This is a genomic window from Actinomycetospora sp. NBRC 106378, from assembly GCF_030269685.1.
Lineage (GTDB): Bacteria > Actinomycetota > Actinomycetes > Mycobacteriales > Pseudonocardiaceae > Actinomycetospora.
Map to the genome: position 1 here is coordinate 55,591 of NZ_BSTT01000010.1, position 169,336 is coordinate 224,926.

171 protein-coding genes, 1 pseudogene and 1 riboswitch (1 of these 173 cut by a window edge) are annotated in these 169,336 nt (G+C 74.7%); of the genes and pseudogenes, 92 read left to right on the plus strand and 80 right to left on the minus strand.

Annotated elements, in window-relative coordinates; genetic code table 11:
• On the plus strand, positions 1–528 hold the 3' portion of the coding sequence (cobF, locus tag QSK00_RS20795) for a precorrin-6A synthase (deacetylating) (protein WP_285593659.1). 234 nt of this gene lie to the left of the window's left edge; only the last 528 of its 762 coding nucleotides appear in the window; its start codon lies off the left edge, out of view; the stop codon is at positions 526–528.
• On the opposite strand, the gene nicT is transcribed toward cobF, so the two are convergent.
• Positions 511–1,599: a Nickel transporter NicT gene (gene nicT / locus QSK00_RS20800; RefSeq protein ID WP_285593965.1), complete on the minus strand. Its 1,089-nt coding sequence runs from the start codon at positions 1,597–1,599 to the stop codon at positions 511–513. The genes cobF and nicT overlap by 18 nt on opposite strands.
• 188 nt (positions 1,600–1,787) lie before the next feature.
• Positions 1,788–2,657 carry a DUF6925 family protein gene (locus QSK00_RS20805; protein ID WP_285593661.1) on the minus strand — a complete coding sequence of 290 codons (870 nt, stop codon included), beginning with the start codon at positions 2,655–2,657 and terminating at the stop codon, positions 1,788–1,790.
• Positions 2,658–2,719: 62 nt separating this feature from the next.
• Between QSK00_RS20805 and QSK00_RS20810 the strand changes: the two genes are divergently transcribed.
• From QSK00_RS20810 to QSK00_RS20820, 3 genes are read left to right on the plus strand one after another with little or no spacing between them, the layout of a single operon-like run.
• Positions 2,720–4,228: an ABC transporter substrate-binding protein gene (locus QSK00_RS20810; protein ID WP_285593663.1), complete on the plus strand. Its 1,509-nt coding sequence runs from the start codon at positions 2,720–2,722 to the stop codon at positions 4,226–4,228.
• Between the two features lie 16 nt (positions 4,229–4,244).
• Complete coding sequence (locus tag QSK00_RS20815) at positions 4,245–5,186, plus strand: ABC transporter permease (protein ID WP_285593665.1); 942 nt, start codon at positions 4,245–4,247, stop codon at positions 5,184–5,186.
• Positions 5,183–6,004, plus strand: a complete 822-nt coding sequence (locus tag QSK00_RS20820) for an ABC transporter permease (protein ID WP_285593667.1) — start codon at positions 5,183–5,185, stop codon at positions 6,002–6,004. Before QSK00_RS20815 ends, QSK00_RS20820 begins: the two co-directional genes overlap by 4 nt.
• On the opposite strand, the gene metE is transcribed toward QSK00_RS20820, so the two are convergent.
• Positions 5,898–8,177 (minus strand): 5-methyltetrahydropteroyltriglutamate--homocysteine S-methyltransferase, encoded by a 2,280-nt coding sequence (gene metE / locus QSK00_RS20825; RefSeq protein ID WP_285593668.1) that lies wholly within the window; start codon positions 8,175–8,177, stop codon positions 5,898–5,900. The genes QSK00_RS20820 and metE overlap by 107 nt on opposite strands.
• 116 nt (positions 8,178–8,293) lie before the next feature.
• Positions 8,294–8,501, minus strand: a riboswitch (cobalamin riboswitch).
• Positions 8,502–8,643: 142 nt separating this feature from the next.
• On the opposite strand from metE, the gene QSK00_RS20830 reads away from it, so the two are divergent.
• Entirely contained in the window at positions 8,644–10,032 is a 1,389-nt protein-coding gene (locus QSK00_RS20830; RefSeq protein ID WP_285593669.1) for a short-chain fatty acyl-CoA regulator family protein, read from the plus strand.
• 15 nt (positions 10,033–10,047) lie between these two features.
• On the opposite strand, the gene QSK00_RS20835 is transcribed toward QSK00_RS20830, so the two are convergent.
• From QSK00_RS20835 to QSK00_RS20850, 4 genes are all read right to left on the minus strand, one after another.
• Positions 10,048–10,215 (minus strand): hypothetical protein, encoded by a 168-nt coding sequence (locus QSK00_RS20835; protein WP_285593670.1) that lies wholly within the window; start codon positions 10,213–10,215, stop codon positions 10,048–10,050.
• Positions 10,216–10,251: 36 nt separating this feature from the next.
• Complete coding sequence (locus tag QSK00_RS20840) at positions 10,252–10,932, minus strand: zf-HC2 domain-containing protein (protein ID WP_285593671.1); 681 nt, start codon at positions 10,930–10,932, stop codon at positions 10,252–10,254.
• On the minus strand, positions 10,929–11,489 hold the full coding sequence (locus QSK00_RS20845) for a sigma-70 family RNA polymerase sigma factor (RefSeq protein ID WP_285593673.1): 561 nt from the start codon (positions 11,487–11,489) through the stop codon (positions 10,929–10,931). The genes QSK00_RS20840 and QSK00_RS20845 overlap by 4 nt, the downstream gene beginning before the upstream one ends.
• Before the next feature lie 89 nt (positions 11,490–11,578).
• Positions 11,579–12,202, minus strand: coding sequence for a DUF5134 domain-containing protein (locus tag QSK00_RS20850; RefSeq protein WP_285593675.1), 624 nt, complete (start codon positions 12,200–12,202; stop codon positions 11,579–11,581).
• Between the two features lie 72 nt (positions 12,203–12,274).
• On the opposite strand from QSK00_RS20850, the gene QSK00_RS20855 reads away from it, so the two are divergent.
• Both QSK00_RS20855 and QSK00_RS20860 read left to right on the plus strand, forming a co-directional pair.
• Positions 12,275–12,580: a zf-HC2 domain-containing protein gene (locus tag QSK00_RS20855; protein WP_285593677.1), complete on the plus strand. Its 306-nt coding sequence runs from the start codon at positions 12,275–12,277 to the stop codon at positions 12,578–12,580.
• A gap of 165 nt (positions 12,581–12,745) precedes the next feature.
• On the plus strand, positions 12,746–13,276 hold the full coding sequence (locus QSK00_RS20860; RefSeq protein ID WP_285593679.1) for a hypothetical protein: 531 nt from the start codon (positions 12,746–12,748) through the stop codon (positions 13,274–13,276).
• Positions 13,277–13,346: 70 nt separating this feature from the next.
• Here the strand turns inward: QSK00_RS20860 and QSK00_RS20865 are convergent, their stop codons facing one another.
• Entirely contained in the window at positions 13,347–13,688 is a 342-nt protein-coding gene (locus tag QSK00_RS20865) for an ArsR/SmtB family transcription factor (protein WP_285593681.1), read from the minus strand.
• An 80-nt stretch (positions 13,689–13,768) separates the two neighbouring features.
• Between QSK00_RS20865 and QSK00_RS20870 the strand changes: the two genes are divergently transcribed.
• The 12 genes from QSK00_RS20870 to QSK00_RS20925 all read left to right on the plus strand — a co-directional run bounded on the left by QSK00_RS20870 (position 13,769) and on the right by QSK00_RS20925 (position 26,683).
• Entirely contained in the window at positions 13,769–15,706 is a 1,938-nt protein-coding gene (locus QSK00_RS20870) for a heavy metal translocating P-type ATPase (RefSeq protein WP_285593683.1), read from the plus strand.
• 138 nt (positions 15,707–15,844) lie between these two features.
• Positions 15,845–17,113, plus strand: coding sequence for an MFS transporter (locus QSK00_RS20875; protein WP_285593685.1), 1,269 nt, complete (start codon positions 15,845–15,847; stop codon positions 17,111–17,113).
• A 74-nt stretch (positions 17,114–17,187) separates the two neighbouring features.
• A complete protein-coding gene (locus QSK00_RS20880) occupies positions 17,188–17,907 on the plus strand; it encodes a Crp/Fnr family transcriptional regulator (RefSeq protein ID WP_285593687.1) in 720 nt (239 codons plus the stop codon).
• A gap of 251 nt (positions 17,908–18,158) precedes the next feature.
• A complete protein-coding gene (locus QSK00_RS20885; protein WP_285593689.1) occupies positions 18,159–18,773 on the plus strand; it encodes a superoxide dismutase in 615 nt (204 codons plus the stop codon).
• A 161-nt stretch (positions 18,774–18,934) separates the two neighbouring features.
• A complete protein-coding gene (locus tag QSK00_RS20890) occupies positions 18,935–20,524 on the plus strand; it encodes an ABC transporter substrate-binding protein (RefSeq protein WP_285593691.1) in 1,590 nt (529 codons plus the stop codon).
• Positions 20,521–21,522: an ABC transporter permease gene (locus QSK00_RS20895; RefSeq protein WP_285593694.1), complete on the plus strand. Its 1,002-nt coding sequence runs from the start codon at positions 20,521–20,523 to the stop codon at positions 21,520–21,522. Before QSK00_RS20890 ends, QSK00_RS20895 begins: the two co-directional genes overlap by 4 nt.
• The gene (locus tag QSK00_RS20900; protein ID WP_285593696.1) at positions 21,515–22,438 is read left to right on the plus strand and encodes an ABC transporter permease; all 924 of its coding nucleotides are present in this window, start codon (positions 21,515–21,517) and stop codon (positions 22,436–22,438) included. Before QSK00_RS20895 ends, QSK00_RS20900 begins: the two co-directional genes overlap by 8 nt.
• A complete protein-coding gene (locus tag QSK00_RS20905; protein WP_285593702.1) occupies positions 22,435–23,379 on the plus strand; it encodes an oligopeptide/dipeptide ABC transporter ATP-binding protein in 945 nt (314 codons plus the stop codon). Before QSK00_RS20900 ends, QSK00_RS20905 begins: the two co-directional genes overlap by 4 nt.
• Entirely contained in the window at positions 23,376–24,026 is a 651-nt protein-coding gene (locus QSK00_RS20910; protein WP_285593704.1) for an ABC transporter ATP-binding protein, read from the plus strand. The genes QSK00_RS20905 and QSK00_RS20910 overlap by 4 nt, the downstream gene beginning before the upstream one ends.
• Before the next feature lie 56 nt (positions 24,027–24,082).
• On the plus strand, positions 24,083–24,520 hold the full coding sequence (locus QSK00_RS20915; RefSeq protein WP_285593706.1) for a DUF3099 domain-containing protein: 438 nt from the start codon (positions 24,083–24,085) through the stop codon (positions 24,518–24,520).
• 67 nt (positions 24,521–24,587) lie between these two features.
• A complete protein-coding gene (locus QSK00_RS20920) occupies positions 24,588–24,839 on the plus strand; it encodes a DUF3039 domain-containing protein (RefSeq protein ID WP_018334527.1) in 252 nt (83 codons plus the stop codon).
• A gap of 71 nt (positions 24,840–24,910) precedes the next feature.
• The gene (locus QSK00_RS20925) at positions 24,911–26,683 is read left to right on the plus strand and encodes a DEAD/DEAH box helicase (protein WP_285593709.1); all 1,773 of its coding nucleotides are present in this window, start codon (positions 24,911–24,913) and stop codon (positions 26,681–26,683) included.
• 380 nt (positions 26,684–27,063) lie between these two features.
• On the opposite strand, the gene QSK00_RS20930 is transcribed toward QSK00_RS20925, so the two are convergent.
• A complete protein-coding gene (locus QSK00_RS20930; RefSeq protein ID WP_179793940.1) occupies positions 27,064–27,258 on the minus strand; it encodes a DUF7455 domain-containing protein in 195 nt (64 codons plus the stop codon).
• A 254-nt stretch (positions 27,259–27,512) separates the two neighbouring features.
• Between QSK00_RS20930 and QSK00_RS20935 the strand changes: the two genes are divergently transcribed.
• The 3 genes from QSK00_RS20935 to QSK00_RS20945 all read left to right on the plus strand — a co-directional run bounded on the left by QSK00_RS20935 (position 27,513) and on the right by QSK00_RS20945 (position 30,993).
• Entirely contained in the window at positions 27,513–28,334 is an 822-nt protein-coding gene (locus QSK00_RS20935) for an EamA family transporter (protein WP_285593967.1), read from the plus strand.
• Positions 28,335–28,432: 98 nt separating this feature from the next.
• Positions 28,433–29,821 carry a type I glutamate--ammonia ligase gene (locus QSK00_RS20940; protein ID WP_285593714.1) on the plus strand — a complete coding sequence of 463 codons (1,389 nt, stop codon included), beginning with the start codon at positions 28,433–28,435 and terminating at the stop codon, positions 29,819–29,821.
• Positions 29,822–29,985: 164 nt separating this feature from the next.
• Positions 29,986–30,993, plus strand: a complete 1,008-nt coding sequence (locus QSK00_RS20945) for an endonuclease/exonuclease/phosphatase family protein (RefSeq protein ID WP_285593716.1) — start codon at positions 29,986–29,988, stop codon at positions 30,991–30,993.
• On the opposite strand, the gene QSK00_RS20950 is transcribed toward QSK00_RS20945, so the two are convergent.
• Positions 30,956–31,894, minus strand: coding sequence for an aldo/keto reductase (locus QSK00_RS20950; RefSeq protein ID WP_285593718.1), 939 nt, complete (start codon positions 31,892–31,894; stop codon positions 30,956–30,958). The two genes, QSK00_RS20945 and QSK00_RS20950, sit on opposite strands and share 38 nt — an antisense overlap.
• On the opposite strand from QSK00_RS20950, the gene QSK00_RS20955 reads away from it, so the two are divergent.
• The gene (locus tag QSK00_RS20955; RefSeq protein ID WP_285593720.1) at positions 31,893–32,561 is read left to right on the plus strand and encodes a hypothetical protein; all 669 of its coding nucleotides are present in this window, start codon (positions 31,893–31,895) and stop codon (positions 32,559–32,561) included. The two genes, QSK00_RS20950 and QSK00_RS20955, sit on opposite strands and share 2 nt — an antisense overlap.
• Here QSK00_RS20955 and QSK00_RS20960 read toward each other — a convergent pair.
• The 9 genes from QSK00_RS20960 to ppgK all read right to left on the minus strand — a co-directional run bounded on the left by QSK00_RS20960 (position 32,506) and on the right by ppgK (position 38,651).
• Complete coding sequence (locus QSK00_RS20960; RefSeq protein WP_285593722.1) at positions 32,506–33,279, minus strand: inositol monophosphatase family protein; 774 nt, start codon at positions 33,277–33,279, stop codon at positions 32,506–32,508. The genes QSK00_RS20955 and QSK00_RS20960 overlap by 56 nt on opposite strands.
• Positions 33,280–33,320: 41 nt before the next feature.
• The gene (locus QSK00_RS20965; protein WP_285593724.1) at positions 33,321–33,866 is read right to left on the minus strand and encodes a Uma2 family endonuclease; all 546 of its coding nucleotides are present in this window, start codon (positions 33,864–33,866) and stop codon (positions 33,321–33,323) included.
• Positions 33,867–33,918: 52 nt separating this feature from the next.
• Entirely contained in the window at positions 33,919–34,209 is a 291-nt protein-coding gene (locus QSK00_RS20970; RefSeq protein ID WP_285593726.1) for a hypothetical protein, read from the minus strand.
• A 34-nt stretch (positions 34,210–34,243) separates the two neighbouring features.
• The gene (locus tag QSK00_RS20975) at positions 34,244–34,744 is read right to left on the minus strand and encodes a PaaI family thioesterase (protein WP_285593728.1); all 501 of its coding nucleotides are present in this window, start codon (positions 34,742–34,744) and stop codon (positions 34,244–34,246) included.
• Complete coding sequence (locus QSK00_RS20980) at positions 34,654–34,860, minus strand: hypothetical protein (protein WP_285593730.1); 207 nt, start codon at positions 34,858–34,860, stop codon at positions 34,654–34,656. Before QSK00_RS20980 ends, QSK00_RS20975 begins: the two co-directional genes overlap by 91 nt.
• Before the next feature lie 17 nt (positions 34,861–34,877).
• Positions 34,878–35,180, minus strand: coding sequence for an MDR/zinc-dependent alcohol dehydrogenase-like family protein (locus QSK00_RS20985; protein ID WP_285593731.1), 303 nt, complete (start codon positions 35,178–35,180; stop codon positions 34,878–34,880).
• A 42-nt stretch (positions 35,181–35,222) separates the two neighbouring features.
• Positions 35,223–36,149, minus strand: a complete 927-nt coding sequence (locus tag QSK00_RS20990) for a DMT family transporter (RefSeq protein ID WP_285593733.1) — start codon at positions 36,147–36,149, stop codon at positions 35,223–35,225.
• An 86-nt stretch (positions 36,150–36,235) separates the two neighbouring features.
• Positions 36,236–37,630 (minus strand): RNA polymerase sigma factor, encoded by a 1,395-nt coding sequence (locus QSK00_RS20995; protein WP_285593735.1) that lies wholly within the window; start codon positions 37,628–37,630, stop codon positions 36,236–36,238.
• Positions 37,631–37,868: 238 nt separating this feature from the next.
• The gene (gene ppgK, locus QSK00_RS21000) at positions 37,869–38,651 is read right to left on the minus strand and encodes a polyphosphate--glucose phosphotransferase (RefSeq protein ID WP_285593737.1); all 783 of its coding nucleotides are present in this window, start codon (positions 38,649–38,651) and stop codon (positions 37,869–37,871) included.
• A 58-nt stretch (positions 38,652–38,709) separates the two neighbouring features.
• Between ppgK and QSK00_RS21005 the strand changes: the two genes are divergently transcribed.
• The gene (locus QSK00_RS21005) at positions 38,710–39,585 is read left to right on the plus strand and encodes an inositol monophosphatase family protein (protein ID WP_285593739.1); all 876 of its coding nucleotides are present in this window, start codon (positions 38,710–38,712) and stop codon (positions 39,583–39,585) included.
• Between the two features lie 9 nt (positions 39,586–39,594).
• Here QSK00_RS21005 and cei read toward each other — a convergent pair whose 3' ends face one another.
• Complete coding sequence (cei, locus tag QSK00_RS21010; protein WP_285593740.1) at positions 39,595–40,230, minus strand: envelope integrity protein Cei; 636 nt, start codon at positions 40,228–40,230, stop codon at positions 39,595–39,597.
• Positions 40,231–40,511: 281 nt separating this feature from the next.
• Between cei and QSK00_RS21015 the strand changes: the two genes are divergently transcribed.
• On the plus strand, positions 40,512–40,814 hold the full coding sequence (locus QSK00_RS21015) for a DUF4193 domain-containing protein (RefSeq protein WP_018334507.1): 303 nt from the start codon (positions 40,512–40,514) through the stop codon (positions 40,812–40,814).
• A 63-nt stretch (positions 40,815–40,877) separates the two neighbouring features.
• Here QSK00_RS21015 and QSK00_RS21020 read toward each other — a convergent pair whose 3' ends face one another.
• Positions 40,878–41,360, minus strand: a complete 483-nt coding sequence (locus tag QSK00_RS21020; protein WP_285593743.1) for a DUF3093 domain-containing protein — start codon at positions 41,358–41,360, stop codon at positions 40,878–40,880.
• 69 nt (positions 41,361–41,429) lie between these two features.
• On the opposite strand from QSK00_RS21020, the gene dut reads away from it, so the two are divergent.
• The 4 genes from dut (at position 41,430) to QSK00_RS21040 (ending at position 44,031) form a co-directional block, all read left to right on the plus strand.
• On the plus strand, positions 41,430–41,879 hold the full coding sequence (dut, locus tag QSK00_RS21025; protein WP_285593745.1) for a dUTP diphosphatase: 450 nt from the start codon (positions 41,430–41,432) through the stop codon (positions 41,877–41,879).
• A gap of 130 nt (positions 41,880–42,009) precedes the next feature.
• Complete coding sequence (locus tag QSK00_RS21030; RefSeq protein WP_285593747.1) at positions 42,010–42,741, plus strand: DUF3710 domain-containing protein; 732 nt, start codon at positions 42,010–42,012, stop codon at positions 42,739–42,741.
• A gap of 75 nt (positions 42,742–42,816) precedes the next feature.
• Entirely contained in the window at positions 42,817–43,194 is a 378-nt protein-coding gene (locus QSK00_RS21035; RefSeq protein WP_285593749.1) for an OB-fold nucleic acid binding domain-containing protein, read from the plus strand.
• A 99-nt stretch (positions 43,195–43,293) separates the two neighbouring features.
• Entirely contained in the window at positions 43,294–44,031 is a 738-nt protein-coding gene (locus QSK00_RS21040) for a DUF3159 domain-containing protein (protein ID WP_285593751.1), read from the plus strand.
• 1 nt (position 44,032) lies between these two features.
• Here the strand turns inward: QSK00_RS21040 and QSK00_RS30430 are convergent, their stop codons facing one another.
• The 9 genes from QSK00_RS30430 to QSK00_RS21090 form a co-directional block, all read right to left on the minus strand.
• Positions 44,033–45,379, minus strand: a complete 1,347-nt coding sequence (locus tag QSK00_RS30430) for an MSMEG_1061 family FMN-dependent PPOX-type flavoprotein (protein WP_352231158.1) — start codon at positions 45,377–45,379, stop codon at positions 44,033–44,035.
• Positions 45,376–46,452, minus strand: coding sequence for a FecCD family ABC transporter permease (locus tag QSK00_RS21055; protein ID WP_285593753.1), 1,077 nt, complete (start codon positions 46,450–46,452; stop codon positions 45,376–45,378). Before QSK00_RS21055 ends, QSK00_RS30430 begins: the two co-directional genes overlap by 4 nt.
• The gene (locus tag QSK00_RS21060) at positions 46,449–47,489 is read right to left on the minus strand and encodes a FecCD family ABC transporter permease (protein WP_285593755.1); all 1,041 of its coding nucleotides are present in this window, start codon (positions 47,487–47,489) and stop codon (positions 46,449–46,451) included. The genes QSK00_RS21055 and QSK00_RS21060 overlap by 4 nt, the downstream gene beginning before the upstream one ends.
• The gene (locus QSK00_RS21065) at positions 47,486–48,472 is read right to left on the minus strand and encodes an iron-siderophore ABC transporter substrate-binding protein (protein WP_285593756.1); all 987 of its coding nucleotides are present in this window, start codon (positions 48,470–48,472) and stop codon (positions 47,486–47,488) included. The genes QSK00_RS21060 and QSK00_RS21065 overlap by 4 nt, the downstream gene beginning before the upstream one ends.
• Before the next feature lie 94 nt (positions 48,473–48,566).
• A complete protein-coding gene (locus QSK00_RS21070; RefSeq protein WP_285593757.1) occupies positions 48,567–50,216 on the minus strand; it encodes an alpha/beta-hydrolase family protein in 1,650 nt (549 codons plus the stop codon).
• Between the two features lie 61 nt (positions 50,217–50,277).
• Positions 50,278–50,625, minus strand: a complete 348-nt coding sequence (locus QSK00_RS21075) for an ester cyclase (RefSeq protein WP_285593759.1) — start codon at positions 50,623–50,625, stop codon at positions 50,278–50,280.
• 18 nt (positions 50,626–50,643) lie between these two features.
• Positions 50,644–51,063 (minus strand): protein-tyrosine phosphatase family protein, encoded by a 420-nt coding sequence (locus QSK00_RS21080; protein ID WP_285593761.1) that lies wholly within the window; start codon positions 51,061–51,063, stop codon positions 50,644–50,646.
• A 64-nt stretch (positions 51,064–51,127) separates the two neighbouring features.
• Positions 51,128–51,811: a potassium channel family protein gene (locus tag QSK00_RS21085; RefSeq protein WP_285593763.1), complete on the minus strand. Its 684-nt coding sequence runs from the start codon at positions 51,809–51,811 to the stop codon at positions 51,128–51,130.
• A 4-nt stretch (positions 51,812–51,815) separates the two neighbouring features.
• Complete coding sequence (locus tag QSK00_RS21090; protein WP_285593970.1) at positions 51,816–52,481, minus strand: potassium channel family protein; 666 nt, start codon at positions 52,479–52,481, stop codon at positions 51,816–51,818.
• A 97-nt stretch (positions 52,482–52,578) separates the two neighbouring features.
• Between QSK00_RS21090 and QSK00_RS21095 the strand changes: the two genes are divergently transcribed.
• The 7 genes from QSK00_RS21095 (at position 52,579) to QSK00_RS21125 (ending at position 61,752) form a co-directional block, all read left to right on the plus strand.
• Positions 52,579–54,648, plus strand: a complete 2,070-nt coding sequence (locus tag QSK00_RS21095; RefSeq protein WP_285593765.1) for an APC family permease — start codon at positions 52,579–52,581, stop codon at positions 54,646–54,648.
• Positions 54,645–55,889, plus strand: coding sequence for a class I SAM-dependent RNA methyltransferase (locus QSK00_RS21100; protein WP_285593767.1), 1,245 nt, complete (start codon positions 54,645–54,647; stop codon positions 55,887–55,889). The genes QSK00_RS21095 and QSK00_RS21100 overlap by 4 nt, the downstream gene beginning before the upstream one ends.
• Entirely contained in the window at positions 55,886–57,085 is a 1,200-nt protein-coding gene (locus QSK00_RS21105) for an amidohydrolase family protein (RefSeq protein ID WP_352231159.1), read from the plus strand. The genes QSK00_RS21100 and QSK00_RS21105 overlap by 4 nt, the downstream gene beginning before the upstream one ends.
• On the plus strand, positions 57,082–58,386 hold the full coding sequence (locus QSK00_RS21110; RefSeq protein ID WP_285593769.1) for a M20 metallopeptidase family protein: 1,305 nt from the start codon (positions 57,082–57,084) through the stop codon (positions 58,384–58,386). The genes QSK00_RS21105 and QSK00_RS21110 overlap by 4 nt, the downstream gene beginning before the upstream one ends.
• Positions 58,383–58,967, plus strand: a complete 585-nt coding sequence (locus QSK00_RS21115) for a class I SAM-dependent methyltransferase (RefSeq protein ID WP_285593771.1) — start codon at positions 58,383–58,385, stop codon at positions 58,965–58,967. Before QSK00_RS21110 ends, QSK00_RS21115 begins: the two co-directional genes overlap by 4 nt.
• A 40-nt stretch (positions 58,968–59,007) precedes the next feature.
• The gene (gene dxs / locus QSK00_RS21120) at positions 59,008–61,014 is read left to right on the plus strand and encodes a 1-deoxy-D-xylulose-5-phosphate synthase (RefSeq protein ID WP_285593773.1); all 2,007 of its coding nucleotides are present in this window, start codon (positions 59,008–59,010) and stop codon (positions 61,012–61,014) included.
• Positions 61,015–61,080: 66 nt separating this feature from the next.
• Complete coding sequence (locus QSK00_RS21125; protein WP_285593774.1) at positions 61,081–61,752, plus strand: response regulator transcription factor; 672 nt, start codon at positions 61,081–61,083, stop codon at positions 61,750–61,752.
• A gap of 96 nt (positions 61,753–61,848) precedes the next feature.
• On the opposite strand, the gene QSK00_RS21130 is transcribed toward QSK00_RS21125, so the two are convergent.
• Positions 61,849–62,757, minus strand: a complete 909-nt coding sequence (locus tag QSK00_RS21130) for a beta-keto acid cleavage family enzyme (protein ID WP_285593777.1) — start codon at positions 62,755–62,757, stop codon at positions 61,849–61,851.
• Between the two features lie 196 nt (positions 62,758–62,953).
• Here QSK00_RS21130 and QSK00_RS21135 point away from each other — a divergent pair, with 196 nt between their 5' ends.
• The 3 genes from QSK00_RS21135 to QSK00_RS21145 all read left to right on the plus strand — a co-directional run bounded on the left by QSK00_RS21135 (position 62,954) and on the right by QSK00_RS21145 (position 64,792).
• Positions 62,954–63,253, plus strand: coding sequence for a hypothetical protein (locus tag QSK00_RS21135; RefSeq protein WP_285593779.1), 300 nt, complete (start codon positions 62,954–62,956; stop codon positions 63,251–63,253).
• A gap of 88 nt (positions 63,254–63,341) precedes the next feature.
• Positions 63,342–63,527: a hypothetical protein gene (locus tag QSK00_RS21140; RefSeq protein ID WP_285593780.1), complete on the plus strand. Its 186-nt coding sequence runs from the start codon at positions 63,342–63,344 to the stop codon at positions 63,525–63,527.
• A gap of 47 nt (positions 63,528–63,574) precedes the next feature.
• The gene (locus QSK00_RS21145; protein WP_285593782.1) at positions 63,575–64,792 is read left to right on the plus strand and encodes a sensor histidine kinase; all 1,218 of its coding nucleotides are present in this window, start codon (positions 63,575–63,577) and stop codon (positions 64,790–64,792) included.
• Here QSK00_RS21145 and QSK00_RS21150 read toward each other — a convergent pair.
• From QSK00_RS21150 to QSK00_RS21160, 3 genes are all read right to left on the minus strand, one after another.
• Complete coding sequence (locus tag QSK00_RS21150; RefSeq protein ID WP_352231161.1) at positions 64,747–66,168, minus strand: ribonuclease D; 1,422 nt, start codon at positions 66,166–66,168, stop codon at positions 64,747–64,749. The two genes, QSK00_RS21145 and QSK00_RS21150, sit on opposite strands and share 46 nt — an antisense overlap.
• Positions 66,165–66,860, minus strand: a complete 696-nt coding sequence (locus QSK00_RS21155; RefSeq protein ID WP_372460436.1) for a response regulator — start codon at positions 66,858–66,860, stop codon at positions 66,165–66,167. The genes QSK00_RS21150 and QSK00_RS21155 overlap by 4 nt, the downstream gene beginning before the upstream one ends.
• Positions 66,861–67,483: 623 nt before the next feature.
• Positions 67,484–68,110, minus strand: coding sequence for a DUF3000 domain-containing protein (locus QSK00_RS21160; RefSeq protein ID WP_285593784.1), 627 nt, complete (start codon positions 68,108–68,110; stop codon positions 67,484–67,486).
• A gap of 106 nt (positions 68,111–68,216) precedes the next feature.
• Here QSK00_RS21160 and hemE point away from each other — a divergent pair, with 106 nt between their 5' ends.
• The 5 genes from hemE to QSK00_RS21185 are packed head-to-tail and all read left to right on the plus strand — an operon-like array spanning position 68,217 to position 73,604.
• Complete coding sequence (gene hemE / locus QSK00_RS21165) at positions 68,217–69,320, plus strand: uroporphyrinogen decarboxylase (protein WP_285593786.1); 1,104 nt, start codon at positions 68,217–68,219, stop codon at positions 69,318–69,320.
• Positions 69,317–70,744 (plus strand): protoporphyrinogen oxidase, encoded by a 1,428-nt coding sequence (gene hemG / locus QSK00_RS21170; protein ID WP_285593788.1) that lies wholly within the window; start codon positions 69,317–69,319, stop codon positions 70,742–70,744. The genes hemE and hemG overlap by 4 nt, the downstream gene beginning before the upstream one ends.
• A 45-nt stretch (positions 70,745–70,789) precedes the next feature.
• The gene (hemQ, locus tag QSK00_RS21175; protein WP_285593790.1) at positions 70,790–71,479 is read left to right on the plus strand and encodes a hydrogen peroxide-dependent heme synthase; all 690 of its coding nucleotides are present in this window, start codon (positions 70,790–70,792) and stop codon (positions 71,477–71,479) included.
• Positions 71,476–72,216 carry an SDR family oxidoreductase gene (locus tag QSK00_RS21180; protein WP_285593793.1) on the plus strand — a complete coding sequence of 247 codons (741 nt, stop codon included), beginning with the start codon at positions 71,476–71,478 and terminating at the stop codon, positions 72,214–72,216. Before hemQ ends, QSK00_RS21180 begins: the two co-directional genes overlap by 4 nt.
• A 35-nt stretch (positions 72,217–72,251) precedes the next feature.
• The gene (locus QSK00_RS21185) at positions 72,252–73,604 is read left to right on the plus strand and encodes a DUF2252 domain-containing protein (RefSeq protein ID WP_502872060.1); all 1,353 of its coding nucleotides are present in this window, start codon (positions 72,252–72,254) and stop codon (positions 73,602–73,604) included.
• A 28-nt stretch (positions 73,605–73,632) separates the two neighbouring features.
• Here QSK00_RS21185 and msrB read toward each other — a convergent pair whose 3' ends face one another.
• Both msrB and QSK00_RS21195 read right to left on the minus strand, forming a co-directional pair.
• Positions 73,633–74,052, minus strand: a complete 420-nt coding sequence (gene msrB / locus QSK00_RS21190; protein ID WP_285593795.1) for a peptide-methionine (R)-S-oxide reductase MsrB — start codon at positions 74,050–74,052, stop codon at positions 73,633–73,635.
• Between the two features lie 19 nt (positions 74,053–74,071).
• The gene (locus QSK00_RS21195) at positions 74,072–74,374 is read right to left on the minus strand and encodes a hypothetical protein (RefSeq protein ID WP_285593797.1); all 303 of its coding nucleotides are present in this window, start codon (positions 74,372–74,374) and stop codon (positions 74,072–74,074) included.
• 24 nt (positions 74,375–74,398) lie between these two features.
• Here QSK00_RS21195 and ligD point away from each other — a divergent pair, with 24 nt between their 5' ends.
• Complete coding sequence (gene ligD / locus QSK00_RS21200) at positions 74,399–75,430, plus strand: non-homologous end-joining DNA ligase (RefSeq protein ID WP_285593799.1); 1,032 nt, start codon at positions 74,399–74,401, stop codon at positions 75,428–75,430.
• On the opposite strand, the gene QSK00_RS21205 is transcribed toward ligD, so the two are convergent.
• Positions 75,427–76,194 carry a PfkB family carbohydrate kinase gene (locus tag QSK00_RS21205; protein WP_285593801.1) on the minus strand — a complete coding sequence of 256 codons (768 nt, stop codon included), beginning with the start codon at positions 76,192–76,194 and terminating at the stop codon, positions 75,427–75,429. The genes ligD and QSK00_RS21205 overlap by 4 nt on opposite strands.
• Positions 76,195–76,384: 190 nt before the next feature.
• Here QSK00_RS21205 and serA point away from each other — a divergent pair, with 190 nt between their 5' ends.
• Entirely contained in the window at positions 76,385–77,590 is a 1,206-nt protein-coding gene (gene serA, locus QSK00_RS21210; protein ID WP_285593803.1) for a phosphoglycerate dehydrogenase, read from the plus strand.
• Here serA and nhaA read toward each other — a convergent pair.
• Positions 77,581–79,446 (minus strand): Na+/H+ antiporter NhaA, encoded by a 1,866-nt coding sequence (gene nhaA / locus QSK00_RS21215; protein WP_285593805.1) that lies wholly within the window; start codon positions 79,444–79,446, stop codon positions 77,581–77,583. The genes serA and nhaA overlap by 10 nt on opposite strands.
• A gap of 243 nt (positions 79,447–79,689) precedes the next feature.
• Between nhaA and QSK00_RS21220 the strand changes: the two genes are divergently transcribed.
• Entirely contained in the window at positions 79,690–82,038 is a 2,349-nt protein-coding gene (locus QSK00_RS21220) for a DUF222 domain-containing protein (protein ID WP_285593807.1), read from the plus strand.
• A gap of 7 nt (positions 82,039–82,045) precedes the next feature.
• Here QSK00_RS21220 and QSK00_RS21225 read toward each other — a convergent pair whose 3' ends face one another.
• Positions 82,046–82,558 carry a putative immunity protein gene (locus QSK00_RS21225; RefSeq protein WP_285593809.1) on the minus strand — a complete coding sequence of 171 codons (513 nt, stop codon included), beginning with the start codon at positions 82,556–82,558 and terminating at the stop codon, positions 82,046–82,048.
• Between the two features lie 76 nt (positions 82,559–82,634).
• Between QSK00_RS21225 and QSK00_RS21230 the strand changes: the two genes are divergently transcribed.
• Positions 82,635–83,198 (plus strand): dihydrofolate reductase family protein, encoded by a 564-nt coding sequence (locus tag QSK00_RS21230; RefSeq protein WP_285593811.1) that lies wholly within the window; start codon positions 82,635–82,637, stop codon positions 83,196–83,198.
• On the opposite strand, the gene QSK00_RS21235 is transcribed toward QSK00_RS21230, so the two are convergent.
• From QSK00_RS21235 to QSK00_RS21260, 6 genes are all read right to left on the minus strand, one after another.
• Positions 83,183–83,773, minus strand: coding sequence for a histidine phosphatase family protein (locus QSK00_RS21235; protein WP_285593813.1), 591 nt, complete (start codon positions 83,771–83,773; stop codon positions 83,183–83,185). The two genes, QSK00_RS21230 and QSK00_RS21235, sit on opposite strands and share 16 nt — an antisense overlap.
• A gap of 5 nt (positions 83,774–83,778) precedes the next feature.
• Entirely contained in the window at positions 83,779–84,723 is a 945-nt protein-coding gene (locus QSK00_RS21240) for a lysylphosphatidylglycerol synthase domain-containing protein (RefSeq protein WP_285593814.1), read from the minus strand.
• A gap of 5 nt (positions 84,724–84,728) precedes the next feature.
• Positions 84,729–85,388 (minus strand): methyltransferase domain-containing protein, encoded by a 660-nt coding sequence (locus QSK00_RS21245; RefSeq protein ID WP_285593815.1) that lies wholly within the window; start codon positions 85,386–85,388, stop codon positions 84,729–84,731.
• Positions 85,389–85,498: 110 nt separating this feature from the next.
• Positions 85,499–86,524, minus strand: coding sequence for a glycosyltransferase family 4 protein (locus QSK00_RS21250; protein WP_285593816.1), 1,026 nt, complete (start codon positions 86,522–86,524; stop codon positions 85,499–85,501).
• On the minus strand, positions 86,521–86,919 hold the full coding sequence (locus QSK00_RS21255; RefSeq protein WP_285593818.1) for a 6-pyruvoyl trahydropterin synthase family protein: 399 nt from the start codon (positions 86,917–86,919) through the stop codon (positions 86,521–86,523). Before QSK00_RS21255 ends, QSK00_RS21250 begins: the two co-directional genes overlap by 4 nt.
• Positions 86,919–87,923 (minus strand): zinc-dependent alcohol dehydrogenase, encoded by a 1,005-nt coding sequence (locus tag QSK00_RS21260; RefSeq protein ID WP_502872063.1) that lies wholly within the window; start codon positions 87,921–87,923, stop codon positions 86,919–86,921. The genes QSK00_RS21255 and QSK00_RS21260 overlap by 1 nt, the downstream gene beginning before the upstream one ends.
• Before the next feature lie 50 nt (positions 87,924–87,973).
• On the opposite strand from QSK00_RS21260, the gene QSK00_RS21265 reads away from it, so the two are divergent.
• A complete protein-coding gene (locus QSK00_RS21265; protein ID WP_285593822.1) occupies positions 87,974–90,337 on the plus strand; it encodes a CDP-alcohol phosphatidyltransferase family protein in 2,364 nt (787 codons plus the stop codon).
• A gap of 273 nt (positions 90,338–90,610) precedes the next feature.
• Here QSK00_RS21265 and QSK00_RS21270 read toward each other — a convergent pair whose 3' ends face one another.
• A complete protein-coding gene (locus QSK00_RS21270) occupies positions 90,611–91,024 on the minus strand; it encodes a GlcG/HbpS family heme-binding protein (protein ID WP_285593824.1) in 414 nt (137 codons plus the stop codon).
• Between the two features lie 284 nt (positions 91,025–91,308).
• Between QSK00_RS21270 and QSK00_RS21275 the strand changes: the two genes are divergently transcribed.
• Complete coding sequence (locus QSK00_RS21275) at positions 91,309–92,400, plus strand: glycerate kinase (protein ID WP_285593826.1); 1,092 nt, start codon at positions 91,309–91,311, stop codon at positions 92,398–92,400.
• Here QSK00_RS21275 and QSK00_RS21280 read toward each other — a convergent pair.
• Both QSK00_RS21280 and QSK00_RS21285 read right to left on the minus strand, forming a co-directional pair.
• Entirely contained in the window at positions 92,376–93,749 is a 1,374-nt protein-coding gene (locus tag QSK00_RS21280) for a PQQ-dependent sugar dehydrogenase (protein ID WP_285593829.1), read from the minus strand. The genes QSK00_RS21275 and QSK00_RS21280 overlap by 25 nt on opposite strands.
• A 61-nt stretch (positions 93,750–93,810) precedes the next feature.
• A complete protein-coding gene (locus tag QSK00_RS21285) occupies positions 93,811–94,056 on the minus strand; it encodes a hypothetical protein (protein ID WP_285593831.1) in 246 nt (81 codons plus the stop codon).
• 113 nt (positions 94,057–94,169) lie between these two features.
• Between QSK00_RS21285 and glyA the strand changes: the two genes are divergently transcribed.
• The 7 genes from glyA (at position 94,170) to QSK00_RS21320 (ending at position 103,504) form a co-directional block, all read left to right on the plus strand.
• Positions 94,170–95,465, plus strand: coding sequence for a serine hydroxymethyltransferase (gene glyA, locus QSK00_RS21290; protein WP_285593833.1), 1,296 nt, complete (start codon positions 94,170–94,172; stop codon positions 95,463–95,465).
• Positions 95,462–96,697, plus strand: a complete 1,236-nt coding sequence (locus QSK00_RS21295) for a sarcosine oxidase subunit beta family protein (protein ID WP_285593835.1) — start codon at positions 95,462–95,464, stop codon at positions 96,695–96,697. The genes glyA and QSK00_RS21295 overlap by 4 nt, the downstream gene beginning before the upstream one ends.
• 34 nt (positions 96,698–96,731) lie before the next feature.
• A complete protein-coding gene (locus tag QSK00_RS21300) occupies positions 96,732–97,028 on the plus strand; it encodes a sarcosine oxidase subunit delta (protein WP_285593837.1) in 297 nt (98 codons plus the stop codon).
• Complete coding sequence (locus QSK00_RS21305; protein ID WP_285593839.1) at positions 97,025–99,781, plus strand: 2Fe-2S iron-sulfur cluster-binding protein; 2,757 nt, start codon at positions 97,025–97,027, stop codon at positions 99,779–99,781. The genes QSK00_RS21300 and QSK00_RS21305 overlap by 4 nt, the downstream gene beginning before the upstream one ends.
• Positions 99,771–100,403 carry a sarcosine oxidase subunit gamma gene (locus QSK00_RS21310; protein ID WP_285593840.1) on the plus strand — a complete coding sequence of 211 codons (633 nt, stop codon included), beginning with the start codon at positions 99,771–99,773 and terminating at the stop codon, positions 100,401–100,403. The genes QSK00_RS21305 and QSK00_RS21310 overlap by 11 nt, the downstream gene beginning before the upstream one ends.
• A 29-nt stretch (positions 100,404–100,432) precedes the next feature.
• Entirely contained in the window at positions 100,433–102,904 is a 2,472-nt protein-coding gene (locus tag QSK00_RS21315; protein ID WP_285593841.1) for a GcvT family protein, read from the plus strand.
• Between the two features lie 87 nt (positions 102,905–102,991).
• Positions 102,992–103,504: a cyclodeaminase/cyclohydrolase family protein gene (locus tag QSK00_RS21320; protein ID WP_285593842.1), complete on the plus strand. Its 513-nt coding sequence runs from the start codon at positions 102,992–102,994 to the stop codon at positions 103,502–103,504.
• Here the strand turns inward: QSK00_RS21320 and QSK00_RS21325 are convergent.
• Positions 103,497–104,171 carry a GntR family transcriptional regulator gene (locus QSK00_RS21325; protein ID WP_502872061.1) on the minus strand — a complete coding sequence of 225 codons (675 nt, stop codon included), beginning with the start codon at positions 104,169–104,171 and terminating at the stop codon, positions 103,497–103,499. The two genes, QSK00_RS21320 and QSK00_RS21325, sit on opposite strands and share 8 nt — an antisense overlap.
• An 86-nt stretch (positions 104,172–104,257) precedes the next feature.
• On the opposite strand from QSK00_RS21325, the gene QSK00_RS21330 reads away from it, so the two are divergent.
• Both QSK00_RS21330 and purU read left to right on the plus strand, forming a co-directional pair.
• Positions 104,258–105,631: an L-serine ammonia-lyase gene (locus tag QSK00_RS21330; protein WP_285593846.1), complete on the plus strand. Its 1,374-nt coding sequence runs from the start codon at positions 104,258–104,260 to the stop codon at positions 105,629–105,631.
• Between the two features lie 10 nt (positions 105,632–105,641).
• On the plus strand, positions 105,642–106,490 hold the full coding sequence (gene purU, locus QSK00_RS21335; protein WP_285593849.1) for a formyltetrahydrofolate deformylase: 849 nt from the start codon (positions 105,642–105,644) through the stop codon (positions 106,488–106,490).
• A 7-nt stretch (positions 106,491–106,497) separates the two neighbouring features.
• On the opposite strand, the gene QSK00_RS21340 is transcribed toward purU, so the two are convergent.
• The 3 genes from QSK00_RS21340 to QSK00_RS21350 all read right to left on the minus strand — a co-directional run bounded on the left by QSK00_RS21340 (position 106,498) and on the right by QSK00_RS21350 (position 108,773).
• Positions 106,498–107,295, minus strand: coding sequence for an IclR family transcriptional regulator (locus QSK00_RS21340; RefSeq protein WP_285593851.1), 798 nt, complete (start codon positions 107,293–107,295; stop codon positions 106,498–106,500).
• A gap of 101 nt (positions 107,296–107,396) precedes the next feature.
• Positions 107,397–107,579 (minus strand): hypothetical protein, encoded by a 183-nt coding sequence (locus tag QSK00_RS21345; protein ID WP_285593855.1) that lies wholly within the window; start codon positions 107,577–107,579, stop codon positions 107,397–107,399.
• 48 nt (positions 107,580–107,627) lie between these two features.
• Positions 107,628–108,773, minus strand: coding sequence for an aromatic ring-hydroxylating oxygenase subunit alpha (locus tag QSK00_RS21350; protein ID WP_285593858.1), 1,146 nt, complete (start codon positions 108,771–108,773; stop codon positions 107,628–107,630).
• A 328-nt stretch (positions 108,774–109,101) separates the two neighbouring features.
• On the opposite strand from QSK00_RS21350, the gene QSK00_RS21355 reads away from it, so the two are divergent.
• Entirely contained in the window at positions 109,102–110,286 is a 1,185-nt protein-coding gene (locus QSK00_RS21355) for an NAD(P)/FAD-dependent oxidoreductase (RefSeq protein ID WP_285593861.1), read from the plus strand.
• Positions 110,287–110,298: 12 nt separating this feature from the next.
• Here the strand turns inward: QSK00_RS21355 and QSK00_RS21360 are convergent, their stop codons facing one another.
• Positions 110,299–111,735 (minus strand): MFS transporter, encoded by a 1,437-nt coding sequence (locus QSK00_RS21360; RefSeq protein WP_285593864.1) that lies wholly within the window; start codon positions 111,733–111,735, stop codon positions 110,299–110,301.
• Between the two features lie 234 nt (positions 111,736–111,969).
• Here QSK00_RS21360 and QSK00_RS21365 point away from each other — a divergent pair, with 234 nt between their 5' ends.
• Both QSK00_RS21365 and QSK00_RS21370 read left to right on the plus strand, forming a co-directional pair.
• Positions 111,970–112,308: a bifunctional 3-phenylpropionate/cinnamic acid dioxygenase ferredoxin subunit gene (locus QSK00_RS21365; protein ID WP_285593865.1), complete on the plus strand. Its 339-nt coding sequence runs from the start codon at positions 111,970–111,972 to the stop codon at positions 112,306–112,308.
• Positions 112,309–112,336: 28 nt separating this feature from the next.
• Positions 112,337–113,194 carry a DUF2127 domain-containing protein gene (locus tag QSK00_RS21370; RefSeq protein ID WP_285593866.1) on the plus strand — a complete coding sequence of 286 codons (858 nt, stop codon included), beginning with the start codon at positions 112,337–112,339 and terminating at the stop codon, positions 113,192–113,194.
• Positions 113,195–113,198: 4 nt separating this feature from the next.
• On the opposite strand, the gene QSK00_RS21375 is transcribed toward QSK00_RS21370, so the two are convergent.
• Together QSK00_RS21375 and QSK00_RS21380 are read right to left on the minus strand one after the other, a co-directional pair.
• Complete coding sequence (locus tag QSK00_RS21375) at positions 113,199–113,924, minus strand: TetR family transcriptional regulator (protein ID WP_285593867.1); 726 nt, start codon at positions 113,922–113,924, stop codon at positions 113,199–113,201.
• 25 nt (positions 113,925–113,949) lie between these two features.
• Positions 113,950–114,156: a hypothetical protein gene (locus tag QSK00_RS21380; protein WP_285593868.1), complete on the minus strand. Its 207-nt coding sequence runs from the start codon at positions 114,154–114,156 to the stop codon at positions 113,950–113,952.
• A gap of 99 nt (positions 114,157–114,255) precedes the next feature.
• Here QSK00_RS21380 and QSK00_RS21385 point away from each other — a divergent pair, with 99 nt between their 5' ends.
• Positions 114,256–115,197 carry a quinone oxidoreductase family protein gene (locus tag QSK00_RS21385; RefSeq protein WP_352231160.1) on the plus strand — a complete coding sequence of 314 codons (942 nt, stop codon included), beginning with the start codon at positions 114,256–114,258 and terminating at the stop codon, positions 115,195–115,197.
• A 9-nt stretch (positions 115,198–115,206) separates the two neighbouring features.
• On the opposite strand, the gene QSK00_RS21390 is transcribed toward QSK00_RS21385, so the two are convergent.
• From QSK00_RS21390 to QSK00_RS21455, 14 genes and pseudogenes are all read right to left on the minus strand, one after another.
• A complete protein-coding gene (locus QSK00_RS21390; RefSeq protein WP_285593869.1) occupies positions 115,207–115,722 on the minus strand; it encodes a hypothetical protein in 516 nt (171 codons plus the stop codon).
• Between the two features lie 126 nt (positions 115,723–115,848).
• Complete coding sequence (locus QSK00_RS21395; protein ID WP_285593870.1) at positions 115,849–116,841, minus strand: SDR family NAD(P)-dependent oxidoreductase; 993 nt, start codon at positions 116,839–116,841, stop codon at positions 115,849–115,851.
• A gap of 86 nt (positions 116,842–116,927) precedes the next feature.
• Positions 116,928–118,502 carry an alpha/beta hydrolase gene (locus QSK00_RS21400; protein WP_285593871.1) on the minus strand — a complete coding sequence of 525 codons (1,575 nt, stop codon included), beginning with the start codon at positions 118,500–118,502 and terminating at the stop codon, positions 116,928–116,930.
• Between the two features lie 97 nt (positions 118,503–118,599).
• A complete protein-coding gene (locus tag QSK00_RS21405; protein ID WP_285593872.1) occupies positions 118,600–119,664 on the minus strand; it encodes an ATP-dependent DNA ligase in 1,065 nt (354 codons plus the stop codon).
• Between the two features lie 27 nt (positions 119,665–119,691).
• A complete protein-coding gene (locus QSK00_RS21410) occupies positions 119,692–120,294 on the minus strand; it encodes an Asp23/Gls24 family envelope stress response protein (protein ID WP_285593873.1) in 603 nt (200 codons plus the stop codon).
• On the minus strand, positions 120,291–120,824 hold the full coding sequence (locus QSK00_RS21415; protein WP_285593874.1) for a DUF6286 domain-containing protein: 534 nt from the start codon (positions 120,822–120,824) through the stop codon (positions 120,291–120,293). The genes QSK00_RS21410 and QSK00_RS21415 overlap by 4 nt, the downstream gene beginning before the upstream one ends.
• On the minus strand, positions 120,824–121,252 hold the full coding sequence (locus tag QSK00_RS21420) for an Asp23/Gls24 family envelope stress response protein (protein WP_285593875.1): 429 nt from the start codon (positions 121,250–121,252) through the stop codon (positions 120,824–120,826). The genes QSK00_RS21415 and QSK00_RS21420 overlap by 1 nt, the downstream gene beginning before the upstream one ends.
• Positions 121,249–121,428, minus strand: coding sequence for a hypothetical protein (locus tag QSK00_RS21425; protein WP_018334428.1), 180 nt, complete (start codon positions 121,426–121,428; stop codon positions 121,249–121,251). Before QSK00_RS21425 ends, QSK00_RS21420 begins: the two co-directional genes overlap by 4 nt.
• Positions 121,429–121,460: 32 nt before the next feature.
• Entirely contained in the window at positions 121,461–121,796 is a 336-nt protein-coding gene (locus QSK00_RS21430; protein WP_285593876.1) for a hypothetical protein, read from the minus strand.
• A 7-nt stretch (positions 121,797–121,803) separates the two neighbouring features.
• On the minus strand, positions 121,804–122,256 hold the full coding sequence (locus tag QSK00_RS21435; RefSeq protein WP_285593877.1) for a hypothetical protein: 453 nt from the start codon (positions 122,254–122,256) through the stop codon (positions 121,804–121,806).
• Complete coding sequence (locus QSK00_RS21440) at positions 122,253–122,738, minus strand: Asp23/Gls24 family envelope stress response protein (protein ID WP_285593878.1); 486 nt, start codon at positions 122,736–122,738, stop codon at positions 122,253–122,255. The genes QSK00_RS21435 and QSK00_RS21440 overlap by 4 nt, the downstream gene beginning before the upstream one ends.
• Before the next feature lie 118 nt (positions 122,739–122,856).
• Positions 122,857–123,603, minus strand: a complete 747-nt coding sequence (locus QSK00_RS21445) for a pyrimidine reductase family protein (protein WP_285593879.1) — start codon at positions 123,601–123,603, stop codon at positions 122,857–122,859.
• Positions 123,600–123,728, minus strand: a complete 129-nt coding sequence (locus tag QSK00_RS21450; protein WP_179797665.1) for a DUF3072 domain-containing protein — start codon at positions 123,726–123,728, stop codon at positions 123,600–123,602. Before QSK00_RS21450 ends, QSK00_RS21445 begins: the two co-directional genes overlap by 4 nt.
• 63 nt (positions 123,729–123,791) lie before the next feature.
• Positions 123,792–123,971 (minus strand): annotated as a pseudogene (locus QSK00_RS21455) (DUF3072 domain-containing protein); the annotation flags it as partial.
• A gap of 665 nt (positions 123,972–124,636) precedes the next feature.
• Here QSK00_RS21455 and gltB point away from each other — a divergent pair.
• Both gltB and QSK00_RS21465 read left to right on the plus strand, forming a co-directional pair.
• Positions 124,637–129,373, plus strand: a complete 4,737-nt coding sequence (gene gltB / locus QSK00_RS21460) for a glutamate synthase large subunit (RefSeq protein ID WP_285593880.1) — start codon at positions 124,637–124,639, stop codon at positions 129,371–129,373.
• Positions 129,366–130,829, plus strand: a complete 1,464-nt coding sequence (locus QSK00_RS21465) for a glutamate synthase subunit beta (RefSeq protein ID WP_285593881.1) — start codon at positions 129,366–129,368, stop codon at positions 130,827–130,829. Before gltB ends, QSK00_RS21465 begins: the two co-directional genes overlap by 8 nt.
• Before the next feature lie 79 nt (positions 130,830–130,908).
• Here QSK00_RS21465 and QSK00_RS21470 read toward each other — a convergent pair whose 3' ends face one another.
• The 5 genes from QSK00_RS21470 to QSK00_RS21490 all read right to left on the minus strand — a co-directional run bounded on the left by QSK00_RS21470 (position 130,909) and on the right by QSK00_RS21490 (position 135,035).
• Positions 130,909–131,244: a hypothetical protein gene (locus QSK00_RS21470; protein WP_285593882.1), complete on the minus strand. Its 336-nt coding sequence runs from the start codon at positions 131,242–131,244 to the stop codon at positions 130,909–130,911.
• Positions 131,245–131,415: 171 nt separating this feature from the next.
• Positions 131,416–132,180: a class I SAM-dependent methyltransferase gene (locus QSK00_RS21475; protein WP_285593883.1), complete on the minus strand. Its 765-nt coding sequence runs from the start codon at positions 132,178–132,180 to the stop codon at positions 131,416–131,418.
• Between the two features lie 11 nt (positions 132,181–132,191).
• Entirely contained in the window at positions 132,192–133,217 is a 1,026-nt protein-coding gene (locus QSK00_RS21480) for a methylenetetrahydrofolate reductase C-terminal domain-containing protein (RefSeq protein ID WP_285593884.1), read from the minus strand.
• Between the two features lie 60 nt (positions 133,218–133,277).
• Positions 133,278–133,475, minus strand: coding sequence for a hypothetical protein (locus QSK00_RS21485; protein ID WP_285593885.1), 198 nt, complete (start codon positions 133,473–133,475; stop codon positions 133,278–133,280).
• Between the two features lie 102 nt (positions 133,476–133,577).
• Positions 133,578–135,035 carry an Hsp70 family protein gene (locus QSK00_RS21490; RefSeq protein WP_285593886.1) on the minus strand — a complete coding sequence of 486 codons (1,458 nt, stop codon included), beginning with the start codon at positions 135,033–135,035 and terminating at the stop codon, positions 133,578–133,580.
• Between the two features lie 195 nt (positions 135,036–135,230).
• Here QSK00_RS21490 and QSK00_RS21495 point away from each other — a divergent pair, with 195 nt between their 5' ends.
• Genes QSK00_RS21495 through QSK00_RS21510 form a run of 4 tightly spaced genes read left to right on the plus strand, consistent with a single transcriptional unit; the run spans position 135,231 to position 140,879 of the window.
• Positions 135,231–135,779, plus strand: coding sequence for a histidine kinase (locus QSK00_RS21495; protein ID WP_285593887.1), 549 nt, complete (start codon positions 135,231–135,233; stop codon positions 135,777–135,779).
• The gene (locus tag QSK00_RS21500) at positions 135,770–136,438 is read left to right on the plus strand and encodes a response regulator transcription factor (RefSeq protein ID WP_285593888.1); all 669 of its coding nucleotides are present in this window, start codon (positions 135,770–135,772) and stop codon (positions 136,436–136,438) included. Before QSK00_RS21495 ends, QSK00_RS21500 begins: the two co-directional genes overlap by 10 nt.
• Positions 136,435–137,694, plus strand: a complete 1,260-nt coding sequence (locus QSK00_RS21505; RefSeq protein ID WP_285593889.1) for an amino acid adenylation domain-containing protein — start codon at positions 136,435–136,437, stop codon at positions 137,692–137,694. The genes QSK00_RS21500 and QSK00_RS21505 overlap by 4 nt, the downstream gene beginning before the upstream one ends.
• Positions 137,694–140,879 (plus strand): sensor histidine kinase, encoded by a 3,186-nt coding sequence (locus tag QSK00_RS21510; protein ID WP_285593890.1) that lies wholly within the window; start codon positions 137,694–137,696, stop codon positions 140,877–140,879. Before QSK00_RS21505 ends, QSK00_RS21510 begins: the two co-directional genes overlap by 1 nt.
• On the opposite strand, the gene QSK00_RS21515 is transcribed toward QSK00_RS21510, so the two are convergent.
• A complete protein-coding gene (locus QSK00_RS21515) occupies positions 140,861–141,631 on the minus strand; it encodes a hypothetical protein (protein WP_285593891.1) in 771 nt (256 codons plus the stop codon). The two genes, QSK00_RS21510 and QSK00_RS21515, sit on opposite strands and share 19 nt — an antisense overlap.
• A gap of 420 nt (positions 141,632–142,051) precedes the next feature.
• Here QSK00_RS21515 and QSK00_RS21520 point away from each other — a divergent pair, with 420 nt between their 5' ends.
• The 9 genes from QSK00_RS21520 (at position 142,052) to pqqE (ending at position 148,351) form a co-directional block, all read left to right on the plus strand.
• Entirely contained in the window at positions 142,052–142,516 is a 465-nt protein-coding gene (locus QSK00_RS21520; RefSeq protein WP_285593892.1) for an MSMEG_3727 family PQQ-associated protein, read from the plus strand.
• 26 nt (positions 142,517–142,542) lie between these two features.
• Positions 142,543–144,231: a PQQ-dependent dehydrogenase, methanol/ethanol family gene (locus tag QSK00_RS21525; protein ID WP_285593893.1), complete on the plus strand. Its 1,689-nt coding sequence runs from the start codon at positions 142,543–142,545 to the stop codon at positions 144,229–144,231.
• Between the two features lie 55 nt (positions 144,232–144,286).
• Complete coding sequence (pqqA, locus tag QSK00_RS21530) at positions 144,287–144,367, plus strand: pyrroloquinoline quinone precursor peptide PqqA (RefSeq protein ID WP_179797660.1); 81 nt, start codon at positions 144,287–144,289, stop codon at positions 144,365–144,367.
• A 76-nt stretch (positions 144,368–144,443) separates the two neighbouring features.
• A complete protein-coding gene (gene rd, locus QSK00_RS21535) occupies positions 144,444–144,644 on the plus strand; it encodes a rubredoxin (RefSeq protein ID WP_255694091.1) in 201 nt (66 codons plus the stop codon).
• On the plus strand, positions 144,641–145,405 hold the full coding sequence (locus tag QSK00_RS21540) for a ribonucleotide-diphosphate reductase subunit beta (RefSeq protein WP_285593918.1): 765 nt from the start codon (positions 144,641–144,643) through the stop codon (positions 145,403–145,405). The genes rd and QSK00_RS21540 overlap by 4 nt, the downstream gene beginning before the upstream one ends.
• Before the next feature lie 7 nt (positions 145,406–145,412).
• Positions 145,413–146,300, plus strand: a complete 888-nt coding sequence (pqqB, locus tag QSK00_RS21545; RefSeq protein WP_285593920.1) for a pyrroloquinoline quinone biosynthesis protein PqqB — start codon at positions 145,413–145,415, stop codon at positions 146,298–146,300.
• The gene (gene pqqC, locus QSK00_RS21550; protein WP_285593922.1) at positions 146,297–146,995 is read left to right on the plus strand and encodes a pyrroloquinoline-quinone synthase PqqC; all 699 of its coding nucleotides are present in this window, start codon (positions 146,297–146,299) and stop codon (positions 146,993–146,995) included. Before pqqB ends, pqqC begins: the two co-directional genes overlap by 4 nt.
• Positions 146,992–147,276, plus strand: coding sequence for a pyrroloquinoline quinone biosynthesis peptide chaperone PqqD (gene pqqD, locus QSK00_RS21555; protein ID WP_285593924.1), 285 nt, complete (start codon positions 146,992–146,994; stop codon positions 147,274–147,276). The genes pqqC and pqqD overlap by 4 nt, the downstream gene beginning before the upstream one ends.
• Positions 147,266–148,351: a pyrroloquinoline quinone biosynthesis protein PqqE gene (pqqE, locus tag QSK00_RS21560; protein ID WP_285593926.1), complete on the plus strand. Its 1,086-nt coding sequence runs from the start codon at positions 147,266–147,268 to the stop codon at positions 148,349–148,351. Before pqqD ends, pqqE begins: the two co-directional genes overlap by 11 nt.
• Before the next feature lie 3 nt (positions 148,352–148,354).
• On the opposite strand, the gene QSK00_RS21565 is transcribed toward pqqE, so the two are convergent.
• Together QSK00_RS21565 and ppc are read right to left on the minus strand one after the other, a co-directional pair.
• Complete coding sequence (locus QSK00_RS21565) at positions 148,355–149,443, minus strand: sodium:calcium antiporter (protein ID WP_285593928.1); 1,089 nt, start codon at positions 149,441–149,443, stop codon at positions 148,355–148,357.
• Between the two features lie 135 nt (positions 149,444–149,578).
• On the minus strand, positions 149,579–152,353 hold the full coding sequence (ppc, locus tag QSK00_RS21570) for a phosphoenolpyruvate carboxylase (RefSeq protein WP_285593930.1): 2,775 nt from the start codon (positions 152,351–152,353) through the stop codon (positions 149,579–149,581).
• A gap of 168 nt (positions 152,354–152,521) precedes the next feature.
• On the opposite strand from ppc, the gene QSK00_RS21575 reads away from it, so the two are divergent.
• The 8 genes from QSK00_RS21575 (at position 152,522) to QSK00_RS21610 (ending at position 160,235) form a co-directional block, all read left to right on the plus strand.
• The gene (locus QSK00_RS21575) at positions 152,522–153,574 is read left to right on the plus strand and encodes a glutathione S-transferase family protein (RefSeq protein WP_285593932.1); all 1,053 of its coding nucleotides are present in this window, start codon (positions 152,522–152,524) and stop codon (positions 153,572–153,574) included.
• A gap of 27 nt (positions 153,575–153,601) precedes the next feature.
• Entirely contained in the window at positions 153,602–155,413 is a 1,812-nt protein-coding gene (locus QSK00_RS21580) for a thiamine pyrophosphate-requiring protein (protein WP_285593934.1), read from the plus strand.
• 23 nt (positions 155,414–155,436) lie between these two features.
• The gene (locus tag QSK00_RS21585) at positions 155,437–155,835 is read left to right on the plus strand and encodes an FKBP-type peptidyl-prolyl cis-trans isomerase (RefSeq protein ID WP_285593937.1); all 399 of its coding nucleotides are present in this window, start codon (positions 155,437–155,439) and stop codon (positions 155,833–155,835) included.
• 60 nt (positions 155,836–155,895) lie between these two features.
• Positions 155,896–156,357: an SRPBCC family protein gene (locus tag QSK00_RS21590; protein WP_285593939.1), complete on the plus strand. Its 462-nt coding sequence runs from the start codon at positions 155,896–155,898 to the stop codon at positions 156,355–156,357.
• Positions 156,358–156,413: 56 nt separating this feature from the next.
• Positions 156,414–158,210 (plus strand): helix-turn-helix transcriptional regulator, encoded by a 1,797-nt coding sequence (locus tag QSK00_RS21595; RefSeq protein WP_285593941.1) that lies wholly within the window; start codon positions 156,414–156,416, stop codon positions 158,208–158,210.
• Positions 158,211–158,299: 89 nt separating this feature from the next.
• Positions 158,300–158,842: a DUF6790 family protein gene (locus QSK00_RS21600; protein WP_285593943.1), complete on the plus strand. Its 543-nt coding sequence runs from the start codon at positions 158,300–158,302 to the stop codon at positions 158,840–158,842.
• Positions 158,843–158,873: 31 nt separating this feature from the next.
• Positions 158,874–159,365: a hypothetical protein gene (locus tag QSK00_RS21605; RefSeq protein WP_285593944.1), complete on the plus strand. Its 492-nt coding sequence runs from the start codon at positions 158,874–158,876 to the stop codon at positions 159,363–159,365.
• A 9-nt stretch (positions 159,366–159,374) separates the two neighbouring features.
• A complete protein-coding gene (locus QSK00_RS21610; protein ID WP_502872062.1) occupies positions 159,375–160,235 on the plus strand; it encodes an exodeoxyribonuclease III in 861 nt (286 codons plus the stop codon).
• A 56-nt stretch (positions 160,236–160,291) separates the two neighbouring features.
• On the opposite strand, the gene QSK00_RS21615 is transcribed toward QSK00_RS21610, so the two are convergent.
• A complete protein-coding gene (locus QSK00_RS21615; protein ID WP_285593945.1) occupies positions 160,292–162,823 on the minus strand; it encodes a DEAD/DEAH box helicase in 2,532 nt (843 codons plus the stop codon).
• 49 nt (positions 162,824–162,872) lie between these two features.
• Here QSK00_RS21615 and QSK00_RS21620 point away from each other — a divergent pair, with 49 nt between their 5' ends.
• The 3 genes from QSK00_RS21620 to QSK00_RS21630 are packed head-to-tail and all read left to right on the plus strand — an operon-like array spanning position 162,873 to position 164,942.
• A complete protein-coding gene (locus QSK00_RS21620) occupies positions 162,873–163,355 on the plus strand; it encodes a cation:proton antiporter regulatory subunit (RefSeq protein ID WP_285593946.1) in 483 nt (160 codons plus the stop codon).
• Entirely contained in the window at positions 163,356–164,528 is a 1,173-nt protein-coding gene (locus QSK00_RS21625; protein ID WP_285593947.1) for a cation:proton antiporter, read from the plus strand.
• A 21-nt stretch (positions 164,529–164,549) separates the two neighbouring features.
• Positions 164,550–164,942, plus strand: coding sequence for a hypothetical protein (locus tag QSK00_RS21630; protein WP_285593949.1), 393 nt, complete (start codon positions 164,550–164,552; stop codon positions 164,940–164,942).
• 10 nt (positions 164,943–164,952) lie between these two features.
• Here QSK00_RS21630 and QSK00_RS21635 read toward each other — a convergent pair whose 3' ends face one another.
• The gene (locus QSK00_RS21635; protein ID WP_285593951.1) at positions 164,953–165,192 is read right to left on the minus strand and encodes a DUF8847 domain-containing protein; all 240 of its coding nucleotides are present in this window, start codon (positions 165,190–165,192) and stop codon (positions 164,953–164,955) included.
• Positions 165,193–165,295: 103 nt separating this feature from the next.
• On the opposite strand from QSK00_RS21635, the gene QSK00_RS21640 reads away from it, so the two are divergent.
• Together QSK00_RS21640 and QSK00_RS21645 are read left to right on the plus strand one after the other, a co-directional pair.
• Positions 165,296–165,931 carry a class I SAM-dependent methyltransferase gene (locus tag QSK00_RS21640; protein ID WP_285593953.1) on the plus strand — a complete coding sequence of 212 codons (636 nt, stop codon included), beginning with the start codon at positions 165,296–165,298 and terminating at the stop codon, positions 165,929–165,931.
• A gap of 17 nt (positions 165,932–165,948) precedes the next feature.
• Positions 165,949–167,106 (plus strand): oxidoreductase, encoded by a 1,158-nt coding sequence (locus QSK00_RS21645; RefSeq protein ID WP_285593955.1) that lies wholly within the window; start codon positions 165,949–165,951, stop codon positions 167,104–167,106.
• 1 nt (position 167,107) lies between these two features.
• Here the strand turns inward: QSK00_RS21645 and QSK00_RS21650 are convergent, their stop codons facing one another.
• Complete coding sequence (locus QSK00_RS21650) at positions 167,108–168,526, minus strand: glycoside hydrolase family 28 protein (protein WP_285593956.1); 1,419 nt, start codon at positions 168,524–168,526, stop codon at positions 167,108–167,110.
• Between the two features lie 72 nt (positions 168,527–168,598).
• Here QSK00_RS21650 and QSK00_RS21655 point away from each other — a divergent pair, with 72 nt between their 5' ends.
• Positions 168,599–169,240, plus strand: coding sequence for a DUF222 domain-containing protein (locus QSK00_RS21655; protein WP_285593959.1), 642 nt, complete (start codon positions 168,599–168,601; stop codon positions 169,238–169,240).
• Positions 169,241–169,336 lie beyond the last annotated feature (96 nt).

Below are 169,336 nucleotides of genomic sequence, written 5' to 3' on the forward strand. Positions count from 1 at the left end.
CTGCAGACCACGCAGGAGTGGCGCGACGAGCGCCTCGCGCTCTACGAGGAGCTCATCTCCACCGAGGTTCCCGACGGCGGGTCGGTCGCCCTGCTGGCCTGGGGGGACCCCGGCATCTACGACGGCACGGTCGACACCGTGGAGCGCATCGTCGAGCGCGGGAACGTGGAGATCGCGTGGACGGTGGTCGCCGGGATCTCCGCGCCCGCGGCCCTCACCGCCGCGCACCGCGTGACGATGACCCGGACGGGACGACCCGCCGTCGTGACCCCCGCACGGCAGGTGATCGCGGGCACGCCCGCCGAGCGGGCCGACCTCGTCGTCATGCTCGACGGCGCCGACCAGCACGGGGTCGACGCCCTCGACGACGACGCGACCGTCTACTGGGGCGCCTACCTCGGCACTCCGGACGAGACGCTGATCAGCGGACGCCTGGGCGACGTCCGGACCGAGATCCTGTCCACGCGCGCGGAGCTCCGGGCGCGCAAGGGCTGGATCATGGACACCTACCTAGTCCGCCGGGACTGACTTCAGGCCCTTCTCCCAGCGCTCCTCCACCCGGCCGAACCGCCAGACGACGAGGGCGACCACCCAGGCGAGGACGAAGAGCCCGACGATCCAGAAGCCGACGTCGTCGAGCGGGAGGTTCGCGACCCAGGCGAGCGGCCCGTCCTGGATGTCCAGCTGGTCGGTGAGGATCGAGATGAGCTCGATCAGGCCGATGACCAGCGCGACGACGACGGACAGCGACGTGATCGTGATGTTGTAGAAGACCTTGCGCACCGGGCGCATGAAGGCCCAGCCGTAGGCGAAGCACATGAACGCGCCGTCGAGGGCGTCGAACAGGCTCATCCCGGCGGCGAACAGGATCGGCAGCACGAGCACCGCCCACCAGGGCAGGGTCGCGGCCGCGGCGCCGCCGGCGAGGACGAGCAGCGAGACCTCGGTGGCGGTGTCGAAGCCGAGGCCGAACAGCACGCCCACCGGGTACATGTGGCCGGGTCGGCGCACCGCCTTCGTCACCCGGCCGAGGAAGCGGTTCATGAAGCCGCGCTCGTCGAGGTGGCGCTCGAGCTCGGCCTCGTCGTAGTCGCCGTGGCGCATCCGTCGGAAGATCCGCACGATGCCGATCAGCACGACGAGGTTGATCACGCCGATCAGGATCAGGAACACCCCGCTGACCGCGGTGCCGATCAGCCCGCCGATCACCTTGAGCGGCGAGTCGTCGTCACCGATCTCGCTCGTCACGGCGCGCACGCCGAGGCCGAGCAGCAGCACCAGGACGAACACGATCGTGGAGTGGCCGAGGGAGAACCAGAACCCGACCGTCAGCGGTCGGGGGCGGCGCTCGTCGTCGGTCCGGTCGGCCAGCAGCTTGCGGGTGGTGTTGTCGATCGCCGCGATGTGGTCGGCGTCGAACGCGTGGCGCATGCCGAGCAGGTAGGCGGTCAGCCCGAGGCCCAGGCCGAACACCCCGGCGTCGCCGAGGTCGTAGTTGTTCGGCGCGATGAAGACGGCGAGGACGCCCCAGCCGACGACGTGCAGCAGGAGCACGGCGGCGGTCATCCCGGCGACGGACAGCTTCTCCGGCCGCGACATCGCGAGGCGTCGCGTGCGGGTGGGGGCGGTGGCGGTCACGAGCCGGGAGAGTCCCCCGTCCGGGTCACAGATGCAATTAGCCTGCAGCTGGTCATGTCCGGCAATGACACCTGGTGTGCGTGGTGTCCGGAAAATCGGGCCCTGATCACCCGGTCGACCCCTGCCCGAAGTGGCAGTCGGCCGGCGGCTCAGCGGGGGAGGCGCTCGCCCACCCGCCGGCCCCGGCGCGTGGCGGTGTCCATCACGGCGGGTGCAGGCGCGCCACGCCGCGCGGCCCGGGTCGCGGCGAGCTCCGCGGGATCGCCGAACGCCTCCATCGCCGCCTCGAAGGCGGCGTCCGCGGCTGCGTCCCACGGGTGCGCCCGGCCGAGGGCGTCCCGGCGCGGGTGGGGCGGGAAGACCGAGGCGACCGGGACCTCACCGTCCGGGATCGGGTCGGTGGCGGCGTGCGTACGGCGGTGGGCGAGCAGGTCGGGCAGCAGGTGGGTGTTCGGCCCGAGCGGGCTCTCGCCGTCCGGCGGCGGGATCGGGGTGCACACCTCGACCCGCGCGACGGCCGTGCGGAACACCCGCGTGGCCCCGCTCGCGACGATCGCCCCCACCAGTGGCCCATCCAGGGCCGACGCTCGGGCGCACCGGTCGACCAGGGCCCGGTCGTCGGTGCGGATGCACGCCTCGAGGTGGGCGACGCCGAGGCCGAGATCGACGAGCGTGCCGGGGGCGACGAGGGGATCGGGGTCGTCGCCGAGCACCGTGACGGCGGTCCGGGCCGGTCCGGCCGCCCGGTCGGCGGGTAGGCACAGGGCGACGGCGTGGGTCCAGTCGTCGGTGCCGACCGGCCGTCGCCACGCGCGGGGCGACAGCGTCCCGTGGTGCAGGTCGAGCCGCAGCGCGCCCTCGTCGCAGATCGCGGTGTGGCGGCCGGGGGCGTGCTCGACGGTCACCGTGACCCCGGGCGGGCGCAGGAACTCGGCGGTCGCCCCGAAGGTCCCGACGGCGAACCCGGCCAGCGGGTCGTCGACCCAGCCGGTGACGAACTCGTCCAGGAGGCTCTGCACGCGACCAGTGTGACCGAGGCGGTGGGTAAAAGGTTCATCAACTAGTGAGATGATCTCCGATTGTGAGAGCCCTGGCCCCGGTCGTCCTCGTCCTCGCCCTCCTGCTGTCCGCCTGCGGGGGAGGCGCGCCCTCAGCCGACGGGGACGGGACCGTCGCGGTCGCGCTGCAGTTCCCGCCCCGCGCCGGCTACGCCTTCGACGCCGACGACGGCGGGCTCCTGACGAAGCTCGGCGTCGCCGAGCCGCTGGTCGCCCTCGACCCGCAGGGCAACGCGGTCCCGGGCCTGGCCACGTCGTGGACCCAGGACGGCACCTCGTGGCGGTTCACCCTGCGCGACGGCGTGACCTTCCACGACGGCGCCCGCCTCGACGCGAACGCCGTGGTCACGGCACTGACCCACGTCCTCGGCCGGCCGGCGCCGCCCCGCGCGATCACCGACATCGGGCTGCAGGTGGCCGCCGAGGGACCGATGACGGTCCGTGCGACGACCACCGTGCCCGACCCGGTGCTGCCGCTGCGCCTGAGCTCGGGCGCCACGTCCATCCTGTCGCCGGCCGCGTACGGGACGGGACAGCAGCCCTCGCCGGTGAACACCGCGACGGGCCCGCTGCGGATGACGGAGATCCGCGGTAGCGAGGGCGCGACGCTGATGCGGTTCGACGGCTACCGGGGCGAGCGCGCGCGGGCCGCCCGGGTCGACGTCCGCTACGTCATCGACCCGCAGACCCGGGAGCTGGCCCTGCGCGCCGGCGACGTCGGGTTCGCCGAGGGCCTGCCGGAGACCTCGCGGGCCGGGCTGGCGGCCGACCCGTCGGTGACCTTCAGCGAGTTCCCCTCGGCGCGCACGATCCTGCTGCAGCTCAACCAGTCCGCGCCGCCCTTCGCCGACGTGCGGGTCCGCAAGGCCGTCACCGCGGCGCTCGACCGGAACGTCCTCGCGAACCAGGTGCTCGGTGGCTCCGCGCTGCCGGCGTCGGACCTGTTCGGCCCGGCCGTGCCCTACGGCTCCACCCAGGCGCCGCCCCCCGCCGACGTCCCCGGGGCGCAGGCCCTGCTCGCCCAGGCCGGACACGGCCCGCAGAACCCGCTGCGCGTGCGGCTGTGGACCTTCCCCAACCGTCCGGAGCTGCCGGTCCTCGCGCAGGCGATCGCCTCGCAGCTGCAGGCCGCGGGTGTCGCCACCGACATCACCATCGGCGAGTACGACGCGCAGGAGCCCGAGGTGCTCGCCGGCCGCTACGACATGTTCCTGAACTCCCGCAGCTACCTCTCGGACTATCCCGACGCCGCGAGCACGCTGACCTCGGACTACACCTCCGGCGGCTCCTACGCGATCGACGGGTACCGCTCTCCGGCCTTCGATGCCCTGGTGGGGCAGCTGGGCACGGTGACCGACACCGCGGCACGGGCGCGGATCTACCGGCAGGCGGCCGGGATGCTGGTCACCGACGCGGTGGGGGTGCCGATCGTGCACCCGCGCAACACCGCCGCCGAGAAGGGCGTCACCGGCTTCGTCCCCGACCCGCTCGACCTCCGGCCGGTGCTCCCGGTCCTCGCCCCCGCCGGGTGACCGGTCTCCTCCTCCGGTGACTCTCCCCGTCGCTGCGCTCGCCCTCAGACGCCTCCTGCTCGTCCCGCTGGTGCTGCTCGCCGCCTCGGCCGTCGTGTTCGGTCTGCCGCGGCTGCTGGGCGGGAACGTCACGCGGTCGGTCATCCGGTCGCGCAGCCTCGCCTCGGCACCCGATCCGGCGGCGGAGGCGCGGCTCGCGGCCGAGCTGGGGCTCGACCGGCCGCTGCGCGACCAGTACCTCGCGTGGCTCGCCGGTGCCCTGCGCGGCGACCTCGGGCGGTCCTTCACGACGCGGGCCCCGGTCGCCCCGCAGGTCCTCGGCGCGGCCGGGGTCTCGGCCACCCTCGCCGTACTCGCCCTCGCGGTGGCCCTGGCGGTCGGGCTCCCCGCCGGAGTGAGCGCGGCGGACCGGCCGGGGCGGGTGGCGGACCGCGCCGTCGACCGGGTCGGGTCCGTGGCGCTGGCGGTACCGGAGTTCGTGATCGGGCCGGCGCTCGTGCTGGTGCTCGCCGTGTGGGCCGGGTGGTTGCCCGCCCTCGGCTGGGGCACCGCGGACCGGGCGGTCCTGCCCGTGCTCACGCTCGCACTCTTCCCGGCGGCTCTCGCGGCCCGGCTGGTCCGGGCCGAGACCCGGGTCGCGCTCGCGCACCCGTCGACCGTCACCGCCGTCGCCAAGGGGCTGTCCCGACGGCGGGTCCTCGCGGTCCACGTGCTCCCGCGCTCGCTGACCGCGGTGCTCGCGGAGGCCGGGCCGTTCCTGGCCGGCACGCTCGGCGGGGCGGTGGTGGTGGAGGTCGTCTTCGACGTGCCCGGGCTCGGGCGGACGCTCGCGGAGGCCATCGGCTCCCGCGACCTGCCCACGATCCAGGCGGGGGTCGTCGTCGTGCTCGGGGTGGCGATGCTGCTGACCCTCGCCGCCGAGCTCGCGAGCCGAGCGCTGGACCCGAGGCTGCGGTGAGGGTCGTCGGGCTGTTCGCCCTCGTGGTGCTCGGCGTGCCCGCCTGGCCCGCCGAGGCGACGGACTTCGCGAACCGGCTGGACCCGCCGTCGGGAAGGCACCTCCTCGGGACCGACCAGCTCGGGCGGGACGTGCTCGCCCGGGTGCTGGGCGGCATCCGGTGGACGGTCGGGCTCGGCCTGGTCGCGGTCGTGGCGAGCCTGGTGGTCGGCCTCGTGGTGGGCCTCGGGACGGGGTGGCTCGACGGGACGAGGGCCCGGGTGGTGGCGACGCTGGTGCAGTCGGTGGTCGACCTCGTCGTCGCGCTGCCGGCGTTGCTGGTCGGGCTGCTCGTCGCGGCGGTGCTGGGGCCGGGGGTCGTGCCCGCGGTGATCGCGCTCGCGGTGATGGGGTGGGCTCCGTTCGCCCGGCTCGCACACCGGCTGACCGTCGCCGCCCGGGCCGAGGACTGGGTGCTCGCGGCCCGATCCCTCGGGGCCGGGCCGGTGTGGATCCTCCGGGTGCACGTGCTGCCCGCGATCGCCGGACCGGTGCGGGAGGCGTTCACCGCCCGGTTCGTCGGGGCGGTGCTGACCCTGGCGGGCCTGTCGTTCCTGGGGCTCGGGGTGCAGCCGCCGACGCCCGAGTGGGGCGCGATGCTCGCGGAGGGACGGACCTACGCGTTCGTCGCGCCGTGGCTCGTCGTGGCGCCGGCGGCCGCGGTGGTGCTGGTCAGCGGCCTGATGAGCTCCGCGCGTCGACCGCGGCGTCGACCATGGCCCGCAGCGTGGGCTCGACCTCGGCGTAGCCGCGGGTCTTCAACCCGCAGTCGGGGTTGATCCACAGCCGGTCGTCGGGGACCGCGCGGCGGGCCTCGGCGATCAGCTCCGCGATCTCGTCACGGGTCGGCACCCGCGGCGAGTGGATGTCGTAGACCCCCGGGCCCACCCCGCGGGAGTACCCGACCTCCGCCAGGTCGGCGAGGATCTCCATCCGGGAGCGGGCCGCCTCGATCGTGGTGACGTCGGCGTCGAGCCCGTCGATCGCGTCGATGACGTCGCCGAACTCCGAGTAGCACAGGTGGGTGTGGATCTGCGTCTCGTCCGCGGCGCCGCCGGTGGCGAGCCGGAACGACCCGACGGCCCAGTCGAGGTAGGCACCCCACTCCGACCGGCGCGGCGGGAGCAGCTCACGCAGCGCCGCCTCGTCGACCTGGACGATGCCGATCCCGGCGGCCTCCAGGTCGGCGATCTCGTCGCGCAGCGCGAGGGCCACCTGGTCGGCCGTCTCGCCCAGGGGCTGGTCGTCGCGGACGAAGGACCACGCGAGGATCGTCACCGGGCCGGTCAGCATGCCCTTCATCGGCCTCGCGGTGAGCGACTGCGCGTATCGCGCCCACTCGACGGTCATCGGCTGCGGGCGCGAGACGTCACCGTGCAGGATCGGCGGGCGCACGCACCGCGAGCCGTAGGACTGGACCCAGCCCAGCCTCGTCGTCGCGAACCCGGGCAGGGTGTCGGCGAAGTACTGGACCATGTCGTTGCGCTCGGGCTCGCCGTGCACGAGGACGTCGAGTCCGAGGTCCTCCTGCAACCGGACCACGCGCTCGATCTCGGCCTGCATGCGCACGGTGTAGTCGGCCTCGTCGAGTCGGCCCGCCGCGAAGTCGGCCCGCGCCCTGCGCACGTCGGGGGTCTGCGGGAACGAGCCGATGGTCGTCGTCGCGAGATCGGGCAGCCCGAGGCGGTCGGCCTGGGCCTTGCGACGCACGTCGTAGGCGCTGCGGGTGCGGTCGGCGGCCTCCACCTCCCGCACCCGGTCGCGGACCGCCCGGTCGACCTCCGCGCGTGGCAGCGCGGTCTCCGCCGAGACCGCGTGGCGCAGATCGTCCGAACCGTCGGCGGTCAGGGCACGACCGAGCAGCGCCACCTCGGCCACCTTCTCCCGGGCGAAGGCGAGCCGGGCGGCGACGGAGTCGTCGAGGGCGTCCTCGACGGAGACGTCGTAGGGCACGTGGAGCAGGGAGCAGGAGCTCGAGACGGCGAGGTCACCGACGCCGCCGAGCACCGTCGCCAACCGGGACAACACCCGCGGCAGGTCGGCACGCCACACGTTGCGGCCGTCGACGACGCCCGCGACCAGGGTCGTGTCGCGCAGACCGGTCGTCGAGGGGACGCGGTCGACGAGGCCGGGTGCGGTGACCAGGTCGAGGGCGACGCCCTCGACCCCGGTCCGGGTGATCACGTCGAGCGCCCCGGCCGGGTCCCCGTAGGAGAAGACCGTGAGGATCCTCGGGCGCCGCTCGAGGGCGGCGAGGCGCTCGTAGGCCCGTCGCAGCCCCTCGAGTTCGACCTCCGTGCGGTCCTGGACGAACGCGGACTCGTCCAGCTGCACCCACTCGGCACCGGCGTCGGCCAGCTCACCCAGGAGCTCGGCGTAGACCGCCACGACGTCGTCGAGGCGGCTCAGGGGCGCGAATCCCTCCCGGGCGCCGTCGGCGGGCTTGGCCAGGAGCAGGTAGCTCACCGGACCGACGAGGGCGGGACGGCCCCGCACCCCGGCATCGACCGCCTCCCGGAAGAGGTCGACGGGCGTCCGCCCGGCCAGCCGGAACGTCGTGTCCGGGCCGATCTCGGGCACGAGGTAGTGGTAGTTGGTGTCGAACCACTTCGTCATCTCCATGGGCGGCGCGGAGGCCGTCCCGCGGGCCATGGCGAAGTACTCGTCGAGCGCGGTGCCGGCCCGCGAACCGTCCGGCCGGAAGCGCGGGGGGACGGCGTCGAGCAGGGCCGTCACGTCGGCGACCTGGTCGTAGAACGAGAACGTGCCGGTGGGCTGGGAGTCCAGCGCCGCGAGGTCCGCGCGGGTCCCGGCGCGGATCTCCGCCGCGACCGCCTGCAGGTCCTCGGCGGACGACGTCCCGGCCCAGTACGACTCCAGGGCCTTCTTCAACTCGCGGCGTGGTCCGATGCGCGGATATCCCAGGACCGTGGACCCGATGGGGGCTGACACTCGCTCTCCTCCTCGTGAGACGGCGTCGGCCCGGGGGCGGGGCAGGAGGAGGCGACGAGGCGCAGGTGCGCACCCGCGACCGTCCCACGAGGTCCCCGAGCCGCGCGGGCCGGATCTCGGCGCGCGCACCGGTGGCAGGTCTTCGGACTCGTGGGCGTCGTCCTCGCTCCTACCGGCCGTCGCTTCCCGGACCGGGGTCCAGTGCTCGGTGACGGCTCTCGTTCCCACTCACCGCTGCGGGGCAGTCCCGGAGTCGCACCGGGTTCCCTGTTGCCACGACCTCGGCCGGTGAGCCGAGGTCGAACCACCAGCGGGACGGACGCTAGCGACCCGTCGTGGCGGAGGCATGTGTCCCGCCTCATGCGTTCCCGACGGCAGGTGCGCTGACCTGCGATGCCACATCCGGCCACATCGGGCGCGCCGGTTGCCAATGGTGCAAAGCCTCATCGTCTGCTGAGATGACGCGATGGCGAAGACCTTCGTCGGCGCCCGGCTGCGTCGGCTCCGGGAGGAGCGACGACTCTCCCAGGTCGAGCTCGCCCGGCTCCTGGAACTCTCGCCCAGCTACCTCAACCAGATCGAACACGACGCACGCCCGCTCACCGTGCCCGTCCTGCTGCGCCTCACCGAGGCGTTCGGAGTGGACGCCTCCTTCTTCGCGGTGCGGGACACGGCGCGGCTGACCGCCGAGCTCCGGGAGGCGGTGGCCGACGAGCTCGAGGCCGGCGCGGTGAACGCCGCGGAGGTCGCCGACCTGGCCGAGCGGATGCCCGGCATGGCCCGGACCCTCGTCGAGCTCCGGGCGCGGCTGGAGCGGCTCTCGACCGCGGTCGGACGGAGGGAGGACGATGGCCGGGCCCCGACCGCCCACGAGCAGGTCCGGGACTTCTTCTCCCGCCATCGCAACCACGTCCCCGCGCTCGACGAGGCGGCCGAGCGGCTCGCCGGTGAGATCGGCGTCCGGGCGGGGGAGACCCGGGCCGCCCTGGTTCGGCGGCTCACCGGGCGGCACGGCGTGCGGGTGCAGGTGGGGGCCCTCGACCAGGAGCTGCACCGGTTCGACGCCGAGGGTGCGGTCCTGCGGCTGGCACCCCACCTCCGACCCGGTCAGCGCGCGTTCCGGGTCGCGACGGTCATCGCCCAGCTGGAGTTCGCGGACCTGATCGAGGCCGAGGTGGCGGACGCGGCGGAGCTGACCGACCCGGACAGCCGTGCGCTCGGCCGGATCGGGCTCGCCCACCACGCGGCGGCCGCCCTCGTGCTGCCCTACCGGGCGTTCCACGGGACGGCCGAGCGGGTGGGGTACGACCTGGAGCGGCTGGCCGACCACTTCGGGGTGGGTTTCGAGACGGTCGCGCACCGCTGCTCGACGCTGCAGCGCCCGTCGCTGCCCGGCGTGCCCTTCGCGTTCGTGCGGGTCGACCGGGCGGGCAACATGTCCCAGCGGCAGTCCGCGACCGCGTTCCACTTCTCCCGCGCCGGGGGGACCTGCCCGCTGTGGAACGTCTACGAGGCGTTCGCCTCCCCGGGCCGGGTCCTGACCCAGATCGCGGAGATGCCCGACGGCCGGCGCTACTTCTGGATCGCCCGGACGGTGTCGAGACGGCGGGGCGGCTGGCACACGCCGACGAAGACCTTCGCCGTCGGGCTCGGCTGCGAACTGCGCCACGCCGAGCGGCTCGTCTACTCCGCCGGGCTCGACCTGACCGACCGCTCGCGGGTCCAGCTCATCGGGAGCGGCTGCCGGACCTGCGAGCGCCTGGACTGTCCGCAGCGGGCCTTCCCGCCGCTCGGGCGGGCGTTGGACCTCGACGCCGACCGGTCGACGTTCGTGCCGTATCCGGTGCGTCCCTGAGGTGGTGCCTGCGGCTCACGCGCGCGGCGGACGCACGGGCGTCGGAGGCGTCGCCCGCAGCTCCAGTGCCGGCAGCTCGCCCGACCAGTGGAAGGCCGCCTCCCGCGACTCCCACCCGCAGCGGCAGTGCCCCCGCGGATCGATCCGGTGGCCCGGGGCCTCCTCGCGCACGTTCACCGTCATGAATGCCAGTAGAGCGCTGTTGCCAGCATCAGGCAACTAGGCGGCGTCCCGACGACGGGTCCGGTCGGGTCGGCGCTCCCGGTCGCCCGGGGCGGTCGACGGCGGGCGGTCGGCCTCCGGTCGCGGGGCCGGGGCGGGCTGCCGTCCCAGGTAGAGCGCGAGCGCGAAGCCGACGACGACGAGCCCGTGCGCGAGGATCCGTGCGGGTTCGACCCGGCCCGCCACCAGGTCGACCGCGCTGAGCGCCCCGAGCACGAGGATGAAGGCCCCGAGCACGGGCAGGAGCCCCGCCACGTGCCGGACCCAGCGGGCGCCCGCGAGGAAGGCGACTCCCAGGGCGAGGTTCCAGGACGCGGACTCGTGGCCCATGTGCGCGAGGTCCGCGCCGAGCATCGCGCCGTCCCCGTGGTCCGTGGTGCCGGTGAGGGCCAGCACCCCGAGGACCAGTTGCGCGACACCGACGACGGCCAGACCGACCCGGGCGACCCACGGACCCCGGCGGTGCCGTGGGGCGGCCGGCAGCACGAGGGCGACGAGGTCGGGCCCGGGGTCGGCCGGCGCGGTACGGGCGGAGCGGGTGACGACGACGGCGCTCTCCCGCCACCGTCGGCACGCGGCGCAGCTCGCCAGGTGGGCCTCCAGGGCCGCGCGGCCGACGGCGTCGCTCTCCCCGTCGAGGTCGGCCGAGATCTCCTCGCGGCACTCCTCGCAGGTCATCCGCGGGTCTCCCGCACCGACGCGCGGGTGTCGGCCGTGAGGGCCTCGACCAGGTCGGCCCGGGCCCGGGCGACGCGGGAGCGGATCGTGCCGATCGGGCAGTCACAGACGGCGGCGGCCTCGGCGTAGCCCAGCCCGACGACCTGGGTGAGGACGAAGGCCTCCCGGCGGTCGGGGTCGAGGGCGTCCACGGCCGCGCGCAGTGCCACCCCCTCCGCGACGTCGCCGTCGCGTGGTCGGCCGAGTGGTTCGTCGGCGTCGTGCAGCTCGACCGGGGTGGAGGGGCGCCGGGCGGAGCGGCGCAGGTGGTCGGCCGCGACCCGGCGGGCGATGGAGAGCAGCCAGGTGCGGGCCGGCGCCTCCCCGCGGAAGGCGGGCAGCGCGCGGAAGGCGCGCTCGTAGGTCTCCTGGGCGAGGTCCTGCGCGACCCCCCGGTCGGAGAGGTGGGTCAGCAGCCGCCAGACCTGCTGCTGGGTCAGCTCGACGAAGCGTGCGGCCGCGGCCCGGTCGCCGTCCCGGGCGAGCTCGGCGGCCCGGGTCACGGCGGCGTCGTCCACGTCCCGCACGGTAGCCCGGTGCTCCCGGGACCCGCCGTGAGCACCCTCGCAGCAGCCCGGGGGAACTCCCGGTGTGCCCGCGGCGACGCCTACATCGCGAGCAGCATCCCGGCCATGCCCAGGCTCATCAGCAGGTGGCAGCCCGCGTCGAGGCGGGACCCGACCGTCGCGACCACGGGGCGCGCGGCCACCGCCACCGACCCGGCGTCGGCGAGGACCGCGGGGGCGCACCCCTCGCCCGGCACCGGACGCACGATCCGGACCAGCCAGAAGGCCGCGGCGGCGAGCGAGACCACGACGAGGACGAAGGTCACGGCACCGGTCGGGAACGGCATCGCGCTGCCGCCGTGGTGGTGGCTCCCCGCGTCGTCGCCCGAGGCCATGAGCGCCGGCATGGCCGCGAGCATCCACACCATCGTCGCGGACATCGCCGCGTGGTAGGCCTCGACGTGGCGCTCGTGGCCGGCCGGCAGCAGGAGACGGCGGACGAACCAGACCGTGAGGACGCCGAACGCGACGACCTCGAGCACCCCGCCCGTCACGCCCCACGTCATCGCGAGCATCCCGAGGCTCATCAGCAGGTGAGCGAGTTCGCCGACGCGACTGCCGTCCCGGTCGCGGGTCACGAGCAGCTGGGCGATCCGGACCAGGGCGTAGCCACCGGTCACCAGGAAGATCGCCGTGAACACGAGGGTCGCGCCGGGGGAGAACACGGGGGGACAGTCGCCGCGGGCACCTCCCGGGTTCCCGGGAACTCCCGGGGCGTCGGCGGCGACCTGACGGTCGTGGACTGCGAGCGATGCCGGGAGGCGGTCTCCGCCGGGCTCGACGGCGAGGCGGGCGCCCGCGAGACGGCGCAGGCGGACGAACACCTCGGCGGCTGCGCGGCCTGCCGATCGTGGGCGGACCTCGCCGCCCGGGTCACCCGCCGGGTGCGGACCGGTCCGGCCGACCCCGCACCCGACCTCGTCACCGGCCTGCTCGGACCGGATTCGACGGGTCTGGCCCGGCCCGCCTGCGGGTGCGCCGCGAGTTGCGGGTGCGGCTGTCGGCAGGGCCTCGCGTGCCGATGCACGCCGCAGGTGGCCTGAGGACCAGCGCTCGTGTCGGTCACCGAGCGGACCGGGTGGCGCTCCGGCGCGAGCCGGGACGTCGCCGTGGCGGTGACTACTTTTTCGGTTCACCGAAACCAGGGTCTTCCACTGGCGAAAACCTCGCTTACGATGGGCCGACCACCACGACGGACGGAGCCCACGGTGACGGAGCGCCTCACGAGGGGAGCCCACTCCGGCGCGGAGGCGGGCACCTGCCTGATGGAGCAGGTCGCCCTCCTGGCGGGCGAGCCCTTCTCCGACCGGCCCCGCTGCACCGCGCCGGCCCTGGCCGCCCTCGCGCAGCAGGTCAACGACCGGGTCTCCGACGGCGCGCGCGACCGCCTGCTCCCGCTCGTCCCCGCGCTGGCCGCGGCCGGGAGCTGCGACCCGCGCGACGCCTGGGAGCTCGTCGCCGCGTGCGCCCGCGCCGCCCTCGCCGTCCGCCCCGACGACGCCCTTGCCACCCGGCTGCTCGCCCGCGCCCGGCGCGCGCAGCGACGGTGGACCCGCGTGCGCCTCGACGGCGCCGCCGGGTACGTCGTCGGACTCCGCGCCCTCCCGCACCTCGCCGCCGCCTTCCACCGGGCCGTGGTCCTCGCCGGCCCGGCCGGCTCGGCGGAGCGGGACGACCGGCTGGTCGCCCTGCTGCACGACGCCGTCGGGGTCCACCGGGCGGACCTGGTCGCGGCCTGACGGCCACGACCGGCCGTCGGTCTGACCCGGGTGGGGCCCGGCGGGTGCACACCGGCGCCGCGCCGCGGAGCTAGACCGGGTCGACCCGGCCGGTGGTCAGGTGCTCGACGTGGAAGACGGCCTCGTCGAGCAGCTGGGCCACGTGGTCGTCGTGCAGCCGGTAGCGGATCTGGCGCCCGTCCCGCTCGCCGACGACGAGCCCGAGGTGGCGCAGCACCCGCAGCTGGTGCGACACCGCGGACTGCTCCATGCCCACGTCGGCGACCAGCTCACCGACGGTGCGGGGCTCGTCGCGCAGTCGCAGCAGCAGGTGGACCCGGCTCGGGGTCGAGAGTGCGTGCATCGTGCGGGCGACGGCGTCGACGGCCTCCTTCGACCGCGTCGGGGTGTCCCCGTCGATGCCGTGGCCCATGGCGGGAGCGTACTCACCTCAGCGGTTGGTCAGGCATGAAAGTATGAACCACCGTTCATCCGTGTGTACCGTGTCCGGACGTGACCGTTCTCGACGACCGCACCGCCGCGGTCCCGACCCGCTCCCCGCGACGCTCGCTCCTGGTGCGCCTGCCCGAGGCGCGCTGGGCCGCGCTCGCCCTCGCCGCCTTCGCCGTCGGCGGGCTGCTGGTGCTGGTCGGGGCCCCCGCCTGGACGTGGGGCCCGGTCCTCGCCGTCTGCTACGTGGCGGGTGGGTGGGAGCCCGCCCTCGAGGGGCTGCGGGCACTGCGCGGCCGCCGGCTCGACGTCGACCTGCTCATGGTCGTCGCCGCGCTCGGGGCGGCCGCGATCGGCCAGGTCGTCGACGGCGCGCTGCTCATCGTCATCTTCGCGACGTCGGGTGCGCTCGAGGCCTGGGCCACGGCGCGGACCGAGGAGTCGGTGGGCGGGCTGCTCGACCTCGCGCCCGCCCGCGCGACCCGGCTCGCGGACGGGGTCGAGGAGGACGTCCGGGCCGGGGACCTCGCGGTCGGCGAGGTGGTCCTGGTGCGCCCGGGCGACGCCGTGCCCGCGGACGGGATCGTGCTCGACGGGGCCGCCGAGGTGGACCAGGCGAGCATCACCGGCGAGCCGCTGCCGGTGCCGAAGGCCGTGGGCGGCGAGGTCTACGCGGGCACCGTGGCCGCGGGCGGGGCGCTGACGGTGCGGGTCGTCCGCCCGGCGGGGGAGTCCGTCGTCGCCCGGATCGCCGAGCTCGTCGAGGAGGCGGCCCGGACGAAGGCCCGCACGCAGCTGTTCATCGAGACGGTCGAGCAGCGCTATTCGATCGGCGTCGTCGTCGCGACCCTCGCGATCTTCGCGGTCCCGCTGGGCCTGGGCGCCACCCTGGACGACGCCCTCCTGCGCGCCATGACGTTCATGATCGTCGCGTCGCCCTGCGCGCTCGTGCTCGCGACCATGCCGCCCCTGCTCGCGGCGGTGGCGAACGCCGGGCGGCGCGGCCTGCTCGTGCGTTCCGCGCAGGTGATGGAGCAGCTCGGGGCGGTCGACGCCGTGGTGCTGGACAAGACGGGCACGCTCACCGTGGGCGCACCGCGCGTGGTGGGTGACCCGGACGTCGACGTGCTCGCGCTCGCCGCCGCCGTCGAGGCCCGCAGCGAGCACCCGCTGGGCCGTGCGGTGCTGGCGGCCGCCCGGGACCGGGGGCTCGTCGTCCGGGAGGTCGCCGACTTCGTGGCCGAGCCGGGGGTGGGCGTGCGCGGCACCGTGGACGGCCGCCGGATCGGGGTGGGTCGCAGCGACCGGCGTGAGGGGACCCCTCGTGCCACCAGAGCGCTCGGATCCTCCCCTCACGACGACGACGCCACCACGCTCGTCGACGTCACCGACCTCGACACCGGCCGGGTCCTCGGCACCCTCGCGATCGCCGACGCCCTGCGGCCCGACGCGGCCGCGGCGGTGGCCGACCTGGCCGCCCGCACGGCCGTCCCGCCGGTGCTCGCGACGGGCGACCGGGCCGAGGCCGCACGGGCGATGGCCGACCGGCTCGGCGTGGCCGACGTCCGGGCCGACCTGCTGCCCGAGGACAAGCTCGCCGTCGTCGAGGGACTCCGGGCCGACGGACGCACGGTGGCGGTCGTCGGGGACGGGGTGAACGACGCCCCGGCCCTGGCCGGTGCCGACGTCGGGATGGCCATGGGTGGCGCCGAGCTCACCGTCCGGGCGGCGGACGTCGTCGTCCTCGGCGACGACCTGCGGCGCCTGCCCTGGCTGCTCGACCTGGGCCGCCGGGCCCGGCGCACGGTGATCGCGAACCTCGCCCTCGCCGGCACGATCGTCGTGGGCCTGGTGGCGTGGGACCTCGTCGGGCACCTGCCGCTGGCCCTCGGCGTGGCCGGGCACGAGGGGTCGACGATCCTCGTCGCGCTCAACGGGCTGCGGCTGCTGCGCAGCTCCCGACGTTCCTCACCGGACGGACGTTCCGTGGCTCGTCTGTAGTCTGTGATACAGATCGCTGTCGGATTCATCCCGATACTCCCGGTGACAGCACGATTGACCGGGAGGGACCCGTTGACCACTTCGGACCAGACGTCATCACCGAGTGCACCGCCGATGCGCCGCATCGCGCTCGCGAGCATGACCGGCACCGTCATCGAGTTCTACGACTTCTTCATCTACGGCACGGCCGCCGCGCTCGTGTTCAACAAGGTGTTCTTCCCCGAGCTCGGCGCCGCCGCGGGCACGGCGCTGGCGCTCGCCACCTTCGGCGTCGCCTTCGTGGCCCGGCCCTTCGGCTCGGTGCTGTTCGGGCACTTCGGCGACCGGCTCGGGCGCAAGCGCACGCTGGTCACGACCCTGCTGCTCATGGGCCTCTCGACCCTCGCGATCGGCCTGCTGCCCTCCACCGGCGTCATCGGGTGGGTCGCCCCGGCGCTGCTCGTGCTGCTCCGCGTCCTGCAGGGCCTGGCGGTCGGCGGCGAGTGGGCCGGCGCCACGCTGCTCACCGCCGAGAACGCGCCCGCGAAGGTCCGCGGCAAGTACGCGCTCTACCCGCAGCTCGGCCCCTCGGTCGCCTTCGCCCTGGCCAGCGCCACCTTCCTCACCACCGCGCTCACGATGTCGAACGAGGCCTTCCTCGCCTGGGGCTGGCGCATCCCGTTCATCGGCAGCGTCGTCCTCGTCGCCCTCGGCCTCTACGTGCGGCTCGCGATCACCGAGACGGCGGCGTTCGCCAGGCGCAACGAGGCCGGCAACGCCTCCGGCTCGACGAGGCTCCCGGTCACCGAGGTGCTGACCCGCCAGCCCCGCACGGTGCTGCTCGGCGCGGGCTCGACGATGGCGGTGTTCGCCTTCTTCTACATCGGTGTCACCTACCTGACCAGCTACGGCACCCAGCAGCTCGGCCTGCCCCGCCCGACCGTCCTCGCCATGGGCATCATCGGCGGCCTCGTGTTCGCGGCCACCACGATCGCGGGCGCGATCCTCTCCGACCGGGTCGGCCGCCGGAGGATGGTGATCATCGGCAACGCGCTCTCCGTCGTCGGCGGCGTCATCGCCTTCCCGATCATCGACCTCGGGACCGCGGCCTCGTTCGGGCTCGGGCTCTCGATCGTCCTCGGCGTCGTCGGGATCGCGTACGGCCCGATCGGCGCCCAGCTGCCGGAGCTGTTCCCGACCCGCTACCGCTACACCGGCGCCGGGATGTCCTACAACCTCGCCGGCGTCCTCGGGGGCGGGGTGGTCCCCCTCATCGCCACCGCGCTGGTCGCCACCTACGCGACGAGCCTGGCGATCGGGCTCCTCCTGGCCGGCCTCGCGGTGGTCAGCCTGGCCTGCACCCTGCTGCTGCCCGACTCCGTCGACGAGTCCATCAGCGCCGACGCCGCGGCCCCGGTCGCGGCCTGAACCTGGAGGGACGCGGTCGGCCGCGGCTAATCTCCGTCCCGACCCGGGTCGTCCGGGTCGGGACGGAGGCCGTCGTGGCGCAGTCGCTCGCCCGCGCCGTGCCGCCGGCCACTCCCGAGCTCGCCGTCTCCCCGTTCCTGCTCGCCGAGACCGGCCCGGTCGCCGACCGGCTCGCCGCCCTCGGTGTGCCCCGACGCCTGCGCGCCGGGGAACTCGTCATGCGCCAGGGCGAGATCTCCGGCTCGCTCTACGTCCTGACGTCGGGTCGCCTCCGGCTCTCGCTGCTGCGTCCCGACGGCGGGGAGCGCGTCCTGGGCTACGCCGAGCCCGGCGCCAGCGTGGGGGAGACCGCCTGCGTCGACCGCGCGGCCCGCGCCGCGACCGCCGTCGCCGTGATCGACTCCGAGGTCCTCGTCGTGTCCCGCGAGGTCCTGCTCGCCGCGGCCCGCACGGACCCCGAGCTGCTCCTCGAGGTCGCCCGCCGCGTCGCGCACAAGCAGCACGTGCTGCACCTGCACCTCGCGCTCGACGCCCTGCCCGCCCGTGAGCGCATGGTCCTGCTGCTCACCCACCTCGCCGACGCCCACGGCGAGCCGGGCCCCGACGGCCTCGTCCGCCTGCGGCTGCAACTGGGCGTCGACGACCTCGCCGCGATCGTCGGTCTCACCCGCGTCACCGCGTCCCGCGAGCTCTCCCGCCTCGTCGCCGAGGGCGTGCTGCTCAAGCAGCGCCGGTCCTTCGTCGTGCGGGACCGCCCCGCGCTGCGCCGGCTGACGGCCGCCGTCGCCGTCTAGGGCTGCCGCGCGAGGGTCTGCGCGGGCTCGGCGTTCGCGAGGTCCACGTGAGGCAGCCTCGAGGGCCCGCTCGACTGCCTCATGTGCATCTCGGGGAGTGGGACGGGCCGTCCCGACGACGGGTGGAGGTCGGGGCCCGGATGCCTGTCGTGGTGGCGAGGTTTCGACGCCAGGGGTTCGGGGTTGCCTGCATCTGTCAGCTGCAGCAAGATCGCAACAAGAGACTCGATCACCGAGGAGACGTGCGAGCGATGGCGGAGTACTCCCTGCCCGACCTGCCCTACGACTACGGCGCTCTCGAGCCCCACATCTCGGGCAAGATCATGGAGCTGCACCACGACAAGCACCACAACACCTACGTCACCGGTCTGAACACCGCGGTCGACGCCCTCGCCGAGGCCCGCGAGAAGGACACGATCGGGACGACGGCGCTGCTGTGGGAGAAGAACCTCGCCTTCAACTACGGCGGCCACATCAACCACACCGTGTTCTGGCAGAACCTCTCCCCGGACGGCGGCGACAAGCCCACCGGTGAGCTCGCGTCGGCGATCGACCGGGACTTCGGTTCGTTCGACCTGTTCCAGAAGCACTTCACGTCGGTGGCCACGACCATCCAGGGTTCCGGCTGGTCGATCCTCGGTTTCGACACGCTCGCCCAGAAGCTGCGCATCTTCCAGCTCTACGACCAGCAGGCCAACGTACCGCTCGGGATCGTGCCCGTGGTCATGCTCGACATGTGGGAGCACGCCTTCTACCTGGACTACCTCAACGTGAAGCCGGACTACGTGAAGGCCTGGTGGAACGTCGTCAACTGGGCGGACGCCGCGCAGCGCTTCGAGGCCTCGCAGGGCGCCAAGCTGGTCTGACCCCCCCGACCCGCGGTGATCGTTCCGACCAGCTCGATCCACCGCGTCCGCGACGGCCCCCGTGGGTTCACCTCCCGCGGGGGCCGTCGTGCGTCTACCGCACGAATCGTGCAGAAGCTAGTTCTTGTTCTTGCCATAACCTGGTGATTACTGTCCGCCGCGTGATCACCGTCCGATTCGTCCCGGTCGCGGTCGTGGCCGCCCTGGCCCTGCTGGTCGGGGCCTGCGCCGCCCCCACGGCCGGCCCCGCCACCGACCCGGCGAGCATGGTCCTGGCCGACGGGTACGAGCCCGACGACCTCAACCCGCTCCTCGGCTACGGCGAGGAGGGCGCCTCGAAGCTCTACGACGGGCTCACCGCCCTCGACGCCGACCGGCAGCCGCAACCGAACCTCGCCGCGAGCGCTCCCGTGGCGGCCCCCGACGGGCTGTCCTGGACGGTGTCGCTCCGCCCCGGCGTGACCTTCCACGACGGCACGACCTTCGACGCCGCGGACGTGGTGGCCACCTACCGGGCGGTCCTCGATCCCGCGAAGGCGGCCACGGTCGCGTCCGGGTTCCCGATGCTGCGCGACGTCGTGGCGGTCGACCCGGCCACCGTCCGCTTCGACCTCTCCAGCCCGTTCCTGCTCTTCCCGGGCCGCCTCACCCTGCCGATCGTCCCCGCCGAGCAGGTCGCGGCGCCGGGGCCGGCCTCGGACCTGGCGCTCGGCACGAAGCCGGTGGGCACCGGCCCGTACCGGCTCGTCGAGTGGCGGCAGGGCTCGTCGATGGTGCTCGAGGCGAACCCGGCCTATCACGGCGGCACCCCCGCCGTCCGGAGGATCACCATCGTCTTCGCGACCGACGACAACACCCGCGCCCAGCGGGTGGTCGCGGGGGAGTTCGACGGGACCGTGCTCCCGCCCGCGCTGGCGCGGGGGATCGCGGGGCAGGCGCAGGGCATGGTGCTGCGGGAGCACACCAGTGCGGACTACCGCACGATCACGATGCCCTTCGCGAACCCGGTCACGGCCGACCCGGCGATCCGCCAGGCCCTCAACCGCGCGGTGAACCGGCAGGGGATGATCGACGCCCTGCTCGCCGGGCAGGGGACCCCCGCGAGCACGCCGGTCCCGCCGGTGCTGCCGGAGGAGGTCGAGCCCGCCGCCCAGTTCCCGTTCGACCCCGTGGCGGCGAACGCGCTGCTGGACACGGCCGGCTGGGTGCGCGGCGCCGACGGCGTCCGGTCCCGTGGTGCGCTGCCCGCCCGGTTCACGCTGATGTACAACCCGGCCGACACCGTGCGCCGGGACCTCGCGCAGGCCTTCGCCTCCGACGCCCGGACGATCGGCGTCGACGTCCGGCTCGAGGGCCTCGGCTGGGACGCGATCGAGCCGCGCATGGGCGCCGACGCCGTCGTCCTCGGCGGCGGCAACCCCTTCGACACCGCCTTCAAGTCCTGGCAACTGCTCGCCTCGGCGAACGCCGCCGACGGCTTCAACAACCCGGGCTCGTACCGGAACGCCGCCGTCGACCAGGCTCTCGGCGCTGCTCTCGCCGCACCGGACCGCGCGACGCGCGCCGCGGAGCTGCGCCGCTTCCAGCTCGCCTACGCGGCCGACCCGGGCATGGTGTTCCTGACCTTCCTCGGCCACAGCTACCTCACCCGCGACCGCTTCGACGGGTACCGGCCCGTCGTCGAGCCGCACACCCACGGCACCACGTGGGGGCCGTGGTGGAACGTCGAGCGCTGGACCCCGCGGACGTGAGCACCGCAACGGTCGGTCGCCGCCGCGGGCGGGAGATCGGGACGCTGGTCGCGTGGCGCCTCGGCGTCGCCGTCCCGGTGGTCGCCGTGGTCGCGACCGCGGTGTTCCTGCTCGCCGCGTGGTCCCCGTTCGACCCGATCTACCAGTACTTCGGGGCCGGCGTGTTCTCGGCGGGCGACGCCGCGATCGCCAACGCCCGGGTCCAGCTCGGGCTGGACGACTCCGTGTGGTCCCAGCTCGGTCGCTGGGCGGGCGGGCTGCTCTCCGGCGACCTCGGGCAGAGCCTGTCGTTCCGGCAACCGGTCTCGACGGTGGTCGGGCAGCGGCTGCCGTGGACGCTGCTGCTGGTCACGGTCGGCCTCGTCGTGGCGGTGGTGATCTCCCTGGTGGCCGGGGTGACGGCGGCCTGGCGCCAGGGCGGGTGGGTCGACCGTGGGGTGACCGCGGTCGGCCACACCCTCGAGGGGCTGCCGCCGTTCGTGCTCGCGCTCGGGGCGATCGCGGTGTTCGCAGTGGCGTGGCCGGTGCTCCCGGTCGCCGGACTGACCGACGCCGGCGCCGCTCCCACGGTCGACCAGGTGACCCGTCACCTCGTCCTGCCGGCCGTGGTCCTCGGGGTCTCGCAGACGCCGTGGCTGGTGCTGCACGTCCGTTCGTCCCTGCTCGGGGCGCTCGACGAGGACCACGTGACCGGCGCCCGCGCGCGCGGGCTGCCCGAGCGGGTGGTCATGCTCCGCCACGCGCTGCCGACGGCGCTGCTGCCGTTCGTGACGGTGCTCGGCAACCGGCTCCCGGAGCTGGTCACCGGCGCGGTGCTGGTCGAGACGGTGTTCTCGTGGCCCGGCATCGCGGCCGCGGTGGTGACGGCCGCGCTCTCCGTCGACTTCCCGCTGCTCGCGGCCCTGACCCTGCTGACGACGGCTGCGGTGCTGCTCGGCGCCCTGCTCGCCGACGTCGCCGTGCTCGTCCTGGACCCCCGGGTGAGTGCCGATGGCTGAGCTCGACCTGCGCCGCCCCGTCGTCCGGGCCGAGGAGCCCTGGCGCCCCGCGGGCCGTCGGCGGCCCGGGACGCTGCGGGCGCGCGCGACCTGGACCGGCCGCGGCCGTCTCGTGGCCGGCCTCGTCGCGCTCGGCCTCCTGGTCGCGGGCGCGGTGCTCATCCCGTGGCTGGGCGGGCTCGACCAGGGGGCGGTCGACTACGCGGCGGTCCGGCAGCCACCGTCCCTCGCGCACCCGTTCGGCACCGACGCCGTCGGGCGCGACCTGTTCCTGCGCGCGTTCGCCGGGCTCGGCGTCTCGCTGACCGTCGCGGCGTCCTGCGCGGTGATCTCGACGGTGATCGGGACCCTCTACGGCGCCGTGTCGGGGCTGCTCGGCGGCTGGCCGGACCGGCTCCTCATGCGCGCGGTCGACGGCGTGAACGCCGTGCCGCACCTGCTGCTCGGCATCGTCATCGTGGCGCTCTACCGCGGCAGCGTGCTCGCGGTGATCGCCTCGATCGGGTTGACGCACTGGACGACGGTGGCGCGCGTGGTGCGCTCCGAGGTCCTCTCGCTGCGCAGCCGGCCCTTCGTCGACGCCGCGATCAGCGGTGGCGCGTCCCGGCGACGGGTCCTCGGGCGCCACCTGCTCCCGGCGGTCGTCCCGCCCGCGGTGCTCTCGAGCGTGCTGATCCTGCCGCACGCGGTGTGGCACGAGACGGCCCTCTCGTTCCTCGGACTCGGGTTGCCGCCGCACCTGGCGAGCCTCGGGAACATCCTCGCGGAGGGACGGCAGGCGGTGCTGCTGGGCAGCTGGTGGATCGTCGTGTTCCCGTCGGTCCTGCTCGCCGCGACCACCCTCGCGGTGGCGGGCGTCGCCGCGTGGTGGCGCGATCGGTCCCGCCCCCGTCGACGGTCGGAGCTGGCGCTGTGAACACGGCGGGCGCGGCCCTCGAGATCGCCGGGCTCGACGTCCGGTTCCGGCTGCGGCGCGGACGGGTCGTGCGGGCGGCGACCGACGTCGACCTGACCCTGCACCGCGGGCGGCTGCTCGCGCTCGTGGGCGAGTCGGGCTGCGGGAAGTCGGTCCTCACCGAGGCGCTGACGGGGCTGCTGCCGGGCAACGCCGAGACCCGCGGCCGGGCCGTGCTGCATCCGGAGGGGACCGACCTGCTCACGGCGCCCGAGACCGTGCTGCGCGACGAGGTCCGCGGCCGCCGGATCGGCCTGGTCGGCCAGTCGGCGGGCACCTTCCTCACCCCGACCCGCACCGTCGGCGCCCAGCTGCGGGAGGCCGTGCACCACCTCGGCGGTCGGGTGTCGGCGGCGGAGCTGGCCGAGCGGGCGGCGCTCCCGGTCGCCGCGCTCGACGACTACCCGCACGAGCTCTCCGGCGGCACCGCGCAGCGGGCGGGCCTCGCCGCGGCGCTCGCGGGCGACCCCGACGTGCTGCTCGCCGACGAGCCCACCGCGGGCCTCGACCGGCCGCTGGTCGACCGGACCACCGACCTGCTCGCCGACCTCGCCCGCGACGGCCGGGCGGTCCTGCTCATCACCCACGACCTGCGGGCGGTGCAGCGGATCGCGGCCACGGGCCCGGTCGACCTCGCCGTCATGTACGCCAGCCGGATCGTCGAGACGGGGCCCGCTGCCGCGGTGTTCGACCGGCCGTGGCACCCCTACACGGCGGGGCTGGTCGGGGCCCTGCCCGGCGAGCGCTTCGTGCCCGTCCCGGGGCACCCGCCGGAGCTGTCCGACCTGCCGTCGGGGTGCCCCTTCCGGCCGCGGTGCGGGCGCGCCGGCTGCACCGACGACCCGACCCTCGTCGCCCACGGCGACCGGGCGGTCGCGTGCGCGCCGGTGGGGGCGTCGTGAGCCTCGTGGGGGAGGGCCTGGTGGGTGGGTGGCGCCGGGGCCACGCCGTGGTGGACGGGCTCGACGTCCGGGTGGAGCCCGGGCGGGTCCTCGGGCTGGCCGGGCCGAGCGGGTGCGGGAAGTCGACCCTGGTCCGGATGCTCGCGCTGCTCCACGACCCGTGGCACGGCGTGGTCTCCGTCGATGGCACCGCCGTGCCGCGGACCCGTCACCGGGCGCCGGCGGCGCTGCGGCGCCGGATCGGGGTGGTCTTCCAGCAGCCCCGCGCCGCGGCCGACCCCCGGCTCACCCTGGAGGAGATCCTGACCGAGCCGCTGCGGGCGGGCGGCGAACGGGACCGGCCGGTGCTCGCGGCGCGGGCCGAGGAGCTCTGCGACCGGGTCGGCCTCACGCGGGATCTGCGCCCCCGCCGTCCGCACGAGGTCTCCGACGGCCAGCTGCAGCGGGCGTGCCTGGCCCGCGCGCTCGCCACCGGGCCGGACTACCTGCTCTGCGACGAGATGACCGCGATGCTCGACGCCTCGACCACGGCGGCGCTGGTCGCGGTCATCGGCGAGGAGGTCGGGCGCGGCCTCGGCGTGCTGACCGTCTCGCACGACGAACCACTGCTCGCTGCCTGGGCGGGGGAGGTGGTACGGCCCTGGTGAGGGTTGCCCGCCATGCCATCGGGGACCCGGAGTGGGACAGTGACGGTGGAGAGTAGGTGGACGTGAAGCGATCAACCCGTAAGAACGACGACGATCCGGTGCTCATCACCGAGGCCGCCGTCTCCTTCGAGGACGAGTTCGCGGCCCGCAAGAAGCGGTACTCGCTGATCATGGCGTTCCGCATCCCGTGCCTCCTGCTGGCCGGGGTCTTCGGGATCGGCTTCAACTGGCCGTGGGTCGCGGTCGCCTTCATCGTGCTGTCGGTGCCCCTGCCGTGGATCGCGGTGCTGATCGCGAACGACCGGCCGCCGAAGAAGTCGCAGAAGGTGAGCCGGTACCGGGCCGACCGCACGGCGCTCCCCACGATCACCGAGGCGCAGATCATCGAGGCCGCCGAGGTGCTCGACGCGCGCTCGCAGCGCACCGACGGACCCCGCCAGCCGCAGCAGGACGAGCCGCACCACGCGCCGCCGCGGACCGGGACCGACGGCTGACCTGCGCCTTCGGTCGAGTTCCGCTCCTCTGCACCGAGCCCTCGGGCCTCCGGGGCACAATGGGGGCATGAGCCAGACCGCGGTCCTCCCCGACGTCCGCCCGGACGCCACGGATCGGACGAACGACGACGATCCGAAGATGTTCCACTACGTCCGCAAGGACAAGGTGGTCGAGAGCGCCGTCATGGGGAACATGGTCGTGGCGCTCTGCGGGGAGACGTTCCCGGTCACCCGCTCGCCGAAGCCCGGCTCGCCGGTCTGCCCGGCGTGCAAGGAGATCTTCAACAAGCTGCCGCGCGGCGGCGGGGACGACGAGTAGGAGCCCGTCCCCAGGGGCCTCCCGGTGACGGAGGCCGGCCCCGTCCTGCCCACCAGCTCCCCGGAGGGTCCTTGACCACGCGCGCGCCCGGTCGCCCCGGCTCGACGACGTCGCAGACACCGGCGGCCCCACCCCTGCGGCAGTGGCAGCGGCGGGCCCTCACCCGCTACCTCGCGGAGCGCCCCAAGGACTTCCTCGCGGTCGCGACCCCGGGCGCCGGCAAGACGACCTTCGCGCTGAAGGTCGCGGCCGAGCTGCTGGGCGACCGCACCGTCGACACGGTGACGATCGTGTGCCCCACGGAGCACCTGAAGCACCAGTGGGCGGGCGCGGCGACGCGCGCCGGGATCGCGATCGACCCGGAGTACTCGAACTCGGTCGGGAAGCTCTCCGCGGACTTCCACGGGGTCGCGGTGACCTACGCACAGGTCGCGGCGCACCCGATGCTGCACATGAACCGCACCGAGTCCCGCCGCACGCTGGTGATCTTCGACGAGATCCACCACGCCGGGGACGCGAAGAGCTGGGGCGAGGCCACCCGGGAGGCGTTCGGCGGCGCCACACGGCGGCTCGCGCTGACCGGGACGCCGTTCCGCTCGGACGACAGCCCGATCCCGTTCATCACCTACGAGCCCGACTCGGCCGGTGCCCTGCGCTCGAAGGCCGACCACTCCTACGGCTACTCCGACGCGCTCGCCGACGGCGTCGTGCGGCCCGTGGTGTTCCTGGCCTACTCGGGACAGGCGTCGTGGCGGACGAGCGCGGGCGAGGAGATGACCGCCCGGCTCGGCGAGCCGCTGACCGCGGAGCAGACCTCGCGCGCGTGGAAGACCGCGCTCGACCCCAAGGGCGACTGGATGCCCGCGGTGCTGCAGGCCGCCGACACCCGGCTCACCCAGCTCCGGCAGGGCGGCATGCCCGACGCCGGGGGGCTGGTCATCGCGACCGACCACACCACCGCGAAGGCCTACGCGAAGATCCTCGGCCGGCTCTCCGGCGAGGACCCCGTCGTCGTGCTCTCCGACGACCCGAAGGCCTCCGGCCGCATCGCGGGCTTCTCGGCGTCGAACGACCGGTGGCTCGTCGCGGTCCGCATGGTCAGCGAGGGCGTCGACGTGCCGCGGCTCGCCGTCGGGGTCTACGCCACCAGCGCCTCGACGCCCCTGTTCTTCGCCCAGGCCGTCGGCCGCTTCGTGCGGTCCCGCCGCTCCGGGGAGACGGCGTCGGTGTTCCTGCCCAGCGTCCCGACGCTGCTCGGCCTGGCCAGCGAGCTCGAGCTGCAGCGCGACCACGTGCTCGGCGAGCCGCACCGGCCGAAGGAGGGCCTCGACGACGAGCTCCTCGAGCAGGCGAACCGCACCGAGGACGAGCCCGGCGAGCAGGAGAAGAGCTTCGAGGCGCTCTCGGCCGAGGCGGAGCTCGACCAGCTGATCTACGACGGGGCCTCCTTCGGCACGGCGGCCGGTTCGGGCAGCGACGAGGAGCAGGACTATCTCGGGCTCCCCGGGCTGCTCGACCCCGACCAGGTGCGGGCCCTGCTGCGCAAGCGGCAGAGCGACCAGCTCGACGAGGAGACCCGCCGGGCCCGCGACGCCCCGCCCGAGCCGGCCGCCCCGCCGCCCGCGCGCCTGAAGCCGTCGGCGGCGGAGAAGCTCAAGGAGCTGCGCCGGGAGCTCAACACGCTGGTCGCCGCCCACCACCACCGCACCGGGCAGCCGCACGGCGTGATCCACGGCGACCTGCGCAAGGCGTGCGGTGGTCCGGCTACTCCGATCGCGACGGCGGAGCAGATCGAGGAGCGGATCACCACGCTGCGGTCGTGGCGGTCGCAACCGGGTCGCTGAGGGCGCGGCGGAGCCGGATCGTCCGAGCTGTGTCCGACGTCACACGCGTGGGGGACGGCTGCCGAGGGTGTCGATCACGGTGCGATACGTGTCCGTCATGGACGACATACGATCGTCACGCAGCGTCGCGAGAGCGGGACGTCGCTCGTCGCGGGGCCCGCGGGCCGGTCATGCCGTCGGGTGATCGCGCGGACCACCCCATCGTGCGCGTCATCCCGGGCCGTGCCGCGTGTCGCCCGGGCCGGTGGGAACGACCCGTCGGCGGGCCGGGCGAGGAGCCCCCGCACACGACGACGGCGGGCGGGGACCGTCGTGGTCCCCGCCCGCCGTCGTGTCGAGCCGTCTCGCGGCGATCACCGTCGCCGCAGGTCAGCGCGCTGTCAGACCGTCTCCCCAGCCTGCACGTCGATGGAGAGCTCCTTCAGCTTCGCCTCGTGCGTACGGGCGTGGTGCCCGCAGAAGAGCAGCTCCCCGCCGGAGGGCAGGACGGCGCGGACCTTGGCCGCTGCACCGCAGCGGTCGCATCGGTCCGAGGCGGTGAGTTCTGGCCGGGTCAGGGTTCCGGGCATCGTCATCTCCCTCCGTTCGGAGACCGGCGTGGGAACCGGCCCCGCAGGCTCCGGCCGAGTGACCGTCGCCCCTCCACTGTGTCAGAACGAGGCGACGACCGCTCGTGTTCACGCGCTGCTTTGTCCTCGGTCACGTACCGCTCATCGACGGATGGCGACCGTTGTTATCGGGTAGGGCGGGGAACCACACGATGGTGAGTCGACCTCCGACGACGAACGGTCCCCCTGCGCCGTCACTCTTCGTGCTCGGCGGCGTGTCGATGTACGTGGGTGCGGCGCTCGCCGTGGGCCTCTTCGAGCGGGTGTCGCCCGCGGGCGTGGCGTGGCTGCGGCTGGCGGGGGCGGCGGTCGTGCTCGCCGTGTGGCGGCTCGCGGCCCGGCGGTGGTCGCGGACCGAGCCGGCGCGCTGGTCCCGACGGCGGGTGGTGCTCGCGGGCGCCTTCGGGCTCGTGACCGCGGGCATGAACATCGTCTTCTACGAGGCGATCGCGCGGCTGCCGCTGGGCACCGCGGTCGCCGTGGAGTTCGCGGGCCCGGTGCTCGTCGCGGCGCTGGGTTCCCGGAACCGCCGCGACTGGTCCGCCCTCGCCCTCGTCGTGCTCGGCGTGGCCCTGATCGCCGACGTGCGGCTGGAGGGCTCGCCCGGGGGCGTGGTGTTCGCGCTGCTCGCCGCGCTGCTGTGGGCGGGCTACATCGTGCTGGGGGCACGGGTGTCGAGCGGCTCCGGCTCGACGGGGGAGGGGATCGACGGGCTCGCGATCGGCTTCGTCGTGGCCGCCGTCGTGCTCTCGCCCCTGGCCCTGACCGCTGCTCCGATCGCGGGGGAGCCGCTGCTGCTCGGCTCGGCGCTCGCGCTCGGCGTGCTGTCCTCGGTCGTGCCCTACGTGCTCGACCAGGTCGTGCTCCGCCGCGTCGGGCGGGCCCGCTTCGCCCTGCTGCTCGCGCTCCTGCCGCTGACCGCCACCGTCGTGGGCCTCGTCGGGCTGGCGCAGGTCCCGGCGCCGCTCGAGGCGGTGGGGATCGCCGCCGTCGTCGTCGGGGTGGCCCTGCGGCGCGAGCCGGCGCCGGACCCACCCGCGTGAGGGGAACCCTCGTGCCACAAGAGCGCTCGAATCCTCCCCTCACGGCGGGCTCGGTCGGACCCGCTGACTAGCCTCACCTGCGCTGTCGTCGACGAGGGGTGGGGAACGTGTCCGAGGAGTTGCGCGAGCGCGGCCGGGAACTCGCGGCGGCGCTGGCCGCGGACGGGGTGGCCGGGCTGACGATCGTGTGGGCCGACAACAACGGCATCCCGCGCTCGCGCACCGTGCCGGTGTCGGCGCTGCCCGCCGCGGCGGTGGCGGGAGTCGGCGTGACGCACCTGTTCGCCGTGTTCGACACGAACGACGCCATCGCCTTCGGGTCACCGGGCATGCAGAACGCCTCCGGGGACGTCCGCCTCGTGCCGCAGCTCGACCGCATCAGCCGGCTCGCGGGGCAGCCCGCCTTCGCCTGGGTGCCCGGTCGGCAGGTCACCGCCGACGGCGGCCCCTGGGCGTTCGACCAGCGCTCGGTGCTGGAGCGGGTCGTCGGGCGCCTCGCCGACGACGGCTACTCCGCCCTGGTCGGCTACGAGATGGAGTTCGGGGTCTTCGAGCCGGAGACCGATGCGGACGACACCGACCTCCTGCCGGCCCACCACGGTCCCGCCTACAGCCCGCACGCGCTGCTCCCGATCGACGGGTTCATCGCGTCGGTGATGCGCGACGCCGAGGCGAACGGCCTGCGCCTGGGCCAGATCCACGCCGAGTACGGGCCCGCGCAGGTCGAACTCTCCCTGGCCGCGTCCGACCCGCTCACGGCCGCCGACCAGCAGCTCCTCGCCCGGCAGACGGTCCTCGCGGCCGCGGAGGCGCACGGGCTGCGCGTCTCGTTCGCCCCGCTGCCCACCCTGAACGGCGCCGGCAACGGCTGGCACGTGCACACCTCGCTGTGGCGCGGGGACGAGAACCTGCTCGCGGGCGGCCCGGAGGGGCCGCGGGGGACGGCGGGCGCGGGGTACATCGCCGGGCTCCTGCGCGATCTGCCCGCCCTCGCCGCGATCACCGCGCCCTCGCAGGGCTCGCTGGCCCGGCTGCGGCCCGGGTTCTTCGCGGGCGCGTTCGCCGGCTTCTGGGGCGTGGAGAACCGCGAGGCCCCGCTGCGCTACGTGCCGGGGTCGGCCCTGCTCGGCGAGGACCACGCGAACGTCGAGCTGAAGACCTCCGACGCCTCGGCCAACCCGTACCTGGCCCTCGCCGCGATCCTGACGTCGGGCGTGGCCGGGATCGAGGAGAACCTCGTCCCACCGGCCCCGACCGCGCAGGACCCGGGCACCTGGAAGAAGAAGGAGCGCGCCGCCGCGGGCATCACGAAGCTCCCCGCGACGCAGGCCGAGCAGGAGGAGGCCCTGCGGGGCAACCCGCGGGTCGCCGGCGTGCTCGGCGAGGACCTCCTCGAGGCCTTCCTCGCGGTGCGCCGCGCGGACGCGACCTGGGCGGCGGAGAAGGACACCGAGGAGGTCCTCGCGGCCTGGCGCTGGAAGTACTGAGCGAGAGAGGGGCGTCCCTGCCACCGGACGCCGGCCACGACGCGTTCCTGCCACCCGGGCGACCCGAGATCCTGAGCTGCCCGGCAGGACGGCCGGGCCCGACCGGGGGAGACCCGGAGCGTCCTCGCGCGGACCCGACGGCGGCTGGGCGATCATCGGGTCCCGTGGGACCTCCCGGACGCCCGACCGTCGTGACCGCGGCGGCGGGCGCGCTCGCGACCACCGCCGTCCTGCTGCCCGAGGCCCTCGGGCTCGACCGCACCGCCCCCTGGCCGATCGTCACGGCGTTCCGCCGGCGCCTCGCGCTGGGGGCCGTCGGGGCGGCTGCGGTCGCGGCGGCGAGACCGGGGCCGTGGCGCGGGGCCGGCCTCGGCGCGGGCGCGGTCGCGGCGGCCGCCCTCGTCGTGTCGACCGTGCGGCACCGGCCGCACCCCGGGGGCACGCCCGTCGGCGAGCCGGTGAGCGTCCTCGGAGCCAACGTCCGGATCGGCCGGGCCGACCCGGGGGCCCTCGGGGCCCTGGTGCGCCGGGAACGCCCCGACGTCGTGGTCCTGCTGGAGGCCGGAGACCGCTTCCGCCGGTCGCTCACCCGCGAGATCGACGACCTCGGCTACCGAGGCTGGTCGTGCGCCCCCGGCCGGGCCGAGGTCGAGGCCGCGGGCGCCGGCGACCACGCGTGCACCTCGGTGCTCGTCGCGCCCGGGCTCGGTGACGTCACGGTGCGGGCGGTCACCCGCGACACCGCCTCGGGGTGGATCGAGCTGACCGGCGGGGCACTCGGCGACACCCGGTTCCTCGCGGTGCACCCGGCCGTCCTGCTGCCGAGCCGCACCCACGAGTGGCGCCGGGAGCTGGCGCGCCTGGCCGGGCTGGTCGCCGACGACCCGCGGCCGACCGTGGTCGTCGGCGACCTGAACTCCACGCTCGAGCACCGGGCCCTGCAGCCCGTCCTGCACCACGTGCGCTCGGCGTCCGCCGAGGTCGGGCGCGCGCGGGAGGGGACGTGGCCGGGCGGCAAGCCGCGGTGGCTCGGCGTCGCGATCGACCACGTCCTCGTCTCCGCCACCGTCGGCGTCGGGTCGGTCGAGGTCCTCGACGTGCCCGGCAGCGACCACCGCGCCGTGCTCGCGCGGCTCAGGCGTCCGACAGGCGCCGGAGCTCGTCGTCGCTGAGCCGCAGGGACACCGCGGGCAGGATCTCGCCGAGCTGCGCCAGCGTCCGGCCCGAGGCGATCGGGGCACCCACCGTCGGCTGCGCGGCGAGCCAGGCCAGCGACACCGCGGCGACCGGCACGTCGTGGGCCGCCGCGATCTCGTCCAGGACGCCCAGCACGGCCACCCCGTGGTCGTCGAGGTAGGCGCGGGCGCCCTCGACGCGGGCGCCCGCCATCGCCCCGGACGAGGCCCCCGAGTCGACCGTGTCCTGCCCGGGCCGGTACTTCCCCGTCAGGAACCCCTTGGCGAGCCCGAAGTAGGGGTAGCAGACCAGTCCCTCGCGCTGGACCAGCGGCGCCAGGTCGCGCTCGTAGTCGCGCTCGACGAGGTTGTAGTGCGGCTGCACCGCGGAGAAGCGCGTCAGGTCGTGCTTGTCGGCGAGCTCCAGGGCGCCGGCGAGCCGGTCGGCATCGAAGTTCGACGCGCCGACCGCCCGCACCTTCCCGGCGCGGACCAGCTCGTCGAAGGCCGCGACGTAGTCCTCCTGCGGGGTGTCGGGGTCGTCGCGGTGGGCGTAGTACAGGTCGATGTGGTCGGTCTGCAGCCGGCGCAGCGAGTCGTCGCACGCGGCGCGGATGTTCTCCGGACGCAGGCCCTTGCGCTGCTCCCACGACCCGACCTTCGTCGCGATGACCACGTCGTCGCGGCGCCCGGTGCGCGCCAGCCAGTTCCCGATCACCGTCTCGGACTCGCCGCCGGAGTTGCCCTCGGCCCGCGCCATGTACGAGTCCGCGGTGTCGATCATGCGGCCGCCGGCGTCGACGAACGCGTCGAGCAGGGCGTGCGAGGTCGGTTCGTCCGCGGTCCAGCCGAAGACGTTCCCGCCCAGGCAGAGCCCGTCGTCAGGAAGAGAGGTCATGCTCCCGGTCTACCCCTCCCGGGTCGGGCAGACCCTGCACGTGCGCGAGGGATCTTGGAGCGGGCCCGGGGCAGGTGGCACCGTCGCCGGGATGGACGAGCTGCTCGCCGACGTCGCCGTCCTCGGGGAGACGCCGCGCATCCTGGTGGCCTGCGGCTTCGAGGGCGCGCTGGCGCACCTCGGGGAGGACCGGGCGCTCCCGGAGTCGTCCGAGGCGCTCAACGTGCTGCTGGCCCTGCCGGGCACCGTCGTGGCCGTCGTCTCGGACCGGCCGCCGGAGGAGATGTCGGAGCTGATGTTCCTGTCCGGCTCCAAGGGCGGCCTGCGGATGATCCGCCCGGAGGACGTCGGGTCGCTGCGCGTGGGGGTCGATTCCGCGCTCGTCATCGACGTGGACCCGGCCTCACTGGAGGCCCTCCGCGACGGCGACCTCGCCGTGCTCGTGGACGCCGACGCGGACCGCGACGCCGACCGCGACGACCGCACCGACACCGGGGACGGTCCCCACCGCGTGGTCGACGCCGAGGACGTCGTCGTGGTGCTCGAGGAGCTCGTGGGCGTCCGTTGGCGCCGGCTCCTCGTCACCGGGCACGCGACGTCCGGCGTCCCGCTCAGCGACCCCGGAGCACCGCCAGCACCGCCGCGTGCACGCTCGGCCGGGCGATGAGCAGGTCGGGGGAGTAGGGGTCGTCCTGCCCGTAGGGCACCGGCGAGCCGTCGATGCGGGTGGCGATCAGCCCGGCGGCCATCGCGACCGCCATCGGCGCGGCGTTGTCCCACTCGTACTGGCCGCCGGAGTGCAGGTAGACGTCGGCCTCGCCGTCGAGCACCGCGAGCGTCTTCACCCCGGCCGCCGAGCGCTTGACCAGCCGCACGTCGAAGGCCCGCTCGACCGCACGCAGCTCGTGCGGCGGCCGCGAGCGGCTCACGGTGACCGCGAGCTCGTCGCCGACGGGAGAGTCGGGGATGTGGTCCACGGTGTCGGAGTCGACGAGCGCGCCGCGGCCCGGCACGGCCACTGCGCCCGCCGCGAGCTGCCCGTCGACCACGAGCGCGACGTGCACCCCCCACTCGTCGGTGCCGCGGCCGAAGCCGGAGGACCCGTCGAGCGGGTCGACGATCCAGAGGCGCCGGCCCTGCCGGTCGGCCGGGTCGAGCGAGCCCTCCTCGGAGAGCACCGCGTCGTCCGGGCGGCGCCGGGCGAGCTCGGTGGTGAGGTACTCGTGGGCCTGCTCGTCGCCCGCGTACTCGCGATCGCGCCCCGTCGGGGTGGACGCGCGGAGGTCGAGCAGCAGACGCCCGGTGGCGTCGGCGAGCTCCCGGGCGAGCGCGGCGTCCTCCGCGTAGGCGGGGCTGCCGGGCGTCACGGTGTCTGCTGCGCTCACCCCCCGATCTTCGCCCACGGCACCGGGCGGGTGCGCGGTGGCTACCGCAGGGCCGCGAGGTCGAGCGTGGCGCCGAACCCGAGCGGGGCGATCCCACGGTGCTCGGTGACGACCCGGTAGGCGCCGCCGACGAGGACGAACTCGGTCAGCGTGGGGCCGTCGGGGTCGACGATGCCGTAGTGCGGGATGCCGCCCTCGGCGTACTCCGCGAGCTTGGCGACCCGGTCGGTCCGGCGGCTCCCCGGGGAGAGGATCTCGAGCGCCGCGAGGAGGTCGCCCGGCACGAGGCGACCGCCGCGGTCGTAGGCCTCGGCCCGGACCACGGCGACGTCGGGCTTGCGGACCGTCGGGGGAGGGCCCGCGTCGATGAGGACGTCGATGTCCGGCACCAGCACGTGGTCCGGCGCGACCTGGGGCGCCAGGGCGGCACAGAGCCGCCACATGAGGTTCTGATGCGGCTGTCCCGGGCTCGGCGACACGACCAGCACCCCCTCGACCAGCTCGGCGGTCTTGACGAGCTCCTCGTCGAGTGCCTCCCACTCGTCGAGCGAGAGCAGGTGGTCGGGCCAGGGCTGCGCCGTCGTCACGGACCTCTCACCTCCTCCGACGCCGCCCATCGTCCCACGGTTCCCGCGGGTCCTAGGGCGTTTCGGCGGCGATCAGCACCCGCGCGAGCTCGTCGAGCACGGCGGCCCGGGCCTCGTCGCGCTCCGGCACGGTCTGCGGGTTCTGGTCGAGCAGGAGCCGCGCGAGGCTCGCGAGGCTGATCACCTGGGCGCCGTACTCCTCGGGGCCCCCGAGCTCCCCGAGCAGGGCGCCGACCGCCGGCAGGTCCCCGGCGTCCATGGCACGGATGACGGCGACGGACCGCTCGTGCACGTCGGCGGGATCGGGACCGGGGAGATCGTCGGCGGCGGGGTGCTGGGTCATGCCGTCGAGCATCACAGACCGGTCGCGGGCGGGCTCAGCGGACCGCGATGACCGACTTCGTGATCTGGCTGCGCGCCACCAGGCGGTCCCCGACGGTCGCGGTGGCGCTGACGAAGCCCAGCCGCCGGGTGCGGCGCTCCAGGACCGCGGTGACCAGCACCTCCTCGTCGCGCTGTCCCGGGCTCAGCAGCTGCGTCGAGATGTGGTGGGTGACGGCGTGCTCGTCGTCGGCGAGCTCGGGCAGCAGGGTGAGGAAGCCCTGCAGCTCGAGGATCGCGCCGAGGGCGCCGGCGTGGAGCGTCCCGCCGGGGTTGATGGCGAGGCCCCGGACCGGGAACAGCAGCCCGGCGGTGGGGGCCGCCGGGTCGGCCGGCCGTGCCCCGAGCGCCTCCTGCAGCGGGATGGCCAGGGCCGCGGCGGCCCGGGCCTCGAGCGACGCGGCGTTCAGCGGATGCCGTCCCGCCGCAGGACGGAGAGCGCCCAGGCCGACAGGCCGCCGAGGACGAGGCAGACGGCGAGGAGGGCGGCGAACCACCACACCCCGGTCAGCACCAGCAGGACCGCCCACAGCACGCCCAGGGTCGCGTTGAACCACAGCAGGAACACGTAGCGGCGGCGCTCGTCGGGGCGGACCCGCTCCTCCATCGGCACGCCCCCACGCTAGCGCCTCAGAAGCGGAGCACCGGCTTGATGGTCCGCCCGGCCGCCGAGTCGGCGAACGCCTGCTCGATGTCCGCGAAGTCGTAGTGCCGCACCAACTTGTCGAACGGGAAGCGCCCGGCGCGCCACAGCTCGATCAGGCGCGGGATGAACAGCCGCGGCACCGCGTCGCCCTCGATGATCGTCGTGAGCGTCCAGCCCCGGAGCAGCGACGCCGCCGTCTCCAGGGCGACCTCGGTGCCGATGGGGGCCTGACCGAGCAGCCCCGCCACGCCGCGGACGGCGAGCGAGTCGACGGTCTGGCGCAGCACCGACCGCGGCGTTGGTGCTCGGCACGACGGCGGCGGTGGTCCTCACGATCGCATCGACCCAGAAGGAGTGACGGCCGACACCTCCTCACGATGACGGCGGCGGGGCCAGGTCCCGAGGCCGACGAACATGCCGACGAGCGCGACCGCGAGGCCGAGCACGGCCCGCAGGGTCAGCGGCTCGGCGAGCAGCGGGACGGCCAGGAGGGCGGTCGTCGCGGGGGAGAGGTTGAGCAGGGCGGAGACGTGCACCGTCGAGCGGCGGCGCAGCAGGACGAACATGACCGCGAACGTGCCCGCGGAGTTCACGACACCGAGCCAGACCACCGCGAGCCAGCCCCCGCCTCCCGTCGGGAGCCACTGCGGGTCGAGGAACGGCATTGCCACCGCGAGGACGACCATCGAGGTGACCATCTGGACCACCACGCTCGCGGCGACGGGCGTGTCGTCGTTGAAGCGCTTCTGGTAGAGCGTCCCCGCCGTCAGGAACGCCATCCCGAGCACCGGCAGCAGCACCGGCCCCACCGGGCCGCCGCCGGACAGGTCGCCCGACACCACGATGTAGACCCCGCCCGCGCCGATGATCAGCCCGATCACCGGAGCGGCCCCCAGACGGGTCCGCAGCACCAGCGGCGTGAGCAGCCCGACGAGCAGCGGCGCGAGGCCGACGATCAGGCTCGTCAGCCCCGCCGGGACGCCCCGCGCGACGCCCGTGAAGACCGCCGAGAACACCCCGACCTGCAGCAGCAGCGCGGTGACCACGAGGTGGGCGAGGACCCGGCCGCGCGGCAGGCCGGGACGGAGCCACGCCGCCGCCGCTCCGGTCACGGCGGCCGCGACGACGAACCGCCAGAACAGCACGGTCGGCACGTCGGTGGTGCGGGTGGCGAGCTTGGCGACGATGAACCCCGAGGCCCACAGCAGGACGAACAGCGCGCTGAGCAGCGGGACCGTCCACCGCGACGAGGTCACGGACGATCAGCCAACGCGACATCGGTCGCGGGCGCAAACGACGACGGCCCCCGCGCCGGAGCTCGGGGGCCGTCGTCGTGGTGGTGCTAGTCCAGGTAGTCGCGCAGGACCTGCGAGCGCGACGGGTGGCGCAGCTTCGACATCGTCTTCGACTCGATCTGGCGGATGCGCTCACGCGTCACGCCGTAGACCTGGCCGATCTCGTCGAGCGTGCGCGGCTGGCCGTCGGTGAGCCCGAAGCGCAGGCGGACCACGCCGGCCTCGCGCTCGGAGAGCGTCGCGAGGACGGACTGCAGCTGGTCCTGCAGGAGGGTGAAGGAGACCGCGTCGACGGCCACCACGGCCTCGCTGTCCTCGATGAAGTCACCGAGCTGCGAGTCGCCCTCGTCGCCGATCGTCTGGTCGAGCGAGATCGGCTCCCGGGCGTACTGCTGGATCTCCAGCACCTTGTCCGGGGTGATGTCCATCTCCTTGGCCAGCTCTTCAGGAGTGGGCTCGCGCCCGAGGTCCTGGAGCAGCTCACGCTGTATGCGGCCGAGCTTGTTGATGACCTCCACCATGTGCACCGGGATGCGGATGGTGCGGGCCTGGTCGGCCATGGCGCGGGTGATGGCCTGACGGATCCACCACGTCGCGTAGGTCGAGAACTTGTAGCCCTTGGTGTAGTCGAACTTCTCGACCGCACGGATCAGACCGAGGTTCCCCTCCTGGATCAGGTCCAGGAACGCCATGCCGCGGCCGGTGTAGCGCTTGGCCAGCGAGACGACGAGGCGGAGGTTCGCCTCGAGCAGGTGGGACTTGGCGCGCTCGCCGTCGCGGACGATCCACCGCAGGTCGCGACGCATCTGCGTCTGCAGCTCCTGCTGGGTCTCGGCGACCTTGCGCAGCCGCTCCGCCGCGTAGAGGCCGGCCTCGATCCGCTTGGCGAGCTCGACCTCCTCCTCGGCGTTGAGCAGCGCCACCTTGCCGATCTGCTTGAGGTAGGCGCGGACCGAGTCGGCGGAGGCGGTGAGCTCGGCGTCCTTGCGCGCCTGGCGCAGCGCCTCGGACTCCTCCTCGTCCCAGACGAAGTCGCCGGACTTCTTGTCCTCCTCGGTGGGCTCCTCGGTCTCGACCTCCTCGACGACGACCTCGGCGCCCAGCGCCTCGACCTCCTCGGTCAGGTCGCCCTCGGCGGGAGCGTCCTCGAGCTCGCCCTCGGGGGCCTCGCCCTCGGCACCCTCGGCGCCCTCGGTCTTCGCGCCCTTCTTGGCGGGCGCGGCCTTCTTCGCGGGGGCCTTCTTCGCCGGCGCCTTGGTGGCGGTGGCGGAGGCGCTCTTGGCCGCGGTCGAGCGCGTCGCGCTCTTCGCACGCGTGGTCTTCGGGCGCGCCCCCGAGGACGACTCGGTGTCGGCCTCCTCGGTCACCACCCCGAGCGGGCCGGAGGGCTGCTCCGCCGTGGCGGTGGTGGCGCGACGGCGGGCGGAATCTGCGGCTGCCACAAACGACCTTTCGCGACGATCGACTGCTGGGCGAGGAGACGGCCACCGGATCGACGGACCCGGGACGCCGTCCACCTCGACACGGAGTGTTCGGGAGGGGTTTGAGCCCCGGCTCCGGCGGTGAACCGCCGCAAGCTGTTCACCATTGTAACGACGCCGGGTGACGGGCGCCCGTACCTCACAGGTCCGAGGTCGGCGTGGCGGCGCGGGTCACCGGTCGTCGGGCGGAAAGCGCAGGTCAGGGGCTCGTGTCCTCGGCGGCGGCCATGGCCGCGCCCACGATCCCGGCCTGGTTCTGCAGCTGCGCGACCACGATCTCGGTGCGCGCCTCGAGCAGCGGGAGCCACTTGTCGGGCTTCTTGCTCACCCCGCCGCCGAGGATGAACAGGTCGGGCCAGACGAGGTCCTCGAGGACCTGGAGGTAGCGGGAGAACCGCTTGGCCCACTTCGGCCAGGACAGCTCCTCCCGCTCACGGGCGGCGGCCGAGGCCCGGGACTCGGCGTCGTGGCCGTCGACCTGGAGGTGGCCGAACTCGCTGGAGGGCAGCAGCCGGCCGTCGAGGAAGAGCGCCGAACCGATGCCGGTGCCGATCGTCAGCATGCAGACCACACCGCGGCGGCCCGCCCCGGCGCCGAAGCGGACCTCGGCGAGCCCCGCCGCGTCCGCGTCGTTGAGCACGAACACCGGCCTCGACGGTCCGGCTCCGCTGCGCTGCGCGTCCGGCAGCCGCCCGAGCCGCTCCCCGAAGAGCGTGACGGCGTCGGTGCCCGGCCACGTCGGGTCGATGTTGGCCGCGGTGTGGGCGATCCCGGCCTTGACCACCGAGGGCAGCGTGATGCCGACCGGCCCGTCGTAGCCGTGGGTCTCGACGACGGCCGCGACCGTGTCCGCGACGGCCTCGGGCGTCGCGGGGTGGGGGGTCTCGATCCGGACCCGATCGGCGAGGAGCTCCCCGGTCTCCGTGTCGACCACGTTGCCCTTCACGCCGGTGCCGCCGACGTCGATCCCCAACCGTCGCATCCCGTTCACACCCCGTCCCCTCGTGCGATTTCGGGCGAGCCTAGCCAGGTGTGATCGGATGGAGGACGTGACCGACCAGGACGATCAGGACCTCCGGGAACTCGGGCCGGAACTCCGCAAGATCGCCGTCGAGATCGCCCGGGAGACCGCCGCGCTGGCCCTGGCGGTCCGGGACCGGGTGGTCGGGGACCGCTCGGTCGCCGACATGACGACCAAGAGCTCGGCCACCGACGTCGTCACCGCGGGCGACCGTGAGTGCGAGGCCCTCGTGCGCGAGCGCCTCGCCGTGCTGCGCCCGGACGACGCCGTGCTCGGCGAGGAGGAGGGCGGGGCGACCTCCGCGCGACCCGGCCAGGTGCGTTGGGTGGTCGACCCGATCGACGGCACGGTCAACTACACCCACGGCCTGCCCTGGTTCTCGGTCTCCCTGGGTGCCGAGATCGACGGCCGCGCCGTCGCGGGGGCCGTGGTCGAGCCGGTGTACGGCCGGGTCTGGAGCGCGGCGGCGGGGCACGGCGCCACCCTCGACGACCGGCCGCTGCGCGCGTCGGCCCTGGATCGCGTGGAGATCGCCGTGGTGGGCACCGGCCTGGCCTACGACCCGGCGCGCCGGGCCCGCCAGGCCGCGCTCGTCGCCCGCGTGGCCGGCTCGATCGGCGACGTCCGCCGCCAGGGCTGCGCGTCGCTGGACCTGTGCTCGGTCGCGGCGGGCTGGGTCGACGGCTTCTACGAGCACGGCCTCAAGCCGTGGGACTGGTCGGCGGGGGCATTGATCGCCGAGGAGGCGGGGGCGGTCGTGCGCCGCCCGGTCACCGACGCTGCGCCCGACGCGCCCGACGACGGGTGGGGCCCGGAGGCCACCTTCGCCGCCGGTCCGGCGCTGGCGGGCCCGCTCGCCGAGCTGCTGCGGTCGGCGGGGGCCCGGGAGGTCTGAGCGCCGGCGCTACTGCGAGCAGTCGACGTCGCGGAGCCCGCTCAGTGACGCCGGATCGGTTCCGGGCACCGGGGCGCCGGACTCGCTCCCGCGCGCGAGGGCCCGGAGCGCGTCGTTCACGCCCGCCCCGGGGGTGATGTCGCGGAAGTCGCTGCCGAGGGCGAGGTCGACCGCCGCGCCCTGCCGCCCGTCGTCGACCAGCTCCGCGCACGGCACGACGAGCGAGAGGGTGCGGGCGGCCGAGGCCCCGTCCCCGCCGTAGCGGATCTGCCCGACGCAGCTGAGGTCCTGGGCGGGGTAGAGCGGGTCGTTGTCCGGCGGGGCGGCCTCGGTCATGCCGAGCTCCCCGAGCTCCACGGCCGCGAGCTGGGCCTGGCCGCGCTGGCCGGCGCCGTTCAGCACACGGACCGCGACGGCCGAGGGGGACGCCGCGGCGGTCTGGTCGAGGGCCGTGCGGGCCTCCACGGTGCCTCCGCCCGACGGCGGCGTGTTGCACGAGGTGACCGACTGCGCGGTCGAGTTCACGAAGACCACGATCCAGGTCAGGACGCTGGCGACCGCCAGCACGATGACGAGCAGGGCCATCGGCAGCAGGTGCCGCCGTCGGTAGCCGCCGGCGCGCGGGAGGGACGAGGAGGCGGCCACGCCGGGGAGCGTAGACGCCGTCGCGTGGGCCCGAGGTGTCCGCCGCACCCGTGCGATCGCGCGCGATCGAGTTGTCGGTGAGACCACACCGACGGACCGGTGGGAACCGTGGGCATCCGCCGCCGCCGTCGGCTACCCTTCCGCCGCCCGCGGCACGGAAAGACTCTCGACAGCTTCGCCGGTGAGACCCGGGTCACTCAACCGACCGGCACAAACAGTGGTCGTCCCGCGTTGTGCGGGCGCACGACACACCACGGCATGACGAGGGTGGGACACACCATATGGCGACCGACTACGACGCCCCGCGCCGCAACGAGTCCGACGAACTCGGGGAGGACTCGCTCGAGGAGCTGAAGGCCCGGCGGAACGAGGCGCAGTCCGCGGCCGTCGACGTCGACGAGACCGACACGGCCGAGAGCTTCGAGCTCCCGGGCGCGGACCTCTCCGGTGAGGAACTGACGGTCCGGGTGCTGCCGAAGCAGGCCGACGAGTTCACCTGCGGCAGCTGCTTCCTGGTCCACCACCGGAGCCGCCTCGCCGAGACCCGCGGCAACGCGTTCATCTGCCGCGACTGCGCGGCCTGACACACCGACCGACGAGCCCGGTCCGGGATCTCCCCGGGCCGGGCTCCTTCTCGTCCGGGGCCCCTACTCGCCCCGGACCTGCGCCAGCAGCCGTTCCGGGTGGCGGGTGGAGACGACCCAGTAGGGCGTGGGGTCGTCGGGGTCGGTCACCTCGAGACGCACCGCGCTCGCGATCCAGGGCCGGTGCAGCACGAACGCGGCCGGGTCCAGCTGCGGGCCGAGGGCGTGCTGCTTGCCGTCCCCGCGCACCACGTCGGCGCGCCCGACGAAGCGGACGGGCAGGTGGGCCGGCCCGGCCCAGACCTCCCGCTCGCCGTCGGCGTTCGTCGCGACGCCGACCCGCGTGCGTCCGATCCGACTGAGGATCAGCACCGCGAGCGGCAGCAGCAGCACGTAGGGCAGCCACGACCGCACGCCCGGGAAGCCCATGTGGACCTCGGCGGCGAGCAGGCCCGCCACGAGCAGCGACGGCGGCCAGGCCCACCAGGGGAGCCGCAGGCGCTCGAGGCCGGCCGGGGGCGCACTCGGGGCGGGGGCACGGGTCACGGCACCAGGGTAGGACGGCCGTGGGGAGGGCTGCGTCGTCCCCGGCGTGCGCGACTACCCTCGTCCGTCGTGTCCGAGCTCGATCTCGTCCGGCTCGATCCGGGGCTGCCGGCGCCCACGCGGGCGCACCCGGACGACGCTGGCCTCGACCTGCGGACCACCACCGACGTGCGGCTCGAGCCGGGCGAGCGGGTGCTGGTGGGGACCGGGGTGGCGGTCGCGCTGCCGCCGGGCCACGTCGGCCTGGTCTGCCCCCGGTCCGGGCTCGCCGCCCGCGACGGGATCGGCGTGGTCAACGCGCCCGGGGTGGTCGACGCCGGCTACCGGGGCGAGATCCGGGTGTGTCTGGTCAACCACGACCGCCACCGCGCCGTCGAGCTGCGCCGCGGCGACCGGGTGGCCCAGCTGCTCGTCCAGCGGGTGGAGCTGCCGTCCGTCCGTGTGGTGGAGGCGCTGCCGGCGACCGCGCGCGGCGGGAACGGGTTCGGATCGACCGGGTCGGGTGACGACCTCAGGTGACCTGGAACCGTTTACATCACGACAAGGTCACGGGCAGGGTATTGAGTACGGAGCGGGAAACGCCGATGGACACGACGTACGACCGGGACGGCCGCGGGGCGCGGCCGCGGACGAGGGAGCTCTGAGGGCAGTGGTCGCGACCGAGCCGGCGCGCGGACGCCACCGCAAGGGCCGCATCGCCCAGGTCCCCGGGCACGGCGACCCGGCGGGCCGGGGACACCACCGGCACCACGGGCCGTGGGACGGGGAGAACGCCCCGCGCGACGGGCGACTCCGCCTCGACCTCGGTTCGGTCCAGCTCCCGGTCCCGCCGAACGCGACGCTCGTGGCCGAGCCCGATCCGTCGGGTCCGCTGCGCGCCGTCCACGTCATGGTCCCCGAGGGCCGGCTCACGGTGAGCGCGTTCGCCGCGCCCCGCACCGGGGGGCTCTGGGGCGAGCTGGTCGAGGAACTGGCCACCCAGCTGCACAACGAGGGCGCCACCATCCGGCGGGACCGGGGCGAGTGGGGCCGCGAGCTCGTCGCCCGCAACGGCGACGTCGTCGCCCGGGTCGTCGCGGTCGAGGGGCCGCGCTGGCTGCTGCGCGGGGTCGGTACGGGCCCGGCCCAGCACGCCCTGACCCTGCACGGGATGCTGCGCGACATGGTCCGGGGCACCGTGGTGGTCCGGTCGCCCGACCCGCTGCCGGTGCGCTCGCTGCTGCCGCTCGAGGTCCCCGACGACGTGCCGGAGCCGTTCCGCGACACCCTCTACCAGACGTTGCCCACCCGGCCGCGCCAGATCGCGGGCCAGGACGGTCCCGTGATCCCGATGATGCTGCCGCAGAAGGCGGACTCGGGGACGTCCCCGGGGCGTTCCTGATCGAGTTATCCTGAGGACGGGTCCGACGAGGGGCCCGGGTGGCACCTGCGGGTGCCTGCATCGAGGAGCAGCCGGATGGGCAAGAGCCCCGGGTTCATGTCGCGGATGGTCAAGAAGCTCACCTCCGACGTGTCCGACCTGGACGCCGAGGATCTCTCCGCCGAGGCGGAGCGCTCGGGCTGCCAGAAGGCCAGCGAGTGCTCCGGGACGGGCGAGGCGATCACCGTCAAGGGTCGCCTGCGGTCGGTGGAGATCTGCCCCCGGGACTCGGTCGCCACGTTGGAGGCCGAGCTCTTCGACGGGACCGACGGTGTCACGCTGGTGTGGATGGGTCGTCGCCGCATCCCGGGGATCGAGCCGGGCCGCACGCTCCGCGCGAGTGGTCGGGTGGCGGTCCGCGACGGCCGCAAGGTCATCTACAACCCGTACTACGAGTTGCAGCGAGCCCCCTGACAGGAGCGCGTCATCACCCCCCAGCACCGCGCCGGACATCCTCCCGTCCCACCCTACGGGTCCTCGCCGCGCCGCCCCGGCCCGGAGGAGCCCCCCACCGTGGCCTTCGCCCCGGTGCGGCCGGACGCCCCGACGGCGCCCGTCCCGGGGCCCACGGCGGACGACGTGGCGGCGGACGCCGAGGGGGTCGAGGAGCGCGAGGAGCGGGCGCCCACGCTGCTCGAGCAGATGGGCGGGGTCGCCGGGGTGATCACCTCGGCCGTCCCGGTCGTCGTGTTCGTGCTCGTGCAGGCGGTGTTCAAGAACCTGGTGGCCTCGATCGTCGCGGCCGTCGGCGTGGCCGTGGCGGTCGCGGTCTGGCGGCTCGTGCGCGGCGAGAAGGTGCAGCCGGCGCTGTCGGGCCTCTTCGGCGTCGCGGTCTGCGCGTTCATCGCCTGGCGCACCGGGGAGGCCAAGGGCTTCTTCCTGCTCGGGATCTGGACGAGCCTCGTCTACGGCGGGGTGTTCCTGGTGTCGGTGGTGGTGCGTCGGCCGCTGGTCGGGGTGCTCTGGCACCTGGTCAACGGCGACGGCCAGGGCTGGCGGAGCTCGCCCGCGCTGCTGCGGGCCTACGACCTCGCCACGCTGGCCTGGGTCGTCGTGTTCGGGGCGCGCTTCGTCGTGCAGCGGTGGCTCTACGACTCGGCCTACGCCGAGACCTGGCTGGGCTGGGTCCGCCTCGCGATGGGGGTCCCGCTCGCCCTGCTCGCGGCCGCGGTCACCGTCTGGGCCATCCGCCGGGCGACCGAGGCGGCGAAGGCCGAGCGGGCCGAGCAGGCCGAGGCCCCCGCGGCCTGACTCAGGTGTCCTCCCGGGCCGCCACCGCGGCCTCGGCCAGGGCCTTGGTGCCCGGCACCTCCGTCGCCGGCGTGGCGTCCGTCCACAGCCCGGCGCGGGTGAGGGCGCGCGAGCAGTGCACGAAGCAGTCCTCCACGTCGACGACCAGGGCCAGCGGCGGCGGGTCCTCCCACAGCCCGAGGACGTCGGGGTCGTCGACCACGCGGGCCCGGCCCGACACCCGCAGCACGTGGGTCACCCCGGGGACCAGGAACAGCAGACCCGTCCCCGGCCGCTCCACGACGTTGCGCAGGGTGTCGATCCGGCGGTTGCCGGGGCGCTCGGGCAGGGCCAGGCGCCGACCGTCGTCGAGCACCCGGACGAAGCCCGCCGCGTCGCCGCGGGGCGAGACGTCCATCCCGCCGTCCGTGCGGCCCGACGCGAGGACCACGAGCGGAGCGGCGGCCACGAACTCCGCCGCGGTCGGGTCGACGCGGTCGCCCACCTTCGCGACGGCGAGCGGGTGCGGCTCGTCCACCACCTCCCGCAGGTCGGCCTCCGAGGCGAAGCCGGGGGGTACGGGCGCCACCCGGTGCCGCCCGACGGGGACGACGAGCGGTGTGCCGGAGACCGGGTCGGGGACCACGCGCGCAGGGATGCCGAAGACCCGTTCGACGGTCGCCTCGGTGACGACCTCCGCCGGGGTGCCCTCGGCGACCACCGCCCCGTCGCGCAGGGCGACGAGGTGGTCGGCGTAGCGGGCGGCGAGGTCGAGGTCGTGCAGCACCACGGCCACCGTCGTGCCCTCGCCGAGGTTGCGGTCGACGAGCAGGTCGAGCACCTCGACGGCGTGCGCCATGTCGAGGTAGGTGGTGGGCTCGTCGAGGAGGAGGGTCGGGGTGTCCTGCGCGAGGATCATCGCGATCCACACCCGCTGGCGCTGGCCGCCCGAGAGCTCGTCGACGGGCCGCGCGGCGAGCTCGAGCACCCCGGTCGCGGTCATGGCGCGGGCCACCGCCGCGTCGTCGGCGGCGGTCCGTCCGCCGAACCAGCCCTGGTGCGGGGAGCGGCCGCGCTCGACGAGGTCGGCGACCGTGATGCCCTCCGGTGCGACCGGGGTCTGCGGCAGCATCCCGAGGCGCCGGGCGAGCTCGCGGGCGGGGAGGTCCCGCACGTCGGTCTCCTCGAGCAGCACCCGGCCCGCCGCGGGTGCGATCAGCCGCCCGAGGCCGCGGAGCAGGGTCGACTTGCCGCAGGCGTTCGGGCCGACGATCGCGGTGATCCGGCCGGCGGGGAGGCGCACCGACAGCCCGTCGACCACGACGCGGTCGTCGTAGCGCAGGGTGAGGTGCTCGGCGCGCAGGCTCATGACGCTCCTCTGGTCCGGGCTCGGGCGAGCAGCCACAGCAGGTAGGGGGCGCCGACGACGCCCGTGACGACCCCGACCGGCAGCGGCACCTCGCCCAGCAGGTGCCGTGCGACGAGGTCGGCGACCAGGACCAGCACGGCGCCGACCAGGGCGGCGTGCGGCAGCGAGGCCCGCCCCGGGCCGGCGAGACGGACGGCGACCGGACCGGACACCAGGGCGACGAACGAGACCGGGCCGGCCACGGCGACCGCGGAGGCGACCAGCAGCACCCCGACCGCGAGCAGGGCGAGGCGGGCGCGCTCCACGGGCAGGCCGAGGGCGGCCGCGGCCTCGTCGCCGAGCTCGAGCCGGGGCAGCGCCCGGGCCGCGACGAGCGCGAGCGGCACGAGGACCGCGACGGCGACGAGCAGCGGGGTGACTCCGGCCCACGTGACGCCGTTCAGGCTGCCGGTGAGCCAGAGCAGGGTCTGCTGGGCGGTGGTGAGGGAGGCCGTCGTCATCAGCCAGGAGACCACCGCGAGCAGCGCCGAGCCGATGCCGACGCCGATGAGGACGAACCGCACGCCGTGCAGGCCGCCCCCGCCGCTGCCGCGCCGCGCCAGGACGACGATCAGGGCCGCGGTGGCGGCCGCCCCCACGACGGCCGCCCCGGAGACGCCGAACCCGGAGAGCCCGAAGAGGGTGAACGCCGTGACCGCCGCCGCGCTCGCGCCGGCCCCGACGCCGATGACGTCCGGACTGGCGAGGGGATTGCGGAGCAGCCGCTGGAACAGCGCACCGGCCAGGCCGAGGGCGGCGCCGACGGCGAGACCCGCGAGTGCGCGGGGGAGACGGAGCCGGGTGACGACGAACTCGACGCGGGCCGGTCCGGCGCCGACCAGCGAGGCCAGGAGGTCGCCCGGCGGGATCGGGTAGTCGCCGAGGGACACCGTCGCGAGGAACACGAGCACCACGGCGGCCGCGAGACCCGCTCCGGCCAACCCGACCCGTCGTCGGGAACGGGCGCGGGCCTCCTGCAGGGCGGCGAGGGCGGCGGTCCCGTCGGGCGGAGCTGCGCTGCGCGTCTCCGTCATCGCACGAACCGCTTCCGGCGCACGAACCAGACGAAGACCGGCGCGCCGAGCACGGCGGTGACGATGCCGACCTGGACCTCCCGGGGTGCGGCCACGACGCGACCGACGACGTCGGCGACGAGCAGCAGCGTGGGCGCGGCGAGGGCGGCGAGGGGGAGGACCCTGCGGTGGTCGGGGCCGGCGAGCGCGCGGACGACGTGCGGGACGGTCAGCCCGACGAAGGCGATCGGGCCCGCGACGGCGGTGGCGGCGCCGGCGAGCACCACGAGCGCCACCCCGCAGACCGCGCGGTCGCGCCCGACGCGGCGGCCGAAGGAGCGGGCGACGTCGTCGCCGAGGGCGAGGGCGTTGAGGGTCGGGCCGCAGAGCAGGGCGAGGGCGAGGCCCGCCGCGACGAAGGGCGCGGCCTGCGCGGCGATCCCGAGGTCGCGGCCGGCGAGCGAACCGACCTGCCAGAAGCGGTAGTCGTCGAAGGCGTTCGGGTCGGTCAGCAGGATCGCGGTGGTCACCGAGCCGAGGCCCGCGGTCAGGGCCGCCCCGGCGAGGGCGAGGGTCGCCGGGGAGGTGGCCGACCGCCCGCCGATCCCGGCCACCCCGGCCACGATCAGCGCCGCGAGTCCGGCGCCGACGAAGCCGAACCAGACGTAGGCGGTCAGCGACCGGAGGCCGAGCACCCCGATCGCGAGCACGACGGCGAGGGCCGCGCCCGTGTTGAGCCCGAGGATGCCGGGCTCGGCGATCGGGTTGCGGGTCAGGCCCTGCGCGAGGACCCCGGCCGGGCCGAGGGCGAGGCCGGCCAGCAGCCCGATGACGGTGCGGGGGAGGCGGACCTCGGTGACGACGAGGTGGTCGGGGTTCGTCGGGTCGAAGGCGGTCAGGGCGTCCAGCACGACCGACGGGGGCAGCGCCCGCGGCCCGATCGCGAGGCTCGCGACGACCGCCGCCAGCAGGGCGGCCGCCACGAGCAGCGTCGTCGCCGTCCCCGCGCCGCGGCGTACGCGGGGCGGGGCGGGGGCGACGACGGCGCTCGCGGTCACGGCTTCGCGACCGCCGCGCTGATCGGCCCGACGATGCGGTCGAGGGCGTAGAGCTGGCCCGGCACCGACGAGCTCGAGAACGCGTTGGACAGCGTCTTGTCGTCGAGCACGACCCCGCGGCCGGCGGCGACCGAGGGCACCGCGTTCCAGAGCGGGTCGCCGGTGACGTCCGCGGCGTTGCCGCTGATGGCCTGCATGATCGTCACGCGGGCGTCGAGCAGGTTCATCTGCTCGCGGCTCACCGGGACGGAGAACCCCTGGGTGGGGACGTTCTCGACGGCGGGGGCGTTGACGAGCCCGAGCTCGCGGAGGAACTCGACCCTGCCGGTGCGCCCGACGTAGGCCGCGTACTCGCCGAGGGTGTTCTTCGCGCCGGAGACGACGGTCGCACCGTTCAGCGCGGGGTTCTGCTGCCGGGCCTGCGCGAAGCGGTCCTCCAGCTCGGACTGCAACCGGGCCGCCTCCTGCGACTTCCCGAGGGCCGCTCCGACCATCCGGAGCTGGTCGCGCCACGGTGTCAGGTAGTTCTCCCCGCCCGCTGGGATGCCGACGACCGGGACGCCGAGCTGGGCGAGCTGGTCGTGGCGCTCCCGGGTGCCCGAGGCGCGGGTGTCGAGGATCAGGTCGGGCTGCAGGGCGGCGACCTGTTCGAGGTCGACCTCGAGCGTCCCGAGCTTCTGCGGCGGGGTGGTGTAGCGCCGGGTCACCCACGGCCCGAGGCCGTCGCCGCCGACGGCGAGCCAGTCCGAGGCGCCGACCGGCGCCACCCCGAGCGCCAGCGCCGTCTCGGCGTCGCTCCATCCGAGTGCGACCACCCGCTGCGGGGCCTGCGGGACGGTCACGTCCCCGAAGGCCGTGGGGATGGTGACGGGGAAGGTGCCGTCGCCGGCCGTCGCGGGGGCAGCCTGCTGGGCGGTGCCCGAGGAGCACCCCGCGAGCAGGGCGACGAGCACGGCGACGACGGCGACGAGCGATCTACGCACCAGGGACCTTTCCGACAGATCAAGTGAGGTGCGCCTAACCTAACTTGCTTCGTCGGAGATGGACCACCCGGGCCACGACAGGACGCGGGGCCCCCTACGCGCCCGGCGTCGGCAGCCCGCCCGCCTCCTGGACGGCGTGGGCGCGCGCGGTGTCGGCGGGCGTCCAGCCCGGCGGCGGCACCACGTCCGTCCACGCGTCCAGCGACTCCGGCCCGTAGTTGTGGCCGTGCCCGAACGGCACCTCCTGCGCGCGGATCATGTCCATCGTGACCTGCCAGAACGTCACGAGCGGGAACCACCGCACGTCGGGGAGGACGTCGTCGCCGTGCGGCTCGGCGAGCCAGTCCGGCCGCTCCCAGAGCAGCCGCGGCGACCACCACACCACCGGGTCGCTCGGGTGCTGCAGGTAGACCGTCCGCGGCGCGGGCCAGGGTGCGGGCGGGTCCGTGGCCAGTCCGGGGGTGGCGGTGCCGCCGCCGAAGCGCACCTGCCGCCCGTTCCCGACGACGGGTCGCACCTCCGGCGTGCCGGGGTCCCGGCCCGCGACGAGCGAGCGCCACAGCGGGGAGGAGTTCGGCGGGCCGTTCCAGAGCGCCCCGTCGCGGACCCGGTCGACGGAGGCGAACGCGGCCTGCGACCCGAGTGCGCCGAGCGACTCCCCGAAGACCACGACGCGCGGGCGCGGGCGCCCGGGTGGCAGCGCGTCGACGGCGGCCCGCACCGCGTCGTACATGGTGGTCCCGGCGGCGGCCACGCGGTCGCCGTCGAGCAGCAGCGACAGGGCGCTCGGCATGAGGGAGTACTGGCTGGTGACGACGGCGGTGTCCCCGCCCCAGGTCAGCTCCAGGGCGTCCACGGCCTCCGCGTCGACGAACCCGGTGCCCGTCGTCGTCAGGACCGCGATCACGGGGCGGTCGAAGGCGCCGGTGCGGCGCAGCTCGTCGACGGCGAGCCGGGCGCGCTCGGCAGCGTCGGCCGAGCTCCCGAGCCCCACGTACACCCGGATCGGCTCGACGGCGGGTCGTCCCGAGGCCTGCGCGAGCGCGGTCGCCGGTGGCCCGGACGAGACGAAGGTGCGCCCGCCCCGGCCCAGGGAGTCCCAGCTCAGCAGGGAGGCGGGGGAGCCGGAGCGCAGGGGGGAGGTGGGCCGGGTGGCGCCGCCGAAGACGCCGTCGTTCTGGGCGGCGAAGGCCCGGTCGAGCACGGTGCGGGCCGGGTTGACGCCCGGGATGCCCGCGACCGAGACGAGCGCCAGCAGCACGACCACCACCCCGAGGCCCACGACGACCCGCCGCGGCCACCGGGGGAGGGCCCGCACGCCCCGCACGACCGCGACGAGCACGGCGAGCACCGCGACCGCGACCGGCACCGCCACCAGCCACGACACGACCGTGGGTGGTCGTACCCCGAGCAGGGCCGCCTGGGCGGCCTGCCGGGCGTAGCCGTACCGCAGCGCCAGCACGACGACGGGCACGAGGAGCATCGCGAGCAGGACCCACCCGAGCGCCCGGGCCGTGGGGGACGGGCGGAGCCGGACCCGGGGCCGGACCAGCCGCGCGACCGTCACCCCGAGCAGGTAGCCCGCGGCGAGCAGCACGCCGCTGACCAGCCCCTGGAAGAACCCGGTGCGCGGGATCAGCGTCGGGGTGCACCCGAGGGCGGCCAGGCCGACCCCGAGTGTCAGCCCGAGCGGGTGCAGGGACCAGCGGCGTCGACGGTCGGACTCCGCTGCGCTCCGTCTCACGTGTCGCTCGGGCACGCCCGCAGTCTGGCCCGCGGGACGATCATCCGCGCGGGCCGGGCACTCACGGCAGCGGCAGGGACGCGACCCAGTACTCGACGAAGCGGCCGTCGGCGACGCGCAGCACGTCGTTGCCGACGAACGTGACCGGGTTGCCCTCCTGCGCGCCCCGGCCGCGCCAGCGGCCCGCGACCAGGTCACCGTCGACGAGCGGGCCGACCTCGACCACGAACGTCAGCACGTCGAGCATGCCGTGGGTCTCGTCGATGATCGCGGCGAGCTCGGCGGGGCCGTGGACGTCGCGGTCGGGCCAGTGGCCGACGAAGTCGGCGGCGACGATCTCCCCGGCCACGGCGACCGAGCCGTTCCACAGCTCGTCGATCCAGCGCCGGTAGAGCGCCCGCGGGTCCATGGGCGCGCACCCTGCCAGTTACCCGGGCGACTCCGCGAACCACCGGATCCAGCGCCGCTGGCCCGGCGTCTCCACGGCGCGGCGGTGGTGGTGCGACCGCACCCAGGCCACGGCGTCGTCGGGACCGAGCCCGTCGAGCGTCGCGAGGCAGGCGAGCACGGTGCCCGTCCGCCCGATCCCGCCGCCGCACGCGACCTCGACGAGCTCGGACCCGGCCCGGGCGTGGAGGGCCTCGATGGCGGCGCGGGCCTCGTCGGGGTGGCGGGGCGTGCGGAAGTCGGGCCACACCAGCCAGCGGCGGGGCCACGTCATGCCCGGGTCCCGACGACGGGCCGCGGAGCGCGACCCGAGGTAGAGGCCGAAGGCCGGTGGTCCGGGCGGCGGCGGCACCCGGAGCGACCGGGCGCGGACGGTGCGGCCGCCGGGCAGGGTGATCACGGAGGATGTGGCCTTCCTGCCACTGGACGACAGCAACGACGCTTTCCTGCCACGGAGCGGGCGGTCAGATCAGCTCGCGCCCACCGGGGTCCCCGGAGGTGAGCACCGAGTGGATCTCCTCCTCGACCCCCTCGCCGGCGACGAAGAGCATCTCGTCGCCCGCCTCGAGCGGGTCGTCGGACTGCGGCACGATCACGCGGCCACCGCGCAGGATCGCGACGAGGGCGGCATCGGCGGGCAGCGGGACGTCGCGGACGGGGCGACCGGCCAGCGCGGTGTCCTCGGGCAGCGTGACCTCGACGAGGTTGGCCTTGCCCTGGCGCAGCGTGAGCAGGCGGACCAGGTCGCCGACCGACACCGCCTCCTCGACCATGGCCGCGAGCATGCGCGGGGTCGACACGGCGACGTCGACGCCCCAGGACTCGGTGAACAGCCACTCGTTGCGCGGGTTGTTCACGCGCGCCACCACGCGGCGCACCGCGAACTCGGTCTTGGCGAGCAGCGACACCACGAGGTTGACCTTGTCGTCGCCGGTCGCGGCGATCACGACGTCGCAGTTCTGCACCGACGCGTCCTCCAGCGAGGCGACCTCGCAGGCGTCGGCGTGGACCCACTCGGCCTGCGGCACCGCCTCGGGCGCCACCTCCGCGAGGTCGCGCTCGACGAGCATGACCTCGTGGCCGTTCTCGATCAGCTCGGCGGCGATGGACTTGCCCACCGCGCCGGCCCCGGCGATCGTGACGCGCATCGGTCTACCCCCGCTCCGCCGGCGCCGTCAGGGCCGCCTTGGTCACCGCGGCGACGGTGCCGCTCACGGCGGCCGCGTACACCACGTCGTCGGCCTGGATGATCGTGTTCGGCCGGGTGAGCACGCCGGTGCCGAACCGCACGATGAAGGCGATCCGGCAACCGGTGGCCTCCTCGAGGTCGGTGACGGGGTGACCCGACCAGTCCTCGTGGAACGGCAGCTGCATGATCGCGACGGTGCCGGAGGGGTCGCGCCACGCCGTGGCCACGCCGTCGGGCAGCAGCATCCGCAGGAAGCGGTCGGTGGTCCAGGGGACCGTCGCGACCGTCGGGATGCCGAGCCGCTCGTACACGGCCGCACGCTTGGCGTCGTAGATGCGCGCGACGACGGTCTCCACGCCGAAGGTCTCGCGCGCGACACGCGCGGAGATGATGTTGGAGTTGTCGCCGGAGGAGACGGCGGCGAACGCCTCGGCGCGGTGGATGCCCGCCGCGGTCAGCACCTCGCGGTCGAAGCCCACGCCGACGATCTCCTGGCCGTGGAAGTCACTGCCCAGGCGGCGGAACGCCTGCGGATCCCGGTCGACGACGGCCACCTCGTGGCCGAGCCGCTCCAGCGAGAGGGCCAGGGCGGACCCCACGCGGCCGCAGCCCATGACGACGATGTGCACACGCCCTCCGGTCCCGCTCACCACCACATGACGCGCGCACGGTATCCCGTGCACCCACCGCTCCCACGCCGCCACCCGCTCGGCCTACGCTCTGCGGGTGCCCAGGCTCGCTACCGCGGCGAAACGCCTCGTGCTCGGACTGCCGTTCCGCAGCGACGAGCTCTCGGACACGCTGCTGCGCAAACGCATCGCGCTGCCGGTGTTCGCCTCCGACGCCCTGTCCTCCGTCGCCTACGCGCCGCAGGAGGTGCTGATCACCCTCTCGCTGGCCGGTCTCGGGGCCTACGTCTTCTCCCCGTGGATCGGCTTCGCGGTCGTGGTGGTCCTCGCAACCGTGGTGGTGAGCTACCGGCAGAACGTCCACGCCTACCCCTCGGGTGGCGGGGACTACGAGATCGCGACGACGAACCTGGGTCGCCACGCCGGCCTGACCGTCGCCTCGGCGCTGCTGGTCGACTACACGCTGACGGTCGCCGTCTCGGTGTCCTCGGCGGCGGACAACCTCGGGGCGCTGATCCCGTTCGTCGGCGAGCACAAGGTGCTCTTCAGCGTGCTCGCGATCGCCGTGCTGACCGCGATCAACCTGCGCGGCGTGCGGGAGTCGGGCGCGGCGTTCGCCGTCCCCGTCTACTGCTTCATCGTCTGCCTCGCCGGCATGGTCGTCGTCGGGGTCGTGCGGCTCCTGCTCGGTCAGGACATGGTGGCGCCCAGCGCGGCCTTCGACGTCCGGGCCGAGGCCGACCACCAGCTGTCCTCGCTCGCCCTGATGTTCATCGTGCTGCGCTCGTTCACCCAGGGCTGCGCGGCGCTGACCGGGGTGGAGGCCATCTCCAACGGCGTCCCCGCGTTCCGCAAGCCGAAGTCGCGCAACGCCGCGACCACGCTCGCGATGCTCGGCCTGATCGCGGTGGTGCTCTTCGGCGGCATGCTCGCGCTGGCCCGCGCGACGGGCGTGCACATGGCCGAGGACCCGGCGACGCAGCTCGTCGGCGCCCCGCCCGGCTACAAGCAGGAGACGCTGATCGCCCAGCTCGCCGAGACGATCTTCTCGGGCTTCCCGCCCGGGTTCTGGGCCGTGACGATCTTCACCGCCCTGATCCTCGTGCTGGCCGCGAACACCGCGTTCAACGGCTTCCCGGTGCTCGGGTCGATCCTCGCGCAGGACCGCTACCTGCCGCGCCAGCTGCACACCCGCGGCGACCGGCTGGCGTTCTCCAACGGGATCCTCTTCCTCGCGTTCTTCGCGATCGTGCTCGTCATCGGGTTCTCCGCCGAGGTGACGGCGCTGATCCCGCTCTACACCGTCGGCGTGTTCGTCTCCTTCACGCTCTCCCAGCTCGGCATGGTGCGGCACTGGAACCGCCTGCTCGGCACCGAGACCGACGACGAGGCGCGGTCCGGGCTGCAGCGCTCACGGCTGGTCTCGGGCTTCGGGGCGGCGATGACGGGCGTCGTGCTCGTCGTCGTGCTGATCACGAAGTTCCTGGTCGGCGCGTGGATCGCCATCGTGGCGGGCGGGCTCGCCTTCCTGCTCATGCTCTCGATCCGCCGGCACTACGACCGCGTCGCCGAGGAGATCGCGGCCCCCGACGTCATCGACGCCGTGCTCCCCAGCCGCAACCACGCGATCGTGCTGGTCTCCACCGTGCACAAGCCGACGCTGCGGGCCGTGGCCTACGCCCGCGCGACCCGGCCGGACGTGCTCGAGGCCGTGACGGTCAACGTCGACGACGCGGACACCCGACGGGTGACCTCGGACTGGGAGCGGCGCAACATCCCGGTGCCGCTGAAGGTCCTCGAGTCGCCCTACCGCGAGATCACCCGCCCGATCCTGCAGTACGTCAAGCGCATCCGGACCGACAGCCCGCGCGACGTGGTCACGGTCTTCATCCCCGAGTACGTGCTCGGCCGGTGGTGGGAGCAGCTGCTGCACAACCAGAGTGCGCTGCGCCTCAAGGGGCGGCTGCTGTTCCAGAAGGGTGTGATGGTCGTGAGCGTGCCGTGGCAGCTCGAGTCGTCCCACCGGCTCGCGGCCGCGCGCCCGCAGGGCGCGCCCGGGCTCGCCCGCCGCGGCTACGCGCCGCCGCCCACGAACGGCGTCGCACCCGGCTCGACGTCGGCACCGCCCGGTCCGTCGGCGTCCTCCGAGCGGGCGGACGTGCGATGAGTGCCTCTCCCGACGTCGAGCGCCTCGACTGGACCGACCGCATGCTCGACCTCGAGGTGGGCGCGGTCGCGCACGGCGGGCACTGCGTGGCCCGGCACGAGGGCCGCGTGGTGTTCGTCCGGCACACGCTGCCGGGGGAGCGGGTGCACGCGGTGGTCACCGAGGACCACGGCGGCTCGTTCTGCCGGGCCGACGCCGTGACGGTCCTCGAGGCGGCCCCCGGCCGGGTCGAGCCGGCCTGCCCGTGGGCCGGCCCCGGCGGCTGCGGGGGCTGCGACTGGCAGCACGCCGACCACGACACCCAGCGCGCCCTCAAGGCCGCCGTCGTCGCCGAGCAGCTCTCCCGGCTCGCCGGCATCGAGCGCGACGTCGTGTGCGAGGCGCTGCCCGGCGGCCCCCTCGGTTGGCGGACCCGGATGCGGATGGCCGTGACCGACGACGGGCGGCCCGGCCTGCGGGCCCACCGCAGCCACGAGATCCTGCCGGTCGGCGACTGCCCGATCGCCGTCCGCGGCGCCCTCGACCCCGTCCTCGCCCACACCTGGACGCCGACGGCGGAGATCGAGATCGTCGCCGACGCCGCGGGCGAGACGCACGCGACCGAGCTGTTCGAGGGCGACCGGCACCTCGAGATCGGGTCCGGCACCGCCCACGAGCGCGCTGCCGGCCGCGACTGGACGCTGCCCGCGCCCGCGTTCTGGCAGGTCCACCCCGGGGCGGCCGACGCCGTGGTCGCAGCCGCGCTCGAGGGTGTCGGCGAGCTCGGGCGCGACGACGTCGTGTGGGACCTCTACGGCGGCGCCGGGCTCATCGCCGCGGCGCTCGCCGACCGGGCCGGCGTCGTCGTCGACGTCGAGTCCGACCCGGACGCGACGGCCGCCGCGGCGGGGAACCTGGCCGACCTGCCGGCCGCGCAGGTCGTCCGCGGGCGGGTGGAGAAGGTGCTCGACTCCCTGGCCCGCACGACCCCGCCCGACGTCGTCGTGGCCGACCCGCCACGCAAGGGTCTCGGGCGCGAGCTCGCCGGCCGCATCGGTGCCCTCGGCGCACGCCGGATCGTGCACGTCGCCTGCGACCCGGCCGCCCTCGCCCGCGACGTCGCGGCCCTGGCCGACGCCGGGTACGTCCTCGCCGACCTGCGGGTCTTCGACGCCTTCCCGATGACCCACCACATGGAGTGCGTGGCGACCCTCGTGCGGAGACGGAGCGCAGCGGAGCCCGACCCGTCGATCCGGACATGAACTGCGTGCCCCCCGACGGCGGCAGCCTCGTCTCGCTCGGGCTGGTACCGGCCGGGCCGGTGAGCTTCCTCGACGGCGTCCCGCTCGTCGACCACCACTGCCACTCGGTGGTGGCCGACGACCTCGACCAGGACCGCTTCGAGGCCCTGCTGACCGAGGGCGAGGGTCCCGCTCCCGGGCTCTCGGCCTTCGACTCCCGGCTCGGGTTCTCGGTGCGCCGCTGGTGTGCCCCCGTGCTCGGCCTGCCGCCGCACGCCCCGGCGCGGGACTACGTCGAGCGGCGCGCGGAGCTGGGCGCCGAGACGGTCTCGCGGGCGATGCTGCGGGCGGCCGGTTCCGGGGCGCTGCTCGTCGACCACGGCTTCGCGGCCGGCGGCCTGCTGGATCTCGAGGAGCTCTCCGGGGTGGCCGGCGTGCCGGTCGGGGAGGTGGTGCGCCTGGAGGCGGTGGCCGAGGCGGTCGCCGACGCGGGGGTCGACGCCGCCGGGTACGCCGACGCGCTGGCCGCCGAGATCGCCCGGCGCACCGACGCGTCCCGCCGCCCGCTGCCGGTCGCCTGCAAGACGGTGCTCGCCTACCGCGCGGGGCTCGACGTCGAACCGCACCGCCCGGACGCCGCGGCGGTCGCGGCGGCCGCCTCGGCGTGGCTGCCCCGCCGGGCCCGCGACCGGGAGCCGCTGCGCGACCCCGTGCTGCTGCGCCACGGCCTCTGGGCGGGCCTCGACACCGGACTGCCCCTGCAGCTGCACACCGGGTTCGGCGACCCCGACGAGGACCTCCACCGCGCCGACCCGGCCCTGCTCGCGGGCCTCGCCCGGCTCGTCGAGCCGCTCGGCGTGCCGCTCATGCTGCTGCACACCTACCCCTACCACCGCCAGGCCGCGTGGATGGCCCAGGTGTTCTCGTGTGTCTACGCCGACGTGAGCCTCGCCGTGCCGTACGTCGGTTCCCGGGCCCCCGAGGTCATTGCCGAGATGCTGGAGCTGGCACCCTTCGGCAAGGTGCTCTACGCGTCGGACGCCTACGGGCTGCCCGAGCTGCATCTGCTCGGCGCCCTGCGCTTCCGGGCGGCCCTCGGGGGCCTGCTCGAGCACCTCTGCGCGACCGACGAGATCTCTCCCGCCGACGCCGAACGGGTGGCCACCATGATCGCTCGCGAGAACGCCCTGCGGACCTACCCGCGGATCCCCGCGTGACGGTCGAGGTCCCGCTGTCCGGGAGTCCCCGGCCCGACGCCGGGTCGGAGCGCGCCCCGCGACCGGTACCGGTCCCGCCGGCGTTGGCGGAGGCCCTCGAGGCGGAGCTGCCGGCCGCGGTCGCGTTGCGCCACGAGCTGCACCGCCGACCGCGCGTCTCCGGGGACGAGACCGACTCGCGCGACGCCGTCGCCCGCGCGCTGGGCCGCGCCCTGGAGCCGGTGGCCGGCACCGGCGGGATGCTGCGGCTCGGCGGGCCGGGTCCCGCGGTCGCCGTCCGCGGGGAGCTCGACGCCCTGCCCGTGCACGAGGCGACCGGGCTGCCGTTCGCCTCGGAACGCCCGGGCGTCGCGCACGTCTGCGGGCACGACGTGCACACCGCCGGTCTCGTCGCCCTCGTCCGTGCCGTCGCCGCCGCCGGACCGGACCTGCTCGCGGCGCCGCTGCTCGCGGTGTTCCAGCCGCGGGAGGAGGCCGCGCCCAGCGGGGCCGCCGACGTCATGGTCGACGACGCCTTCCGGGCCCACCACCCGGCCGCGGTCCTCGGCGTGCACGTCCAGCCCGAGCTGCCCCGCGGGGTGGTCTCCGCGCGCCCCGGCCCGGTCAACGCCTCGGCCGACGAGATCGAGATCACGGTGACGGGCCGGGCCGGTCACGGCGGTTACCCGCACCGCACCCACGACCCGGTGCTCGCGGTCGCCGCGGTGGTCGTCGCCCTGCAGCACATCGTGGCGCGGCGCGTGAACCCCCTGGAGGCGGCGGTGGTCACGATCGGGCAGATCACGGCCGGGAGCGCTCCCAACGTGGTGCCCGGCGAGGCCCGCGCCCGCGGCACCGTGCGGGCCCTCGACGCCGACCGCGACGCCGTCCTCGAGGCCGTCCGTCAGGTCGTGACGCACACCGCGGCCGCCCACGGCTGCACCGGTGAGGTGGCCGTGGTGCCCAACGAACCCGCCGTCGTGAACGACCGCCGCCTGACCGCTGCGATCGCCGCGACACTCGGCGGACGCCGTGGCGAGGAGCGGGCGGCGCCCACGGGCCTGACGCTCGACACCGCCTTCCGCTCGTGCGGCGCGGACGACTTCTCGCACTACTCGGCCGAGGGCCTGCCGGCGGTGATGCTGTTCGTGGGGACCGCCGAGCCGGGCGCCGTCCCCGGGTCGGCCCCCGGTCTGCACCACCCGGGGTTCTCGCCCGACGACGCGATGGTGGGCGAGGTCGCACGCGCCCTGCTCGCGGCGGTCGTGGCGGCGGGCCAGACTCTGCCTCCCACCGTGTCCCCAGCTGAAGAGGCCCCGTGACCGAGATCAGGCACTTCTCGACCGCCTTCCTGCGTGACCCGCTGCACGTCGCCGCGCTCTTCCCGAGCTTCCCCCCGCTGTGCCGCCAGGCGATCGCCCCGCTGCCCGGGACCGGCGACCCGGTCGTGCTCGACCTCGGCGCCGGCACGGGGTCGGTCACCGACGAGATCCAGAAGCGGCTGCAGGGCCGCGGCCGGCACATCGCCGTCGAGATGGACGAGGACATGGCCGAGGTCCTCCAGCGCCGCCACCCGGAGGTCGAGGTGCTGTGCACCGACGCCCACACCGCGGTGGAGAAGCTGCTGGCCGAGGGCGTGCGCGCGGACCTGTCGGTCTCCGGGCTGCCCTGGCTCGCGACCGCCCCGAAGGACCGGTCGATCTTCCCGCTGCTCGCCCGGCTCGCCGCTCCCGGCGGCGCCGTGACGCAGCTCGCCCACGCCTGGATCCGGTTCTTCCCCACCGCCAAGCAGGTGCAGCGCAACCTCGAGGCGACCTTCGAGGAGGTCGTGGTCAGCCGCACGGTGTGGCTGAACGCGCCCCCGGCCGTGGTCTACGTCGCGCGGCGGCCGCGGACGGTCTGAACGCCCTGCAGGACACGGCGGTCTCCGTAGACTGGCCGCCGTGAGTCTGCTCCAGCGCGTACGGACCCCGGCCGACCTGCGGGCCCTCGACGCGGGCGAGGTCGACGCGCTCGCGGCCGAGATCCGGGGCTTCCTGATCGACGCCGTCTGCCGGACCGGGGGCCACCTCGGCCCCAACCTCGGGGTCGTCGAGCTCACCCTCGCCCTGCACCGGGTCTTCGACTCGCCGCGCGACGCGCTGCTCTTCGACACCGGGCACCAGAGCTACGTCCACAAGATCGTCACCGGACGGTCGGGGGAGTTCGACGGCCTGCGCCAGGGCGGGGGCCTGTCGGGCTACCCGAGCCGCGCGGAGTCCGAGCACGACCTCGTGGAGAACTCGCACGCCTCCACCGCCCTCTCGTGGGCCGACGGTCTCGCGAAGGCCGACCAGCTGCTCGGCCGGGACCGGTCGGTCGTCGCCGTGGTCGGTGACGGCGCGCTGACCGGCGGGATGTGCTGGGAGGCGCTCAACAACATCGCCGGCTCGGACCGGCCCGTCGTCATCGTGGTCAACGACAACGGGCGCTCCTACGCCCCGACCATCGGCGGGCTCTCCGAGCGGCTCTCCACCCTGCGGCTCGCCCCGCGCTACGAGGACGTCCTCGAGCACGGCAAGAAGGCGTTGCGGCGCATCCCCGTCGTCGGGAACACGCTCTACTCCGCGGTGCACGCCGCGAAGGCGGGCGTGAAGGACGCCTTCTCCCCGCAGGCGCTGTTCTCCGACCTCGGCCTCAAGTACCTCGGCCCGGTCGACGGGCACGACACCGCGGCGATGGAGACGGCGCTGACCGCCGCGCGCGACTTCGGCGGCCCCGTCATCGTGCACGCGGTCACGAGCAAGGGCCGCGGGTTCGCCTCGGCCGAGCAGGACCTCGCCGAGCAGATGCACGCCGTGGGCGTGCTCGACCCGGACACCGGTCTGCCGGTCGGGCCGAAGCCGCGCGAGTGGACCTCCGTGTTCACCGAGACCATGCTCGAGCTCGGTCGGGAGCGCGCCGATGTCGTCGCGATCACCGCGGCGATGCCCGGCCCGACCGGCCTCGCGGCGTTCGGCGAGGTCTACCCCGAGCGGCTCTTCGACGTCGGGATCGCCGAGCAGCACGCCCTGACCTCGGCGGCGGGGCTCGCGCACGGCGGCCTGCACCCGGTGGTCGCGATCTACTCCACCTTCCTCAACCGTGCGTTCGACCAGCTGCTCATGGACGTCGCGCTGCACCGCGAGCCGGTCACCGTGGTGCTTGACCGTGCCGGCGTCACCGGCAGCGACGGGGCCTCGCACAACGGCATGTGGGACCTGTCGGTGATGGGCATCGTGCCGGGGCTGCGGGTCGCCTCGCCGCGCGACGCGGTGTCGCTGCGCGAGGAGCTGCGCGAGGCCGTCGACGTCGCCGACGGGCCGACCGCGCTGCGCTGGTCGAAGGGCGCGGTGCCGAGCGAGGTGCCCGCCCTGCGCCGCATCGGGGGCGCCTCCGGCCCCGGCGCGGTCGACGTGCTCGCCGAGCCCGGCCGGCTCTCCCGGGCCGCACCGCGCCCGACCGCGATCGAGCGGCTCGAGCGCGCCGACGACGAGCCGCCGCAGGTCCCCGACGTCCTGCTGGTCTGCGTGGGTGTCTTCGGTCAGCTCGGGGTCGAGGCGGCCGACCGCCTCACCGCCCAGGGCATCGGCGTGACGGTGGTCGACCCACGATGGCTCCAGCCGGTGCCGCCCGCGCTGCTCGACCTCGCGGCGTCGCACCGTCTCGTCGTCACCGTCGAGGACGGCGGGCGCCACGGCGGGTTCGGCTCGGCGCTGGCCGACGCGCTCTCCGAGGCGGGGACCGACGTGCCGGTGCGCCGCATCGCGCTGGCCCAGGAGTTCCTCGTCCACGACAGCCGGGGTGCGCTCCTGGCCGCCGCCGGGCTCACCGACCAGGACGTCGCGCGGCGGGTCACCGAGTGGGTCGCCGCCTCGCGCGGGGACGCCGAGACGTCGTCGCTGGCGCGCGACGAGAAGTCCGCCTCCTGAGACCGAGAGCGTCCACCCAGCTGATTCTCAGCGTCCGTTCAGCCACCCGGTGGCAAGGTGGATGACGTGCGCATTCTGATCGTGGAGGACGAGCAGGCCCTGGCCGACGCGCTGGCGCGCGGGCTGCGGCGCGAGGGGATGGCCGTCGACGTCGCCTACGACGGCGACACCGGCTCGGAGAAGGCGTCCGTGACGCGCTACGACGTCGTCGTGCTCGACCGGGACCTGCCCGGTCGCTCCGGCGACGACCTGTGCGCCGAGATCGCGGGCGGGGTCACGCGGGTGATCATGCTGACGGCGAGCGGCACGCTGCGGGACAAGGTCGCCGGGCTCGCCCTCGGCGCCGACGACTACCTGGCGAAGCCCTTCGACTTCCCGGAACTCGTCGCCCGCATCCGGGCGCTGGGACGCCGCGCCGTCCCGGCCACCCCGCCGATCCTCGAGGCCGCGGGGGTGGTGCTCGACCCGGCCAAGCGGACCGTGGTGCGCGAGGGCACGCCGGTCGACCTCACGCGCAAGGAGTTCGGCGTCCTCGAGGTGCTGATGGCCGCCGGTGGCGCCGTCGTCTCCTCCGAGGAGCTGCTCGAGCGGGTGTGGGACGAGAACGCCGACCCGTTCACCACCACGGTGCGCGTGACGGTCATGACGCTGCGCAAGAAGCTCGGCGAGCCCGGCATCATCGACACCGTCGTCGGCTCGGGCTACCGGGTCCGCAGCGACGCGCACGCGGCGGTGTAGACCGCACCGTGCTCCGCCGGCCCGCCCGCGATGCACACCAGGCAGGAATCCGGACACACGGATCTGCCTGAGTGCACCTCGCGGGCGCGGACCGGGTCACGGCGTCGCGATCCCCAGCGTCGCCCGGGCCTCCGCGCAGGTCGCGGGGCGGCGCCCGGAGGCGGCGAGCAGCTCGAGGAGTTCGTCGAGCAGGTCGACGTTGGTGGGCGTGCGCGGGCCGGCGTAGTCCTCCAGCCCCACCCGCACGTGACCGCCGCGCTCGAGGGCCAGCGCGGCGAGGCCGCAGCCCACCACGTCGCCGCCGAGCACCGCCACCGACCACGGCAGGCCCGAGCCGTCGAGCAGCTCGCAGTAGGCGTCGAGCGCCCGCTCGGTGGGCGGCAGCCCGAACTGCAGGTCGCCCCCGAAGTACAGCTTGACCATCGCGCCCGCCGGGACCCGCCCGTGCCGCTGCAGGGTCAGCGTGGTGCGCAGGAAGCCGGGTTCGAAGATCGAGATCGACGGGGCGGCCCCGAGCTCGGCGGTGCGCCGGAACATGTACTCGGTGTCGGCGATGCTGTTCTGGTAGGGCTCCGTCACAGCTGCCGGCGCGCATGCGCCGGAGCCGAGCAGGCCCACGTTGACCGATCCCGGGTCGACCAGCGTCATGCCGCCCAGGCCGCGGCGCGCCAGCTCCTCGACGTGCGCCCACTTCTGCTCGACCGGGATCCCCCGGGCGCCGGCCCCCATCGTGGGGTAGAGCAGGGCGAGCGGGTGCCGTTCGACGACGGGGGTCCAGGCCCGGACGTAGGGGTCGGGGGAGTGGACCGCGTCCGCGGTGAACATCGGCTCGTCGTTGTGGTTGTGGGCGATCGCGGCCCCGCGCCCCAGGCAGTCGAGCATGTCGGTGGCGATCTCCGCCGGGGTCCGGGGGACGTTCGGGTTCGTCGACCGGTCCGTGGTGCCGTTGACGGCCACCTCGACGATGACGGCGTCGGGGGACGCGGACGACCCGGCGGAGCTCATGGGACGAGAGGATGCCGCAGGTATCCGCCCGGGCCCAGGCCGACACCTCGGTCGGTCGGCACCACCCGATCGGCGGATGACGTGTCCTAAACCGTGTCCTCGCGTTCGCGGGCTTCGTTCACCACACGTATTCGGACGATCACCGCGTGTGAGAGTCCGGAAGCTCCCCACGCGAGAGGAACACCTCATCATGTCGATGATCCGCAAGGCCGTCCTGGCGTCCGCCCTCATCAGCTCGGGCCTCGTCTCCACCGCCGGCCTGGCGATGGCGCACGAGACCGACGGGACCGCCCAGAAGGGCCTCGTCAACTCCTCGGACTTCGCCCCCAACACCCCCGTGAACGTCTGCAACAACGACGTCCCGGTCAACGTCCTCGGCGTGCAGGTCCCGGTGCAGGACAACGCCGTCGGCGTGCCCGTCGCCTCGAAGGCCAAGGACGGCAACGGCGCGGCCATCGCCAAGACCTGCAAGTCCCCGATCCACGCGATCAACTAGTCGCGTCGTCACCCGGGCCCGGGATCACGTCCTCACGAGGGGCGCGGTCCCGGGCCCGTGGTGTCCGACGGGTCCCGCGAGGAGGATCGTGCGCGACGAGGTGACCGTCCTGTTCGCCGCGGCGCTCGACGGTGACGAGCGCGCCGAGCTCGAGCTCGGCCGGCGGTGGCTCGACGAGGACGACCCGACGGCGGGCCGGGCGGCCCTGGCCGTGACCGAGGTGGTCCTCGCCGAGCTCGAACGCGATCCGCTCTACCGGGCGTGGGCCCGGTAGGGCGGGTCGACCTTCACCTCCCCGCAGCCCCGGCGGTCGTAGGCTCTGTGACCGTGCTGCGCCGCGAGGACCGGACCGGGTCGCGCCCCGCGCGGGCCCGCCGTCGCCGCGGGCCCGGCCTGCGGGTCCGCCTGACGCTGCTCGCGACCGGTCTGGTCGCGGCGGTGAGTGCCCTGCTGCTCTGGCTGGGCTGGATGCTCGTCGGCGAGGTCGCGGCCAGCCTGCCGACGCTGCCGCCGGGGACGCCGGTGCTCGTGGACGGGGTGTCCGTGCCGGCGGGGGAGATCGCGGCGGCCCTCGGGCACAGCGCGCGGGCCGAGGTCCTCCAGGTCGGCTCCCTCGCCTTCGCCTTCGTGGTGCTGGCCGTGGCGCTGGTGTCCTGGGTGCTCACCGGCCACGTGCTCCAGCCGGTCCACGACGTGACCGCCACCGCGCGGCGCCTCTCGGCCGAGTCCCTCGACGCCCGGATCGACCTGGAGGGCCCGCGCGACGAGGTCGCCGAGCTCGCCGACACCTTCGACGAGATGCTCGACCGCCTGCAGGCCGCGTTCGACGCCCAGCGCCGGTTCGTCGCCAACGCCAGCCACGAGCTGCGCACACCGCTCGCCGTGCTGCGCACCGAGATCGACGTGACGCTGGCCGACCCGGACGCCGACGTCGACGAGCTCCGACGCATGGCCGGGGTCCTGCGGGACGCCACCAAGCGCGCCGAGGGCCTCGTCGACGGGCTGCTGCTCCTCGCCCGCACGGAGGCCGCCGAGCGCCGGGCGTCCGAGGGCGACGAGCCGGTCGACCTCGACCTCGCGGCCCACGGCGCGCTCGACGCGGTCCGCGCCGAGGTGGAGGGGCGCCGCCTGCGGGTCGACGTGGGGCCCGGGACCGAGGCCGTGGTCGTCGGGGACGCGGCGCTGCTGGAGCGGGTCGTGGGGAACCTCGTGGAGAACGCGGTGCGCCACAACGTCGACGGCGGTTGGATCACGGTGCGCACCGCGGCCGACGCCGGACGGGTCGAGCTGGTCGTGGCCTCCTCGGGCCCGGTGCTCGACCCCGCCCGCGTCCCGGACCTGTTCGAGCCCTTCCGCCGCGGCGCCGACCGGGTCGGGTCCGGCTCCGGGCTCGGGCTGTCGATCGTGCGCGCCGTGGTCCGGTCGCACGGCGGCACCGTCACGGCCGAGCCGGTCGACGGCGGCGGCCTCTCGGTGCGGGTGATGCTGCCCGGTCAGCTCTCCGGGTCGCTGAACACGGGCGTGACCGTGCCGACCTGAGCCGGTGTCCCCCCGGCGCTGCTGCTGCGGCGCCGGCGACGGCGCGGCGACCGACGCGCCGTCCCGGGCTCGTCCTCCGTGCTCCCGTTCCCGACGGCGGGTGTCGCCGTCCCGGGCGGGGCGGTCTGCTCCAGCGCCGCCACGAGACCGGGCAGGGCGAGCTCGCGCTGCCAGGGCCGTGCGCCGCCCGCCGTCAGGAAGGCGTCGACGGACTCCGCGTCGGCGGGCTCGGGTGGGGTCCAGCAGAGACGGCGGACGAGGTCGGGCTGGAGCAGGTTCTCCACCGGGGTGTCCCACTGCTCGGCCAGCGCGCCGAGGTGCGCGCGGGCAGCGGTGAGGCGCGCGGCGGCGTCCGGGTCCTTGTCGGCCCAGCGGTTCACCGGGGGCGGGCCGTCGCCGGCGGGGGAGGGGTCGGGCAGCTCCTCGGCCGGCAGCCCGCGGCCGGTGCGCACGGCGCGCCACCAGCGGTCGGCGAGGCGCCGCTGCCGGCTGCCCTTGAAGACGGGCATCTCGGTGAGAGCGGCCTTGTCGGCGGGCTCGCGCAGGGCGGCGTCGACGATCGCGGCGTCGGGCAGCAGACGGCCCGGCGCGACGTCGCGGGACTCCGCGAGCTCGTCGCGGGACTCCCAGAGCGCCCGGACGACCGCGAGCTGGCGGGGGCGGCGCACCTTGTGCATGCCGGAGGTGCGGCGCCACGGCTCCGCGCGCCGCTGCGGCGGTCCGGCGAGGCGGACCGCCTCGAACTCCTGGCGTGCCCACTCGGCCTTGCCCTGGCGCTCGAGATCGGCGGCCAGCAGGTCGCGCATCGCGACGAGGAGCTCGACGTCGAGGGCGGCGTAGACGAGCCAGTCGGCGGGCAGCGGCCGGGTCGACCAGTCGGCGGCGCCGTAGCCCTTGCGCAGCCGGACGCCCAGCAGGCGCTCGGCGAGGGGGCCGAGCCCGACGCGCGGGTAGCCCGCGAGGCGGCCGGCGAGTTCGGTGTCGAAGAGGGCGTCGGGACGCATGCCGACCTCGGCGAGGCACGGCAGGTCCTGCGACGCGGCGTGGAGCACCCACTCGACGCCGCGCAGGGCGTCGCCGAGCACGGTGAGGTCACCGTCGAGGGCGATCGGGTCGACGAGGGCGCTGCCCGCGCCCTCCCGGCGCAGCTGCACCAGGTAGGCCCGCGCGGAGTAGCGGAAACCGGACGCCCGCTCGGCGTCGACGGCGACCGGACCGCTGCCCGCGGCCAGGTCGTCGGCGAGCGCCGAGAGGCGATCCCGATCCGTGATGATCTCGGGGACACCGTCGGCGGGGGCGAGGAGCTCGAGGACGTCGTCGTCGTCCTCCGTGCTCCCGTCCCCGTCGACGGGCCCCGGATGTGGTGCGGTGCTCAGCGGATGACGCCCGCCCGCATGGCCAGAGCGACCATCTGGGCCCGGTCACCCGTGCCGAGCTTGCGACCGATCCGCGAGAGGTGGCTCTTGACCGTGAGGGCCGAGAGACTCAACGCCTCGCCGATCTCCTTGTTCGAGCGTCCGTCCGCCACCAGCTGCAGCACCTCGACCTCGCGGGCCGAGAGCTCCCGCGGGGTGTTGTCGGTGGCCGGCACCCGGGTGCCCGCCGCGAGCAGCGGGGCGACCGAGGGGTCGGCGTAGAGGCCGCCCTCGAGGACCCGGCGCACGCCGTCGGTGACGATGCCCGGCGAAGCGGACTTGAGCAGATAGGCCTGCGCCCCCGCCTGGAACGCCGCCCGCACCGCGGACGGGTCGTCCGAGGCGGCCAGCACCACCACACGGTTCCAGCCCTGCGCCCGCAGTTCCGCGATCAGGTCGAGCCCGGAACCGTCCGGGAGACCGAGGTCGAGGATCGCGAGGTCACACGGGCCGGAAGCGAGTGCTCGGGTCCTGGCCTCGGAGATCGAGGCCGCCTCGTGGACGGTGCCCGCGCCCATCGAGGTGAGTCGTTGCGCGATCGCCTCGCGCAACAGCGGGTGGTCGTCGACCACCAGCACCGAGAACATCTCTTCCCGCGGATGCGGGACCATGGCCGGTGGCAGCAGGCCACTCGCGACGCCGCGAAGTGCCATGCCTGGGCCCACGGTAGCCACGTCAACTACCTCCCTGGAGTCGGTCTTGCCCCCCGACGGACGCACCAGGAACCCCGGTCGTCGACCGCGCCGCCGAACGGCCGAGGAAGTGCGTCGCGAGAGAACATATCCCCCCTGGCGAGTTAACGAGAGCATTAGGGCCAACTTCGCTCGGTGGAGTTTCGCCCGTTACGGGTTGGCGGTCACTCCTTGGTGTGGGTGTCGCACTCTCCGTATGCTGTCAGTGACACTGTGTGTAGTCAATGTGACTGTGTGTTGTCAAAGGCTCTGAACGTCGCAGAGTCGCTGCGCTCATCGGTCTAATCTCATCCGAGTAACGGACGCAACACAGCGACCGCGTTCGGAGTCCGGGCCGTGACCCGCTCGCTGCCGGGCGTTCACCCGCCCTGCGCAGCGGCCCCTCCGGGCGGACGACCTGCGAGAATGCCGGAATCGGCACCAGTGGTACCGGGAAAATGCTGAGAGTTCGCTGAATGGTGAACTGCCGGGCGGTCCCGAGTTGAGACGCGAGAACCGCCGGCGTCTCGAACGCACACAACCGTGGAACGCACGGGCGGATGCACGGGCCGGACACCCCGGGCGTCCGCCCCGGGCGCCCGGGTTCAGCCCAGGCGGCGGGCGCCGAGGCTCGCGACGCCCACCGGGGGCAGGCCCGCGGCGGTCGCCAGCACCGCGGTGAAGGCGCCGCCGTGCTCGGTCAGGTCGGCCGCCGTCGCGGTCGGGTCGTCGCCGTCGCCGTCGCCGTCGGGCAGGACCGGTGTCCAGGACGCCCGCAGCTCCAGGTCGCACACCTGCGCGGGCCCGGAGATGTCGCCGAAGCGCACCGACGAGGTCTGGGTGACGGTGCCACCGACGGCGGTCGCGGCGGCCCCGGACTCCTCCAGCGCTCCGGTCAGCCAGGACCAGGCCACCTCGGGCAGCATCGGGTCGTTCGCGTGCTCGGGGTCGAGCTCGGCGCGCACGAAGGTGACCAGGCGCAGCGTGCCGTCCCAGGCCTCCTGGCCCTCCGGGTCGTGCAGCAGCACCAGTCGGCCGGTGACCAGCACCTCCGGCTCGGGGTCGCCGGCCGCGGCGGTCGAGACCACCTCGGCGCTCCACGCGGCCGACCACGGCGCCAACCGCTGCGGCGGGCGCATCTCGGCCAGCTCGATCTCGGGGCGGGGGCGCAGAGCGGCCAGCGACTCCACGGCCCGTCGGAACGTCTCGGGGGCGGTCGCGGGTGCCGTCACCCGCCGGAGCGTAGGTCGCGCGCGCTCCGGGCGGGAGACCGACGCGCCGGGGAGCGCGCCACGCCGATCGGACGGGCCGGGGAACGGCTGGCAGACTGGTCCCACCATGAGCGCGCCGACGCAACCCGATCCGCACCCCGTCGCCCCGCCCGTCGCGACGAGCGCGAGCGGCGCCCGGCGTGACCTCCCCGGCTCGGCCTTCCTGACGGCGGCGCGGGGCGGGACCCCCGAGCACGTGCCGGTCTGGTTCCAGCGCCAGGCGGGCCGCTCGCTGCCGGAGTACCGACGGGTCCGGCAGGGCACGGGGATGCTCGAGTCCTGCCTGACGCCCGACCTCGCCACCGAGATCACCCTGCAGCCCGTGCGCCGCTACGGGGTCGACGCCGCGATCCTCTTCTCCGACATCGTCGTGCCGCTGCGCGTGGCGGGCATCGGGGTCGACATCGTGGCCGGGACCGGCCCCGTGATCGACGCCCCCGTGCGCACGGCCGCCGACGTCGCGGCGCTGCCCGCGCTCGACCCGGGCCAGGCGGCCCCGGTCGCCGAGACGGTCCGGCAGCTCGTCGGCGAACTCGGCGACACGCCCCTCATCGGCTTCGCCGGCGCCCCCTTCACCCTCGCCTCCTACCTCGTGGAGGGCGGCCCGAGCCGCAACCACGAGCGCACCAAGGCGCTGATGCACGCCGAGCCGGAGACCTGGCACGCGCTGCTCGACCATCTCGCCGACCTCACGCTCACCTTCCTGCGCGTGCAGGTCGAGGCGGGCGTGGACGCGGTGCAGCTGTTCGACTCCTGGGCCGGCGCCCTGTCCGAGCGCGACTACCGGGCGCTCGTGCTGCCGCACTCGGCGAAGGTCCTCGCGGGCCTGGCCGACGCCGGCGTGCCCCGGACCCACTTCGGGGTCGGGACGGGGGAGCTGCTCGGCGCGATGGGCGAGGCCGGGGCGGACGTCGTCGGCGTCGACTGGCGCGTCCCGCTCGACGCCGCGGCCCGCCGCGCCCCGGGCAAGGTGCTGCAGGGCAACCTCGACCCGGCCGTGCTCTTCGCGGGCCCCGAGGTCGTCGAGGCCGAGGTCCGGCGGATCGTCGCCGAGGGCCACGCCGCGCCCGCCCACGTGTTCAACCTCGGCCACGGCGTGCTGCCCGAGACCGACCCGGACGCGCTGCTGCGCGTCGTCGAGACGGTGCACTCCCTGCCCGTCCGCGCGTGACCACGGCTCCTGCGCCGCGCGTCGTCGTGGTCGGCGGTGGGGTCGCCGGGCTCGCGGCCGCGCACCGGCTGCGCACGACCCTCGGCGACGCCGCGGAGATCGTCGTCCTCGAGTCCGCGCGTGTGCTCGGCGGCAAGCTCGCCGCGGTCGAGCTCGGCGGGCTGCGGGTCGACGTGGGGGCGGAGGCGTTCCTCGCCCGGCGCCCCGAGGCGTCCGACCGGCTGGTCGAGCTGGGGTTGTCCGACGACCTCGTGCATCCCTCCGGTGCCTCCTCCGGCATCCGTGCCGGGGGCGCCACCCACGCGATGCCCCCGCGGACGGTGATGGGGGTCCCCGCCGACCCACCCGCCGTCGGGACCCTCCTCTCGGATGCCGGGCGGGCGGCGCTGGACACGGACGCCCGGCTCGGCCCGGTCGCGTGGGACGGCGACGACAGCGTCGGGGGGCTGGTCCGCGCCCGTCTCGGGGACGAGGTCGCGGACCGCCTGGTCGACCCGCTGCTCGGCGGCGTCTACTCGGGCCGCGCGGACGGCCTCGGGGTGCGCGCCACGGTCCCGGCGCTGGCCGCGGCCCTCGACCGCGACCCGTCGTCGCTCGTCGCCGCCGCCCGCGCTGCGCTCCCGGGCGGCACGACCCCGCCGGGCCCCGTGTTCGGGACGCTGCGGACCTCGTTGGCCGACCTGCCGGCCGCCCTCGCCGTGGCCGCCCGCGCCGAGGTACGTCTCGCGCGCACCGTGACGGCGCTGGAGCACCACGGCACCGGGTGGCGGGTGGTGGCCGCGGGACCCGCCGGGACCGGGACGACGGACGCCGACGCGGTCGTCCTCGCGGTGCCCGCCCCGGCGCTGCGGCGGCTGCTCGTCGACGTCGCCCCGGACGCGTCGGCCGCCGCAGCGGGCATCGAGCTGGCGTCCTCCGCCGTCGTCGCGCTGGCCCTGCCGCCGGACACCGACCTCGGCACGCGCTCCGGGGTGCTGATCGGGTCGGGGGAGCGGCGGCCGGACGGGACCCCGTGGACGATCAAGGCCGTCACCGTGTCGTCGGTGAAGTGGCCGCACCTCGTGGGCGAGGAGGCCGTGGTGCTGCGGGCCTCCATCGGGCGGTACGGGGAGAACGACGTCCTGCAGCGCGACGACGACGAGCTCGTGGCCGCGGCCCGGTCCGACCTCGCGGCGCTGCTCGGGCTGACCGCCGAGCCGGTGGAGACGGTCGTCGCGCGCTGGGGCGGCGGGCTGCCGCAGTACGGCGTCGGACACGGCGCCCGCGCGGCACGCCTGGAGGCGCTGCCGCCCGGGCTGGCGGTGGCGGGGGCCGCGCTGCACGGGGTGGGCGTGCCCGCGTGCCTGGCGACGGGAGACGCGGCGGCCGCGCGGATCGCGGCGCACCTCGCCGCCTCCCGCACGAGGGGAACCCTCGCGCCGTAGGAGCGCTCGGATCCTCCCCTCACGGCTGCGTGGCACCATGGACCCGTGGCCAGGCTGAACTACGACGAGCTGAACTCGACGATCCGCTACGCCATGTGGTCGGTGTTCCGCACCGACCCGGCGAAGCTCGGTGAGGACCGGCGCGACGCCGCCGAGGAGTTCGCCGCCGTGATCGACGAGCAGGAGGCCAAGGGCGTCGTCGTCCGCGGGGTGTACGACCTCGCGGGCATGCGCGCCGACGCCGACTGGATGGTGTGGACGCACGCGCAGGACGTCGAGGCGCTGCAGGCCACCTACACCGCGCTGCGCCGCACCGCGCTCGGCCGGGCCTCGGAGCCGGTGTGGTCGAACACCGCCCTGCACCGGCCGGCGGAGTTCAACAAGAGCCACGTGCCGGCGTTCATCGCGGGCGAGGAGCCGAAGGGCTACCTCTGCCTCTACCCCTTCGTGCGCTCGCTGGACTGGTACCTGCTGCCCGATCCCGAGCGGCGCCAGATGCTGGCCGACCACGGCAAGGCCGCCCGCGGGTACGCCGACGTCCGCGCCAACACCGTCCCGGCCTTCGCGCTCGGTGACTACGAGTGGATCCTCGCGTTCGAGGCCGACCAGCTCGACCGGATCGTCGACCTGATGCGCGACCTGCGCGCCACCGAGGCCCGCCGGCACGTGCGCGAGGAGGTCCCGTTCTTCACCGGCCCGCGGGTCGAGCCCGGCGCCCTGCTCGCCCTCTCGTGACGGGCCTCGCTCCGGGGACCCGTGCCGTCGTCACCGGCGCGAGCCGCGGCATCGGCCGCGCCGAGGCGCTGGCCCTGGCGGGGGAGGGTGCCCGCGTCGTCGTGGGGTACGGCCGCAGCGCGAACGCGGCGGACGCCGTCGTCGCGGAGATCGTCGCCGGCGGGGGCGAGGCGTACGCCGTCGCCGCCGACATGGCCGACCCGGCCGCCGTGACGGCCCTCATGGACCGGGCGGCCGAGCTGCTCGGCGGGATCGACGTGCTCGTCTCCAACGCCGGCATCGAGCACTTCGGTGCGCTCGGCACGATCGGCGCCGAGGAGTTCGACCAGGTCTTCGCGGTGAACGCCCGCGGTCAGCTCCTCGCGGTGCAGGCCGCGGCTGCGCACATGGGTCCCGGCGGCCGGATCGTCTGCACCTCGTCGATCGCCGCCTCCACCCCCGTGCCCGGGCACGCGCTCTACGCCGGCTCGAAGGCCGCCGTCGAGGCGATGGTGAAGGTCCTCGCGCTCGACCTCGTGCCGCGGGGCATCACGATCAACGCCATCGCCCCCGGCGGCACCACGAGCGACATGTCGGCCGAGAACGGGAAGCACTACGCCAACGACCTCGCGCCGATCGCCTGGCCGATGGGCCGCTACGGCGAGCCGGAGGACATCACGCCGCTGGTCCGCTTCCTCGCCTCGCCGGAGAGCGGCTGGATGACCGGTCAGACGCTGCGCATCTCGGGCGGCCAGTAGTTCCCGGGGCCGACCCGGGGGGCCAGGATGGCGCGGTGACCCGGCACGCCGACCTGTCCCCCCTCGGGATCGACGACGACGAGGCCCGCACCGGCTTCATCGTCGACACCCTCACCGACGCCTTCGCCGACCTCATGACGGCGAGCCCCGCGGCGTTCCGGTCGAAGTTCCGGAAGATGGCCGCCGACCCGTTCGCGTTCTACCGGGGCAGCGCGTGCCTGTTCTACGCGGACGTGGTGCGGCTCGAGGACCCGTGGGTCGACGAGCGCACCGCGCGGGTGTGGATCCAGGGCGACCTGCACGCCGAGAACTTCGGCACGTACATGGACGGCGACGGCGCGCTGGTCTTCGCGCTGAACGACTTCGACGAGTCCTACCTGGGCGCGTTCACGTGGGACCTGCGCCGGCTCGTGGCGAGCGTGGCGCTGCTCGGCTGGTCGAAGGCGTTCTCGGACGCCACGGTGTCCCGTCTGGTGACCACCTACGTCCGGGCCTACCTCGCCGCCCTGCGGTCCTTCCACGGCAACGCCGGCGAGCTCACCCACGCGCTGCGGCGTTCCGGGACCGAGGGCGCGGTCCGGGACGCGCTGCAGCGGTCCCGGGAGTCGAGCCGCGAGGCGCTGCTCGCCCGGGTCACCGAGATCGAGGGCGACGACCGGGTCTTCCGCCCCGGACCCGGGGTGCGGCGGCTCGACGCGGGGGAGCGGGCGGAGGTGGAGGAGGCGTTCCGGCGGTACCTCGACACGATCCCCGCGGACAAGCGGCTCCCGGACGTCGCGTACGAGGTCGTCGACGTCGTCGGGCGCAGCGGGTTCGGCATCGGCAGCGCCGGGCTGCCCGCCTACAACGTGCTCGTCGAGGGCTTCAACGAGGCCCTCGACAACGACGTCGTCATCAGCATGAAGCAGGCCGTCGTCGCGGCGCCGAGCCGGGTGGTCACCGACGAGCGGGTCGCGTCGGCGTTCGTCCACCACGGCCAGCGCACCGCGTTGTCGCAGCGGGCGCTGCAGGCGCACGCCGACCGGTTGCTCGGCTGGACCGAGCTGCGCGGGGTCGGCTACGTCGTCTCCGAGCTCTCACCGTACGAGGCGGACCTGGACTGGGACGACGTCACCGAGCCCGACGACGTCGCGAAGGTCCTCGGCCACCTCGGCCACGCGACCGCCCGCGCGCACGCGGTGGCGGACCGCGACGCCGAGGACGCGGACCTCGTCGGTTTCCAGGTCGAGGACGCCGTGCTCGAGGTGGTGGGCGGCCGGGAGGACGACTTCGTCGCCGACCTCGTCGGCTTCGCCCACGCCTACGCGCGCGTGGTCCGCGACGACCACCGGCGGTTCGTCGAGGCGTTCCGCTCCGACCGCATCCCCGGGGTGACGGGGACGGCCTGAGAGCGGCCGCCGCCGTCGTCGGGAAGGGTCAGGCCTTCGGCTCGAGCGTGAGCGAGACCGAGTTCATGCAGTACCGGTCGTCGGTGGGGGTGCCGTAGCCCTCGCCGTGGAAGACGTGACCCAGGTGCGAGTGGCAGGTGCCGCAGAGCACCTCGACGCGCCGCATCCCCATCGTGGAGTCCTCGCGGAGGATGACGTTGTCGTCGCCCGACGGGGCGTAGAACGACGGCCACCCGCAGTGGCTCGCGAACTTGGTCTCCGAGCGGAACAGCTCCGCGCCGCACGCGCGGCAGTGGTAGACGCCCTCGGTGAACGTCTCGTCGTACTCGCCGGTGAACGGCCGCTCGGTGCCGGCCTGGCGCAGGACGTGGTACTCCTCGGGCGAGAGCTGCTCCCGCCACTCGGCGTCGGACTTCTCGACCTTCGGCTTGCCGATCGCACTGCTCATGCGTCCAGGCTAATACGGTTCAGCCACCCAGGTAGGTGGCGAGCACGAACTCCAGGACGCCGTAGATCACGTAGCCCGTGCCGAGCAGCACGAGCACCACGAGCAGCCACGCGGCCCACCGCTGCAGGCCGCCGATGCGGTTGGCCGACTCGGCGAAGTCGCGCACGCCGTTCAACTCGCCCTCGACGGTGAACATGGGGCGGACCCGCTCCATGCGGTCGAGGTGCTCGGCGAACGCGCGCGCCTCCGGGTCGTCGGGGTCGAGGCCGACGAGGTCGTCGTGGAACCGGCGTGCCGGATCCGGACGAGCAGCCCAGGTCATGGCGCCACGGTAGCCTTCCCGGCCGTGGCGCGGTCAGCGGCGGTGGAACTCGAGGTCGGCGGGCGCGAGGTGCGCGTCTCCAACCCCGACAAGGTCTACTTCCCCGAGGCCGGGATCACGAAGCGGCAGGTGGTCGAGTACTACGTCGGCGTCGCCGAGCCCCTGCTGGGGGCGCTGCGCGACCGGCCCACGCACCTCAAGCGCTTCGTCGACGGCGTGACCGGCGAGTTCTTCTACCAGAAGCGGCTGGCCAAGGGCGCTCCCGACTACGTCGAGACCGTGCAGGTGCGCTTCCCCTCCGGACGCGCGGCCGACGTGCTGTGCCCGACCGAGCCCGCCGTCCTCGCGTGGGCGGCCAACCTCGGCACCTTCGACTTCCACCCCTGGCCGGTGCGCCGCCCGCAGGTCGACGCGCCCGACGAGCTGCGCATCGACCTCGACCCCCAGCCCGGCACCGACTTCGCCGATGCGGCCGTGGTCGCGGCGACGCTGCGCGAGGTGCTCGACGACGCCGGGCTCGTGGGCCGGCCGAAGACCTCCGGCGGCCGCGGCATCCACGTCATGGTCCCGATCCGCGCGGAGTGGGACTTCGTCGCCGTCCGCCGCTGCGTCATCGCGATCGGCCGCGAGGTGTGCCGGCGGCTGCCCGACGCTGCCACCGTGGACTGGTGGAAGGAGGAACGCGGCGAGCGCGTGTTCCTCGACTTCAACCAGGCCGCCCGGGACCGGACGATCGCCTCCGCCTGGTCGGTCCGGGGTACGCCGCGTGCCACCGTCTCCTTCCCACTCACCTGGGCCGACCTGCCCGACGCCGAGCCCGACGACTTCACGGTGCTCACCGTGCCCGGCCTGTACGCCGAGCGCGGCGACGCGCACGCGGGCCTGCACGACGACCCCGCCGGCCTCGAGACCGCGCTCGAGTGGGTCGAGCGCGACCAGCGCGACCACGGGCTCGGGGACCTGCCCTATCCCCCCGAGTACCCCAAGATGCCCGGCGAGCCGAAGCGGGTGCAGCCCTCGAAGGCGCGCGCGGACACCACGGGCAAGCAGGTCTAGTCCTCCAGCGCCGCCTGCAGGGCGTCCCCCGTCGGCAGGCTCTCCCGCCGCCCGGGCGTGCCCACGGCCAGCCCGGCGGCGACGACGGCGACGGGGAGCGCGTCCTCCAGGTCCTCCCCGGCGGCGAGCAGCGTGGCGAGCGCCCCGAGCAGGGCACCCTTCGCCCCGGCCGGATCGACCACGGTGACCGGGTGCGCCGGGAGCCGCCGCACCCGGCCGTCGTCGGCGAGCAGCACCCCCTCCGCCCCGAGCGTCACGACGACGGGGGCGCCGCTCCACGAGTGCAGCGTCGCCACGGCCTCGGCGGCCGGTCGGTCCGCGGCCTCCTGACCGGCCCCGCGGCGCACGAGGTCGGCGAGCTCCCCGGCGTCCGGGGTGAGCACGGCACCGAGGTCGAGCAGGCCGACCACCGTGGGGATCACGGGGTCCGGGTCCACCACGCAGCGGACGTGGCGCTGCGCCGCCGTGCCGATCGCCGCCGCCACCACGGCGGCCGACTGGTCGGTCCCGACCAGCACCGCGCCCACCCCGTCGACGGCCTCCAGCGTCTCGCGGACCGGGTCGGCGTCGAGATGGTCGTCGGTGGTCACCGCGTCGACCCCGACGCCCTCGGCGGCCAGCTCGTCGCGGACGTGCCGGTCGGCGGCCGTGCCGATCATCCGCACGTCGGCGCCGAGCCGGGCCGCCGCGACCGCGGCATCCGCGGCGGTCCCGGGCACCGCCCCGACCACCGCGACGACCGGTGCCCCTCCGGGTTCGCTCACACGGGCATCCTGGCCCGCGGCGGGAGCGGTTGTCATGATCGTCGAGCATCTGCCGCCGTGACCCGACGTCGTGAAACGGTGGCGGCAACGTGACCTGCGTCGCGTCCGGTACGCCCTTTCGGCCGGTCAGCGGCGTGCGCCCGGCCGAAGGGGGCCGACAGGGACGGGGGACGCGCCTAGGGTGCTCCGGGTGAAGGTGCTCCTGCTCGAGAACATCCACCCGACCGCTGCCGAGGCGTTCCGCCGCGCCGGACTCGAGGTCGACGTCCGGCCCGGGTCCCTGTCCGGTCCGGAGCTCGTCGACGCGCTCGCGGGGGTGTCCCTGCTCGGGATCCGCTCCAACACCACCGTCACCGCCGAGGTCCTCGACGCGGGCACGGACCTGCTCGCGGTCGGCTGCTTCTGCATCGGGACCAACCAGGTCGACCTCGCCGCGGCCGCCGAGCGCGGGATCGCGGTGTTCAACGCGCCGTTCTCCAACACGCGCAGCGTCGTCGAGCTCGTCCTCGGCGAGATCATCGCGCTCGCCCGGCGGCTCCCCGAGAAGACGCAGCGGATGCACGAGGGGGTCTGGGACAAGTCGGCGAAGGGCAGTCACGAGATCCGGCGCCGGACGCTCGGCATCGTCGGCTACGGCAACATCGGCACGCAGCTGTCGAACGTCGCCGAGGCGGTGGGCCTGCGCGTGATCTTCTTCGACACGGCCGACCGGCTCGCGCACGGCAACGCGACCCGCGTCGGCTCGCTGGAGGAGCTGCTCGCCGAGGCCGACGTGGTCAGCCTCCACGTCGACGGCCGCCCGGGGAACGCGGGCCTGTTCGGCGCCGAGCAGTTCGCCGCGATGAAGCCGCGGTCGATCTTCATCAACGCCTCGCGCGGCATGGTCGTCGACTACGAGGCGCTGCGCGAGAACATCCTGTCCGGCCACGTCGCGGGCGCGGCCATCGACGTGTTCCCGGTCGAGCCGAAGGCCCAGGGCGACGCGTTCGAGTCGCCGTTGCGGGGGCTCGACAACGTCATCCTCACCCCGCACGTCGGCGGCTCGACCGCCGAGGCGCAGGAGGAGATCGGGCACTTCGTGTCCACCAAGCTCCTGGGCTTCGTGGGTGGCGGGTCGACGGCGCTGTCGGTCAACCTCCCCGAGGTCATGCCGCCGAATCCGCCCGGCGCCTACCGCATGGGCTACCTGCACTCCAGCGAGCCGGGCGTCCTGGCGGGCCTGAACAAGCTGCTCGCGGACAGCGGCGCCAACGTGATCGGACAGGCGCTGTCGACGCGTGGCGAGCAGGGCTACGTCGTCACCGACACCGACAAGCCGCTGGCCGAGCAGGTGCTGACCGAGCTCGAGCGCGCGCCGCAGACCCTGTGGCTGCGGTTCTGGGAGCCTCAGGTCTGAGACGACCCGCGCGCAGCGGCCTCCATCGCCTCCAGCTCGGCGATGAGGGTCGCCGCGTCGTGCGGGCCCTCGAGGCGCCGCGGAGTCCGGCCGGCGACCCCGAGGAAGAAGGTCGGGGTGCCCGGCAGTTCGCTGGTCCGGGCGTCGATCTCGTCGTCGGCGACGCGGTTGGTCGGGTCGCCGTCGCGCAGGTCGTCCTCGAGGCGCTGCGGATCGAGGCCGAGCGCGTCGGCGTGGGCGTAGAGGCTGTCGCGGTCGAGGGCGTCGGCATGGGCGAAGAAGTGGTCGTGCGCCTCCCAGAAGCGCCCCTGTTCGCCGGCGGCCTCGGCGAACTCGGCGGCCTGCCGGGCGTCGGGGTGGTACTCCTCGAGCGGGAAGTGCCGGAAGACGTAGCGCAACCGGTCGCCGAAGTGCTCCCGGACCTGCCGGATACCGCCCGTGGCCTTGCCGCAGAAGGGGCATTCGAAGTCGGCGTACTCGACGAGCGTCAGTGGCGCGTCGACCGGACCGCGGATGTGGTCGCGGGCCGGGTCGACCGGCCGCAGGAGGTCGAGCGACGGGCCCTCGGGCTGCGGGGCCGCCTTGAACACGGTCGCGCCCAGGACGAGCGCGAGCGCCGACGCGGCCAGCACGCCGATCCGGGCCTGGTCGGCGAGCTCGGGCTGGTCGGCCAGCGCGAGGTCGACGATGAACAGCGAGATCGTGAACCCGATCCCGGAGAGCGCCGCCCCGCCGGCGACCTGCGGCATCGTCAGGCCCGGTGGCAGCTTCCGCCGCAGCAGCGCGGTCGCCCCGCTGATCCCGAGGAACTTCCCGACGACGAGGCCGAGCACCACCCCCCAGGTCAGGGGTGAGGTCGCCGCGGCCGCCAGCGTCGGGCCGTCGAGCGCGACGCCCGCGTTGGCCAGCGCGAACAGCGGCACGATGATGAACGCCGTGTACGGCTGGTAGAGCCGCATGAGGCGCTCGTTGACGCTCACCGCCCGGTCGAGCCCCAGGCGGGCCGTCCGCGCGTACTCGGGGTTGGGTGACTGCCGGAACCGCCGCGTCAGCTCCGCGGCGCGCTCCACCTCGCTGCGCTTCGGCGGGTAGACCGGCAGCAGCAGCGCGATCAGCACCCCGGCCAACGTCGCGTGCACGCCCGACTCGTGCAGCGCCACCCACGTCACCAGCGAGACGACCAGGTAGCCCCCACCCCGCCACACCTGCAGCCGCCGTAGCTGCCAGACCGCGACGAGCCCGACGATCGCGACCAGCAGCGGGATCCAGTGCAGCTCGTCGGTGTAGACGAGCGCGATGATCGCCAGTGCCCCGACGTCGTCGGCGACCGCGAGGGTCAGCAGGAAGATGCGCAGCCGCTCCGCCCGCCCGGGTCCGACCACCGCCAGCGCTCCCAGCAGGAACGCCGTGTCGGTGGAGATGACGACACCCCACGCGGAGGCGGCCGGCCCCGACGGGTTGAGCAGCAGGAACAGCACCGCGGGCAGGGCGAGCCCGGCGATCGCCGCGGCGAGGGGGACCATCGCCTGCGACCGGTCGCGGAGCTCGCCGATCGCGAGTTCCCGCTTCACCTCGAGGCCGATGACGAAGAAGAACAGGGCCATCAGGCCGTCGTTGACCCAGTGCTGCAGGTCGAGGTCGATGCCCGCCCCGGCGATCGAGATCGCGATATGGCCGTGCCAGAACACGTCGTAGGTCCAGGCCCACGGCGAGTTGGCCCAGATCAGCGCCAGCAGGGTCGCCACCAGCAGGAACACCGCGGCGAGCGTCTCCGACGAGTCTCCCCGTCGGGCCTCGGCGATGCGCTCGAGGACGCCGTGGAACCGGCCGGGGCCGCGGAGCGTGGTGTCGGTCATCGTGACTGATTCTTCCCGACAGCGGGTGGGTCCGGGAGAGGTTCGCTCTCGGCTGACCTGCCCTGGATCGTGATCGTCTCGTGATGTGGGCGGTCTCGGCGCTTTTCGTGGCCGCGAGTGTCACGTGGGGCAGGTTTCTGGGGCCGGATTCCTGCCTGGTGTGAACCTCGCCGTCTCCGACCAGGGCTTCGTGGGCTTTCCGGCTCGCGGTGACTGTCAGGGGTGCGAACTACAGTTCGAGTCATGGCGGTGGAGGCGGCGTTCGCGGTGGGCGACGGGGTGTTCGACACCCCGCTGCCCGGCGTGCCGTTCGCCGACCCGCGGGATGCGGTGGGGCAGGAGTGTGAGGCCGGGCTGGTGGCCTGGCAGGCCCGGATGGTGCACGACGAGTGGCGGCGGGCGTGCTGGATGCTGGAGACGGCCCGGGCCCGCGCGGACACGCTGGAGCGGTGGCCGGAGCCGGATCCGCGGGTGATCGCAGCCCGGCTGGGGTGGTCGGTGGCGATGGCGGCGTCGCGGTTGGAGACCGCGGTCGGGGCGTTGGAGCGGTTGCCCCGGTTGGGGGAGGCGATGCGGGAGGGCCGGGTGGAGCACGCGAAGGCCGCGGTGTTCGTCGCCGGGTTGCGGGATGTGACCGACGAGCAGGCCAGGGTGGTGGTCGACGCCCTGATCTCGCAGGCGCCGCGGTTGGGGGTGTGGGAGCTGCAGCAGCGGATCGCGGCCGCGGTGAAGGACGTCGACCCGTTGGGGGCGGAGAACCGCCGCGACGCGGCGGTGGCGCGTAGCCGGGTGTCGACGCGGATCGCGCCGTCGGGGGCGGCGGAGATCCACGGCCTGGACTTGGATCCGGGGATGGCGGTGCCGGCGTTCGAGCGGATCGTCGCGATCGCCGAGGAGGCCCTGTCTCAGCTCAAGGCGGCGGGCAACTCGGTGGGGCCGGCGAAGGTGCAGGCCCAGGTGTATCTGCGGCTGCTGCACGGCTGCCCGCACGGTAGTGATGACCTCGCGGTGTTGGAGCAGGTCGTCCTCGACCTCACCACGCCTGCCGGCCCGGCCGACGATCTCGACGACCTGACCGACCTCGACGACCTCCCCGACCCTGACGACGGCCCCTCCGACGACGAGGACCCGGATGATGGGCCGGACGACGGCCCGCACGACGACGGCCCGCACGACGACGGCCCGCACGACGACGGCCCCCCGGACGGTGGCCCCTCGGACGGTGGCCCCTCGGACGGTGGCCCCTCGGACGGTGGCCCCTCGGACGGTGGCCCCTCGGACGGTGGCCCCTCGGACGGTGCGCCGGACGACACCGGTCCCGGCGAGGGCCCGGACGTCGCTGCCTCGGCGCGCGGCGCCCGCTCGGACGGTGACCCCACCCCGCGTGCTGACGGCGGCTCATCTGCCGACGGCCCGGACGACCCGGCCGCCGACTCACATCCGGACTACGCCAGGCCCAGCGATGGTGGCCTGGATGCTCGGCCCGACGCAGGTCGAGGGAGCACCCACGCCTTCGGGGCAGCGATCACGGGGTGCGCAGACGCTCCGTCGCCAGCTTGGGACACGGGTTCACCGCCGGCATGGCGGCCCGGGGACCCGGAACCGGACCCGCCGCCCCCGGACACGCCCGATCCCCGGGTGCCGACCACCGAGCCACCGCCGGATGTGGCCGCGCGGTGGACCCAACGCGGGCTGGTGTTCCCACCCGACACCCTGCGCGCCACGTTGGCGTGCGTGCTCGGGCTCGAGCGCGCCCACGGTCGTATCGGTGCCGGCACCCTGACCGGGTGGGACGCCTACCGCGCCGCCTGGGCGAGAACCTGCGCCCAGTTCCGGGTCCTGCTCTACGACCCCGACGGTGCCCTCGAACACGTCCTGCTGGTCAAAGCCCCGCAGCAGCCCGGTGCCGACCCCCGCTACCGGCGCCAGGTCGTCGAACTCACCGCCCACACCAGCGAGGTCGACACCCTCGACCCCGACCGTCAGCTGATCGGGATCTGGGCCGAACTCGCCCGCCGCACCCAACACGCCCTCGCCACCGCGAGAGCACGCCCACCCCGCGAGCACCCGAGCCGCAGCACGAGAGAGGCCGGCCACCGGTTCCCCGGCGCCGAGCTCACCCGCTGGATCCACGCCCGCGACCAGATCTGCCGGTTCCCGATGTGCACCGTCCCCGCCGTCGCTTGCCCGATCGACCACACCCACGACCACACCTATGGCGGACCCACCCAGGCCGACAACCTCGGGCCCCTCTCGGTCGGCGACCACGTCCGCAAACACGACCCGACCTCCGGCTGGACCGTCCGCCAGACCCGCCCCGGACGGTTCGTGTGGACCGCCCCGACCGGCACCCACCACGTCGTCGAACCCGACCCCTACCGACCACTACGACCGGTCAGACGAGACCGGTTCGACCACGGCATCACCGACACCCGCACCGAACCCCGTCCAACGCGGCCCTGGCAGCCACGCACCGACCAACACGGCCACCTCACCGACGCCCAACGACAGACCCTGCACGACCTCGACCAGAGGAGACGCCGACAGCAGAACCAACCCCCGAACCCCTACGACGACGACCCGCCGTTCTGACCCGACCTCAGGTGAAGACGTCCCAGCAGAGACGGTTGCGCCGCTGCTGGTCGGACAGCACGAGGTCGCGAACCGGCTCCGGCAGCTGCGCCCGTTGCCACGCGCACTCCGCAGCCCCGGCCTCGCCGGCCTGCGCAGCCGGCACCGACGCCCGGACGGCCTTGATCGCGTAGGCGGCCGCGCCGAGGTCGTGCTCCGCCACGTGCGCCACGGCCCCCGCCTGGCCCGCCGCGTAGGCGGCGAACCGTGCTGCGCCGCGCAGGTCCCGGGCCGCCCCCATCGCGTGTCCGCCCGCGGCGCGCGACGCCATCATCCGCATCTCGCCCCGCACCCACGCGCGGATCGCCTCGATGGCCTGCCGCGGACGCTCGTCGTCCGGCCGCTCCGCCTCGAAGAGGTCCAGCACGTGCTCCGCACACAAGGCGGCCCAGAGCGCGAGCCGGTGGTGGTCGTCGTCGGTCAGGGACCCGCCGCGCCGGATCGTGACGAGCCGGGGATCGCGGTCGGACGAGAGGATCACGAGCTTCTCCGCCCAGCCATGTCGAAAGCCGCCGTCCTCGTTCGACGTCGGGGTGTCACCACCCGAGGAGGACATCATGCACATCGTCGTCACCGCCTTCACCAGCCTCGACGGCGTCGTCCAGGCGCCCGGCGGCCCGGACGAGGACCGCGACGGCGGCTTCACGCACGGCGGGTGGTCGATGCCCTACTTCGACCCCGAGGTGATGGGCGCGGCGTGGACCGACGTCATCGGCGGAGCGGACGCGATGCTGTTCGGGCGGCGCACCTGGGAGGTGTCGGGCCCGGCCTGGAGCGCCCAGGCCGGCGACCCGTTCGCCGACCGGCTCAACGGTCTCCCGAAGTACGTCGCCAGCCGGACCCTGACCGACGCGGGCGCCTGGGCGAACTCGACCGTCCTCACCGACCTGGGGGAGCTGCCGGAGGGCGACGGGCGCCTCGTCGTCATGGGGAGCGCGTCCGTCGTGCGGGAGCTGGTCGACGCCGACCTGGTCGACGAGTACCGGCTGATGATCGAGCCGGTCCTGCTCGGCGGCGGGAAGTCGATCTTCCCGCAGCACGGGAACAGCCGGGGGCTCGCGCTCGTCGAGGCCACGACGGCGGCGACCGGCACGCTCGTCTGCACCTACCGCAGGGGCTGAAGGGCGACGGCGTGGGCGGCGTGGTCGTTGAAGGCGAGCAGGCGAGGGGCGCTGCCGGAGGTGTCGATCCGGCACACCGCCGCGTCCTCGACCCACATCCGCCACGCCACCTCGTCGCCCACTCCGAGCGCCCACGCGATGGCCGCCTTGATCGGGGACACGTGGCTCACCACCATCACGTCCTCCACCGCCGCGTCCGCCGCGAGGTCGGTGCAGGCGGCCCGGACCCGCTCGCCCACGGTCGCCACTGACTCCCCGCCCGCGGGGACATGGTGCGGGTCGTCGCGCCAGGCCTGCCACCCGGCGGGGTCCAGCGCGGAGGCGGGGCAGCCGTCGAGGGAGCCGTAGTCCATCTCGATCCACCGGTCGTCGATCTCCGCCGGCACCCCGAACTGCGCCGCCGTCTGTCGGGCCCGGATCAGCGGGCTGCAGACCAGCCGGGCCGGCCGGGGCAGCCCCCGCGCGAGCACGGTCGCCTGCTCGATCCCCGACCCGCACAACGGCGGGTCGGCGCGCCCGAGCAGCAGGCCGTGGCGGTTCGCCTCCGTCTGGCCGTGGCGTACGAGGGTGAGCATCGGCGTCACGCTACTGACGCGCGGCGGGCCCGGGACGGGAGCAGAGTGGAGTTGGGCGGCCCGGCGGCGTCCCGCTCCGCCGGTCGGGTCAGCGCGACTCGGCCGAGCAGGAGCACCCCGAGACCGGGTGCGCACGACACGAGCGCCAGCACTCCGTAGGTCACCGCCGCCGCCAGCCCGGTCGCCGCGCCCAGCCCCGCCGCACCGAACGCCGCCGCCATCACGGCCTCGCGCGGGCCCCAGCCGCCGACGTTGAGCGGCAGCCCCATGGCCAGGAGGGCGAGCGCGAGCAGGGGCAGCAGCACCTCGACCGGCGCCACGGGCCCGGCGGCCACCGCCAGCAGCGCCAGGTGCCCCGCCGTCGCGACCACCGAGCACACGACGACGCCGGGTCCGGTCCCGCGGCGGAACAGCCCGGCCCGCAGGTCCGTCACGACCGACGACAGAGCGCCCCGGCGACGCACCACCGGCGCCACCGCGAGGGCCACCGCCGCGACCACGGCGAGCACCCACAGCACCGTCACCGGGTCCACCAGGTCCCGGACCGGTCCGGGCACGACGACGAGCACCACCGCGCACGTCGCGACCACCACCACCTGTCCCGCGACCCGCTCCATCACCACCGCCCGGACCCCGCGCGCCACGTCGGCGTTGCGGCGGCCGTGCTCGACGGCGCGGTGCACGTCCCCGAGCACGCCCGCCGGGAGCACCGAGTTGAGGAACTGCGCGCGGTAGCAGTCGGCCAGCGCCCGGGAGAAGCCCAGGTGCAGCCCCACCCCGCGCGCGACCAGGCACCAGCGGGCGGCAGCCGCAGCCGTCGTCAGCAACCCGATCCCGAGCGCCGCCGCCACCGCGCCCGGCGACACGGCGCGGAGCCCGTCGAGGACCGCGCCCGTGCCCAGGTGCACGACGACCGCACCCACGAGCAGCGCGCCCACCAGCAGCTTCACCGTTCTCACCGCGGCAGCCCCAGGACGTCGACGTGACCCACCTCGACCGCGAAGGGAGCCTCCAGCCGCCGTGCGAGGTACCCGTCGACGTCGAGCACCGGGTCCTGCTCGGCGGCCGCGTCCAGCCACCCCCGCAGCCACTCCTCGGCCAGCGGGCGGCTCCCGGCGCTCCCGCCCGCGAGCCGCCACGGCGACGTCTCCCGCCGCACGGCGTACCCGGCCCGGGCGAGCGCGTCCGCCGCGAGGTCGGGCGCGTCCGGGCCCGCGAGCCCGCCCCGGCGCTGGTGGGCGTCGAAGGCCGCGGCGATCGGCGCGTCCCCGGGGTCGGCCGGGTCGAAGCGCACCCGCCCCGACACCGACAGCGTCCACAGCACCGCCGCCCCGGCCGCGGCGCAGTCGCGGGCGAGCGTCTCGATCTCCGTCGCGGTGAGCAGGTCGAGCAGGGCCGAGCAGACGACCACGTCGGTCCCGGTCGGGTCGACGTCCGCCAGGTTCCCGACGACGGGTGTGGCCGGGACGGGCAGCGCGGCGGCGGCCCGGCGGGCCAGGTCGGCGTCCCGGTCGTGCACGAACCACTGCTGGGGCGCCCGCAGTCGCGGCGCGAGCCACCGGCCCATCGAGCCGGTGCCACAGCCCAGGTCGCGGACCACCACGGTGTCGCGCACCCCGAGCCGCTCGTCCAGCGCGGCCGCGAGCGTCTCCGACCGGGCCGCGTGATCGGCGGGCTCGCGTAGGGCGAGCCAGTCCGGGGTGCAGACGGGGGAGCCCGGCTCGCTCAGGCGAGCGCGGGCCCGAGAGCCGGGCCGAGAGCCAGGCGCAGTCGCTGCACGGTCGTGGTCCACGGGGGCAGCGTGCCCCGGCGCGCGGACGCTGAGACTCTCCACCCGCTTCGCCGTACCGGGTCCACCAGCCAGTGCCGCACGGCTCCGGCGAGCGCACCAATGTTCTCAGCAGGTACTAAGCGGGTGGGCCCGGCCTCCCGGATTCCTCCGACGTCGGCGGCGAGCACGGGGACGCCCCGGGCGAGCGCCTCGGTCACCACCATCCCGAACGTCTCGGTCCGCGACGGCACCACGAGCAGGTCCGTCGTCGCCCACACCGCGTCGAGCGCCGCACCGACCCTCGGGCCGGCCACGGACACCCGGTCCGCCAACCCGGCCGCCACGACCTGCGCCCGCAGCCGGACCACGAACCCCGGGTCCCGCTCCACGGGCCCGACCAGCGCACAGGTCCAGTCCCGGTCGCGCACCGCACCGAGCGCGTCGACCAGCAGGTCCTGGCCCTTCGTCGGCGTGAGCGCTCCCAGGCACAGCAGACGCGGCCGCCCGCCGCCGACCAGCGAGCCCGGCGCCACACAGGCCGGATCCACCCCCGGCGGCGCCACGACCACCCGCGCCGGGTCGACGTCGAAGTCCTGCACGAGCCGCCGCGCGGTCCACCGGCTCGTCGTCGCCACCGCCGTCGTGTGGCGCAGGGCCGCGGTCTCGAGGGCGTGCAGTTCCCGGCACCGTGTGGGGGAGAGCCCGCGCTCGTCGGCCAACGGCAGGTGGACCAGCGGCACGATCCGCAGCCGGTGCGCGTGTGGCGCGAGCACCTCCGGGGCGCGACCGCCGACGAGCCCGTCGACCAGCACCGACCCGCCGTCGGGAACGTCGCGCAGCGTCGCCGCCAGCGCCGCGACGTCCCCGACCGGAACCCGCCGCTCGCCCCACCCGGAGACCTGCAGGACCCGGCGGTCGTAGACGTTCCCGCCGCTCGGCACGGCGTCGATGTCGTCCGGGACGACGACCTCCACGCTCACAGGGACCGTTCGTACCCCGCCCGCGCGACGTGCGACTCGTGCAGCTCCACCGCGACCGTCGCGATCGCCCGTGCGCCCTCGCCGAGGTCGCCGGCGTGGATCCCGGCCGCGAGCCGGTCGGCGACCACCCGGGCCAGGAACTCCGTCGTCGTGTTCTCGCCGGCGAACGCCTCGACCTCGTCGAGGTTGCGGTAGCGCAGGTCCTCGAGGGCCGTGCCGAGCGCGGCGGTGGCGAGGCCGATGTCGACGACGATGTTGTCCGCGTCGAGCTCGGGACGCCGGAAGGTGGCGTCGACGACGAAGGTCGCGCCGTGCAGCGCCTGCGCCGGACCGAACACCTCGCCGCGGAAGCTGTGGGCGACCATCACGTGGTCGCGGACGGTCACCGAGAACATCAGCTGCCTCCCGGGGCGAGCGGAGCGACGGGAGAGGGACCGTAGTCGACGCGCACCGCGAGACCGGGCGCCCCGGCGGCCAGGCGCGCCATGGTGTCGGGCAACGCCTCGAACGGCACGGTCCCGGTGATGAGTGCCTCGAAGCGGTCGTCGGCGAGCAGGTCGAGCGCGAGGGCCATCCGGTCCGCGTACGTCCGGCGCGCTCGACGGGCGCCCGCGACCATCCCGACCTGGCTCGACCGCACCGCCAGCCGCCCCGCGTGGAACCCCTCGCCGAGCGGGACCGATACCTCCCGGTCGCCGTACCAGGACATCTCGATCACCTCGCCCTCGACGCCCAGCAGCTCGAGCGACCGCGCGAGGCCGGCGGCCGTCGCGCTGGTGTGGAAGACGAGGTCGCAGTCCCCGAGTGCCGACTCCGGGGACGCGAACCCCACCCCCAGCGTCGCGGCCACCTCCGCCCGGGAGGGGTCGACGTCGACCAGCTGCACCCGCGCCCCGGCCAGCGACGCGAGCAGGGCCGCGACCGAGCAGCCCACCATCCCGGCCCCGACCACGGCGACCCGGTCGCCGATCCGCGGTCCCGCGTCCCACAGCGCGTTCACCGCGGTCTCGACCGTGCCCGCCAGGACCGACCGCCCCGTCGGCACCGCCTCCGGCACCACCGACACCGCGGACGCCGGCACCACGAACCGCGTCTGGTGCGGGTGCAGGCAGAACACGTCACGCCCGACCAGCGGCGCGGGACCCTCCTCCACCACCCCGACCGCGAGGTAGCCGGAGCTGACCGGCCCCGGGACGTCGCCCACCTGGAACGGCGCCCGCATCCGCTCCGCCTGCCCCGCCGGCACCCCGCCGCGGTGGACGAGCAGCTCCGTCCCGCGGCTGATCGCCGACCAGCGGGTCCGCACCACCACGTCGTCGGGACCCGGGTCCGGCAGCTCGACGTCGACGACCGCGCTCTCGCCAGGACGGAGCACCCGGAAGCTGCGGGCGGAGTACAGGGAGTTCCTCCAGCACGATCGGGGCACGGCCTCGGGGAGGATCGTGCTCCATGGCCGCTCCGGACGCGACCCCCGAGCCACCCTCGCGGGCCCTGCATCCCCCGCTCGTCCTCCAGCTCACGACGGCGGGTGTGGTCGGGTCGGGCCTGCTCGCCGGCCTCGTCACGACGACGGGCCTCGGTGGCGTCGGGCTGTCCGGCGGCCTGCTCGTGCTGGTCCTCTCGACGGCGCTCCTGGCGCGCACCGGGGCGTCCTCCCTCGGGCCCGCCGGCTCCGTGACGCTGCTGCGGCTCGTCCTCGTCGCCGGCGTCGCCGCCCTGGCCGTGCATCACCTGTCCGGGCGGCCGATCCCGACCGCCGTGCTCGTCGGGCTCACCGTGGCCGCCCTCGCGCTCGACGCGGTCGACGGGTGGATCGCACGCCGGACGGACACCTCCACCGACCTGGGTGCCCGGTTCGACATGGAGACCGACGCGTTCCTGCTGCTCCTGCTCGCGGTGCACGTCGCGGCCGACCTCGGCCCGTGGGTGCTGCTCGTCGGCGGGATGCGCTACCTGTTCGTCGCGGCCGGCTGGATCTGGCCGTGGCTGCGCGGCGAGCTCCCACCCCGGTACTCCGCGAAGGTCGTCGCCGCCCTGCAGGGCATCGCGCTCGTCGTCGCGAGCACGCGGCTGCTGCCCGGCTGGGCGAACGCCGCGCTGGTCGGGACGGCGCTCGTCGCGCTGGTGTGGTCGTTCGGGGTGTCGGTCGAGCACCTCGCCCGGGCGCCGCGGACGGCCCGGCCGCCCGCACCCGACGTCGGGAGGGACCTGTCGTGGTGGCGCGGGCTCGCGACCGGACTCGCGGTGCTGGTGCTCGCCGTCGTGCTCGTGGCCCCACGCGACCCGTCGGCCCTGGTCTGGGGCTCCTACCTGCGGCTCCCGGTCGAGGGGATCGCCGGGCTCGCGCTCCTGCTGCTCCTGCCGGCGCGGTGGCGACGACCGCTCGCGCTGGTCGCCGGCGTCGCGCTGGGGCTCGGCGCGGTGTTCACCGCGTTCGACGTCGGGTTCGTCTCGGTGCTCGCGCGCCCGTTCGACCCGGTGCTCGACAGCCCGCTGGTCGCCGACGGCGTGGGCTTCGTCGGCTCGACCTACGGGGCGACCGCCGAGGTCGCGGCGATCGTCGGGGCGGTGGTGCTCGCGGTCGTCCTGGTCGGCGGGCTGGGGCTCGCCGCCCGGCGGGTCGTCGGCGCGGCGTCACGGCACCCGCGCGGGTCGATGCGGGTGCTGGCCGCGCTCGGCGGGGTGTGGCTGGTGGGTGCGGTCGCCGGACTCACCGCCGCCCCCGGCGTGCCGGTCGCGGCGGCGACCACGGCGGCCGCGACCGTGGACCGCGCCGACCGGATGCGGACGGCGTTCGCCGACGCCGCGCGCTTCCGCGCCGAGTCGGGTCGCGACGCCTGGGCCGCGACACCCGGTCCCGACCTGCTCGGCGCGCTGCGCGGCAAGGACGTCGTCGTCGCGGTGGTGGAGAGCTACGGACGCTCCGCACTGGCCGACCCCGGTCTCGCCGCGACCGTCACCCCTGCGCTCGACGCCGGCCAGGCCCGTCTGGACGGTGCGGGCTACGGCGTGCGCAGCGGGTTCCTGACGTCGAGCGTGGTCGGCTCGGGCAGCTGGCTCGCGCACGCGACGCTGCTCTCGGGACTGCGTGTGGACAACCAGCAGCGCTACCTGACGCTGACCTCGTCGGACCGGTTCACGCTCTCCGGCGCCTTCGCCCGCGCCGGATGGGAGACGGTCGCGGTCCAGCCCGGCACCACCCGCGCCTGGCCGGAGGGGCGGTTCTACGGCTACCAGCGGGCGTACTCGGCGCACGACCTCGGCTACCGCGGACCGTCCTTCGGCTGGGCGTCGATGCCCGACCAGGTCGTCCTCGACCGGCTCTCGCGTCTCGAGCTCGACCGGGCCGACCGGGGGCCCGTCATGGCCGAGGTGGACCTCGTGTCGAGCCACGCGCCGTGGACCCCGGTGCCGCGGATGGTGGACTGGGGCGCGATCGGGGACGGATCGGAGTTCGACGCCCAGGCCGTGCCCGGTGCCGTCGGGCGCAGCGACGCGCAGGTGCGCGCCGACTACGCCGGCTCGGTGGCCTACACGATGGACGCCCTCACCTCGTGGGTGCAGCGGTCGGCGGACCCGAACCTCGTCGTCATCGCCGTCGGCGACCACCAGCCCGCCCTCACCGTCACCGGGCCCGGTGCCGGTCGGGACGTGCCGGTGTCGGTGCTGAGCCGCGACCCGGCGGTGCTCAACCGCATCGGGTCGTGGGGTTTCACGTCGGGGCTGCGCCCGGCCGCCGACGCCCCGACCTGGCCGATGGAGGCCTTCCGCGACCGGTTCCTCGGCGCCTTCTCCGGCCCGCCGACGCAGTGACCCGAACATGTGACCGCCGTCACAGTAGCCCGGGTTAACGTCCGGGAGGCGGCGAGCGAATCCATCTGCGAGCCCGGCGCCGTCAGACCCCCGACCTGACGGCCCGGGCTCGTTCATTCTCCGGGTCCGCACCTCCGGGCAGGACGCGCGACGGGCACCCGCCCGGCCGTCCCCCGACGGCGGCCGGTGCCGATGCCCGTCGCCGGATCAGCGTAACCCGTCCGTGGAACCGACCGGACGGTTCGTTCCCGGGATCCGGCGTGGTGAGGTCGGTCAGAACGCGGCCGCCGCGGCCTCGACGATGATCCGGTCCTGCTCGCCGGTGCCCCCGGACACCCCGACGCCGCCGACGACGTTCCCGTCGCTCCCGTGCAGCGGCATCCCTCCGGCGAAGATCATCACTCGGCCGTGGTTCGACTCGGCGATGCCGAAGAACTGCCCGCCGGGCTGGGAGTTCGTCGCGAGGTCGGCGGTCGCGGTGTCGAAGGCCCGCGCGGTGAACGCCTTGTTGATCGAGATGTCGATGCTCCCCATCCAGGCGTCGTCCATCCGGATGTGGGCGACCAGGTTCCCGCCCACGTCGACCACCGCGACGTTGCTGGGGGACCCGATCTCCCGCGCCTTCTGCTCGCCGGCGGCGATCACCCTGCGGGCATCGTCGAGGGCCACGGTCTCGAGCTGTCGCACGGGTTCCTCCTGCAGGGTCCGGCCACCACGGTGGGCGGTCCGTCGGGTACGTCCGGTCCAGCTGGCCGTGGCCGGGTCCTTCGCACTCCCGTCGCGCGACGCGCTCCAGGCATCCTGCTCGACCCGGTCCGGGGTGCGCCTCGACCCCGGAGGACCGGCGACGGAGCGCTCGTCCGGCCCGTCGGGCCACCGACGCCCGGTTCCCGACGACGCCGGAACCCGTCCGCGGTCGCCGGGACGGACGCCTCTCGACGTGGCCGCGGCCGCGAGGCAGGCTGCCCGCCGTGCACGTCCTCGTCGCGCCGGACAAGTTCAAGGGTTCGCTGCCCGCCGTCGAGGTCGCGGAGGCGATCGCGCGGGCGCTCACCGACCACGGCCACACCGTCGAGCTCTGCCCGATCGCCGACGGCGGCGACGGCACGGTCGACGCGGCCGTCGCGGCCGGGTTCGACCGCTGCGCGCTGACCGCGTCCGGCCCGACGGGGGAGCCGGTCGACACGTCCTTCGCGCGGTCCGGTGACACGGCGGTGGTGGAGCTCGCCGACGTGTGCGGCCTCGTCCGGCTGCCCGGCGGGGTCCTCGAGCCCTACGCCGCCTCCTCGTACGGCCTGGGGGAGGTGGTGCGCGCCGCGCTGGACGCCGGGGTCCGGCGGGTCGTCCTCGGCCTCGGCGGCAGCGCGTCCACCGACGGCGGGGCGGGACTCGCCCAGGCGCTCGGCGCGGCGCTGCGCGACGCCGACGGTGCCGTCCTCCCGCCCGGGACCGGCGGCGGGGGACTCCCCGCCGTCGCGACCGTGGACCCGCCGTCAGGGACCGCCGCGGAGATCGAGGTGGCCTGCGACGTCGACAACCCGCTCCTCGGGCCGTACGGGGCCGCCGCGGTCTACGGACCGCAGAAGGGCGCCGGCCCCGAGGACGTCACGACGCTCGACGCCGCGCTCGCGCACTGGGCCGACGTCGTCGGCCGCGAGCTCGTCGAGGAGCCCGGGGCGGGCGCCGCCGGGGGAGCGGGTTTCGGGCTCATGACGCTGCTCGGTGCCCGCCTCCGCCCCGGGTTCGACCTGGTCGCCGAGCTCCTCGGCTTCGACGACCGCCTCGCCCGCGCGGCCCTCGTGATCACCGGCGAGGGCCGCCTGGACGCCCAGACGCTGCGCGGGAAGGGCCCGGCCGGGGTGGCGGCCCGGGCCCGGGCCGCCGGGGTGCCGGTCCTGGCGGTGGCCGGCCGCGTCGACCTCGCCCCCGACGAGCTCGCCGGAGCGGGCATCGTCGGGAGCGCCGCCCTGCTCGACCTCGAGCCCGACCTCGACCGCGCGCAGGCGCACGCGGCCGAGCTCGTGACCCGCAGCGTCGATCAGTTGCTGCGCACGACCCGATAGATCGCCCCGGCCCCGTCGTCGGAGACGTAGAGCGCGCCGTCGGGCCCCGGCACGGCGGCGACCGGACGTCCCCACCGCGACCCGTCGGGGGCCTGGAAGCCGCCCACGAGCGTGCGCTGGTCGCCCATCCGACCGCCCGACCACGGGAAGAACGACACCTCGGGGGCCCGCGGCGCCGTCCGGTTCCACGACCCGTGCACCCCGGCGACCGCGCCCTCACCCAGCCCCGGGAGGTCGGCGAACGCGAGCCCGAGCGGCGCCGAGTGGGCGCCGAACGTCTGCTCGATGGGCGGCAGCCTGGAGCAGTCCAGCTTCGAGCCGTCGGCGTTGGTCTCGACGTCCCGGGTGAACGGCAGGTCGGCGGTCCGCAGCGGCGAGTCCGCCTGCCCGGGCTGCACGTCGGGCTCCGGGTTGCAGTACGGCCAGCCGAGGTCGCGGCCCGGCGTCAGCGCGGCCAGCTCCTCCGGCGGGTGGTCGTTGACGTACTCCGGCAGCACCTGGCCGAACTGCGCGCCGGGCCAGGGGTAGGCGATGTTGTCGCGGTTGTTCACCGCGGTCCACAGGCGACCGTCGGGGGCGAAAGCGAGCCCGGTGCCGTTGCGGACGCCGCGGGCGAACACCTCCGGGGTGTTCGAGCCCGCCGGGACGCGCAGGATCGCGGCCCGCTGCGGGGTGGCGTCGCGGTCCTGCGGGGAGACGTTCGCGGTGGATCCGACGGAGACGTAGAGCGCCTTGTCGGGCCCGACGACCACGGTCTTGAGCGCGTGCGCGTACGCCCCGCGCAGGTCGGGGCTCTTGGCGTCGGGCAGGCCGGGCACGACGACGCGCTTCCCGGTGGCCACTCCGTTCGCGTAGTCGAAGGCGGAGATCTGGTCGCTCTCGGCGACGTAGAGCGTGCCGCCGTCGAAGGCCATGCCGTGCGGCTGGGTCAGGCCGGAGAGCAGTGTCGACTGCTGCGGCGCCGCCCCGTTCACGCCGGGGACGAGGCGGGTCACCTCGCCGCTGCCCGGCAGCGACACCAGCAGCGACCCGTCCGGCGCCCACGTCTCGAGGCGCGCCTTCGGGACGCGCGCCCACACCGTGACGGTCCACCCGGGCGGGGTCAGCACCGACCGGGGCGTGTCGAAGGGGGCGTCGCCCATCCCGGCCGGGACGGTGACGGCGGTCTGCACCAGCCCGTCCGGGGTGGCGGCGACCGGAGCGGTCGCGGCCACCGGTGAGGGCGGGCTCGCGGGGGAGGAGCCGCCGGAGGACCCGCCGTCGGACGAGCAGGCGGCGGACAGGAGCAGCAGGGCGGTGGCGCCGGCGAGGCCGAGACGGCGGGCGCGCACGAGACGGGGTGCGGTCATGGCACCTGCCAGCGTGACCGCTCCCGCCCGCCGTCACCACTCGGGGGTCACCGGGGCGAGCTCAGACCGCGGGCCGGAACTCCGCCCACAGGGCGCCGGGCTCCTCCACCGCGCACGAGCGCAGCACGTACCCGTGCCGGCGGGCGACCTCCGCGACGGCGGGCTCGTTCGCCGCGCGGATCGTGCACCCGAGCGCGCTCTCGCGGCCGGTGCGGGCAGCCAGCCAGCGGTCGAGGCGGGCGACCTCGTCCTCGACGGTCCGGGACTCGGTGCGGGACTCGGTCCGGGGCTCGATCCGGGTGGTCATGCGGGCTCCCTCCGGGGGCGTTCGTCTCGTGACGAGGTGAGTGTTGACCCTCGTCGGCACGCGTGTCTACAGTCCTCGGCAGTTGATATATCAGTCGGCGATCTGGAGCGGCGATGAGCACGACGACGGTGGGGACGGGGCCCCGCACGGACCTCGACGGGTCCCTGGCGGAGGTCGACCCCGAGGTGCACGCCGCGGTCGTCGGCGAGCTCTCCCGCCAGCACCGCACCCTCGAGATGATCGCCAGCGAGAACGTCGCGCCGCTCGCGGTGATGGCGGCGCAGGGCTCGGTGCTCACGAACAAGTACGCCGAGGGCTACCCGGGCCGGCGCTACTACGGCGGGTGCGAGCACGTGGACGTGGTCGAGACCCTCGCGATCGAGCGGCTCAAGGACCTGTTCGGCGCCGAGTACGCCAACGTCCAGCCGCACTCCGGGGCGCAGGCCAACGCCGCCGTGATGGCCGCCCTGCTCACGCCGGGCGACACGATCCTGGGCCTCGACCTCGCGCACGGCGGTCACCTGACCCACGGCATGCGCCTCAACTTCTCGGGCCGGCTCTACGACGTCGCCGCCTACCACGTCCGCGCCGACGACCACCGCGTCGACATGGACGAGGTCGCCCGGCTCGCCCACGAGCACCGGCCGAAGCTGATCATCGCGGGCTGGTCGGCCTACCCGCGCCAGCAGGACTTCGCGGCGTTCCGGCGGATCGCCGACGAGGTGGACGCCTACCTCATGGTCGACATGGCGCACTTCGCGGGCCTCGTCGCCGCGGGCCTGCACCCGTCGCCCGTGCCGCACGCCCACGTCGTCACCTCGACCACCCACAAGACCCTCGGCGGCCCGCGGGGCGGCGTGATCCTCGCGGCCGACCGGTCGCTCGCGAAGCCGCTGAACTCGGCCGTCTTCCCCGGTCAGCAGGGCGGGCCGCTCGAGCACGTGATCGCCGCGAAGGCCGTCGCCTTCAAGCTCGCGGGCACGCGCGAGTTCCGGGAGCGCTGCGAGCGCACCCTGGCCGGCGCGCGCATCCTCGCCGAGCGCCTCCTCGGCGAGGCGGGGGTCGGGGTCGTCTCCGGCGGCACCGACGTGCACCTGGTGCTCGTCGACCTGCGTGACCACGAGCTCGACGGCAAGCAGGCCGAGGACCGGCTGCACCGCGTCGGCATCACGGTCAACCGCAACGCCGTCCCGTTCGACCCGCGCCCGCCGATGGTCAGCTCCGGCGTCCGCATCGGCACCGCCGCGCTCGCCACCCGCGGCTTCACCGCCGACGACTTCCGCGAGGTCGCCGAGGTGATCGCCCGGGCGCTCCGACCCGACGTCGGCGAGATCGAGCTCGACGCCCTGGCCTACCGCGTCGCCGCGCTGGCCGACCGCCACCCCCTCTACCGGGAGTTGCAGCCGTGAATTCCCCCGTTCCCCCCGGCGCCGCCCTGCCGGATCACCCCGACTTCCTCTGGCGGACGCCCGAGCCGAAGCCCTCCTACGACGTCGTCATCGTCGGCGGTGGCGGACACGGCCTCGCCACCGCCCACTACCTCGCGCAGAACCACGGCATCACGAACGTCGCCGTGCTGGAGCGGGGCTGGCTGGCCGGCGGAAACATGGCCCGCAACACGACGCTGATCCGCTCGAACTACCTCTGGGACGAGTCCGCGGCCATCTACGAGCACTCCCTGAAGCTCTGGGAGGGCCTCGAGGACGACCTCGGCTATCCGATCCTGTTCAGCCAGCGCGGCGTGCTGAACCTCGCCCACACCGAGCAGGACGTCCGCGACTCGGTGCGTCGCGTGGAGGCCAACCGCCTCAACGGCATCGACGCGGAGTGGCTGGGCCCCGACGAGGTCGCGAAGATCTGCCCGATCGTCAACGTGTCCGACGACATCCGCTATCCGGTGCAGGGGGCCACCTACCAGCCCCGGGCCGGTATCGCGAAGCACGACTACGTCGCCTGGGGCTTCGCCCGCCGCGCCGACGAGGCCGGCATCGACATCATCCAGGACTGCGAGGTCACCGACTTCGTGGTCGACGGCGACCGGGTCACCACCGTCCGCACGTCGCGCGGCGACATCGCCTGCGGCACCGTCGCGCTCTGCGCCGCGGGCCACACCTCGGTGCTGCTCGACCGCCTCGGTGTCCGCACCCCGCTGCAGTCGCACCCGCTGCAGGCGCTGGTCTCGGAGCTGCTCGAGCCCGTCCACCCGACGATCGTCATGTCGAACGCGGTGCACGTGTACGTCTCCCAGGCCCACAAGGGCGAGCTGGTGATGGGCGCGGGCGTGGACGGCTACAACGGCTACGGCCAGCGCGGCGCCTTCCACGTGATCGAGCGCCAGATGGCCGCCGCCGTCGAGCTCTTCCCCGTCTTCGCCCGCGCCCACCTGCTGCGCTCCTGGGCGGGGATCGTCGACGTCACCCCCGACGCCAGCCCGATCGTCGGGCACACGCCGTACGCGAACGTGCTGGTGAACGCGGGCTGGGGGACCGGCGGCTTCAAGGCCACGCCCGGCATCGGCTGGGCCTTCGCCGACACCGTCGCCCACGGCCGCCCGCACCCGCTCGTCGCCCCGTTCGCCCTCGACCGGTTCGTGACCGGCGCGCTCGTCGACGAGCACGGCGCCGCCGGCGTCGCGCACTGACCGCCCCGACCCGCACCCACTTCGGAGAACCGCCGTGCAACTGATCACCTGCCCCTGGTGCGGGCCGCGCGAGGAGACCGAGTTCCGCTACGGCGGCCAGGCCGACCTCGCCTACCCGGCCGACCCGTCCGCCCTCGACGACGAGCAGTGGGCCCGCTTCCTGTTCTTCCGCGACAACCCCAAGGGCACGTTCGCCGAGCGTTGGTGCCACGACGCCGGGTGCCGCCGCTGGCTCCGCGCCGTCCGTGACACCCGCACCTACGTCTTCGCCGAGACGGGCCCCTACGGGTCCTTCCCCCGTCGCTCCGCTCGCCCTGAGAGGTCCGCATGAGCCGCGTCGACGGGTACGGCCGGATCGACCGCACCCGGACCCTCGCCTTCACCTTCGACGGGGTCGGCTACACCGCCCACCCCGGCGACACCCTGGCCTCCGCCCTGCTCGCCCACGGCGTGACCACCCTCGGCACGAGCATCCGGCTCGGCCGCCCCCGCGGGGTCATGGGCGCCTGGACCGAGGACCCGGGCGGCCTGGTCCAGATCGAGGAGCCCTTCCCCGAGCCGATGCTCCTGGCCACCACGGTGGACGTCGTCGACGGTCTCGTCGCCCGCGGCGTCGCCGGCCAGGGCCGCCTCGCCGAGGTGGCCGACACCGCCCGCTACGACCACCGGCACGTCCACTGCGACGTCCTCGTCGTCGGCGCCGGCCCGGCCGGACTCGTCGCGGCCCGCACCGCGGCGCGCGCCGGGCTCGACGTCGTGCTCGTCGACGACCGCCCCACCCCGGGCGGCACCCTCACCGGCACCGAGACCGTCGACGGCCGCCCCGCGCCGGAGTGGGTCGACGCCGTCGTCGCGGAGCTGGCCGCCGCGCCGCACGTCACGCACCTGCAGGCCACGACCGCGTTCGGGCACTACGACGACGGGTTCGTGCTCGCCCTCGAGCGGCGTGGTGAGGGCTCCGACGGCGGTGCCCGGGCGCGGGACCACCGCATCCGGGCCGGTCGGGTCGTCGTCGCGGCCGGCGCGATCGAGCGCCCGATCGTCTTCGAGGACGACGACCGCCCCGGCGTCATGCTCGCCTCCGCGGCCCGCGATCTGCTCCACCGCCACGGCGTCCTCGCCGGGCGGGAGGTCGTGGTCTTCACCGTCGACGACAGCGCCTACGCCGCCGCGCTCGACCTCCGGCAGGCCGGCGCGTCGGTCCGGGTGCTCGACGGGCGATCCGAGGTCCCGCCGGGGTGGACCCGCCGGTGCGCGGAGCTCGACGTGCCCGTCGAGGCCGGCACCGACGTCCGCGGCACGCTCGGGTCCGACCGGGTCCGCGCCGCCCTCGTCGGGGAGTCCCGGCGGGAGGTGCCCTGCGACCTGCTGCTGGTCAGCGGCGGCTGGAACCCCACGGCCCACCTGTTCAGCCACGTCGGCGGGCCGTTGCGCTGGGACCCCGAGCTCGTCGCCTTCCGTCCCGCGGGGGAGCTGCCCCGCACCACGGTGGTGGGCGCGGCCAACGGCACCTACGCGCTCGCGGACGTGCTGCGCGAGGCGGGCGGGGAGGACGCCCCGACCGCCCCGCCGGAGGAGATCACGCCGCGGGGGATGCTCTGGCGCACCGCCGGTGACCCCGCGCGCCAGTTCGTCGACATCGCCCGGGACGCCACGGTGGCGGACATCGCCCGCGCGGTCGGCGCCGGGATGACCTCGGTGGAGCACGTCAAGCGCTACACGACGATCGGCACCGCGCACGACCAGGGGAAGACCTCCGGGGTCCTCGCCTCGGGCGTCACCGCGGAACTGCTCGGCCGGCCGGTCGAGTCGCTCGGCACCACGACCTTCCGCCCGCCGTTCACCCCGGTGCCGTTCGCGGCCCTGGCGGGGCGGGACCGCGGCGACCTCTTCGATCCGGTCCGCACCACCGCCGTCCACGCGTGGCACGTCGCTGCGGGCGCCGTGTTCGAGGACGTCGGCCAGTGGAAGCGGGCCCGGCACTACCCCGCGCCCGGCGAGGACATGGCCGCGGCGGTGCTGCGCGAGTGCGCCGCGGTGCGGGGCTCCGTCGGCATCATGGACGGCTCGACGCTCGGCAAGATCGACGTGCGCGGGCCGGACGCCGGGGTGCTGCTCGACCACCTCTACACCAACCTCATGAGCACCCTGAAGGTCGGCCGCGTCCGCTACGGCGTCATGTGCGGCAACGACGGGATGGTGTTCGACGACGGGACGGTGCTCCGCCTCGCCGAGGACCGCTTCCTCGTCACCACGACGACGGGCAACGCCGCGCACGTCCTGGACTGGATGGAGGAGTGGCTCCAGACCGAGTGGCCCCACCTGCGGGTGCGGCTCACCTCGGTGACCGAGCAGTGGTCGATCTTCGCGGTCGCCGGGCCGCGCTCCCGCGACGTGGTCGGGCGCGTCTTCGGTGACGTCGACGTCTCGAACGACGCCTTCGGCTTCATGACCTGGCAGGACACCACGCTCGACGGCGTCCCGGTCCGCCTCGCGCGCATCTCGTTCTCCGGCGAGCTGGCCTTCGAGGTCAGCGTCGACGCCTGGCACGCCCCCGACCTGTGGGCCCGGCTCGTCGCCGCGGGCGCCGAGGACGGCATCACGCCCTACGGCACCGAGACGATGCACGTCCTCCGCGCCGAGAAGGGCTACCCGATCATCGGGCAGGACACCGACGGCACCGTCACGCCGCACGACCTCGGGATGTCATGGGCGGTGTCGAAGAAGAAGCCCGACTTCGTCGGGAAGCGCTCCTTCGCCCGCCCGGTCGCCACCGACCCGCAGCGCAAGCAGCTGGTGTCGCTGCTGCCCACCGACGCGACGACGACGCTGCCCGAGGGATCGCAGATCGTCGCCCTTCCCGACGACGGGCGGCTGCCGCCACCCCCGGTGCCGATGCTCGGCCACGTCACCTCCAGCTACCGCAGCGCCGCCCTCGGCCGGCCGTTCGCGCTCGCCCTCGTGGCGGGCGGGCGCGACCGCGTCGGCGAGGTCGTCGGCATCCCCGTCGGCGACATGCTCATCGCCGCGCAGATCGGCGGGACCGTCCTGGTCGACCCCGAAGGAGCCCGTCGTGACGGCTGAACTGTCCAGCGGGGTCGAGCTCCGCTCCGCTTCGTCTCCCGTCGTCCTCACCCGCCGCCACCCGCTGGAGGGTCGCCGGGCGACCCTCGAGGCCCTCACCGGCGAGCCCTCGATCACCCTCGAACCCCTCGTCAGTGCCGTCGACCTGCGCGTCGACCCCGACGGGGGCGCGCCGGAGGCGATCGCCGCGGCCCTCGGCGGCACCCTGCCCCGCTCGCCCGACACGTGGACCGAGCTGCCCGACGGCGTCGCGCTGCGCCTCGGCCCCGACGAGTGGCTGCTCACCAGCGCCGCCGCCGACCCCCACCGCTGGGAGGACCGGGTCGACGCCCTCGCGGCCCCGCACGGCGGGATGGCCGTGGACGTCTCGGCGCAGCGCGTCGGCCTGCGCCTGCACGGCCCGGCCGCCCGCGACCTGCTCGCCTTCGGCTGCTCGATCGACCTGCGGCCCACCGCGTTCGGCCGCGGCCGCTGCGCCCAGACGCTCTTCGGCCAGGCCGCGGTCCTGCTCGTCGCCCACGCCGAGGACGACCTCCGCCTGCACGTCCGCACCTCGTTCGCGGGCTACGTCGTCGACCGCCTCGTCGACACCGCCCGATCCCTCCGGCCCACCCCCGCCTGATCCCCGCCTGATCCCCGCCAGGAGACGCCATGAGCACCACCCCCCGCGTCGTCGTCATCGGTGCCGGGATCGTCGGCGCCAACCTCGCCGACGAGCTGACCGCCCGCGGCTGGACCGACGTGACCGTCCTCGACCAGGGGCCGCTGCCCCTGCCCGGCGGCTCGACCTCCCACGCCCCCGGCCTGGTCTTCGCCACGAACACGTCGCGGACCATGACCGAGTTCGCGACCTACACGAAGGAGAAGCTGGCGTCGCTCGACGTCGACGGCGCCTGGTGCTTCAACCGGGTCGGCGGCCTCGAGATCGCCACCACGCCCGAGCGGCTCGCGGACCTGCACCGCAAGCAGGGCCTGGCCACCTCCTGGGGCGTGCCCGCCGAGGTCGTCGACACCGAGCGCTGCCGGGAGCTGCACCCGCTGCTCGACCCCGACCTGGTCCTCGGCGGCCTGCACACGCCCACCGACGGCCTCGCCAAGGCGTCGCGCACGGTCGTCGCGCTCATGCGGCGGGCGCAGTCCCGCGGGGCGGTCTTCCGCGGGTCGACCCGGGTCACCGGGGTCTCTCAGCAGGGCGGCCGCGTCACGGGCGTGCGCACCGACGCCGGCGAGGTCCCGGCCGACGTCGTCGTGTCCTGCGGCGGATTCTGGGGACGGGCTCTCGGCGAGCTCGTCGGGATGCGCGTGCCCCTGCTCCCGCTCGCCCACCAGTACGTCTTCACCGGTCAGGTCCCCGCCCTGGTCGGCCGCAACGACGCCGACGTCGAGGCCCGGCTGCCGATCCTGCGCCACCAGGACCAGGACCTCTACTACCGCGAGCACGACGACCGCCTCGGCATCGGGTCCTACGCCCACCGGCCGATGCCGGTCGCGCTCGACGAGCTGCCCGACGTGGGCGTCGACGTCAGCGACTCCCGGCAGCCCTCGATGCTGCCGTTCACCGAGGAGGACTTCGCCCCGCAGTGGGAGCACAGCCGCACGCTGCTGCCCTCGCTGCGCGACTCGAAGATCGACTCCGGGTTCAACGGCATCTTCTCCTTCACCCCCGACGGCGGGCCGCTCATCGGGGAGTCGCCGGAGGTCGCCGGGTTCTGGATCGCCGAGGCGGTCTGGGTCACCCACTCCGCCGGGGTCGCGCGCAGCGTCGCGCAGCTCCTGGTGGACGGGCGCAGCGAACTCGACCTGCACGGCTGCTCCGTGCACCGGTTCTCCGAGTTCGAGACGACCGACGAGTTCGTCTCCGAGACCGCGCAGCAGAACTTCGTCGAGATCTACGACATCGTGCACCCGCTGCAGCCCCGGCTCTCGCCGCGCGACGTGCGGGTCAGCCCGTTCCACGCCCGCCAGAAGGACCTGGGCGCGGTCTTCCTGCAGGCCCACGGCTGGGAGCGCCCGCACTGGTACGAGGCCAACGCCGGACTGGTCGCCGAGCTCCCGGCGGAGTGGGCGCCCCCGCAGCGCGACCCGTGGGCCGCCCGCTTCCACTCGCCGATCGCGGCGGCGGAGGCCTGGAGGACGCGCACCGCGGTCGCGATGTACGACATGACGCCGCTGACCCGGGTCGAGGTCAGCGGTCCGGGTGCGGTGTCGATGCTCGACCAGATCACGACCGGGAAGATGGACAAGTCCGTCGGCTCGGTCACCTACACCCTCGCCCTCGACGAGGCGGGCGGCGTGCGCAGCGACCTCACCGTGGCCCGGCTCGGGGACGACGAGTTCCAGGTCGGCGCGAACGGACCGCTCGACGTCGAGTACCTGCAGCGGGTCGCGGCCGACCACCCGGACGTCCACGTCCGCGACGTCACCGGCGCCACCTGCTGCATCGGCGTCTGGGGCCCGCTCGCCCGCGACCTCGTGCAGCCGCTGACGTCGACCGACCTCTCCCACGAGGGCCTGAAGTACTTCCGGGCCACCCGCGCGACGATCGCGGGCGTCCCCGTCGTCGCGATGCGGCTCTCCTACGTCGGGGAACTCGGCTGGGAGATCTACACGAGCGCCGAGTACGGCCAGCGGCTCTGGGACGCCCTGTGGCGGGCCGGGCAGCCGCTGGGGGTCGTCGCCGCGGGCCGCGCCGCGTTCAACAGCCTGCGTCTGGAGAAGGGCTACCGCGCCTGGGGCACGGACATGACCAGCGAGCACGACCCGTACGAGGCCGGGCTCGGCTTCGCCGTGCGTCCCTCGACGAAGGGCGACTTCGTGGGGCGCGCGGCGCTCCAGGGGCGCAGCGCCGACACGGTCACCCGCCGGCTCACCTGCCTCACCGTCGACGACGGCCGCAGCGTCGTGCTCGGCCACGAGCCCGTGCTCGTCGACGGCGAGCCCGCCGGCTACGTCACCTCGGCCGCGTTCGGCCACACCGTCGGCCGGCCGATCGCCTACGCCTGGCTCCCCGCGGGCCTCGAGCCGGGCGACGCCGTCGACATCCGGTACTTCGGGTCGCCCGTCCGCGCCACGGTCGCGGCCGAGCCGCTCGTCGACCCGGAGATGACCCGCATCCGGCGCTGAGCGTTCGGGTACCGCGGCCACCCGTCCACCCTCGACCCCCGTGCGGCGACGTGCACCGCCGCGCGGGCTCCCCCCCGAGAGGCCCCCGTGCGGAATCGGACCATCGAGGCGTACCTCGCGGACCTGGCGTCCCCCCACCCCGTGCCGGGCGGGGCCACCGGCGCCGCACTGCACGCCGCGCAGGGCGCGGCGCTCGTCGCGATGGTCGCGCGCCGCAGCGACGGCGGCGCCGCGCCGGCCGACGTCGTCGTCCGGATCCGCGAGCGCGGCGACGCGCTCCGGGAGGTCGCCCTGGACCTCGCCGACGCCGACGCCGGAGCCGTCGCGATCCGGGTCCTCGAGGTGACCGAGGAGCTCCTCACCCTGGCCGAGACGCTGCGGCCGCTCACGGTCCGCGCCGTCGCGCCCGGCGTGGCGGCCGCCGCCGAGGCCCTGCGCGCGGCGGCGGGCACGGCCCGGGTGACCGTCGAGGTGGATCTGGTCGACCGCACCGAGCCGACCGCGCGCGAGGAGCTGCTGGAGGCCGTCGACCACGTCGACGACCTGGTGCTGCGCGCGGCCAAGGTGACCGCCGCCGTGCGGGAGCAGATCGTCAGATGACCGCGCGGATGGCCTTCTCGAAGCCCTGGACGTGCTGACGGGCCCGGCGGGCGGCCGCGTCGCCGTCGCCGTCGGCGATGGTGCGCAGGAGGCCCGCGTGCTCCTCGACGTGCGACACGAAGTCGGGCATCCGGTCGAGGAACAGGCAGAAGATGCGGGTGGCGAGGTTGTCGTAGCGCACGAGCGTGTCCTCGAGGTGCGGGTTGCCCGCCGCCCGGTAGATCGACCGGTGCACCCGGAGGTCCCAGCGCATCAGCTCGTCGCGGGTGAGGGTCGGGACGTCGAGGGCCTCGGTCGCGTCGGCGAGCTCCCGCAGCTCGGCCCGGGCCTCGGCGCCGGTCGCGTCGGCGGCACGCCGGGCGGCGAGCGGCTCGAGCTGGACCCGAATCTCGGAGATGTAGGCGAGGTCGGTGATGTCCACGGCGGTCGCGAAGGTGCCGCGCCGGGCGTAGGAGACGACGAGCCGGTCGACCTCGAGGCGCTTGAGGGCCTCCCGGACCGGCGTCCGGCCCACGCCGAGCGACGAGACCAGGCCCACCTCGTCGATCGGGGACATCGGCGGGATGTCCAACATGATCAGCTTGTCCTGGATCGCGGAGTAGGCCTGCTCCGACAGCGACAGCGGGCTGGACGGCGCGTCCGGAGTAACGGTCACGACACCGATCATAACGGGTGGCCGCGCAGTCTTCACAGCCTTGCCGTCAACTCATATATTAGTTGCGTACGCGAGCGCTCGGCGAGGCGGGAGACCAGATGAGCATCTCGGTGTTCGACCTGTTCACGGTGGGGATCGGACCGTCGTCCTCGCACACGGTCGGCCCGATGCGCGCGGCCTTCCTCTTCGCCACCCGCCTGCGGGAGTCCGGGGTGCTCGACCGGGTGCAGGGGGTGCGCTGCGAGCTGTTCGGCTCACTGGGCGCCACGGGCCACGGGCACGGCAGCGTGCCCGCCGTCGTCCTGGGCCTGCTGGGGGAGCAGCCGCACCTGGTGGACCCGGCGTCGACCGGACCGCTCGTGGCCGCCGTGCGCGCGGAGGGCTCGCTGCTGCTCGCCGGCAAGCACCCGGTCGCCTTCGACGTCGAGGCCGACGTGGTGCTGCACCGGCGGGCGACCCTGCCCGCCCACAGCAACGGGATGGTCTTCGCCGCCCACGACGCCACCGGCGCCGTCGTCGACCGGCGCACCTACTACTCGGTCGGCGGGGGGTTCGTCCTCGACGAGGACGAGACCGGCGCCCCGGTGGTGCGCGAGGCGGAGGTGCCCGTCGCACTCCCGTTCGCGAGCGGGGACGAGCTCGTGTCGCGGGCGTGCACGGCGGGCCTGCGGATCAGCGACGTGGTGCTCGCCAACGAGGCCGCCTGGCGCCCGGAGCCGGAGACCCGCGCCGGGCTGCTGCACCGGTGGGCGGTGATGCGGGAGTGCGTCGAGCGCGGGTCCACCGCCGAGGGCGTGCTCCCCGGCAGCCTGCGGGTCCGGCGGCGTGCGGCCGCCATGCGTCGCCGCCTGGACCTGGACACCACCGCGGGGACCGACACCCAGCCGGGCGACCACGTCGCGCTGTGGGCGCTCGCGGTCAACGAGGAGAACGCGGCGGGCGGGCGGGTCGTCACCGCTCCGACCAACGGGGCGGCGGGCATCGTGCCGGCGGTCCTGCACCACGCCGCCCAGGTCCTGCCGGGATTCTCCGACGACCACGTCGTCCGGTTCCTGCTCACCGCGGGAGCCGTCGGGATGCTGTTCAAGCGCAACGCGTCGATCTCCGGCGCGGAGGTCGGGTGCCAGGGCGAGGTCGGGTCGGCCTGCTCCATGGCCGCCGCCGGGCTCGCCGAGCTGTTCGGCGGCACCCCGGAACAGGTGGAGAACGCGGCCGAGATCGGGATCGAGCACAACCTGGGGCTGACCTGCGACCCCGTGGGCGGCCTCGTCCAGATCCCCTGCATCGAGCGCAACGCGGTCGCCTCGGTGACGGCGATCACCGCGGCGCGGATCGCCGTGCGCGGCGACGGCGCCCACCACGTGTCCCTGGACCAGGCCATCCGCACGATGCGCCGGACCGGGGCCGACATGTCGGTCAAGTACAAGGAGACGGCCCGCGGGGGTCTGGCTCTCACCGTCGTGGAGTGCTGAGGAGACGATCATGACCGGCACGCTGACGCTCACCCTGAGCTGCCCGAACCGCAGCGGCATCGTCCACGCGGTGTCGAGCCACCTCGCCGCCCGCGGGTGCGACATCGTGGAGCACCAGCAGTTCGACGACGCGGTGCGGCGGCGGCTGTTCCTGCGCACCGAGATCGCCGTGCCCGACGGCACCTCCGTGGAGGAGGTCGAGGAGGGCTTCGACGCGGTCGCGGCCGCGTTCGACATGGAGCACACGTTCCACCCGGCCCGCCCGGTCCGCGTCCTCGTCCTGGTCTCGCGGCTCGGACACTGCCTGAACGACCTGATCTACCGCTGGCGCTCGGGCGGGCTGGGGGCCGAGCTCATCGGCGTCGTGTCGAACCACGAGGACCTGCGGCCGATGGCCGAGGCCGCGGGCCTGCCGTTCGTGCACCTGCCCGTCACGCCGGCGACCAAGGCCGACGCCGAGGCCGAGCTGCTCGCCGTCGTCGACCGGCTGGACGCGGAGCTGGTGGTGCTCGCGCGCTACATGCAGATCCTCTCGGACACGACGTGCGCTGCCCTGCGCGGGCGGGCGATCAACATCCACCACTCGTTCCTGCCCGGGTTCAAGGGCGCCAAGCCCTACCACCAGGCCTACGACCGCGGGGTGAAGCTGGTCGGGGCCACCGCGCACTACGTGACGGCCGACCTCGACGAGGGCCCGATCATCGAGCAGGAGGTCATCCGGATCGACCACTCCTACGACCCGCACGCCCTGCAGATGGTGGGGCGGGACGCCGAGGCGCTCGCGCTCTCGCGGGCGGTGCGCTGGCACTGCCAGCACCGGGTGCTGCTCGACGGCCACAGCACCGTCGTCCTGCGCTGATCCCGGATCAGACGGGGCGGTGGCCGAGCTTCGCGGAGATCTCGGCCGCCCCCTCCTTGAGCTCCGCCACGACGGCGCGGGCGCGGCGCCGCGGCAGCCGGTAGGCGGGCCCGGTGACCGAGAGGGCCGAGCCCACGGTGCCGTCGGCCGACACGACGGGGACGGCGACGGCGTGCATCCCCACCTCGAGCTCCTCGAACGAGCGGGCGTAGCCCTCGTCGAAGACGCGCGCGAGCTCGATCCGCAGCGCCGCCGGGGTCACGATCGTCTCCTCGGTGAACTGCTCCAGCGGGCGACGCAGGACCCGTCGTCGGTCCGTCGTGTCCATCCAGGCGAGCAGGACCTTGCCGGCCGAGCTCGCGTGCAGCGGGGTCCGCCGTCCGACCCAGTTCTCCGAGATGACGGAGGCGGTGCCGCTCTCCTGGGCCACCGTGATCCCGGCCTCGCCGTCGCTGACCGCGATGTTCACGGTCTCGCCCAGCGACTCCGCGAGGCGCTGGCAGACCGGTTGCCCGAGCCGGGAGACGTCGAGCCGCGCGGTCGTGGCGGACGCGAGCCGGATCAGACCGAAGCTCAGGGCGTACCGGCCCCGGTCGCCGTGCTGTTCGAGCAGGGAGCGGCGCTGCAGGGCCGCGACCAGCCGGGAGGCCGTCGACTTGTGGACGTCGAGCGCTGCGGCGATGTCGGTGATCGCGGCCTCGCCCTGTTCGGCGACGAACTCGAGGATCGCCACGGCCCGGTCGACCGACTGGACCGCGCCGACCTTCTCACCCGGCGCCGGTGCGGGGTCGATCGACGCTGACATCGTCGGAGGCTACCTGACTGCTCGGGCCCGTCCGTGGCCCGTCGAGCAGCCCTGACAGGCCCTGACGTGCGCGGACGGACAGGGAGACGGTGGGGGACGGGTCAGGCGCGGTCGTCCTCGGGGAGGGCGCGCGCGAGGTCGCGGAGCAGGAAGGGCAGGCGCCCGGCGCACCGCGGGCAGACGCAGTCGCTGCCGTGGACGGCGAGCTGGTCGGCGACCGCGAAGGCGTCGGCCAGGGGCTCGGCGGCGACGGGGTGGGGGGTGGGATCGGGATCGGCGCTCATGGCTCGTCTCGTTCGTCCGGTGTGCTGCGGGTCGGGTGGTGGGTGGCTTCAGCCGACGCGTTCGCGCACCCAGTCGTGGAACTCGCCGATGTGGTGCTCGCTCGGGACCAGCACCCCGCCCCGCGCGTACGACCGCGAGTCCATCGACACCTGGCAGCGCTCGCAGGCCTCGAAGTCCTGCTGGTTCACCCGGTGGAAGAGCTCCACCGAGCGGTCCAGGTCGGCCCCGGAGTCGACGACCTCGGGGAGGTAGAGCCAGTCGCAGACCACGAGCGTCCGGTCGGCGGTCAGGGGGAACATGCGGTGGAACACCACGTGATCGGGGACCAGGTTGACGAACACCTGCGGGCGCACCGTGATCGCGTAGTAGCGGCGGTCCTGCTCGGCGGCGACGCCCGGGATGCGCGCGTGCCCCGCCGAGCCGTCGACGGTGAAGCCCGCGACGTCCTCCCCGAACTCCGCCCCGTGCCCCACGAAGTACTGCGCGGCGAGCCCGTCGGCGAACTCCGGGAGCACCTCGGTCAGCTCCGGGTGGATCGTCCCGCAGTGGTAGCACTCCATGAAGTTCTCGACGATCTGCTTCCAGTTCGCCGCCACGTCGTAGGAGATGCGGCGACCGAGCTTCAGGCCGGCCACGTCGTAGCCGACGATCGCGTCGGGGGAGCCGAGGCGGGTGGTGACGTCGGCGACCACGGTGTCGGAGAAGGACGGCGGCTCGTCGGCGAGGCAGACCCACACGTAGCCGAGCCACTCCTGCACCGCGACGCGGTCGAGGCCGTACCGGTGCCGGTCGACGTCCGGCATGGAGGCGATGTTGGGCGCCGCGATCAGCTTCCCGTCCAGACCGTAGGTCCAGGCGTGGTACGGGCACTGGAAGGAGCGCCGGACCGAGCCCTTCTCCTCGGTGCACAGGCGCGCCCCGCGGTGCCGGCACACGTTGAGGTAGGCGTGCACGGCGCCGGTGCGTCCCCGCGCCACGATCACGCTCTCCCGGCCGACCTGCACGGTCTCAAAGTCGCCGGCGGACGGGATGTCCGCGGCGAGCACCGCGCAGAACCAGCCCTGCTCGAGGATCAGCGCCTGTTCGGCCGCGAAGATCGCGGGGTCGGTGTAGTACCGGCCCGGGAGGGTCTCCCGCAGGCTCTCGGGGAGCGCCGGGCCGGTGATCGATCCGACGAACTCACCAGTGGTCATCGTGCGTGCTCCTCGACGTGGGCCCGACCGGGCGAGCGGGCGGGTCCGGTCTGTCGGACCGCGCCGGTGCTGTTGCGCGATAGGCGACACTGGTTCTCATCACGCAACGAGCACGCTCCCCGTCGGAATCGGGCCGTGTCAAGGGCTGGCCGGGGAGAGTCCGGGATTTCCCGGCGTCGAACCCCTCCTTGACAACGTCAGGCCGTTCTCCCACGGTCTGAGTTGCGCATGGAGGATCACGTGCGCGTAGGACGCAACGTCGGTCCTGTCCGGTGCCGCGGCCGCGCGTTCGCGCCGCGGCGTCCCTCCCGTGTGCCGAGGAGCGCGCATGAAGACGATCGCGATCGTGGGGGCCTCCGTCGCCGGGGTGCGCTCGGCCCAGGCCCTGCGGGCCGCCGGGTTCGACGGCCGCCTCACCCTGCTGGGCGACGAGCCGCACGTCCCCTACGACCGGCCGCCGCTGTCGAAGGAGTTCCTGGCCGGGAGCACCGACGAGGCGGGCCTCGCGCTCCTCGACGACGAGGACCTCGCCGGGCTGGCGCTGGACCTGCGGCCCGGCACGCGCGCGGCGGCGCTCGACACCGCGGCGGGCCGGGTCCGGCTCGTCGACGGCGGCGAGGTGGCGGCGGACGGCGTCGTGGTGGCCACCGGCGGCAGCGCCCGGAGGCTGCCCGGCACGTCCGACGTCGAGGGGGTCCACGCGCTGCGCACCCTCGACGACGCGCGGGCGCTGCGGGCCGCGCTCGCGCCCGGGTCGCGGGTGGCCGTCGTCGGGGGCGGGTTCATCGGCGCCGAGGTCGCCTCCACGTGCCGGGCGCTCGGCCTGGACGTCACCGTCCTCGACGGCCTCGACACGCCGCTGGCCCCGGTGCTCGGCCCGACCGTCGCCGCGACCTGCGTGGCCCTGCACGACGACGCCGGCACCACCCTGCACGCCGGGGTCGCGGTCGAGGGTCTCACCACGGCGCCGACGTCCGGTGGGGCGCGCCGGGTCACCGGGGTGCGGCTGCGGGACGGCCGTGAGGTGCCGGCCGAGGTCGTCGTCGTCGGCGTGGGCATCACCCCGAACACCGGCTGGCTGCAGGGCTCGGGGGTGAAGGTCGAGAACGGCGCCTGCACCGACGACGGGCTCGTCACCGACGTCCCGGCCGTCGTGGCGGTGGGCGACGTCGCCCGCTGGTGCCGCGGCACGTCCACCCACCGCCACGAGCACTGGACGAGCGCGGGGGAACAGGCGGCGGTCGCCGCGGAGAACCTCCTCGCCGGCTCGACGGTCCGCACCGTCGCGCCCTCGGGCTACGTCTGGTCCGAGCAGTACGGCCGCCTGCTGCAGCTCGCCGGCCACCCGGACTCCAGGGACGCGGTCGAGGTCCTGCACGGCGATCCGGGGGAGCGGCGGTTCGTCGCCCGCTACGTCGGGACGGACGGGGCGACGACGGGGCTCTTCGCGATGGCCGAGCCGCGGATGTTCGGCCGCCTGCGGCGCACCGAGCTGCCGCGCCGGGCCGGCTGAGGCCCCACCGGCTCAGTCCCGGGGATGTTCGAGGAACACGCCGTCCGGCGAGCGTTCGGGCGGTGGCAGGTCCGCGCTCGAGGCGAGCGGCCGGGCGCCGGCGAGCGGGTGCCCGGCGCTCTCCTCGAGGAACGCCACGCTCACGAGGCCGATCACGCCGGCCGCCACCAGGAACCAGCCCGCCCAGTCGAGGTAGCCGGTCGACGCGGTGAGGGCGGCGATCGCGGTCGGGGAGGTGCCCGCGAAGACCGAGACCGCGACGTTGAAGGTGAGCGCGAGGCCGCCGTAGCGCACGAGGGTGGGGAACACGGCGGGCAGCGTGGACGGCGCCACGGCCGCGAAGCAGAGCAGGCACGCGCCCATCAGGGCCAGCCCGCCGATCTGACCGAGCAGGCCCTGGCGGAGCAGCCAGACCGCGGGCAGACCGGTCACCACGAGCGCGGTGCTGCCCGTGAGCAGGACGGGTCGACGGCCGATCCGGTCGCTCAGCCGCCCGACCGTCGTGATCGTGGCCAGCATCGTGAGCATGACCGCGACCTGCAGCCCGGTCGCGGCCGCGGTGCCGGTGCCGGCCTCGCCGTACTCGACCAGCGTGCTCGTCAGGTAGGTGGGCACGTAGCTCGTCATCACGTAGTTCGCGACGTTCCAGGCCACCACCAGCCCGCCCGCCACGAGCACGCCGCGGCGGTAGCGCACCAGCACGATCGTCAGGGCCCGGCGCAGCGGCATGCCCGCGACCGCGGGGGAGCGGTCCATGAGCTGACGGAAGGCCGGGGTGTCCTCCAGGCGCAGGCGTAGGTAGATGCCGGTGATCCCGAGCGGGAGGGCGAGCATGAAGGGGAGGCGCCAGCCCCAGGAGAGCAGCGCGTCGTCGGGCAGCAGGGCGATGACCAGGGCGCTCGCGCCGGCCCCGAGCGTGTAGCCGCTCAGCGTGCCGAACTCGAGCCAGCTGCCGAAGAAGCCGCGACGCCGGTCGGGGGCGTACTCCGCGATCAGGGTGAGGGCCCCCGTGTACTCCCCGCCCGCGGAGAAGCCCTGCAGCATCCGGATGACCAGCACGAGGACCGGGGCGGCGACGCCGATCGTCCCGTGACCCGGCACGAGGCCCAGCAGCAGCGTGGCCGCCGCCATGAGCACGACGGTGGCCGAGAGGACCCTCGTCCGTCCGATGCGGTCGCCGAGGGGTCCGAAGACGAGGCCGCCGAGCGGGCGCATCACGAAGGCGGCCGCGAACGCGCCCAGCGTGTAGACCGCCGCCCAGGGCCCGGCGTCGGGGAAGAAGACCCGGCTCAGCACGGTGCCGGCGAGGTAGGAGTAGAGCCCGAAGTCGTACCACTCCGCGACGTTGCCCACGGCGGCCGCGGCGGTCGCGCGCCGCAGGACGTACTCGCCCTCGACGGCCGGCGGCCGTACCCCGTCCCGCCGCCACGGGTGCGGCTGGTCGATCATCCGATCCCCTCGCGGACCTCGGTTCGCTGCGGCCCTGACCGGGAAGTGTGTCACCCGGATGTCGCCGTGTTGGACGGCGTATTGACATATCAGTCGCGTACCAGCCGTGTCATCCAATGGCAACAGTACGTCGCCAGAAGTCCCCGGTGACCCCCTTGACGGCGCTTCCGCGAATCGTCACGCTCATGTTGCGAATCGCAGGACGCGCCGCGCAATACGCAACAGGAGCCAGACATGATCTACGTGGGCGAACTCTCGGACATCCCCGACGGCGAGTCGGTCCGGGTGGAGGGGACGGTGGCGATCGCGGTGTTCCACGTCGGGGGCGAGCTCTTCGCCATCGACGACACCTGCACGCACCAGGACGCGTCGCTGTCCGACGGCTTCCTCGAGGGCTGCGCGGTGGAGTGCCCGCTGCACGCCGCGTGCTTCGACCTCCGGACCGGGCGCCCCGACGGCCCCCCGGCGAAGAAGCCGGTGCGTACCCACGCCGTGTCGGTCACCGACGACGGCCAGGTGTGGGTGCAGGAGACCGTCACCGTCCCGGTGGCGGAGCTGGCACCCGCCGTGTGAGCACCCGTCGTCGCCCTACGATCGCAGGGTGACGACCAAGGTCGCGGTGCCCCGGCCGCCGGGCACCGTCCCGCCGGCGCGGTTCCGGCCGCGCTTCCACTACGAGCTCATCACCTGCGGGCTACGTGGCCACTCCCTGCTCGGGACCGACGCGGCCACGCTCGACACCGACGACGCCGGGTTCGACGTCGGTCTGGTCGTGCGGGAGTCCGCCGGTTCCCGCTGGCACCGGTGCCTGCGCTGCGACTCGTGGGTGCCGCTGCCCCCGCCGGCCGCCCCGGGGCGGGACCGCCTGCCCACCCGGGCCGAGGTCGACCTGCCGCTGCGCGGCCGGGCCTTGCGGGACCGGTTCGTCCTGCGGCTCATCGCGATCGACCGCCTGCTGCACTTCCTCGGGCTCGGCCTCGCCGCCGCGGCGGTGTTCGTGTTCCTCGCGGACCGCGAGGCCCTGCGCACGCCGTTCTTCGCCGTGCTCGACACGCTGCGCCGGACCCTCGGTCTCGGTGACGGCCTGCAGGAGGGGGTCCTCGGCGAGGTGACCCGCGCGTTCACCGCCCAGGACCGGACGATCGTCCTCGTGGGGATCGCCCTCGCCGCCTACGCCCTCCTCGAGGGGGTGGAGGCACTCGGGCTGTGGTGGGGCCGACGCTGGGCCGAGTACCTCACGCTGATCGCGACGTCCGTGCTGCTGGTCCCCGAGATCTACGAGCTGACCGTGCGGGTCACCCCCACCAAGGTGGTCGCGCTGATCGTGAACGTCGCGGTGGTGGTCTACCTGCTGGTCGCCAAGCGTCTCTTCGGGCTGCGCGGGGGTGCGGCCGCGGAGGAGGCCGCGCGCGCCGCGGACCAGGGGTGGGAGGCCCTGGCACGCACCGCTCCCGCCTGACCGTTCAGGGCTCGCGGGAGGCCCGGTAGCGGTCGCCGTCGGGCCGGGCGCGGTCGCGCCAGCCCGACGCGGCCCAGTCCTGCGACCACGCCTCGGAGGTGAGGACCGGCACGAGGCCCTCCCACGACTCCGACATGCGCGTCCACAGGTCGTCCGGGCCGTCGGCGAGGGCGTGGTTGCCGGAGGCCACGGCGACGACCGTGCGGGCGGCGCGCACCGGGTCGACGTTCGACGCCAGCAGCCCGGCCGCCTCGGCCTGGGTCAGCCGCTCGACGGTCGCGTGCTCCCACGCGGTCAGCCACGCGAGGCGGTGCTCGCGGAGGTCGGGCTCGTAGATCGCGCGACTGATGCCGCGGACGAGCGGGTCGTACATCCACCGTGCCGTGTAGGCGTCGGTCTCGAGGAGCAGTCGCCACAGGGGGTCCACGCCCTGGCGGTCGATCCGGTCGACCAGGGCCGACCAGGAGTCGCAGACCTCGACCAGCAGGGCCTCCGCGAGCGCCCGCTTGGACCGGAAGTGGAAGTACAGCGCGCCCTTCGTCAGGCCCGCGACGGCGAGGATGTCGCTCAACGCCGCCCCGCGGTAGCCCTGGGCGTCGAACACGGTGGCCGCGGCGAGCAGCAGCCGACGGCGGGTCCGACGGGTCCGTTCCCCGACGTCGCCGTCGGCCCAGGCCGACCCGGGAACGGGGAGCTCCGGGGCCGACGGCGCGGACTCGGAGGAGGTCACGCGCACATCGTACGGCCCCGGACGATCATGACCGTCGCAGGGCGTGGCGTGGTGTGCGCTCCTCGCGGGCCGCCGCGAGCAGGGCGAGGACGGTCCTCGCGGTGCCCGGCGCGGGCGCCGTGGGTCGCCGGAAGGTGAGCATGGAGGGGCCGACCGCCTCGGTGTGACGGGCCCACCGGTCGACCTCGTCGAAGATGGGGGTGGGCCGGAGCGCGTCGACGTCGGGGGACACCCCGACGACGGTGCCACCGCCGACCCCGCCGGCCCAGGGACGTCATCACAACGGGAGTGACGGTCCGCCCGTCGGGGGAACACCCGGACCGTGCGAGCCGTGGGAGTGACCGAGTTCGGCGGGCCCGAGGCCCTGCACGTGGTCGAGCTGCCGGACCCGGAGCCGGGGCCGGGTGAGGTGCTGCTGGACGTCGCCGCGGCCGCCGTCAGCCCGACGGACACGTTCACCCGCAACGGCGCGCGCGCCGAGGCCCTCCGGAAGGACCCGCCGCCGTACGTGCCCGGGATGGACGTGGCCGGCACCGTGGCGGCGCTCGGCCCCGACACCGCCGACGCCGGCCTCGCCGTCGGGGACCGGGTCATGGGCATCGTCGTGCCCTCCGGGTCGCACGGCGGCTACTCCTCGCGGATCGCCCTCCCCGTGGACTCGGTGGCGCCCGCGCCCGCCGGCGTCGGGGACGCGGCGGCCGCCACCCTGCCCATGAACGGGCTGACGGCCCGCCTCGCCCTGGACCGGCTGGCTCTGCCCGCGGGCGCCACGCTGGCCGTGACCGGTGCCGCCGGGGCGTTCGGCGGGTACGTCGTGCAGCTCGCGAAGGCCGACGGGCTGCGGGTGGTGGCCGACGCGGCGCAGGCCGACGAGGACCTGGTCCGCGGCCTCGGTGCGGACCTCGTCGTGCGGCGCGGCGACGGCGTCGCCGACCGGATCCGCGCGGCGGTCGGCGGCGGGGTGGACGGCATCGCGGACGGGTCGCTGCAGACCGACGACCTCGTCCCCGCGCTCGTCGACGGCGGCCGCATCGCCACCGTGCGCGGGTACGGTGGCCCGGAGGGCGGCAGCGGCCGGGGCATCACCTGGCACCCGGTGTGGGTGCGCGACTACGCGCGGAACCGGGCCGCGCTGGACCGGTTGCGCGAGCAGGTCGAGTCCGGGGCGGTGACGTTGCGGGTCGCCGCCACCGTGCCGGCCGAGGAGGCGGCCGAGACCCACCGGCGCCTGGAGGCCGGAGGCGTCCGGGGTCGGCTCGTCATCACGTTCTAGGTCGAGCGCTCAGAACGTGGGAAGCACCGCGACGACGAGGAGCGCGACCACCGCGAGCACCATGCCGACGGCCGCGACCGGGCGGCGGACCGACGTGCGCAGCCCGACCGCCCCGGCGACGAGGGCGACGAGGGCGATCCCGATCCCGACGAAGCCGTCCCACGACAGCGCCATGCTCCCGAACGCGAGTGGCCGCAGCCCGACCAGCAGGGCCAGCACCCCCAGCACCGCGGAGAACGACGCGGCCGGGTTGCCGGGCGTGCGGGGGTCCTCGGCGTCGTCGTCGACGCCGATCGGGGCCCAGCCGCCGGTCGGCGGGGGGTAGGCGCGGTAGCCGTACCCGGGCGGGGCCTGCCGGGGCATCCCGGGCGGCGGGGCCATCGGCGGCATGGGCGGCATGGGCGGCACCGGCTGTCGCGGGTGCGGCGCGTGCCGCGGGGCGCCGTGCGGCGACCGGTCGCGCACCGCCCCGCCGTCACGCTCGTCCGGCCCCGGACCGCTCCGGTGCGGTGTCTCCTGGCTCATGCGTCGCCCCCGATGGCGCCGGCGGCCCCGCCTCGTCACGGGGCCCTCGTCCGGCGCATCGTCGGTCGGGCGCCCGGTGTTAACGCGGGGGCCCGATCGGATGAACCGATCCTCAGCGGGAGGGGTTCAGGACGCGTCGGCGTCGTGCGTCGCGTCGACGCACAGCGTCCACAGCGCCGCCCGCTGCGCCGCGGTCTCCTCGCCGAACAGGTAATGGGTCGGACGGGGGGAGCGGTCGTGCCAGAACAGGCCGCTGCAGTGCCCCGGCTCGGTGTCGGCCTGCAGCCACACCGCGGTGTCGGCGCCCTGCTCGGCGGTGCGCAGCAGGGGGCCGGTGAGGCGGTGGAAACCCGGCAGCGAGTCGGCGACGCCCGGGGTGTCGGCCCAGCCGGGATGCATGCTGTGCACCACCACGCCGCTCGGTGCGAGGTCGTCGGCGAGCAGCTCGGCGAGCACCACCTGCATCCGCTTGGTGCGCGCGTAGGCGGCGCCGCCGGAGTAGCGGCCCTCGGTGTACTCCGGGTCGTCGGTGCGCAGCGAGGCGGTGTACATCCCGCCGGAGGAGACGAACACGACCCGGGCGGGGGCGCCGGGACGGTCGGGGGGCGAGCCGGCGCGCAGCAGCGGGAGCAGCTCGCGGGTCAGCAGGAACGGGCCGAGCACGTGCGTGGCGAGGCAGAGCTCGTGGCCCTGCGGGCTCTCCGACCGCTCGGCCGGCAGGACGCCGGCGTTGTGCACCAGCCCGTGCAGGGCCAGCAGCCGGTCCCGCGCGTCGAGCGCGTAGCGGCGCACGTCGGAGAGGTCGGACAGGTCGCAGCGGGCGACCGTGACCTGCGCGTCCGGGTGCGCCGCGAGGATCTCCGCGCGGGTGGCCTCCCCGCGGGCCCGGTCCCGGACGACGAGCTCCACGGCCGCGCCCAGCCCGGCGAGCCCGGTCGCGGTGGCCGACCCGAGCCCCGAGCTCGCGCCGGTGACCGCGATCGTCCGACCCGCGAGCGCCTGTGGGGGTAGAGCCGGCCAGGACGCGGAGCGCGCCAGGTAGCCCAGCCTCGAGTAGCCGGGGACGACGAGGCGGTCGAGCGCGGCGTCGACCAGGCGGGGGAGTCGCGGGAGCGGCACGGGGTCAGACCCTACGGGCAGCCGGACCGCTCGGCAGGAGGATGATCATCACGGCATCGTCGGTTCGGGCTCCGCTGCGCTCGGTCTCACGGTGGACAGACCGTCTCCTCGCGCGGGACGTCCTCCCGGAGCAGGTAGTCGTCCACCACCCCGCTGATGCACGGGGTCGCCGGGTACGCGCCGTGGCCGGTGCCCAGCCAGGACACCAGCGCCGAGGACTGCATCCCCGCGGCCACCCGCTGGCTCTCGGCCAGCGGGACGAGCGGGTCGGCCGAGGTCCCGAGCAGCACCGTGGGCACGGCGGTGCCGGCGAACGGGGTCGGCTGCTCGGTCGGCACCGGCCAGGAGGAGCACACCAGCGCCCGCTGCGCGAACCAGCCGCCGAACACGGGGTCGGTCGCCCGGGCCCGGGCGGCGGCCTGGGCCACCTGGTCGATCGTCGGGCGCTCCGACTCGTCGTTGCAGGCGCTGACCAGGCCGAGGTCGAACCCGCCCTCGTTCTCGTTCTGCTCGGAGAGCGCCAGGAGCCCGGTCGGGTCCCCGCCGCGCGCGCCCGCGAGCGCCGACGCCAGGGTCGGCCAGGAGTCCGGGTCGGCCAGCCCCGGCACCAGGACGCTGACGACGGTGCCCGCCGTGACCCGTCGTCCGGGCACGGAGCCGGTGGCGGTCGGCGGCGCGACCAGGGGAGAGCCGCGCAGGCGGGCGACCAGGTCGGCGACGGCGCCGCGCGGGTCGGCGCCGAGGGCGCACCCGGTGGCCACGCAGTTCTGGGCGAACGCGTCGAGGGCCCGGCGGGCGGCGTCGCCGCGCTGGTCGGCGGTGAGCCCCGCCGCCGCGGTGGGGTCGGGCAGCGCGTCGAGGACCAGCCGGCCCTGCTGGTCGGGGTGGCTCTGGGCCCAGCGCGCCAGCGTGGCCGCGCCACCGCCCAGGCCGACGGCGTGCAGTCGTACGGCGCCGAGGGCCCGGCGGACCTCCTCGAGGTCGTCGGCGTCGGTCGCGGTGCCGTACTCGGTGAGGGAGTCCTCGAGCAGCTGCGAGCAGGTCCGTGCCGCCGTCGCCGCGGCGGCTGCGAGCGGGGCCAGCGCGACCGGGTCGGCCGCGGCCGGATCGGCGTCGGAGATGGCCGCCCGCGTGGACGGCGTGATGCAGTCGACGCCGCCCGCGGACGCCCCGCGCACGTCGATGCCGTAGAGCGTGCGGCCGTCGAGCAGCTCGGCGGGCGCGCGGGCGGCGAGCCGCACGGCCTGCTCGACCCCCGTCCGCCGACCGGGGTCGCCCAGCACGGCGATCGGCACGGTCGGCACCGCCGGCGCGGGTCCGAGCGACACCCGGGTGACGTCGACCTCCGCGGCGCTGGTGGCCGATCCGCTCGCGTACCCGCCGCCGACCGGCACCGTCGCGCACCCGAACCGCAGGTCCCGCCCCCCGAGCACGGCGGCCCCGCCGAGTCGGGAGAGCTGGCCCGCGGTGCACTCGGTGAAGTCGAGTTGCGGCGAGGACGCGATCAGCGGGGGGAGCAGCGAGGGCGGTGGCGCCGGCGGCAGCGCACTGCTCGTCGCGGGCGCGGCCGGCTCGTCGCTGTTGACGGTGGCCACCGGGGGACGGCGGCTCGGGCCGACCGCGCACCCGGCCAGGAGGACCGCGAGGAGCAGGAGGAGCAACCACCGGGGACGACGGATGGCGGGACCTCTCGACGGGACGGGCGGCGGGCGCGGCCCCATGATGCCGGGGCCCCGGTCGTCCCGCGGTGAGGGCCCGTCAGGCGGGCGGCAGGATGTCGGCGAGGTCGAAGCTGGTCGGCCGGTCGAGCTGCTCGTAGGTGCACGACGACGGGTCTCGGTCCGGGCGCCACCGCACGAACTGCGTGGTGTGCCGGAACCGGTCGCCCTCGAGGTAGTCGTAGCGCACCTCGACGACGCGCTCCGGTCGCAGCGGCACGAACGAGAGGTCCTTCCCCGCGTTCCAGCGGCTGGTCTCGTTCTTGCGCGGGGTGCGCTCGCCCTGCTCGTGCGCCGCCCAGTTCCACGGGTGCTCGTCGAAGGTCGTGACCAGCGGCTGCAGCTCCGCCATCAGCTCCCGACGACGGGCCATGGTGAAGGCCCCCACGACCCCGACGCTCGCGAGCGTCCCGTCGGCGGTGTGCAGTCCGAGCAGCAGCGAGCCGAGGGCGTCCGGCCCGGACTTGTGCACCCGGTAGCCCGCGACCACGCAGTCGGCGGTGCGCTCGTGCTTGATCTTGCTCATCACGCGCTTGTCCGGCTGGTAGGTCAGGTCGGGCTTCTTCGCGATGAGCCCGTCCAGCCCGGCGCCCTCGAAGCGGACGAACCAGTCCTGCGCCTCGTCGACGTCGGTGGTCATCGGCGTCACGTGGACGGGCGCGCGGTCGTCGAGCACGTCGACCAGCCGGGCCCGGCGCTCGGCGAACGGGCGCCGGGTCAGGTCCTCGTCGTCGACGGCGAGCAGGTCGAAGGCGACGAACGACGCCGGCGTCTGCTCGGCGAGCAGGGTGACGCGCGAGACGGCGGGGTGGATGCGCTGCTGCAGCGCCTCGAAGTCCAGACCGTGCCCGTCGGGGGTGGCGACGATGATCTCGCCGTCGACCACGCACCGCGGGGGCAGGTGCTCGCGGAGGGCCTCGACGACCTCCGGGAAGTACCGCGTCATCGGCTTGGTGTTCCGGCTGCCGATCTCCACCTCGTCGCCGTCGCGGAAGACCACGGCCCGGAAGCCGTCCCACTTCGGCTCGAAGCACTGGCCGTCCGGGATCGACTTCACGGGCTTGGCCAGCATCGGCAGCACCGGGGGCATCACGGGCAGGTCCACCGCGCCAGTCTCCTCGCCGCCGTGGCGCTACTGCACGCGCGGGCTCTGCGAGGCCTTCGCGTCGAGCTCGAGCCGGACCGCCGTGGGCAGCGCGTCCACGGAGAACGCCTGGCGGGCGCGGGCGAGGACCCGGCCGTCGATGTCGGCCCAGACGTCCCGGACGTCCGTGCCCTCGACGAGCCACAGTGACATCCGCAGCGCGGGACGGCGCTCGGTGCCCACCATCCGCACGCGGGCCCGGCTCACCCCGTCGATGGCCTCGGCGTCGTGCCGGACGGCATCGGCGATGGCCGAGTGGTCCACGGTCAGGCGCTCGCCCGGGGTCTCGGAGAGCAGGACGTCGGGCCGCGGCTCGGGGCGCAGGGAGCGCACCGCCCAGATCAGCCCGACGACGAGCAGGACGATGCCGGCGGCGATCGCGATCCAGCGGGTCGGGTCGACGTTCTGCCCCACCCAGCCGGTCACGACGGGGTCGAACAGCGGGCGCTGCGCCCGGTTGGACCCGAAGACGCCGGTGCCGAGCAGGACGACCAGGACGCCGAGCGCGAGCAGGACGAGGCCGGAGAGGACGACGAGCGTGCGGTCCCCGGCGGCGGACCGGGCGACGGCGGCGCGGGAACGGCGGCTCACTTGACCCCCTTGGTGGCGGCGACGGTGACGGACACGCGGGGACGGCGGGCGAGCGGGAGCCGCCCGAGGACCTCGTCGACGCGCTCGCGCACTGCGGTGCGGACCTCGTCCGGGGCGTCGAGGGTGCCCGCCCGGACGACGACCTTCTTCTGCGACGCGACCACGGAGGCGGACACGACGTCGGCGTGCGAGCGGACCTCGTGCCCGACCGCGCGGGCGAGCGAGCGCGGCGAGGTGGTGACGGTGACCTCCGGGACCGGCTCGGTCAGCGCGACGTCGTGGCGGCGGGCGACGAGGCCGACCAGCAGCACGAGCAGGCCGACCACGCCGACGCCGATCGCGACACCGCGCACGGCCCCGGAGGACCAGCTCAGGTTCCCGATCGCGGCCTGCCAGGTGGGCCACGGCACCACCAGCGGCGACGAGGAGGGCGCGACCCAGGCGACGATCACCTCGAGCGCCGTGAGGGCGCCGACGGCGGCGAGGAGGAGACCGAGCAGCGGCGAGAGCAGCCGTAGGAGGACGCGCATCACTGCACCCGGGAGGTCGGGGCCGTGGGACCGGCCGGGACGGACAGGGCGGAGACGGTGACGTCGAGCGAGCGCACCGCGTATCCGGTGAGGGTCTGCACCCGCTCGCGCACGTTGCCGCGGACCGCGTCGACGGTGAGCGCGATCGGTGCCGGGTAGGCGAGGGGGACCTCGAGACGCAGGTCGACCTGGTCGCCGTAGCCGGACACCTTGGCCGAGGCACCGGCCTCGCCGAACCCGAGCCCGGCGACCCGGCGCTCGGTGCGCACCGTGCCCTCGGTGGAGTCGGCGGCGTGCTCGGCGATCCGGCGGACGACGCCGAAGGAGATGTCCAGGCTCCCGCGCTCGCCCGGCTCGTCGGGGGCCGCGGGAGCGGTCGACGGGACGACGGGCACGGGGGTCGTGGCGTCCGAGGACGGCGTGCTCATCGGTCGCGACCGCGGCCGGTGAACTGCGTGATGTCGAGCTCGCCGTCGAGCACGCGCCCGACGACCAGACCGAGGATGCCGAGGACGAGGGCGATGAAGAACCCGACGAGACCGCCGGCCGCGGCGGCGACGCCGAGCAGGAGGCCGACGAACAGGCCGGCCGTGGTGGCGCTCATGGTGTGGAGCTCCTGACGTGGAGGGGGTGGGGTCAGACGACCCGGCGGGTTCGCACCGGGTTGAGCGGGGCGCGGCCCAGCCAGCGACGGCCGGCGCGCAGCGTGCGGGGGACGACGTGGCCGGAGACCGCGACGATCGGTGCGTCGAGACGCGGGTCGTCGTCCGCGATCGACCAACGCGGCGATGCGTCGGTCCGGGCGTCGGGGCCGCGCCCGTCGTCCGCGGTCGGGACGGCCTCGAACGGTGAGCGCCCGGCGCGGAACGCCGCCAGACCCCGGCGGAAGATCTCCGGGTCGCCGCCGACGTCGGGATGGTGCCGACGGACGAAGGCCCGGAACTCGCCGGCCGGGGTCGGGGCGGGGGTCACGGGGTGCTCACGGCCCCGCGTGACCGGCGGCCGCGGCGGTCTCCGCCGGGTCGGTCGGGTCGGCGAGGTCGGTGACCACGACGTCGACGCGTCGGGCGCCGGTCTCCGCCGCGACGAGGGCACGCAGGGCCTCGGCGGTGGGCCGGACCCGGGCGCCGAGCCGGAGCACCACGCTGATCCGCGACGGCTCGTCACCGTCGCCGAGGGAGACCCCGACGAGCCGGCGTCCCGGCAGGTACGTCGCGATCGACCCGAAGGTCCCGCCGGAGAGGCGCACCACGTCCGGGTGGGCCAACAGGGCACCGGCGACCCGTTCGGAGAGCGTGCCGAGGCCGGGCGCGCCGGCCGATCCCGGCGACACGGCCCGCACCCCCGCGGCGGCCGCCGTGTCGAGCTGCGGACCCGACGGTGGCACGGCCCCCGCGCCGACGGCCGGGCCCCGCCCGGCGGGGCCGCTCACTCGACCCGGGCGGTCGGGGCCGGCGCGGGCTCGGAGTCGTTCTCGTCGCCGGGCATGTGGATGTCGTTCACGGCGATGTTGACCTCGATCACCTCGAGCCCGGTCATCTGCTCGACGGCACCGATGACGTTGCGGCGGACCGCGCGGGCCAGCTCGACGATGCCGGCGCCGTACTCGACGACGATGTCGAGGTCGATCGCGGCCTGCTTCTCGCCGACCTCGACCTGCACGCCGGCGGCCTGCGAGGTGCCGGTGCCGCCGGGGATGCGCTCGCGGATCGCGCCGAAGGCGCGCGAGACGCCGCCGCCCATCGAGTACACGCCCGAGACCTCACGGGCGGCGATGCCGGCGATCTTCTGGACCACGCCGGAGGCGATGGTGGTCTTGCCCTGCCCCGAGTCGTCGGCGAGGCGGGCGGGGGTGGCGCCACCGGTCCGCGGCGCGGCCGGAGTGGTCGTGGCCGAGTCGGAAGGGGTCGTCATGTGGGCGCTCCTCTGCGCGGGGATTCCGGGGGGCGGTCGGGGACCGCCGTCGGCGGTGATCGCTGTGCGCGGCCGACTACCCGTACGACGGCGGCCTCCGGGATACCGTCACGGATTGTCACTCGAACGGACTAACGGTGTACCGCAGCAGGAGCCCGTCGTCGTGGGCGAGGGCCGAGGTCAGCCGCAACGGGAGCGGGGCGGGCAGCTCGGGACCGGCGACGATGCGACCCGGCCCCGCGCCCACCAGCTGCGGGGCGACCGACAGGCACAGCTCGTCGACCAGCCCGGCCGCGGCGAAGGACCCGAAGAGCCCCGGGCCCCCCTCGCAGAGCACCCGGGGCAGTCCCCGGGCCGCCAGCGAGTCGAGGACCGCGGCGGGGGAGAGGTCACCCGCGTCGAGGACCTCGGCCAGCCCGGCGTACCGCTCCCGTGCCGCCGGGGCGGCCGTCGCAGTGGTGACCACCAGCGGGGGGACCGCCGTGTCGGTGAACAGCGCCGCGTCCGGCTCGAGCGCGGGGGTCGCGGTGACCACCGCGACCGGCGGCACCGCGGCCTGCCCCCGCGCCCGCCGCCGGGCCCGGGCGGCCTCGGAGGTGCGGGCGCCGCGGTAGTCCTCCGCCCGGACCGTCCCCGAGCCCGCCAGGATCACGTCGGACAGCTCCCGGAGCACCCCGAACAACGTCCGGTCGCCCGGGGCGTCGAGGCCGGTGGACCGGCCGTCGACGCTGACCGCGCCGTCGGCGCTCGCCGCGAAGTTCACGCGGACGAACGGCCGCGGGCCCGCCGGGTGGGCGTAGAGCTCCGTGAGGGCCGCCCGGTCGAGCTCGCCCGCCGGACCACCCGGGGGCCAGACGTGCCTCACTCCTGCGTGCGCTTCTGCAGGTCGTCGATCGCGCGGGAGGCCTGGGACTTGGTGAGGTCGGCCGGCGGCTCCTCCCCGGCCCGCTGGGCGAGGGTCTCGAGGTAGCTGGCCTGCGGGCCGGTCATCGGCTCGTCCCCGGTGACCCACTCGCCGGTCGGCCGCTCCTGCCGGTTCGAGTCGGCCGAGCCCTGCAGCCGCTCGATCTCGTCGGAGGCCTGGGCCTTCGTGAGGTCGGTGGGGGGCTCCTCGCCGGCCTGCTGGGCGAGGGTCTCGAGGTAGCTGGCCTGCGGGCCGGTCATCGGCTCGTCCCCGGTGACCCAGTTCGCCGGATCCTTCTCCGCGGCGGAGCCCTCGCCCTGCTGCTTCACCTCGTGCGGATCCGGTGCGCCGGACCCCGTGCTCCCGGACGTGACGGGCGTGTGACGGGAGGGGTCTTGGCCGGACGGCGTGTCGCCCGGCAGACTGTCCCGCGTGTCGGTCTCGCTCATGATGGCTCCCGAGGTCTCGGCCGTCGTGCGGCGTGGTCGGCTGGTGACGGGCGACGACCGGACCGCGGGTCGGCACAGACCCGCCGCGCGGTCGAACACCCGTTCGACACGGTAACGGCATACCCCGACACCGGGGCCCCGATACCCGACGGACCCCGCAGATCGGGCTGCGGCACACACCGTCGGACGACCGGGACCGGCCTCCCGCCGCGGTGATCCCGCGCGGTGTGCCGGACGCCGTGCCACCACCACGCGCCGCACCGTCCGTGACAGCGTCGTCACGACCCGGTGCCGCGGAGGCGACCGGAACGTTGCCCGAACGTGGCGATCAGCACGATTCGAATGGGTCTCCGATGCGTGCACTCGGCGTACTCCACCGTTAACGTCAGGTTGCTTCGGCCACCACACGGCCACGACGTCCGGCGCGGGCCGCACGGGCGCACGAGGGCCGCCGGAGCCGGCCCGACCCCTCCGACCTCCGCCCGCACCCCGGGCGGCACACGCGTGCCGCCCGCCGAACCGCGCCCGGGAACCCCCGGAGCCACATGCTCCGTACCCGGATCACCTCCGACCACCACACGACGACGACGGGAGGGCACGAGGCCGTGACCATCACCTCCGGGGCTGCCGCCGACGGCACCGCCGCCACCACGACCCCTGCCACCACCCCTGCCGCGGGCGCACCCGCGGCCCAGGGGCTCTACGACCCGGCCCACGAGCACGACGCGTGCGGGGTCTCCTTCGTCGCCGACATCGCCGGTCGTCGGGACCACGGCATCGTCGCCAAGGGGCTGACGGCGCTGATCAACCTGGAGCACCGCGGGGCGCGTGGCGCCGAGCACGCCACCGGTGACGGCGCGGGCATCCTCATCCAGCTCCCGGACGGGCTCTACCGCCCGGTGCTCGCCGAGCAGGGCGTCACCCTGCCTGAGGCCGGCCGGTACGCCGCCGGGACGGCCTTCCTGCCCGCGGACCCGGAGCAGGTCGCCGCGGCCGTCGCGATCGTCGAGCGGATCGCCGCCGAGGAGGGCGTCGACGTCCTCGCCTGGCGCGACCTGCCGGTCGACCCCGACGGAGCGGGCATCGGCCCGACCGCCCGTGAGGTCATGCCGACCTTCCGCCAGCTCTTCATCGGACTGCCGGCCGACGTCGACGCCGTCGTCGACACCCCCAATGCGGGCGACGACGAGGCCGGGATCGAGCTGACGATGGAGCGCCGCGCCTTCGCGCTGCGCAAGCGCACCGAGCACGAGACCCGCGCCGCCGGGTGCGAGACCTACTTCCCGTCGCTGTCCAGCCGCACCGTCGTCTACAAGGGCATGCTCGCCGAGGAGCAGCTCGGCCCGTTCTACGCCGACCTCACCGACGGGCGCACCACCAGCTCGATCGCCCTCGTCCACAGCCGGTTCTCGACGAACACCTTCCCGGCCTGGGGCCTCGCGCACCCGTACCGCTACCTCGCGCACAACGGCGAGATCAACACGCTGCGCGGCAACCGCAACTGGATGCGGGCCCGCGAGTCGATGCTCTCGACCGGCGCGTTCTCGAAGTACGACATGGACCGGCTGTTCCCGATCGTCACGCCCGGGGCGAGCGACTCGGCGAGCTTCGACGAGGTGCTCGAGCTGCTGCACCTGGGCGGCCGGTCGCTGCCGCACGCGGTGCTCATGATGATCCCGGAGGCGTGGGAGAACCACACCGAGATGGACCCGGCCCGCCGGGCCTTCTACCGGTACCACTCCACGCTCATGGAGGCCTGGGACGGTCCCGCCCTCGCGGCCTTCACCGACGGCTCCGTCATCGGCGCGGTCCTCGACCGCAACGGGCTGCGCCCCGCCCGCTACTGGGTCACCGAGGACGGCCTGGTCGTCCTCGGCTCCGAGGTCGGCGTGCTCGACATCGAGCCGTCGGCGATCGTGCGCAAGGGCCGCCTCGAGCCGGGCCGCATGTTCCTCGTCGACACCGTCGGACGCCGCATCGTCGACGACGACGAGATCAAGGGGCAGCTCGCGGCGGAGCACCCGTACGCCGAGTGGCTGCACGCCGGGATGATCGAGCTGGCCGACCTGCCGGCCCGCCACCGCGTGCCGTTCGACCACGACGTCCTGGTCCGCCGCCAGCAGACCTTCGGCTACACCGGCGAGGAGCTCACCCTGCTCCTGCGCCCCATGGCCACGGGCGGCGCCGAGGCCACCGGCTCGATGGGCAACGACGCGCCCCTCGCGGCGTTCTCCAGCCGCAGCCGGTCGCTCTACGACTACTTCACCCAGCTGTTCGCGCAGGTGACCAACCCGCCCCTGGACGCCTACCGCGAGGAGCTGGTCACCTCGCTGCAGGTCCAGCTCGGCTCCGAGACCAACCTGCTCGAGGTGTCGCCCGCGTCCTGTCGACGGGTGGTGCTGCCGCTGCCGGTGATCGACGACGACGAGCTCGCGCAGCTCGTCGGGATCAACGACGACGGGAACCTGCCGGGCTTCGCCCCGCACGTCGTGTCCGGGCTCTACCAGGTCGGCGGCGGCGGGGAGGCCCTGCGCGGCCGGCTCGCCGAGATCCGCGCCGAGGTGTCGGCCGCGATCGCCGACGGCGCCCGCGTGATCATCCTGTCCGACCGCAACTCCGACGCCCGGTTCGCGCCGATCCCGTCGCTGCTGCTCACCGGCGCGGTGCACCAGCACCTCGTGCGGGAGAAGACCCGCACCCGGGTCGACCTCGTCGTCGAGGCGGGCGACGTGCGCGAGACCCACCACGTGTCGCTGCTCCTGGGCTACGGCGCCTCCGCGGTCAACCCGTACCTCGCCCTGGACTCGGTCGCCGACCTCATCGACCGCGGCGTCATCACCGGCGTCGGCGTGCCCACCGCCACCCGCAACGTCGTCGAGGCACTGGCCAAGGGCGTCCGCAAGGTCATGAGCAAGATGGGCGTCTCGACGGTGGCGTCCTACATCGGCGCCCAGATCTTCGAGGCGATCGGCCTCGGCGACGAGGTCGTCGAGGACTGCTTCACCGGCACCACCTCGCGTCTGGGCGGGATCTCCTACGACGTCCTCGCCGAGGAGGTCGCGATCCGCCACCGGGTGGCGTGGCCGGCCGACGGCGTGCACGCCGCGCACCGCGAGCTCGTGGTCGGCGGCGAGTACCAGTGGCGCCGCGAGGGCGAGCTGCACGTCTTCAACCCGCACACGGTGTTCAAGCTGCAGCACTCCACGCGCACCCAGAACTACGACACGTTCAAGGAGTACACGGCCGCCGTCGACGAGCAGTCGAGCGCGCTGCTGACGTTGCGCGGCCTGTTCGGGTTCAAGGACGGCGAGCGCACGCCGGTGCCGATCGAGGAGGTCGAGCCGGTCTCCGCGATCGTCCGACGGTTCAACACCGGGGCCATCTCCTACGGGTCGATCTCGCAGGAGATGCACGAGGTCCTCGCCATCGCGATGAACCGTCTCGGCGGGCGCTCGAACACCGGCGAGGGCGGCGAGGACCCGTCGCGGTTCACCCGCGACGCGAGCGGCGACTCCCGCCGCTCCGCGGTCAAGCAGGTGGCCTCCGGGCGCTTCGGCGTGACCAGCGAGTACCTGGTCAACGCCGACGACATCCAGATCAAGATCGCGCAGGGTGCCAAGCCCGGCGAGGGCGGGCAGCTGCCCGGCCACAAGGTCTACCCCTGGATCGCGAAGACCCGGTTCTCGACGCCGGGCGTGGGCCTGATCAGCCCGCCGCCGCACCACGACATCTACTCGATCGAGGACATCGCCCAGCTCATCCACGACCTGAAGAACGCCAACCCGGCGGCGCGGGTCCACGTGAAGCTGGTCAGCCAGGTCGGGGTCGGCACCGTCGCGGCGGGTGTGTCGAAGGCCAAGGCCGACGTCGTGCTCATCTCCGGGCACGACGGCGGCACGGGCGCCTCGCCGCTGTCGTCGATCAAGCACGCGGGCGGTCCCTGGGAGCTCGGCCTGGCCGAGACCCAGCAGACGCTGCTGCTCAACGGCCTGCGCGACCGGATCGTCGTGCAGACCGACGGGCAGCTGAAGACCGGCCGCGACGTCATGATCGCCGCGCTGCTCGGGGCCGAGGAGTACGGCTTCGCGACGGCGCCGCTGGTGGTCTCGGGCTGCATCATGATGCGGGTCTGCCACCTCGACACCTGCCCGGTCGGCGTCGCGACGCAGAACCCGAAGCTGCGCGCGAAGTTCGACGGCAAGGCCGACTACGTCGTCGCGTTCATGGAGTTCATCGCCCAGGAGGTGCGCGAGCACCTCGCGGCGCTCGGCTTCCGGTCGCTCGAGGAGGCGATCGGGCACACCGAGGTGCTCGACACCCGGGCGGCGGAGTCGCACTGGAAGGCCGAGGGCCTCGACCTCGCGCCGATCCTGCACCGGCCCGAGCTCCGCGGGTCGTTCGCCGAGCAGACCCTGTTCTGCTCGAAGCAGCAGGACCACGGCCTGGAGAAGGCGCTCGACCACACCCTGATCCAGCTCGCCGAGGGCGCGCTGGCCGACGGGTCGCCGGTGCGTCTCGAGCTGCCCGTGCGCAACGTCAACCGCACCGTCGGCACGATGCTCGGCAGCGAGGTGACGAAGCGCTGGGGCGGCCGGGGACTGCCGGACGACACCATCGACGTCACCTTCACCGGCTCGGGCGGGCAGTCGTTCGGCGCGTTCCTGCCGCGCGGGGTGACCCTGCGCCTGGTGGGCGACACGAACGACTTCTGCGGCAAGGGCCTCTCCGGCGGGCGCATCAGCGTGCGGCCCCACCCGGACGCCCCGCTGGTCGCCGAGGACAACATCGTCGCCGGCAACGTCATCGCCTACGGCGCCACCGAGGGCGAGATCTTCCTGCGCGGGAAGGTCGGCGAGCGCTTCTGCGTCCGCAACTCCGGGGCGCACGCGGTCGTCGAGGGCGTGGGCGACCACGGCTGCGAGTACATGACCGGCGGCCGCGCGGTGATCCTCGGGCCGATCGGGCGCAACTTCGCAGCCGGCATGTCCGGGGGCGTGGCCTACGTGCTCGACCTGCCCGAGCAGCGGGTCAACCACCAGATGGTGGAGCTGGAGGTGCCGAGCGCCTCCGACCTCGAGGAGCTCCGCGCGCTCGTCGAGAAGCACTACGCGGCGACCGACTCCGCCGTCGCGCACGGGCTGCTCACCGACTGGGAGACCGCCGCCGTGCGGTTCACCAAGGTCATGCCCGTGGACTTCAAGCGGGTCCTGGAAGCGACCGCCGACGCCGAGCGCGACGGTCGTGACGTGAACGACGCGATCATGGAGGCCGCTCGTGGCTGACCCCCGCGGATTCCTCTCGACCGGCCGCGAACTGCCGCGCCGCCGGCCCGTCGACCTGCGCCTCAAGGACTGGCACGAGGTCTACGAGGAGCTCAACGAGACGACCCTGAAGAAGCAGGCCGGGCGCTGCATGGACTGCGGCATCCCGTTCTGCCACCAGGGCTGCCCGCTCGGGAACATGATCCCGGAGTGGAACGACCTGGTCTGGCGCGACGACTGGTCGGAGGCCATCGAGCGCCTGCACGCCACGAACAACTTCCCGGAGTTCACCGGGACGCTGTGCCCCGCACCCTGCGAGGCGGCGTGCGTGCTCGGCATCAACAACGACCCGGTCACCATCAAGCAGGTCGAGATCGAGATCATCGACCGTGCCTGGGAGGAGGGCTGGGTCCGGCCGGAGGTCCCGACGACGAAGACCGGGTTCTCGGTCGCCGTCATCGGCTCCGGGCCGTCGGGCCTCGCCACCGCCCAGCAGCTCACGCGTGCCGGGCACGACGTGACGGTCTACGAGAAGGCCGACCGCATCGGTGGCCTGCTCCGCTACGGCATCCCCGAGTTCAAGATGGAGAAGCGGCGCCTCGACCGCCGGCTCGGGCAGATGGCCGCCGAGGGCACGCACTTCGTGGCCGGGGTCGAGGTCGGCGGGTCCGGCCCGCACGACATCACGGTCGCGGAGCTGCAGGAGCGCTTCGACGCGATCGTGCTCGCCGTCGGCGCCACCGCGTGGCGCGACCTGCCGATCCCGGGCCGGGACAACCGGGGCGTGCACCAGGCGATGGAGTACCTGCCGCCGTCGAACCGGGTGCAGCAGGGCGACTACTCGCGCTCGGACATCGACGCCGAGGGCAAGCACGTCGTCGTGATCGGCGGCGGCGACACCGGCGCGGACTGCGTCGGCACCGCCCACCGCCAGGGCGCCGCGTCGGTGACCCAGCTCGAGATCATGCCGATCCCGCCGTCGGAGCGGCCCGCCACGAACCCGTGGCCGACCTACCCGGCGGTCTTCCGGGTGTCCTCGGCCCACGAGGAGGGCGGCGAGCGCCTGTTCTCGGTGAACACCGAGGAGTTCCTCGGCGACGAGCACGGGAACCTGCGCGCGCTGCGGCTCGTCGACGTGGCGCGGGTCGAGGGGAAGTTCCAGCCCGTGGAGGGCTCGGAGCGCGAGATCCCGGCCGACCTGGTGTTCCTCGCGATGGGCTTCCTCGGCCCGCAGCGCGAGGGCCTGGTCGAGGCGCTCGGCGTCGAGCTCGACGAGCGCGGCAACGTCAAGCGGGACGCGTCCTACGAGACGTCGGTGCCGAACGTGTTCGTGGCCGGCGACGCCGGTCGGGGGCAGTCGCTGATCGTGTGGGCGATCGCCGAGGGCCGCTCGGCCGCCCGCGGTGTCGACGAGAAGCTGACCGGCCGCACGGTCCTGCCGCGTCCGATCAACCCGGGGGACCGGGCGTTCGCCTGACCGGCCCAGCTCTTCCCTGAACGAACGGCACTCTCGCGCCCATAGATGCTGCGAGAGTGCCGTTCGTGCGTTCCAGGGGTTAGGCCGAACGGCTCACCAGCGGCGCGGTGTTGATCGCGGGCACGGTGACCTGCAGCCGGTGCGAGGTGACCTGCCAGAAGCGGCGGGTGGGGTCGACGGTGCGCCACGCCTCGGCCGCGTCGTGCACCTCCTCGTGGGCCAGCCCGTCGGGCGGCACCACCGCGGCGCCCGCGCGGAACCCGAACCGGCGGCGGGGGACGGCCGTGGGGGCCACGCCGACGGCGGCCGCCAGGGCGGCCCAGGCGTCCACGGCGCTGCCGTGCACGCTCACCGTCGTCGGGCCGACCCCGTCCCCGAGCAGGACGGTGTAGGCGCTGACCGCGTCGTACGTCACGGATTCCTCCTCCTGCCCCCGAGGTGGGAGCGGCCTGTCCAGCACAACGGCACGGCGCCCCCGCGGGCCAGCCGACACGCAGGTACCCGCGCCGGACTGAACCGATCCCGCGTCCGGCGGTCCACTCCACCGGACGTCACTCGACCGGCCGTACCGCCGGGCGAGGAGCGCCTACTGCGCCTCGCAGCGCAGCAGGACGATCACCACGTCCCGGGAGTCGAGCAGCCCGCCGAGGACGGCCGTCTGCTCCTGCGCCTGGTGCCACGCCGGGTCGTCGGCGTGCCGGTCGGCCAGGAACGACTCGACGGCGTCGGCCCGGCGCGTCCACGCCGGGGGCGCGTCGGGCAGCGTCGAGGCCTCGACCCGGTCGTGCACCCGGAACCCGGTGGCGGCGAGGTCGCGGTGCAGGTCCACGTCGGTGGGGAAGGAGTTGGACTCGAGCTCCGCGGCGCGTTCCCCACGGGCGACGAGCACGAGCAGGCCGAGCCGGCCACCGGGACGCAGCACGCGGTGCAGCTCGGTGAGCACCGCCCGCTTGTCGGGCACCGTGTCGAGCACGCCGAGGGCCCACGCGGCGTCGACGGACGCGTCGGCCAGCGGGAGCTCCTCGGTCCAGGCGGCCACCGCGGGGTGGCCGAAGAGCCGGACCGACGCCGTCGCGGCGTGCACCATCGGCTCGGCGAGGACGACGGGCCCCCGCCAGCGCCAGGAGTACTCGGTGACCAGCCACGCCGTCGGGCCGCCCAGCCCGGCACCGGCGTCGAGGAAGCGGTCGCCGTCGCTCAGCTCGAGGCCGTCGGCCAGCCACGCGAGGTCGGCGGGCCGCCCGGACCCGCGGCACGCGGCCGGGATCGCGACGTCCGCGCCGAGCTCGGCCACCGCCTCCTCGGTCCACGCCGCCACGGTGTCGAACTCGACCTCGAGAGCCTCCTGCACCCCACGCCCCCTCACCCCGGGCGGAGGGCCTCGCTCTCCGCCCGGTGGGCCGCGCGCACGCGCCGACCCACCTCGGCCTTCAGATCGGCCGCTGGTACCCACCCCTCGCTCGATCCGACACCGGAGAGATTCACCCCGACCACACCGTCGAGCGCGAGCAGCGCCCGCGCCTCCGCGACGGCCACCTCGATGCCGGCCTCGACGGGGTCGTCGGCGTCGACCACGGTCGCGACCGCCTCCGGGTCGAGGTCCAGTCCCGGGAGGTCGGCCAGCGCCCGGGCGGTGCGGGCGTCGGTGAACACGGCGACCCCGGCGACGACGGGGACGGTGACGCCGGCCGCGCGACCCGCCGTCAGGAAGTCGGCGAGCACCGCGGGTGAGGCGACGTGGTTGGAGACCACGAGGCGGGCTCCGGCGGCCTGCTTGGCCGCGAGCGCCGCGGCCCGGCCCGCGGTCGGCGGCGCGGCGGGCGCCACCGTCGCCGTGGCGACGAGTCCGGCGGAGGCGACGAGGTGCGCGAGCCGGGTCGCGTCGAGGTCGAAGACCTGGGTGGCTCCCGCGCCGACCGTGGTCCCCGCCCCGCTGCCGGGGCGGCTGTCCCCGGTCACGCACAGCACGCCGCCCACCCCGAGCGCCGCGAGCCCGATGACCTCCTGCTCCAGCACCACCCGGTTGCGGTCCCGGCAGGTCAGCGTCACCCACGGTCGGGTGCCGAGCTCGAGCAGCTGCGCGGCGAGCATCGTGGGCGGGAAGTCGGCGCGGTCGTGCAGGTCGGCGACCAGCAGGGCGTCCGAGCCCTCGGCCAGCCGGGTGGCCACCGCGCGCAGCGTCGCCGGGTCACGGGCGGGGACCGAGAGGTCGGAGAGCACCAGCGGCGGGTCGACGACGGCGGGGGCGTCCGGTTCCGGTCCGTCCCACGCCAGCACGGGCGACCCGGAGGTCCAGGGGCAGGGCAGCGCCTCGTCCAGTTCGCAGGCCCCGGAGGGGCGGACCCCGCCGCACGGGCCGTACTGCATCCGCTTCGGACAGCTGATCACCACGGCGGGGTGCCCCGTCCGGGCCCGGGGCATCCCGTGCGGCCGGTCCGGCGCGGGGGATCAGGCGGGGCGGCCCGGGGCGTCCAGCAGGCCGGCCGCGCGGAGGCGGGCGGCGACGAGCTGGTCGGCGAGCGGCAGGCCGTCGACGAGGATGCGACCCCCCACGACCGTCCCGCGGCCGGACGCGATCGCGGCGAGGACGGCACGGTCGCGGGCGGACAGGATGGCGAGCTCGGGCGCGGGGTCGATGGCGGTCACGGTGGCTCCTCGGGGCGTCGCTGAAGTCGTCGGTGATGAGGAGAAGGCCGGCGGCCGCCCGAGGTTGCGCCGTCGGGGAGCAGACCGCCCGGTCGGGTGGGCTCAACCCCCCAGCAGGAGGACCAGCCCCGCGGCGAGCGCGGCCACGATCAGCAGGACGACGAGCACCCGCAGCACCGTCCGACGCCGGCCGGTCGGGGTGGGTGCGGGGGCCCGGGGCGGGACGGGGGGCCGCGGTGGTCCGGGTGGTGGTGCGGGTGGTCGGGGCCCGGCCGGGAACGTGGCGGGGAGGTGCGGGCGGGCCGGACCACCCGGCGACCCGGGCGGCCCCGGCGCGCGGAAGGAGTCCGTGCCGAGCCCCGGGCGGGCGGGGCCCGCCGGTCGGTCGGGCGCGGTCCGGGGCGCGACCCGGACCGCGGTGGTGCGCGCGTCCTCGTTCGCCGGGCGCAGCGGCGTGAGGGTGGTGCGGCCGTCCTCGACCGCGGTGCCGGAGCGGCCGGCGGACGGGGCGGGGCGGGCCGCACCGAGGCGCACGGCACCCAGGGCGACGACGTGGTCGGGCCGGGCCTCCACCACGACGGGCGCCGCCACCGCCGTCCGGACCGCGCGGACCAGCAGCGGCACCCGGGCCGAGCCGCCGACCAGGAGCACGGCGACCGGGCCGGCGGCGTCCGCGGACGCCGCGGCCTCGAGGGCCTGCCGCAGCGCCGCCACCGCGCGCTCCACCACGGGCGCGATCCGCTGCTCGAACGCCGTCCGCCGCACGGTCACGTCGGCGTGGCGGCCGGGCAGCAGCAGCGGCACCCGGACCTCCGTGTCGGTCGAGAGCGCCTCCTTCGCCGCGACGCAGTCCGCCCGGAACCGGGCCAGGGCCGGCCCGGACGACGGGTCCTCCGGGTCGAGCTCGGCGAGCGGCCCGCCGGCCGCCTCGTCGACCACCGCCGCGAGGGCCTCGTCGAGGTCGTCGCCGCCGAGACGTTCCACCGCCACCGGGACCCCGACGACGGCGCCCCCGGACACCACGGTCGCCTCGCAGGAGGTGCCCCCGACGTCGAGGACCGCCACCGGCCCGTCCGGGAGCCCGCGCACCACGTCGACCTGCCGCACCGCGGCGACCGGATCGGTCACGGTCAGGACGTCCGGCAGCCCGGCCGCCGCGGCGACGTCCTCGACGAGCCCGCGCCGGTAGGGCCCCCAGGAGGCGGGGTGGGTGAGCACCACCCGGTCGGGCCGACCGCCGCGCGCGGCCACGGTCCGCTCGACGGCGCCGCGCAGCAGGGCGCCCAGCAGGTCGGTCGGGGACACGCCCTCCCCGCCGAGGAGGAACGGCGTCGGGTCCCCGAGGCGGCGGCGGATCCCGCGCGCCACCCGCTCGGGGTCGGCCACCGCCCGGCGCAGCGCCGCGTCCCCGGTGATCAGCGCGCCGTCGCCGCGGCGGGCGACGGCGGCCGGGGTGAGCAGCGTGGCGTCGCCGAGCGTGACCGCCTCCGCCCGGTCGGCGTCCCCCGCGGCGGCCGCGACCGTGGTCGACCCGAGGTCGACACCGAGGACGTAGGCCACGGTCCCTCCCGGTCGGCCGGCGACGTTGTGCACGGATCGTAACCACGGGTGGTGCGAACGGACGAGTGTCTCGGGCACGATGCCGCGATGCGCCACGTGTCGTCACCCCGGAGCCGCGTCAAGGGGGCAGGCCCTACCCGCCAGGGGGGCGTTCCCCCTGCCCCCGTCCGGCGTGCAGCCCGCACACTCGCGTCCATGACGACGGCGGACGGCCCCACCCGCCGTCGGGACGCCCGGCGGGAGCACTGGGCGCGTCGCCGGCGGCTGGAGCGGCGGCTGCACGACGGCGCGGCGGTACGGATCTCCTCGCTCGCCCTGCGGCTCGGGGTGCTCGACGCCCCGCGGGAGCAGATCGAGGCCCTCCAGGAGGAGGTGGCCGCGGCGCTCGACGAGCTGCGCGCCGTGGCGGCCGGGATCTACCCGCCGCTGCTGCACGAGGCCGGGCTCGGACCGGCCCTGGCGGAGCGTGCCCGGTCCACGGGGGCCGACGTGGCGCTGGACGTCACCGCGGACCGCGCCGGCCCCGCCGCCGAGGGCGCGGCGTACTTCGCGCTGGTGGAGGTCCTCGCCGCGACCCCCGGCCCGCTCGCGGTCTCCGCCCGCCGCGAGGGCGTCTCCCTCGTCGTCGTGATTACGGGGGCCGATCCGGCGCTCGCCGCGGTCCTCGTCGACGAGGCCGCACCGCTCGGCGGCGACGTGCGCGCCACGGCGTCGCGGATCGTCGGGAGGTTCCCGTGCGGGTAGCGCTGGCCGAGGACGGTGCCCTGTTCCGCCAGGGCCTGGTCATGCTGCTGGAGGCGGCCGGGCACGAGGTCGTCGCGGTCGAGCCCGGCGGCGACGAGCTCCTGCGGGCGCTCGCCGGCCGCCCGGTCGACGTGGCGGTGCTCGACATCCGGATGCCACCCGAGCCCGACGGCGGGCTCGTCACCGCCGAGCGCCTCCGGGCGAGCCACCCGGACACCGGGCTGCTGTTCCTCTCCCACTACGCCGAGTCGCACTACCTCGTGCGCATCCTAGAGATCGGTACCGAGCGGATCGGCTACCGGTTGAAGGAGAAGGTCGGCAGCGTCGACGTCCTGTCCGACACGCTCACCCGGATCGCCGAGGGCGAGATCGTCATCGAGCCGGTGCTGGCGCGCCGGCTCGTCGAGAAGCCCCGCACCGACCGTGCGGACGTGGTGGCGGCGCTGTCCGAGCGCGAGCGCGACGTCGTCCGGCTCATGGCCGAGGGGCGGTCCAACGCCGCCATCGCCGGAGCGCTCTACGTGAGCGGCAAGGCGGTGGAGAAGCACATCGCGAGCATCTTCGACAAGTTCGGTCTGCACGCCGACGCGAGCGAGAGCAACCGGCGGGTCCTGGCGGTGCTCACCTACCTGCGGTCCCAGCAGGGCGAGCGGTCGTGACGCCGGGCGCGCCGCGCGCGCTCGCCGTCGCGGGCGTCGTCGCGATCTGCCTGCTCCTCGCGGTGGTGGCCGGCGAGCTCGTGCTCGGCCCGGCCGGACCGGTGCTCGCCCCGTTCGCCGGGGTCGGGCTGGCGGCGGCGGTGCTCGCCGCGGCGGGTCCCGCCGGGACCGGCCCGGGACCCTCGGCCGACGCCGGACGGTCCGCGGTGCTCGCGGCCGCGACCGGGGACGCGAGCTCGCTGCCCGCGCTCGCCCACGTGCTGGCCGAGGGCACCCGCGCACCGCACGCCGACGTGTGGCTGGCGGGCGGCGACGGCCTCGTCGGGCGGACGGGGGAACGCGTCGCCGACCTCGCGGCGCTCCTCGCCCGGCCCGACGTCGACCACGCCCACCCGGTCCTCGACCGCGCGTCCGGGTCGGCGCCCGGATCGGCGTCGCCGGAGCTGCGGGCGGTGCTGACGGTCGGCAAGCCGGGCCGGCCGGTCACGGCGGCCGACCGCGCCCTGGTCGCCGACGTCGCGGCGGCCACCGGGCTGCTCGTCCGCGGCCTGGCCCGCGGCGAGGAGCTGCGCGACCGGGTCGCCCGCGTCGCCGAGCTCGCCCGCCAGACCGAGGAGTCCACCCGCCGCCTCGGCCGGGCGCGGGAGGCCGAGCGGCGTCGCCTCGCCGCCGAGCTGGCGGAGGCCACCTCCGGACGGCTCGCCGCCCTGCGCCGCGCCGTCGACGACGCCGGGGAGGTGCTCGACGACGGCCTCGCCCCCGACGCCGACGACGCCGACCGGGACGAGGCGGCCGACCTCGCCCGCCACCACCTGGACACGGCGCGCGCCCGCCTCGAGGACCTGCTCGACCGGTTCCGGGTCATCGCCCGCGGCGTGCACCCGGCGGTGCTGCGCGACGAGGGCCTGCGGGCCGCGCTGGAGGAGGTGGTGGCCGACCTGCCCCGCCCGGTGCGCCTCGCCGGCCGCTGGCCCGACCGGCTGCCCTGGGAGGTGGAGTCCGGGCTGTACCACGCGGCCGTCGCGGTCCTCGCCGCCGTTCCCGGGGAGGGACCGCTCGAGGTCACCCTGGGCCGCGCGGGCGACCGCGCGACCGTGGAGGTCGCGCTGCCCGAGGGGACCGACCACCCGCTGCCCGCGACCGACGGGCTGGCGGAGGAGGCCGACCGGCTGACCGCCCTCGGCGGGGCGCTGGACGTCGACGCGGGTGGCCTGCGGGCCTGGCTCCCCGTCGAGCTGGCCCCGGAGGCGGGCTGATGACCGTGACCACGGCGGACGCCGCGAGCCCGGTCCCGGCCGCCCCGCCGCGCGCCCGCCGGTCCTCCCCGGCGCGCGTCGCGTACTGGCTCGTGCTCGGCGTCGTCACGACGATGACGCTGGTCTGGCTGACCGTCGGGGCGGTCGTCGCGATCTCGGGTGCGACCGGCCCGGGGGCGCTGAACGAGCCGCCCGGGCAGGCCGTCGTGGACTACCTGGCGAGCGGGGTGGCGCTCGGCGTCGCCGTGGTCCTGCTGCGCTCCGGGGGAGACGCGTGGCCGACCCGGCTCCTCGCCCTCGCCATGGTCGGGACGGCGGGTGCGTTCAACCTGCAGGCCCACGCCGCGACCTCCGCCGTCCGGGCGGCGACGGGGGTGGAGATCGGCGAGCTGCACCAGGTGCTGCTGCACGGCATCGCGGGCGCGGCCTACGCCGGGGCGTTGCTGACCGTCGTCGGGGGGCCCGCGGGACGGCGGTCCCGGCTGCTGGTCCCGGTCGTGGCCGCGGTGCTCTTCGTCGCGGGCCTCGGCACGGCGCTGCTGCCGCACACCGTGAGCTGCGTCGTCTTCTTCGGGTTCGGGGTGCCGGTGCTCGGCGTCGCCGCCGTCGGGCCCGCCGTGCGCCGCGGCCCGGACCCCGAGGCCCGCGCGCGGGCCCGGCTGCTCACCAGCGTCCTGGTCGCCGCGCTCGGGGCGGTGCTGGTCCTCGGGGTGCTGACGCTCGTGCTCGCCGGACTCGACCGGCCCGGCCTCACGATCGACGATCCCACGGCCCGGCACGGCGGCCCGGGCACCGTCCTGCCGCTCGCGTTGCTGTTCTGGTTCGCCCGGCTCACCGCGGCCGTCGTCGCGCTCGCCGTGCTCGCGGCCCGGCGCGCCCGCTCGGCGGAGCGGCTGCTGCACCGCGGCCTCGCGGCCCTGCTCACGGTGGTGACGCTGGGCGGGGTGGCGGTGCTGCTCGCGACGCTGGTCCCGGCGCTGTCGGGCCGGGCCGCGGGCGGGACGGTCACGGGGTGGGTGCTCGCCACCGCCGTCGTCGCGGTCCTGTGGCTCCCCGGGTCGCGCGCCGCCGACCGGCTCGCCGAGCGCCTCCTCTACGGCGACCGGGCCACCCCCGCCGCTGTCCTCGCGGGCCTCGGCGCCACCACCCGGGGGGACGCCCCCCTCGACGCGGTGCCCGAGGCCGTGGGGCGGGCCCTCGGCGCGCGGGCCGTCCGGCTCACGGTGCACCGGGACGGGCTGCGCGACCGCGTCCTGGCCTGGTGCGAGCCCGGCGCCGGCGAGGACGAGGTCCGGTTCCCGGTCCACCACGACGGCCGTGAGGTCGGCGCGCTCGCGGTCGACGCCGAGACCCTCGCCGGCAGCGGGGACCGGACCCGGCTCGTCGCCGAGGTCGCCGACGGCCTCGGCGGGGCACTCGCGGCGTACCGGCTCGAGATCGAGCTCGAGCGCCAGCTCCGCGCGGGCGTCGCGCACGCCGAGCGGATCGCGGCCGCCCGGCGGCGCCTGGTCGCCGAGACCGACGCCGAGCGGCGCGGCCTGGAGCGCGACCTGCACGACGGGGCCCAGCACCACCTGGTCTCGCTGCGGCTGACCCTCGGTCTGGTCGAGCACCTCGTCGGCGCGGGCCGGCTCGCGGAGGCCCGCGAACGCCTCGACACGCTCGGCGAACAGCTCGACACCGCGGCCGCGGTGCTCGCGGAGACCGCGAGCGGGGTGTCGGCCGCCGCCGTGGCCCGGCTCGGTCTGGTCGCGGCCCTGACGGCGGACCTCGCGGGCGACCGGACGGTCACCCTCACCGCGGACCGGGTCGCCCGGTACGACGCGGAGGTGGAGGCCGCGATGTACTTCGTGTGCCTCGAGGCGGTGAACAACGCCCGCAAGCACGCCGGCGGCGCGCCGGTCCGGGTCCGGGTGACGGGTCACCGGTCGGCCCTGGTGCTCGAGGTGGCCGACGACGGCCCCGGTTTCACCGTGCGCCACGACGGTGCGGGGCGGGGTCTGCACAACCTCGGGTCCCGCCTCGCCCGCGTCGGGGGCCGGGTGACCGTGACCTCCGCGCCGGGGGAGGGGACGACCGTCCGCGCGGAGGTCCCGCTGACCGTCGGGGAACCGGGAGCGCCGACCGGACCCGCCGTCGGGACCCGGACCGGGAGCCCCACGGTCGCCGTGCCGGCCGCCCCCGCCGTCGACCTGCGTCCGCCCGCCGTCGTCCCCCGCCTCGCGCCGGGTCCGCGCATCACGGGCCGCCGCGTCGGACCGCCGCTGCCCGATCCCGGCTCCGGGCTCTTCACCGCGACCCAGACGGTCCTGCGCCGGGCCGTCGAGCAGGTCCCGGTCGGCGATCCGGCCGCGGCCACGGTGAGCGACCTCGCGGCCGTCCTCGTCCTGCCGTGGCGCTACGGGGTCACCGGCCCGACCCCGCGCGACGCCGCCGCCGTCGCCGGGGCGCTGACCGGACTGGTCGAGCGCCCGGCGGCGGTCGTCGACCTCGCCGCGCGGGCCGCGCTCGGTCCGATGGGCACGGACGAGATCGTCGACGGGCTGGTGCTGCTCGCCGAGGACGACGGCGGCACCCGGGTCCCCGGGTGGCTCGCGGACGTCCCGACGGTGGGCGCGCGGGTCGTCCCCGCCGTGTCCGTGTCGGTCGACGACCCGCTCACCGGTGTCGTGCGCGTCGCCCTGCCGGGTCCGGGCGCCCTCGGCGGGCGGAACGTGGGCCGCCTCGCGACGGCACTGGTCGCCCGCTGCCGGCCCCGGGCGGCCCGACGGCGGGCGGCGACGGCACTCGACGCGGCCGACCGGCTCGTGGCCGCGGCCCCCGACCGTCCGTGGAGTCGGTGGCTCGCGCTCGAGCTGGACCGGGTGCGCTCGGCCGGCGCCCGGGAGCTCGCCGAGGCGGCGCTCGCCGACGACCTCGACGCCGGGCGGGTCGTGCTCCCGCCGGGCCGGCGGGAGACGGCGGTGCGCCTGCTCGCGGGCGGTGCGCCGGCGCTCCGGCTCGGCGCCGACGCGGGCACGGACCCGGTCGAGCTCGCCCGGCTCGCCCGCGAGCAGCGGGTGGCGTGGGCGCGTCTCGCCGGGCACCCCGCCACCGCCCGCGCCGTGCGTGACGCCGCCTCGGTGCTCGCCGAGGCGTGCGAGGCGGTGCTGGGGACGGTGTCCGGTCAGGACACCTCGTCCTGATCCGCCCGGGGCGCGAGCTCGTCGCGCCACTCCGCGGTGCGGGGCCGGTAGGCGGACGCGCACACCACCGGCCGTTCGTCGAGCATCCGCTCGAAGGCCGGGACGGTGTCGGCCACGTCGCGGGGGCCGCAGTGCGTGGAGAGCTCCACCCGTTCGCGGCCACTGGGGAACCGGAAGTGCTCGAGGTCGGCGCGGACCAGCCCCCACCGAGCCGCCGCCACCTTGACCCGGCTGACCACGAGCGGACCGTGCACGCACAGCTCGCGCAGCCGCCGGTCGTCCACGGTGTCCTCGCCGCCGCGGCAGGCCCAGACGCGCTGGGCCGGCGAGAGGAGGTCGGCGCCCGTGCCCGCGCCCTCGATGGCCCGACAGGCCGCCCGCGGATCGACCTCGTGCCGGACCTCGACGTCGAGCCAGATCCCGCCGGGGACGACGTCGACCTCGACCCGGCCGCCGCGGGGCGTGCGGCGGCGGGGCGCGGAGCCGGCGCGGCGGGCCGACACCGCGAGGTCGTAGCGCCCGCGGGCGCGCCGTCGCAGCCGCACCTCGATCCCCGCGCGCAGCAGGTCGAGGGCGGGGGTGTCGACGAGATAGCTGCGGCGGATGCTCCACGTGGGGGCGGCGCGGCCGGTGAGGACCTCGGCGACGGGGTCCGCGGGACCCGTGAGCAACGCCTTGAGCTCGACGCTGTCGGCGAGCCCGCCCCCGGTGCACAGCGCGGAGAGCGCCTCGGGCGTCCCGAATCTGGGCACGTCGATCGGCCTCCCCACGGACCGCGAGCGCGGTCCTCGTCGACCCGTCGTCCCAGGACTCTAGGGCCGACGCGCGCCGGGGACGAGGGGCCGGGCGTGATCGAGATCTTCTCGGTCGCCCTCGATCGACTTGCCGACATCCGGCCCGGTATCTATGGTCGGACGTGGCTCAGCACACACCACTCGGCGACTGATCACGTGCGGTCGTCGTCGTTCGTGACGTGTCCTGCCGCCCGACGGCCGACAACGTCGGTCGAACGGTCGATCCGACCGTGGCGGCATCGTGGGCGCACCTCCCGGGACCCTGCGCGTGCACCGGCCGACGAGCCCTGACCGGCTCGTCCCGCACGACGCCGCCTCCACTCCGCCGCGCGCCTCGGTGCGGGGAGTCCAGTGTTCTCGACGAGGAGGGGACGGCCGATGACGGCCACGGCAGACGAGCGAGCGGACGTGCTCCACAAGGCGGGACTCGACGGTCAGAACCGCACCGCCCTGGGGCGCATGCTCGGCACCGGCGATGTCGGGTACGCCGAGGAGGGCGCCGACGGCATCATGCGCGCCGAGGTGCGCATCCCCGAGGACCAGCTGATCTTCAGCCCGAGCATCATCGTCTTCCCGCACGGCGGGGACATCGAGCTCACGATCATCAACGACGACAAGAACACGCACTGCGCCCTCCTGCCACACAACGGTGACCCCAAGATCATCTGGCTGGTCAACCACTCGAAGGGCACGGCGCGGCTGAACCTCGACGGTCCCGGCGCCTACTGGTACGGCTCCACCACCGGCAACGACGAGGGACGCGGCCTGACCGCCGCCCTGGTCATGGGTGGCGAGGTGCCCGACTCGGCCAAGCTCGACCGTCCGCCCCAGCCCCGTCCCTGAGCGCCCGCACGAGAGAGGAGCACACGATGACCGACTACGTTGACGCCGGCGAAGCCGTCGCCCACCGCACGCTCTCCAACGTCAAGGGCGAGGCGCCCGCGACCCGCAACGTCGATTACGACCGCATCCAGGGTGCCCGGTCGGAGCCGGAGAACTGGCTCACCTACTACGGCACCTACGACGGACAGCGCTACTCGACGCTGAACCAGATCACCAAGGACAACGTCCGCAAGCTGACCCCCGCGTGGGTGTTCCAGGCGGGCTCGACCGGCATGCACTCCGGGGCCTCGACCTACTCCTTCGAGGCGACCCCGCTCGTCGTGGACGGCGTCATGTACGTCTCCGGCCCCGACGGCAAGGTGTGGGCGATCGACCCGAAGACGGGCGACGAGCTCTGGCGGTACAAGCACGCCTCACCGTTCGACACGTCGCTGTGCTGCGGCAACGTCAACCGCGGCGTCGCCGTGGGCCACGGCAAGGTGTACATGTACACCCTCAACGCCCACCTCATCGCGCTCGACGCGACCACCGGCGAGAAGGTCTGGGACACCACCAACGGTGACGTCCGGGCCGGCGAGAGCGGCTCGGCCGCCCCGCTGATCGTCAAGGACATGGTCGTCGTCGGGAGCGCCGGCGGCGAGTTCGGTGTCCGCGGGCACCTCGACGCCTTCGACGCCCAGACCGGTGAGCGCCGCTGGCGCTGCTACACGGTGCCGAAGCCGGGCGAGCCCGGCTCGGAGACCTGGCCGGACGACGGCGAGGCCTGGCAGCGCGGTGGCGCGAACTGCTGGATCACGCCGACCTACGACCCGGAGCTCGAGCTGCTCTTCCAGGGCACGGGCAACCCGGCACCGGACTTCGACGGCGGGGTGCGCGAGGGCGACAACCTCTACACCGACTCGACCGTCGCGATCGACGTGAACACCGGCGAGATCCGCTGGCACTACCAGTTCACGCCCCACGACCTGTGGGACTACGACTCGACGATGGAGAACGTCCTCTTCGACGCACCGGACGGCCGCAAGCTGCTCGCCCATGCGGACAAGAACGGCTACTTCTTCGTCATCGACCGCACCAACGGCGAGCTCGTCCGGGTCTTCCCCTTCGTCGACCGCATCACCTGGGGCGAGATCACGCCCGACGGCAAGGTGACGCCGAAGATCTACCCCGACGAGGAGGGCGTCCCCGTCCACTTCTGGCCCGGCCCGGCCGGTGGCAAGGAGTGGACCCACATGTCCTACAACCCGGAGACCGGGTTGATCTACATCCCGGTCCAGGAGGTCGGGGCGACCGCGACCCGTCGCCGCCGCGAGTTCAAGGAGTCGATCCCCTACTGGGGGGCCGGTGTGGCCGTCGACCTCGACGACCACTACGGCTTCGTGAGCGCGGTCGACCCGCTCACCGGCGAGGAGAAGTGGCGCTGGAACCACGAGTACCCGATGTGCGCGTCGAACGTGACGACCGCAGGCGGGCTCGTGTTCCAGGGGACGCCCAGCGGTGAGTTCGTCGCCCTCGACGCGACCACCGGCGAGAAGCTGTGGCAGTTCCAGTGCGGCAGCGGACACCACTCCAGCCCGATCACCTTCGAGGTGGACGGGCGGCAGTACGTGGCCGTGCCCACCGGGTGGGGCGGATGGGTCGAGGGCTTCCTGCCCGGCCTGCTCGGCGCCGCCGCGGGTGACGCGCTGTTCTGTTTCGCACTGCCCGAGGACTGACCGGAACAGTCCCTGGGACGATGGACGGACCGAATTCGAGGAAGGGAGGTCTGACATGACGTGGGAGACCCCGGAGTTCACCGAAATCGGTGTTGCCCCTGAGGTGACGATGTACGTCGCCCAGATGGACGACTGATCGAGTAATGCCACCAGGGGCGTCGGAGCAATCCGACGCCCCTGGTCGGCGTATGGAGCGAGAAACGGGGAATCCGATGAGTGCGCCGCCCGTGGCCAGCAAATGGATCTGCGAGATGTGCGGACTCATCTACGATCCGGAGGAGGGTGACCCCGACAGCGGCATCCCGCCCGGGACGCCCTTCGAGGACATTCCCGACGACTGGATGTGCCCGATCTGCGGCGCCGAGAAGGCGGATTTCCGCGAGGTGCAACCGGGAGAGGATCTCGATCTATGATCACCGGGTACGGACACTTCGTCCAACTCGCCGAGTCGCTGCAGTGGGACGAGCAGACCATCGACCTGACCGGCGACGTCGAGGCGTGGTCGAAGCTCGAGACCGAGGAGCGCGACCGCGTGCTCGGCCTGATCGCCGGGTTCTGCGTGGGCGAGATGGCGGTCGCCACGCACCTCGGCTCCTTCGAGGAGCGGGCGACCACCGAGGACTCCATGGCAGGCTGCTTCCGCGCCCAGGCGCGGGACGAGGCCCGGCACGCCCGCTTCTTCGACCGCGTCGCCGGCGAGGTCGTCGGCATCCCGGGGGAGAACCTCGCCGAGCGGCTCGAGCACCTGCGCGAGCGGGTGAGCCCGGAGCTGCTCGAGCTGTTCGAGGAACGGCTGCCCACCCTGGCCGAGGACCTCGCGGCCGGGGAGAAGGACCTGACCGCGGCGGTCAGCCTTTACCACATGATCCTCGAGGGCGTGGTCCTCACGGCGGGGCAGCACGCGCTGCTGGCCGCGCTCGACCGCTGCTCGGTGGGGATGCCCGGCGTCCACAAGGGGATGGAGCTGGTGCTGCGCGACGAGCGCTGGCACATCGGCTTCGGCTCCCGCGTGATCCAGAGCGCCGACGTGGTCTCCGACGAGATGGAGGAGCTCCTCCAGCAGGGCATGAAGGCCGCGAACGCCTGGGGCGAGCTCATCGACCGTCAGGACATCGAGAAGGTGGAGCAGCTGCACAAGCGCCGCCTCAAGTCCGTCGGGATCAAGTTCTGGTGATGGACTCGTGAAGGTCAGGGTCCTCGGGTCGTCCGCCGGCGGCGGGCTCCCGCAGTGGAACTGCTCCTGCGCCGGCTGCGCGGCCGCCCGGGCAGGCGAGGTCGAACCGCGCACCCAGTCGTCGGTCGCCGTCATCGACGACGGACCCGCCGGTGCTCGTGCTTTTCTCGTCAACGCCTCACCCGACGTCCGCCAGCAGCTCACCGCGGCCCCCGACCTGCACCCGGGGGCGACCCGACGCAACCCGGTCGAGGCGATCCTGCTGACCGACGCGGAGATCGACCACACGCTCGGCCTGCTGATCCTGCGCGAGGGTGCGGGGGTGACCGTGCACGCGACCGCCGCCTCCGAGGCCGTGCTGCGCGAGGGCACGGGCTTCCTGACGACGTTGGAGGCGTACTGCCCGGTCACGGTGGTGGAGGTGGGCATCGGGGCCGAGCACGCACTCACCGACGACCTCACCTACACCGCGTTCGACCTGCCGACCGGCAAGACGCCCCGGTTCCCGACGTCCGGCCCGGAGGAGGGTCGCGTCGTCGGCTACCGGTTCCACGACCGCCGCACCGGCGGGGTCGTGGTCTACGCCCCCGGCGTCGCCGACCTGGCCCCGCTGCGGGCGGCCTGCGACGGCGCGGACGTGCTGCTCGTCGACGGGACCTGCTTCCACGACGACGAGCTCGTCCGGCTCGGGCTGGGCCGCAAGACCGCGGCCGACATGGGCCACGTCGCGCTCGAGCGGTCGCTGGACGCGTTCGCCGACCTCGGGGTGCCGCGCGTGGTGCTCGTGCACGTCAACAACTCGAACCCGATCCTCCTGCCCGAGGCCGCGGAAGGCCTCGTCGTCGGGAAGGCCGGGGTGGAGATCGGGACCGACGGGACGGAGATCTCGGCATGACCGCTCTGGCGGACGCACGACCGGACACCGACCTCACCGAGCGCCTGCGCTCGCAGGCGTCCCGGTACCACGCGGCGCACCCGTTCCACGTGCGCATGAACGACGGCGAGCTGTCGCCCGCCCAGATCCGGGGGTGGGTGGCGAACCGGTTCGCCTACCAGGAGGCCATCCCGATCAAGGACGCGGCGATCCTGTCGAACTGCCCGGACGTCACGGTGCGGCGACGGTGGATCCGGCGGATCACCGACCACGACGGGACCGGCGACGACCCGGGTGGGATCGAGGCCTGGCTGCGCCTCGGCGAGGCGTGCGGGGTGCCGCGCGAGGAGATGACCTCGCACGTGCACCTGCGGCCCGGCGTGCGGTTCGCGGTCGACGCCTACATCACCTTCGCGCGGACGAAGCCGTGGCCGATCGCGGTGGCGTCGTCGCTGACCGAGCTCTTCGCGCCGGACCTCATGGCGACCCGACTCGCGGCCTTCGAGAAGTACTACACCTGGATCGACCCGGCGGGCCTGCAGTACTTCCGCAACCGCCTCCACCAGGCCCCGCGGGACTCCGAGCACGCCCTCGAGGTGGTGCTGGAGCACTGCCGGACCCCGGAGCTCGAGCAGGCCGCCTACGACGCGCTGGCGTTCAAGAACGACGTGCTGTGGTCGATGATGGACGCCATCGACGCGGCCTACCCGGCGTGACCAGCTCGATCTCGACGACGGGGGTGCCCCGGCTGGGGCGCGGGGTGAAGCTGCGCTACGACCGCTCCCGCGAGCGGCACGTGCTGCTCATGCCCGAGACCGTCGTCGTCCTCAACGCCACCGGTACCGCGATCCTCCAGCTGTGCGACGGGGAGCGGACCGTGGCCGACATCGTCGAGGCGCTGCGCGAGCAGTACGGGGACGTGCCCGAGGGGCAGGTCCACGCCTACCTGGCCAAGCTCGCGGAGCGCCGACACCTGGAGATCACCGATGGAGATTGACGGACCCCTGGGTCTGCTCGCGGAGCTGACCTACCGGTGCCCGCTGGCGTGCGCGTACTGCTCGAATCCGGTGGAGCTCGAGGCCTACCGCGAGGAGCTGACGACGGCCGAGTGGCAGCGGGTGATCACCGAGGCCGCCGAGCTGGGCGCCCTGCAGTGCCACCTCTCCGGCGGGGAACCGCTGTTGCGCCGGGACCTCGCCGACCTCGTGCGCACCGCCGCCGACCAGGGGCTCTACACCAACCTCGTCACGAGCGCGCTGGGCTTCACCCCGGCCCGGGCGGCGGAGCTGCACGACGCCGGACTCGACCACGTGCAGGTCTCGCTGCAGGCCGACGAGCCGGCGCTGTCGGACCGGATCGCGGGCTCGCCCTCCTTCGCGCGCAAGATCGACGCGGCCCGTCGGGTGCGCGAGCTGGGCTGGCCGCTGACGCTCAACGTCGTCCTGCACCGGCAGAACATCGACCGGGTCCCGGAGATCCTGGCCGCGGCGGAGGAGCTGGAGGCCGACCGCATCGAGCTCGCCAACACCCAGTACTACGGCTGGGCCGCGGTGAACCGGGCGGCGCTGCTGCCCTCGCGCGAGCAACTGGCCGAGGCGGAGGTGGTGGTCCGCGAGGCCAAGGAGCGGCTGCGCGGACGCATGGAGATCATCTACGTGATCCCGGACTACTACGCGACCTACCCGAAGCCGTGCATGGGCGGGTGGGGGGCCCGGCAGCTCGTCGTCGTGCCCACCGGCGACGCCCTGCCGTGCCTCGCGGCGCACGGGCTGCCGCTGCCGGCGGCGAACGTCCGGGAGCACCCGCTGTCCTGGATCTGGCAGGACTCGCCGATGTTCTCGGCCTACCGCGGCACGGACTGGATGCAGGACCCGTGCCGGTCGTGCGCACGCCGCGAGATCGACCTCGGCGGCTGCCGGTGCCAGGCGTTCGCGCTCACCGGCGACGCCACCCGCACCGACCCGGTGTGCCATCTCGCGCCCGAGCACGGGATCGTCGAGGCCGCCGTCGCGGAGGCCAACGAGGAGTCCCGGCCGGTCGAGCTGCCGCTGGTGGCGCGCCCGCACGCGTAGGTACTAGTCGTCCATCGGCACCCCGCCGAACGCCACCAGGCTCACCACGAAGTAGGCGACGTACAGGGCGAGCAGCACGACGCCGTGCCAGCGCCGCAGCCGGCCCGTCGCCATGAACCCGGCCGCGATCGCCGTCATGACGATGAGGACCGGCAGGTGCCAGGCCAGCACGTCGGCGTCCACCGCGATCGCCCCGCCGGCGAGCAGGATGATCCCGAGCTTGCCGGTCACCGAGAACACGACGCTGCCGATGACGTTGGCGACCGCGATCTCGGGCGCACCGCGCCGCTGCGGCTCGGCCGTGAGGAAGATGTCCTCCAGCGACAGCGCGAGCGTGGCGATCGTGACGCCGAAGACGGTGCCGTCGATGCCGAGGGTCTCAATGACGCCCTCCGTCGCCTGACCGGCGGCGACGGCGCCGATGACGAGGCCGACCAGGGCGAGGACCGCGAGACCCAGACCGAGGCCGGGGGAGTGCGCACGGGCCTTGAGGAAGCCCTGGTCGATGCGCAGGTCGGGCGGCAACGTGAAGGACCGGCCGCCGGGCTCCGCCGCCGGGCCCTCGTCGAGGGCGACCGCGCCGCCGCCCCCGCCGACCCCCGCGCCGACCTTCTCCACCTGCTCGTAGAACTCGGCGTTCCGGAACACCGGCCTGCGGGCCACGTACTCGCGGTAGGCCACGAAGGCCACGAAGGCGACGAACAGCAGCACCAGCACGATGCCGGCCGCGACCGTGAGGAACCCGGTGAGGGCGAACCCCAGCATCACGACCGGCGCGACGACGAACAACGCGAGATAACTGCGCGGCACCTCGATCGTGCACGGGGCGACGATGGCGGAGATCGCGAGCACGACGCCCGTCATCGCCACCGTCGTCCCGATCACCGTCCCGAGGGCGACATTGCTGAGGTCCTCGAGATTGAGCACGATCCCGAACGCGAGGTCGTCGAACTCGATGCCCGTGAAGATCACCGCGACGAGGAACAGCGAGATCGTCCACCGACTCGCCACACCCACGAGATAACCGATCAACTTCTCGGCGCTGAACACCAGCACCGCGATGCCGATCACGAACAACAAGATCGATTCCATACCGGTGCTCCCCGCCGAGCTGATCGCCACGATGTCCAGGCCACGATGTGATCGCGGTCGATCGTGATCGGAGTCACGGCGGAAAGCAACGGGTCGAAGGTCGGGGATCTGATCGGTCCCGAATTCGGTCGTGCGCTACCCGGTATTGCGCATGCCGGCCGAGATGCCGTTCACGGTGAGCAGCAGGGCCCGCTGCAGATCGGGGTCCGGCTCGTCCACGGTGCGGCGCTCGGCCAGGGCGTGCACCTGCAGGTGGTGCAGCGGCTCGAGGTAGCTCTCGCGCACCTCGAGCGTCTGGCGCAGCAGCGGGTTGTTCGCCAGCAGGCCGTCGCCGGGGGACAGGGCGAGGACCTCACGCAGCGTCAGCGCGTGCTCGGCCTTGATGATCTCGAAGACGTCCTGCAGCTCCGGGTCGACCAGCTCGGAGACGTAGAAGCCGGCGATCCGCATGTCGGTCTTCGCGAGGGTCATCTCGACGTTGGAGAGCAGGTTGGCGAAGAACGCCCAGTCCCGCATCTCGTCGATCACGTCGGCGTAGCCGGCCTCCCGGGCCGCCTTGAGGCCGGACCCGAGCCCGAACCAGCCCGGCACGATCATCCGCGTCTGGGTCCAGCCGAACACCCACGGGATCGCCCGCAGATCGTCGAGCGAGGCGTCGCCGCCCGCCCCGGGACGCTTGCCGGGGCGGGACCCGACGTTGAGCATCGACAGCTCGTCCACCGGCGTGGCCTGGGTGAAGAAGTTGGGCAGGCCCTCGTGGCCGACGAGCGTCCCGTAGGCCTCCTGCGCCGCGTCCGAGATGACGTCCATCGCCTCGTCCCAGCGCTTGAGCTGGTCGGCGGGCACACGACTGGTCTGGTGCATGAGCGTCGCCTCGAGCACCGACGAGAGCATGATCTCGAGGTTGTCCTCGGCGAGGCTCGGCAGCGAGTACTTGTCCGAGATGACCTCGCCCTGCTCGGTCACCTTCATCACCGCGTCGACGACGCCGTGCGGCTGCGCCGCGATCGCCTCGCCGGCGGGGCCGCCGCCGCGCCCGACGGAGCCGCCCCGCCCGTGGAAGAGGCGCAGGCGCACGCCGTGCTTCGACGCGACGTCGCGCAGCTGGCGCTGCGCGGTGTGGATCGACCACTGGCTCGTCGTGATCCCGGCGCCCTTGTTGGAGTCCGAGTAGCCCAGCATCATCTCCTGCACGTCCCCGCGGGCCGCGACGATCGCGCGGTAGGACGGGTCGGACAGCATCCCGTCGAGCAGGTCGCCGGAGATCTTGAGCTCGGTCGCGGTCTCGAACAGCGGCACGATGTCGAGCGAGGAGCGCGCCCCGTCGACGGTCAGCTCGATCAGCCCGGCCTCGCGGGCCAGGACGGCCACCGCGAGGACGTCGTCCACGTTCTGGGCCATCGACATGATGTAGGTGTGCAGGGCCTCCTCGCCGTAGGTCTCCTGCACCTCGCGGATGGTGTCGAAGACCTCGAGGGTCTCCCGGAAGCTGTCGTCGCCGATGTTCTGCCAGTTGCGGCGCGGGGTCAGCGCCCGCCGCCCGGCCAGCTCGCGCGACAGCACCTCGATGCGTCCGGCGTGGTCGAGCTCGGCGTACGGCGTCTCGAGCTCGCCGAGCCGGTCGAAGAGGGCCGCCAACGCCGTGTGATGGAACTTGGTGTGCTCGCGGACGTCCATCGACGCGAGGTGCAGCCCCACCGCGTTCGCCGTGCGCATGACGTCGCGCAGCATCCCGTCGGCGATGCGGTCGCCCTGGTGCGAGCGCAGCGAACGGTCCATCACCTCGAGGTCGTGGAGGTACTCCGCGGAGCCCAGGTAGTCGCGGCCGGGGACGTGCGGGGCGCCCGAGGCGTAGCGGGCGCGGGTGTTCTCCAGCCGCGCGTACACGTAGGAGCACTTGAGCCGGTAGGGCTCCTCGGCGTTGAGCCGCACGAACCGGTCGTAGACCTCGGGGAGGTGGCGGCGGTCCTTCGCGAGGCTGCGGCGCAGGTCCTCGCTGACGCCGACCAGGCGCGTCGACACCGACAGCTCCTGCACCAGCTCCTCGATGAGGCCGAGCTGGATACGGACGCCGCGGTCGGCGTAGATGGTCATGACGTCGGTGGTGAGCTCCGCCGTGACGTTCGGGTTGCCGTCCCGGTCGCCGCCGACCCAGACCCCGAGCACGAGCGGGCGGGCCCCCTCGGGCAGGTGCAGTCCGACCCGGTCGAGCTCCTCGTCGAGCACCGTGAGCACCTGGGGGACGGCGTGCCGGCCGAGCTGCTCGAGGTAGTAGGCGACCGAGCGGGCCTCGTCGAGCACCGACGGGCGCTCCGGGCGGATCTCGTCGGTCTGCCACATGAGGTCGACGAGGCGCTCGAGCTTCGTCTCGGCGACCTCCTCGGACAGGCCGTCGCCGAGGATGCCGGCGATCGCCCGCAGCTTGCCGAGCACCGACTGGCGCTGCGCCTCGGTCGGGTGGGCCGTGAAGGTGGGCTTGAGCTCGAGGCGGGAGAGCGCGGTGGCCACCTCGTCCGGGTCGGCCTCGGTGACCAGCCGCTCGGCGAGCAGGTGGATGGGTCCCTCGCCGCCCTCGTGCACGGCGCGGCGCTCCGAGGCGCGGTGGGTCTGCTCGGCGACGTTGGCCAGGTGGAAGTACGTCGCGAACGCGCGGGCGAGGACGGCGGCCGTGCCCGGGTCGAGCGAGGCGAGCAGGTCGCGGATCTCGGTGTCGCCCCGCTCGGGCACCTCGCGGACGAGGTGCCGGACCTTCTCGACGAGCTCGAGCATGTCCTCGCCGTTCTGCCGCGCCAGGGTCTTCCCGAGCAACGTGGACAGGCGGCGGATGTCGGTGCGCAGCGCGGAGTGCTCCGACTCGGAGGACACGCTGGACTCGGTCGACACGGTGTCGGAACGGCGGCCGGTGCTCATCTGCGACGCATCTCCTCGCGAACGGGGTCGACGGGGGCCCACGACGCCGGGGGACGTCGGGCATCGTTCCCCGGAAGTCGTCCGCCGTACACCTTCCCGGCGCAAGGTGGGACGCGATCGGCTCCTCGTCGACCCCGCCCGCGCGCGTCGGCGCCCGCCCGGCTGGGAATGCCGAGGGGTGTGAGCACCACTGCCGGCAACACGAAGGCCTACGCCGACTCCAGCGGTTCGTTCAAGCGCCGCGGACCCCGGTTCACCGACCGCATCGTCGCGAACCCGTCCGGGCCGGGGGAGTGGCCCGCGGAGCCGGGGCGCTACCGCCTCGTCGTCTCCCTGGCCTGCCCGTGGGCACACCGCTCGGTCATCGTGCGCCGCCTCATGGGCCTCGAGGACGCGATCTCGCTCGCGATCACCGACCCGCTGCAGGACGACCGCTCGTGGCGGTTCTCCCTCGACGAGGGCGGCGTCGACCCGGTCCTCGGCTACACCCACCTCGAGCAGGCCTACCTCGCGCGCGATCCGGAGGACGGCACCGAGAACGGCGTCTCGGTCCCCGCGATCGTCGACGTCGCCTCGGGCGCGCTGGTCACCAACGACTACCCGCAGATCACGATCGACCTCGGGCAGGAGTGGCGCGCCCACCAGCGGGCCGGGGCGCCGGACCTCTACCCCGAGGCCCTGCGCGACGAGATCGACACCGTGAACGAGGGCGTCTTCCACGACGTGAACAACGGCGTCTACAAGGCCGGGTTCGCCACGAAGCAGACCCGCTACGAGGAGGCCTACAACGCCCTCTTCGCGCGGCTCGACGAGCTCGACGAACGGCTGGAGAACCAGCGCTACCTGGTGGGCGACCACATCACCGAGGCCGACATCCGGCTGTTCACCACGCTCGCCCGGTTCGACGCGGTGTACCAGTCGCACTTCAAGTGCAACCGGCAGAAGCTCGCCGAGTTCGGCGCGCTGTGGGCCTACGCCCGCGACCTCTACCAGACCCCCGGGTTCGGCGACACGGTCGACTTCGACCACATCAAGCGGCACTACTACATGGTCCAGACGACGATCAACCCGACGCAGGTCGTCCCGCTCGGCCCGGAGCCGTCGGCCTGGCTGACGCCCCACCACCGCGAGGAGCTCGGCGGGTCCCCGTTCGGCCCGGAGGGCACCGCGCCGGAGCCGCTGGAGCACCCCCTGCGGCCGTTGGGCCCGATCGACATGTGAGGCCGCCGCCCCGGGTAGCCCGAGGTCGTGAGCACACCGAAGAACGTCGCCGAGCACGTCCTCGACCGTCTCGCGGCCTGGGGTGTGCACCGCTTCTACGGCTACCCGGGCGACGGGATCGGCGGCATCTTCACCGCGCTGCCGAAGCGCGACGACGCCGAGTTCGTCCAGGTCCGGCACGAGGAGACCGCCGCCTTCGCCGCCTGCGCGGACGTCAAGTACGGCGGCTCGCCCATCGGGTGCTGCGTCGTGACCAGCGGCCCCGGGGCGATCCACGCCCTCAACGGCCTCTACGACGCCAAGCTCGACCACCAGCCCGTCGTCGCCCTGCTCGGCCACACCGCGCAGACCGCGCAGGCCGGCGGCTACTACCAGGAGGTCGACCTCGGCACGCTGTTCTCCGACGTCGGGGGCTACGTCGCCGAGGTGAAGGACCCCTCGCAGGTGCGGCACGTCGTCGACCGGGCCTGCCGGTCCGCGCTCGCCGACCGCACCGTCTCCGTCGTCATCCTGCCCAGCGACGTGCTGGAGGCGAAGGCCGTGCCGGAGCCGCCGGACGCGCACGGCTACTACCAGACCTCCGCCGTCCCGTCGTCCGACCCGGGCGCCCCGGCCCCGGCGGCGCTCGAGGCCGCGGCCGCGGTGCTCAACGCGGGGGAGAAGGTCGCGATCCTCGCGGGGGCCGGGGCGCTCGGGGCGTCCACGGAGCTGACCGAGGTCGCCAACCGGCTCGGTGCGGGCCTGTCCACCGCGCTGCTCGGCAAGGGCGTGATCGACGAGCGCTCGCCCTGGAACACCGGTGCGATCGGCCTGCTCGGGACGACGGCCTCGTGGCACCTCATGCGCGAGTGCGACACGCTGCTCATCGTCGGCTCGACGATGCCCTACACCGAGTACTACCCGGCGCCCGGCCAGGCGCGGGCGGTGCAGATCGACGTCGACGGGTCCCGCTGCGGCATCCGCTACGACACCGACGTCAACCTCACCGGTGACGCCGCCACGACCCTGCAGGCCCTGCTCCCGCTGCTCGAGGACAAGACCGACCCGACCTGGCGCGCGCACGTGGAGCGCTGGACCGCCTCCTGGCGGGAGTACTCCGAGCAGCGCGCGCACCAGCACACCTCGGCGCTCAACCCCGAGCTCGTGATGCGTGGCCTCGACGAGCGCCTGCCCGACGACGCCCTCGTCGCGGTCGACTGCGGGACCGCCACCTCCTGGTACGCCCGTGACCTGTCGCTGAAGCCGAGCCAGCGCGGCTCGCTGTCCGGGACGCTGCTGTCCATGGGCGGCGCCCTGCCGTACGCGATCGCGGCGAAGACCGCCCACCCGGACCGACCCGTCGTCGGGCTGGTGGGCGACGGCGCCATGCAGATGAACGGGGTCAACGAGCTCATCACCGTGGCCCGCTACTGGCGGACCTGGGCCGACCCCCGGATGGTCTTCCTCGTCCTCTCCAACGACGACCTCTCCTACGTGTCGTGGGAGACGCGCGGGATGCTCGGGGAGGCCCCCGACCCGCAGTCGCAGTCGCTGCCGCCGATCCCGTACGCCGAGTGGGCGAAACTGCTCGGGCTCGACGGGGTCACCCTCACCGACCGGGAGCACATCGGTGCGGTCTGGGACGCGGCGCTCGCCGCCGACCGGCCCTTCGTCATCGACGCCAAGGTCGACAAGGACATCCCGCTGGTCCCGCCGCACGTCACGCTCTCCCAGGCGTTCAACACCGCCCGATCGCAGGTCGCGGGCGACCCCGACGCGCTCTCGATCATCGCCAACGGCGTGAAGGAGACGGTCGGGGCCAAGGCCCGGTCGCTGCTGGGGCTCGCGCCGAAGGACTGACCCCGCCCCCTACGGTGGGAGGCATGGCAGTCACCGTGGAGAACGCCGACGACCTGACCCGCGCGCCGGGTGCGTCGGTCACCCCCGACACCCTCCCGAACGACCTGGACATCACCGACCTCGTCGTCGGCGGCGGCGCCGAGGCGACGCACCGCGACACCGTGCAGGTGCAGTACGAGGGCAAGCTGGTGTCGAACTCCACCGAGTTCGACTCCTCGTGGAGCCGGGGCGGCGCGCCGGTCGAGTTCCCGCTCGGGCAGGTCATCGACGGGTTCAAGCTGGGCATCTCGGGCATGCGCGAGGGCGGTCGCCGGATCCTCGTCGTGCCCCCGCACCAGGGCTACGGCCCGCAGGGCGCGGGCGGGGTCATCCCGCCGAACGCCCACCTCGTGTTCGTCGTGGACCTCGTCAAGGTCAACTGATCCTCTAGGGTGGCGCGGCGGTGCCGATCGGTACCGCCGCGTACCCCGAGGAGGCCGCTCGTGCCGGAGAAAGCACCCGACGTCGTCGTCAGCGAGACCGTCGCCGCCCCGCCGGAGAAGGTGTGGGAGCTCGTCGGCGACCCCGCCCGCATCGGCGAGATCTCGCCCGAGTGCTACAAGACCCGCTGGCTCGGCGGCGCCACCGGTCCGAAGCCCGGCGCCCGCTTCATCGGCTGGAACCGCAAGGGCCTCCTGCGCTGGCCGACGACGAGCACGGTCGCCGAGTACGACCCCGCCCGCCACATCAGCTGGGACGTCGACGTCGCCGGCCAGTCCGTCGCGCGCTGGAGCTTCACGCTCGAGCCCGAGGGCGCCGGCACGACGATCACGCAGCGGTGGATCGACAAGCGCACCGCGATCGCCTCGCTGGTCGGCAAGGCCCGCACCAGCGACAGCCCCGCACGCAACCGCGAGGGCATGGCCCGCACGCTCGCCACGGTCAAGGCGCGCGTCGAGGGCTGATCCTCCGACCGGGTGACCGGACTGGCGGATCGGGTCCGCCTCGTCAGGATCGGTGGATGGTTCCCGACGACCGGTCCTCCCGGACCGGCGAGCGCGGGCTCGACGGTCCGGCGGCGGACCTGGCGGCCACGCTCGCCGTCTGGGGCGGGGCCGCCTCCGTCGCGCACCTCGCCGCGGTGTCGGGCCTGCCCGCCGGGTCGATGCTGCGGGCGGTCCGGGAGGCCACCGACGCCGGCGTGCTGATCTGGCGCGACGACGAGCGGCTCGAGTTCGTCCGGGCGCAGGACCGCGACGAGACGTACGCGGCGATCCCGGCCCCGATGCGTCGACTCCTCAAGGACGCCCACCGGGCGGCCCTCGACAGCGCCGACGCCCTGTCCCGGGCGGGCACGCTGGCCGCCGCGGGACGGGTGGACGACGCGATCCGGGTCGCCCGCGGGGAGCTCGCCGCCTCCGAGGATCCCGCGGTCCGGGCCCGCGTCCGGTCGTTCCTGATCTTCACGCTCATCAGCGCCGCCCGCGTGGACGACGCCCGCGCCGAGATCGCCGCGGTCCTCGCGCTCCCGGTGCCGCGCGAGCAGCGCGACCGGCTCGTCCACCTGTCGACCTGGGTGGACCTCCTGGCGGGTGACGTCCCGGTGCCCCCGGCCGAGCCGGTCGAGGGGAACCCGACGGCGCTGCTCAACGCGGCCATGGCGTCGTTCCTCCGGGGTCGGACGGTGCGGGCCACCGAGCTCGCGGTCGCGTCCGTGGCCGCCCGCGCGGGGGAGTCGTGGGCGGACGCAGCGTCGGCGACGGTCTGGCCCGCCTGGTGCCGGCTCCTCGCCGAGGGGCCGGCCGCCGCGGAACGGGAGGCCCGCGACGTGCGCGACCGGGCCGCCCGCGCCGGGCACCTCTGGCTCGGGCCCTACCACGACTTCGTCGCGGCGCGGGTCCACGTCGTCGGCGGGCGCTGGTCGGACGGCGTGGCCGAGCTGGACTCCGGGCTCGACGCCGCGGCCGGGACCGGTACCGGGTGGGTCTCGCTGGCGGTGGCCGGTCGGGCCCGGATGGACCTCGACCGCGGCGACACGACGGCCGCTGCCGGGGTGCTCGAGCGGGCCGCGGGCGTGCCCGAGCAGTTCGGGCTGCCGGCCGTCGCCCTGACGACCGCCCTGCTCGACGAGGCGCGCGGGGCCCTCGACACCGCGCTGCGCCGGGCCGACGCCGTCTGGCGGACGGCGCTGCGGGGTGGACGCGTGGCGGCCGTCGCGATGGTCGGTGCCGACGTGGCCCGCCTCGCCCTGCGGACCGGGCGTCGCGACGTGCTCGACGACCTCGCCGCCGCCCTGCGCGCCGACCCGCCCGACGGGGCGCTCCTGCGACCGGTGGCCGACCTCGTCGTCGGGCTCGCCGCCGACGACCTGCCCGCGGTCCTCGCCGCTGCCGACGCGCTCGACCGGGCCGGCGACGTCCCCGGCGCGATGGCGGCCCGCGAGGAGGCCGCCTGCCTGGCCGCCCGCCTCGGCGACGCCGACACGGCCCGAATGGCGGCCGCCCGGGTCCGGGGCACGGCCGACGGGCTGGGGGCCGAGGGGGTGTCCCGGCGGGTGGCGGGGCGGCTGCGCTCCTCGGGTGTCCGGCTGGGACCGGGTGGCCGGCGCGGACGGCCCCCCGAGGGCTGGGAGGCGCTCACCCCCACCGAACGACGCGTGGCCGACCTGATCGCCGACGGCGTCGCCGGGCCGGACATGGCCGCCCGGCTCGCGATCTCGCCGCGCACCGTGCAGACCCACGTCTCGAACGCCCTGCGCAAGCTCGGCCTGCGGACCCGGGTCGAGCTCGCGACGACGGCGGCCCGCCACCGCGGCTGAGGGGCCTCCTCGTCTACGTCAGGAGACGGATGTTCTGACGGCGCATCTCGGTCACGCTGGGTGTCGAGTACACCGGCGAAAGGGTGGCCATGTCGTTCTTCCTCTTCATGTGGATCGTCCTGCTCGGCGGTCTGGCACTGCACGTGACCTTCGACCGCTCCCCGCTGCGGCGGACGGGTGCCCGGGTTCTCGAGCTGACCGCGCTCTGGTTCGTCGTGGTCGGCCTCGGGGTGAACGGCGTGCTGGCCGGCCTCGTCCACCTGGGCCCGGGTGCCCCGGCGGCCGCGGAGAGCATCGGCTGGTCGCCGTCACCGTTCCAGTGGGAGAACGGCGGCTCGGACCTCGCGGTGGGCCTCGCCGGGCTGGCCGTCGCACGGCGCCGGTTCCGCGGCGGCTGGATGAGCGCGGTCATCGCGGTCGCGTTCGTGCAGCTCTGGCTCGACGGCATCCAGCACGTCACGCAGTGGCTGCTGCACGGCAACACCGCCCCCGACAACGTCGGCGCGATCCCGACCTGCTTCCTGGTCCCCGCGATCGCCGCGGTCACCACCTGGGCCGCGCGCCGCGCCGCGGCCCGCCGCACCGCCCCCGGCGCCCACGAGAGCGCCGCGCCCACCCACGTCGCGGCCTGAGCCGCACCCGCGAACCCCGTCAGGAGTCGAGATGCCCGCGTCCTCCCTGGTGATCATCCTCGCGATGGTCGGATACGCCGTCTACCGCCAGTCCCAGCGCCACGAGGTGGTGGGCTCGTCCCGCTTCAAGCTCGCGATCATCTACGGGATCGTCGGCATCGCCATCGGGGGCTACCACGTGCCCGCGAACGGCCTCGCGTGGCTGTTCCTCGGCCTCTCGATCGCGCTGTCGGTGGTCGTGGGCCTGGCCCGCGGCCGCTACACGCGGATCTGGCCCGAGGGCGGCCGGGTGTTCGCGCAGGGCACCGCGCTGACCATCGGGCTGTTCCTCGGCATGGTCGTGGTCAAGTTCGGGCTCGGCACGGTCGCGTACTTCGCCGGGATCAACGACTCCGGGGGGATCGGCGAGGTGCTGCTCATGATCGCGGTCATGATCGCGTTCCAGGCCGAGCTCGTGTGGCGGCGGGCGCAGCCGCTGGGCGCCCGGGAGTCCTCGAAGGACGTCGTCGGGGTCGCCCGTTAGCGTGGGGGCGTGCGAGTGGCGACCTGGAACGTGAACTCCGCGAAGGCCCGCGAGCCGCGCCTGCTGGGCTGGCTCGACGAGCGCGCGCCCGACGTCGTGTGCCTGCAGGAGACCAAGCTCTCCGACGAGGCGTTCGACGAGACCTTCGGGGCCCCGCTGGCCGAGCGGGGGTACCAGGTCGCCCACCACGGCGAGGGCCGGTGGAACGGGGTGGCCCTGCTGTCGCGGGTCGGCCTCGACGACGTGGTGAACGGGCTGCCGGGCGCCCCGGGCTACCCGCACCAGGAGGCCCGCGCCGTCACCGCGACGTGCGGCGACCTGCGCGTGACCAGCGTGTACGTCCCCAACGGCCGCACCGTGGACGACCCGCACTACGCCTACAAGCTCGCATGGCTCGGCGTGCTGCGGGACATGGTGCAGGCGGGCGACCCCGACTCCACGATCGTCGCCGGCGACTTCAACATCGCCCCGGCCGACCTCGACGTCTACTCCGTCGAGGTCTTCGCCGAGTCGACCCACGTGACGCCGCCGGAGCGCGACGCGCTGGCCGCGATCGAGAAGACCGGCCTGCACGACGTCATCCGCGACCGGTGGGTCGACGTCCCCGCCTTCACGTACTGGGACTACCGCGGCGGCGCCTTCCACCAGGACCGCGGCATGCGGATCGACCTGGTCCTCGCGGGCGCCCCGATCGCCGAGCGCCGTCAGGCCGCGTGGGTCGACCGGCAGGCCCGGAAGGGCACCGGGCCGTCCGACCACGCGCCCGTGATCGTCGATCTCGACACCGCTCCCGACGGTGACATCGGTCCCGTCGTCCCCCCGCCCTCGCTCGGCGCCAAGAAGGGCGCCCCGCGCCGCAGGAAGGCCTGATCTGATCGAGCGAACGGCACTCTCGTGCGGATAGAAGCTGCGAACGTGCCGCTCGTTCAGCCGGCGGGGGTCTCGAACGGCCCCACGTGCGTCACGTGCACGACCGCCGAGCCGACCTCGTCGGAGGCGTCCAGGTCGACCGTGGCGGTGATGCCCCAGTCGTGGTCGCCCTCGGGGTCGTCGAAGACCTGGCGGACCTCCCACGTGCGGCCCCGGTCCACGACCCGGAACAGGGCCGGGCCGCGGGCGTCGGGCCCGGCGCCCAGGGTCGGGTACTCGTCGAAGTAGTCGAGCATCGCCTGCGACCAGGTGTCGAGCGACGGGCCCTCGTCGCCGGAGAGCTCGGCGAGGTCGCCCGGCACGCGGCGGGCGAACAGCTCGACGCGGCGGAACATCTCGTTGCGCACCAGCACCCGGAACGCCCGCTCGTTGCGGGTGACCGGCGGCGGGCCCTGGTCGATCGGCGCGGCGTCGGTGCCGGCCGCGTCGAGCTCGGTCGGGTTCGACAGCGTCTCCCACTCGTCGAGCAGCGACGAGTCGGTCTGGCGGACCAGCTCGCCGAGCCAGGCGATGAGGTCGTCGAGGTCGTCGGTGCCGGCCGACTCCGGGATCGTCTGGCGCAACGCCCGGTAGGCGTCGGTGAGGTAGCGCAGGACGAGGCCCTCGGAGCGGGCGATCTTGTAGTGCGAGACGAACTCGACGAACGTCATCGCGCGCTCGTAGAGGTCCCGGACGACGGCCTTCGGGGACAGCTCGGCGTCGCCGACCCACGGGTGGCCCTTGCGGTAGGTCTCGAAGGCGGGCTCGAGCAGCTCGGCGAGCGGCTTCGGCCAGGTGATCTCCTCGAGGCGCTCCATCCGCACCTCGTACTCGAGCCCCTCGGCCTTCATGGCGCCGACGGCCTCGCCCCGGGCGGCGTTCTCCTGGGCGCGCAGGATCTGCTTCGGGTCGTCGAGGGTCGACTCGACGACGGAGACGAGGTCGAGCGAGTAGGTCGGCGACTCGTCGTCGAGCAGCTCGAACGCCGCCAGCGCGAACGGCGAGAGCGGCTGGTTGAGGGCGAAGTCGACCTGGAGGTCGTCGACGAGCGCGACCGTCCGTCCGGCGGCGTCGGGGGTCTTCAGCACCTCGATGACGTCGGCCTCGAGGAGTCCGCGGAAGAGCTGGATCGCGCGCAGGATCAGCTTGCGCTGGGTGGCGCGGTCGGCGTGGTTGTCCTCGAGCAGGTGGCGCATCGCCGGGAAGTACGGGCCGGGGCGCTGCGCGACCTGCAGCAGCATCGCCGTCGTCACCCGCATCTGGCTCGTGAGCTGCTCGGGCTGGGCCTCGACGAGCTTCTCCATCGTGCGTTCGGACCACGACACGAACCCCTCGGGCGCCTTCACCCGCACGACGCGCCGTTGCTTCTTGACGTCGTCGCCGGCCTTCGCGAGACGCTTCGCGTTCTCCACCTCGTGCTCGGGGGCCTGGACGACGACGAAGCCCGCCGTGTCGTAGCCCGCCCGCCCGGCCCGGCCCGCGACCTGGTGGAACTCGCGGGCGCGCAGGTGGCGCACCCGCTGGCCGTCGAACTTGGTGAGCGCGGTGAAGAGCACGGTGCGGATCGGGATGTTGATCCCGACGCCGAGGGTGTCGGTCCCGCAGATGAGCTTGAGCAGTCCGGCCTGGGCGAGGGTCTCCACCAGCCGGCGGTACTTGGGCAGCATCCCGGCGTGGTGGACGCCGATGCCGTGGCGGACGAGCCGGGACAGGGTGCGGCCGAACCCGGCGGTGAAGCGGAACGAGCCGATGAGCTCGGCGATCTGCTCCTTCTCGGCCTTGGTGGAGACGTTGAGGCTCATCAGCGCCTGCGCCTGCTCGATCGCCGCGGCCTGCGTGGTGTGCACGATGTAGACCGGGGCCTGCTTCCCGGTGATCAGCTCGGAGATCGTCTCGTGCAGCGGGGTGGTCGACCAGCGGAAGCTCAGGGGGACCGGGCGCTCGGTGTTCGTGACGACCGCGGTCTCGCGGCCGGTGCGCCGCGTCAGGTCCTCCTGGAAGAAGGACACGTCGCCGAGGGTCGCGCTCATGAGCAGGAACTGGCACTGCGGCAGCTCGACGATCGGCACCTGCCACGCCCACCCGCGGTCGGGGTCGGCGTAGAAGTGGAACTCGTCCATGACGACCTGGCCGATGTCGGCCGCGGCCCCCTCGCGCAGCGCCCAGTTCGCGAGCACCTCGGCCGTGCAGCAGATGACCGGCGCCTCGGGGTTCACGGCGGCGTCGCCGGTGAGCATCCCGACGTTCGCGTAGCCGAGCTGCGCACCGAGGGAGAAGAACTTCTCGCTGACCAGGGCCTTGATCGGCGCGGTGTAGACGGTGCGCTCGCCGCGGGACATCGCGGCCACGTGGGCTCCGAGCGCGATGAGCGACTTCCCCGAGCCGGTCGGCGTCGACACGATGACGTTGGCGCCGGTGACGAGCTCGATGAGCGCCTCGGCCTGCGCCGGGTACAGCTCCAGCCCGCGCTCGGCCGCCCAGGCGGAGAACCCCTCGAAGAGGTCGTCGGGGTCGGCGCCGGGCGTGGGAAGCAGGGACGGAGCGCTCATCGCCCTCCATTGTCCCCGTCGACGACCGTGACGGTTAGCGTGGGCAGGCGTGGACGTCGAGGTGACCAGACTGCCGGGGATCGGCACGAAGCAGGAGTTCGTCACGGGTGACGGGCGCCGGGTCGGGGTGCTCACCCACCGCGACGGGCACCGGGAGCTGCTGCTCGCGGCCCGGGACGACCCGGACTCGTGCGCGGCCACCGTCCCGATGACCGAGACCGAGTGCAACGCGCTCGGCACGCTGCTCGGCGCGCCGAACCTCGTCGCCAAGCTGCAGGACCAGCAGCGCGAGGTCGAGGGCGTCAACACGGCCCAGTTCCCGATCGCCTCGGGGTCGCCCTACGTGGGCCGCCCGCTCGGCGACACCGCGATGCGCACCCGCGCGGGCACCTCCATCGTCGCCGTGGTCCGCGACCACGTCGTCTCCCCGTCGCCCCGCCCGGACTTCGTGTTCGCGGCCGGGGACCTGGTGGTGATCGTCGGGACCGGCGAGGGCCTGAAGCAGGCGGCGGAGATCCTCGAGGCCGGCTGAGTGGAGACCGCGCTCGCCCTCGAGGAGCTCGGCGCCCTCTTCTTCGGGCTCGGCGTCCTCGGCCGGCTCGCGGGTCGGATCGGGATCTCGCCGATCCCGCTCTACCTGCTCGGCGGGCTCGCCTTCGGCCAGGGCGGCCTGCTGCCGCTCGCGGGCATCGGGGGGTTCACCGAACTCGCGAGCGAGGTCGGCGTCGTCCTGCTGCTGCTCCTGCTCGGCCTGGAGTACTCGGCCTCCGACCTCGTGGGCGGGCTGAAGCGGTCGTGGCTGGCCGGGATCGTCGACATGGTCCTCAACGGGACGCCGGGTGCGGTCGCCGCGCTGCTGCTCGGCTGGGGACCCGTCGGCGCCCTCGCGATGGCCGGCGTCACGTGGGTGTCGTCCTCCGGGATCATCGCGAAGGTCCTCTCCGACCTCGGCCGCCTCGGCAACCGCGAGACGCCCGCCGTCCTCTCCGTGCTGGTCATGGAGGACCTCGCGATGGCCCTCTACCTGCCGATCACGACGGCGGTCCTGGCCTCGCTCGGGTTCCTCGCGGGGCTGCGGACGGTCGGGATCGCGCTGGTCCTGCTGGTCGTGGTGCTGGTGGTGGCTCTGCGGTTCGGCGGCGCGGTGTCGGCGGTCGTCGACTCGCCCACCTCCGAGGTCTTCCTGCTGCGGGTCATCGGCGTCGCGCTGCTCGTCGCCGGGGTCGCCTCGCAGCTGCAGGTCTCGGCCGGGGTCGGGGCGTTCCTGCTCGGGATCGCGATCAGCGAGGACACCGCGGAGAACGCGACGCGGGTGCTGAGCCCCCTGCGTGACCTGTTCGCGGCCGTGTTCTTCGTCGTGTTCGGGCTCAACACCGACCCGCGGGAGATCCCGGCCGTCATCCCGGTCGCGCTGGCGCTCGCGGTGGTGACGACGCTGACGAAGATCGGCGCGGGCTGGTTCGCCGCGCAGCAGGCCGGCGTGGGGTCGCTCGGGCGGTGGCGGGCGGGTGCGGCGCTGGTCGCGCGCGGCGAGTTCTCGATCGTGATCGCCGGTCTGGCGCTGGGCTCGGCGGCGATCGACCCCGAGTTCGCGCCGCTCGCCACGACCTACGTGCTCCTCATGGCCGTCCTCGGTCCGGTGCTCGCGCGGGTGGTCGTCCCGGTGCACGGTGCGCTCTCCGGACGACGACGGGCGGCCGCGTGACGGAGTGGGTACACGCGCCGCATGACCTTGACGTCGTCCTCGTCCACCCCCAGGGCTCCCTGGCTCCCGCGCGTGCTCGGCGCCGCGACCGCCGCCTACTCCGTCGCGATCATCGCGAAGCCCGAGCTGTTCGCCCGCCCGACGAAGCTCGCGAAGGACGGGGAGTCGCTCTCGCGCGGCACCGCGATCGGCATCCGGGCCCTCGGCGGCCGTGACCTGGCCTCGGGCCTGGCGATGGCGTTCGCGCCGGACCAGCAGGCGCTGCGGACGGCGACGGCGGTCCGGGTGGGCTCGGACGTCGTCGACCTGGTGCTGCTCGGCACGACCCTGCCCGACCGGGAGGCGCGGACGAAGGCGGTCGCGGTGGCGGGCGCCTGGGGCGCGCTGTGCGCCCTGGGCTGGTGGCTGGCCTGAGCCGACCGGCTCAGGCCGACTCGGCGTCGGCGGGCTCCGGCACCGGCTCGACCCGCAGGTGGTAGACACCGGCACCGTCGGTGAGCGGATGGAGGTCGTAGTGGTGCACGACCTTCGGACCGTCGTGGAGGTGGGTGTGGGTCACCGTCGGGAGCGGGGCGCCGTGTCGGGCCTCGCGGACCTCGACCCGGCCGTCGAGGGGGCCGCCGAGGTAGAGCAGGACGGCGTCGGAGTCGGTGCCTTCGGCCATGGTCTGCCTCCTCGGGATGTCGCGGTTCCGCAACAGGGTAGGTGGGCATGGGGCCCGGCGCTGCGTCCGTCCGGGGCAATGTATGACGGCGGGTGACGAGGTCGTGACCGAGCGCGAACTCGACGCCCAGGTGACGAGCTGGACCGCCCCCGGGACCGCCCCGCTCGTGCCCGAGGTGATCCTCCTGCTGGCGGACGACATCCACCGCACGTGGTCGGAGACCGACGAGGCCGCACCCCCGTTCTGGGCGTTCGCCTGGGCGGGCGGGCAGGCGCTGGCGCGGTGCGTGCTCGACCGGCCCGAGCTCGTCGTCGGGAAGAAGGTCCTGGACCTCGCGAGCGGGTCGGGCATCGTCGGGATCGCCGCGCTGCAGGCGGGGGCGTCGTCGGTGGTCGCCTCGGACCACGACGCCCGTGCCCGCGTCGCCACGGCGCGGAACGCGGCGCTCAACGGCGTGACCGTCGAGGTCGTCGGGGACCTCATGACAGGGGAGGGGCCGGAGCTCGACGTCGACGTCATCCTCGCCGGGGACGTGTTCTACGAGCAGCCGATGGCACGGCAGATGCTCGAGTTCCTCGACGAGGCGACCGGCGTGGGCATCGAGGTCTACGTCGGCGACCCGGGCCGGGAGTACCTGCCCCGACGGCGGGTGTCCGCGCTCGCGTCCTACGACGTGCCGGACACGACGGACCTGGAGGGCCGGTCGGTCACGCCGACCACGGTGCACCGGTTGATCTGACGGGTAAGCCCGGTGACGTGGCTGATCTCTTCTCCCCGTTGACCGTCAAGGGCGTGACCCTGCGCAACCGCATCGGGATGTCGCCGATGACGATGCACGAGTCGGTCGACGGCACGATGAACGACTACCACGTGATGTACCTGGGAGCCCGGGCCGCGGGCGGCTTCGGGTTGATCTTCCCGGAGCAGGTCGCGATCGTGCCGGAGGGGCGGACCACGCCCGACTGCGCCGGCATCTGGGCCGATCACCAGGTCGAGAGCCACGCGCGGGTCACGTCGATGATCCGCAAGTTCGGCGCCGTGGCCGGCATCCAACTGGGGCACACCGGTCGCAAGGGCAGCGAGGTCGCGAAGCACGACGTGGTGGACGGCCACCAGGGCGGCTGGCAGCTCCCGCCGGACCACCCCCGCGGCTGGCCGGTGTCCGGCCCGTCGGCGGTCTCCTACGACGACGGGCACCACGACCACCCCGTGCACGCGCTGACGGTGGAGGAGATCCGCGGGCTGCACCGGTCGTACGCCGACGCGGCGCGACGGGCCGCCGACGCCGGCTACCAGTGGCTCGAGATGCACTTCGCGCACGGCTACCTCGGCGCGGAGTTCTTCTCACCGCTCGCGAACCACCGGGACGACGAGTACGGCGGGTCGCTGGAGAACCGGGCCCGGTTCCTGCTCGAGGCGCTGGACGCGGTGCGGGAGGTATGGCCCGAGGAGTACCCGCTGACCATGCGGCTGGGTTCCGACGACGGCCACCCCGACGGCGTGCAGTTCGACGACGCCATCACCGCGGTGGGCTGGATGGCCGAGCACGGGCTCGACCTCGCCGACATGAGCATGGGCTTCAACACCGGCGACATGCCGGACCGGCCCGACTTCCACCGGCCCGCGTTCATGGCCGAGCGGGCCGCCCGCGTGCGCAAGGAGGTCGGCATCCCGATGATGTCGAGCTGGAACCTCGGGCTCCCGGCCGACGCCGACGCCGCGGTCCGCGACGAGTGGATCGACGTCGTCCTGCTGGGCACCCCGGCGCTGGCCAACCCGCACTGGCCGGTCTGGGCGGCCCGTGAACTCGGCCGCGAGCGGCCCTTCGAGCTGCTCCCGGACGACTGGCAGTGGTGGATCGAGCACTTCCGCGGTCCCGAGCAGAGCATCGGGCTGCCGCCGGTCGCGTCCTAGATCAGCCCGCCGCGTGCAGCCCGAGGACGTCGTCGGTGACGACGGCCGGTCGGGCGTCCGGGGCCGCGGTCCCGAGACGCAGGTCCCGGAGCGTGACGTCGGCGGCGTGGCGGATCCACAGGCCGTGGGCCGGGAGGACGCCGAACATCGCGTGCTCGGGGTACGCGGCCGGGAGCTCGGGGATGCCGGTCCGGCGGGCGTCGGCGGGCGTCCCGCCACCCGGCGTCGTGACCTCGACGTTCTCCAGGGTGACGCGCTCGACGGGGAACCCGGGGAGGCCCGCGATGCTCATGACGTCGCCGGCCGCCGTGCCGAGGGAGTGGGTGGTGACGGCGCGCAGACCCCGGATCCGGACGTCGCGCAGCGCGCCGACCGGGCGGGGCCGTGCGACGTCGGTGCGCCCGTAGTCGAACCCCCGGTTCCCGCGCCGGATGCTGAGCGGCGCGGCGACGTCGTGCATGACCAGGTCCGTCGCGACCACGTCCTCGAGGTCGCCGCCGTCCACCGTCTGGAGCTTGAGGCCCCCGAGGCGGCAGTCGTGGAACCGAGTGCGCGTGAGCCGGATCCGGCGGAAGCCGCCGAGCGACTGGGTGCCGAGCTTCAGACCGGCGCAGCGTGAGGTCAGCCGACAGTCGGTGACCAGGACGTCCGCACACGGCTGCGGGTAGGAGCTCTTGAGCACGACCGCGTCGTCGAGGGTGTCGACACGGCAGTCGCTCACGACGGCGCCCGTGCAGCTGTCGAGGACGATCCCGTCCTGGTGGACGTGCTGGGAGGACAGGACGGTGAGGCCCTCCGTGCGGACGTCCTCGCACTGCGCCAGGTGGACGGTCCACATCCCGGCCTCGCGCAGCGTGACGTCCCGCAGGGCGACGGACCGGCACCCGCGGAGGAAGATCATGCGTGGACGTGGCCCGGTGGCGACCTCGGGGTCGGGGGTCGGGACCTTCGGGAAGGCCCGTCCGGAGCCGTCGATGGTCCCCGCGCCCTCGATCGTGACCCGCTCGGCGCCGCGGGCGTAGAGCAGCGCCCAGACCTGGCGGCCGCCGACGTCGAGGTCACGGACGCCGAGATCGTGGGCCGGGTAGTCGGCGATGTGCGGGCTGCCGAGCAGGGTGGCGCCGGGGGAGAGGTGGAGCGTCACGTCCGAGCGCAGCTCGACCGTGCCCGAGAGGAACGTGCCGGCCGGGAGGAGCACCGTGCCACCGCCGCCCGCGTGGGCGGCGTCGACGGCGGCCTGGATCGCCGCGGTGTCGCGTGTGGTCCCGTCGCCCCGGGCGCCGAAGGTCCGGACGTCGAGAGTCCGGACGTCGTGGGTCCGCCCGACGGCGGGTCGCGGGGCCGCGTCCGCCGCGCTTGCGGCGGTCAGGCCGAGCCCGGGCAGGAGCGCCGCGAGGAACCGACGGCGTCGGAGGAGCACGGCTCCAGTGTGAGCTGAGGTTGCTCCGATCGGCTGCTTGATCTTGTCGAACATGTGTTCGATGATGGGTGCATGGCGATCGAGGCAGGGTGGGACCCCGAGGTGGGGTTGCCACTGCCTGTGCCGCCGTCGATGTGGGACGAGGATCCCGACGAGCCCGCATTCGAGCTACCGGACGAAGCGGAGCTGTCGTGGTGGGCCGAGCTCGACGCGGCCGCCGACGGCCCGGGGGACGACGAGCCGGTCGCCGACGAGCCCGGGGAGCCGGGTTGGGCGGTTCCGGGGGTGTCTGAGGAGGCGCCGCCGCCGGAGGAGGGTCTGTCGGCGCGGTCGTTGGCGGAGTTGGCGGAGCTGGCGGAGGCGGTGCGGGCGCAGCGGTTGGCGGGGGCGCGGGTGTACCGGGCGTTCACCGCGGTCCGCGCGGGCAACGTGTTGGCCGAGTCCGGGTACCGGAAGTTGGCGCCGTTGCTGGAGGACCACGTCCGCCTCGACCGGGTCGCAGTGGGCAAGCTGGATCGGCACGCGGAGGCGTTGCACGACACCGTCACCCCCACCGGCGCCACCACCCCCGCTTCGTTGCCGGCGACCGCGGGTGCGGTGGAGGACGGGGTGATCGACGCCGATCACGTCGAGGTCATCGACAAGGTTATGACCCGGCTGCGGAACGTGTCCGGGTTGGACGATGTGATGTCTCAGCACATCCTGGACAGATAAGTCTCAGCACATCGCGGACAGGTTGGTGTTCCGCTGGTAGCGGACGCTGCGGTCAAGGGTAAGGCTGGCGGCGATCGCGTTATCGATGAGAACGGT

Coding starts and splice junctions, on each gene's coding strand:
- nicT (WP_285593965.1), bottom strand. CDS start 1,599: ATGTCGCGGCCGGAGAAGCTGTCCGTCGCCGGGATGACCGCCGCCGTG.
- QSK00_RS20830 (WP_285593669.1), top strand. CDS start 8,644: ATGGCGAAGACCTTCGTCGGCGCCCGGCTGCGTCGGCTCCGGGAGGAG.
- QSK00_RS20835 (WP_285593670.1), bottom strand. CDS start 10,215: ATGACGGTGAACGTGCGCGAGGAGGCCCCGGGCCACCGGATCGATCCG.
- QSK00_RS20840 (WP_285593671.1), bottom strand. CDS start 10,932: ATGACCTGCGAGGAGTGCCGCGAGGAGATCTCGGCCGACCTCGACGGG.
- QSK00_RS20865 (WP_285593681.1), bottom strand. CDS start 13,688: ATGGGCCACGGCATCGACGGGGACACCCCGACGCGGTCGAAGGAGGCC.
- QSK00_RS20875 (WP_285593685.1), top strand. CDS start 15,845: ATGACCGGCACCGTCATCGAGTTCTACGACTTCTTCATCTACGGCACG.
- QSK00_RS20885 (WP_285593689.1), top strand. CDS start 18,159: ATGGCGGAGTACTCCCTGCCCGACCTGCCCTACGACTACGGCGCTCTC.
- QSK00_RS20900 (WP_285593696.1), top strand. CDS start 21,515: ATGGCTGAGCTCGACCTGCGCCGCCCCGTCGTCCGGGCCGAGGAGCCC.
- QSK00_RS20920 (WP_018334527.1), top strand. CDS start 24,588: ATGAGCCAGACCGCGGTCCTCCCCGACGTCCGCCCGGACGCCACGGAT.
- QSK00_RS20930 (WP_179793940.1), bottom strand. CDS start 27,258: ATGACGATGCCCGGAACCCTGACCCGGCCAGAACTCACCGCCTCGGAC.
- QSK00_RS20935 (WP_285593967.1), top strand. CDS start 27,513: ATGTACGTGGGTGCGGCGCTCGCCGTGGGCCTCTTCGAGCGGGTGTCG.
- QSK00_RS20955 (WP_285593720.1), top strand. CDS start 31,893: ATGCTCCCGGTCTACCCCTCCCGGGTCGGGCAGACCCTGCACGTGCGC.
- QSK00_RS20950 (WP_285593718.1), bottom strand. CDS start 31,894: ATGACCTCTCTTCCTGACGACGGGCTCTGCCTGGGCGGGAACGTCTTC.
- QSK00_RS20970 (WP_285593726.1), bottom strand. CDS start 34,209: ATGACCCAGCACCCCGCCGCCGACGATCTCCCCGGTCCCGATCCCGCC.
- ppgK (WP_285593737.1), bottom strand. CDS start 38,651: ATGCGACGGTTGGGGATCGACGTCGGCGGCACCGGCGTGAAGGGCAAC.
- QSK00_RS21005 (WP_285593739.1), top strand. CDS start 38,710: ATGGAGGACGTGACCGACCAGGACGATCAGGACCTCCGGGAACTCGGG.
- QSK00_RS21015 (WP_018334507.1), top strand. CDS start 40,512: ATGGCGACCGACTACGACGCCCCGCGCCGCAACGAGTCCGACGAACTC.
- QSK00_RS21035 (WP_285593749.1), top strand. CDS start 42,817: ATGGGCAAGAGCCCCGGGTTCATGTCGCGGATGGTCAAGAAGCTCACC.
- QSK00_RS30430 (WP_352231158.1), bottom strand. CDS start 45,379: ATGAGCCTGCGCGCCGAGCACCTCACCCTGCGCTACGACGACCGCGTC.
- QSK00_RS21055 (WP_285593753.1), bottom strand. CDS start 46,452: ATGACGGAGACGCGCAGCGCAGCTCCGCCCGACGGGACCGCCGCCCTC.
- QSK00_RS21075 (WP_285593759.1), bottom strand. CDS start 50,625: ATGGACCCGCGGGCGCTCTACCGGCGCTGGATCGACGAGCTGTGGAAC.
- QSK00_RS21085 (WP_285593763.1), bottom strand. CDS start 51,811: ATGCGCGTCACGATCGCCGGGGCCGGCGCGGTGGGCAAGTCCATCGCC.
- QSK00_RS21100 (WP_285593767.1), top strand. CDS start 54,645: ATGAGTGCCTCTCCCGACGTCGAGCGCCTCGACTGGACCGACCGCATG.
- QSK00_RS21105 (WP_352231159.1), top strand. CDS start 55,886: ATGAACTGCGTGCCCCCCGACGGCGGCAGCCTCGTCTCGCTCGGGCTG.
- QSK00_RS21130 (WP_285593777.1), bottom strand. CDS start 62,757: ATGAGCTCCGCCGGGTCGTCCGCGTCCCCCGACGCCGTCATCGTCGAG.
- QSK00_RS21135 (WP_285593779.1), top strand. CDS start 62,954: ATGATCCGCAAGGCCGTCCTGGCGTCCGCCCTCATCAGCTCGGGCCTC.
- QSK00_RS21155 (WP_372460436.1), bottom strand. CDS start 66,860: ATGGCACTTCGCGGCGTCGCGAGTGGCCTGCTGCCACCGGCCATGGTC.
- hemE (WP_285593786.1), top strand. CDS start 68,217: ATGAGCGCGCCGACGCAACCCGATCCGCACCCCGTCGCCCCGCCCGTC.
- msrB (WP_285593795.1), bottom strand. CDS start 74,052: ATGAGCAGTGCGATCGGCAAGCCGAAGGTCGAGAAGTCCGACGCCGAG.
- QSK00_RS21195 (WP_285593797.1), bottom strand. CDS start 74,374: ATGACCTGGGCTGCTCGTCCGGATCCGGCACGCCGGTTCCACGACGAC.
- nhaA (WP_285593805.1), bottom strand. CDS start 79,446: ATGACCGACACCACGCTCCGCGGCCCCGGCCGGTTCCACGGCGTCCTC.
- QSK00_RS21220 (WP_285593807.1), top strand. CDS start 79,690: ATGGCGGTGGAGGCGGCGTTCGCGGTGGGCGACGGGGTGTTCGACACC.
- QSK00_RS21230 (WP_285593811.1), top strand. CDS start 82,635: ATGCACATCGTCGTCACCGCCTTCACCAGCCTCGACGGCGTCGTCCAG.
- QSK00_RS21235 (WP_285593813.1), bottom strand. CDS start 83,773: ATGCTCACCCTCGTACGCCACGGCCAGACGGAGGCGAACCGCCACGGC.
- QSK00_RS21255 (WP_285593818.1), bottom strand. CDS start 86,919: ATGTTCTCGGTGACCGTCCGCGACCACGTGATGGTCGCCCACAGCTTC.
- QSK00_RS21265 (WP_285593822.1), top strand. CDS start 87,974: ATGGCCGCTCCGGACGCGACCCCCGAGCCACCCTCGCGGGCCCTGCAT.
- QSK00_RS21280 (WP_285593829.1), bottom strand. CDS start 93,749: ATGACCGCACCCCGTCTCGTGCGCGCCCGCCGTCTCGGCCTCGCCGGC.
- QSK00_RS21285 (WP_285593831.1), bottom strand. CDS start 94,056: ATGACCACCCGGATCGAGCCCCGGACCGAGTCCCGCACCGAGTCCCGG.
- glyA (WP_285593833.1), top strand. CDS start 94,170: ATGAGCACGACGACGGTGGGGACGGGGCCCCGCACGGACCTCGACGGG.
- QSK00_RS21305 (WP_285593839.1), top strand. CDS start 97,025: ATGAGCCGCGTCGACGGGTACGGCCGGATCGACCGCACCCGGACCCTC.
- QSK00_RS21315 (WP_285593841.1), top strand. CDS start 100,433: ATGAGCACCACCCCCCGCGTCGTCGTCATCGGTGCCGGGATCGTCGGC.
- QSK00_RS21325 (WP_502872061.1), bottom strand. CDS start 104,171: ATGATCGGTGTCGTGACCGTTACTCCGGACGCGCCGTCCAGCCCGCTG.
- QSK00_RS21330 (WP_285593846.1), top strand. CDS start 104,258: ATGAGCATCTCGGTGTTCGACCTGTTCACGGTGGGGATCGGACCGTCG.
- purU (WP_285593849.1), top strand. CDS start 105,642: ATGACCGGCACGCTGACGCTCACCCTGAGCTGCCCGAACCGCAGCGGC.
- QSK00_RS21340 (WP_285593851.1), bottom strand. CDS start 107,295: ATGTCAGCGTCGATCGACCCCGCACCGGCGCCGGGTGAGAAGGTCGGC.
- QSK00_RS21345 (WP_285593855.1), bottom strand. CDS start 107,579: ATGAGCGCCGATCCCGATCCCACCCCCCACCCCGTCGCCGCCGAGCCC.
- QSK00_RS21350 (WP_285593858.1), bottom strand. CDS start 108,773: ATGACCACTGGTGAGTTCGTCGGATCGATCACCGGCCCGGCGCTCCCC.
- QSK00_RS21355 (WP_285593861.1), top strand. CDS start 109,102: ATGAAGACGATCGCGATCGTGGGGGCCTCCGTCGCCGGGGTGCGCTCG.
- QSK00_RS21360 (WP_285593864.1), bottom strand. CDS start 111,735: ATGATCGACCAGCCGCACCCGTGGCGGCGGGACGGGGTACGGCCGCCG.
- QSK00_RS21365 (WP_285593865.1), top strand. CDS start 111,970: ATGATCTACGTGGGCGAACTCTCGGACATCCCCGACGGCGAGTCGGTC.
- QSK00_RS21390 (WP_285593869.1), bottom strand. CDS start 115,722: ATGAGCCAGGAGACACCGCACCGGAGCGGTCCGGGGCCGGACGAGCGT.
- QSK00_RS21415 (WP_285593874.1), bottom strand. CDS start 120,824: ATGCGCGTCCTCCTACGGCTGCTCTCGCCGCTGCTCGGTCTCCTCCTC.
- QSK00_RS21420 (WP_285593875.1), bottom strand. CDS start 121,252: ATGAGCACGCCGTCCTCGGACGCCACGACCCCCGTGCCCGTCGTCCCG.
- QSK00_RS21425 (WP_018334428.1), bottom strand. CDS start 121,428: ATGAGCGCCACCACGGCCGGCCTGTTCGTCGGCCTCCTGCTCGGCGTC.
- QSK00_RS21440 (WP_285593878.1), bottom strand. CDS start 122,738: ATGACGACCCCTTCCGACTCGGCCACGACCACTCCGGCCGCGCCGCGG.
- QSK00_RS21450 (WP_179797665.1), bottom strand. CDS start 123,728: ATGACCGGCCCGCAGGCCAGCTACCTCGAGACCCTCGCCCAGCGGGCC.
- gltB (WP_285593880.1), top strand. CDS start 124,637: ATGCTCCGTACCCGGATCACCTCCGACCACCACACGACGACGACGGGA.
- QSK00_RS21495 (WP_285593887.1), top strand. CDS start 135,231: ATGACGACGGCGGACGGCCCCACCCGCCGTCGGGACGCCCGGCGGGAG.
- QSK00_RS21510 (WP_285593890.1), top strand. CDS start 137,694: ATGACCGTGACCACGGCGGACGCCGCGAGCCCGGTCCCGGCCGCCCCG.
- QSK00_RS21520 (WP_285593892.1), top strand. CDS start 142,052: ATGACGGCCACGGCAGACGAGCGAGCGGACGTGCTCCACAAGGCGGGA.
- QSK00_RS21525 (WP_285593893.1), top strand. CDS start 142,543: ATGACCGACTACGTTGACGCCGGCGAAGCCGTCGCCCACCGCACGCTC.
- pqqA (WP_179797660.1), top strand. CDS start 144,287: ATGACGTGGGAGACCCCGGAGTTCACCGAAATCGGTGTTGCCCCTGAG.
- rd (WP_255694091.1), top strand. CDS start 144,444: ATGAGTGCGCCGCCCGTGGCCAGCAAATGGATCTGCGAGATGTGCGGA.
- QSK00_RS21540 (WP_285593918.1), top strand. CDS start 144,641: ATGATCACCGGGTACGGACACTTCGTCCAACTCGCCGAGTCGCTGCAG.
- pqqC (WP_285593922.1), top strand. CDS start 146,297: ATGACCGCTCTGGCGGACGCACGACCGGACACCGACCTCACCGAGCGC.
- pqqE (WP_285593926.1), top strand. CDS start 147,266: ATGGAGATTGACGGACCCCTGGGTCTGCTCGCGGAGCTGACCTACCGG.
- QSK00_RS21565 (WP_285593928.1), bottom strand. CDS start 149,443: ATGGAATCGATCTTGTTGTTCGTGATCGGCATCGCGGTGCTGGTGTTC.
- ppc (WP_285593930.1), bottom strand. CDS start 152,353: ATGAGCACCGGCCGCCGTTCCGACACCGTGTCGACCGAGTCCAGCGTG.
- QSK00_RS21575 (WP_285593932.1), top strand. CDS start 152,522: ATGCCGAGGGGTGTGAGCACCACTGCCGGCAACACGAAGGCCTACGCC.
- QSK00_RS21585 (WP_285593937.1), top strand. CDS start 155,437: ATGGCAGTCACCGTGGAGAACGCCGACGACCTGACCCGCGCGCCGGGT.
- QSK00_RS21595 (WP_285593941.1), top strand. CDS start 156,414: ATGGTTCCCGACGACCGGTCCTCCCGGACCGGCGAGCGCGGGCTCGAC.
- QSK00_RS21600 (WP_285593943.1), top strand. CDS start 158,300: ATGTCGTTCTTCCTCTTCATGTGGATCGTCCTGCTCGGCGGTCTGGCA.
- QSK00_RS21605 (WP_285593944.1), top strand. CDS start 158,874: ATGCCCGCGTCCTCCCTGGTGATCATCCTCGCGATGGTCGGATACGCC.
- QSK00_RS21615 (WP_285593945.1), bottom strand. CDS start 162,823: ATGAGCGCTCCGTCCCTGCTTCCCACGCCCGGCGCCGACCCCGACGAC.
- QSK00_RS21630 (WP_285593949.1), top strand. CDS start 164,550: ATGACCTTGACGTCGTCCTCGTCCACCCCCAGGGCTCCCTGGCTCCCG.
- QSK00_RS21635 (WP_285593951.1), bottom strand. CDS start 165,192: ATGGCCGAAGGCACCGACTCCGACGCCGTCCTGCTCTACCTCGGCGGC.
- QSK00_RS21655 (WP_285593959.1), top strand. CDS start 168,599: ATGGCGATCGAGGCAGGGTGGGACCCCGAGGTGGGGTTGCCACTGCCT.